Origin of the sequence: Acidilutibacter cellobiosedens (genome assembly GCF_004103715.1) — a bacterium.
In the GTDB taxonomy this organism is placed as follows: domain Bacteria; phylum Bacillota; class Clostridia; order Tissierellales; family Acidilutibacteraceae; genus Acidilutibacter; species Acidilutibacter cellobiosedens.
Genome location: NZ_CP035282.1, coordinates 1614803 through 1845488 on the forward strand (window position 1 = coordinate 1614803; position 230686 = coordinate 1845488).

Below are 230686 nucleotides of genomic sequence, written 5' to 3' on the forward strand. Positions count from 1 at the left end.
CGTTAAAGCGTGCTAAAGAGACAGCTTTTATTATAGGGAAAATTATAGGAATTAATGATATATACATATTAGATAATTTTATTGAAAGAGATTTTGGTTCAGCATCAGGCTTATTATATGAAGAAAAAAAAATGAAATTTCCAGATGATGCTATTTTTGATGAGGAAGATTGGAGCTCATTTGAAGATAGAGTTGCTAAGGGAATAAAATTCTTGATAAATAAATATAATAATAAGAAAATTATAGTTGTTACACATGCAGGCGTTATAAGTTCTGTTTTACCAATGATATCCAACGGAGAATTCAAATTAAAAGGTGTTAAATTAAAAAATACATGCATTAATATTATAAATTATGATAAAGGGAAATGGAAAGTAACTCTTTATAATTATGATGTGATGAAATGATTTTGATTATATAAAATTATATTAAAATTTTGTATTTTATTATTATATAATTTTAAAGCAGATAAAAAAAGATCTTATTAACAATAACAGATTTGAAATTAGTGGTAGTAAATAAATATTTTAATCTTATTGTAAGCAGGTGTAATTTCAATCAACTTTCCGGAGACTTATTTCAAGTCCAGCTAAGAAATTTCAATATTAAAATAAAAAATATTTGATATTTTTAGTGAACTAAAAAAGGGTAACTTTAATAAGTTCTTTGGTAGCCGTCAAAAAACGAAGAGATGGTAATACTATCCAATATAAAAAATAAAAGGAGAGAAAAACCATGACACAGTTGAATGAAAAAGAAATGCAACTTGCAGCCCTCATCAGTGAAGAGTGCAGAACCCCAGCCGATATAACGGCGAAACTAAAGAACCCGTTTGCAGAGACACTTGAAAAAATGCTTGAGGCAGAATTAGATGAGCATTTAAGTTACGAAAAAAACAGCATCCTCGGCAATAATAGCGGTAATAACCGGAACGGATATGGTAAAAAACAATTAAAAGTGATATGGAGAGAGAGTGAAATCAAGGTTCCTCGGGATCGAAACTCTACCTTTCAGTAAAGTAATAGAAAAGAGGCAAACTCGTACAGATGATATTGAAACGGGAGTTTTGGCTATGTACGCTAAAGGAATGTCCACTCGTGACATTAGAAAAGATCATCTGCGGGACATCTAGGTATTGAAGCATCTGCAAACCTAATAAGCCGTATTACAGATAAACTGATGTCGGCTGTTGCGGAATGGCAATCACATTCTCTTGACCCAATTTATCAAATGGTATTTCTGGATGGGATAATATTTAAAGTACGTAAGGATAGCCGAATAGTTAATAAATGCCTTTACTCTGTTCTTGGAATCAGTATGGAAGGCCACAAAGAAATTCTTGGGATGTGGTTATCGGAAAATGAAAGTGCCAGCTTTTGGGTCATAGTATGTAACGAATTGAAGAACCGAGGAGTTGAAGACATTTTAATTGCTTGCCGTGACAATCTTTCAGGGTTTTCCAATACGATTGAGATGGTTTTTCCAAAGACAGAACAGCAGCTTTGCGTTATACACCAAATACGAAATTCTACAAAATATGTATCATAAAAAGATATTAAACCGGTAATGGCAGATTTAAAGTTGGTTTATGGAGTATCGACATTAGAAGATGCCGAATACAGGCTTGAGGAATTCTGTGAAAAATGGGATAAAAAATGGACGTGGGGACGTTTCAATTGTCTTTTTTGCAAAATATTAAAAAATGGTTTAATGAAATTTGATGTTAATTGCGGAAAGTTAAGCAGTTTTATTCTAACATCTACTTAATTATATTGAGAATAAAAGTTCGTTAAAATAGTGGAAAATAATTTTTACCGATGTTATAATAAATGTAACAAGACCAAAAAGTTGGTGAAAAGGTGAAAAATGAAATAGTTAATAAACATGATGCCGTGTTTAAGGAAGTATTCAGTCAAAAAAGAATAGCAAAGGACTTTATAGAAAATAATATACCTAAAGAAGCATTGGATATAATAGATACAAACAGTATGGAGCTAATAAAAGATACATTTATAAACAAAGAATTACAGGGAAGTTTTTCTGATTTAATATATGAGGTAAAAATAAATAACAGGGATGCATATATATGTTTTCTGTTAGAGCACAAATCCTATAGAGATAAACTCACCATATTTCAATTAAATAAATATATACTTGAAGCATGGACGGCAGTGATACAAAAAGAAAACAGAGAGGAATTACCGATAATTTTACCTATAGTAGTTTATCATGGGGAGAAAGAATGGAGTATAAAGACGGATTTGAGAGATATGATACCTGAATTTTATGAACTGCCGGAATACTTTAAAGACAGGATACCGGTATTTGGATATGATTTAATAAATATAGGGAAGAGCGGAAGAATTGATTTTAAAAAGTTCAACAAATTAACGGCTCTGATGTTAACTGCATTCAGAGATGCCTTTGAAAAGGATTTAAAGACTGTATTAAGAGAATTTCTGTTAGCAGTGGAAGAAGCGGAAAAAGAAGAAGGAGAAGAAGCAATAAGGTATTATGTTGAAATATATATAAGATATATAGAGAATATTCACAGAGATTTAACAGAAGAAGACATAGAGGGAGAAATTGAAAAATTAGGAGGAAAGGGGGCTGTTACTATGAGTATATTACAAAAAAGAGAAGAAAAAGGGAAACAAGAAGGAAAGAGAGAAGGAATAAAGGAAATAGCTAAGAATTTATTAAAAGAAGGAATAGAAATAGCCTTTGTAGCGAAGACTACAGGTCTTTCAAAGAGTGAAGTAGAAAAATTAAAAGAAGAGATTTAGGGGACGGTAGGGACAGATTTTACCGTCCCATGCTTTATTTTGAGGCCGAAACCCTGATATATGCAAAGCTTCGATAGAAACCCTTGCCGAAGCAATCGGGCCAACTGCACGGAAATATGGCATCGAATTTCAAAGCTGTTGCGAAAACTATGATTTGACCGCATTTGGCATTCATCAAGGAGGGTGTATTGACCTGTCAATGATTGAAAAGGTTCGACATCAAAATATCTTTATCTTTCAACATATTGATGTTATAATTTGATTTAAATAGAAATATATGTTTTTAAAATAATATTGATGAGGGAATTCTATGAAAATCTATGCCGTGAAAATTTCAGATATTAATGAAGAAGAATTAGATAAGCTGTGTCTATCCATTGATTCGGAGAAAAGACATAGAATTGAGAGATTTATCAATAAAAGGGATAAGATCAGAGCATCAATCGGAGAAATATTGGTGAGGAGTATAATCATCAGAGAACTGAATATTGAAAATGAACATATAAAATTTGAAGAAAATCTATTATATGGGAAGCCATATCTGCACGGCTATCTGGATTTCAACTTTAATATATCTCATTCCGAAGATTTTGTAGTATGTGCGGTTGACAGCAAACCCGTAGGGATTGATATTGAAGCTGTTAAGTGTATTGAATATAAGGATATAGCCCAAAACTTTTTTACTGAAAGGGAATTTAATTATATAGTGAAACAAAAATCGGATATTCAATTGAGTAGATTCTATGAAATATGGACTCTGAAAGAGAGTTATATGAAATGTATCGGGAAAGGGTTTTCGATACCGTTAAAATCCTTTTCTGTTTGTATGGATGAATATGAAAGTATCAGAGTAATTGATGATAACCAAAATGAGAATTATATATTTAAAATATTTGATATAAGTATGGACTACAAAATGGCTGTTTGTTCGCTAAATAGGGAAATTTCAGACAATATAATAGTGATAGACCAAAACAGTTTAATCAACAACTATTTTGATTTATTTCAAGGAGATGAGGTTTATAATGGAAATCAATAAAAGAAGCTATTACAATTTAACTCATCCGCAGAAAAGAATATGGTACATAGATAAGGTGAATTTGAATTCTCCCGTTCATAATATCGGGGGCTGTTTAAATATAAAGGGAAATATAGATGTTGAGAAGATGAAGGAAACAATTAACCTTATAGTAAAGGGAAATGAGGGGTTAAGGCTGAGAATCACTGAAAAAGACGGACAGCTTGTTCAGTATGTAGCGGAATTTAAGAAGGAAGATATAGATTTTGTAGATTTCAGTAATTACAAAGAGCCTGAAAAGGAACATGAGAGATGGGCGGAAGGTCTATTCAAAAGAAGTTTTGAATTGGAGGACAGCCGACTATATTATTTTGCAGTATATAAAATAGATGAAGAAGAATATGGGGTACTGTTGAAAATTCATCATATTATAGCCGACGGATGGTCAACGGCATTGATAGAAAAGCAGATATGCGAAATATACACCAAATTGGTAAGAAATGAAGAGGTTTGTTTTGATGGGTATCATTCATACATAGATTTCATAGAAGAAGAGAGGGAATACTTAAATTCCGAGAAATTTATAAAGAATAAAAATTTCTGGCGGGAAAAGCTTAAAAATCCGCCTGAAGAATTTTTGTACAATACTTCAAATGAATTGGAAGGCAGAAGGCTGTCATTTAATATTGACAATGATTTATCGAAGAAAATAAAAGAATTTTTAAAATATAACAGATGTTCTTTAAATACCTTGTTTATAGGGTTACTCCTCATATATTTAAGGAAGACCACATATAAAAACGATTTGGTAATAGGAACTCCCGTATTTAACAGGATTGGCAGGAAGCAGAAATCAATGGTGGGTATGTTTACAAGTACAATGCCTTTCAGGTTCCTGTTGGATGAAGAATTAAAGGGGAAAGATTTGATAAAATCGATTAATCGGGAGCTAAAACTTTGTTTTTTTAATCAAAGATACCCTTATGATATTTTGGTCAAGGATTTGAATTTGAGCAGAAAGGGATATGACAGTTTATTTAAGATATGTGTGAATTATTATAATTCCCAATATATTAACGATATCAACGGCATGGCAGGAGAAGTTCGGGAATATTACAGCGGAAACCAAGGAAATTCCCTGCAGTTGACGGTTAAGGAATGGAAGGATGATAATATAATTTTGAATTTCGATTATAAAATAAGGGAATATAAAGAGGAAGAAATTCAAGGCATGTATAAATCAATGATTAATATCTTAAGGCAGTTGCTGACAGATGGAGATATTAAAGTCAGAGATATAAAACTGGTTGATGAAAGAGAATTTAACTATAAGATATATACATTAAATTCAACGGATGGCCCTTACCCGAAAAAGACAGTATATGAACTCTTTGAGGAACAGGCAATTAAAGCTCCCCATAAAATTGCTTTGGAGTTTAGAGATGAGGTGATGACGTATGAACAGTTGAATGAAAAGTCAAACCAATTGGCTCATTATCTGAGACAAAAAGGTATAGGAAGGGGATCTGTACTGGGAATCATGATGAACCATTCCATGGAGTTGGTTATAGGGATATTGGGGATTTTAAAGGCAGGAGGAGCATATCTTCCCATAGATCCGGAATATCCTCCCGAAAGGATAAGTTATATGCTTGAGGACTCAAAAAGTGCTGTGCTCCTTACTGATTTTAAAGCTGGGAGAGATATTGAATTTAAGGGAAGTATAATTGATATAAAGGATATAAATTTAAATTTATATGGGAAGGAAAACCCGCCCAAAGTAAATAAATTAAATGATTTGGCTTATATCATATATACCTCCGGAACGACGGGAAAGCCAAAGGGAGTCATGATTGAACACAGAGGATTGACCAATTATATATGGTGGGCTAAAAAGATGTATTTGAAAGATGAAAATGAAGCTATGCCTTTATATTCTTCCATATCCTTTGATCTGACGGCAACATCCGTATTCACTCCTTTAATTTCCGGCAACAGGATTATAATTTACAATACCGATGAAAATGAATTCGTTTTATATAAGATATTGAAAGAAAATAAGGCAACGGTTGTAAAGCTTACCCCTGCTCATTTGACACTGTTAAAGGATATGGACAACAGAAGTTCCAATATAAAGAGGTTTATTGTAGGCGGAGATGACTTAAAAATAAGCCTAACACAAGAAATCTGCGAAAGTTTCGGTAAGAATATAGAAATATATAATGAATACGGTCCTACGGAGGCTACGGTAGGCTGCATGATACATAAATATGATATGGAAAAGGATAGAGGCATATCCGTACCCATAGGCAGGCCTGCTGGTAATGTACAGATTTACATATTGGACGGAGATTTAAATGTTGTTCCCGCAAATGCAACAGGAGAAATATATATATCGGGAGACGGAATTTCGAGAGGGTACCTGAACAGGCCGGAACTGACGGAAGAGAAGTTTATTGAAAATCCTTTTATTAAAGGAAGGAAAATGTATAAAACGGGAGATTTGGCAAAGTATCTAAAAGACGGGTCCATAGAATATAAAGGAAGGTTGGATAATCAAGTAAAGATAAGGGGATATCGTATCGAGCTTGGAGAAATAGAAAAGCATTTATCGGAAAATGAGGCTGTAAAGGATGCAGCTGTGGTGTTTAAGGAGGATTCATCCGGGAATAAATCACTAAATGCTTATATAGTTAAAGAAAAAGAAATTACGGAATTAGAACTGAAAAATTATCTTTTGAAATTTTTACCTAGATACATGATTCCGGCTAATTTTGTTTTTATGGACAGGTTTCCTTTAAATTTAAACGGAAAAGTGGATGCCGCCAGTCTCCCCAATCCCGTCAGGGTAAAAAAAGAATTTGTGAAGTATAAAACCGAGAAGGAAAGAAAATTGGTTGAAGCTGTAGAGGAGATATTGGGAATAGAAAATGTAAGTATGAATGATAATTTCTATCAGCTTGGCGGAGATTCCATAAAGGCAATTCAAATTTCTTCGAGGCTTAAAAATGAAGGATTGGATATTAAGGTTAAGGATATATTATCCTGTGATTCTGTTGAAGAGATAGGATTCCATATAAGAGAAAACCAAAATATCGGGATGATAGATCAGGGACAGAGTCAAGGTGCTATAGAAAGGACACCTATTACAGAATGGTTTTTCAGCCGGAATTTTTCTGATGAAAACCGTTATAACCAATATGTGCTGCTAAAATACAACAAAATTTCGGATATCGATAAAATCAGAATTGCTGTGGGTAGATTAACAGAACACCATGATACTTTAAGAATTAATTATGACAGAAAAAATCATAGATTATATTACAATAACGATAATTCAAAGAGCTCATCCTGTGTTAAATACGTTGATTTATCCGGATACTGCGGCTCAGAGGATAATATGAGCGTTAAAGAACTGATAGATAAAGCAGAGATTAATTTCGATATAGGAAAGGGTCCTTTGTTTAATGTAACTATTTTTGATTTGAGTGGCGGCAGGCAAGCCTTGTTATTTACAGCACATCATTTAACGGTGGACGGGGTTTCATGGAGAATAATATTGGAGGATTTCCTGACTGCAATGAAACAGCTTGATAATAATGAGGAAGTAAAACTGCCGGCGAAAACCCATTCCTTCAAAGACTGGGCAAAGGTACTGAAAGAATACTCCAAGAAGGATTTTGGGGAAGAAAGACGTTATTGGCAGGAAATATCGGATAAAAGTTTTGTTTACCCTACGGATTTTGATAAGGGAAAGGATACTGTGGGTACATCCGGTATTTTGATTAGAGATATAGATGAAGACATATTAAATAAACTTTCAAAAAAAACCGGAGAGATTTATAATACGGAATTCAGTGAAACTTTGATAATTCTATTGGTACTTACAATAAGCAGTATGACAAATAGTGACGAAGTAGTAATAGAATTGGAGGGACACGGAAGAAAGGACATAAACGATTATATTGATGTGAAAAGGACGGTAGGCTGGTTTACTGTTATGTATCCCGTATATTTCAGGATAGAAGACGGGGATTTAAACTTAAGGATTAAATCATTGAAGGAACAGCTTAGAAATGTACCTGACAACGGATTTAATTACGGTATTCTCAGATTTTTAAATAATGAGTTGGAGGAAAGGGAAGAGAAATATATAAGATTTAATTACCTTGGGGATTTCGACAATATCATAGGCGACATACCGGATATTGAATTCGGATTGGACAGTGATGAGGAGAATTCATTAACATCCCTGATGGATATAGATGCTTTCATAATAAAAGGAAGATTAAAATTGAAAATTACCTACAGCAAAAATAAGTTCAGTGAAAGTACAATTCGGAGATTTGCCGACAAATATACGGAAACAATAAAATCCCTTTTAAATCAATGCATAAAAAATGATTCCAAAGAATTCACCCCTTCGGATTTCGATGCTGCGGATATTTCACAGGAGGATTTGGACTCTCTTTTTAAATAGAAGTTAAAATTAATATAAGCAATCTGGTGATATGTCAAGAGATAAATTTTAATAAAAACATAAGGAACAATTAAAAAAAGACAACCTTAATAGAACCTATGTATTTCAGTGAAAAAATAGGTTTAGAGATTAGAAATATTTTAATTTATCTCTCCAACTTTATCATTGGAGTAGATTTGGTTTTTAGTCAGCAATCCAAAAACCAGACGAACAAATTTACGAGATGTAAGTGCGAGGGCTCTTTTATGTTGGTGAGTTGTTACTTCACCGTACTTCTTGTAATAGTACTCTTTGTATTCTGGTACATGATTTTTAACACTATTGGCAGCCTCGATTAAATAGTATCTAAGGTATTTATTGCCAGTCTTAGTCATTCTGGTCTCATCTGAAGAATAATTACCTGATTGATTAACTCTCCAAGTTAGGCCTGCATATTTAGCTAGAGAATTGTGAGAATCAAAGGAAGTGATGGTTCCTATCTCAGAAAGAATTCCACTAGCAAGTACTGGCCCAACTCCTGGAATAGAGATTAGGGATTGATATTCAGTAGGATTAATCCCTTTGATATTCCTTTCAATAGCCTTATCAATGGTTTTAACTTCATCTTCTAATGCTTTGACTACATTGAAAGATGAAGCGATTGCAACATTTAAAGGTTCATAAAGGATTTTATCAAGACGATAGGAATCTCTAGCAGCCTTCTGGAGCACCTGAGCAGTCCTGTTAGGATCATTAAAGCGATTTTTACCTTTATCTCTAATGAAAGCAACTAAGTCCTCAACAGATGAATAGGTAATATCATCTAAGGACAAATATTCAGTTAATATGGCTGAAGAGGTGACACCGTAAGTGTTAGAAAATGGGCGTTCTTCTTTATCTAATACTGTTAATTCACTAAACTTAAGATAAATGTTGGACACCATATAAGCTTTTTCTCTAGTAATACCTTCAATTAAATGAAGACGATGTCTAGTTAATCGCTGGAGTGCAAGAAACTGCGATCCACGCCAAGGCTTAGAAGTAATTTTGCCACAACGAGCAAAATCAGCAATGACATATGCATCTAGAGGATCTGTTTTATCCATGTCTACAAAAGTCTTTCTGTAATTTGCAACAGTTTTAGGATTAAGACAGTATACAAGAGGTTTGTAGGCTAATAGAATCTCATTAGAAGCAAGAAAGTTTGCAATGTGGGTACTGTAGAAAGAAGTAGATTCCAGGGCAATAACAACATATTTTAGGCTATTAGAATCTAAACACCTAATAATACTATCTAAGATAGATTCGGCACCAGGTTGGTTATTCAAAGCCTTAAGGTTAAGAAGTTTATTGCCTTCAAAATCTAGAGCGCATAAGACATTAGTCTTAGAACTTACATCAATACCTACGTATAAAGTTGATAGAATATTGTTCTTCATAAGATCACCACCTTTCATAATAGGATGGAGAACAATTAGTAAAAGAGATATCCTAATCTTAGCTGCTTACGGCAACCTCGCATTATTAGCATTCATCTTTGAAAATTACCTTGCTGTTGGTCTAATCAAAGAGATGCGGCATCTGAAGTAAGCAGGATATGACAGCTAAGTTAGGAAGCACGCTTTAAGGGCAATAACCCAATGGTTTTGCTGGAGAGCAAAGAATTATCCTTTGCTAACTATTCTTTATTTAATTATAGCATTAGGATATCTCTAATAAAAATTGTATTAAAAATATTAAAATATGCTTAGAAGACCTATAAAAAGTGCTTCTAAACATATTATACGAGCTTCCTGTGGTACGATAAAAATAGAAAATCCTCACAAATAAATTAAGGTATAATTGTAATTGAGAGAAAACAATTTCTTAATTTAAAGGAGGATTCACTATGAATTATAAACAAAATGATAGATTAAATCAATTGACATATGAAACACTAATTGTTGGAGTTGACATAGCAAAAGAATTTCATGTAGCAAGAGCACAAGATATTAGAGGCATAGAGTTTGGAAAATCAATTAAATTCAATAATTCCCTTTCAGGATATTTAGAGTTTGAGAATTGGATTAATGAAATTAAAGTGGTTGAGGAGAAGGAACAAGTAATTATAGGTATGGAACCAACAGGACATTACTGGTTAAATATAGCAAGATATCTTAAAGCTAATGACTATACAGTGGTTACAGTAAATCCAATGCATGTAAAAAAGATAAAAGAGTTAGATGATAACCTTCAAACAAAAACAGATAAAAAAGATGCAAAGATTATTGCACAGCTAGTAAAAGATGCAAGATATTCTACCCCGAATTTGCTTGAAGGTGAGTATGAAGAGCTAAGGAATGCTAAGAACTTAAGGCAAGTTGTAATAAAGGATTTAAATCGTACTAAAAATCAGATTCACAATTGGTTAGACAGATACTTTCCAGAATACAAAGAAGCATATGCCAGCTGGGAATCGAAATCATTTATAAAGATAATTAAAAAGTATATCTTTCCGTCTGTAATTGAAAGAATACCACCAAATGAAATCTATGAGATGCTACCTCCAAAGATGAGAAGAGGTGTAGGCCTTGGGAAGATAGAAAGACTTGTAACAGCTAGTAAAAATAGCATAGGGATAAAAGAAGGACTTTCATTTGCAAAATTAGAAATAAAATTTCTTTTAGACAAATATGAAAGCTTTTTAGAGCAAATTGAAGAAATAGATGATTATGTAACCAAGATTTGCAATCAACTAGATGAAACAAAGAAGATAATGCAAATTAAGGGTGTTGGGCTCGTAACGGCAAGTGGCATAGTTGCTGAATTAGGAGATATAAGAAAGTACAAGACTCCGAAACAAATGATAAAAATGGCAGGGCTTTCTTTAACAGAAAATAGTTCTGGTAAGGTAAAAGGTGCAACATCTATAAGCAGAAGAGGACGTAAAGATCTCCGCCGATTATTGTACCAGGTAATACTTGGGATGATACGGACAAATACTGCATTTAAAGAAATGTACATTTATTATACTACAAGGCGAAAAAATCAGCTTACTGGGAAACAAGCTATAATAGCATTATGCAGAAAACTATTAAGAATAATCCATACAATAATTTTGAAAGATGTCGATTATGATGAAAGTAAAATGATGTCACAAATAAAATATCCAGATGAGTTTTTAAATTCAGTTGCTTAATTCTATCTATTTCAGAGATTAAATTACGTATGAATTAATAGTTTTAAAAGATTCTATTTAAATATGGTAGCTAAAATAGAATTTAAATTTACAAACTAGAATAATTAAAAACAACAAAAGTGGCGATCCTGTAATTCCTCCATTAGGATATAATCCTGCATACGAGCATGACGGGACTCACATATAGATTAAGTTGGACGAAGGAAGTTTGGGAGATAGATCCTGCTAGAAAGAGGTTCTACTACTATATAAAGTGAGCAAAAGCCACTGTTCATAAAAATATATAAGTGCTACTTTTATTAAGTGAGGATTAAAATGGACATTTCATGTAAAATGTAATTATTTCGTTGCAAATGATCCATTAAAATAATATAAAATTAATCAGAAGTATTGGAAAATACTACTTGATTTAAAGAGGAGAACATTAATATGAAAAATTTTAACGGATTGCCGGCTGCACTCATCATATTTTTATGTATGATACTGCTGCCCTTTAAAACTTATGCTTTGACCGATGATACAAATATAAAAATAGAAAAGTTTATAAAGGAAAATATGGACAAAGGTAATATTCCGGGATTGTTCGTCACTGTGGTTAAAGATGATAAGACTGTTTATGAAAAGGGGTTCGGGTATTCCGATGTTGAAAAAAAAGAAAGGGTTACTTCAAAGTCCCTCTTTGAAATAGGTTCCAACAGCAAGGCTTTTACTGCCTTGGGTATTTTGAAGCTGCAAAAAGAGGGGCTGATTGAACTAAACGATGAAGTGACGGACTACATACCTTGGCTGAAAGTCAAATACAAAGGAAGAGAAGTTCCCGTAACAATAGAACAACTGCTTCATCATACAAGCGGAATACCTTTTAAGACAATAGATAATATACCTGTTTCCAATGACGATAATGCAATTGATGAAACGGTCAGAACATTGATCGGCATTGAACTTGACAGTGAACCTGGAGAGAAATTTCAATATGCCACAATAAACTATGATGTTTTGGGGCTTATAATTGAAAAGGCAACGGGTTCAAGCTATGAAGAATATATTGAAGAAAATATTTTAAAACCCATGGGATTAAACAATACTTATCTCTACAGAGATGAAGACGTCAGTGAAAATATGGCGAAGGGGTATAAGATTGAATTCTTAAAACCTGCTCTATATGATGCACCTACCTACAGGGGCAATAAACCCGCAGGATATATTATGTCCAATGGGGAAGACATGGGGAAATGGCTCAAAATTCAGATGGGAACATATAACAGCTCCCGATTTGACAGAGAACTCATTGAAGAATCTCACAATCCCAACCGCAAGGTTCCGCCTTTGGAAGACGGTTCTTCATATGCCTGCGGATGGTATGTGTATCAAAAAGGAGGAGGAGAAATCTCTCACGGAGGGAATAATCCCAATTATTCGTCCTTCATATTGTTAAGGCCGGAAGATAAAACAGGTATTGCGGTACTCGGCAATACAAATTCCGAATACGTGGGTTATATTGCCCGGGGCATTAACGGAATACTTCAGGGAGAAGATTATTATGAAGATGTAAATGACTTAAATAAAAATGCGGACATGATTTCGGTTCTCCTTATACTTATTTCTGTCTTAATAATTGCCGGCACCTTATTTTTTACTGTAAAGGCACTGAAAGAGGTATTCAGAAAAGAGAGGTTTTTAAACAAAAAAAATTCAAGGGATATTTTTAAATTTATTTTTTCCTTAATCTTCATGATAGGGTTAAGCTACTCCATATATCTTATTCCAAACATTTTATACAGAGGGGTGTCTTGGAATTTTGTATTCGTGTGGCTTCCCGAAACCGTAAAGACGGCACTTTATTTAGTTTATATAAGTATTTGGACCGTATATGTATATTCGGTATTTATAAGCCTTTATAAAAAAGAAGGGGACAAATCCATATTGATATTATCAATATTAAGTGTCCTCAGCGGATTCGGCAATGCCCTTATAATTTTTACTATCAACATGGCTATAAGAAGCGGTAATGATGAAAAGGTTAAGCTTTTGATGTATTTTATCCTCGGTATAATTTTATATGTCTACGGTCAGAGAATTATGAGAATAAGGATGATAGAAATAACGAACGGGATAGTGTATTCAAAACGGATGGAGATTGTAAAAGGCCTTTTAAAAACCCCCTATAACAAATTTGAAGAAATAGATAAGGGAAGAATTCAGTCTACTTTAAATAATGATACGGAGACCATAAGCAGATTTGTAAATATTATAATCAGCGGAGTGACAAGCGCCATAACTCTTATATGCTGTTTTATATATTTAGGATTTATAAATATATATGCTTTGCTCCTTTCGGTAATAATAATATTGTTTATCGCAGGTATATACTATTTGGTGGGCAGGTATGCCAACAGGATTGGGGAGGAAGCAAGGGATCTGCAGAATATATTCTTTAAATTTATTAATGATTTAATAGGAGGATTTAAGGAATTAAGCCTTAACGGAAAGAGGAAGGAAGAATTTCAGGAGGATTTGGAAGAAAGCTGTGACAGGTATAAGGTTAAAAGAGGGCAGTCGGCCCTGGCGTTTGCAAATATGTTTGTGGTGGGAGAGCTTTTGTTTACTATTGCAATCGGTGCCGTAGTATTTATTTTACCTCTAATTTTAAAGAACTTAAAGGAAGTCAGCCTTGAAAGCTATGTTTTTATACTCCTTTATATGACGGGTCCCGTTCACGGCATATTAAATGCGATACCCAATGCTATTGAAGTCAGAATAAGTTTAAAAAGAATCAACGGTCTATTGTCCCAAATATCTTCTTCGGATGGTAAAAATAATGATAGTGGAATAAATAAAAAGGAAGATAAAATTATATTGAAGTTAAAGGGCATAGAATATGTTTATGATAAAGACGGCGAAAACAGTTTTAAGGTGGGGCCCATTGACTATGAGTTTAAATCGGGCGAAATATTTTTTATTACAGGGGGCAACGGCAGCGGAAAGTCAACCTTGGCTAAGCTGTTAACCGGTTTGTATGTACCTTCCAAGGGCTATATAACTTTGAACGGTAACAGGGTTTCGGGAAGAGAATTGAGTGAAAAATATTCCGGAGTTTTCAGTGATTTTTATTTATTTGACAAACTTTACGGCATAGATTATAAAGATAAAGAAGAGGAAATACGGAAATATTTAGAGATACTCCAGCTTGATAATAAGGTGCGGATAAAAGAAGGAAAGTTTGATACAATTAAATTGTCAACCGGACAGAAAAAAAGATTGGCTTTATTGGTGGCTTATTTGGAGGACAGGCCTATATACATATTTGACGAATGGGCGGCAGATCAGGACCCGGAATTCAGATTATTCTTTTACGATACCATTCTGCCTGAACTTAAAGAGAGGGGCAAATGCGTTATAGCCATAACCCATGACGACAGATATTTTAATGTTGCCGATAAGATTATAAAGATGGATATGGGAAGTTTTCAAACTTTCAAGTAAAATTTTATCTTTACTTGAATAACAGTAGAACGAACAGGATGGCTTTGAGAAACAAAGTTATTCTGTTCGTTCTACTGTACTGTTCATAGTATCTTAATTTTTAGGGCTATTCATTCAATGTTTCTTTAGTTCTGATTTTTTCTATTTCTTCTTTATTAAGTCCGGTCAATTTTTCTATTAATTCTATTTTTAATCCTTCCTTTAAAGCGTTTTTAACCATTTTTATTTTTTCTTTTTCAATGCCTTTTTCAATGCCTTTTTCAATGCCTTTTTCCATACCCTTGATTTCCGCATATTTCATTCTGGATATGGCGTCCAGTCTGGCTTTTTCTTTAGCATAGTATTCCTGTCTTAACTTTTCGTCAGCCGATATTTTTTCCAACATTTCCTTAGCCATTTTTAACGGTTCACTCCTTTCCACCAAATTTTCTAATTTTCCTCTGCTTTCCGGATCTGCCGCTCTCTTTATGAATGTCAGCCACAGTTCTATTGCTTTCATTTTTTCCACATCTTTTTCGTCGTCAAATTTGGGAAGTTCGATATAATGAATAGATAAATCGTCTATCAGCGGAAAATGTTCTTCTTTTTCCAATATCTTATATTCCGTATGGTACCTTTCCGTTTCTTCTATTATGTTAAAATTCAATATATTTATGACTATACTTTTTTTCAATGTCAAATATGCTTCCGCTTCCGATATGGTTTCTCCGTACATTTTAGCCCAATAGTACAAACTTCTTTTTCTGAAATCGTCTACATTATTTACCTGAATTTCGATATTTATTCTTTCGCCTTTTTGTGTTTTTACTTTTAAATCCATTATGGATTCTTTGTCACCTCGAAATTCTTTTAAATTAAACGGATTTAAATAAGCTATTTCTGTTATTTTATCTTTTTCTTCAAGGTTTAGTACCGAATTTAAAAAGTCCATAAGAATTATTTTGCTTTGTTTCTGCTCTCTTCCAAATAATGCTTTAAATACCAAGTCGTTTAATGGGCTTAATAAGGTATTTTGATCCACCGGCATCATTCCTTTCTATATATATTATATCCTATTTAATACGTAAATGAAATATCATAAACAAAACAGATGTAATAGAAATAGCTAAAATAGGATGCAATAACTTTAAAAGAGGCAGAAGTATAATTTTTCTATATAAAAATTTTTCTGCCGGAAGTTCTAGAACGTAAATCAGTAAACTTGTATATACCAATCCTTTATTAATATCTTTTCTTTTTATTTTGATTCTCCTTGCTATAATTACATGAGTTAATAAAAACACTATTCCTATTAAAAATCCATATAAAAAAGAATTAAACCTAATATTTAGATAAGTTTTATCAATGAACCATAATGAAATCATGCCAGATGCAATAAAGGCCGGCCTTTTGAGGATATTTTCCTTCAAAGATTTAATCTGCCAAAATATATCGTAAGTCATCAAAACGATTCCCAGTGAAATAAATAATTTCATATAAAATTCCATCATGCTCTCTTGCTGTTTTATCATACTTTCATAAAAATAGTATTCATAATATATTTGTATCCTATAATTATATTATACTATTGATTTCGTTTTTTTACCAAGCCTAACCAAATAAAGCATTCACGGAATTTTTAGATCCATTATTTTTTTAGTCGGAATAAAATAATTTGAGAATTTTATAATGGCTTGCAACAATTGTCAAGGATATAACTAAATATTTGCGGAGATATTTAAAGATACTTCGGATTGATAATAAAATGTAGATAAAGGGAGGCAAGTTTGATACAATTAAATTGTCAACCGGACAGAATAAGAGACCGGATTTATCGGTGGTCTACTGGGAGACAGTGCTAATAGGAGGTATTTTAAAATAGGTGAAAAGAAATATTAACAAGAAATTGAACAGGATTTCATTAATTATTTTATCATTAACGGGATTATTTTTAGTTTTATGCTGGGGAAGAATTTCATCTGAAATTCCCACTGCAAAAGAAGAGCCGGAATATTCCACAACGACAGAAAATGCAAAGAAATGTCTTGCTTTATTAAAGTTGGAAAGTACTACTTTATTTGCAGCGATTGTTCTGGGAATTGTAAGTAATTTGAATGTGATAATTACATTATCGGCAGTTTTGGTTGTTATAGGGTTTTATACTTTTTATTATTATAGAGTCAACATAAAGTTAATAAAAAATGACAGATAGAAAAGTAGATAAAAGTAAATACAGAAAATAAAATCATTAAATAATTTAAAATATTAGGAGGGTGAAAAAGGATGATAAACATATTATTGAGTCAATATAATTTCCATGATAAATGGGCTAATGGTTCGGTACAAAAATATATAGATACTGATGATAAAGTTGCGGTAATTCCCTTTTCTTTTAATGAAAAGCTGATTGGAAATGCTACGGAATGGGAAAATGCATATAATAAAAATTATGGAAAGTATTACCGAGAAATAGTTGAACCATTTTTGCAGCTTGGCATTAAAGAGGAAAATATTATTTTACTGAATTTTTTTGAAGATAAAGAGGATGATATGAAAAGAATAATAGAAGACAGTAATGTCGTATTTTTAACCGGCGGGCTTCCGGATATGGCAGCTAAGCGTATTTTAGAGAAAAATTTGCTTAAGCATATAGATAATGAGGACAAAGTAATTATAGGTGCAAGTGCGGGAGCTTTAATTCAATTGAGTAATTACCATATAACACCGGATAAGGATTATTCGGAATTTATGTATTTAAAAGGATTAGGCTTGATAAAAGAGAATTTTTATGTTGAAGTTCACTATGCGGAAACCGATCTGCAGAAAAATTGTATCCAAAGGGTATTAAAAGAGGAGACGGATACTGTTTATGCCATTAAGGATACCGGAGGAATAATTTTAGATAATAATATAATTACATTGCTCGGAGATGTGGTTACTTTTAAGGAGATGACAAGAATAAATGGAAATTCCGCAAGGCCTTCGTAGGGCAATAGAAAATCAAATAAGAGATATAGAACATGTTCGGATGAAAGATGATGCTCAAGCAATAAGCAGCAGATACAGGACTCAAAGCGGAAAGGGAAAGCGGCTTTTGACAAAAGAAACCGAAGCGGCAGCTTATGCTGCGGCAAGAATGCCGGCGACTTTTGGAGCTGTCTCTGATGCCCTTAAATATTCTCTTCCCTATTTAGAGAATTGTCCTCAAACTTTATTGGATGCAGGAGCCGGCACAGGTACAGCTGCTTGGGCAGCGGATGCTGAATTGAAATTGAAAAAAATTATCTGCTTGGAACGGGAAGATGCAATGATAAAGATAGGAAAAAATATGATGAAATGCAGTTCGGAGCTATTATGCAATGCAGAATGGATTAAAAATGATCTGACTGTCGATGAGATTCCCGAACAAGCGGATTTGGTCATTGCATCCTATGTATTGAATGAAATGACCAGTGAGGAAAGAATGGAGACGGTAAAAAAATTGTGGGATGCGGCAAAGATGATGTTTTTAATTATAGAGCCGGGAACGCCCGTTGGTTTTTCTAATCTGGCGGAAATACGTCAAGTAATGCTTAAATGGGGTGCTCACATTGCCGCACCATGTCCCCATGAAAGTGACTGTCCCAAAGAAAAAAATGATTGGTGCGGTTTTGCTTGCCGTGTCAGCAGAAGCAGATTGCATCGCCAACTTAAGGGCGGAGAAGTACCCTATGAAGATGAAAAATTTATATATATGGCTTTTACGCGGGAAAAATGTCATAGTGCAGAAGCACGTGTACTGCGTCATCCCCAGATACATAAAGGATATGTAGGCCTTGAGATTTGTACAAAAGATGGCATTAAAAATATTAAGTTTTCCAAAAAGGATGGAGAGAGATACAAAAAGGCAAGAAAGGTAAAAGCGGGAGATGAGATATGAAATTATACATTTAGTTGATTGAAAGAAAAATTTTCTCCGGATATAATATATGTAAGAATGAATGTATCCAAATTAGCTTAAAATCGTGGGAGGGTGTTTTAATGAAAGTGTTGATACATGACTTGGACAGTGATGTTTTAAATGGTTTGTTTCCTAATATAAGCAAAGAAGTCAAAATAATATCACCAGAAAAGGAAATAAAGAAGTGTATAGGCTGTTTCGGCTGCTGGATAAAAACCCCCGGATATTGTGTTATTAAAGATGGTTATGAGAATATGGGAAAGCTTTTGTCGGAAAGCGAGGAATTAATTATCATAAGCCGAGTATGCTATGGTGGTTTCAGCCCTTTTGTAAAGAATGTATTAGACCGAAGTATCGGGTATCTTAGCCCTTTTTTTACAGTCAGAAATAAAGAAATGCATCACAAAAGCCGGTACAAAAGAAAGTTAAAATTATCTGTAATAGCATATGGAAAAGATGCCACAGAAAAAGAAAGAGATAATTTATCAAAGATAGTTGCAGCTAATGGTGTTAATTTTAATGCGATTGATCATTCTTTTTGTTTTGCAGACAATATTGATGATATACCGAAATTAAGGGGGGTTCTCTGATGAAAATTTGCATGATAAATGGCAGTCCAAAAGCTAAAGACAGTTGTTCCCGGTATTTAATTGATGAAATAATTAAATTGATGGATGATAAAACTGAAGTGCTTATATGTGACGGAAGCCATAAACCGTTTAAAGACGATATGTTTCAACAGATTTATAATTGCGACAAAGTAGTTTTTGTTTTTCCCCTATATGTAGATGCTGTTCCGTCGCATTTAGTTTATTTTTTGGAATCATTCCAAGAATATATAAGATTGCAACCTGTTAAAAATATTTCCGTTTATGCTGTTTCAAATTGCGGTTTTTATGAGGGAGAACAAAACAAATATGCTCTAAAAATAATTGAAAATTTTTGTGAAGATTCAGGACTTAACTGGCAATTTGGAATAGGAACGGGGACGGGTCCCTTTATAGCTCAATCCCAGACTATTCCTTGGCAGTCCTCCGTAAAACGCCCTATATATCAGGCCCTCATTGCTTTAAAAAAAGGTTTGGAAGAAGGATACCAACCAAAGGAGAATATATTTGTAATGGCAAAGATGCCGAGATACATATATATTGCTTCAGCCCATGCAGGCTGGAGATTGTCGGCTAAGAAAAACAACTTGAGGTTCAGAGATATATGATATATGTAGATTGCACGTCAAAGGATAGAGTATGTAACAGTCTTTTAATAACTGAAGGGCAGTCAGATAATAGTAGAATCAAGCTGTGTATTGTTAACGAAGTATGTGGATTTTAGAAAAGTTACATATATTGTTAAGAATGATAAAGTGTAATATCTTGTTACATATTTTAAGATGGTTTCGCAGGATTATTCTCATTATGAGAACAATCCTGCGAAAAATTTCTAATTTTGAGAATATATTTTTTTGATACTCCTTTTAAATAGCCGAAATTTGACATTATGCATTTTGGAACAAAAATTGCAGTATTATAAGGCTGAAAACATAAAAGGAGGTTTTTATATGATAAACATTAAATTAATATCCCGAGAAGAAATCAAAGAAAAACTGACAATGAAGAAAACTCTGGAACTTGTAGAAAAGGTTTATGCCGCTCATGGTAACGGCCATGTTGTTATGCCTTCTAAAATTACTCTGGATTTAGGTGAAAGTACGGATTGGCCCCCCTATGGAGGGTCTTACAATGCGATGCCCGCATATTTGGGAGAGGATTTTGATATGTCGGGGATAAAATGGGTCTGGGGGTTTAATGACAACTATAAGAAAGGCTTACCCTATATAAGTGCTGTAATCATACTTAACGATCCAAGAACAGGGGAGGTTCTCTCCATAATGGATGGAAGTTATATTACGGACATAAGAACAGGTGCAGCTACCGGAGTAGCCGCAAAATACTTGGTATCTAAAAAAGCAAGAAATCTTGGCATAATAGGTGCCGGGGTTCAGGGAAGAATGAATTTGAGAGCTATGAATGAAGTTATGAAAATTGACCATGTAATAATTGGAGATATACGAAGAGAGGCAGCCGAAAAGTTCGCTGAAGAAATGTCAAAAGAATTGAATTTGGATATATCTGTTGCAAAGAACAACGAAGAAGTTTGTGTCGATTCCGATGCTATTATAACCGTTACAATAGCCAATGAACCCCTTGTTATGAGAAAATGGCTCAAGAAAGGATGTACCGTATTATCAGTCGGATCATTTCAGGAACTTGATGAAAGTATTCCCTTAAAAGCCGATAAACTTGTAGTTGATAATTGGGAACAAAATTCACACAGGGGAGAATTGCTTAAACTTGTTAAAGCCGGAAGAATAACAAAGAATAATATATATGCTGAGATACCTGAGATTGTTATCGGGGAAAAAAAAGGAAGAGAAAATGACGATGAGATAATATGTGCGTGTATCATAGGTATGGGTTCAACTGATATTGGGGTTGCCGCCGAATTATACAAAAGGGATTTTATAAACTATAATAAGAACACTGTTTCCTTAAGGTAAAATCATTATGAAAAATAAATATATATCTAAAAGATACTGGAAAGATAAATCTACTCCTATGGGGAAGGTTGATGAGCTTGCAAAACAATTTAACGATGTAATAGATTTGAGTCTTGGCGACCCCGATTTAATAACCCATGATATAATTATTGATAATTCCATGAGGGATGCGAAACTGGGATATACAAAATATACCGACTTCAGGGGTGATCCGGAGCTTAGAGAAGAAATAACAAAATTTTATAAAGAGGAATACGGTTTAACTATAAAGGATGAAGAAATATTTGTAACTGCCAGCGGATGTTTGGCAATGTATCTTGTTCTTGAGGCCATTTTAGATGATGGGGATGAAGTCATAGTTCAGACACCATATTTTACTCCATATCCACAACAGGTGGAGTTGGCAAGAGGAATACCTGTACCTTTGAATACCTATGAGAACGAAGACTTTCAGATAGATACGGACAGATTGGAAAAATTAATAACCGAAAGGACAAAGGCGATAATAGTTAATTCACCGAACAATCCTACAGGAAGTACATTGACGCCGAAAACTATTGAAGGCATCAGAGATATTGCGGTTAAATATGATTTAATAGTAATATCCGATGACATATATACATCATTCTGCTATGAAGAACCTTTTATTCCCATTATATGTACGGATGGAATGAAAGAAAGGACAATAATCATCAACAGTTTTTCTAAGAATTTTACAATGACCGGTTGGAGAATAGGCAATATTATAGCTCCCGATTACATCATAAAAGTTATTCAGCAAATAAATGAAAATGTGGTATTTACTGCTCCGTCAATATCCCAGAGAGGAGCGATTTACGCATTGAGAAACAGAAAAAAGGTTCAGAAACCCATAATAGAGGAATATAAAAAACGTGTGTTTTATTCTGCGGACAGAATTAACGGAATACCAAATATGTCTGTCCTTAGTCCTAAAGGAACATTTTATTTATTTGTGAACATAAAAAGAACAGGATTGTCTTCGGCTGAAGCAAGCGATGCTCTTCTTAAAGAAGCTCATGTCCTTACTATACCCGGCATAGCTTTTGGAGAATGCGGAGAAGGATATATAAGGCTTGCATGTACTGTGGGAATCGAAAAGCTTAAGGAAGCCTTCGACAGAATAGAGAAAATGGAAATTTTCCATAAAAGTGGGGAGGATAAATTATGGAAGACACTAAGTTGAAAAAATCAAAGATGCCTGATCCATATGTTATTCTATTTGTATTAATTGTAATCATGGCATTGTTGACTTATATTATACCTTCAGGACAGTATCAGATGGTTAAAGCTCCAGACGGAAGAATGGTTGTAGATCCCGATTCATTTAAATACATCAAAGGGAACAAGGCAGGTTTATTTGATATTTTGAAAGCGTTTCCTAAAGGATTAAGCGGTTCGGAAAGCATAATATTTTTTATACTGATTATAGGAGGATCATTTAACCTGATTAATCAAACCGGAGCTATTATGGCAGCTATCTCTAAGATAGCCGTAAAACTTAAAGGCAAGGAAAATTTGATGATACCCATAATTGTTTTTGTTTTTTCTGTGGGAGGAGCTACAATAGGCATGAGTGAGGAACTGATAATTTTTGTTCCCTTAGGAATAGCTTTGGCAAGGGCATTAGGATATGATGCCATTGTAGGTACGGCTTGTGTATTGATGGGAGCTGTAGCAGGCTATACTTCGGGGGTTGTCAATCCTTTTAATGTAGGAGTCGCCCAAGGAATTGCGGGACTACCTATGTTTTCCGGAATCGGACTGAGAATAGTTATATGGATTGCAACGGTAATTCTTGTTTTGATATATATTTCGAGATATGCTAAAAAGGTTAAGGAAGATCCTAAAAATAGCCTTATATATGATATCGAACAAAAAGAGAAAAGTACGATTTTGGATTTGGAAACAATAGACCCTCTTACCAAAAAGCAAATACTTGTATTAATTATATTTGCATTAGGTATGATTACATTGCTAATCGGAGTATTCAACTTTGACTGGTATCTTACAGAAATATCAGCTGTATTTTTTGCAATGGGTATTATTTCCGGTTTGGTATATGGCATAAAACCAAATGATTTGGTAAAAGGCTTCATTGATGGAGTAAAGGATATTGCCTATGGGGCAATGATAGTAGGTTTGGCAAGGGGTATTCTTGTTATAATGCAGGATGCCATGATTCTTGATACTATAGTCCACGGTTTGGCATCGGTAATATCATTTTTCCCGAGAGCTGTATGTGCGCTTGGAATGCTCTTTGTTCAAACTATACTGAATTTTATAATTACATCGGGTTCAGGGTTGGCGGCAACGACTATGCCAATCATGTCTCCTCTTGCGGATGTTTTGGGATTGACAAGACAAACTGCGGTTTTAGCCTTTCAATTTGGAGATGGAATTACAAACTATATAGCGCCTACATCGGGTATTTTAATGGCAAACTTATTAGTTGCGAAAATTCCCTATGAGAAATGGGTTAAATTTATCTGGCCTTTGATAGCAATGTGGACCCTGCTGGGAGCTTTATTTGTAGTATATGCATCTTTGATAAATTATGGGCCGTTTTAAGATTCCTTAAATGTAAGTTGAATGGAAAAAGCACTCTGTACAAAGATAAATAATTTTTACTTTGCAGAGTGCTTTTATGCATTTCCTGAAAATATCCTTGAAATTGTTTTCCATTAAATATAATATGTATATAAGAAAAGATTCTATCAGAACATTATATTATAATGAAGCTTTTCTTGAAACTCATTTAAGGAAAGTTCCTTTTAATCAATATTTATGAGTGAGAGCTTTCCTATTCGTTATAAAAAACGATATATGCTTTATTTTGATAGGGAGTGATGTTGACTTGTTTGAGCTTGTGAACATACAGGAATACGTTCAAAAAATGGCTGTAATTATAGCAACCGTATTGGATATGGAGGTGCTCATAGGTGATACTCATTTAAAAATACTGGGAGACAGTCACCTTCAGCCGAAATCGAAAGATTATTTCGGAAAAAACTCAATATCAGCAAGAGCATTGAAGGAGAAGAAGGTTATAATAATTGAAGAACGAAAAACGGAGACTGCTACCTGTAAGAATTGCTCCAAAAAGGAAAATTGCGATATATGTTCTATGATAGTTTTGCCCATAATGAAAGGGGAAATATTAATAGGAAGCGTGGCAATATATGCAAGTACAGAAGAAGACAAAAAGAAATTGATTCACAAGAGAAAATTTTTTATAGATTTCATAACTAAAATGTCTGATCTTTTAATAAGTAAACTTGAAGAAAATCATGAAAATTTGGAGCTTAAAGTATTCTATAAAAGGTTGGCTCTCTTAATAGAATATATAGATTTTGCCCTAATCGGTCTTGACGAAAATCATAATATTATAAATTGTAATTCAAAATTTAGGAAGATGTTTGGTTTTGGCGACAGAGAAATAAAAAATCTTAATGAAATATTTGATTATATTGATGAGGATGATTTTTATTCTCTTGTAAACAGAACCGTATTTGAAGAAAAGCAGGTTATTTTTAGAATAAACGGAAAGCAAGTTAGCATTATAGTGACCTGTGATCCCATAATAGCTGACGGTATATACAAGGGTTCTCTTATATATTTTAAAAAGACGGAGGAGCTTTACAAGCAGATAAATAAGGTATCAAGTAATGTTTCGGATTTTAAATTTGATCAGATAATAGGAAGTAGTGATGTAATAAAAAAAATTAAAGAGGATGCACATACATTTGCCAAAAGTTCATCGACTATACTTATACAAGGTGAAAGTGGAACGGGCAAAGAACTGTTTGCAAGAGCTATACACAGCGAAAGTAATGTATCGAAAGGGCCTTTTATAGCCGTAAATTGTGCGGCAATCCCCGATAATTTACTTGAAAGTGAGCTTTTCGGGTATGAAGAGGGAGCCTTTACGGGTTCTGTAAAAGGCGGCAAAATAGGAAAATTTGAATTGGCAAACGGTGGGACACTTTTTCTTGATGAAGTAGGTGAAATGCCTATACATCTTCAATCTAAACTTTTAAGAGCTATACAGGAAAGAAAAATACAAAGGATTGGTTCTAATAGAGATGTGCCTGTAAAAATACGTATAATTGCTGCAACAAATAAAAATTTGAGTAAAATGGTTAAAACAGGTGAGTTCAGGGAGGATTTATATTATCGTCTTAATGTTATTCCTCTGTTTATTCCGGCACTGAGGGACAGAAGGGAGGACATTCCGGTATTCCTTGACTATTTTTTAAATACCTACAATAAGGCATTGAACAAAAATATTAAGGGCTTTGATAATAATGTCAAGGAGTTAATGTATAATTACAGTTGGCCCGGTAATATAAGAGAACTTCAAAATACCGTTGAATATGCAGTAAATATTGTTAAAGGAAACTTCATAAGTATAAAAGATCTTCCGCCAAGGGAATTCAGTTATGAGGAGGAACCAACGGAGACAGAATATGGCTTAATAAGACCTCTGAAGGAAGTGGAAGCTTTGTACATAGACCGTGCATTGAAAAAATACGGAGATACGTTGGAGGGAAAAGAAAATGCCGCTAAGGCTTTGGGAATAAGCAGAGCAACGTTGTACAGAAAAATTCAAGAAAAGAAAAAAGATTAAATAATATTATAATATAATAATAAAGGAAGTGGATAAATTGGAACATATAATCAAAACAAATAAATCCGACGAGATGATTAATATTACGGATATAGTAGAAAATGATATTAGGGAAAGTGGTATAGAAGAAGGTCTTGTTACCGTATTTGTTCCTCATACGACTGCCGGGGTAACAATAAATGAAAACGCGGATCCCGATGTGGTCCATGATATACTGGAAGGTTTAAGAAGGGCTTTTCCGGAAGACAGAGGATACCTTCATAGGGAAGGTAATTCTCACGCTCATATAAAAGCTTCTGTTATAGGTTCTTCATGTACTGTTATTATAGAAAAAGGAAGAATGAAATTAGGCATATGGCAAGGTATTTATTTTTGTGAATTCGACGGTCCAAGGACAAGAAAATTTTTTGTAAAAATGTATTAAAATTAAAGAGCAGATGGAGAGATAAGGATAATGGAAAATTTAAAATTAAGACTTGAAAGAGAAAATGACTGCAGAGAAGTTGAAATGTTAACGAGAGAAGCCTTTTGGAATGTCCATGTTCCCGGCTGCGATGAGCATTTTATTCTTCACAATATCAGGAATAGCGAAGATTTTATTCCTGAGCTTGATTTTGTGGCAGAAGTTGGAGGACGGATTTTGGGGCATATTGCTTATACTCATGGGGTCATAGAAAATGATAATGGAGAGAAATATAAGGTGATTTGTTTCGGACCTATAAGCGTACATCCGGATTTTCAGAAAAGGGGAATCGGTTCCGAATTGGTCAGGTATTCGTTAAATAAGGCAAAGGACATGGGATTTGAAGCCGTGTGTATTTATGGAGATCCCAGATACTACAGCAGGTTTGGATTTAGATGCGGCGAAAGATACAATATTAAAACTTCAGACGGAATGTATGCAGTAGCTTTGATGGCCTTGGAACTCAAGCCCGGAGCTTTACAGGGGATAAAGGGAAGATTTGTGGAAAGCAGTAGTTTTGAAGCAGAAAAAGAAGAGTTTGATATATTTGAAAGCACATTTCCCCATAAAGAAAAGAAAGAGACTTATTCTCAAACAGAATTCAAAATTTTATCAAGCTTAAGATATAAATAACGACACAAGGGGACACGAGGGGACGGTTCTTTTGTGCTGCTGCCGTGCAGCTATTATATTATAGGCAGAGTATTTAAAGTATTCTGTGAGAAAATAAATGAGTAAATGTAGAGGAGAAAATATATGGATATTGTTGAGAAATGTAAAAATGTATTAATGAAATATGAAAATATACTTTTTGCGTATATCTTTGGATCATATGCCAAAGGAAATATGAGAGCGGATAGTGACGTAGATATCGGAATATATTTGAAAGAAGAGATGAACATAGAAGAATATTTGAAAATAAGAATGGATTTAACTAAAATATGTAAAAGACAAGTTGATTTGGTAGTATTAAATGCTGCTACCCCTTTATTAAAATATGAAATTTATAAAAATAATATACTGTTGTTTACAAGAGATAGAACCATTGAAAGCAATTATAAAGTAAAAATATTATTTGAATACAATGATATAAAAAGATATTTAGAAATGTCCTATAAGAAAACTATTGAAAGACTAAAAAACGAGGTGGATTTTAATGGTTAATATAGAAGTAATTAAACAAAGGCTCAATCAATTGTCAGCTTCATTGAATAAAATTGAAAGATATAAAAATTTGCCACTAGAAAAATTTTTAAAAGATGATATTGCACAAGATGTTGTAGAATATAATCTATTTATAGCTATAAACATGATGGTTGATATTGCAACTCATATTGTAGTAGATAATAATATGGGTAATCCTGAAATTCTCGGAGATGCATTTGAAATTTTAAATAATAAAAAATATTTAGAGGATAAAGAAACTAAAATCTATAAAAATATGGTAGGTCTTAGAAATATATTATCTCATGAATACTTAAAAATAGATAAAGAAATAATATATGAAATTTTACAGTATAACTTAACGGATATAAAGAAATTTATTATTTTTGTAAATGATAATTTTATTTAATCAATTCTATAAAGAATTTAGTTCGTGGGTAGAGGAGAAAATATATGGACAGTAGTAATACAATTATAATTTATAGTTCAAAATATGGAGCCACCAAGAAATATGCATGTTGGTTGTCGGAGGAATTGAATTGTGACTTGCTTGAAACAAAAAAAGCCACAATAGATAAGGTTGAAAAGTATAATATTATTATTTTTGGCGGAGGTATTTATGCTTCAGGTATTTTAGGTATTTCCTTTCTTAAAAAGTATTACGAAAGGTTGAAAAACAAAAAGATTGTAGCATTTGCAGTAGGTGCATCTCCTTATGACGAAAAAGCTATAGAGGCTTTAAGAAAGCATAATTTTAAAGATGAACTTGCCGGAATACCTTGCTTTTATTGCAGGGGAGCATGGAATGAGGCAGGTATGTCATGGAAAGATCGCATGTTATGCGGAATGCTAAAAAAGGTTGTTGCAAAGAAAAACCCTGAGAATTATGAACCATGGGAAGCTGCTTTAATGCAGGCAATCGGTTCTAACCATGATTGGACGGATAAAGACAATTTGAAACCAATAATTGAATTGATACGGAAATATGAAGCGGAAAATTAGAATCACACGGAATCACTTCAAATCGTCCATTTGTAGAAAGTTTTTTACTTTAAAAATTCTACGGATTTTTTCAATATAAATTTTTTAAACAGCAGATGAGAAGTTAAATGCCCGGAAGGAAGCATATACCTTTTGGGTTTTCCCATTTTAGTCCATAAATCTTTGGAAGCATTTTTGGGAATAAAGGGGTCAAAGATGGCATTAATCATTAAAACCTTATTCGTATCTACTAATTTGGCAAACAAGGATGGATCGTATCTGAAACAGATGGGCAGTTTGTTTAAATCATCTATAGTATTGAATTTTTTTGCTTCTTCATCAAAAGTTTCATGTAGTTTGCGACATTTTTCTATACTACAGCTTCCCTTATCTTCATAACGTACTCTCAAAACCTTGGTTGCAACACTTCCCCAAGTGATATATAAAAAATTGCCTCCGGATACAATAAATACAGCCTTGTCTAATCTTTTATCCAAAGCCTTGGCTATTGTTCCTATCATACCTCCGAAACTAAATCCCATAATGTGTATTTTTTTGATGCCCATATTTTCCAAATAATCAACGCAGGATAGAATATCTACAACTGACTGATAAAATCTTTTTTCGATATCAGCTGCAGTACCGGATAGGAAGTTTATTTTTTTATCTTTCGGCATTCTTTCAAAATGATAAGGCAATACAGGCATTATGGTTGTATAACCGTATTTAGCTAAATTTTCGGGATAATATTTTAAGTATTCAAAATTTCTACTGCCTAAACCATGTATAAATACAATGCCTTCTTTTCCATTGCCTTCATATAAGAAAGCTTTTCCCCTATCAACATATTGGTCACCTGAAGGAAACGCACTATTAAAATATAATATATTTTGGTTCTCTCTTTTAAATACTACATTTTTCCTGGAAATATTATACATATCAAATACCCTTCTTCTTTAAAATAAAAAGTACATATATATTATACACCATTTTTCCCATAAGAAGGCAGTTTTTTAGATATTTGTCCCGAATTAACACTTATCGGCATTAGCTGATGTGGTTGTCTTTACGTAAGTATTTTATTTTTTGATAATTTATGGTATGATAATTAGAAAATATAGTATATATTGGCGTTATAATGTAATACAAAATGGAATTTGACAGTATTTCTGACAATTTATATTAAAAGTGGGGTGAGTTTGTGAAAACGGAAAATAAATTGGATAGGAATAATGTAGAAAATATCATGACTTTAACGGATTTGCAGCAGGGGTTATTGTTCCATTATATCAGCAATGAACACAGCCATATGTATCATGAACAGCTGAGTTTAAATATTAAAGGAGATTTAAAGCTAAATTTATTACAGAAATCATGGCAACATGTAATAGATAACAACGAAATGTTAAGGACGGTTTTCAGATGGAAGGGAATAGACAAGCCTGTTCAAATTGTTCTTAAAGAACATAAAGTACCTATTAACTACATTGACCTTACAGAAAAATCAGACAAATACAGTGAAATAGAAAATATTAAACTGAATGATTTAAATAGCAGAATAGATATAACAAGAGAAACTTTAAGAATTTATCTGTGTAAATTAGACGAATATATTCATGAGATGATTGTAAGCAGCCATCATATTATATACGACGGCTGGAGTAACGGAGTAATATTAAAAGAATTGACGGAAACATAGAATATTTAGGGAGAACAGACAATCAGGTAAAGATAAGGGGATTCAGAATAGAACTGGGAGAAATAGAAAACAGGCTGTTACAACATGAAGACATAAAAGAAGCGGCAGTCACAGCAAGAGAAGATGAAGGAGAAAAATATATATGTGCCTATGTGGTAAGCGATAAAGATATCGCTACATTGGATTTAAGGGGTTATCTAAAGAAGAGCTTACCGGAGTACATGATACCTTCATATTTTATGAAACTGGAAAAGATGCCTCTGACAGCCAACGGAAAACTTAACAGGAAGTCTCTTCCAAAGCCTGAAATAGAAATTAACCTAAATGAATATGAAGAGCCGAGGAATGAAACGGAAGAGAAATTAGTCAAGATATGGAAAGAAGTATTGGGAGCAGAAAAGGTAGGAATAAATGACAATTTCTTTGAACTGGGAGGGCATTCGTTGAAGGCGTCCATATTGTCAAACAGAATTTATAAAGAATTAAATATTGATATACCCATAGGTGAGATATATAATAGACCTACTGTAAAAGAAATATGTGAATTGATACAAAAAAATGAGGAGTTGTCACTTCGTTCTATGAATATAGACCTTAAAAACAAATTTTCTAAACCCTCGATGATTGTTAAATATGATACGGAATTGACGGAAGAGATTGTACTCCACACTGATGAAGATATTGAGAAAGTATTGGATTATATTAAAAATAATTCCAAAGAAAGCATCGATATAGATTATATTACAGATTATAGCTCCTTAGAGGAAGGTCCGATAATTCAAAAAATCAATACGGATAAGTTGAGCAAGAAACTTAAGTTAAAAAAAATTGAAGAAAACAAAATTGATAGGATATTGAAAGAATTAAAGGCAGATTCGGATGAATTAAGGGAAAATATATTTTTAAAGAAAAGAGTATATAAATACGATATGGGTTGTGTGGCTAATGAAAATGCGAAACTTTGGGATCGAAAAATTAAAAGGAGCAAGATAAGATTTATAATTCCCTTTAAAAATAAAAATTTTCAAGACAATAAAAATGCGATATTGTTAAAACTGATTAATGAACAGCCGGTACTCAGGTCATCTATATGTTTTGAAGAGGGATTATATAAATTTGCGGAATATGAAAAATTAGACAATATTAATTTTAATATCATAGATCTTTCAGAATATGATTATAAATCAAAAATAGAAGCTATGGAAAGAATTATGGATTTCATGGAAAAGGCCTTAAACGAAGAAGGAGGTTTAAATAACATATTATATTATTTTGCCATAATAAAGTTAAGTTTAAATCAATATTGTTTTTTGCTGAACATTGCCCATTTAATTTCCGATATTAATGCCAAACGAATAATAAGAATGTATTTGGAAGAAAGATGTGATAAGAACTATGAGATTTTGCCATTCAGCCATTATATAAACAATATCCTTTTATGTGACAAAGAAAAGAAGTTTGAGATATTCAACAAATCTTTAATCTTAAAGGAATATAAAGCAGCAGCAGACTTATTTTACAAAAAATATCCCTGCTATACAACAGGAAGTCCTATTAGATTTTCCGAACCGTTTGTGATAAAATACAATTCTGATTTCAAACCGATCCTTGAAACTGCAATATATATTGTATCAAAGATATTGTATATCCAGTTTGAAATTGATTCTATTCCTCTAGGAATATTGAGCAATAAACGGATATGGGAGAAATATAAATATTATAATACCATAGGAAATTTTGTTGACAAGATTCCCTGTACTTTTAATGGCGTTTCCCATAAAAATTCTAAATTTGATTATTATAAAAAATATCTGGAAACAGATGCCGAGCTTTCAAAGGACAATATTGTATTAAAGGAACTAAACGGGGATATAGAGTTCACAAAGTATATTTATATACTTTCACCTTTTTCGTTAAATTATCTCGGGGACTATACGCCTTTTGAGGACGAGCAGTATTTAAAGGGTATAAGGAGAACATTCATACAGTCATATCCCGTAAATTCCTATTCCGTAGGGGGTTCGGAATTAAGAATTATATTTATCAATGGTGTGGAAAAGGATCGGCTTCCGTCAATTGAAAAATTTATGGAAGAGTTAGGCGGAACATATGAATGGAGATATATTTAGGAGGGATCTTATGCTTCACAAATTTGACGGATTAAATAAAGATATTTCTACACAAATTAATATGCTTGAAAATATTATCATGTTGAATTCAAATTTGAAAAAAATCTTAATAAAATCAAAAGAATTAAATATTACAGATTATTATATAGGAGCCGGATGTATTGCTCAAACTGTTTGGAATTTTCTTTCCGATAATCCCATTGACTATGGAATAAGTGATATAGATTTTGTATATTTCGATTTAAATTTAGAAGAATCCACCGAAAATTTAATGGCTCAGCGAGTGAATACTCTTTTTTCGGACATTAAAATCCCTATTGATGTTAAAAATGAAGCAAGAGTTCATCTTTGGTATGAAAATCATTTTGGGTATAAAATTGAACCATACAATTCTCTTGAAGAATCAATAAATTCATGGCCTACAACAGCTACATCTATAGGGTTAAGAATTGAGGAGGACAGATTAAAGGTGTATGCGCCTTTTGGACTTAACGACTTGTTTGGGGGGATTGTCCGGGCCAATAAAGTACAGATAACCGAAGAGATTTATAACAATAAAGTGAACAAATGGCATAATAAATGGCCTAATTTGACTATTATTCCATGGTAATAATTATTTAGTTCAATATGGACTTAGAAAGAGGGAATATACATGGATTTGGAAAAAATGGATGAATTTTTTAATAAACGTGTGAATATGTATGATGACCATATGTTAAATGAGGTGGAAGGCTGCAGGGAGGGCTATAAAAGAATGGCGGAACAAATTCCCGACAGTACGAAAAAGTTGTTGGATTTAGGCTGTGGTACTGGGCTGGAATTAGATAAGATTTTCAGACGTTTACCTGATGTGGAGGTAACAGGAATTGATCTGTCAAAAGGTATGCTTGATAGATTGAGAGAAAAGTACAATAATAAAAAAGTCAAACTGATTCAATCAGATTATTTTGACTATAATTTTGGTATCGGAATATTTGATACGGCAATTTCTTTTCAGACTCTTCATCATTTTTCCCATGAGGAGAAGACAATTCTCTATACTAAAATTTACAAATCATTAAATTCGAGAGGTTTATATATAGAATGTGATTATATGGCAAATACGCAAGAAGAAGAGGATTTTTATTTCGCCGAAAACAAACGGTTACGGTCAGAAATGGGAATTAAGGGAGGGTTTTATCACTATGATACTCCTTGTACAATTGATAATCAGATAAAAATGTTAAATACAGCCGGTTTTAAAAGAGTAGAAAAATTGTGGCAACAGGCTGCAGCAGTACTTTTAGTAGCGCAAAAATAAAATAATTATATTGCCAGTTTTTAGATTAAACCATTATATCTATTTTGATTATAATGGTTTAATTTTTTGAAAAAATAAATTATATATTTTTTAATAACCTATTGACATTATAAAATAACTATATTATACTGTAATTGTTCATAAGAACACTATATGTTCAAATGAACAGGAAAGGAAAGGTGATTGATGAAAATGGATATGCAGCGGAGAATTTTAACGACTATATGTCAGATGTATTATGAACAAAATTTAACACAACAACAAATAGCAAATAAAACAGGCTTGACAAGAATGAAAATATCACGTTCTTTACAAAAAGCAAAGGATATGGGCATTGTCCGAATTATTATTGATTATAGCGGTTTATATTTAGAATTGGAATCTGAGATTAATAGTAAATATCAATTAAAGGAAACTATTATTGTTGACAGTTCAATGAATAATGATATGAAAAACCAAGTTGCCAGTACTGCTGCTTATTATTTAGAAAACAATTTGACTAAGAATTCAACAATTGCAATTGGATGGGGATCGACAATGAGCAGAGTATCTAATTTTATTCAAGATATGTCCAATATGAAATTGTTATTTTCACCTATTATAGGGGGACACGGCAAAAGTGAACTTGATATGCATGCGACAACAATATCTTCTAATCTGGCAAAAAAAACGGGATGTAATTCATTATCTTTATTAGCTCCTGCATTAGTTAAGAGTAAAAAGGAAAAGGAACTTTTAATGGATGATACACACATTAAGGAAGTTATTAATCAGACTAAACGTGCCGATTATGCTCTATTTAGCTTAGGTTCACCTTTAGTAAAGGATAGTAGTTTAAGCAAATCAGGATATCTTTCGGACGATGACTTAAAACAGTTGAAAGATGAAGGTGCTGTTTGTGATATTGTTTCTATAGCGTTTTTAAACAAGGATGGAAACATTTGCTGTAAGAATATAACAGATAGAAGTGTAGGTATTAGTGAAAGTGATTTAAAAAATATACCACTGAAAATTTGTATAGTGGAGGGCGAAGAAAAACATGATGCTGTAAAAGTTGCTTTGAAAGCCGGATATATTAATGTTTTGATTACGGACAAGGATACGGCCAAGTTTTTAGTTCAATAAGCTTTTGACAATGCTTTCTTTAAAAGAAAACGTTGTTAAAAAATATATACCCAACTGAAAGGAGGTGGACATAATGAAAACCTATAAGATTCTTGTTTCCTGCGGTAGCGGCATTGCAACAAGTACGGTTATTGCAAATAGGGTAAAGAAGCTGTGTGAAGACAATGAAATAGACGTATCAATAAAACAAGTCAAAATAGTAGAAGTTGAAAAATTAGCACCTGATTATGATTTGATAGTTTCGAGTACAAGAGTACCAAATACAGTGAAAACGCCTTCAATATTTGCAATAAGTTATTTAACCGGAGTAAATCAAGAAGCAACAGATAAAGAGGTTGTATCTAAATTAAAACATATTGTAGAAAAATAGGAGGAATAGAAATGGAATATATAAAGATGGCGGACAACTTATACTTTTCAAGAATAGCTCTCGGATTCTGGAGGCTTTTAGATTGGAATTTGACTGATGATGAGTTAATTCGATTTCTTGAAGAATGTTTGGATTTAGGTATTACGACAATGGATCATGCTGATATCTATGGAAATTATATGGTAGAAAAAAAATTTGGAGATGCGCTGAAGAAAAGACCGGATTTAAGAAAGAAGATGCAGATTATTACCAAATGTGGAATTGTGTATAAATCTGCTGCTGCAAGGGTGAAATATTATGATTATAGTGAAAAATATATTATTCAGCAAGTAGAAAAATCACTTAAATATATGGGGACAGATTATATTGATACGTTATTATTGCATCGTCCAAGCCCGTTTATGGACCCAAAAGAAATAGGTAAGGCTTTCGAAAAATTATATAAAGATGGTAAGGTAAAGAGTTTTGGAGTTTCTAATTTTTTACCAGATGAATTTCGAATGCTAAAATCATATCTTACAGTTCCTTTAATTACAGACCAAGTTGAACTTTCAGCTTTAAATATGGGAAATATGGAAAACGGGGTTATAAACTTATGTTTGGAAGAAAGAATTCACCCAATGATTTGGTCACCGTTGGCAGGAGGAAGAATTTTTACAGGGACAGAAGAACAGGAAATTCGGTTACGTGAGACGTTGGAAATTATCAGGGAAGAAGTCGGAGCATCGTCTATTGATGAAATTGCTTTTGCCTGGTTGTTATCACATCCCGCACAATTGATACCAATTACTGGTTCAGGAGAAATCGGTTTAGTAAAAAAGCCCGTTAGTGCATTAAAATATAAATTGACACCTGAAGAATGGTTTATGATTTGGACAGCAGTTAAGGGACATAAGGTTCCTTAAATATAAAAATATAAAGGAGGAAATAAAATGGCGGCGTTAAATTGGATATTAAGTTTGGGAGCAGCAGTTATGTTACCTATTATCATCTTTGTATTTGGGTTGATAATGGGAGCCGGTCTTTCAAAATCCTTTAGATCCGGAGTTACAATAGGAATTGGATTCACGGGAATCAATTTGGTCATCAATTTATTGACATCGGAATTGGGACCTGCAGCACAAGCCATGACTAAAAGATTAGGCCTGAATTTGAAAATAATCGATATCGGATGGCCGGCAATGTCTTCTATTTCATGGGCCTGGGTTGCGGCCGGGTTAATGATTCCTATTGTATTGATAATCAATTTTATTATGTTAAGCCTGAAGCTTACCAAAACAATGGATGTTGATATATGGAATTTTTGGCAATTTTCATTTATTGGTGCGGCTGTAACGGCTACAAGCGGAAGTGTTGTCATGGGAATTGTGGCAGCCAGTGTAGCGGCTATCATTGCTTTGTTATTAGCTGATTATACGCAACCTTATGTGGAGAATTACTTTGGTATGCCGGGAATATCTTTCCCTCATTTGACGGCTTTGGGATTTTTACCAATCGTTATTCCTTTGAATTGGCTACTGAATCATATACCGGGGATTAACCGTTTGAATGCCAATCCGGAAACGATTAGAAAAAAATTCGGGATATTTGGCGAACCTATGGCAATGGGGCTAATTATCGGAATTGCTTTAGGAATATTAGGAGGGTTAGATGCGGCTAGTATATTGAAATTGGGAATCGCAATGGCTGCAGTTATGTATTTGATGCCTAAAATGGTGGCGGTTCTAATGGAAGGATTAATTCCAATTTCAGAAGCGGCAAGAGAATTTATGGCTAAACATTTTGGTGACCGCCAGATTTTTATTGGTCTGGATGCCGCTGTTTCTTTGGGAGAACCTTCCGTTATTGCAGTAGGTTTGTTGTTAGTGCCGATTACTATTTTTTTAGCAATAATTTTACCGGGGAATCAAATTTTACCATTTGCTGATTTGGCAGTAATACCATTTCTTGTTTGCTTGATTACCGCTATGTCTAAGGGCAATGTTATTCATTCATTGATAATAGGAACAGTGGTAATGGCTCTTGTGCTGTTATTTGCTACAAATTTGTCACCTGCCGAAACAAAGATGGCGCTAACTGCAGGAGTAACTATACCGGAAGGTGCATCCCAGATTGGAAATTTGGATCGTGCCAATTTTATAACTTGGATTATTGTTAAATTATTTTCATTGTTCTAAATTTCATATTAATTAATTAAAAAATATTAGTAGAAAAGGAGATATTATCATGAAACTAACTAAAAGTGAATTTTTAAGACATGTTGATCATTCATTATTAAAGCCACAATTAACTAAACAAGAGGTTTTAGAAGGTTTACATTTTGCAAAGGAAAATCATTGTGCTTCAGTATGTATTAATCCTTGTAATTTAGATTTGGCTTATGAAATATTACACGGAACAGATGTTAAAATCGGAACAGTTATTGGTTTTCCTTCAGGAGCACATACCACTTTTTCAAAAGTTGCTGAAGCAAAAGATGCGTATGCCAAGGGTGCAGCTGAGTTAGATATGGTTATTGATATAGGGGCATTGAAAAACAGAGAAGTAGATAAAGTAAAAGATGATATCAACGCAGTTGTTAATGCAACTCCTTGTATTGTAAAAGTTATCCTGGAAAATTGTTTTTTAACAAAAGAAGAAATTGCACTGGGTTCTAAATTAGTAGAAGAGGCAGGTGCAGCTTATGTAAAGACATCAACGGGATTTGCTCCGGGGGGTGCTACTGTAGAAGACATTCGTTTAATGAAAGAATCGGTTTCTAAAGAGATGAAGATAAAGGCTGCCGGAGGTATTCATACCTTAGAAGAATGCCTGAAACTAATTGATGCAGGAGCTGACCGTATTGGAATTAGTAGGACACAAGAAATAATTAAAGAATTTAATTGAGGAGTTATGACATGAAAAAAGTATCAATATTGCTTGTTGGTGGAATACGAGATGAAAAAGCAGCAAAGATTATACAGAATTTAAAAAGCGGACTTTCTCAAAGAGAGATAAATGCTGACGTGCAATTTGTAAATACCTATAAAACTCAAGATTTATCTATTTTTGAAGATAAGATGGATATGGTTGTTACAGCAGGAACGGCAGCGATACAGACAAAATTGCCGGTAATTCAAGGATTATGCCTATTGTATCCTTGGATGGGAATGGATAAATTGTATCAAGACATTGAAAAGAATATAAAATGAGCTGTAGAATGGTAAATTTAGGAGGGTTATAAATGTATAAAAAGGAGGAAGTCTTTAAACGGGAATTAATCTGGTTGGATAAAAGTTTTCAAAGCCAAGATCAATTATTTTCAGAAGTTAGTGAAAAATTATATAAAGAAGGCTACGTAAAATCAGACTTTTATGAAGCTTTGAAAAAAAGAGAAAAAGTTTATCCTACAGGGTTAATGACCGAAAAATATGGTGTTGCGATTCCACATACGGATGCCGAATACATCAATGAAGCCTGCATTGTTTTTATAAGACTGTCGTCTCCGATTGTATTTGAGCATATGGGAGAACCGGAGAAAAAAGTAAAAGCTCACTTTGTGTTTGTGCTCGGAGTAAAAGATCCGAAGAAACAAGTGGGAGTTTTAAGTACACTTGTACAAATGATAACAGATAAAGAATTGATGAAGAAATTAGATAAAATGAAATCTATTATTGACATTGAAAGATTGTTAAACAGTTTTTTTGATGAACCTGTACAGGAGGTATCAAATGGTTAATAGTATATTAAAAAAGGAAATACTTTCGAAGGATCTTCATTGGCCCGAAGTTATCAATCAAAAGTACCCCTTTATACTTTCTATATTATCATATTTTATAGAGTTTTGTATACTATTTTGATATCTAAATTACAGGTCAGGTTATTTATTGGACTTATATCTTAATACCGGTATAAGTCCAATAAAATTTACAATTAGAAAAAATAAAAAAAGCGATAGAACTTACGAGAAGAGGAGAAGCAATAAAAGTGGTATTGAAGCCTTAAAGTGATAATATAGAAATACTCATTTTCCTATAAATTAAAAAGGAAGATGAGTGTTTTTATATTATCAGATCAAAGCAGTGGTGTTTTTTCTTAATAATGATATAATAAACCTATGTTAAAATACAAGTTGGAAAGAGGTGCAAAAATGATAGAAATTCCTGAATGCATTACAATTGCAAAACAGATGAATGAAACAATAGCAGGCAAAGCGATTAAAAAGGTCATTGCAAACCATTCTCCCCATAAATTTGCTTTTTATTTTGGGGAACCGGATACATATTCGAAACATTTGGTAGGCAAAAGAGTTGATACAATAACTCCTCTTGCTGGATATGTTGAAGTATCCTTAGGGACTACTATTATGTTATTTGGTGATGGTGTCAATATCAGATATTTTCCCAATAATGACTCACTGCCCCCAAAACATCAACTATTAGTTGAATTTGACGATTTATCTGTTATGGTATGTACGGTTCAGATGTATGGTGGGATGTGGGTTTTTACTGATGGAGAAAATGACAATCCTTATTATATTGCTGCTAAACAAGCTATATCACCATTATCCGATAAGTTTGACAAAATTTATTTTATGAAATTATTAAATAGTGTTTCCGGCACATCAAGTGTAAAGGCATTTCTTGCCACTGAGCAACGCATACCGGGATTGGGGAATGGTGTATTGCAGGATATTTTATTTAATGCACGTATCAATCCTAAAAGTAAAATCAAAACACTTTCTGACGTACAAATAGATAATCTCTTTGAATCTGTAAAGTATACACTAAGAAGTATGGCTATTTTGGGAGGGCGAGATACTGAAAAAGATTTTTTCGGTAACTTTGGCGGCTATGCTACTAAATTGTCGAATAAAACATATAAAAAACCCTGCCCTGTTTGTGGAAGAGAGATTATCCGCCAGCCTTATTTAGGGGGAAGTATTTATTTTTGTCCAACGTGTCAGACTGTTTAAATCAAATTTTTTTAATTTTGAGGTGATAAAATGACGATTTTACTTAAGCGTGGTGAAAATGGAGTAGAAAATGTTCGAAGTCAACTAAAGGATAGAGGTATTTTTTCTTGTAATGATAATATCTATCTTCCCTCTATAAATGATATCGGTTGTGAAGTAGGAGATGTTATTGAACTGATTGATTCCCATGAAATATTTTATTGTAAAGCATATCGAAATCGAACAGTTTATCTTTCTCAGGAAGTCTATTTTCTGCTGAAAAATTGTCTGATTCGTCCATCCTTAAACGAAAAAAGCCAAATGATATACAGATTACTGAAATCCGGGCCTTTGGAAGCTAAATTAATTAAAGTTTTTGCCCAGATATCAGGTAAAGAGTATTCAAAAGCATTTTCGTTTTTACTTGAAAATTTATATGTAACAGCTTTTTCCAGGGGGAAAATACTTACGCCTAATTGGGCTACATTTGTTTATTCAACTGCAGAGGAATGGGAAGAACATGCAAACTATGATTTTAGTAAAGTCATTACAAAAGAAGAGGCAGAGAGGCGTCTAAGAGGGATCTTATCAAATACCATGACTTCACAAGAGATAGATCGATTGTTACGGATAAAGCATAAATAGGATTGATTATAAGTAAGAAAGGTTAGTGAAAACGGAAAATATAAATTAATGAAAATGGGATTTTCCTATGGGTTATAAAAAAGGCTTCTATTAAGGTGTTATACATTAAGGAAGCCTTTTTTAGGTTCATTTAAAGTTGAACAGAAAATGGCAGAAAAAGTGAAAAATTAAAATGGATAGAATAGTACTATATACAAATAATAATTACTGTAATCTAAGAAAGCCAAAAAAATAAATAGATAAAAATGAGAGGCTGAAAATGTGATAGAGTGGGGATTGTTAACTATTATTTATGGCTGTTTAATCTAATTTTAATAATTTACACAAAGCCTGCCATATTAGTTGTCACAAAATTTGCATATATAATTTTTATAACTATAGGGGTGATGTAATGATGAGTGAGATTGAAAAGATTATACAGAATGAAAATAAGAAAAATCCTCTGACAGATGAAGAAATTGCAGAAATACTAAAGATAAGCAGAGAAGATGTAACAAGGTACAGACTCCTGAATAATATATCAAATTCCAATGAAAGAAGGAAATCATATTTATATGATGACATAAAAAAAATTCTTAAGGAAAACAAGAATATATCTGATAGAAAGCTTACCAAAAGTTTAAATGAAATTGGATATAATGTGTCCAGGTTTGTCGTGTCTCAAATAAAAAAAGATATTTTAAGTATGGCATATGATGTGAAACCGGTTGAAAATGTGAAAGATGGCAAAAATGAAAAAGAGGTTGAAAATGTAAAGAAAAATGAAAATTCAAAAGAAGATGATGACCTAAAAAGCAGCAAAAAGTGGGAGAAAGCTGATCTACTGTCCTTTAAAGGAATAATAGGTTATGATGGCAGTTTAAAAGGGCAAATCAGTCAGGCAATGGCAGCCATATTATATCCACCTCATGGCCTTCACACATTAATTCTTGGTCCATCAGGAGTTGGAAAGAGTCAACTTGCGGAATCCATGTATGAATTTGCATTAGAGTCAAAGAGATTTACTAAAAAAAATCCTTTTATAGTATTTAACTGTGCAGATTATGCCGATAATCCTCAACTGCTTATGTCTCATCTCTTCGGATATAATAAAGGTTCATTTACAGGTGCCGATACATCAAAGGCCGGTTTGGTAGAAAAGGCAAACGGAGGAATATTGTTTCTTGATGAAGTGCACAGGCTTCCCAGTGAAGGTCAGGAAATACTTTTTTATTTATTGGATAAGGGAAGATTCAGAAGACTGGGTGAAACGGAGAATATGAGAGAATCAAGGATAATGCTTATAGCGGCAACGACCGAAAACCCGGAGTCATCTTTGTTGCTTACATTCAGGAGAAGGATTCCTATGGTTATTGAATTGCCTCCAATTAGTGAAAGACCATTTTCTGAAAGATACAGAATAATAAATTGTTTTTTTGCGGAGGAATCTTTAAGAATAAATAGATCAATAAAAATAAGAAATGACGTCATAAGAGCATTAATGCTGTATGATTGCTCAGGAAACATCGGAGAGATAAGAAGTGATATACAAGTTTCATGTGCAAGGGGTCTATTAAATACTCTTGATAGTGAAAGCAAAAATATAGATATAAGCTTATCATATCTTCCCAATCATGTAAGAATGGGACTTCTTAATGTCGGAAAGAGAGATCCCGAAATAGAAAAATATTGTGATAAGGATATGATAGTATATCCTGACAGAAGAAGCAGTTTATTTCCGAAAGAGAACAGATATATATTTCCAAATGAGATTTATCAGTTTATAGAAGATCGATTTAATGAACTTAAAAATCAAGGACTTTCGAAGAGTGACATATATAGAATAGTCGGAAGTCAAGTGGAAACAGAACTGAAAAGATTTGCTTATAGTACAAAATTAAATTCTACGGTTTCAAAAAAAGAGTTAAAGGAAATTGTAGGTGAAAAGATTATTTATGCTGTTGAGGATGCGGTCGACATTGCTAACCGCTATTACAGTAATATCAGGAAAAACTTTTTTTATTCCTTGGCAATACATTTAAGCGCTGCATATGACAGGCTTAAACACGGAAAAGCTATAATCAATCCTCAACTTGAAAATGTTAAAAAAGAATATGCCAATGAATATAGAGTAGCAAAAGAAATGATAGATAAAATAAACAAGGATCTCGGAATAGAGCTGACCGATGACGAAGTTGGTTTTGTTGCAATGTATTTGAGGACATTTTCTGCCAATGAAGATAAGAGCAAAAAGAAAGTAGCAGTTATAATATTGACTCATGGTCATGTAGCTAAAGGTATGGCCGAGGTTGCCAATAAACTGCTGGGAGTAAATATAGCTCATGGTATAGAGATGGATCTTGATGAAAGGCCGGAAGCTGCCCTTTCAAGGACTATCGAACTGGCAAAAAAAGTAGATGAGGGCAAAGGATGTGTGATACTTATTGATATGGGTTCTCTTATAACTTTTGGAGAAATAATTACCAAAAGAACGGGAATACCAACACGTACTATAGGAAGAGTTGATACCGTAATGGTTTTGGAGTGTGTAAGAAGGGCTATTATACCTGATACGACTCTTGATGATATTGTTAATTCCTTAGATATAAATAAATCTTATGTTGGCCATGTAGAAGGAGTGAAGGACTCATATAAACTTCCTAAGGCTGTTGTTACCATATGTATAACCGGTGAAGGAACAGCTCTTAAAATTAAAAGGTATATTGAAGATAAAATAGTCGGCATCAAAGATAAATTTAAAATTATTCCTATAGGAGCATTTAATGAGCAGGAAATAGATGAACAAATAGTTGATATAAGAAAAAAGAGTATTATATCTGCTTTTGTGGGAACTATAGATCCCAAAATTGATGATATACCATTTATATCAGTAGAGGAAATAATGAGTGGAGAGGGTTTGGGAAAACTAAAAGAAGTTATAGGGATAGATATAAGAGATAAAAGTCCTCTTGAAGGAGTTATTTCCGAAGATTTAATATTAGTTGACCTTGATGTAAACAGCAAAACAGACGCTCTTGATAAAATGATTAAATTATTGGATTTAAAGGAATATGTGGATAGAGATTTTATGCTCAGTGTTTATAAGAGAGAGGCCATAGGATCAACATGGATGAAAGAAGGGATAGCTATACCTCATGGCAGTATAAGATATGTAAAAAGGTCTGCTATAGTGATTGCAAAATTGAAAAAATTTATCCCTTGGGAACAAGATCTAAAAACTGATTTAATATTTTTAATGGCTTTAAAAGAAGATTCTAAAGGTTATATATATGATTTGTATAAAGTATTGAGAGATAAAGAAATAATAGATAAGTTGAGGAAAGCCCGAAATTCTGCTGAAATGAAGGAGATAATATTAGAAAATACAATTCCAACCGAATAGTTGGCATGATGCTTGCAAGATATTAGAATAGAAAGACTGGGGGTTGAATTAATGAAAATGTTAGATTTACTCAATAAAGAATTAATTGTTACAAAATTAGAAGTAGAAACTAAGGAAGAACTATTTGAAAAATTATATAAGAAACTATATGATTCAGGCTTTGTTAAAGAAAGTTACCTTGAGGGAATTAAAAAACGTGAGGAGAAATTTCCTACAGGATTACAGCTAAATAAATATGGTGCTGCAATTCCTCATACGGATCCCAAACATGTAATAGCACCGGCAATAGTCGTTGCAACACTGGCAAAGCCACTATCATTTAAAAATATGGAAAATTCGTCAAAAAACGTAGATGTAAATGTGGTCTTTATGATGGCATTAAAAGATCCTCACAGCCAAATCGATATGCTTAAACAATTGGCTTCATTGTTACAAAATGATTCGATACTTGAAAAAATATTAAATGCCGAAACAAGTGATGAAATAATGGAAATAATAAAAAATGTACCTTTAAGTTAATTTTAATTTAACATAGAAAAATAATTGAATGGTAATTTTACCATTATAAGGAGGTGAAAATATGAAAGGAAAAAATGAACGTAAACGTGTTCATGCATTAGTTGTCTGTGCAGACGGTGTTGCGACTTCTTCGATAGTACTTGTTTCATTGAGAGAAGCGCTGGAAGATATGGATGTGGAAGCAGAATTCACTCAAGGCCGTGTGTTAGACGTTGCCAGAACAGTTAAAGGCGGAGATTTTGATTTTGTTGTTTCTACTGCAGGAGTAGCTTTAGACGATATAGATGTACCTGTTATAAGTGGCATTCCATTTTTGACTGGCATAGGTAAAGAACAAGTTTTTGAGCAGATTAAGGATATTATTGACAAGAAATAAAGAAAAGGGAGGTTGTAAATATGTTTCAGACAATTATGAAAACCTTTGGTGCTGCCGTTATGCTCCCCATAATAATACTAATCTTCGAACTGATTCTTAGGGTAAAGCCTACAAAGGCATTAAGATCAGCTCTTTATATAGGGGTAGGACTTAATGGCCTTGTATCAATTTTAAATCCATATTTTATGGGATTAATCGGTGGAGCAATTTCTGACATGGTTACTTCAACGGGAATTAATTTACCTTATGTAGATACCGGTTGGGCTCTTTTGGCAGCAGTAGGTTATTCTACAACAATTGGTGCATTAGTTATCCCAATAGGGATATTGGTAAACGTAATAATGCTTTTACTTCATATGACAGATACATTGGATTTGGACTTATGGAATTTTTGGCATTGGGCTTTTATAGGAAGCTTGGTTTATTATTCTACAGGAAGTTTATTATACGGAGTTTTAATTACAATAGCCGTAGAAATGTTCCTTCTTGTAATAGCAGATATAACAGCGCCTACTATGCAGAAGTTTTTTAACTTACCTGGTCTTGCTTTTCCTCATGCAAGCGGTCAAGGATTAGTTTTATTAGCTGTTCCTTTAAAATGGTTATTTGATAAAATTGGATTGACTAAAATCCAAATTGACTCAAAGACAGTAAGGAAAAGGTTTGGAATTTTAGGAGATTCAGTTGTTATAGGATTTCTGATTTCATTTGCTATCGGTATTATTGCATGGCATGGGAAATTAGGAGAAATGAGTACATGGGCAAGTATATTGTCATTAGGTATAGGAACAGGTGCATTCATCTACTTGTATCCTAAAGCAACAGCAGCTCTTTTGGAAGGGTTTGCTACATTAAGCGATAAAGTAAGAGGAATGCTTTCTTCTAAGGGTGTTAAGAGGCAAATTAATTTCGGAATGGATTCAGCTCTTACTATAGGCCATCCGGATGTTCTTACAACAGGACTTTTAACTATGATAACTACTGTTCCACTTATATTCTTCCTGCCGGGAAATAAATTTATCATGCTGGCAGATTTAGGAGTAACTCCTTTCTTCTTGGGTTCAGTCGCAGTAGCTATTATGGGAGGAAATATTATTGCTTCTTATATAACTGATGTTATCGGGGTAGCTATAACATTATACGCTTCCAGTAAGATTGCACCAGTCTTTGCCGCAACTGTAAAGAAAATAGGAATTGCATTGCCGGATACAGGTTCGGCAGTTGTCGGTGCAGATATGAGACCTATTCATGCTTTGTTTTACTTCTTAGGAGAGAAACCTATAGGAATAATAATAGCTTTTGCAGGTGTATTTGCAATATTGTTCTTATTCAAAAAGAATCCTAAAGCATGGCATAAGGCCTTTGGATATGTTGAAGATGACTCCAACAAATAACAAATGTTTTTAGTTTAAAAAAATTTTTATAGACAGGCCACCTGATATTCAGGTGGCTTTTGCCGGATTTAACGGTTAGTATAGAAAGGAGTAATTTAAAATGAAAAAATGGAAAGTTGCTGCTACAGCAGTTACATTTGGCAGGATTAACAAAGAGCCTTTAAAACGATTGGAGGAATTAGGGTGTGAAGTAACTCTTAATCCATATGGAAGGCCTCTTACAAATGAAGAAATGATTCAATATGCTTCCGATGCGGATGCGTTGATTGTCGGAAATGATAAGGTCCCTGGCAATGTGATAGAGAAATGCAAGAATCTTAAAATAATTGCAAAGCATGGAGTAGGAGTAGATGCAATAGATATTAAAACTGCGAATAAATTGGGAATAGTTGTTACAAATGCTCCTGCTACAAATAGTCAAGAAGTAGCTGATTTGGCTTTCGGTTTTTTAATTATGCTGGCACGTGGTCTTTATCAAGCTAATTATGATACCAAAGCTGGCCGATGGATAAAACCTACGGGAATAAGTTTGTATAAAAAAACAATCGGAATTGTAGGGCTTGGAGCCATAGGTACTGCAGCCGCAAAAAGGGCTACGGGGTTTGATATGGACATATTGGGATATGATATTGAGAAGAATTCATCGGCATTAAAATTGGGAATAAAATATGTTGAACTGGACGAATTATTATCAAAGTCGGATTTCATAACATTGCACCTACCGCTAACTGATAAAACTTTGAATATTCTTGATGCAGATAAATTTAAATTGATGAAAAAAGGGGCTATTTTAGTTGATACAGCCAGAAAACAGCTTGTGGATTATGATGCTTTGTACAAAGCTTTAACAGACGGAACTTTAAGAGGATATGCTACTGATGTGTATGATTTTGAACCACCTGCCCATATGCCTCTTTTTGATTTGCCTAATGTTATATTAGCACCCCATATTGGCGGAACAACTATTGAATCAAACAGACGTATGGGAGATACGGCAGTTGATAATGTCATAGCTGTTATAAAAGGGCAGACTCCTCCCAATCTCATTACATTAAAATAAATCTTCAAGAAATGAGGATAATTTAATACATTAATACGTTATTGTTTAATGCTAAATATGTTCTTTTAGTGTATAATAAATCTGTGTGATGACAATCATATAAATTAAAATTAAGGAGGGAATCACGGCAATATGAAGATTACATCGTTAGAGTTATACAAGATAAAGCCGAGATGGATATTTTTAAAGATAAATACTGATGAAGGTATAAGCGGATGGGGTGAGTTGATTTCTGGTACAAAAACGGAAACTGTTGTAGCAGGTGCCAAAGAAATGGGAGAGTACATTATTGGTAAGGATCCCACTCAAATTGAAGATTTATGGCAAGTACTTTACCGATCTTTCTTTAGAGGCGGCCCTATAAATATGACTATTTTATCCGGAATTGAAATGGCTTTATGGGATATTAAAGGTAAATATTATAATATGCCTGTATATGAATTCCTCGGAGGAAGAGCAAGAGATAAGATTATGGTTTATTCATGGATAGGAGGGGATAGGCCTTCAGATGTTGCCAATGAAGCTCTAAAGAGAAAAGAACTGGGCTTTAGAGCTGTTAAAATGAATGCGACGGAGGAACTTCATTATATAGATTCTTATAAAAAGGTAGATGCAGTACTTGAAAGAGTGGATTCAATCAGAAAAGCAGTAGGATATGATTTGGAGATAGGAGTTGATTTCCATGGCCGTGTCCATAAAGCAATGGCTAAAGTTTTAGCTAAGGAGCTGGAGAAGTACAGACCTATGTTTATTGAAGAACCTGTATTGCCGGAAAATAATGATGCCTTAGAAGAGATTGCGTCCCATACTTCCATACCTATAGCAACGGGAGAGAGGCTATATACAAGATGGGCATTTAAGGATATATTCAGAAGGGGAATTGTAGATATAGTTCAACCTGATTTGGCGTTGACAGGAGGAATTTTTGAAGGCAAAAAGATAGCTGCTATGGCGGAGGCTTTTGATGTGGCAGTGGCACCTCATGCTCCTTATGGTCCTATAGCTCTTGCGGCAACATTGCAGCTTGATGTTTGTACACCTAACGTGTTTATACAGGAGCAAAGCCTTGGAATCCATTATAATCAAGGATTTGATTTGCTTGATTTTGTTAAGAACAAAGAAATATTTAATTATAAAAACGGATTTGTGGATATACCAAAGGGCAATGGTCTTGGAATTGAGATAGATGAAGAATATGTTAAAAAAATAAGCGAAGAAGGACTCCACTGGACAAACCCAAGATGGAGAAACTATGACGGAACAATTGCTGAGTGGTAATAAATACTTATAGAACATTAAAAAGCTGCTTGTATCAAGCTAAGAGTGATGCAAGCAGCTTTTTAATAAGATTAAGCAATTTTATTGTAATTAAAATAGATTAAATTTATATTTATTTGAAAGCTATAGATATTTTCTATTTTTATTAATTTTTTTCTTATTATATAATTTACTTGGTTAAATAAATTAAGGGGGAGTTATAAAATGGGCAGTTATAATGAAATGTGGCAAAAATTGAATATGGATTTACAAAAACACGATATTCTTTGCGCGGCTTTGCCTGATTCTTTTGGAGAGATTTACATGACTCAGAAAAACAGACCGGATAATATGAATTATTTTAACTATGCCCTTGCAGAGGTACACGGAGCAAGAATAGAAGAGATTCAGAAAAGCAAGAAAAACGGTAAAAAGGTAGTAGGGACTTTTTGTGTTTTTGTACCGGACGAAGTGATTTTGGCCGCGGATGCGGTAGGAGTTGGACTTTGCTCTGGAAGTCAATTTTGGGTTGAAGATGGGGAAAAGGTATTACCGAGGAATATATGCCCTTTAGTTAAAGCTTTTATGGGAGCGAAAGTAAGCCGTACTTGCCCTTACTTTCAGTCAACCGATATGATTGTAGGCGAGACAACTTGTGATGCTAAAAAAAAGGCTTATGAAATATTGGAGGAATATATGCCTGTTCATGTAATGGAACTTCCCCAAATGAAAAGAGAGAAAGATTTTCAGGAGTGGCAGGATGAAATCAAGTTATTTATTAAAAAAATAGAAGAATTTACAGGTAATAAAATAACCGTTGAAAAACTGAAAAATTCAATTGATTTGGTGAATAAGAAGAGAAGAGCCTTAAAGAGGCTTTATGATTTGAGGAAACATACCCCTTCTCCTATTAGCGGGTTGGATGCTTTGTTAGTAAGCCAAGTGGCTTTTGTTGACGATCCCATAAGATTTACCGAGAAAACAGAAGAATTGTGCGATGAACTGGATGAAAGAATAAAAACAATGAAACCTAACGGTAGAAAGAGAATTATGATAACAGGAACCCCTATGTCTGTTCCTAATTGGAAAATTCATCATATTATTGAAGGATTGAATGCGGAAATTGTTGTAGAAGAGACATGTACAGGTACTCGATATTTTGAAAAGGAAGTTTTTGATGAAGGAGATACAATTGATGATCTCGTAAGAAACATAGCTGAAAGATATATGAATATAAATTGTGCCTGTTTTACTCCAAATAATGATAGAATAGATGACATTATTAAGTATGCTGAGGAGTATAATGCTGATGGGGTAATTTATTGTAATCTATCTTTCTGTCATACTTATGCCATAGAATATGGAAAATTAGAAAAGGCATTAAAAGAGAATAATATTCCGTTAATCAATATAGAAACAGATTATTCCGAAGAAGATGTGGGACAGATAAGAACAAGGGTTGAGGCATTTTTGGAGATGATTTAGTGGAGAAGAATTTTATACTTTTTCCAAATTATACTCAGGGTTTGAAATTAGAATCCTTGTTAAAGAATAAAAAGATTAAGTATGTTATATCCCCAACTCCAAGACAACTTTCTAAATGTTGCGGCATTTCCATAATGTATGAGAAAAGAGATGAAGAAAATATCAAATCTATTATCAGAGACAATTCTGTAGAGGTTTTAGGATTGTATTCGTTAGATTAGAAGTAAGGGCGTGAAAAGATGTATTATATTGGGATAGATATTGGTTCAACTGCTTCCAAAGTTTCGGTTTTTAATCAAGATGATTTAGTTTTAAATATGGTGATGCCGACGGGATGGAACAGCTTGGACACTTCAATGAAGATAAAAAAGAGCTTGGATGAACAATCCATTGATGTAGATAAATCCGTAGTAGTAGCAACAGGATATGGAAGGGTATCCGTTCCTTATGCGAAAAAAACCGTTACCGAGATTACTTGTCATGGCAAGGGAGCTTATTATTTGGCGGGAGAAGATATAACGGTGATGGATATTGGTGGACAAGATACTAAGATTATAACCGTCAAAGATGGAAATGTAACAAACTTTTTAATGAATGACAAATGTGCCGCGGGAACCGGAAGATTTATTGAATTAATGTCAAATACATTGGGAGTTTCCATAGAAGAAATGGGGGAAATAGCTCTATACGGCAAAAATATCAAAATTACCAGTATGTGTACGGTTTTTGCCGAATCTGAAGTGATTAATCTTATTGGGAGCGGAACAAAACGAGAGGATATAGCACGAGGTGTATTTAATTCTATCATCGGACGAATTAAAACTCTTTTAAATAAAAACGGAATGAGCGGAGCTCTTTATTTAACAGGGGGTTTATGTGAGTTAAAACCATTTGTACAAATTTTATCAGAAAGTATCGGACAGGAAATCCATACGAATCCTTTAGCCAGGTATGCAGGTTCTATAGGAGGAGCTCTATTAGCTAAAAAGTTAGTGATATAAGTAAAAAAACCGTGAGGAATAGAATACGGGAACAGTTTATTGAGGAGGAAACACTTACATTAAATTGAAATATGGATAGTGTGCAGTTTATTATGGCGTATACTTAGTTTTAGTTACGCCGTTTTTTTATAAATATAGGTGATGAATAAAAAACATTGACATAAAATTTTATTTTAAATATAATGAGTTTAACTCTGAGGAATATTATAGTTATATGGATTTGAAATTTGTAATATAAAATATATGATATGAAATATAAATAAAACATATTGTGATTTATATTAATAAAAAAATAAAAAGGAGAATAATGATGCAAACAGTTATTATAACGGATTCTTGCAGTGATCTGCCGCTAAGCTTTATTGAGGGTAGTAATGTAGAAGCTTTAAGCCTTACTTGTCATTTTAAAGATGAGGAATATAAGGATGATTTTGGGAAATCCATCAGCTATAAAGATTTTTATAATCGGGTAAGGAATGGTGAAACTCCTACTACGTCTCAAATTAATACTTATACATTTGTAGAGGAATTTAAGAAATATATATCCATGGGTAAAAGCATTATTTACATAGGATTTTCTTCGGCATTAAGCGGTTGCGTAGCAAGTGCGGAATCTGCGAAAAACGAAATCATGAAAGAATATCCAAATGCGGATGTTGCAGTTGTAGATACAAAAAGTGCTTCTTTAGGGCAGGGACTACTTGTGTATTATGCTTATGATATGCTTTTAAAGGGGAAAAGTAAAGAGGATATAGTGAATTGGCTTGAAGATAACAAATTGAAAATGAATCATTACTTTACGGTAGAGAGTTTGTTTCACCTTTTGAAGGGAGGGAGGATTTCTAAAACAACTGCAGTTTTAGGGACTTTGCTTCAAATAAAGCCTGTACTTCATGTTAACATAGAGGGAAAACTTGTTTCTCTGCACAAAGTAAAGGGAAGGAAGAGTTCTTTAAAAGCTTTGGCAAAAGAGCTGCAAAACAAGATTGTACATCCGGAAGAACAGGTAATTGCTATTAGTCATGGGGATTGTTTAGAAGATGCAAATTTTTTAAGAAAATTGGTGTTAGATGAGTGTAAAGTGAAGGATATAATAATTAACAATGTAGGGCCTGTTATAGGATCTCATTCCGGTCCCGGAACTGTAGCGTTATTTTTTATGGGAGAGAGCAGATAGAAGATTAATTGTACATATATTTATATAATTTCAATTGAGATATTGACAGCAGTAAATATTTAGATTATAATAATGAAAAATATAGTTTTTGATGAAGAGGAGTAGTAATTAAAAGTAAAGTACAGAGAGTCGGTGATGGTGGAAATCCGATGTCCAATTTTAATGAAGACACCTCGGAGATAACAGGCTGAAGTTAAAGTAGGTCTGTTCGCTTAAAGCGTTATATTTACTTGAGTGAGGTATGTGTTTATATATCTAACTTAGGGTGGCAACACGGGAATAAAACCTCTCGTCCCTTTATGGAGACGAGGGGATTTTTTATTTATTGAAGGAGGGAATTTAACATGGGAGAAAAAATGGGAAATTTGAGAAGAACAGATATGTGTGGTAATTTGAGATTAGATGATGTGGGAAGAGAAGTAATTCTTATGGGATGGGTACAAAGACAGAGGAATCTCGGTTCTTTGATATTTGTTGATTTGAGAGATACCAGCGGAATTACTCAGGTTGTTTTTGATGATACGATTTCTAAAGAAATATTTAAAAAGGCAGAGAAGATTAGAAGTGAATATGTTCTTGCTGTTAGAGGTAAAGTAAGAAAAAGAGAATCGGTAAATAATGAAATTCCTACAGGGAAAATAGAGATATTAGCTGATACTCTAAAAATTCTGGATGAATCGGAGACTCCGCCTATCTATATCAAGGACGGAGATGAAGTATCAGAGGCTATGAGGTTGAAATATAGGTATTTGGATTTGAGAAAACCCTCTATGCAAAAGAAATTAAAGATGCGTCACAAAGCAGCTAAAATTATAAGGGATTTTCTCGATGAAAATAACTTTGTGGAAATTGAGACTCCAATGCTTACAAAACCTACTCCGGAAGGAGCAAGGGATTATTTGGTTCCCAGTAGGATAAACGCAGGAAAATTTTATGCTCTTCCTCAATCTCCCCAATTGATGAAACAACTTTTAATGGTATCAGGAATGGACAGATATTATCAAATAGTAAGATGTTTCAGAGATGAAGATTTAAGGGCTAACAGGCAGCCGGAATTTACCCAAGTGGATATGGAAATGAGCTTTGTTGATATAGAAGATGTGATTGAAGTAAATGAAAGACTTTTGAAAAGATTATTTAAAGAACTAAAGGGTGTTGATATTACTATTCCTATTCAAAGAATGACATATAAAGAAGCAATGAACAGATTTGGTTCCGATAAGCCGGATTTGAGATTTGGGTTTGAAATAAGGGATATAAGCGATCTTGTAGGAAATTCATCTTTTAAGGTATTTAAGAATACTATTGACAATAATGGACAGGTAAGAGGAATAAATGTTGACGGCCACGAAGGTGATTTTTCGAGAAAGGATATTTCGAAACTGGAAGAATATATAAAAACTTTCGGCGCAAAAGGTCTTGCTTGGATTAAGATAACTAAAGAAGAAATTTCATCACCAATAGCTAAATTTTTATCTAAAGAAGAATTGGATAATATAATAGAAAGAATGAACGGAAAAGCAGGAGACCTACTTCTGTTTGTGGCAGATAAAGAAAATATAGTCCTTGACAGTCTGGGAAATTTAAGAGTAGAAATTGCCAAAAAATTAAATGTGATAGATAAAGATGACTTAAAACTTTTATGGATAACCGAATTTCCTCTTTTCGAATGGAGTGAGGAGGAGAAAAGATATGTGTCTAAGCATCATCCTTTTACCCATCCGATGGATGAGGACATTGACCTTCTTGAAACTCAGCCTGAAAAAGTAAGAGCTAAGGCTTATGATATAGTTATAAACGGAGATGAAATGGGAGGAGGAAGTATAAGAATAAATGATTCGGACCTTCAGGAGAGAATGTTTAAAGCTTTAGGATTTACTATGGAGGAAGCTTGGAATAAATTCGGATTTCTTCTCGAAGCATTTAAATACGGAACTCCCCCCCACGGTGGATTGGCTTATGGCTTTGACAGATTGATGATGCTTCTTACGGAAAGTGATAATATAAAGGATGTTATTGCTTTTCCAAAAACTCAGAGTGCTACTTGCTTATTAACGGATGCACCCACGGAAGTCAGCGAAAAACAATTGGAGGAAGTTCATATTAAAGTCAATTTAAAATAAGAGGAATAATTTGAGGATGCTGAAAATACTACCGGAACACAATAACCGATTAGTGGTTGTTGTGTTCCGGTAGTTAATTATAGTTTTTTTAAGAATTTCAACCAAGGTACATTGTCTACTCAATAACTACAATAAAAATAAATTGTTGTCGACCCCTAATAATGTAAAAAGTCCCGGGGATCGACGGCGATTTATTTTTTTGCATAATTAAGTAATACCAATAAATATATAGAGATTATTAAGAAATTATATAAATTTTTTGGTTTGACAAAAAATAAAGAATATAATAATATCAATGTATAAATGGATTTATAATACCTAATGAGGAATTGAAACGATTTTGACAATAATAGGGTAAACAACTTTGATGGTATTTATAATACCTAATGAGGAATTGAAACGCCCGCCTTTGTCCATATAGGGTTTACCGCCCATAATTTATAATACCTAATGAGGAATTGAAACTTCGCATGTTAATAAAGATATGTTGAAGAGGGGAAGAATTTATAATACCTAATGAGGAATTGAAACCGGCCAGCCCCCATATAGATTTCGGATCCTTTGCATATTTATAATACCTAATGAGGAATTGAAACGCTACCTTCTCCATGCGGGAAGGGTTCGACTTGGAAATTTATAATACCTAATGAGGAATTGAAACATAATTATACTGGTGTATGGAGTTTTGCGGCAGATAATTTATAATACCTAATGAGGAATTGAAACCCGCTCAGCACATCTCCAGCTTGGGCTGTTCCGTACATTTATAATACCTAATGAGGAATTGAAACTGTGACGAGGTTACCGGAGAAAAGCAGATAGCGGATTTATAATACCTAATGAGGAATTGAAACACATATCCCCATGCCCTGTATCTCCAAGTTCTTCTTATTTATAATACCTAATGAGGAATTGAAACAGGCTATAATTTGGTGTTAATTTCAATCCTATCACTATTTATAATACCTAATGAGGAATTGAAACTAGATTTATCTCCAAATGCAGAAAGCTTTAATCCGGATTTATAATACCTAATGAGGAATTGAAACTTATCTGTTCTATATAATCTTTTGTGATTGTATTTTCATTTATAATACCTAATGAGGAATTGAAACGATTTTTATTAGAAGAGCCTAATCCGTATATGTCTGATTTATAATACCTAATGAGGAATTGAAACTCCAAAAACAAATTTTGGCAATGTAGAGGAAACTGATTTATAATACCTAATGAGGAATTGAAACGACGTTATGGCGGCTACAAGGGCCTACAACAGATGATTTATAATACCTAATGAGGAATTGAAACGTACAAGCCTACAAAGCGGGGGTAAGGGGCCGCTTATTTATAATACCTAATGAGGAATTGAAACTGTAAGCTACCAAGCCGCTTAACCCGTTAGTTTCCAAATTTATAATACCTAATGAGGAATTGAAACCTTGGAAGTTTATAAAAGAAAATCCATGTCAGGGCGATTTATAATACCTAATGAGGAATTGAAACATAGCTATGTTGCTATCGGAATGTCCTATTCTTTCGTATTTATAATACCTAATGAGGAATTGAAACCTCCTACGCAAATAATTTCTTTTGCATAGTCCCCCATTTATAATACCTAATGAGGAATTGAAACCCTACAGAGATAAGGATGGAAGTATTCAGGCTATAGATTTATAATACCTAATGAGGAATTGAAACACAGTCCTACCACAAGTTGTTCTTGTTTGCATATTCATTTATAATACCTAATGAGGAATTGAAACAACCATACAACCGCCGCATATGTTGCCAACATAATTATTTATAATACCTAATGAGGAATTGAAACTGTAAACTTGTGTCACTCCTATTCTTTCTGCTAATTATTTATAATACCTAATGAGGAATTGAAACTACCTCGGAGAGGACGATATGACAACAGATAAATTATTTATAATACCTAATGAGGAATTGAAACTTTTATGAGCATTTTTAATTTGAGAGTACGTTTTTCGATTTATAATACCTAATGAGGAATTGAAACGAAGGAAGGAGGGCGATATAATGGCATGGCAAGAACCAATTTATAATACCTAATGAGGAATTGAAACTTGTAATAACCTTTCATCATTCTACCTCCCCTATCATTTATAATACCTAATGAGGAATTGAAACATGCTGTGGTATATTCATTAAGCATATTCTTTTCTGATTTATAATACCTAATGAGGAATTGAAACAAAGGACAGCAGTACATGGAAGTTGACGAAGAAACCGGATTTATAATACCTAATGAGGAATTGAAACCCCCCTAACCTTGTACGTAATATCTGCATATTCTGATTTATAATACCTAATGAGGAATTGAAACTAAACTAAAGGTTCCGGTATAAAATCGCCTTTTTTAATTTATAATACCTAATGAGGAATTGAAACTTTCCGCTATCTTTTCATCCACCGCCGCCTCTGCTATTTATAATACCTAATGAGGAATTGAAACGATGCTCCGTTCTTCAATGAAAGCATAGCCATAGTAATTTATAATACCTAATGAGGAATTGAAACCCACTATCAAAAAGCTTTCTTGCAACCTTTTTATTTAATTTATAATACCTAATGAGGAATTGAAATGGATTTGAAATTAATTTCTGTTAAGTTACTAACATGGACATCACTATCTGTCTTCGACACTATTATTATAACAAAAAAGTATTGAAAATACTGATGTACAGTAGTTTTCAATGCTTTTTTTCGGTATCCTCGAATTATCTCTCTTATTTATGCTTAAAAAGATTTTTGCCATGGTATATAATAAAGGAAATATAAAATTGAGTTCAAGGAGAGATTTAGATGAACCAAATTGGTTTAGTATTAAAAACGGATGGAAATAATGCTGAAGTTGAAGTCAAAAGGTCTACTGCTTGCGGGCATAGTTGTGAGAGCTGTTCGGCTATGTGCAAAGCTCCGAGCATTATTGTAAATGTTCCGAATTCCCTTGGAAGCAAGGTGGGGGATTATGTTGAGATAGACATGAAAGAGAACAAAATTTTAAAATATGCATTTATTATGTATGTAATACCTTTTTCAATATTCCTCTCAGGTATTTTTTTAGGAATAAAAGTTTTTAAAAAGACAGGATTAGCTAATTATGAAATTTATAGTTTTGCTATAGGTTTAATATTTCTTGCTGCTGCATTTTTTATAGTAAAAATTATTGACAAAAGAATTTCAAATAAAAAGGAGAGCCAATTTGAAATGAAAAGAATTATTTAGCTAAGATTTATTTCTGACTCTCTTGATAGAATAGCTTAAGGTAGAAGAAATTATTATACCTGAAGCAATAGCTACAGCAATGAATAGCGTTTCAGTTCCAAGATTGGCAGCATCGGAAAAGTTTTTTCCTATTAAGGCGAACATGGTATAATACATTCCGGCTCCGGGGACTAAGGGAATTATTCCCGGTATTATATATATGGTTGCTGGTTTTCTAAAATTTCTTGATAGTATTTCTCCCATAATTCCGACGGCAAGAGCAGCGGAAAAAGTACCGGCAATGGCTGAATCGAAAATATTTGAAATATTTAAATTGATAAACCATCCTAAGGCTCCTACAATTCCTGACTTTATTATGGTGTCTTTCGGTATATTAAAAAGAATAGCAAACCCCATAGTGGAGAAAAAAGAAAATATAATTTGTCTAATCACATTATTGCCCCCTTAAAATATAATTTTAATACAAGACCTACTCCAAAAGCTATTGAAAAAGCAATGATTGCAGCTTCTATCCCTCTGGATGATCCGGAAATGAAATCTCCCGACATAGTGTCTCTTATAGAATTTGTAATAGCTACTCCCGGTACTAAAGGCATTATGGAACCTATTATTATCATATCCATATTTTTTCCTATATGCAATTTAACTAATAGTATGGATAAAATAGAAGCTAAAAATGCTCCTACAAAATTATTAATAAAGAAAGTTATTTCCCTTTTTGCTAAATAATTTGTTACGAATACTACTAAAAGGCTTACCATAAGACTAGAAATAAAATCCATAAAAGTACCTCCGAACATTATTGTATAAAAAGATCCTGCCAAACTTCCGAATACTAATTTTGTTAAATTATTGTATATATGAGTATTATTTATTCTTTCAAGTCTTTTAAGCCCTTCTTCTATACTTATATTTCCATTAACAAATTCTCTGGAAAAATTATTTACCATATCTATTTTATTTAAATCAATGGAAATACTTTTAATTCTTTTGATATATGTTATAATCTCTTCATCGTATTCTACTGAAACGGATATTCCCGTAGCTGTTACCAAGGATTCTACATAATTAATATTTTTTCGAGATTTACATATTCTGTTTATAGTATCTTCCACCCTATAGGTTTCAGCACCGCTTTTGAGCATTATCTTTCCTGCAAGTATGGATAATATCAAAAGTTTTTTTACTTCATCATATTCATTCCTGTTTTCATGCATTAGAAATACCACCTTTTTATAACTATTTATCTTGTAAAATTTTATAATAATTTATATAATAATGTAGGAGGCCATATTTTAGATATAATTATTATACTACATTGTTTAAACATTTTTTCAAGGAAATATTGATTATTAATTATTTTATAACCCATAGGAAAATTTTATTTTCATTGATATATATTTTCCGTAAAATGGGTTTCAAAAAGGCTCTCTTAATATATTAATGTTTCAATAAAAGCCTTTTTTATAAATTAATACGGAGGAGGAAATTAAATGGATTTTCAAAATCTACAAAAAAATGATCCTGAGGTATTAAAGGCAATTGAGTTGGAAATATCAAGGCAGAGGAATAAGATAGAACTCATTGCATCGGAAAATTTTGTTTCAAAGCAAGTTATGGAGGCTATGGGAAGCCAGCTTACCAATAAATATGCTGAAGGCTATCCTGCAAAAAGGTATTATGGCGGATGTGAATATGTTGATATAGTAGAAAATTTGGCCAGGGACAGATTAAAGAAACTTTTTAATGCAGAGCATGCAAACGTTCAACCTCATTCCGGATCAAATGCTAATTTGGGAGTATATTTTGCGGTACTTAAACCTGGAGATAAAGTTTTGGGAATGAATCTTTCCCAAGGAGGTCATTTAACTCATGGAAGTCCTGTAAATATTTCGGGAACTTATTTTAATTTTGTTCCCTATGGGGTTGATAAAAAAACTGAAAGAATTGATTATGATCAATTGAGGGAAATAGCATTAAAGGAAAGGCCTAAGCTAATTGTTGCAGGGGCCAGTGCTTATCCGAGAATTATAGATTTTAAGAAATTCAAAGAAATAAGTGATGAGATAGGGGCATATTTAATGGTAGATATGGCTCATATCGCCGGATTGGTAGCAGCAGGTCTTCATCCGAGTCCCGTTCCCTATGCTGATTTCGTGACTACTACTACTCATAAAACGTTGCGGGGCCCAAGAGGAGGAGCAATATTATGCAAGGAAAAATATGCTAAAATTATAGATAAAGCAATATTTCCGGGGATTCAAGGCGGACCTTTGATGCATGTTATTGCTGCAAAGGCTGTCAGTTTTGGAGAAGCATTAAAGGATGATTTTAAGGATTACCAGAAGCAGATAATTAAAAATGCCAAAGTTTTATCCGAAGAATTACTGAATAAAGGATTTAGATTAGTTTCAGGAGGTACTGATAATCACCTTATACTTATAGATGTGAGAAGCAAAGGATTAACAGGGAAAAAAGCGGAAGCCATGCTGGATGAAATAGGGATTACCGCTAATAAAAATACTATACCTTTTGATCCGGAAAGCCCATTTGTTACGAGCGGGGTGAGAATAGGAACACCGGCAGTTACTACCCGTGGAATGAAGGAAGAGGATATGAAGGAAATAGCTGAAATTATGAACTTGGCTTTAGACGAAAGAAACGATAGGGGAGAACTAAAGGAAAGAGTATTGAAATTATGTTCGAGATTTCCGTTATATGAATAATAAATAATTAGAAAAGATGACCTTAGGTCATCTTTTTTATAATCCATAGGAATGCCTTATTTTCTCTTTTATTTAATAGAAATGAATATATTTGTTTTATAAGGAAAATATATAATAGGTATAATAAATAAAGAAGGTGTTTTATGGATAAATACGGCTATATAATAATCCCTTCCATATTATTGGGTTTTTTATCAAGATTATCTATGCTGAAAGTTGATTATAGGCAGTATCCCAGTTATCCTCAGGGCGTTTTTTCTCATGTTACTTTAGGACTTATAGCAGCAAGTTTGGGGGCAGTTGCCATTCCTTCATTAATGGAAAAAGAGTTTTCTGCGGTTACTTTTCTCTCATTGGCGGCACAACAGTTTAGGGAAGTAAGAAATTTAGAGAGACAAAGCTTGGAGAAAATTGATGAGACAGAATTAGTTCCCAGAGGAACAGCATATATAGAGGATATTTCTAAAGCCTTTGAGGCAAGAAATTATATGGCAATGCTTACGTCTTTATTAGTAAGTATTTTTATAACAATTGGCGGAAGATATTTTAAAACAGTTTATGCTATGCTTATAGGAATTATCTTAGGGATTATAATAATTTTTTTATTCAACAGGACTATATCCAGAGATACTATAGAAGAGATAGCGGATGTATATCCGGCAAAAATATCATTTGATGGGCCATTACTCATAGTAAACGGTGTATCTATTATAAATATAGGCTACAAACCAAGCAGAGATATATATTTAAAAAAAGGGATAGCAGTGGAAATTATTCCGAAGGACAAAAACGGTGTGGTTACCCTTTCAAATTTGGGACAGAGAAAATCAATAGAACATAATGTTTCTGTGCTGTTGGGAGTAAGAAAGGACGTAGATCAGCCTGATTTTAGCCCTCTTGCAGCAAGGGATCCCGATACCGGTAAAATTGTTATGGCTGTTGTAAGTATGGAAAATGATGTAAATTATTTAGTTAGATTAGTAGAAAAAACCATAGTGTTGGAAAGTGCGAAGAAGAAACCTTTGGATTCCTATGTGGGAAGGAAAGCATCAGATTAGGAGGGACAGAAAATGGATGTGGAAATTAAGGGTAATATATTGGCTGTAGTAACTACGGATGAAAAAAAGATAATGTGTGGAGGTGTACCTGTTTTTCTTGCTGAAGATAAAGAAGAACAAGAAAAGGTGTCATTGAAATTATCCAAAATAACTTCAGGGACCATTCATGATTTGGAAAATGGTTGTTATATTATAGTATCCCATTAGTCTGTTTCTATTTACATTAATCGGTTCCTATTATAAAATATAAATGTATTTAAATAATTTGATGAAAGGACACCTATGGAATTTAAAATAGCAAATTTACCTAAAAATATAATTGAAAGTGTAGAAAAGAGAAGCATAGCTGAAGAATTAGGAATTCAACAGGGAGATCTTTTAGTTTCCGTTAATGATCATGAAGTAAGGGATATAATAGATTATAAGTATTTAATTTCAGATGAATATATTGTTGTCAGAATTGAAAAAAAGAACGGAGAAGTATGGGATTTGGAGATTGAAAAGGAATATGACGAAGATTTGGGAATAGATTTTTTCAACCCGTTAATTGATAAAGCTAAGAGCTGCCAAAACAAGTGTATCTTTTGTTTTATAGATCAACTTCCGAAGAATATGAGGAAAACTTTATATTTTAAAGATGATGATTCAAGGTTATCTTTTTTGCAAGGCAACTTTATTACTCTAACTAATTTAAATGATGAGGATATTGACAGGATAATAAAATATAGATTAAGTCCCATAAACATTTCAGTTCATACTACTAACCCGGATCTCAGAATAAAGATGTTGAATAATAAAAATGCCGGTAATATAATGGATATACTTAGAAAATTTAAAAAAGGGAAATTAGAAGTGAACTGTCAAATAGTACTGGTACCTCATGTTAACGATGGGTATGAATTAAAAAGGACAATAGATGATCTGTCAGAACTATATCCAAGCGTTAAGAGTGTTGCGATAGTGCCTGTAGGGTTAACAAAATACAGAGAAAATTTATTTCCTGTGGAACCTTTTAATACTAAAATGGCAGAGGAGCTTATAGACAGCATAGAAAAAATACAGGGAAAATTATTTCAAAATATAAATACAAGATTTGTTTTTTTGTCAGATGAATTTTATGCAATGACTGATAGAAGTCTCCCATCCTATGAAGAATATGAAAAATTTCCTCAATATGAAAACGGAGTAGGGTTGATGAGGCTTTTTAGTCATGAAATAGAAAATGAATTGAAAAATATAAGAGAAAATATATCTTTAAATAGGAATTATATAATTCCTACAGGAACTTTAGCTTATAAATTTATGTTAAGTATAACCGAAAAAGTATCTTCAAAATTTGATGGCCTTAACCTAAGGGTAGTTCCTATTATTAATAATTTTTTTGGCCGTACGATTACTGTTTCTGGACTGATAACTGGACAAGATCTAATTGAACAGCTTAAAGAATATAAAAACATAGATGGAATAATAATACCTAAGTGTATGCTGAGAAAAGGTGAAGAGATATTTCTGGATGATATTACGGTTGAAGATTTAAAAGATAAGTTGAAAACAAATGTAATTCTTTCAGATGTTTCCGGTGATTCATTTATAAAAATATTTAAGAAAGATTTGAGGTGATTTTATGGATAGACCTGTTGTTTCTATTGTGGGAAGACCAAATGTGGGTAAGTCCACTCTTTTTAATAGAATTGTAGGAAGAAGAGTTGCTATTACGGAAAATAATCCGGGTGTTACAAGGGATAGAATATATGAAGAGGCAGAGTGGTTAAACAAGTATTTTACAGTAATAGATACGGGAGGATTGGAACCATTCAGTGAGGATAAAATATTGTCTCAGATAAGACGTCAGGCGGAAATTGCTATAGAAATGTCTGATGTAATACTTTTTGTAGTAGACGGTTTGTCCGGAGTGACGGCTACAGACAGAGACATATCGAACATTCTGAGAAAATCAAAGAAAGAGGTAATATTAGTATGTAATAAAATTGATACGCCTAAGACTCCCGATGATATATATGAATTTTATGAATTGGGAATTGGAGAAATTATTCCCGTTTCTGCTGCTCAAGGTTTGGGTATCGGAGATTTGCTTGACGAAGTCGTAAAATATTTTCCTCAAAACAAAAATACTGAGGAGAATGAAAATATAATTAAAGTAGCGGTAATAGGAAAGCCAAATGCAGGTAAATCTTCTTTGATTAATAATATTTTGGGAGAAGAAAGGGTTATAGTAACAGATATTCCCGGGACTACAAGAGATGCTATAGATACCTATTTTACTTATGGAGATAATGAATTCATATTGATAGATACAGCGGGCTTGAGAAGAAAACGAAGTATATCCGAAGAAGTTGAGAGATATAGTGTGGTAAGGACATTATCTGCTATAGAGAGAGCAGATATATGTATTCTTGTGATAGACGGGGAAGATGGAATAACAGAGCAGGATGCAAAAATTGCAGGCTATGCCTATGAAAAAGGTAAAGCATGTGTAATCGCAGTTAATAAATGGGACATAGTGGAAAAAGAAGACAGAACATATTTGGAATATGAGAGGGATATAAAGAATACTCTTCCTTTTATGATGTTTTCGCCTATTATATTTATTTCAGCCAAGACTGGTAAGAGAGTGAATAAACTTTTTGAAATAATTAAATCCGTATATTCTTCTTATACCAAAAGGGTTACCACAGGAGTATTAAATGATATAGTCAATGAAGCGGTTATTTTAAATCAACCTCCTACAGATAAAGGAAGAAGGCTTAAGGTTTTTTATGCAACTCAAATAGGAATTAAACCGCCTAAATTTTTGATTTTTATAAATGATAAAAAATTGATGCATTTTTCTTACGCCAGATATCTGGAAAATCAGATAAGAAATAATTTTGGATTTGAGGGAACTCCGCTTCAAGTTGAATTTAGGGAAAGGGAGGGTCAAAATTGAATAAGACCATATTTATAGCTGCAATCTCTTATCTCATCGGAAATTTTTCTTCTGCCTATGTTTTGGGGAGAAGGTTAAAAAAAACCGACGTCAGAAAATATGGAAGCGGTAATGCAGGAGCGACAAATGCATTGAGAGTATTTGGAGTGAAAATTGGATTAATAGTTTTTATGCTTGATATATTGAAAGGAATTATTGCATCAGCCATAGGAAATAAGATTTTGGGTTTTGACGGTATTATCATTGCAGGTATTTTTGTGGTATTAGGTCATGACTGGCCTATATTTCTAAAATTTAAAGGGGGGAAAGGAATAGCTACTTCTCTTGGAGTTATGTTATATGTCCAATTTCCTATAGCTTTGATTTGTACATTAATAGGATTTTTAGTTATAGGAATAACTAAATATGTTTCTTTAGGCTCGATGATAGCGACTTTATTAGTTCCCATTTTTATAGTCTTATTTGATAGACCCTTTAATTTTAAGTTATTTATTTTTACAGTGATATTGGCAAGTATAGCTGTGTTTAAACACAGAAGCAATATTTCAAGGCTTATGAATGGAAAGGAATCAAAATTAGGACAAAGAATTCAATGATATTATTAGGAGGATGATTATGAAAAGAAAAATTGGGGTGATAGGAGGAGGCAGCTGGGGTACTGCCATAGCTATTTTGCTTTTAAATAAAGGTTATGATGTAAATTTATATTTGAGAGATGAAAAGCAACTTGAGAAAATAAGAGATTCAGGAGAAAATGCCAAATATCTTCCGGGAATTCCGATACCGGAAGATATAATGATAACTACTGATTTGGAGAAATCGTTATATGAAAGAGAGGTCGTTGTCACTAGTGTTCCTTCTCAGGTGGTCAGAAATGTATTGAATTCAGCCAAGAAGTACATAAATAAAGAACAGATCATAGTAAATGTGGCAAAAGGGATAGAAAACCATTCTCTTCTTAGAATTTCTCAGATAGTAGAAGAAATTCTTCCCAACAATAAATTTGCAGCTTTGTCAGGACCATCTCATGCCGAAGAAGTAGCTCGAAATGTTCCTACTGCTGTGGTAGCTGCTTCCAAGGAGAAAAATTTGGCTGAATATATTCAGGATGTATTTATGACTCCTTATTTTAGAGTATATACTAATCCGGACGTGATAGGGGTAGAACTTGGGGGTTCATTAAAAAACGTTATAGCTTTGGGAGCCGGTATATCGGATGGTCTAGGCTATGGAGACAACACTAAAGCTGCTCTTATGACAAGAGGAATCATAGAAATATCAAGGCTTGGGGGGAAAATGGGTGCCAACCATGGAACTTTTTCGGGATTAGCAGGAATAGGAGATTTGATAGTTACTTGTACTAGTATGCATAGCAGAAACAGAAGGGCAGGAATACTTATTGGACAAGGAGTTAAAATAGAAGACGCAGTAAAAAGAGTAGGAATGATAGTTGAAGGAATAAAGACTACAGAATCAGCTTATGAACTCTCATTAAAATATAATGTGCCTATGCCTATAACAAAGGAAATATATGAAGTTTTGTATAGGGGAAGTGACGTAAAAAATTCAGTGTATAATTTGATGCTGAGAGACAAAAAACATGAAATGGAAGAAGCAGCTCAAGAAAATAAATATAATTGGTGATAAAATCTATAAAGATGGAGAAAAGGTTAAACTTTTTCTCCTTTTTTATTTAAGAAATTTTATTTCTCTTCTTGATTGCCTGTCATATTATAGAGGGTTGTGAACATATATATAATATTAAGAATTGTATCAATATAACAAAATGGAGGGGTAAAAAGGGTTGAATATATATAATGTTAAGAGAGCATATAATTAATTAAATTGAAAGGGAGGGAGACAGTTGAAAGCATTCAATATATACAATGATATCGCGGAAAGAACGGATGGAGATATTTATATAGGCGTAGTCGGTCCGGTGAGAACAGGGAAATCCACATTTATTAAGCGTTTTATGGATTTATTGGTAATACCTAATATTGAAAATAAATATAAAAAAGAAAGAGCAAAGGATGAGTTACCTCTTAGCGGTGCGGGAAAAACTATAATGACGACAGAACCCAAATTTGTTCCTAATGAAGCGATAGAATTGGTTTTAAAAGATAATGTAAAATTTAAGGTCAGAATGGTCGACTGTGTAGGATATTTAGTCAAAGGAGCTTTAGGTCATGAGGAAAATAATATACCGCGGATGGTTACTACTCCTTGGTATGAAAAAGAAATACCTTTTGAAGAAGCAGCAGAAATAGGGACAAAGAAGGTTATAACAGATCACTCAACTATAGGAATGGTTATAACAACTGACGGCTCAATAACTGATATAGAAAGATCAAATTATATAAAAGCGGAAGAAAGGGTTATAAATGAGCTAAAAGAACTGGAAAAACCTTTTGTAATCTTACTTAATTCAAAACATCCTAATTTAGATAGTACCATAGCTTTGAGAGAAAGCTTGGAAGAAAAATATAATGTATCGGTAATTGCAGTTGATTGTTTAAACATGGAAATTGCTGACCTGGAAAAGATATTTGAAAGGATACTATTTGAGTTTCCGGTTAAAGAAATAAATATCAATCTTCCGGGATGGACGGAAGGGCTCCCGAAAAATCATTGGATTAGAACGGATATATTAAATTCTTTAAAAGAATCAATTAAAGCCTTGCAGAAATTAAGTGAGGTCTCAAGTTCCTTGAGTAAATTAAAGGAACTGGATGTTATAAAAGAAGTTGATATTACAGAAATAAAATTGGGAGAAGGAGTCACTAATATAAATTTGATATTGGAAGATGGATTATTTTATAAGGTTTTGAATGACATGACCGGATACATAATTGAAGAAGAATATCAACTTTTAGGTCTTATATCTAAACTTTCTCAAACAAAGAAAGAATATGATAAAATAGCAGGTGCATTAAAAGATGCAAGAGAATTGGGGTATGGATTAGTAAGTCCGAGTATTGAAGAATTAAACCTTGAAGAGCCTGAAATATACAGGCAAGGCAATAAATTTGGGGTGAAATTGAAAGCGCAAGCACCCAGTTTACATTTCTTAAGAGCAAATATAACTACTGAGGTTTCACCTTTAATTGGTACGGAGAAACAAAGTGAAGAGCTGGTTAAATATTTTCTGAATGAATTTGAAGGAGATCCGTCAAAGATATGGCAGTCCAATTTATTTGGTAAATCGTTATATGATTTGGTTAATGAGCAATTGCAAGGAAAACTTCATATGATGCCGGAAGATGTTCAGCAAAAACTAAGAAGAACGTTGGAAAAGATAATTAACGACGGTAGCGGAGGACTGATTTGTATAATAGTATAGGGGGAATGTAAAACCATATAAATAAATTAAAAGGTAGAAAAATTCTACCTTTTAATTTATTTTAGGGATGAAGCCTTGAAATTTTGAAATTCTTAAGTTGAAGTTGAAAATTCCTCTGATAACATAATAAAGTATTTGCAATTTAGATTATTTTGGTATATAATATACCTTGCTTGTAAAAAATGAGAGATTTCAACTTAGCTAAATACCGGGATGTGGCGCAGCTTGGTAGCGCACAAGTCTGGGGGACTTGGGGCCGCTGGTTCAAATCCAGTCATCCCGACCAAGGTTATCAGGCTGAAACAGATGCAATTGTATCTGTTTCAGCCTGATATTTATGTTATACTTAAAATAATATCTATATTAACGCATCTATTTTGACCTAATGACACAACTGTTTTATCGAAAGAAGTTGATTGTTGTTAACAACAGTTGGCTTCTTTATATTTATATGGTAAACTAAATGTGGGTTGCAAAAACGCATATCGGGGGTAGTCTTATGAAGACAACAGTAAAGAAAATCAATATACCTAATTATAGAAGACTTATTGTTACAAGTGATATCCATGGTCACTATAGATATCTGAAAAGGCTGCTTGAAAAGGTAGACTTGTCAGAGAAAGATATTCTTTTTATTATTGGCGATATTATTGAAAAAGGCCCCGAAAGTCTTAGGACACTTCGCTATATTATAAAGTTTTGCAAAGAATATAGCGTGTATCCTCTAATGGGTAATGTAGATGCATGGCAGCTTGTCATGCTTGACGATGACAGTACTGAAAATTGCGAGAGACTTTTTAACTATATAGTATATATGAAAAAACATTGGGGCAGTTGTTTCTTCACAGACATGTGCGATGAATTAAATCTTTGTATAAGCACCTCTTTAGATATACTGGAAGCAAAACAAAGAATTCGTGAGAACTTTAGGGCTGAAATTGAGTTTCTTCATTCTCTTCCAACAATAATAGAGACAAAAAATTTTATATTTGTTCACGGAGGACTGCCGACCGCTGATATTGATTCTCTCATTGGGACAGATGCTTTTCCTTACCTTAAAAACGATGCTTTTATGGACAAGAATTTATATTTTTCAAAGTATGTTATAGTTGGTCATTGGCCTGTTACCTTATATAACGATAAAATAGCATCTTCGAATCCTATTATAAATCATAAACAAAAAATTATCAGTATTGATGGCGGGTGCGGGTTAAAGCGTGATGGTCAACTTAATGCATTTATTATACCCGATATCAATTCTACTGATTTTATTTTTGAAAGCTATGATGAATTTCCTGTATATGCTGCTCTGACACCACAAGAAGCGTCAACAAATTCAATCAATATTCGTTATACGGACAACAAAATCAAGATTCTCGAAAAAGGCGATGAATTTTCATATGCGGAACACAGTACAACCGGATATTGCCTCCCCATACTTAACAGTTATATTTACAGTTTCGATGAGAATGCAACATGCGATGATTATACTGATTACCGCTTGCCTGTAAATGTCGGGGACAAAATTTCTATTGTTAAAAAAACGTCCAAAGGCTATTTAGCAAAGAAAAATGGTATCAGTGGTTGGTATTACGGGGAGTTAAAACCTTTTAACATTGCATCTTCACCTCTGATATTTTAGTATAATAACAGCAAAACGTTTGTCTGTGTTAATTTAGAAAGAAAATTCGGAATAAAAAGAATTTTCCGCAAATGGGTTTCAAAAAAGGCTACTTTATAATGCCTCAAGAGAAGTTTTTTTGTTTTTAAATATTCTATAAAATCTATTACTTTATATATTTACTTTATATGTAATTATCAAGATTTATTCTCTTATATAAAATAGATTAAAGAAATTTAGGAGCAAAAGATGCTGAGGGAGAATATAAAATTTACAGTTATTGTATAATGCAGTGAAAGATATTTTTAATAATATATATGGAGGGGATGAAATTTGGAGTATATCATTAAAGTTGAAGGATTAACAAAACAATATGGAAAATTTGTGGCAGTAGACAATATAAGTTTTATAGTAAAAGAGGGAAGTTTGTTTGCCTTTTTAGGTCCAAACGGGGCTGGAAAATCTACTACTATCAATATGCTTTCTACAGTATTGGAAAAAACAAAGGGGAAAATACATATTGGAGGACATGAAGTTGGAAAGGAAGACAATGATGTAAGAAAATCCATAGGGATGGTTTTTCAGCATTCTATGTTGGATCCGTTATTAACAGTCAAAGAAAACAGGACTTGCAAAGACAACACTTACAAGTATGCTTGACCGGTTGGAAAAGGCAAAACTTGTTTGTCGGAATTATGATATAAAAGATCGAAGAAAGATAAAAATAACTCTAACTGAAAAGGCGAAAATGCTCAATGATGAATACAATCGTGTATCCATGCAGATGAATGAAATTTTTTATAAGAACTTTACTGATAACGAGATAATTCAGTTTGAAATGCTGTTAAACAAAGTTCTTAAAAATCTTATAGAAAGCGAGTGAATGAGAAAGATGAAAAAAGAATTAAAAAAGGAAATCATGAATTTAGTTGAAAGTACAAAAAATGTATTTGTTTCCTCTGTTGATGAAAATGGATTTCCAAACACAAAAGCCATGATGTCTTTACAACATGATGATTTATTTACCCATTATTTTTCCACCAATTTTTCTGCAAAGAGGACACAGCAATTTTTAAAAAATCCAAAGTCGTGTATTTATTTTTGTAATGAAGCAGAGTTTAGAGGGTTAATGCTTATTGGTACAATGGAAGTTTGCACAGATATGGAACATAAAGCTATGCTTTGGCATGAGGGTTTTGAAATTTACTATCCTGATGGTATCAACACTGAAGATTATTGCGTTTTGAAATTTACCTCTGAAAAGGGCAATTATTATCATGGACTTAAAAATATTACGTTTTTTGTGGAGGATGTTAAAGATGAAGATGATTAAAAATAATACACCTTGTTTTTTTACCCAGCAAGTTTTTCTGATCGGCACATATGATGAGGATGGAAATGAAAGATTTGCGCCTATTTCATGGATAAGCTATACACGGGGAGAGCCCAGTTGTCTTGTAATCAGTATAAATGGAACAAAGAAAACAAAAGAGAATATTGGAAGAACAGGTTTTTTGTCTGCTACTGTTGTGACTCCTGATTTATTGCCTCTTTGTGAACAGTTTAACCGAGCTACATATAAAAAGGAAATGAAAGATAAACTGCAATACTCAGTTGAAAAAGGCAAGATTCTTGATGTTCCTTTACTTGTAGGTGGAAAATTCAGCTATGAATGTCAGGTAATAAAGACTGTTGAAATCGGCACTACACACACTTATTTTGCAGAAATCAAGAATATCAATGTTTCTGAGGATATCCAAAAACTTGACTTTTTTGACCTTAGAGAGGTTAATCCGGTAGTATATTCGCCCATGAACTATTTTACCATAGGTAAACATTTAGGAAAGATCGGGGATTATTCAAATTTATAAAACTATTCTATCGTTTACGAAAGCTTCTGCTCTTGATATAATAAGACTATAAAATTAAAGGGGGAAGTGAATAAATATGGCATCATGGATGGTGCATTTCAGGATAGCCGATATAATCATGGATTATATTCCGAATGTTGATATGGAGCAGTTTATTGTAGGAAATATTGCTCCCGACTGCGGAGAACCAAATGAGGATTGGAGTGACTTCACTCCTTCACCTAAAATAACTCATTGGAATGATACGGGGAAAAAGCAGGATATAGATTATGAGAAATTTTTTGATACATATATAAGAGATAATGAAGAAAAGGGAAAATTATCTTTTTATATTGGTTATTATATTCATTTGATTACGGATGTATTATGGATGAAAATGATACTTAGCTCAACAAAAGAAAAATTCAAAGAAGCTTTTTTAAATGATAAAAATTTTATTTGGACGGTAAAGGAAGACTGGTACAATTTAGATCATTTGTTCTTAAAAAATAACCCTGATTTTCGTACCTTCCGTATTTTCGATAAAATAAAAGCGTTTCCTAATGTCTATTTAGATTACTATTCTGATACAGCTATTGAAAAACAGATAAAATATATTTCCGATTTTTATAACAATTTTACCGGCAACTTAGATGGAGAATATCGCTATTTAAACGAATCTCAAATGAATGATTACGTCAAAGAAGGATCCGAATATATATTAGAACATTTAAAAGAAAAACGTATTATAGAATGATATTATTTGTTAACAGATTATAATTAATGTTATAATAAATATGTAGTTAGATAAGTCCAAGGAGGTTAAGAGTTATGATTTCCGATACTCTTACAATCGAAAAAATAAAAGAAATGACAATCCCGATATTAAAAAATTATCCGGTAAATAAGGCAATACTGTTTGGGTCCTATGCTAAAGGTGAGGTTGCTAAGAATAGCGATATAGACTTATACATTGATACAAATGGGAAATTAAAGGGCCTGGATTTTGTTGGTTTGCTTGAAATTCTTGTTGATACTTTGGGAAAAGATATAGATTTAATTGATAAATCACATATAGAACCTAATTCTTTAATAATTCAAGAGATTGAAAAGAAAGGAATGGTAATATATGAGAAATCAGAAGATTATCCAAAAAATAATTAACCATATTGAATCTATATTAAAATATACAAACAATGTCACATATGATGAATTTAGAAATAATAACATGATGGTGGAAGCATGTGTGTTTAATTTAAGTCAAATTGGTGAATTAGCTAATAAATTAGATAAGAAATATATGATTGAGTATCCTGACATTCCATGGTTTAAAATGAAAGGTTTAAGAAATCGTATAGTTCATGATTATGAAGGTGTAAATTTAAATTTAATATGGGAAATTGTTTGTATTGATATAAAAATATTAAGAGAACAGTTACTGAAGTTAATCGATTAGTTTATTTCTACATCGAAAGACAAATAAAAGAAAAACATATTATAGAATGATATTATTTGTTAACATCAAAATAAAAGAATAATAAAGATTGTTTGAAAGCTGTCATATTGTAAAATATGGCAGCTTTTTATAACCTATAGGAAAATCCCATTTTCGTTAATTTATATTTGACCTTAAGCGGATTCCAAAAAATGCTTCCTTGATTTATTATGGATTCATATAATATTATAGTGTATTATATATAACTAAAGATCTGTAAATTTAGTTTAAGTAGATAGCCATTTATGGTATAATTATTAATAATAGTATAATTTTATGGGGGTTATGGGGTATGCTTGATTATTTAGAATATATAGTTATAACTTTGTTTATGGTTAGTGTTATAGGATATATCTTGGCTGTGGTTAAAGAAAAAATTTTATTAAAAAATAATATTATACTTATAGATAAAAAATCTGTAACCCAGTCTCATATTGAAGAAACCGACATGAAGGAATTTATTTTAGATGGATTTAGAATTAAATCTGGTGATGAGCTTAAAGTATTTTTGAAAGACAATAAAAAATTTGAGGGAATAGTTATAGGTGCTAAAAAAAAGGAAAAATCTATTTTGATGGTAACTTATGGAGATGAAGTTAAAAAATTCAGCGTAGAAAATATTGCTAAATTTAAGATTATAAGTAAGTATGGCAAGTTTTTTAAGGAATTTTAGGCTTTGTAGATTGATTGAGGTATATTAATTCTTTAATAGGGCGGAAGTCCTATTAGAAATTTTTTTTGATATTATGAAGGAGAAATGACTTTTTTGAAGAAGATATTATAGATATTAATTTAAGGTTAATAGTCGGAAAGGTGATAGCCATGTCAAAGGAGGAACGTGATAGAAAAAGAAAAAATAAAAAACGATTAAGGCTCATATTGATTTTTTTTATATTAGCATATTTGATTTTTAGAACCGTTCCTACTTTTTATGCCACCACATTTAAAACTACCCTTGCAGAAGAGGGTGAATTGGAGGATGTAGTAAAAGCTGAAGGTGTAGTGATAAAAAAAGAAGATGTTTATAAATCAGAAGGAAATGGGAAAATTTCTACATATTATAAAGAAGGAGATAGAGCAGGAGCGGGGAAAAAAATTGCAAGTATTTCTCTAACAGATGATAAATCAGCTTTAGAAGAAGAACTGAAAGAAATAAATGTTAAAATTGAAAATTTGAAAAAAGCTGATAAGGAAGGCAAATCATTAAAAACAGACAAAAAAGAAGTAAAAGAAAACTTAAGCGAGACCATTGAGCTTTTACAGGATAAAATAAGTAAAGAGGATTTTGAGGATGTTTCTTTAGTAAAGGAAAATATTTATCTTAATATGGGAAAGAATACAGATGTTTCCGGAGAAAATACTCTTCTTAAACAGAGTTTGGATAATCTTAATAAAAGAAAAGCTGAATTAATTAAAGAAATATCCGATAATACTATAAATTACTTTTCTAAAGAAAGCGGAATCGTAAGTTTTGACAGCGATGGATTGGAGGATATCTATTCAGCCGAAAATTTGGACAATTATACTTTGGACAAGTTTGAAAGAGTTAACTTAAAGGAAAAGAAAATAAAAAATAATGATAAGGTTGAAACAGGAGATTTTATTTTTAAAATAATTTATAATTTTGAATGGTATATCGGTTGTATAGTAGATGACAGTAAAAAGATAGAATCACTTGAGACAGGAAATACAGTGGAAATAACTGCTAATGACGGTAAAGATAGAATCAAAGGGAAAGTGGAGAAAATAGAAAAAAAAGATGGTAAGGCATTGCTGATATTAAAATTTAATTCTTTTTTCCAAGATTTTTATAATAAGCGTTATATAGATATAAATATAGTAAAAGCTAAGTATGAAGGAATAAAAGTACCGTTGAAATCCATATGTGATGTAGATGGATTAAAGGGTATTTATATAAAAGATATTAGTGGAATAATTAGATTTAGACCTGTAATAATATTAGGTCATAATGATGAATATGCAATAATACAGGAAGGTGATGGGAATAATTATATTAAACTAAAAGATGGAGATGAAACAAGAAAGACCGTAGGTCTGTTTGATGAAATAATTATAAATGGTGACAGTGTTAAGGAGGGACAGATAGTTGATTGACAACTATGAGGAAATTAAAGCTGAATTAAAGGATAATTTAGACAGAGTAGAGGAAAATATTAATAACACTCTTTTAAAAATGGGGAGAAAAAGAGAAGATGTAACTTTATTGGCGGTTACAAAAACAGTTGATTCGGAGAAAATCAATGCTATGCTGGAGTTGGGAGTAAAAAATATCGGAGAGAATAAAGCTCAAGAGCTAACTGAGAAATTTCCGGAAATAAGTGGAGATGCGATATGGCATTTTATAGGGCATCTTCAGACAAATAAAGTTAAATATATTATTGATAAGGTAAAATTGATTCATTCTTTAGATAGATTGTCTCTTGCAAAGGAAATAAATAAAAAGGCGGAAGCTGAAAATATTGTTAAGGAAGTGCTTTTGGAGGTAAATATAGCTGAAGAAGAATCAAAATTTGGGTTAAAGAAAGAGGAAACAATACCTTTTATTGAACAAATTTTGGATTTCAAAAATATTAAAATCAAAGGATTAATGACCATTGCACCTTTTGCAGAAAATCCTGAAGAAGTAAGATATGTTTTTAGAGATTTAAAAAAATTGGGGGAGGAAATCGAGAGAAAAAATTATCCCAATTTAGAAATGAAGTACTACTCCATGGGAATGACAAATGATTACACTATAGCGTTAGAAGAAGGCTCAAATATTGTTAGAATAGGTACAGGTTTGTTTGGAAAAAGAATATATAAATAGGAGGGGTTATTATGTCGGATTTTTTAAATAAGGTTAAGTATTTTATTGGAATTGATGATTTAGATGATGAAGAAGAGGAAGAATTTGACGAAAATGAAGATTCTGAATTACCTTTAACTACAAAAGCTACAAAGATGAATAATAAAGTTGTAAATATTCATACTAATGCCAATATGAAAATAATAGTTCACGAGCCTATGGCATATGAAGATGCTCCAAGAATCGTGGATGATTTAAAAATGAGGAAAACCGTAATTATTAATTTAGAGAAATTGGATGGAGAGGTTAAAAGACAGATTTTTGATTTTATTAGCGGAGGTTTATACTCATTGGAAGGGAATATTCAAAAAGTTACCAAGGATATTTTTGTTTTAGCGCCAAGCAATGTGGAAATAGATGGAAGTCTTACTGACGAAATCAAAAGTAAGGGGATATTCTCTTGGTAAATAGGGAGAAAGATAAGAGGTTATAATTATGATGGTTTTATATCGTTCTATAAACATATTGTTTTATATTATAGAAATATTGATAATAGTAAGGGCATTTATGTCCTTTATTCCTTCATTAAGAGGTAGTTTTCTGAGCAACTTTATTTATGAGATGACAGAACCTATATTGGGGCCTTGCAGAGGATTGTTGGAAAGAGTCGGACTTAATACTATGATGATTGATTTTTCACCTATACTGGCTATTATTTTTCTAAGGCTCATTTCTTATTTTTTAATTGCAATTATATTTTAATATGGTGATAAGATGATTGAGGACAAAAATAAGTATATTGCTAATATAAAAGATAAGAATCAAATTCTTAATGCCAGAAAATTATTGGATAAAATTGAGAAGGTTATTAAAAGCTATACTGTTTGTTCGACGGATTTTTTAGATCCTTATGAAATTAGAATTTCAAAGAGCATTTTAAATAGATTTCCTGAAATATCTTATAAGGAAGAAGGTTTGATTAAAAATTCGGAAAGAAAGATTATCCTTATATATCCTGATTACATGTCGTTTGAAGATGTAAAAGCGGATCTGTGTCCTTTATCCATTAGAGGAAGATTTGAAAATTTAAATCATAAAGATTTTTTAGGTGCAATTATGAGTTTACGAATAAGACGAGAAAAAATTGGGGATATTTTAATACATAAGGATGAAACTCAAATAATAGTAAAAAATGATATTAAAGATTATTTGCTCTATAATTTAAAAACTGTGGGCAAAGAAAAAGTTTACATAGAGGAAATAAGGCAAGAAGATTTAAAATTACCTGAAGAAGTTTATGAAGATAAGAAGGTATCTCTATCTTCTTTAAGGTTAGACGTTGTAATGAGTAATTCTTATGATTTATCCAGAAATGAGAGTTTAGAGATTATTAAGCTCAACAAAGTAAAAGTTAATTGGCAGCCTATTTCAAAATCTTTTTTTGAGGTTAAAGAGGGGGACTTAATTTCTGTAAGAGGATATGGTAGATCTAAAGTTATATCTTTAGATGGAATAAGTAGAAAAAATAAATTTAGAGCTACTGTAAGAATATATAAGTAAATGGAGTGAAAAAATATGCTTACGCCACTGGATATTCAAAATAAGGAATTTAAAAGGGCTTTTAGAGGATATAAGGAGACTGAAGTTGATATTTTTCTTGATGAAATCATATTGGATTATGAAAAGGTTTATAAAGAGAATATTGAGCTGAAGGATAAAATTACGATGTTGACAGACCAGCTAAAACAATATGATAATTTGGAGGATACTTTGAAGAATACTCTTATAGTCGCTCAAAGTACTGCCGAAGAAGTAACAACTACAGCAAGGAAAAAAGCCGAATTGATAATATCGGAAGCCGAGAGTCAATCTAAGGGTATTATTCAGAATGCCAATGAGGAAGTGCGCAATATCAGAAAGGAATATGAAGAACTAAAAAAAGAGGTATTTGTTTTTACTACTCGCTTTAAATCTTTAATTGAATCCCAATTGACAACAATGGATGAATATTATAGGCGAATTGATAAAAATAACGGCAATACAAATGTAACAGACAAGGAAATAGCAGTATCTTCCGAATTAGAAGAAGATAAAGGAATGGAGGAATAACCTCCATTTTTTTATACTCCATAGGCAAGTCCTATCCATATATAAAATTGAATTATTCTTATTAATTTGGAGATATTATTTATGAGGGGAGAAGATTGAGAAGGAAAAAAGAAATTGAAAAAAAAATTGATGATATTGCATTAAATTTAGAGAAAAGTAAAATAGGAGAGTATGTTGATCTAATCAATAACCGAAAAAAACTTCTGTATTTAAATTTTATTCAGGGGTTGGCCAGGGGGTTTGGTATGGCAGTCGGTTTTACTATCCTTGGAGCATTAGTAGTTTACTTTTTACAAAGATTAATAAAATTAAATATTCCTTTGATTGGAAGTTTTATAGCCGAAATAGTAAATATAGTTCAATATTATCTTCATTAGGAGGAATGCAATGAATAAAGAAAAGATAGAACATTATAAAAAATTGTTGGGCTCCGAAAAGAAAAAAGTTGAAAAGATAATAGAAAGAATGGAATATTCCGATGATTCAAGTTCCATGGAAAGATATTATAGTGAATTATCTTTTTATGACAACCATCCCGGAGATTTGGGAACCGAAATGTTTATGATGGAACAGGATAAAGGAATGAAAGATAAGTTAAATGATACTTTAAAGGAAATAGAAGTATCTGAGAGTAAATTATATAATGATAAATTTGGATTATGTGATAATTGCGGGAGAAAAATAGAAGATGAAAGGCTTGAAATAATTCCTTATGCGAATTTGTGTGCTGAATGTTCAAAGAAAAAGGCGTTATCCGATGAAGAAAAGATATTTGAAACAAAACCTGAAAGTATGAAATCATTTTTTCCTGCTAATGGTGATAAAGTAGAATTTGACAGTGAAGACAGTTATCAGGCTGTCGACAGATATAACAGAGTAAAAAATGATCCGTCCTTTTCCACCGGCGATTACAGAGGAATGTTGGATGAAGATGATACTGGAACGGTAGAAGAAGTAGAAAAGATTTCTGAAGAATATTACAAAAAAGGCCTCGATTAAAATAAATTAATGAAGCCTTTTTTGAAACCCATTGATGGAAAGCACAAATTAAGGAAGAATAAAGCTTTCCTATGGGTTATAAAAAAATTAGCTGGTAGTAGGAATACTGGCTTTTTTTGTTGTATAAATTCATGTATTGGATTAAAATATAAGTAAATAAACTATCTTAAGGAGGGCAAAATTTTGCTGTATGGAATATTTATACTGATACTGATACTTGATCAATTATCAAAATATATCGTGGTAAAATACTTAAAACCTGAAAGTCCCGTTGTAATAATAAAAAATTTTCTTCAATTTCATTATGTGGAAAATTATGGAGCAGCTTTCGGGATACTTCAAAATCAAAAAATATTTTTTCTGATTATGACTTTTATAGTGATCTTAATAATAATTATATTTTTGAAAAGGAATTTTTATTATCTGAGTAATTCCATGAAATTAGCCTTAGTTATGCTTATGGCTGGGGCAATAGGCAATTTAATAGACAGAATCAGATTGGGATATGTAATTGACTTTATAAGTTTTCGCTTTTTAAACAGGTATAATTTCCCTGTATTTAATGTTGCTGATAGTTTCGTTGTTATATCGACTGTTATGATTATTTATATGGTTATTTTCAATAAATATGAAGTCAGTAGGGGGCTATAATGGATATAGTTGAAATATATGTAGGGGAAGAAGATGGAGAGAGAATAGATTCTTACTTAGCCCAAGAACTAAATAATGTATCAAGAAGCTACGTTCAAGGCCTTATTAAAAATCAATTGATTACGGTAAACGGAAATCACGTCAAACCAAAGCATATAGTCAAAGAAGGAGAGCATATAATAGTAAATATTCCTCCTCCTAAGGTTTTGGATATAAAACCTCAAAATATTCCTATTGATATTGTATATGAAGATAAGGATATAGGGGTAATTAATAAACCTCAAGGAATGGTGGTTCATCCCGCACCAGGGAATTATTCCAATACTTTAGTCAATGCTCTTCTTTATCACATGGACAGTCTGTCGTCAATTAATGGGATTATAAGGCCCGGAATAGTTCATAGGATTGATAAGGATACGTCTGGGCTTCTTATTATAGCGAAGAATGACACATCCCATAGAGTATTATCGGAAGATTTGAAATCTCATTCCATAGATAGAATTTATACGGCTTTGGTTCATGGAAATATAAAAGAAGATGATGGAACTATAGATAAGCCTATAGGCAGAGATCCCAAAAACAGAAAGAAGATGGCGGTAGTTTACGAGAATGGTAGAAAAGCCGTTACTCATTTTAAGGTACTAAAGAGATACGGAAAATATACTTTATTAAAACTAAAATTGGAAACAGGAAGAACTCATCAAATAAGGGTTCACATGGCATATATCAATCATCCTGTAGTGGGAGACCCTCTTTATTCGAATTTTAAGGAGGAATTTAAATTAAAGGGACAACTTCTTCATGCAGGGAAAATTGTTTTTAATCATCCCGTTAGTGGGAAGCATATGGAATTTACTTGTGATATTCCTGAATATTTTAAAAGGGTACTTAAAATATTGGATATAAAAGAAGGAGAATGAAATGAATACAAAAGCTCTAATAATGAACGAAAAGGCAATTCAAAGAGCTATTACAAGAATTGCCAATGAAATAATTGAAAAAAACAAGGGGACCAATGATTTAATCTTTGTGGGAATTAAAACAAGAGGAGTTCCCTTTGCCGAGAGATTATCATCAAAAATATTTGAAATAGAGGGAATAAAACTTTCTGTTGTAGTTTTAGATATTACTTTTTACAGGGACGATCTGACGAAAATTTATAAAGATCCCATAGTAAAAAATAACAGCATAGATGTTGATATTGATAATAAGACAATAATATTATGTGATGACGTTATTTTTACGGGAAGAACCGTAAGAGCAGCATTAGATGCGTTAATAGATAAGGGAAGGCCTAAAAGAGTCCAGCTAGCGGTATTAATAGACAGAGGTCATAGAGAATTTCCCATAAGGCCCGATTATGTAGGCAAGAATGTGCCTACTAAAAAAAGTGAAGTTATAAGTGTACAATTTAAAGAGACGGATAAATTGGAACAGGTAATTATTAAAGAATAGAAAGGAAAAAAGTTCCTGTTTATTCCGCTCTTTTCATCTTTTCAATTATATCTTTATCCGGATTTACATATATGGTTTTGTAATTTTCATATATTACCATTCCGGGCTTTGAACCCTTTGGTTTTTTAACATATTTTTTCAAAGTATAATCTACAGAGACATTTTGAGAATTTTTTCCTCTGCTGAAATAAGCCGCCAATGTGGCTCCCTCTATTATAGTTGTTTCAGGTATATTTTCATTAAATCTTATTATCACATGACTTCCGGGAATATTCTTTCCGTGAAGCCATAAATCCTCTCTGTTCGCAAATTTTAAGGTCAGATAATCGTTTTGTTTATTATTTTTGCCTACGAAGATATCAATGCCATCTGAAGAAATAAAATGATATGGTTTTGAAACAATAGTTTCCTTTTTCTTTTTATTCCTTGGATTGCTTTTTATATATCCTTCATTAAATAATTCCTCTTTGATTTCATCTAATTCAGTTATATCTGTACAGTTTTCTATTCCTATCATTACATTTTCCAAATATGATATTTCTTCTTCGGTTTGAGGTATTTGCTGGTCAAGAAGCTTTGCGGCATTTTTTAATTTTGCGTATTTTTTATAGTATTTTTGCGCGTTTTGTGACGGGGACAATTTTACATCTAAAGGAATAGAAATTACCTCTGAATTTTCATCATAAAAGTTTTCTAAATTTATTTCCTTAATTCCTTTATCTATTTTATAAATATTGGCAGATATTAAATCTGCATATATCTTATATATATCCCTTTTTTGAGCTTCAACCAGTTCCTTCTTTTGCTTGAGAAGTTTGTTCCTTGATCTTTCCATCTTTGTTTCGATTATCTTTTTAATAGATGAGGACTTCTGGGAAATCCTATCTGATATATCCCTTTTTTCATAGAATTTTTCTAATATTTTACTCATGGAATTATCGTATTCTTTAGGAAAATGATTAAATTGTAATATGTCCAGGGCATGAAAGAATACCTTGCCTAAAGACTTTGCATTTATAATATTAGGGGTAAAGTTATTTGTATTTACACCTTTTATTAGATCAGAGAAGGATAAAAATATTTTTTCCATTTCTTCATTGCTAACTGAAGACAATAAATTGTCTCCGTTAATATTTGCTCTGTAGCATATTTCTCTACTGACTAAAGGGCTTAATCCCGTATAATTTTTATAAAAGAATTTATATATTTGACTGTTCTTATTTGTATTATCAATTCTTTCTGAAAAACTTTTCTTATCTAAATTTAAAGGATTTAATTTTTCTTCAGAGGGTGGGTATTCATATATTAATCCCGGAAGTATCTGCCTTATTCTGCTTACTCCTTCCGGAACTCTTTTAATTGAGTCAATAATCTTTTTTGTGGATTTTTCTATAAGTATTATATTGCTCCATTTTCCCATTAATTCAAATATTAAAGTTTTAACGGTTAATTCTCCCATCTCATTGGGAGATTGAATATCCATGGATATAACTCTATCCAGTTGAAACTGTTCGATATTTAATATATACCCTCCCTGAATATGTTTTCTGAGAAGCATACAAAACATAGGAGGATTATCAGGATTTAATTTTGAAGTTTTAGTCAGGTAAGCACGGGAATTATTGCTGCTGACTGAAATAAGAAGCTTGTAATTTTCTCCTTTGTTATGAATATGAACAAGTATTTCATCTTTTTCCTGCTGATATATCTTATCGATTCTTCCTCCGCATATATTTTCATTTAATTCTTTTACTAAAGCTCTTGTAACTATTCCATCAAAAGACATCTTTATTCCTCCGTAGTAATTTTGTAGATAAATTTTTATCATATAAAGTATAGCATTTATTTTAATTAAAATAAATATTATAAAATAAATAAATAAAAATGGAATTTTTCTACGAGCTATAAAACAAGGATAAAATTTTAATTTTTTGTAATAATCAATGGATAAATATCTTTAATAGTATTATAATTTCTATATGGCTTTAAATTGACAGGCATGTAAATTGTGGTACAATGGTTTATAATAGTAGCGGAAAGGATGATAGATAATACCATGATAAAAAGTATGACTGGTTTTGGAAGAGGAGAAAGCAGCGATGGTATACATAGTTTCACTGTGGAGATTAAAACTCTGAATCATAGGTATAATGATATTGTTATCAAAATGCCCAAACATATTGGATATCTGGAAGAGAGAGTAAAGAAGATAATTAAGAAGTATATAATCAGGGGAAGAGTTGAAGTATATATAAATTTAGAGTATATTAATGAAACAAATGTAGATATTAATGTGGATATACCTCTTGCTAAATCATACAAATCCGCCTTGGAGAGAGTTGCTGAGGAATTGAATATTGAAGAAAAAATAACTTTAGATAATATTGTAAGCATACCTGAAATTATAAAGATTCAGAGAAAAGAAGAGGATGAAGAGGTAATATGGAATTGCCTTAAACCTGCCGTAGAGGATGCGGTAGATTATATTATGAATATGAGAATTAAGGAAGGCGAGGAGCTTAAAAAAGATGTGTTGTTAAAAATAAATAACTTTAAAGAAATAATAAAGAGTATAGAGAAAAAAGCTCCTTTCATAGTAAACGAATATAAAGAGGGATTAAGAAAAAGAGTTTCAGAGCTATTGGGGGATGAGTTTAATTTAGATGAAGAGAAATTAATGAATGAAGTGGTATTTTTTGCTGATAAGAGCAATATAAATGAGGAGATTGTAAGGCTTTACAGCCATATAAATCAGTTTGAGTCAAGTCTGGAATTAAACGAGTCCGTAGGAAGAAAATTAGATTTTTTAATTCAAGAGATGAACAGGGAAATAAATACTATTGGTTCAAAGGTGAATGATATAGAAGTAAACAGTTGTGTTGTGGAAGCAAAGAGTGAATTGGAGAAAATCAGAGAGCAAGTACAAAATTTTGAATAAAACAGGAGGTATAATTGTGGGTATTAAGTTAGTTAATATAGGTTTTGGAAATATTGTTTCAGCAAACAGGATAATTGCAATTGTTAGCCCCGAATCAGCTCCAATTAAAAGGATGATTCAGGAAGCAAGGGACAGAGGAATATTAATTGATGCTACTTATGGAAGAAGAACAAGGGCAGTTATTATAACTGACAGTGACCATGTTATTCTTTCTGCAGTTCAGCCTGAAACTGTAGCCCATAGATTTAATGATAAGGATAATTTTGATGGTGATATAGATTAGAAAGAAGGATTTATGATGAGCAAGGGACTTTTAATTGTTATATCGGGGCCATCAGGATGTGGTAAAGGAACAATATGTGAAGAACTACTTAACAGAAATAAATCATTAAGTGTTTCTGTCTCGGCAACTACTCGTTCTCCGAGAAAGGGAGAAGAATACGGAGAAAATTATTTTTATATGGATGAAAAAAAATTTCAAGAGATGGTAGATAATGATGAATTTTTGGAATATGCTTTTGTTCACAACCATTACTATGGAACTCCTAAACAATTTGTTTTTGAAAAATTGAAAAAAGGTGAAGATATTATTTTGGAAATAGATGTTCAAGGAGCATTAAATGTAAAGAAAATATATCCCGAAGGAGTTTTTATATTCATACTTCCGCCTTCAATAGATGAACTCAAAAATAGAATAGTAAAAAGGGGAACAGAAAACCTTAGAGATATAGCCTTAAGACTTCGCAATGCTTATGAAGAATTAAACAAGGCTTTTGAGTATGAATATCTTGTCATAAACGATGAAGTTCCGAATGCAGTCAGAAAAATTGAGGCGATAATAATTGCCGAAAAATGCAGAGCAGTGAGACAGCGTTCTGTAATTAAATCAATTTTAGATTAAGGAGGATACTATATGTTTTATACATCTATTAATGAGTTGGCTAAAAAAGCTGACAGCAGATATACCCTTGTTATTCTTGCGTCTAAAAGAGCAAGGCAGATAGTTGATGGCTCGAAGCCATATATTGCTACAGATTCTACGAAACCTGTTTCTATAGCTATTGAGGAAATAGCCGAGGGGAAAATAACCTATAGAAGACCTGAAATTAAGGGAATAAAGTAGGTGGATAAGATGTTAAATGGTAAAAATATACTGATAGGAGTAAGCGGAGGGATTGCATGTTATAAGGTATGTGATGTGGTAAGCAGGCTTAAAAAACTTAATTCAAATGTAGATGTGATTATGACAAAATCTGCTGTGGAATTTGTTTCTCCATTGACATTTCAAACCTTATCCCAAAATTTTGTTTATGTTGATATGTTTAAAGAGCCAAAGACTTTTGAAGTGGAACATATTTCTCTTGCCAAAAAAGCGGATATTGTTCTGATTGCTCCTGCCACGGGAAATATAATAGGCAAGATTGCAAGCGGAATAGCTGACGATATGCTCACGACGGTTATTATGGCTACCAGAGCAAAAGTTATCTTTGCTCCGGCAATGAATATGAATATGTATACAAACCCTATAGTTCAGGATAATATAAAGAAGCTTTCAGAAATGGGATATGAGTTTATAAAACCAGGGAAGGGAAGACTTGCTTGTGGAGATTATGGAGAAGGCAAGATGGCGGAGCCTGAAATTATAGTGGATTATATATTGAATTCATTTCATAAAGATGATTTAAAAGACAAGAAAATAGTCATAACTGCAGGACCTACAATAGAACCTTTAGATCCGGTGAGATATATGACTAATTTTTCCAGCGGCAAAATGGGATATGCCTTAGCTGAAGAAGCTGAAAAGAGAGGTGGAAAGGTTGTCCTCATAACCGGTCCGGTAAATTTGACCCCGCCTTACGGGGTAGGAATAATAAAAATTAATACTACTATTGAAATGTTAAATGCAGTTGAAAAAAATTTTGATGATTGCGATATTTTGATAAAGGCTGCTGCTCCTTTGGATTATAGACCGGAAACCGTAAGCAAAGATAAAATTAAGAAAAACGGGGAAAGTCTACAGCTTAAATTTGTTCCGAACCCGGATATAGCAGCTTATTTTGGGAAACTTAAAAAAAACCAAATTATAGTGGGGTTTGCTGCAGAAACAAATAATGTCATAGAGTATGCTAAAGAAAAACTGAAAAAGAAAAATTTCGACTTCATAGTTGTTAATGATATTTCCAAAGATGGCGCAGGATTTAGAACGGATACAAATATAGTCTCAATAATTGATAATAAAGATGTGGTTGACAATTATCCTCTAATGGAAAAAAGAAAATTAGCGGGAATTATATTGGATAAAGCAGTGGAATTGATTAGCAAAAGAGATAAGTTATAACTATTTTTAAATTGGGAAGGTTGATTTCCATGGGAAATTTAGCAGCACAGGTAATTATTTATAATAATTCTTCAAAAACGGACAAACCTTTTACTTATTTAATAGAGGATAGAATGAAGGATAATATTCAGGAAGGAATGAGAGTTGCAGTTCCCTTCGGAGTTGGAAACAGAATTATTCAGGGAATAGTTGTAAGGATATTTGAATGGAAGGATAAGACTAAAAATTTAAAATGTATAGCAGATGCATTGGATTTTGAACCTATTTTATCTAAAAATATGATTGAATTAAGCCTATGGATGAGAGAAAATTATTTATGTTCTTATTTGGATGCTTTTCATTTGGTTATGCCTCCGGGAGATTTTAAGGAAATTCGAACTGTTCTTAATGTTAATAATGTTTCTTTAAAAAATTTGACAAAAGAAGAAGAAAAAATAGTAGGATATATAAATCAAAAGGGAAAATGTTACTTAGATGATGTTAAAAAATTTATGGATCACGAGAATGCCAATAAGATTATTAATAATTTAAAGAAAAAAAATATAGTTTATAATACTTTGGAAATTGAAACTAAAATAAACAAAAAATTAGAAAAATATATTTCTTTAAGTTCAAATCAAAGTAAGGATGATATTTTAAAAGATATAAGTTCCCGAGGAAAAAAACAAATAGAGGTAGTCAATTATCTTTATAAAAAAAAAGGAGCTTTTATAAAAAATTTAATGGAAGATACGAAAGCCTCCTATCAAACTATAAAAGCCCTTGCTGATAAGGGTTTAATAAAGGTAACCGAAACAGAAGTGTTTAGGAATGTCATCAAGAGTGATATAAGCCCTTATAAAAGGTTTAAACTTACACCAGAACAACTAAAATGTTTTAATACAATACTTGATGATATAAATAAAAATGGTTCCTTTTTAATTCATGGAGTAACGGGAAGCGGAAAAACAGAAATTTATCTTCAGATTATTGAAGAAATGATTAAGGCCGGAAAGGATACAATAGTATTGGTACCTGAGATATCCCTTACACCTCAAACGATTGAAAGGTTTGTGGGAAGATTCGGGAGCAATGTTGCGGTTCTTCATTCCAAGCTTTCTTACGGGGAAAGGTTTGACGAATGGAGAAAGATAAAGGAAGGAAAGGTTAAAATAGCTATTGGAGCCAGATCGGCTGTATTTGCTCCCTTTAATAATTTGGGGCTTATTATAATTGACGAAGAGCATGAAACAAGTTATAAATCAGGGATGAATCCTAAATACAGTGCTTACGAAGTAGCAAGAAAAAGATGTGACATGGAAGGAAGTTCTTTAATATTGGGTACGGCTACTCCATCTGTTGAAACTTATAATAGTGTTTTAAATGGTGAAATAAAATTATTTGTTTTAAAAAAAAGAATTAACAATAAAAAGATGCCTGTAATGGATATAATAGACATGAGGGAAGAATTAAACAATGGAAACAATTCTATATTCAGCAGAAAGCTATATAAGGAAATAGAAGAAAATTTGAAAGAGGGCAAGCAGACCATACTTTTTTTAAACAGAAGAGGATATTCTACCTTTGTTTCTTGTCGAAAATGCGGGTATGTGATAAAATGTAAAAGTTGTGATATAACCATGACTTATCATATACAGGAAAATAAATTAAAGTGCCATTATTGTGGAAAAGAAATGATTGCTCCCAAGATTTGTCCTAAATGCGGGAGTAATTATATAAAATACTTTGGTATAGGAACTCAAAAGGTTGAAGAACAGGTGAAAAAATATTTTCCTAAAGCCTCGGTGGAGAGAATGGATACAGATACGGTAACAAAGAAAGGAAGCCATGAAAGGATATTTGGAAGGATGAAAAGGGGAGAAACAGATATACTTATTGGTACCCAGATGATTTCAAAAGGTCTTGATTTTCCTAATGTAACTTTAGTTGGAATAATAGCCGCAGATACCAGTTTAAACCTTCCTGATTATAGATCAAGCGAGAGAACTTTTCAGCTTCTGACTCAAGTGGCAGGGAGAGCGGGAAGGGGAGATTTTGAAGGAAGAGTAATAGTTCAGACTTATAATCCCGAACATTTCAGTATTCAAATGGCAAAGGATTATAATTATGAAGGCTTTTTCGATAGGGAAATACTCTTAAGAAAGGAATTTGAATTTCCACCCTTTACAAATATTTTGAGTATTATTGTATATGGAAAAGAAAAAGAACAAGTTATAAATGTGTCTAAAGATATACATAGTGAGATTATAAAAAATTTGGAATTGATTTATGATTATAATTTAATAAGAAATATATATGGCCCTAATCCTGCACTTATAGAGAAGATTAAGGATAATTACAGATGGCAGATATTATTTAAATGCTCCGATGAAGATTTATTTCAGTTAAAAGATATCATTAGAAGGGTATGTATAAACAATAGGGATGATAAAAAATATAGAGGAGTTAAATTTAATATTGATATAAATCCCAGTTCAATATTATAGGAGGAAAATGTTATGGCAATTAGAAAAATTAGATATTCAAAAGATCCGATTTTAAGAAAGAAAGCTAAGGAGATAAATAATGTTACTGATAGAATAAAAGTCCTTTTGGACGATATGGCGGAAACTATGTACAGTAAAGAAGGATTGGGACTCGCGGCACCCCAGGTTGGGGTATTGAGAAGAGCTGTAGTTGTGGATGCGGGGCAGGGCCTTTATAAATTGATAGATCCTCGTATAGTTGAGCAGGAAGGTGAATTGATTGATTTTGAAGGCTGCCTGAGTATACCGAGGATAACCGGAAAGGTTAAAAGGCCGGAAAAAGTAAAGGTTGAATATACGGATATAGACGGAAACAGAAAAGAAGTAGAGGGAGAAGGGCTTTTTGCCAGGGCATTATGCCATGAAATTGATCATTTAGACGGAATATTATTTACCGATCTTATAATTGAAGAAGATAAAGAAAAAAAGGAGAAGTGAAATAAGGGGTGAATATATGAAAATCATTTTTATGGGTACACCGAAGTTTGCCACTCCTTCTCTTGAAAAATTATATGAAGAAGGCATTGATATTTCTCTTGTTATAACTCAAAGAGATAAACCTAAAGGCAGAGGGAGAAAACTTCTGCCTACTCCTGTAAAAGAAAAAGCTTTGGAATTGGAGTTAGAGGTATATCAGCCGGAAAATGTAAACAGTAAAGAGACAATAGAAGTTATCAGAAATATTTCACCTGATTGCATAGTGGTGGCAGCTTATGGACAGATACTGAAGGAAGAATTGTTGAGTATACCGAAATACGGCTGCATAAATATTCATTCTTCTCTTCTTCCCAAATATAGAGGAGCCGCACCGATTAATTGGGCAGTGATAAACGGCGAAAAAGAAACAGGAATTACTATAATGGAAATGGGAAGAGGACTGGATTCGGGGGATATTCTTCTTCAGAAAAGTTTAAATATAAAAGAAGATGATGATTCGGAAACGTTGACTGACAAACTTTCTTTTTTGGGAAGTGAGCTAATAGCGGAGGTTTTAAACAATATTGAAGTAGCAAAGAAAAATAAAAAGCCTCAAGGGTTTTATGATTCTTTTTATTATGCTCCAATGTTAAAAAAAGGGTTGGGAAGAGTTAATTGGAATCAGCAAAGGATTAATATCAGAAATTTGGTAAGAGGTCTTAAACCTTGGCCTATTGCTTACACTTATTATAAAAATGAACCTATGAAAATTTATAAGGCATCTGCTGATGATACAATGGCGGGGGGAAATAATGGGCAGATTGTAAGAGTTGATAATTCAGGGATATATGTAAAATGTGAAGATGGTGTTATAATAATTGAAGAACTTCAATTTCCGGGCAGAAGAAGAACAAATGTTAAGGAATATTTGAAGGGAAATAAAATGGAAATAGGTGTTCAGCTAAATTAAAGGTTTAAATTATAATGTTTTTGGTATTATATTAAATAGGAAGTTGAAAGGGAGGATTTCTATGTATGGAAATTATGGATACTATGGATATTATGGTTATAATACAGGTATGCTCCTGCTAATTCCGGCTTTAATTTTATCACTGTATGCACAGGCTAAAGTTAGTTCATCTTTCAATAAATATTTAAAAATACAGAGCAGGTTGGGATACTCGGGAAGAGAAGTAGCAAGGATGATTTTAGACAAAAATGGTTTAAGTGATGTAAGTATTGAAACTACAGGAGGACAATTGACAGATCACTATGACCCCAGAACAAAAGTCGTAAGATTATCCAAACAAGTGGCAGAGGGCCGAAGTATTGCGTCCATAAGTGTTGCTGCCCATGAAACAGGTCATGCTATTCAGCATAGTGAAGGTTATTTTCCGCTTTTACTGAGAAATAATATAGCGCCTATTGCAAGTATAAGTGCAAGATTTGTTTGGATATTAATACTTTTAGGGTTTATAATAAGTCCGTTTTTCTTGGAGGCCGGAATACTTCTTTATGTGGGAATTGTTCTTTTTCAGGTTGTTACCCTTCCTGTAGAATTTAATGCCAGCAAAAGGGCATTATATCAATTGGAAGGTGGGTTTGTTGATGAAGAAGAAGTAAAACCTTGCGAAAAAGTATTGAAGGCCGCCGCATTGACATATGTTGCGGCAACTTTGGTGGCTATAAGTCAGTTAATAAGGCTTATAGGCTTATCGGGCAGGAGAAGATAATCGATAATATCAGATAATAAATATATATTATTTGAGTAAGGAAGCCATATAATATAATCCTTACTCTTTTTCTTTATCATATAAATTATTGGAGGGAATGCGGTGGCAAAGAGTGCTAGAGAAATTGCGTTGAATATATTGGTTGATGTAAACGAAAAAGGCGCTTATTCCAATATTGCAATATATAAACATTTACAAAATTCAATGGATAAGAGAGATGAAAATTTAGTAAGGGAAATTGTATATGGAGTATTGGAAAACAGATTATATATTGATTATATAATAGGTAAGGTATCTAAGATTAAATTGAAGAAATTATCTGCCCTTATACTTGAAATATTGCGAATAGGCGTATATCAGATAGTTTTTATGGATAGAATTCCTGATAGTGCAGCAGTAAATGAAAGCGTAAATCTTTCAAGAAAATATTCTCACAAAGGAACTTTAGGGTATGTGAATGGAGTGCTGAGAAATATTTCAAGAAATAAAGAAGAACTGATAAAAATCAATAAAAATAATGTATCAGAATATCTATCCATAAAATATTCTCATCCTAAGTGGATTGTCGATAGATGGCTAAAAGAATACGGAGAAAAATTTACCGAAGAACTGTGCATTGCAAATAATCAAAAACCTAAATTAAATATACGAGTTAATATTTTAAAGACAAGTAGAGAGGATTTGAAAGAAAGACTTATAAGTAAAGGATATGATGTAATAGAAACTAAATATTCCTATTATGGGCTTATCATAGAAAATCCCTATAGAATTACCGAATTGGAGGAATTTAAAAAAGGGTATTTTACTATTCAGGATGAAAGCAGTATGCTTGTTTCTCAAATAATGAATCCTGAAAAGGACAGTTTAGTTGTCGACGCATGCAGCGGGCCGGGAGGTAAAGCTACTCATATGGCGGAAATCATGAACAATAAAGGCAAGATTATATCCCGTGATGTGTATGAACATAAGATTAAGTTAATTGAAGATAGTTGTGAAAGATTAGGAATAGATATAATTGAAACTCAAATTCAGGATGCATCTGTGATTGATGAATGTTTAGTTAACAAGGCGGATTATCTTTTGATAGATGCTCCGTGTACAGGGTTCGGTCTTATAAGAAGAAGACCGGAGATTAAGTGGAATAGGGAAGAGAAAGATATCAATAACTTAACTTCTATTCAAGAAGGTATATTGAATACTTGTTCAAAATATTTAAAAGTGGGAGGAATTTTAATTTACAGTACATGTACGATTATTTCAGAAGAAAATATAAAGATGATAAGAAATTTTTTGAAAGACAATAAGGATTTTAAGTTAATTGGTTTTAAGGAATTGATTAAGGAAGATCAAAATTTATCGGGGACCGAAAATGGTTATATTCAATTATTTCCCAATATTAGCAGTACAGACGGTTTTTTTATTGCCAAGATGAAAAAAATTAATTAATATTATACATATATATGGTATAATATTAACTTGAGATAGGGATAGGAGGATTTTTTTGATTAGAACAGATTTAAAATCTATGTCGCTGGAAGAGCTTAAAAAGGAATTTCTGAAAATAGGGGAAAAACCCTACAGAGGATTACAATTGTATAATTATATGCATAAAAATATGAATAGTGATGTTTTAAATATTAATTCCTTCTCAAAAGAGCTTAGGGACAAGCTGAATAGAGATTATTATATCAGTGATTTAAAAATATTGGAAAGATTTGATTCCAAATTAGACGGCACAAAAAAATACTTGTTTCTTTTAGAGGATAATAATATTATTGAAGGTGTAGCAATGAAATATAAATATGGATATTCTGCTTGTATATCTACTCAGGTAGGCTGCAGAATGGGATGTAGTTTTTGTGCCTCCACTAAAGAAGGGATAATAAGGAATATCACACCAGGGGAAATGTTAAGTGAAATTTATAATATTCAAAGAAATCTGGGCATAAGATTGTCCAATATTGTGCTGATGGGCAGTGGTGAGCCTTTGGATAATTACCTTAATGTAATGAAGATGCTGAGGATATTGAATGATAAAAATGGGCAGAATTTTAGTTTTAGAAATGTAACCATATCTACCTGCGGCATTGTACATAAAATTTATCAGCTTGCTGATGAAGAGATACCGGTTACTTTATCCGTGTCTCTCCATTTTCCTTTTAATGAATTGAGAAGTAAGATAATGCCTATTAATAATAAATACCATATAGAAGAAATTATTAAGGCATGTAAATATTATGTAAATAGGACTAATAGAAGAGTTACTTTTGAATATACTTTAATAGAAGGCCTCAATGATGGGAGAGAGTGTTTGGATGAATTAAAAAGAATACTCAATGGTCTTTTATGCCATGTAAATATTATACCGCTAAATCCTATTAAAGAATTTAAGTATAAAAAGCCTGAAATGGATGCAGTAAAGATATTTGTGAAAGAACTAAATAAAAATGGTATACCGGCAACTGTTAGAAGACAAATGGGAGCTGATATAGATGCTGCCTGTGGACAGCTTAGAAGAAGTTATATGAATGAAAAAGGCTTATTATAGCGAGGTGATTTTATGGAAGTAGGAGTATATACCCATAAAGGTAGAATAAGGGAAAATAATCAGGATTCCTACTATTTATCTACGGATAATGAAATTCCATTGTATGTAGTTGCTGATGGAATGGGTGGCCATAAGGCAGGGGAAGTTGCCAGTGCTATGGCGGTTGAGATAGTTGAAGACGTTTTTTTGAAAAGCCAAGATCTGCTTAAAAAAAAGGATGCGAATATACCTGGGCTAATAAAGAAGACGATTGAAGAAGCAAATAAGGAAATATTTCATAAGTCATTGAGCAGTGAAGAATGTAATGGCATGGGGACTACAATAACTTTGGCATATTTTGCATCTGAGAGGCTCTACATTGGTCATATTGGAGATAGTAGAGCGTACATTATAAGAAATAAAGAGATTAGACAGCTGACGGAAGATCATTCTTTAGTAGCGGAAATGGTTAAAAACGGCAGTATAAGTAAGGAAGAGGCCCAGACTCATCCTCAAAAGAACATAATTACGCGGGCATTGGGTACAAGTGAAAATATTCAGATTGACATAATTATAGAAGAATTGATTGATAAAGACATAATACTTCTTTGCACCGATGGACTTACAAATATGATTACTGAGAAGGAAATTATTGAAATTCTTCTTGCTGATGATAATTTACAAAAGTGCTGTGAAAAATTAGTAGGAGAAGCCAATATTAGAGGTGGATACGATAATATTACGGCAATAGCCGTTAGGGCTAAGAGAAACGAGGTGATGAAATGATTGGAAAGTTGTTAGGCGGAAGATACGAAATTATTGAAAAAATCGGCGGCGGTGGTATGGCACTTGTATATAAAGCAAGATGTAGATTGCTTGACAGATATGTAGCAATAAAGGTTTTGAGAGAAGAATTCACTTCAGATGAAGAATTTATTAGAAAATTCAGGAGAGAATCTCAGGCAGCGGCAAAACTATCCCATCCCAATATAGTAAGTATTTATGATGTAGGTGTAGAAGGGGATATTTATTATATCGTCATGGAATATATAAAGGGCAAGACTTTAAAGGAAGTCATCAGAGAAAAAGGAAAACTTTCCTTCGAGGAGACGGTTGACTATTCGATTCAGATAGCAGAAGCTTTAGCCCATGCTCATGCCAATCATATTGTTCACAGAGATATAAAGCCTCATAATATAATGATTACAGAGGACGGAAGGGTTAAGGTAACGGATTTTGGAATAGCACGGGCTGCGACATCTTCTACCGTTACAAATACTAATAATGTTTTAGGCTCAGTTCATTACTTTTCTCCGGAACAGGCAAAAGGCGGATATACGGATGAAAAGTCCGATATCTATTCCCTGGGAATAGTGATGTATGAAATGATTACGGGAAGGGTTCCTTTTGAAGGGGAAAGCCCGATTTCCGTTGCATTAAAACATGTTCAGGAGGAAATAGTACCACCTTCTCATATAGACCCCACCATTAACAAAAATCTTGAAAAGATTATAATGAAATGTGTCAGAAAAGACCAAGTGGAAAGATATAAAAGTGCAAATGAACTTCTGGTTGATTTGAAAAGAATTAAAAATAACTGGGATGATGACATGGTTGGAGAAGATGATGTTTCATTAGACTCACCTACCAGAATTATACCTGTTGTGAAGGAGGAGAGTCCTAAAAACATGAAGAAGAAGAAAAAAAAGAGAAACGGAAACAATAGGGTTGTATTTTTTGCAATACTTGCTGCATTTCTTCTTGTTAGTGCCATGGCTTTCGGATTTTGGCAATTTAAAGATAAGTTTCTCTCTACGACCGTGAAAGTCCCGGATGTAAGGGGACTTCAGGAAGATAAGGCTAAGGAAATGATTGAGGCAGAAGGGCTGAAATTTTCGGTTAAGAGCAGGATATTCAATTCGGAATTTGAGGAAGGAGATGTCATTTCTCAAAGTGAGAATCCTGGAGATACTGTCAAGAAAGGATATCCTATAGAGGTTGTGGTTAGCAAGGGAAGTAAACTCGTAAAAGTACCTAATTTTAAGGATGAGGATATAAGCAATGTAGATTCCCTGTTGTCTGAGAACGGTCTTAAAGATGGCGGAGCAGAGTATGAATTTGACGAAGAAATACCGGAAAATATAATTATAAGTCAGGACCCGGAAGCATATTCGGAGGTACCGGAAGGTACAAAGGTACATTTTGTCGTAAGCAAGGGGCCGAAAGTTAAAAACGTGATTATGCCGAAACTTGTAGGAAAGACCCTTGAAGAGGCATTACAGATTATAAAGGAAAAGGGCTTAACTAAGGGAGAAGTTGTACCTCAGCCCAGTGATGAAGTAGAAGAAGGCAAGGTTATATGGCAAAGCTACGAGCAGGGAAATGAAATTGAAGAAGGTACCGCAGTTGATTTATATGTAAGCAGCGGAAAAGGCGGAGGATCAGGAGACAATAACGGAGATAATGATGATAAAGACAATCCTGATGATAATAAAGAAATTTCCAGTGATTTGAATATAACAATACCTCAAGATAAGAGTCAAACCGAAGTTAAAGTTCTTAAAATAGACGGAGGAGCAAGTACTGTTTACTATGATAGGATTCACTATCCTTCCGACGGAACCATTGTTATACCTATAAAGGGAACTAAAAATACTAAGTTTGAAGTATACTTTGATAATACTTTGCAGGCAACCAAAACTTTGGTTGATTGATAATTTGTTTTTAATTTTTCATAAGGGAGGGCTATAATGCTGGAGGGTACAATAGTAAAGGGGATAGGCGGCATTTATTATGTAAACACAAAAATAGGAATGTATGAATGCAAAGCAAGAGGGATTTTTAGGAAAAAGAATATTACGCCCCTTGTAGGAGATAATGTGTTAATCGATGAAAATCCCTCGGCTCATACAGGGTATATGCTAGAAATCAGAGAAAGAAAAACGAAATTTGAAAGGCCTCCAGTAGCTAATATTACCCAAACTGTAATAGTTATGAGTATCAAAAATCCTGATATTAACTTGTGGCTTTTGGACAGATTTTTGATATTAGCCAAATATGAAAAAATAAAAGAGATAATATGTATAACTAAAAATGATTTATGCGTTAACAAGGAAGAAATTAATTTGATAAAGAAAATTTACAATTCCGCCGGATATGAAGTATTGGGACTCAGCAAATTTTTTGATGAAGGAATGGATAGATTAAGAGAGATTTTAAAGGACAACATAACAGTATTTTCTGGGCCTTCCGGAGTAGGAAAATCTTCACTGCTGAATAAAATACAGCCGGATTTGAGTTTGCAGACGGGAGAAATTAGTCATAAGACTAAAAGAGGAAAACATACTACAAGACATGTGGAATTACTGGAACTTAAAGGCGGAGGCTATGTAGTAGATACTCCGGGTTTCAGTACTTTGAACATTGAATTTATTAAAAATGAATCAGAGGTTCAGCAGTACTTTAATGAGATAGCGGAGAATAGCGGCAATTGTAAGTTTTCCGACTGCCTTCACTATAAAGAGGTTGACTGTGAGGTAAGGAGGAAAGTTGAAGATGGAGTCATAAGCAGGGAAAGATATGAAAATTATTTGAGATTTCTTCAAGAGATAAAAAGTAACAAAAGGAGATATTAAAATGATAAAGATCGCACCATCAATATTATCTGCTGATTTCAGCAATTTAAAAGATGAATTGAAGAAAGTGGAAGAGGGAGGAGCGGATTTTATTCATCTGGACATTATGGATGGAAATTTTGTTCCGAATATTACTTTCGGACCTCCTGTGATTAAAAGAATAAGAAATGTAACAAAATTACCTTTTGATGCTCACCTTATGATAGAAAATCCCGAAAGGTATATAGATGATTTTGTAGATGCAGGGGCAGACATTATTACCGTTCATGAAGAATCTACCCGCCATCTTCACAGGACAATTCAGAGCATTAAGAATAGGGGAATAAGGGCAGGAGTAGCGTTAAATCCCTCAACGCCTTTAAATAATATTGAATATATCATGGAATATATCGACATGGTATTAATAATGACCGTGAATCCGGGATTCGGGGGCCAGTCCTTTATTTCGTCAATGAAGAGGAAAATTTCAGATCTTAAGGATATTATTGATAAGAGAAAATTAAACATCGAAATACAGGTAGACGGAGGAATAAAGTTAGATAATGCAAGAGAAATAGCCAATCTGGGAGCAGAAATATTGGTAGTAGGTTCCGGAATATTTGCGGCAGAGGACCCAACAGAGGAGACAAAGAAATTTAAAAATATATAGTGAAATTTTATATGATTCATGTTATAATAAGGGTGCAAAATAAAATATAGTTTTAACACTAGGGGAGTCGCAATGACTGAGAGGGAAGTTAATCTTCCGACCCTTGAACCTGAAATGGATAATACCAGCGGAGGGAAGTGTAATTGTTTATGATTAAAAACCCATTGCCTTTTCAGGTAATGGGTTTAATTTTTTATTAGGAGGGATTTATAATATGTCGGATTCAAAGAAATGGAGTACTAAAATGATTGCTGAAGGCGGAATAATGATTGCATTGGCTACTCTTTTAAGTTATGTAAAGGTGTATGAAGCTCCTCAGGGAGGCTCCATAACTGCCGGAAGTATGATACCTATCATGATATTTGCAATAAGGTGGGGAGTAGGACCGGGAATAATAGTTGGAGGAATATATGGTGTGCTTCAGTGTATACTTAATCCTCAAGTCTATCATATTGCTCAGTTTTTCTTGGATTATCCTTTGGCTTTTGCTTGTTTGGGTTTTGTAGGAATTTTTAATTTTAAGAGAGAAAAATATACGACAAAGGATTACATTATACTTATAATAGGTATATTATTATCTGTAGGAGGAAGATTTATATGCCATCTTCTTTCCGGAGTAATATTCTTTGCCGAATATGCAGGAGGGCAAAATCCTTGGATATACTCTGCAGGATACCAGATGAGTTATCTTCTTCCAGAGTTTATTATATCGTCCGTAGTAATGTCTATACTGCTGAAACCTTTGAGTAAACTTAGAAAATAAGATTGAGGGGATTTTATGAAGGGGCTTATTATATCAAACGGAGAAATTAAGAATGACAAATTATTAAGAGATGTGGCAAGAGATTCGGATTATATAATTTGTGCCGACGGCGGAGCTGACTATATAGCCGATACATCTATCAAGCCAGACTTCTTGATAGGAGACTTTGATTCTATAGATAAGGATACGTTTAGAAAGATGGAAAGGGATAAGGTGACAATTAAAAAGTTTCCCATAAAAAAGGATTATACGGATACAGAATTAGCCATCAACATTCTTATTGAAAAAGGTGCCGAAGAGATAATTTTTATGGGAGCAACGGGCTCAAGATTAGATCACAGTCTTGCCAATATTCATCTTCTCTATAAATTATATAAAATGAATATTAAAGGAACTATTGTTGATGAAAACAACAAGATATTTATCGGATATGGAGATATTGTTATTGAAAAAGAGGAAAATACCTATGTTTCAATAATCCCCATGTGGGAAAGGGGAAGCATAGTTACATTAAAAGGTTTCCAATATGAAACAGATAGAAAAAAGTTCGAATTTTCTTCATCCTATGGAATAAGCAACAGAATAGTCAAAGACAGAGGAGAAATTAAAATCGAGTCGGGAGAATGTATAATTGTTATATCCAAGGACTGATCTTCTTTATATGGAAAATACAATTTTGTAACTATAATATATATATCTGAATAATATGTAGTAAAGTTTGTGGCAAGAGGTGGTGGTTTTATGAGAGGGGGGAAACCTTGGCATATTAGACCTCCGCATAGATGTAGACGCGGTCCCTTCAGAATAATAGGACTGATTTTGATGATATTGGGAGGAATATTAATTATTAAGGTAATACCGATTAATTTTTGGCTTCTTATATTTGCTTTTGTTATATTCATAACAGGTCTTCTACTATATAAATGCGGATAGACACAAGGGGACGGTTCTTCCGTGCTGTTTAAACAGCACGGAAGAACCGTCCCCTTGTGTTAAATTATAATGCTCTTGTTACATTTCCGGATCTTAAACATCTTGTACAAACGTAAATCCTTTTTGGGGATCCATCAACAATGGCTTTAACTTTTTTTATGTTAGGAGACCAGGTTCTGCTGCTTTTTCTATTTGAAAAGCTAACCTTCTTCCCGAATGTTTTTTCTTTTCCGCATATTTCACAACGTTTTGACACAAGAAACACCTCCTCAAATCTATGCTGAATTTCATTATTTTTCATATGCTTTATTATTACAGCATATAATTATTCAATAACAACATAATCTATTTTAACATAATGGATATTAAAAATGCAATACGTAGAATTAAATTTAAAAGATAAACAGCAATAGTTGAACTATTTGATATAATAAGGTAAAATGTAATCATATAAATATTTAGGAGGAGGTAGAATATGCCAGCGAAATTTAATGACGAATACGGATATATTTCCATAGATGATGATGTGATAGCAACAGTTGCAGGATTATCCGCAATGGAATGTTACGGAATAGTAGGTATGGCAACCAAGAGTGCTACGGAAGGCTTCTTTGAGTTATTAAAATGGGAAAATCTATCTAAAGGAGTGAAAGTTCACACAAATGAAACACATATAGTTGTTGATTTATTTGTCATACTTCAATATGGAATAAGAATGACGGTAGTTGCCGAAAATATAATTGAAAAAGTTAAATATAATGTTGAAAATCAAACAGGACTGAAGATAGAAAAAATAAATGTGTTTATTCAGGGTGTTAGGGTACAAAAGTAGTAAAGGAGGTACTTGATATTGAATAAGGAATATATAGACGGCCAGGATCTCAAAAAGTTATTCATAGGAGCAGCAAACTATTTAGATCAACATAAAGACGAAGTAAATTCTTTAAATGTTTTCCCGGTACCTGATGGAGACACAGGCACAAATATGTCCTTAACATTGAAATCGGCTGTAAAACAAATATTGAATCTTGAGGAATTAAGCGTAGATAAAGTAGCAGCAGCAGCAAGTAACGGATCCTTAATGGGAGCAAGAGGAAATTCAGGAGTTATACTTTCTCAGCTTTTTAGAGGCCTGTCTAATGGATTGAAAGGGAAGAAAGTGGCTTATATAAAGGATTTTGCGGAAAGCTTCAATATGGCTCAGGAGACCGCATATAAGGCCGTCATGAAGCCAACGGAGGGTACTGTTTTAACGGTAGCAAGAGAATGTGCCGACAAAGCAGCACAGCTAAGTAAAGATGAAAAATATATATCCGAATTTTTGTATAAAATAATAGAATACGGTAATGAAGTACTTAATAAAACTCCTGATATGCTTCCTGTACTTAAACAAGCAGGAGTAGTTGATGCAGGAGGAAAGGGGTTACTAGTAATACTTCAAGGTGCATATAATACTTTGAATACTGACGAGGAAATTGAATTTCATGAGACCAGTACAGGTGCAAAGACTCAGAGTCAGAATATGAATTTCCATAAGGATATTGATACCAATGATATAAAATTCGGGTACTGTACTGAATTTTTAGTAAATAATACGGATAAAAATCCCCAAGTCTTCAGAGAGGAATTAGCTCCCCTTGGAGACTCTCTTCTTGTGGTAGGGGGAGATAATTTTATAAAAGTTCATATTCATACAAATAATCCCGGTATAGTTTTGGAAAAGGCAGTAGAGATTGGAGAATTAAATGATATTAAAATCGATAATATGAGACGTCAACATCGAAGGCTTGTTGTTACCGAGGAAGAAGAAAAGAAAGCAGAAGAGAACGAAAAAGAAGAAGAAAATTTGGAAAATGATGAAATCAGAAAGTACGGAATCATAACTGTATCAATGGGGGATGGAATATCCGAAGTTTTTAAGGGATTGCATGCGGATTATATTATACCTGGTGGACAAACAATGAATCCCAGTACGGAAGATATATTGAATGCTGTTAATAAAATAAAGGCAGAAAATATTATTATATTCCCGAATAATAGCAATATAATTCTTGCAGCGGAACAGGCTAAAGAATTAAGTGACAAAAATATATATGTGTTTCCTACGAAGACTATCCCTCAGGGAATTTCTGCCCTGATATCCTTTAATGAAGAATTAAGTGTTGAAGAAAATATTGAGAATATGAAGGAAGCAATTGGGGAAGTAAAGACAGGGCAAATAACATATGCCGTGAGGGATACGGAGATGAATGGAACAAAGATTAAAAAAGGAGATATCATAGGAATCTCAAATGGAGATATAAAAGCTACAGGTCAAGATGTTCAGGAGGTATCTGAGAGGCTTTTAAACGATATGGTTGATAAAGATACGAGTATTGTAACTATATTCTATGGAAATGACACAGAAAAAGAGCAAGCTGATGAGTTGGCTGGAAAAATAGAAAAAGAACATAATGACTGTGATATAGAAGTTATATATGGAGGGCAGCCTTTATATTATTATATTTTTTCGATAGAGTAATTTCTTCTTCCCCTATTTTTATAGGGGAAAATCTGTTTAAGAGGTGAAAAAATGGATAGATTATCAGCGTCTGTCCAATATGTAAAAGGTGTTGGACCCAAAAGAGCAAGCAGACTTAAAAAGTTGGGGATAGTAACGATAGAGGATTTATTGTATTACTTTCCGAGAACATATGAGGATAGAACCAAATATTCCAAAATTAGGGATTGTGCGGATGGAGAAAAAGTCAGTTTAAATGTTGTAATTGCAGGTTCTCCTTCTATATTGAGGCCGAGAAGAAAATTGTCTATCCTTAAAGTACCTGTAAAGGACAGTACAGGTGCTGCATATTTGGTTTGGTTTAATCAGGATTACTTGGCTGATAATTTCTCTGAGGGAGAAGAAATATCGGTAAATGGAAAAATTAAAAGAAATAATTTCGAAACTCAGATAATATCTCCTGTTTATGAAAAAAGGAACAAGGGAAATAAAGTCGGAAGTATAGTTCCTATATATTCCGTGACTGATAAATTAAGCGTAAACGAAATGAATATAATGATTGCAAATGCATTGAAAGAATACATAGATGAAATAGAAGAAATTTTTCCTGATGACTTATTAAAATCCTTTAATCTGATTTCTATAAAGGATGCAATTAAAAATATTCATTTTCCCCAAAATAGAGAAACTTTTATGGCCGCAAGAAGGAGACTGGTATTTGAAGAATTATTTATCCTTCAACTGTGCCTCTTTATAATAAAGAAGAAATTCGGCCTTAAGGATGACGGCATATCCTTTGATAAAGATGTGAATATCAATGAATTTACAGAGAACCTGCCTTTTAAACTTACGAAGGCCCAGGAGAAGGTATTTGAAGAAATCCAAAGGGATATGGAAAGCAAGAGGCAGATGAACAGACTTATACAGGGAGACGTAGGTTCGGGGAAAACTGTTGTTGCTTTGATGGCAATATATAAAGCTGTTAAATCGGGATATCAGGCAACTATGATGGCGCCAACGGAAATATTGGCAAATCAGCATTATGAAAGTGTATGTAAGTTTTTTGACGGCATGGGAATCAAATGTGAGCTTTTAACGGGAAGTTTGAGTGTAAAGGCCAAAAAGAGAATATTGGATGAGTTGCAGTCCGATGACATAGATGTTCTTATAGGAACTCATGCTGTTATTCAGGACAATGTTAAATTTAATAAATTGGGGCTTGTAATAACGGATGAACAGCACAGGTTTGGGGTTAAGCAAAGAAAACTTCTTTCGGAAAAGGGATTGAATCCGGATACTATAGTAATGACAGCAACTCCTATACCAAGAACTTTAGCTTTAATTTTGTACGGGGACTTAGACATATCCATAATAGATGAACTTCCCCCTGGGAGAAAAAAAGTTGAGACTTATGCGGTAGGTGTAAGCTATATAAAAAGGGTGAATGAATTTATAAAAAAACAGGTAAGGGGAGGAAGGCAAGCTTATATAGTATGTCCTTTGATTGAAGAATCGGAAGAGTTGAATTTAAAGTCAGTTGAGGAATTATATGAGAAGTTCAAAAATGAAACATTTAAAGAATTTAGTGTAGGCCTTTTACATGGGAGAATGAAATCGAGCGAAAAAGATGAAATAATGGAAAATTTTAAGAGTCATAATATAGATATTTTAGTTTCTACAACTGTAATAGAAGTGGGAGTAAATATTCCTAACGCAAATATAATGGTTATATATAATGCGGAACGCTTTGGACTGAGCCAGCTTCACCAATTAAGGGGAAGGGTCGGGAGAGGGGAATACCAATCCTATTGTATACTTATAAATGAAAGCGGCAGCAAGATATCAAGAGAAAGAATGAAAATTCTTCAAAGTACCACAAACGGTTTTATAATATCGGAAAAAGATCTGGAGTTAAGAGGTCCCGGAGAATTTTTGGGACTCAAGCAGCACGGACTTCCCGATTTAAAGATTGCGAATCTATTTACCGATATGGATATTTTAAGGGAAGTTCAAAAAAGGGTTATGGAAATATTGACGAAAGATCCTGAATTAAAAGACGAAAAATATAAGAAGATAAAAGAAAGAATGAAAAAAATGTTTAAAGGAAAAATTGATGAAATCATTTTCAATTAATGGTATTTATGCTAAAATAAAAAAGGTATTTAAAGGAATAAGTGAGGAGTGTTTTCCTTGAGAATTATATCGGGAAGCAGAAAAGGACTTAGGCTTAAAACCCCAAAGAACCAAAACATAAGACCGACTCAAGATAGGATAAAAGAATCCCTTTTTAATATATTAGGGGTTATTGATGAAAATTCGATAGTATTGGATTTATATGCAGGTACCGGAAATATAGGGATTGAATTTTTGAGCAGAGGGGCAATGAAATGTTATTTTATTGATAATTCTTATGAAGGAATAAATTTAATAAGGGAGAATATAAATATTTCAAACTTTAATGAGAAAAGCTACATATATAAGAAGGATGTCCTGAAAAGTTTGGACTTTTTTAGTAAAAACGGTATTGTTTTTGATTATATTTTTATGGATCCACCTTATAGGCAAAACTTACCGGGCAAAACCTTAGAAATTATTTCAAAAAAGAATGTTTTAAAAGATAATGGAATAGTAGTAGTTGAACATGAAAAAAAATTATCCCTTGGAAATAGAATTTTAAATTTAATAAAGACTGACGAAAGAGATTACGGAGATAAAATAATATCATTTTACAGCCTTATAACAGAAGGAGAGATAGAGTAATGAAAGTAATATATCCTGGAAGTTTTGATCCTGTAACAAACGGACATTTAGATATAATAGAACGATGTTCGAAAAAATTTGAAAGAGTAACAGTGGCGGTACTTAATAACAATGCCAAGAACACCCTTTTTACGGTTGAAGAAAGGAAGGACATGCTAAAAGAGGTAGTACGTAAGTACAATAATGTTGAGGTTGATAGTTTTTCAGGGCTTCTCATTGATTATGCAAAAGAGAAGGGAATATTTACTGTTGTCAGAGGATTAAGAGTGATTTCTGATTTTGAATATGAGATGCAGATGTCCCTTATTAATAAAAAATTGTGCAAGGATATAGAGACTATAATGATGGTTTCGGATAGCAGATATTCATTTTTGAGTTCAAGCGTAGTCAAGGAGATTGCAGAATTTGGAGGAGATATTTCCTGTTTGGTTCCTAAAAATGTGGAAAAGGAATTAGTGAAAAAAATAAAAAGGAGGTAAATTTTCTGATGGAGGTTCTAAATTTAATTGATGAAATGGAAGATATAATAGAAAACAGTTCTCAAATACCTTTTTCCGGAAAGAGCATATTGGATAAGGAAGAGCTATTGGAAATTATTAAAGAAATAAGGCTTAAACTTCCCGATGAAATAAAACAAGCTAATTGGATTAAAGAGGAGAAAAAGAGGATTCTTGCGGAAGCTCAAAAAGAAGCCAATACATTAATGGACGAAGCAAAAATCCATCTTGAAGAATTAGTCGAGAGGGATGAAATAACTAAGGCTGCCAAGGAAAGAGCAGAGGAAATTTTATCCAAAGCCCAGTCAAATGCAAAGGATATAAGAATAGGCGCAATGGAATATGCCGATAATCTGTTAAGAGAAACTCAGCAGAATTTAAAGGATCTCATTATGGTTCTTGAGCAAAACAGAAAAGAATTAAGCGGACCTAAATAGTATTTTTGTGGCAGCCTATAATTGCTGATATTATTGAAAAAATAGTTAAGGATATAATTACAATCAATTCCAACTGTATGGAGGAAAATAAAATCTTTGTCCAATTTGCCGGAGAAAATACTTCCCAAGGGTAATTTTCCACTGAGAACGATGTTATTGCCATATCCTTATATTTTAAATTATATATTATATAGCAAAAGAGGCCGGAAAATATTCCGTGAAGAAATTTTGCAAAGATATACAATTTTTGATTGATATCGGTAGAGGATATAAAATTTAAAGCTTGACTATGTATAGACAGTCCGCTCCATCCGATTAAGAAACTTATAGATGTTAATTTTTGAATTAGCGGTATTCCGTTTGATTCGGCTATGGTTTTACAACCTACTGTTATTTCGATAATTCCTGAAGCTATTCCCCTTAATAAATTTGTACTTATATTAAACGGAATGATTTCATGGAATATTTTTAGAATTAAATAAAATAATTTGGACTCATATAGTATTTCTGTCAAAACAGAATAAAATATAACAAATCCTCCAATTAAGAGAATTGAATTTATGCTTTCCTTTGTGCTGTTTGAAAGAATAGTACCAAGGTTTTTTGAATTTTTATTTTTAAACAGCAGAAAGTTTTTAGCCGAAATGAATACATTATGTTTTTGGTCCTTATATTTAAAAGAAATATTATGTTTATAGAATCTGAATATTAGTCCTACGGTTATAGCACCTAAATAGTGAGAAGCAACTATCAAAGGGCCGACTTGGGGGCTGTTTAGCATTCCTATGGAAACGGCCCCTATCATAAATAATGGGCCTGAAGTGCTGGAAAAGGAGATTAGTCTTTGAGATTCGATTTTTGATATAATTTGTTTCTTTCTCATATTGGAAACAATTTTAGTCCCGACGGGATAACCGGAAGTGATACTCATTGTAAAGGGGAAAGCCCCTTTTCCTGAAACATTAAATAAAGGTTTCATTATAGGTCCGAGTATGTCTCCCATAAAATCCACAAATCCTAAGGAGACTAATATTTCAGAAATAATAAAAAAAGGAAATAGGGAAGGGATCAATACGTTGAACCACAAATTAAGTCCTTTCACAGCGCCATTGATTGAAGTTTTCGGAAATAATATTAAATTGTATAATATCCATAATATAAATATAATGAATATGGTATTTGATAAAGATATTTTCTCGCTATTTTTTGTTGCTTTCATTTTGTTCCCTCCGATTTTATATAATTATATTGAATAATTGTGGGATATATGATTTTATTTTAAAGGGAGTGATACTATGAGTAAACCAAAAATAGGTCTTGCTTTAGGTTCCGGATCTGCCAGAGGATTAGCCCATATAGGAGTGTTAAGGGCGTTGGAAGAAAATAATATAAATATAGATTTTTTTTCGGGAAGCAGTGCCGGTGCATTGATAGGAGGACTGTACTGTACGGGTATATCTCCTAAGATGCTGAAGGGTCTTGCGATCCAGGTTGATAAGAAAACATGGTTGGATTTTACCGTCCCAAACAAGGGGATAGTGAAGGGGGACAGAATAGAAGAAATACTGAAAATAATAACGGGAAGCAGAAATATTGAAGATTTGGATAAAAAAATATCGATAGTTTCTACAAATTTAAATAATGCAGAGGAAGTTGTGTTTACTTCAGGCCCACTGTATAAAGCTATAAGGGCAAGTATATCAATCCCGGGGGTTTTTGAACCTGTAAAATTCCATAATGAGGTATTGGTAGACGGGGGAGTTGTGGACAGATTGCCCGTTTCCGTATTAAAGGATATGGGTGCCGATATTATAATAGCCTCAGATGTGGGATTTGGTAGTTATCAGAGTAGGATATTTCGCATTTTTGATATAATTCAGCAGTCCATAGATATAATGTCGAAAAGAATATACGAAGAGGATAAAAGGCTTGCTGATATAATTATTCAGATTCCCCTCTCCCATATAGATTCTTTCAGCTTTGAACGAGTAGAGGAATGTGAGGAAATAGGATATAATACAACAATTAAAGCGATATCACAAATAAAAGAAAAGATAAATGAAGTTTCTAATCTTTAATATAAGGAGATGTGAAATAGTCCATATTTCCCCTATAGGATTCCGGAGGTTTCTGGATACCCATATAATAAATGTCCGTAGCTTTTTTTTCCAATAAAATCATTTTTTCCAATAGGGGATCGCTGATCTTTTTATAGTTTGAAAACTTGTTTATTATCTTTATATCCGATTTATTCTTAATTTCCTTTAATATTTTAAGGCCCTTTTTATTGGCGCCGAGAATTCTTATATATTTAGGATAGCTTTTATTAAACAAAGAAAATTCATCTTTATTCATATTGAGCAGTAAATGGATAAGTATTCTTTGAATTCTTGTTTTAGTATATCTTTTTGTGGAAACGCAATTAACGAGAGAACTTAATGAATTACATTTGTATGAATACTTCAATATGCGATTTTCCAGACCGTTTTCCATATCCATCAAATTATTAAGTTTGTCCTTAGAAGCAGTCCTTAAAAGATATAATATTATTTCAGAATAATTTTCCAAGCTGTTAAAAGAATATTTATTTTCATCATATTTTAAAAGCTCTTCATAAGCGGAAGGCGGCACTAAATTTTTTATCTTGACTAAATCATTTTTTAATATCTGCCTTCTTAAAGCTCCGGAAGAAGAAAACTTCCCTGACAATTCCTCTTCCCTATAATCATTTCCTACTCTTTTAATTGTAAAGGGTTTTATATTGCTTTTAATTCTATGTAGTGCTTTCAGGTATTCTATAGCCAATATATTATTAGGAGAACGAATGATATCTTCTAAGGGGAAGTCAGAATGATATTTATCGGCATCCATATAATCTTCCAGTGATTTCATCCGAGACTGAGCATAGGAATACCCGTCTTTTAAATATTTTTTCAGATATTTTTTAAAAGGTTCCGGTTCTTCACTTAGTATATGGGAAATCATTTTTAAATACTTCATATCCCCAAGCTCGCTTCCAAAGGATATATAATCGACTATATTCAGGCTGTCTAATAATTTTACTCCTCCATAAGCAAATATTTCTGCACTTTGGACAGAATAAAAAACAGGAAGCTCAATAATCAAATCCACTCCCGAATCTATGGCCATCTTTGCTCTTGCCCATTTATCCACGATAGCCGGCTCTCCCCGTTGAAGAAAAGAACTGCTCATTACCGCAACGGAAAAATCACATTGGGTCTTTTCTTTTGAAAAATTTAAATGATAGCTGTGACCGTAGTGAAAAGGATTGTATTCGGTTATAAGTCCGAGAACCTTCATCTTATCTTATCCTCCATAATTATAAAGACTGTATATTGATATTATAACATAATTAAGTCATAAAATGATTTTACTGTTAAATGAATATTTTTGATTGATTTTTATAAGAATTTGTAATAATATGATTAATAGTGGTAATCAACTTATTTGGGAGGTATAAAGGATGAATATACTTGTAATAAACTGTGGCAGTTCTTCTCTTAAATATCAGCTTATCGATATGGAAGGAGAAAACTTGTTGGCCAAAGGTCTGGTTGAAAGAATAGGAATTGAAGGTTCCAGGATAAAACACAGGACAACCGGAAAAGAGGAAGTTGTAATTCAAAAACCGCTGAAAAATCATAAAGATGCCATGAAGTTAGTCTTGGATTCTTTGATTGATAAAAAGTATGGAGCTATTAAATCTCTTAAAGAGATAAATGCGACTGGACATAGAATAGTACATGGAGGAGAAAAATTTGCATTTTCAGTAAAAATTGATGCTCAGGTAATGAAGACATTAAATGATTGCATAGATTTAGCGCCATTACATAACCCACCAAATATCATAGGAATCGAAGCATGCAGAGAGCTTATGCCTGATATTCCCATGGTAGGAGTATTTGATACCGCTTTCCATCAAACTATGCCGGAGGCTAATTATATATACGCTCTTCCTTATGAATTATATAAGAAATATAAGATAAGAAAATACGGATTTCATGGTACGTCTCATAAATATGTTTCAATGAGAGCATCTCAATTGGTGGGAAAAGATATTAAAAATTTAAAGATAGTAACTTGTCATTTGGGAAACGGAGCAAGTGTTTGTGCGGTAGACGGAGGAAAATCCGTTGATACAAGCATGGGATTTACTCCTTTAGATGGGTTGGCTATGGGAACGAGATCCGGCAGTGTGGATCCTGCTATAATACCGTTTTTAATGGAAAAAGAAAAGTTGTCCGCAGAAGATGTAAATGAATTATTAAATAAGAAATCCGGTGTGTTGGGTATATCCGGAATAAGCAGTGACTTCAGAGATTTGGAGTCCGCCGCTTCAGATGGAAATAAAAGAGCCAAATTGGCTTTAGACGTATTTAATAATAGAGTCAAAAAATATATAGGAGCTTATGCCGCTTTAATGGGAGGAATAGATGTATTGGTATTTACTGCCGGAATCGGTGAAAATTCTTCCGAAATCAGATACGAAATATGTAAAGGCCTTGAATTTTTAGGGATAAAAATGGATAAAGAAAAAAATCAGGTCAGAGGCAAAGATGCATTGATAAGTCAGGAGGATTCGAAGGTAAAAGTTTTTGTAATTTCCACTAACGAAGAACTTATGATAGCAAGAGAGACAAAGGAACTTATATAATTTTCTTGACAAATTTTATCTTGCTTTATATAATTATTCATGTTAGCTGTAATGAGGTGAAGATTATGAGCATTAATCTGTCAAGTTTTTTTGATGATAATGTTTTAAGTATCCACGTAGACAAAAATTTAAAATTGGAACCTTTATATATAAATGAACGTAAAATTTTGTTTACGGAACCTGTAAAATTTACCGGAAACATATTTAGAGTTGGTGAAAATAAAATTCTAAATGGAAATTTAAATTATAAATTTATTGAAACCTGTGCCAGATGCTTAAAAGAGTTTGTAAAAGAAATAGATATTCCCGTATCGGGAAAGCTTATAGAAAGCAATAAAAAGATGATCCCTGACGGAGATGGAGAAGAACCCATATATTATAGCGGGAATTCGGTAGATTTAACTGAATTTATAATTTCTTCCATAGTAGTTTCCCTTCCGATGAAATCTCTTTGCAGAAGTGATTGTAAAGGGTTATGTCCTAAGTGTGGAAAAAATTTAAATGAAGGGAATTGTAATTGTAATCGAGATGATGTTGATCCGAGATTTGCAAAATTGAAGGATCTGTTCAGCGAAAATTAAGGAGGTGTTTTAATTGGCAGTACCAAAACGAAAAACTTCAAAGGCAAGAAGAGATAAAAGAAGAGCTTCTGCATATCAGCTTTCAAAAGTTACCTTAGTAGAATGTCCTCAATGTCATGAATTAAAAGTTCCTCATAGGGTATGTGGGTCTTGCGGATATTATAAAGGTAGAGAAGTAATAAAAGTTGAAAAATAAAAAATCAATGAATTAAAAAGACAGCATATCATAAACCGCTGTCTTTTAATTATTGATTTTTTATTTGGGGTAATGTATATTTAATATCAACAGTAATTTTATGAATCTTAAAATTGTGAAAAGGAGGGGAAAGATGAATATTCTTGTAGATGCAATGGGAGGAGATAAAGGCCCAAAAGTAGTGGTTAAAGGAAGTATACTTGCTTTAAAGGAACTGAATGTAGATATAACCCTTGTAGGGGACGAAAGCATAATTAGAAAAGAACTTTCTGAAAATAATTATACGGGAGACAGGATAAGTATAATTCATGCCGAAGAAGTTATAAATAATGAAGATGAGGCTGCAATGGCAATCCGCAGAAAGAAAAATTCTTCCATGATTATAGCCCTTAATCTTTTGAAGGATGAAAAATATCAGGGATTTATTTCTACAGGGAATACAGGAGCATTGATAACAGGAGGAACGCTTATTACAAAGAGAATAAAGGGAATTGAAAGAGCTGCCATAGCATCACCCTTTCCAACCGAAAATGGAATGGCATTCTTGCTGGATGCCGGAGCTAATGCAGACTGTAAACCTGACTATTTAAAACAGTTTGGATTGATGGGTTCCATATATTATGAGAAACTATTCGAAGTTTCTTCGCCAAAAGTTGGATTAGCCAATATAGGGGTCGAAAAAGAGAAAGGAAATCTTCTTGTAAAAGAGGCTTATGAGCTCCTTGAAAACTCTAATATTAATTTTATAGGAAATGTTGAAGCAAGGGATATACCGAGAGGCAAGGCGGATGTAATAGTTTGTGACGGATTCGTGGGAAATATCATACTTAAGCTGACGGAAGGCTTGGCGTTTACTATTTTTGATATTCTTAAGGATGAATTTATGAAGTCTTTTTCTCGAAAAATAGGAGCTTTATTATTAAAGTCAAGTTTTAAGGCATTTAAATCTAAGATGGATTACAGGGAGTACGGCGGAGCTCCTCTTCTTGGGATTAGTAAACCTGTTATAAAAGCTCATGGAAGCTCTGACGAAATTGCTGTAAAAAATGCTATTAAGCAGACTAAAAATTTTGCAGAAAAGGATATTATAAAAATAATAGAGGATAATATATCTATTAGTGAGTAATACTTAAAAATTTTTTGAAATTTTAATAATAAGTTTGTCATAGATATAAAAAATATATATAATATATATGTTTTAAAATATTATTATTTTGGAGGTATTTTTATGGTGCTTGAGAAATTAAAAAAGATTATTTCAGAACAATTTGATATTGATGAAGAAAACATAACTATGGATTCTTCTTTTCAAGATGATTTAAATGCAGATTCATTGGATTTAGTGGAACTTATAATGGCCATAGAGGATGAATTTGATCTGGAAGTTGATGACGATGAGGTTGATAAAATAAAAACCGTCGGAGATGCAGTGGAGTATATTCAAAAAACGACTGATTTAGAGTAATATTGATAAAAAATGGGTCTTGAGGATATCGAGACCTAATCTTTTAATACTTGAAGATGTTTCGGAGGTATAGTTATGAAATACAATTGTTCGTTTAAAGACAAATTGAGTATTTTTGAAGAGAAAATCAATTTTAAATTTAATAATATCGATATTTTAATTAATGCTTTAACTCACAGCTCTTATGCAAATGAACATAAGGGAAAGTATTATGAACATAATGAAAGGTTGGAATTCTTAGGAGATTCGGTATTAAACATAATTGTCAGTGACTACATATATAAAAAGTACCCTTATTATCCCGAAGGTGAACTTACCAAACTCAGAGCCGCCATAGTATGCGAATCGTCCTTAGCATTTATATCGAGGCAGATAAACCTTGGAGAATATCTCGTTTTGGGGAAAGGAGAAGAAACTACGGGAGGAAGGGAAAGGGATTCCGTCTTGGCAGATGCTTTTGAAGCTTTGCTCGGAGGGATATATTTAGACGGAGGATTAGAGAAAGCTAAGGAATTTTTTATAAATATCTTTAAAAAGAATGTTATTTCTCTGGAAGAGGAAAAGGATTTATTTTTTGATTATAAGACAAAATTTCAGGAGATATTTCAAAAGAAATTCGGCTCAAAGATAGAATATACTATTGAAAAAGAGGAAGGCCCGGATCATGATAAGGTATTTTATGTAGATGTAGTTGTTGATAATAAAATATTGGGAAGAGGATTGGGAAAAAATAAAAAAGAAGCTGAACAAATGGCTGCAAAAGAAGCTCTTAACGGAATGGGTGTTAAAAATGAGTAAAGATTATTATATAATTCCTATTTTTGTTCCTCATTTGGGCTGTCCGCATAATTGTGTATTTTGTAATCAAAGAAGGATTACGGGTAAAACTGATGAAATGGATGAAAATAAAGCTCAACATATAATAGAGGAACATCTTTCCACAATACCTTCCCGCAGAAAAGATGTGGAAATAGCATTTTACGGAGGGAGTTTTACCGGTATTGATCTGAATCTTCAGGAAAGATTATTAAACGTAGCTTTTAAATATAAGAAAGAGGGTGCGGTAGATAGAATTCGCCTTTCTACACGACCTGATTATATAGACAAACTTAGGCTTGATATATTAAAAAAATATCATGTAGATATAATAGAGCTGGGGGTCCAGTCATTAGATGACGAAGTTCTTATTTTAAGCGGAAGAGGGCATAATAAGGAAGACGTATATCGTGCTTCAGACCTCATAAAATCTTATGGATTTAAACTGGGGCTTCAGATGATGATAGGCCTTCCTGGAGACAATATGGAAAAATCTCTCCTTACGGGAAGAGAGATCATCAAGATGAATCCCTTCTGTGTAAGGATATATCCTACTCTTGTAATTAAAGACACTTATTTGAAGGATTTATATGAAAAGGGCGAGTACGTTCCCCTTTCCTTAGAGGAAGCAATAGATATTTCGTCAAAGCTTTTAGTACTCTTTGAACGCAATAATATCGATGTTATAAGAATAGGACTTCAGCCTACTGAGAACATGACAACAGGGAAAGATGTGGTGGCAGGGCCATTTCATCCTGCCTTCAGACAATTAGTCGAATCAAGGCTTTACAGAGATTTTTTGGAGGAATACTTTAAAAATTTTCAGAAAGAGGATATTAAGAATAAAATTATTACTATAGAAACGAAGGAAAGAAATATATCTCCTATGGCAGGGCAGAAATCGTCGAATATTAAATATTTAAAAGAATTATATGATTTTAGTAATATAAAGGTATATAAAAAGGATATTGATTCCCAAATCATCATTGTTCATATAGAAGATCATTATGATATAATAGATAAAAAGGATATTTTGAAAAATTATTTTAGAGATATTGTTTAGATGAGAAATTAAAGGGTTTCTGATGTTTCGGGAAACCTTTTAATAAAAATGGCGAGGTGTTGTATTTGCATCTTAAAAAATTGGAAATGCACGGGTTTAAATCCTTTGCAGATAAAACGGAAATTGAATTTAAGGACGGTATAACGGGAATAGTCGGTCCAAACGGAAGCGGAAAGAGTAATATAGCCGATGCAGTGAGATGGGTTTTGGGAGAACAAAGCGTTAAAAATTTACGGGGAAACAAGATGGAAGATGTAATATTTTCCGGGACCGAAAAACGCAGAGCTGTCGGATATGCCGAAGTTACAATTGTTTTCGATAATAAAGATTTAAAGATACCTATAGAATATTCTGAAGTTGCCGTTACAAGAAGGATGTTCAGATCGGGAGAAAGTGAATATTATATAAATAAAAATTCTTGCAGGCTTAAGGATATAAGAGAGCTTTTTATGGATACGGGAGTGGGCAAGGAAGGCTATTCCATTATCGGGCAAGGGAGAGTTGATGAGATCCTCAGTACAAAACCAGAGGACAGAAGGAATATATTTGAAGAAGCATCTGGGATTGTTAAATTCAAAATGCGAAAAGAAGAATCAGAGAAAAAGTTGGACAAGACGGAAGGAAATATACTCAGAATAAACGATATTATAACGGAATTGGAAAGTCAGACAGGTCCTTTGAAGGAACAATCGGAGACAGCTAAGGAATATTTAAAATTGTCTCAGGAATTGAAGGAAATCCAGGTTAATTTATTCTTGAGGGAGATTGATAATTTAAATTCTAATCTTCTAAATCTTGAAAAGGATAAGAAAAGTATAGAAGACCAGATCAAAAAAAGCGTTGAGGAAAATGAGTACCTGCAAAAAGAATACCTGAATATAAAATCCAAATTGGAAGAAAAGGAAGGATCAATTGAAAATATAAGAAATAAAAACTATGAAATTCAAAGTTCCGCTGAAAAATATCAAAATGAGTTGTCGTTAATTAATGAAAAGGAAAGGTACTTAAATAAAGAAAAGGAAAGAATTGAAGGAGAGATTACGAATTTAAATAAAGAGAGAGAAGAACTGCTTGCAGAAGAAAAAAAAGAAGAGAACTCTTTAAAGATTGCGGATGAGGAATTAATAAAACTAAGTAAAAAATTGGCAATAAATGTTGATGAATTAGACAGTATCAATAATGAAATTTCATTAAAGGATAGTGACATACAAAGCCGGAAGGACAATATCTTTGAGAAACTTAACTCTGTGACGGATATAAAAAATAAGATTATTAATTTAAACGCTTTTGAAGAAAATATAAATAAAAGAATATGTCAGATAGATAGTGAAACAGAAGAGATGAGAAAAGAAAAAAGCGAAAAAATGCTGTTGCTGAATGGAATTAAGAAAAGTATAGTCGATAGGGAAAAGGAATTTAACAGATATAAAGAAGAAGCGGAAAACAGGTTGAGACGTCAAAAAAAGCTTAAATCAGACATAGAGAATATATCTTTAAAATTCAATGAATTGAAAGAAAACCTGAATGGGAAGATATCCAACTTTCAACTTCTGAAAAATATGGAAGAAGAATATGAGGGTTTTTATAAAAGCGTAAGAGGTATACTTAAAGCCATAGATAAAGATAATTTCTTGAGTAAGGGAGTAATAGGAGTAGTTGCCAATCTTATTAAGGTTGACAAAAAATTTGAAAAGGCTATAGAGATGGCTTTAGGTTCAAATTTACAGAATATAGTCGTTGATAAAGAGGAGACAGCCAAAAAATTAATCGATTATTTGAAAAGAAACAGGTTGGGAAGAGCTACTTTTCTTCCCTGTACTGCCATAAGAGGAAATAAACTAAAAATCAGTTCTCACGACAGCAATGAAAAGGGAATTGTAGGAGTTGCCGCTGATTTAATTGATTTTGATAAAAGATATATGAATATCTTTGAATATCTTATGGGCAGAACTTTGATAGTGGAAAACATTGATTGGGGAATAGCCATAAGCAAGAAATATAAAAACTCTTTTAAGATTGTTACCTTGGACGGGAATATTTTAAATCCGGGAGGTTCCATAACAGGAGGGAGTGTTTCCAATGCTCCTACCAATATATTAGTGAGGAAAATGAAATTAGATGAATTGGTTAAGGATATTGATGTTCTTAAAGAAGAAAAGAAATCTTTAGAGAACAATATATGGAAGCTGAAATCTCTAAATGACAAAGAAGAAGCGGACTTAGAGGATTTAAATGAAAAGATCAAGACGATGAATATTGAAATTATTCAAATGAAAAATGAAGAGGACAATATTGTTCAGGACATTGAGAGATTAAAAAACGGAGAGGATAAGTATTTAAAGGAAAAAGAAAGTTTAAATGCGGAAAAAACAGACATGAAAAAGGAAAGTCTGAATCTTAAGGATCAACTGAAAGAAGCAGAAGAGGGCAATACAATATTGAGAGAAAATATGAAGGAAGAGATGGAGAATTTTGAAATAAGGAAAAAAACAAGAGATGAATTAAACGACAAGGTAACTCAAATGAAGATAGAGAAGAGCCTGAAAGAAAGTAATCTCAATTCAATTAAAGAAAAAATAAATAATATCAAAGAAAAAATAGGGAATTCTCTATTGGTCGTTAATACTAAAAAAGAGGAAATCGAAAAACTAAAAGATGATTTATTTCAGTTGGTTGATAAAAAGAAAGCTTTGTCTGAAAAGATAGATGCATGTAAATATGATCTTCAAAATTCCGAAGAGGAACTTGAAAAGGAAAAAGAAAAGAAAAAAGAACTTACATGTTCTTTAAACTTAAAGGATGAAAGCCTGAATATAATAAAGGATAATATAAGCAAGTTAGAGAAAAATTTAAATAATATCAATATTAAGGAGGCCAAGTATTCCGTACAGGTTGAAAATTGTTACGGAAAGCTCATGGAAGAGTACGAACTGACCTATGAAGAAGGGCTGGATTATAAAATTGATATAGATGATGAGAAAAAGTATTATGATAGAGCTAAGGATATAAAGGAATGTATAAAAAATCTCGGAACAGTTAATCTAAGCTCTGTGGAAGAATATAAGAAGGTAAAGGAAAGATTGGACTTTATTAAAGATCAGAGAAAAGATTTAGTTGCCGCAAAAGAGGATTTGATCAATGTAATTAAAGAGATGGAAGAGAAAATGAGAGAGCAGTTTGTCCATAGTTTTAATTTGATCAGAAAAAACTTTAATGAAGTTTTTGTTGAGTTATTCGGAGGAGGAAAAGCGGATATCTATTTGGAAGAACCTGAAAAAGTTCTTACCAGCGGTATAGAGATAATATCTCAACCCCCTGGGAAGAAGCTTCAAAGTCTGACTTTGCTTTCAGGAGGAGAAAAATCCCTTACAGCAGTGGCCCTTTTGTTTTCCATACTGAAAACGAAGCCGACTCCTTTTTGTATTTTAGATGAAATAGATGCTGCTTTAGATGAAGGAAATATTTATAGATATACTAAATACTTAAAGAAGATTTCTCAGGATACTCAGTTTATAATAATTACTCACAGAAAGAATACTATGGAAATTGCCGATGTGCTTCATGGTGCTACTATGGAAGAGGAAGGGGTAACTAAGATGGTATCCATCAAATTAAAAGATAAATACTCTGAAATTGCAAGCTAAGGAGGAAGAAGAATGTTTAATATTTTCAAAAAGAAAAGCAATGAAGAAGATATAGAGGGAAAAGAAAAAGATACCGATGAAAATAAAGAAGGATTTTTGTCGAAGCTGAAAGAAGGGTTAGAGAAAACCAGAAAGGGAATGGCCGAAAAAATTGACAGTATATTGAAATCTTACGGCAAGATTGACAACGGCCTTTTTGATGAATTGGAAGAGATTTTGGTAACAAGCGATGTAGGGATTAATACAACTATGGATATTATCGAAAGGCTGAAAACAAAGGTAAAGGAAAATAAAGTAACGGAAGCTATCGAAGTAAAAGAATTGCTTAAAAATGAAATAAAGGATATATTAAATGAAAAAGAAAAAGACAGGGAATTAAATATTGAACCTTCTCCGGCAATTGTTTTAGTTGTAGGGGTAAATGGGGTGGGAAAGACAACAACCATTGGAAAACTTGCATATAATTTGAGAGAAGAAGGCAAAAGGGTACTTATAGCGGCGGGAGACACCTTTAGGGCGGCGGCAATCGAACAATTGGGGGAATGGAGCAAAAGAGCCGGAGTCGACATGATTGCCCATCAGGAAAATTCAGACCCGGCAGCAGTAATATTCGACGGAATCCAAGCAGCCAAAGCAAGAAAAACAGATGTACTGATATGTGACACGGCAGGAAGACTTCATAATAAGAAAAACCTTATGAATGAGCTGAATAAAATATTCAGAGTTGTTGAAAGAGAATACGGAGATGCCAGAAGAGAAGTACTTTTAGTGGTGGATGCAACGACCGGACAAAATGCGTTAATTCAAGCCAAAGAATTTCAGGAAGTATGTAATATTTCGGGAATAGTATTGACAAAATTGGACGGAACGGCAAAAGGAGGAGTGGTTATTGCCCTCCAAACAGAATTAAATGTGCCCGTTAAGCTTATAGGAGTAGGAGAGGGAATCGAGGATCTTCAAAAATTTAATACCGATGATTTTGTTGATGCTATTTTTGATTAATATAAGAAAAGCTTTTATCGAAGAATTATAAGGAAGCTTTTCTTGAAACTCATTTACGGAAAGTTCTTTTTAATCAATACTTATAAGAGAGAACTTTCCTATTCGTTATAAAAATATTTATAATAATACCATGAATTTTTTTGAAATTCATGGTATTATTGTTATAGGGAAACAAAGGAGGGGTTATTTATGGAATGCCGATTTTTTGGTTTAAAAATCAATAAGTTTTTCAAATTTTATTTACTGATTATCTCTTTACTTAACTTAGCATATATAGTTTTGGAAACATACAGTTTTAAATTGGGGAATTTATTTTCTTCCTTAGGAACCGATTCGCTTTTCACAATTAAAGAAACTTATCCGATGGAATTTGCAATGAGGGAGAATATACAGAAAATTAATAATGCTGTAGTATATTTGATTTTATTTGTCAGCTTATTTTGTTTGTTAAGGCTTATAATGAAGAAATTTGATTCAACTGAGATAAAGCAATTTTTAATAGTTAATTCTGTTTATTTACTTTTTGCTGTTCTTATAAGTTATATACTTTCGGCTGTTTTTTCAGCTCCTATCGGGAATTTAACGACACAGCTCCTATCGGTTTGTGAAGTAACGGCTATAGTTTTGATATGTTATATTGTGAAAATCTTATATGGAAAAGTCAGATTGATGTTTCACTAAATGGATAAAATTTTTTTGTTCATGTTAGGTTTTTCCTCAATGCATTAGTTGATCTAAATCTTAGCGATAAATATAATTTTTTGCTCGGTATGTTGACAAAGAAGAAATTATATATTAAAATAATTACTGTCAAGTTTATAACTTGACAGTAATTATTTTATGGTGATGATTATTATGGAAAAATTGGTTGAAATGGGAATATTGTTTGATTTTTACGGAAAGCTTTTAAGTGAAAAGCAATACAGAGTTATAGATTTGTATTATATAAACAATTTTTCTTTAGCTGAAATCGGAGAAGAGATAAATATAAGCCGCCAGGGAGTTTATGATATTTTAAAAAGAGCAGAAAATCGTCTTGTTCAATATGAAGATAAATTAGGGTTGGTTAAGAAATTCAAGGACACTAACGAGAAAGTCAAAATTATACTGAATCTTACCAATGATATTATGATGTTAATGGAGAAAAAGAAATTGAGTGAGATTAATAGTAAATTGCAGTATATCCAAAAAATTTCCCAAGAGATAATAGAAGAAGGATAGGAGGGTAGACAATGGCATTTGAAAGTTTGTCCGAAAAATTACAAAATGCTTTGAGTAAGCTTAAAGGTAAGGGAAAGCTTAATGAAAAAGATGTGGATTTAGCTATGCGAGAAGTAAAGTTGGCCCTTCTTGAAGCAGATGTAAACTTTAAGGTTGTAAAAAATTTCATAAATGATGTGAAAAAGAGAGCTGTCGGCTCGGAAGTGATGAATAGTTTAACTCCCGGACAGCAGGTAGTTAAAATTGTAAATGATGAACTTACTAAACTGATGGGTGAGAGAGAAAGTAAAATTAATTTTTCGTCATCACCTCCTACTATAATACTTATGTGTGGACTTCAGGGTGCAGGGAAAACTACAACTGCGGCAAAGTTGAGCATGTCTTTTAAAAAACAGAATAGACGTCCTTTGCTGGTTGCCTGTGATATATACAGACCGGCTGCCATCAAGCAATTGGAGGTAGTAGGAGAGAAAGCGCAGGTCCCCGTATTTTCCATGGGAGATAAAATAAATCCTGTTGATATTGCCAAGGCTGCTTTAGAGCATGGAAAGAAAAACGGCAACGATGTTATTATTATTGATACGGCAGGAAGGCTTCATATTGATGAAGATTTGATGGCTGAGCTTGAAAATATAAAAAATGTTTTAAACCCTGAGGAGGTATTGCTGGTTGTTGATTCCATGACCGGTCAGGACGCAGTAAATGTAGCTGAAACTTTTGATGAGAAACTTGGAATTACGGGAGTAATACTTACAAAACTCGATGGGGATGCAAGAGGCGGAGCTGCTCTTTCCATAAGAGCCGTAACAAATAAACCTATTAAATTTGTTGCCATGGGTGAAAAATTGGAGGATTTGGAACCTTTTCATCCTGACAGAATGGCTTCAAGAATATTGGGAATGGGCGATGTATTGACTTTAATTGAAAAAGCTCAATCTGCCATAGATGCACAAAAGGCAATGGAACTTGAAGAAAAACTCAGAACTCAGCAATTTACTTTGGATGATTTTCTGGATCAGTTGGATCAGATGAAAAATTTAGGACCTCTTGATCAGATTGTGGGAATGATACCGGGACTTAATTCAAAGGCGTTAAAGAATGTAGATGTGAATGAAAAAGAATTAGTCAAAATAAAAGCAATTATACAGTCAATGACTAAAAAGGAGAGGCAAGATCCGTCGATTATTGATAGCGGCAGAAAAAAGAGAATATCCGTGGGAAGCGGTACTAATATTCAGGAAGTAAATAAACTTTTGAAGCAATTTAAGGAAACAAAGAAGATGATGAAGAGATTTACGGATATGGGGAAGATGTTTAAAAAAGGCGGAGGAATGAAAAAGAGAAGATTTCCATTTATGTGATAAATGAGCAGTACATTAAAAGGAGGTGAAAAAATGTCAGTTAAGATAAGATTAAGAAGAACTGGAGCTAAAAAGAATCCTTTCTATAGAATTGTTGTGGCTGATTCTCGTTTTTCCAGGGACGGAAGATTTATAGAAGAAATCGGTTATTATAATCCGTTAACAAATCCTAAGACTGTGAAAGTAAACGATGAAAAGGCTTTAAAATGGATGAGTACCGGCGCAAAACCAACGGAAACTGTAAACAAACTTTTTAAAGAAAGCGGATTATATTCCAGATCTCAAGAAGAAAAAGAAGAAGAAAAGAAGAATGAAGGCAGTGAAGAATAATTCCCGGGAGGTGAATTAAGTGGGTGAATTGGTAGAAATGATAGCAAAGGCTCTTGTTGATAATCCTGAGGAAGTTGAAGTAAACGAAATTGAGGGAACTCAATCGGTAATTATTGAATTGAAAGTAGCTCCGGAAGATATGGGGAAAGTAATAGGAAAGCAGGGCAGAATAGCAAAAGCAATAAGAACGGTTGTCAAGGCTGCCGCAATTAAAGAAAACAAGAGAGTAGTAGTTGAAATCATACAATAAAGGGGTTAGATAAAATCTAATCCCTTTTATACCTTTGAGGTGGTGAGAATATGGAATGGATACAGATTGGGAAAATAATCAATACCCATGGGATAAAAGGGGAGGTAAGAGTATACCCTTTGACAGATTATGTGGAAAGATTTGAAGAATTAAAGGAAATCTATGTAGGCGAGGCAAAACTTAAACTTCACATATCATCCGTATCATATAAAAAGGGAATACCTATATTAAAATTTAAAGAGTATGATAATATTAATGATGTAATCAAATATAAAAATGAGTATATTTATATAGATGAAAAGAATAGAGTGGAACTTCCCGAGGGCCATTATTTTATATATGAAATAATCGGCTGTGACGTATATGACAATTTTCAAAATATAATAGGAAAAGTGAAGGATGTTCTTCAACTAAGCAGTAATGATGTTTATGTAGTCAAAGATAAAGATTCGGATAAGGAATATTTAATTCCCGCCATAAAGGATGTGGTAAAGGCTGTAGATATTAAGAATAAAAGGATCATTATTAAGCCTATGGAGGGAATGATAGAATGAAAATCGATGTTTTGACGTTATTTCCAGAATTATTTGAAAGATTTAATGATTGGAGCATAATCGGAAGGGCTGCGGAGAAAGGCATCATTCAATTAAATTGCATAAATATAAGAGATTTTTCAACGGATAAGCACAAAAGAGTTGATGATTATTCCTTTGGAGGAGGGCCGGGGATGATTATGCAGGTTGAACCTATATACGAAGCCATCGAAAGTGTAAGAGATGGGAACTCAAAGGTAATATATCTTTCTCCCAAGGGAGAACTTTATAATCAAAAGATTGCCAATTCCTTATCTGAAGAAGATCACCTGATACTCTTATGCGGACATTATGAAGGCATAGACAACAGGATAGTGGAAAATTATATAGATATGGAAATATCCATAGGAGACTATGTTCTTACGGGAGGGGAAATTCCCGCTATGGTTGTAATAGATTCTGTTACAAGACTTCTTCCCGGAGCATTAAGTTCTTCCGAGTCCTTTGAAGATGAATCTCATTTTAACGGTTTGTTGGAATACCCCCAGTATACAAGGCCCCGGGAATTTAAGGAATTGGAAGTTCCGGAAATACTTCTCTCGGGAGATCACGAAAAAATAAATAAGTGGAGAAAATATGAATCGTTAAAAATCACATATAAAAAGAGAAAAGATTTATTATTAAAAAAGGAATTAACGGAAGAAGAAAAGAATATGTTGGATGAAATTAGGAAAAAAGAGCCATAGGAATGATTTCAAGAAATAATTATATTTAATATGGAGGGAGGAATAAATTTATGGGAGATTATAGTATTGTATAACGGAGAAATTGTTGAAATGGGAACTCACGAATCCATCATGACCAATAAGGGCAGATATTATGAATTATTTTATTCTCAGTTTAATGGTAAAAATACACAATAGGTTTATAATAAAATATTTGCAATTTCATTGTTTATATGCTATAATACACTTCGTATTTTGAATTACGGATGGTCCTCTGCATAATATGTAAGAACATCTATGGAGAAGGGAGGGTATGATTATGAATAATATAATTAAAATGATAGAAGAAGAACAAATTAAAAAGGATATCCCCGCATTTAGCGTAGGAGATACCGTTCAGGTTCATTATAAGATAAAAGAAGGTAATCGTGAAAGAATTCAGGTATTTGAAGGTATTGTTATCAAGAGACAGGGCGGAAGTTCGAGAGAGACTTTCACTGTAAGAAGAATATCTTATGGTGTTGGAGTTGAGAGAACGTTCCCTTTACATTCTCCCAGAATTGAGAAGATTGTGGTTACGAGAAAAGGTAAAGTAAGAAGGGCTAAATTATATTACTTAAGAGGCAGGCAAGGAAAGGCTGCTAAAGTTAGAGAGAAGACGAATTATTAATGTATTGGGACTGGATAGTCCCAATATTTGTTTATTAAGATAAATAGTATAAAACAGTGGGTGATTTTATGAATATAAATTGGTATCCAGGTCATATGAAAAAAACAAAAGAATCTATTAAAAAAAATTTAACTTTGGTAGATATTATATATGAGCTCTTAGATGGAAGAATACCTTTAAGCAGTAAAAACCCGGATATAGATTCCATAATAGGAAATAAACCTAAGATAACCATATTTAATAAAAGTGATTTAAGTAGTGAAGAAGGAAATAGAAAATGGAAGAATTATTTTAAAAAGAGCGGATTTCCTATTGTATTCATGGATTTAATGAATAATAGAGGACTGAACGAATTGATAAAGTTGTCCTATGAGATTACTGAAGAAAAAAGAAAAAATTTACAGAAAAAAGGTATAAAAAATAAGCCTATACGGGTTATGGTCTTGGGAATACCTAATGTAGGAAAATCTACTTTGATTAATACTATTTCGGGAAGAAAGGGGACGAAGACCGGAAATAGGCCAGGTGTAACCAAGGGAAATCAATGGATAAAAATTAAGGATAATATGGAACTTTTAGATACTCCGGGAATATTATGGCCTAAGTTTGAGGATGAAAATACATCATTAAATTTAGCTTTTACAGGTGCAATAAAGGATGAAGTACTGGATGTTCAAACTCTCGCCTTAAAGTTAATTGAGAGCCTTAAAAGATTATATCCTCAATTGCTGAAAGAGCGGTATGAAGTAGATATAGAAAATGTTTCTTCCATAGATATACTTAACAGTATTGCTTATAAAAGGGGATGCATATTGCGGGGAGAAGAAATCGATTATGAGAAGGTATGTAATATGGTACTTGACGATTTCAGAAAGGGACGTATTGGCAGAGTTACATTGGAAATGCCGGAAGATTTGGAGGGATAAGTATGATTCCGTTTGAAGAGGAATTGACAAATAAAGGATTTAAAAATATTGCCTGTATTGATGAAGTAGGAAGGGGATGCCTTGCAGGAGACGTAATAGCGTGTGCCATTATTATGCCTAAGGAAGGTCCCCTTATAGAAGGAATTAGGGATTCGAAGAAGCTGTCGGCTAAAAAAAGAGAAGAACTGTATCCTAAGATCTTAGACAGAGCCGTAGCCGTAGGTATTGGAAGAGCAGATTGTCACGTAATTGATGAAATCAATATAAAACAAGCTACTCGGCTTGCTATGAAACAAGCGGTACTTAATTTGAAAGGGAAGGATGATAGAACCGTTATTCCCGATTATATACTTATCGATGCGGAAAACATTGATTTACCCATTGATCAGAAGGGTATAATAAAGGGTGATGATAAATGCTATGGCATTGCTTGTGCATCTATTGTGGCTAAGGTATATAGGGATATGGAATGCTTAAAATGGGACAAGGAGTATAAGGGATATAATATAGCCCAAAATAAAGGATACGGAACAAAGGAACACAGGGAAGCAATAAAAAAAATTGGCCCTTCTCCCATTCATAGAATGACATTTTTGAAAAATATTATTTAATGGGGATACGCAATATGAAAATTGAATTTAATTTGCCTGTTGACAGGAATTTGTTAAAATTTAATAATTTGATCAAAGAAGGAGATATCATCCAAGGAGACATTGTTGACATAATTGGTGATAAGGTAATACTAAATATTGAAAAATATGGACAAGTTGTAACAAAATCACTTATGGATATGTCTCAGTTTAAAAACAGCAAAATGGATTATTATGTTAAAGAAATTAATGGAGACACTGTTGTCATTACTCCTTTATATAAGGAAGATGAACAAAATATAGGACCTTCGTTATTTAAGGAAGAAGAAAATTATCTTAAATCTATACTCAAAGAATATAATATCGAAGAAGATTATATTTCTATGGAATTTTTAAAAGCCTTGTCGGAATATGATGTGCCTATAAATGAAAATACTCTTCAGAAGGGAATTAAAATTCTTGATAGGGTTTATAAAATATTAAACTTAAAAGAGAATGAAAATATCATAAATGTTAATGACGGGAATGATGATTTTGAGGAAGATATAAGAAATTTTGTAGTTATCAGAGATGAGCCATCGGATGATAAAGAAGAGAAAATTGAGAATTATTCTGAATTTAAAAATGATAGTCCGACAGGAGAAAAAAACGTATTTTCTGCATACAGCAGAAATTTATCCCGTGAAAATGTTCTTATTGATAAAGAGGATATAAAGAGCAAAATATTGACAGTGAAAAATGATAGTAGAGAAGATATGGCGACGAACAAGGATAACAATTCCCTTATTAATGATGAAGTTAATGATGAAGGAATTGAAGAAAATGGGAAAAGTTTATTTATTGAAAATAAGATAAAATCTTTTTTTGAAGATAGAAATATAGATTCAAATTTTATAAAACAAATAGCATTTATGGTAAAACATAATATAATTCCTTCCTTAAGAAACATTGAATTTATAATGAAGATAGAGCAGGGTGAAAGGCTTTTTTCAGAAAATTTCTTAAAATCTGTTGAAAAAATTGACATTTCCTTATATAATGAATTAAAAAAGCTGGGCCTTAATATAGCGAAACTTGATGGAGATGAAATAAAAAATTATTATGAGGAACTGAATTATAAAATTGAGTTGGTAAACCATAAATATTTAAAAAGTAATATAGGCATGGAAGAAAAAGAGGAAATAATAAAAGAACTGAATGACAAGATAAGTTTCTTAAATGAATTGAATGACAAAATAAGCTTTTATTATATACCGTTGTATTCAAAAGATGAAAGATTGGGTATGATATCTTTTTTGTCAAAAAAAGGGAAAGAAAAAAAGAGTAATTTAAAGAATATAACTATTTTTATAAATCTTAATATGAGCAATATAGGAAACGTTAAGGTGTATTGTTTTGTTATGAACAGAACTATGGATGTGAATTTTAATATAGATGATGACTATTATTATTTATTTAAGGAAAATGAAGAATATTTAAAAAATAAACTTATGGAAAAAGGTTTTAAGATAAATAATATTACTTACACTTCAGAGGGAAATTCAAATTTATTTAAGAAATTAATTGTCAATGACAAACCTTTTTTCTATATAGATTTAAAGGTGTAGAATATGAAAGAGAAAAGAAAAAGCGCTGTAGCTTTAAAATATAATAAGGATAATTCAGTCCCTATAGTTGTTGCCAAGGGAAGAGGACATATTGCTGAAAAGATTATTGAAACAGCTAAAGAAAATAAAGTGGAAATATATGAAGATGAAGATGTAGCGGACAGTCTGATGAAATTGGAAATGGGAATGGAAATTCCTCAGGAGTTATATGAGGCTGTAGCTGAGATAATTGCTTATATATATAATTTAAACATGTATAGAGGAGAAAGTCATGAATAATGTAAAAAAAGGGAAAAGGGGAGAAGATTTAGCATGCAATTATCTCATTTCAGAGGGGTATGAAATAATTGAAAGAAATTTTTCCGTAAAAACGGGAGAAATTGATTTAATTGCGATAAAGGATGATGTAATTATTTTTATTGAAGTTAAATCTCGAAGCAACTGTAATTATGGATATCCTTATGAGGCGGTTAATTCTCATAAGAGAAACAAAATTATAAATACATCTTTGCATTATATGAGGATAAAAAATTTGACGAATTATCAAATGCGATTTGATATAATTGAAGTATATTTTAACGAAAATGACAGAATAAACCATATAAAAAATGTTTTCTATTAGAGAATAGCGAAAAATACATAATATTACTTATAACCCGGGGAATAAAAATATAAAGGGGAAAGAATTATGTACTCAAAAACAAACACATGTGTTCTTCAAGGGCTTTCAGGATACATCGTAGAAGTGGAAGCTGATTTGTCAAGGGGACTTCCCCTATTCAATATAGTCGGTCTTCCCGATACATCGATAAAAGAATCTAAGGAAAGAGTCCGGACCGCTATAAAAAATTCCGGATATGTATTTCCTTTAAGCAGAATAACGATTAATTTGGCTCCAGCAGTATTGAAAAAAGAAGGTTCTCAATTGGATCTGGCTATAGCAGTGGGGATACTTAAGGCTATGGAAATAATTAAGGAATTTGACAATCATAAACATACTGCTTTTATAGGGGAGTTGACATTAGAAGGAATAGTTAATAAAATTGAAGGAGCCCTTCCAATGATTATTTCCTTAAGAGAGATGGGGATAAAAAATGTAGTTCTGCCTTACGGCAACAGGGACGAATGTTCTTTGATAAATGATATCAATGTTTTTCCCGTTAAAAGCCTAAAGGATACAGTTGAATTTTTAAATAACGAAAAAGCCATAGTGCCCTATAAAAAGAAAAGGGAAGAACTTTTTCACAATGAAGATGAATTTGATGAAGACTTTAGCGATATTAAGGGCCAAGAAGGGCTTAAGAGGGCATTGGAGGTAGCTGCGGCGGGAGCACATAATATTCTTATAATCGGGCCTCCCGGTTCGGGTAAAACTATGGCAGCTAAAAGACTTCCCGGGATTTTACCGAAATTATCTTTTGACGAAGCTATAGAAGTTACCAAGATTTATAGTGTGGCAGGACTGCTGAAGGATAATTCGTTATTAATGAAAAGGCCTTTCAGGGCACCTCATCATACTGCGTCACCGGTTTCTTTAATTGGAGGAGGCAGAATACCTAAACCGGGAGAGATATCATTGGCCCATCACGGAGTTTTGTTTTTAGATGAATTGCCCGAGTTTCACAAGAACGTATTGGAAGTACTTCGGCAACCAATGGAGGATGGAGTAGTAACGATTTCAAGAGCAAATGCGACTCTTACATATCCTGCCCAGTTTATGCTTATAGGTGCTATGAACTTGTGTCCCTGCGGTCATTACGGAGATCCATATCACCCCTGTAATTGCAGCCGGATAAGTATTGACAGGTATTTAAATAGGATAAGCAGTCCGCTGCTTGATAGAATAGATATTCATGTGGAAGTGCTTCCCGTTAAATATAAGGATTTAATTGGGAAAGGAAAAGAAGAATCTTCGTTGATAATAAGGGAGAGAGTGAATATTGCAAGAGAACGTCAAGTCAAAAGGTATAAAGATGAAAAGATTTATAGTAATTCCATGTTATCTCCTAAGAATATAAAGAAATATTGCCTTTTAGACAAAAAGGCTGAAAATATAATTAAAGAAGCATTTAAAAAATTTAAATTTAGTGCCAGAAGTTATAATAAGATATTGAAAGTTTCGAGAACTATTGCTGACTTGGACGGAAAGGAATTTATAGAGGATAATCATATATTGGAGGCTATTCAGTATAGAAATTTGGAACAAAAATACTGGAGGTAAGGGGATGAATATATGAAAAATTTTTCCCACAAGGATATTTTAGTCTGGTTGAATAGTTTGTACATGAAGAATAAGACAATTGAGTACTTGATTGAATATTTTAAAGATATAACGTTGTTATGGACTGCGCCTGCAAAAGAAATAATGAATATGGAAGGGTTAAAATATGAAATTAAGAACAAATTGATTTCTTACAGAAATGAAGATTATTTGGAAAAAATTTTGGATAAAATAAAAAAATTAGATGTGGAAATAATAACTGTCTTAGATGAAGACTATCCGAAAAGGTTAAGAAACATTGATGACAGTCCTGTTTTAATATATACTAAAGGAAAATTTAAAGATGAAGATCATTTGTCTTTAGCTATAGTCGGCTCAAGAAAAGCTACTTCCTATGGAAAATGGGTAAGTGAAAAAATTTCCGGAGAGTTAGCAAAAATTGGAGTGACAATAGTCAGCGGATTGGCAAGAGGGATAGATACGGAGGCTCATAAGGGAGCCTTAAAGGAAGGAGGAAGAACCATAGCGGTTCTCGGTTCCGGAATTAATGAAATATATCCCAAGAATAATGAAAAACTTTTTTATGAAATAGAAAATTCGGGAGCGGTAATCTCCGAGTTCCCCATAGATACTAAACCTTTCTCTCATAATTTTCCCCAGAGGAACAGAATAATCAGCGGTCTATCTTTGGGAGTAATAATAGTTGAAGCTGGTGAAAGGAGCGGTTCCTTAATTACGGCTAACTTTGCGGCAGATCAGGGAAGAGAAGTATTTGCGGTTCCCGGAAATATCAACAGCATTTTTAGCAGAGGAACTAACAGGTTGATTAAAGATGGAGCAAAAATTGTAATGGACATTGATGACATATTGGAAGAAATATCGGAGCTTAAAGAAAAAGTTATAAAGGTATCCAAAAAAGGAGAAATAGATTTTTCAAAGCTTGAGGAGAATGAAGCAAAAATTTTAAAATGTATAGTTGAAAAACCAGTTTATTGTAATGATATAGTATATATGACAGGATTGGATATTTCTACTGTTAACAGTGTCCTTACTGCACTGCAATTAAAGGGAATGATAAGAGAATTAGGAGGAAAGATTTTCACATTATCATAGAGATTAAAATATACGGAGGTGTTAAACATTGCAAAAGAATCTAGTGATAGTTGAATCTCCTGCAAAGGCAAAGACCATAGGAAAGTTTTTGGGGAAGAACTATAAGGTAAAGGCATCTGTAGGCCATGTCAGAGATCTGCCTAAAAGCGATCTGGGAGTTGATATTGAAAATAATTTTGAGCCTAAATATATAACTATCAGAGGGAAGGGGCCAATAATAAAAGAATTGAAAGATGAAGCCAAAAAATCCGACAATATCTATCTTGCGACGGACCCGGACAGAGAAGGAGAAGCTATATCGTGGCATCTGGCTCATTTACTTAATATAGATGAAAAAGAACCTGTTAGAATAGAATTTAATGAAATAACCAAATCGGCTATTCAGCAATCCGTCAAAAAGCCAAGACCTATTAATATAGACCTGGTTGATGCCCAGCAGGCAAGAAGGATATTGGATAGATTGGTAGGATATAAAATAAGTCCTCTTCTTTGGAAGAAGATAAGGAAAGGATTAAGTGCAGGAAGAGTTCAATCCGTAGCTGTAAAATTAATATGTGACAGAGAAAAGGAGATAAAGGGATTTATTCCTCAGGAATACTGGACAATTAAAGCGATATTTCTAAAGGGGAAGGATTCTTTTGAGGCAAATTTTTATGGAGAATTGAAAGACGGAAAGGAAAGAAAATTAGAGTTAAAGAACAAGGAAGAAACGGATAATATTCTAAAGGAATTGAAAAAAGACGAATTCTATGTAAAAGAAATCAAGGCTGGTACCAAAAAAAGAAATCCCTATCCTCCTTATATAACAAGTACCTTGCAGCAGGATGCAACTAAGAAACTGGGATTTTCCACTAAAAAAGCCATGATAATAGCTCAGCAATTGTATGAAGGAATTGAAATTAAAGGAGAAGGATTTGTAGGGCTTATAACTTATATGAGAACGGATTCCACAAGGATATCCGAAGAAGCTATTAAATCCGCTGATGATTATATTGTAAAGGAATATGGGAAAGAATATAGTTCGGGAGGAAGAAGATTCCATAAAAATTCAAAAGAGGTCCAGGATGCACATGAAAGCATAAGGCCTACACATATTTTGAGAACGCCCAACACTATTAAGGACTCCTTAACGGCTGACCAATATAAATTATATAAGATGATATGGAACAGATTTGTTTCAAGCCAGATGAGTGCGGCTTTATATAATACATTGTCCGTTAAGATAAATTGCGGTAACTATATATTTAAAGCTGCCGGATCTATATTAAAATTCGATGGTTTTTTAAAACTTTATGAAAGTATAGATGAGAAAGAAAGAGATACTAATATACCACCTTTAGATGAGGGAGAAAGGCTTAATGTTAAAGAAATTTTACCAAATCAGCATTTTACTCAACCTCCGGCTCAATATACGGAAGCAACTCTTATAAAGACTATGGAAGAATTAGGGATAGGAAGACCGAGTACATATTCTCCCATAATAAGTACTATATTAAGCAGGGAATATGTAATACTTGAGAGAAAATATTTTAAGCCTACGGAACTTGGAATACTTGTTAATGATTTAATGAAAGAGTTCTTTAAAGACATAATTAATGAGGAATTTACTGCCGATATGGAAGAAAAGCTGGATAAAATAGCAGAAGGAAATTATAAATGGAAGAAGCTTGTAGAGGATTTTTATAAAGAATTTAAAGTATCTTTGGATGTAGCGGAAAAGGAAATGGCTGAAATTGAAATTAAAGATGAGGAAACGGATATTAAATGTGAAAAATGCGGGAGAAATATGGTTATAAAACATGGAAGATACGGAAAATTTTTAGCTTGTCCCGGGTATCCCGAATGTAAAAATACAAAGCCTTTGGTTAAGGAAATAAATGTTTCCTGTCCTCTTTGCGGAGGGAAAATAGTGAGGAGAAGATCCAAAAAAGGGAGAACTTTTTATGGCTGCAGCAACTTTCCCAATTGTAATTTTTTATCTTGGGATGAACCGATAAACGAAAAATGTCCTAAATGCGGGAGTGTGCTTGTACAGAAAAAAAATAAAAATGGAATTTTAATAAAATGCATAAATAAAGACTGTGATTATGTTCGTCATGAAAACAATAAATAATTAAATCTATCAAGAAGAAAATAAAATATTCTGAAAATATTTTATTTTCTTCTTGATATTTTAATGAAAGTATGATACCATTTCATTTGTTTGCAGAGAATTTATAGGAGAGTGGATTTAAATGCTTAGAGGAACTACTATCATAGCAATACGAAAAAATGGGAAAATAGCTATAGCTGGTGATGGACAAGTGACAGCAGGTGAACATACCATAATGAAAAGTACCGCAAAAAAGGTTAGAAAGATATATAATAATAAAGTGGTTATTGGGTTTGCAGGATCTGTTGCAGATGCTATGACCTTAGCTGAAATGTTGGAAGAAAAGTTGGAACAGTATGGAGGGAATCTGTTAAGAGCTGCCGTAGAGTTGGCAAAGGAATGGAGAAGGGATAAGGTATTAAGAAAACTTGAAGCCATGCTTATAGCGGGAGATAATGAAAATCTTCTGATTGTTTCTGGAAGCGGAGAAGTTATTGAACCTGATGATGGAATTGCAAGTATTGGTTCAGGAGGGAATTATGCTTTGGCGGCTGGAAAGGCTTTACTGAAACATACTGAAATGGACATTGAAGACATAGTCAAAGAATCTCTACAAATTGCATCCACCATATGTGTTTACACTAACGATAATATATCCGTTGAAGTTCTTTAAGGAGTGTGATTTAAATGGCAGAGTTAACGCCTAAGGAAATAGTGGAAGAATTAGATAAGTATATTATAGGGCAAGAGAAGGCGAAAAAAGCCGTAGCTATAGCCTTGAGAAGCAGATATAGAAGAAATTTGCTCGATGAGGAATTTAGAAATGAAGTTAAGCCTAAAAACATTTTGATGATTGGTCCTACGGGAGTGGGAAAGACCGAAATTGCCAGAAGGCTTGCTAAATTGGTTGATTCTCCCTTTATTAAGGCTGAAGCAACGAAATTTACCGAAGTAGGGTATGTGGGAAGAGATGTTGATTCTCTGATAAGAGATTTAGTGGAAGAAGCTATTAGAATAATCAAGAATAAAAAAATTGAACAAGTTTATGATAAAGGAAAAATTTTAGCTGATGAAAAAATAGTTGAATTATTAATTCCTTCCAGGAGAAGAAAGGGAAGCAATATTAATCCTTTGAATATAATATTCGGCAATACTGAAGAAAAAGAAGGTAGCGAAGGTAAGAGCGATAATGAAGAGGATAATAATATACAAATCAGAAGAAATGAAGTCAGGGAAAAGTTAAGAAATGGGGAGTTAGATGATAAAATAATAGAAATTGAAGTAGAGGAGAGTCCTAATTCGTCCATTGGATTTTTTAGCGGACTTGGAATGGAAGAGTTAAATATAAATATGAATGATGTATTTGGAGATTTGGTTCCAAAGAAAACTAAGAAAAGAAAGGTTACTATTAAAGAAGCAAGAAAGATTATAGGGTCTCAGGAAGCGCAGAAATTGATAGATATGGACGAAGTTATTGATTCCGGGATAAAAAGTGCTCAGGAGAATGGCATAATATTTATTGATGAAATTGACAAAATTGCAGGAAAGGGATATGATTCCGGTCCCGATGTGTCGAGGGAGGGAGTCCAGAGGGATATACTCCCTATTATAGAGGGAAGTACTGTTGTTACTAAGTATGGCCCCGTCAAGACCGATCATATTTTGTTTATTGCAGCAGGAGCATTTCATGTATCCAAGGTAAGTGATTTGATTCCTGAACTTCAGGGAAGATTTCCTATTAGAGTAGAATTGGAAAGTTTGACTGAAAAGAATTTTGAAGAAATATTGACCGCTCCTAAAAATGCCTTGACGAAACAATATGAATTGCTTTTTAAAACAGAAGGGATAGATTTGTCATTTACGGACGGTGCGTTGAAGGAAATCGCAAGGGTCGCCTTTATATCCAATGAACAATTTGAAAATATCGGAGCAAGAAGACTATATACGGTTTTAGAGAAATTACTTGAGGATATATCTTTTGACGCCCCGGATATAAAGGAAAAAAAGATAGTAATAGACAAAAGATATGTGAAGGAAAAACTTATAAATGAGATACAAGAAAAAGACGTATCAAAGTATATATTATGATGAGGAGGATATAAATATGAGTGAAAGTTTATTGCAAAAAACCAGAAGATTGAATAAATCCATACAGAATTCAGGGTCTAAGCCAGTATCATTTCCGGAGTTGAGCAAGATATTGAGTGATATATTGGATGCGAATGTATATATAGCCAGCAGGAAGGGAAGAGTGTTAGGATATGAGCTGATTTCCGGATATGACTGTGATATAATTGAAAACGAAGTGGTAAAAGGTAAAAAATTTCCGGATAAGTATAACGATGACTTATTGAGAGTAGTAGAAACTAAAGAGAATGTTAAAGAAATTTCGGAATGTGTTTTTGACCAAGTATCCAAGTGTAATTATCCGGATAAAATAGTTACAATTATTCCTATTAACAGCGGTGGAGTAAGGCTCGGAACGTTGGTGCTATCAAGATACGGGAAAGAGTTTACAGAGGATGATCTGGTACTGGGAGAATACAGTGCTACAGTTGTGGGAACGGAGATATTAAGATCCAAAAATGACGAAGTAGAAGAAGAAGCAAGAAAGCAAGCAGTTGTACAGATGGCAATCGGAACTTTGTCATATTCGGAACTTGAGGCCGTAGAACATATATTTAATGAATTAGATGGAGATGAGGGCCTTCTTGTAGCAAGTAAAATTGCGGATAGAGTAGGGATTACCCGTTCCGTAATAGTTAATGCACTAAGGAAATTTGAAAGTGCAGGGGTAATTGAATCGAGATCCCTTGGAATGAAAGGTACTCATATAAAAATATTAAATGACAAATTAATAGAAGAATTAAAAAAAGTAACACAATAGTAGGTGAAAAACCTACTATTTTTTTTATTGGATTTATAGGTAATAAAATAGATTGACTGCTTAGGAATAAATTCCCAGATATATTGGAACTTTGCTGGGTCTAACGTACCATCTTGGTAAATATCATGTAATATTTTTGACATTATGAAGGAGTTTTGAAGAATATGAAGAATATAAAAATATAAAAGTAAAAAAAGTTGATTTTTTATCGAAAAATGTTTTATTTCATAAAATATTCATGATAATATTGGTGAAAAATGTGGTAAAATGAAGAATAAAGATGTATTTTACATCTAATCTATCAGAGGTGATATTGTGTTAGAAAAATTATTTTCAAATTCAGATTATTTAAAGACGGCATTGGATGGATCTTGGTTAAGAAATAAGGCGATAACTCAAAATATTGCCAACAGTAGTACTCCGAATTATAAAAGGGTGGATGTGGATTTTCAAACTTGTTTGAAAAATGCTTCCGAAAATTATAAAAAGATGAAACTTACAACTACGGATGAAAAACATATACCCTATAACGGATACACAAGAGAAGGCGAAGGCGTAAAAGTATACAGGGATGAAGATACATCATATCGTTTTGACGGCAATAACGTAAATATTGATACAGAAGAAGCGGAGTTATCGAAGAATGAGATACTGTATAGCAATTTACTTGATCAAATAAGTGATGAATATACAAAAATAAAAAAAGTAATAAGCGAAGGGAGTAAATACTAATGGGAGTGTTTGATTCGATCAATGTTAGTGCATCAGCGTTAACCGCACAAAAAACAAGAATAGATGTAATAACAAAGAATATTGCCAATGCCGAAACTACTCAAGCGGCAGGCGGCATGCCTTACAGGAGGCAGATGGCGGTATTTAAGGAAATAAGAAATACTCCGTTTTCAGAATATCTTTCGAAATTTAGTGATGAAAAAGCAGAAAACAGCGACGGAGGAGTTAAAATAAGTAAGATTGTGGAAGATACAACCCCGTTTAAACTCGTTTATGATCCGGGAAACCCGGAGGCGGATGAAGATGGATATGTGAAGATGCCGAATGTGGAAGTCATAAATGAAATGGTAGATATGATAGATGCCCAAAGAGCTTATGAAGCAAATATTACTGCGATGAATTCCACTAAAACAATGTTGATGAAAGCATTGGAAATCGGGAAAGAATAGGGGGAAGAAAAATGGGAGTAAATTCGATTGATTTAATTAATAATACGTTTCTTAATAATACTGATGAAGTAAATGACAGTAAAAATGATAATAAAGATATTTCCTTTGGAGATTATTTAAAAGATGCTTTGGATAAAGTCAATGATTTACAAGTTCAATCAGAAGAATATAAGAAATTATCGGCCACAGGAGAGTTGGATAACCTTCATGATGTATCCATTGCAGCCGAAAAAGCAGGAACAGCTTTGGATTTACTTTTAAGTGTCAGAAATAAAGTAGTAGAGGCATATAAGGAAATCATGAGGATTCAAATATAATATTTGTAGCAAGAAATGAGGTGATTTGGTGGGAGAAACTATACAAAAAGTCAGGAATCAGTTAACTGAATTTTGGCAGAAAACAGATAAGAAAAAAAAAATCAAGATAGGAATCAGTGCTTTATTGGTAATCTTAGGTATTGTAATCTTAGTATTGATTTTTACCAGAACTAAATATGAGGTATTATATGATGATCTTTCTTTAAAGGATTTGGGAGAAGTTACTAAGAAACTTGATGAATTGAATATAGAATGGAAAACCGGAGATAAAGAAACAACGATTCTTGTCCCGAAAGGCATGAAAAACAAGGTAAAAATAGAATTGGCGTCTTACGGTTTACCGAAGGAAGGATATAATTTTACCGATGCTTTTAATGATTCAAGTTGGACTATGACTGAATATGAGAAAAAGGAACGAATGAAGTATGCACTGCAGAATGAATTGGCTTCAACCATATCTGAGATAGACGGAGTAGAGAGTGCCACGGTGTACATAGATGAAAAAGAAGATAGTGGCTTTGTAGTAGAAGATAATAAACAAGAAACTACTGCTTCGGTATTTTTGAAAAAAAGCGATAGTACTCCTTTGTCACAAGAAAAAATTACAGCTATTAAAAATTTGGTAGCAGGTTCTGTTAATATGAATCCCGAAAATGTTTCTCTTGTTGATGATCAGGGACAGCTTTTAGATGAGGAAAACGGTCAGAGTTCTGATACGAGTGATCAATATGCAATACAACAGAATCTTGAAAATAAAACTAATGAAAGTATTAGAAATTTCTTGGAGAATATGTTCGGATATGGGAATGTAGACGTAAGAAGCAGTTTTAAAATTAATTTTGATGTTGAAAATAGTAAGATAACTGAATTTTCTCCGCCTGTTGAAGGAAGCGAAGAGGGACTTGTAAGAAGTATGGAAGAAATAGAGGAGAATATGGTTGGAGACGAAGCCGAAGGGGTTCCGGGAACGGAAGAGAATCCCCCCGATTATCAGATGCCTGAAGACCAAAATGGTAAATATAATAAGGCAAGCCGGACTATTAATTATGAATTAAATGAAATAAATAAGGAAATAAGAAAGACTCCGGGACAGGTAGAAGGAGTGACTGTGGCAGTTCTTATAAATAAAAATGCACTATCTAGTGGAGAAATGACTGAAGAAAAAAAGAATGAAATATCCAAATTGGTTTATGCTGCTACCGGAATAGATACAAAACAGGTACAAGTTAGCGCTGAAAACTTCAGTTCGGGTTCTGATAACACTGAGTTAAATAAGGGAAATTCACATCTTTTATTATGGCTGATAATAGGTGCTTTGGCAGCTGCGGGAGCCGGCGGATTTTTGATTTATAGAAAGAGAAAGCAAAAAGAAGAGGAAATGGAGTTAGATGAATTAGAAGAGGAAAATGAGTTAGAAAAGGAAGATACTGAAGTGAAACCTTCAGAGGAAATTGATTTTGATAAGAAAGAATCCGATATGAAAACTCAAATTGACAAGTTTATTGAAAAGAAGCCAGATGCAGTAGCGCAGCTATTGAGAACATGGCTGAATGAATAGGAGTGACATTTATGCCAAAGAAACAATTTACAGGCAAAGAAAAGGCGGCTATACTACTAATTGCATTAGGGCCTCAGCGCTCAGCGGATATATTCAAGCATTTGGACGAAGATGAAATGGAAGAACTTACTCTGGAAATAGCAAACATAGGAAAGGTATCCCCTGAAGAAAAGGAAGAGGTAATAGAGGATTTTTATCAACTTTGTTTAGCACAGGAGTATATTTCAGAAGGCGGAATAAATTATGCGAAGGATATCTTGGAAAGAGCATTAGGTTCTGATAAGGCAACGGATATTATATCCAAGCTTACTTCCTCATTACAGGTGAGACCTTTTGAGTTTATCAAAAAAACGGATATTAACCAGCTGTTAAACTATATACAAAATGAGCATCCCCAAACTATTGCCCTGATTTTATCCTATTTATCGCCAAGTCAGGCAGCGCAAATTTTGTCAAATTTGCCTCAGGAAAAACAATCTGAAGTTACAAGGAGGATTGCTATCATGGATAGCACTTCCCCCGAAATAGTAAAGAAGGTAGAAAAAGTATTGGAAAGTAAATTCTCGAGTATGATATCTCAAGATTTTGCTGCGACAGGGGGAATACAAACAGTTGTTGATATTTTGAATTCTGTGGATAGAGGAACCGAAAAGAATATTATGGAAGAGATGGATGTTAAAGATGCAGAATTAAGCGAAGAAATAAGAAAGAGAATGTTTGTATTTGAAGATATCATTTCTCTTGACAGCAAGAGTATTCAAAGAGTTGTCAGAGAGGTTGAAAATAGCCAATGGTCTATTGCTCTTAAAGGTTCAAGTCAGGATGTAAAAGAAGTTATATTTTCCAATATGTCTAAGAGACTTGTTGAGATGATAAAAGAAGATATTGATTTTATGGGACCTGTAAGGCTGAGAGATATAGAAGAGGCTCAACAGAATATAGTTAATGTGATAAGAAAATTAGAAGAGGAAGGCGAAATAATTACTCCAAGGGGAGGAGATGAAATTATTGCCTAAAATTATAAAATCTTTTCGGATAATTGAAAAAGAAGAGTTAGATGAAGAAAATATTGTTTCTCAAGACGATAGGGATAAAAACCTTGCCGATAGAAAAGTTCTTTTGAAGGAGGCTAAAAGGCAATATCGCATCATTGTTAACGATGCTGAAGAAAAAGCTCAATCAATTTTAGAAAAGGCAAACAGAGATAATGAAAACTATTTAAATGATACTTACGAAAGAGCAAAAAAAATACTCGAGGAGAGCAAGGAAGAAGGATATGAAAAGGGATATAAAGAGGGAACAAACAAGGGGTACGAAGAAGGAGCAAAAAAAGGGTTTGATGAAGGATACGGAGAGGGGAAAAGAAAATCCGATATTTTAATCCAAGAGGCTCTTGAGATAAAAAATGGTTATTTAAACAAAAGAGATTCTATCTATAAAGACATAGAAAAAGATGTAATATCCCTTGTAATCAATATATGTGAAAAGATATTGTACGAAAGAATGGATGAAAATAAAGAGCAGATTGTATCCCTTGTTTTAAAAGGTATTGAAAGTTTAAAGCCTGTAGCAAATATTACAGTAATAGTTTCCAAATATGATTATGACATAGTGGAAATGTCTAAAGCAAATATATTATCCAGAGCAAGCCTTGTTGACGAAATGGAAGTAAAAGTCGACAGCAATCTTGGTAAAGGAGACTGTATTATAGAAACGTCCAAGGGAAGTGTCGATGTAAGTCTTACAAATCAAATAAATGAAGTAAAAAAATTATTAAATAATATTTTAAGTAGCGAGTGATATGAATGATAGATAAGGTAGATATAAAAAAGTATATAAAGGCTGTTGAAGAAAAAAATTTTACTAAGTACTCGGGAAATATAACTAAGGTTACAGGTCTTACCATAGAATCTACCGGGCCTATGGTGAGCATGGGAGAGTTATGCTATATATACCCTCATAACCAAAGTACTCCAGTATTGGCTGAAGTAGTGGGATTTAAGGAAGATAAAATACTTCTGATGCCCTTGGGGATGATGGAAGGAATAGCATCGGGAAGTACAGTAGTATCAAGCGGAAATTCTTTAAGGGTAAATGTAGGAGATGAATTGGTTGGAAGAGTAATAGACGGATTGGGAAATCCGATTGACGGAAAGGGTCCTATAAAAACTTTAAAGTATAATTCCGCTAATAGCAGTCCTCCCAATCCTCTGACAAGAAAGGTTATATCAGAACCTCTCCCTCTTGGAGTAAAAGCGATTGACGGATTATTAACTTGCGGTAAAGGTCAAAGAATCGGAATATTTTCAGGAAGCGGTGTCGGAAAGAGTACTCTTATGGGAATGATTTCGAGAAACAGCACTGCTGATATAAATGTTATAGGACTTATAGGTGAAAGAGGCAGAGAGGTGAGAGAATTTATTGAACATGATTTGAAGGAGGAAGGTCTTAAAAAATCGGTAGTTGTAGTATCTACATCGGATCAGCCTGCACTTATAAGGGTAAAAGGGGCAATGGTTACAACGGCTATTGCGGAATATTTCAGAGATAAAGGAAAAAATGTAATGCTTCTTATGGATTCTCTTACAAGATTTGCAATGGCACAAAGAGAAATCGGATTGGCAACAGGAGAACCTCCTGTGACCAGAGGGTTTACTCCATCCGTGTTTGCTGTTCTTCCGAGACTGTTGGAGCGTACAGGTACTTCCGATAAAGGGACGATAACGGGATTATATACTGTCCTTGTAGACGGAGATGATTTGAATGAACCTGTAACTGACGCAGTCAGAGGGATATTAGACGGACATATTGTTTTGTCAAGGAAATTGGCGAATCAAAACCATTATCCTGCTATTGATATATTAGCAAGTATAAGCAGAGTAATGCCCAATATAGTGGATAAAGAACATATGCAGGGAGCTAATGAAATAAAGGATGTGTTAGCTACATATAAAGAAGCCGAAGATTTAATAAATATCGGAGCTTATAAAAGAGGTTCAAATAAAAAGATAGATATAGCAATTGAACTTATTGATGACATTAACAATTTTCTTACCCAAGAAACGTTGAAAAATTATACTTTTTCTGATGTTAAAGAAATGATTTTAAATATAAGCAAAAGAATAAATGAGCTTAAACATGTATAGAGGTGAAGCATATGGAAAAGTTTAATTTTAAATTTGATAAGGTGCTGAATTATAAGTCAACTGTGGAAACTGTTAAAAAAGCGAATTATGGTAAATTAAAAGAAGAACTGAATAAAGAAGAAGATATACTAAATGGATATTATGACCATAAGGAAGATATGAAAACAAAGAAAAATGAGGAAGTTGCTAATACTAAAATAGGAAATATGCAACTTTACAGTAAATATCTAAATGATCTTAAGAACAAAATTGAAAAGCAGGAAAATGTGGTAGTTAATAAAAGAATAGATGTGGACAAGTCAAAGGAAGAACTTGTTGAAGCTTCTAAAGAGAAGAAGATATTTGAAAGGCTAAAAGAAAATAAACATGAAGAATATCTGTATTTAGAAAAATTATCGGAGGACAAAATTGTCGATAATTTGGTCAGCTACAGATCCAACGCCCGAGGATAGGGGGACTATAATGGAAAAGGCAGGGAAAATAAAAAACGAAAAAAGCAAACAAAATATAAAAAAATATAGGCAGAACGCAGAGCATGCAGTAAATGAAAAGAATAATGAAGAAAACAAGAAAAAAGGCAAAAAAAGAATTGTTTTAATATTAGTTATGATATTTATAATAATATTTTTAGTGTCCGGTGTTTTAATATATTTCAACAACAAGACATTTAAGACAAAAGTCAACGGTGCTTTGAGTAATGTTCCGGAGTTTATAGGTTCTCATTTTGGAGATCAGCCTACGGAAGAAAATAAAGAAGAGATGAGAAAATATATGGCGAATTATTATTTGTCTCTTGAAGCTGACAGGGCTGCCGATAAATTATATGTAGTTAAAAAGGATAATGAAGGATTATTTAATGATATTATCAAGACAATGAATGATGTTTCCTCTGCCGGAACGGAGAGTATACTTAAGCTGATAAGGAATATGGATCTAAGAAAGAATTCCCTTTCTTCGATATATGATGAAATACGAAAAGATGAAAAAAGTCAATTAGAGGATGAAATATCAAGATTCGAAGATATGGATACATATTTAGCTATAAACGAAATTGAGAGAAGATGCAAAGAGGATGGAGATTTTGCAGGAAAGCTTCCTCAAATGCTTAAATATATGGACGAGGATAAAGCGGGAGAGATATTATATTATATAGACGAAGGAATAAGAAATGAGATTCTTTCGGGATTGGATCAAAAAAGCAGAGGTGAGCTTGAGAGCTTGATGCTGAAAGAAGAAACTGATAAAAATAAATATGCAGATTTGTCAAAGCTGTATGAATTACGACCTGTTGATGTGTGTGTAAAGGAAATAGGAAATACAGACACTTATTCTATTGAAGAACTGGCTGATATTTATTTAAATTTAAGTATTAAAAAATCATCGGATATACTGTCAAGAGTGGAAGACGAAGACTTTATGAAGGATATTTTATCGGCTGTAAGGAAAGAAGAACAACTTCAAAGAAGAGAACAAAACGTTGCTGAAAAAATGAGCGAAGGAATTAAATTTATCAGTGAATACAATAAAAAAATTGATGAATTGGTGGAAGTATATAAGAAAATGGATCCTTCAGATGTAGGAAATATTTTAGAAAGTATGATGGGGAATAATAAAACAGTTACCAAGTTTGAAGTTGATTCAACTCCTGTATTTGAAATATCGGATTCCACAATAGTATTGGATGTACTTGGAAAGATGAAAAAGTCTGCAGTATCTGAAATACTGGGTTCGATGAGTGCGAAAAACGCTGCGGAACTTACTCAAATGCTGGCTAAACCTTAAAATATAATTATCTAACATTGAAAGGAGGTGAGAAAGTGCAGGAATTAAATTTAAAAATCTTTGATATAGGAACAGCTGTGGTGTCCAATAAAGGAAAGGTAGACACAAAACACGGAATAAATTCACAGTTTGATAAACTGTTGAATGAAGTTAAATCCAAATATGGAATAGAAGATAAAGAAAGCAATGATTCCAAGAGTAAAGTAATTTCAAAAGTAGATCCTAAAGAAAGCATTGAGAAAAATGGCATTAATGACATTAAGGAGGATACTAAAATTGAAGATGCCGAACCTTTGGAAGATAATGAAGAAACTGAGGATGAGACTTTAACGAATAAGGACATTGTTCTTTCTGTTCTTCAAAATATTATCAGTATTTTGGAAGATATCGATACAGGTAAACTTGATGATTCATCCACGAAAGATGCATTAAAGGAATGCAAGAAAATTATAGAGGATATCCAAGATATGGTTGTTAACTTAAAGCCGGAAGAAGAGAGCAATATTTTGGGACTTATCCAAGATAAAATAGAAAAATTCGGAGAGCTGATGGACAGCATAAAGGCAATAAAGAATACTGATGAAGACATTCTTTTGAAAGATGATCTGAATAATTTGGATTTAATGTTAAAATCACTAAAGGGAGAAATTGTGAAGGATAATACCACGGCTGAGAAAAGCAATGAATCGGCAAATAACAAATCAATTTTTAACAGCCGTTATGATGTGAAAAATGGGGAAACTTCCGGAGACAATGATAAAGAATTATTAAACAATTCGACAAAAGCAGATGAAAATCAGTTAAAGGCATCCCAAGAAGTTAACAGGCAGCCGGAAACGGAAAATTCGTCAAAGATGGAAATGTCGGAAGAAAATAATCAAAGCAAAGATGGGGCAGAAGAGGAAGCAAATATTAAAGAATCAAAGGGAGAATCATTTTTAAGTTTAATTAAAAATGATAATACCGTTTCAAAGGAATCCGCTGTTTTTAAAAGTGATATTCCCCAAGTGAACAAAGAAAACATAATAGAGCAGGTAGCAGAAAAAATCAAGATTTTAGTAAATGACGGCAACGAAGGCAAGCAGGAAGTAAGAATAAAGCTTAAGCCCGAGATACTGGGGGAATTGGTTCTGAAAGTAGAGGTAGAGAAAGGAGTTGTCATAGCAAGAGCTGTAGTGGATAATTTTAGAACCAAGGAGTTACTGGAAATGAATATAAACCAGCTGCAGGAAGGGCTGAAAGAGCAAGGACTGGATATAAAAACATTTAGTGTATATGTAGGGAATAACAGTGATTTTGAAAAAGAAGGCAAAAATAATTTCTTCAGCAATAAGAGAAATAAAAAAGTAAAAATGAAGAATGTTAATTTAGAAGGAATTGGTAATTATGATGCTTCTATGTTCGTTGAGAATTTATCGAATACGGAAGTCGGAAAACTTGATTTAATGGCATAGGAGGTGTAAAAATGGCAGTTGATGGTGTAAATAACAATGAACCGGTATATTGGTTCAAAGATGAAAAAGAACAAACCGAACAAACAGAAAAAAGTAATTCGTTGGATAAGGATGCTTTTTTAAGGCTTTTAATGACGCAAATGTCTCATCAGGATCCTTTAAATCCCATGGAAGATAAGGACATGTTGGCTCAGCTCGCACAATTTTCTTCCTTGGAGCAGATGAATAATTTAAATACCAATTTTAATTCCGCAAAGGATGAAATAGTGGAATCTCTTGAAAATATGAATAATAATCAGATTGATGCAAACATTGAAATACTCAAAGAAATAATAAATATAAAAAAAGCGATGGAAGCCTACGGAGGAGACGAATCTCAAAAAGATTCAACAGAAGGTTAAAATCATGTTTTATTAGGAGCTGTTATTATGGAAGAAATAAATGTTAAACAGTTGGAAAGTAGGATTATAACTAATTCTCCCCAAAATATCTCTAAGGGAAATGTAAATGTAGAAAATAAAAATTTCCAACATATATTAGATAGGATTAAGGCTAATCAGGAAGAAATTAAATTTTCCAAACATGCCTTGGAAAGAATGGACGGAAGAAAAATAGAATTAAGTACGGACGAAACGGACAAGCTTAACAAAGCAGTGGAAAAAGCTGAGAAAAAAGGAGTAAAGGATGCTTTGATTCTAATGGGAGATAAGGCATTTATAGCGAGCATTAAAAATAGAACTATTATTACAACTGTTGACAGAGAAGGATTAAGAGATAATGTTTTTACAAATATAGACGGAGCGGTAATAATATAGCCGGACCTATTAAGGAGGCTATTATATCTGAACGACAGAGGATATAGTCCGTTCTTAAAAAATAGGAGGAATGTATTATGATGAGGTCAATGTACTCCGCAGTTTCAGGGCTTAGGGCACATCAGACGAAGATGGATGTTATAGGAAACAATATAGCCAATATAAATACTGTGGGATATAAAAAGAGTCAGGTGGCTTTTCAGGATTTGTTAAATCAGCTTGTCAGAGGAGCAGGAGCACCTCAGGACGGAAAGGGAGGTACGAATCCTCAGCAGGTAGGGCTTGGAGTTGGCATAGGTTCGATAAATACCATTCAAACTCAGGGAAATACTCAGGCTACCGACAGTCCTACAGATGTAATGATTGACGGTGAAGGATTTTTTGTGGTGACGGATGATACTAATTTTGAAAACAGATATTATACAAGAGCGGGGAATTTTACATTTGACAGGGCAGGAAATTTGGTTACGGCCGACGGATATAAGGTATTAGGCTACGGTGCCGACGAAGACGGGAACATTACGTCGGAGATCCGCCCCATAGTTGTAAACCGCTCTGAAACCGTGGCACCTACAACTACAAGGAATATTCAGTTTGACGGTAATTTGGATTCAAGGATGGATTTGCCCTATGAGGCTGTTGAGACTCAAGATGCAAGCGGTAAAAAGTACAAATTGGTTTTAAATAATGACGGGATATATAAAACCGATACTATAATCAGAGACAGCTTGGGAAACGGATATAAAGTTGAGTTTGAAATTTCAAAGAAGATAAAGGAAGGATTTTTTGATGGTAAAGGTAATTGGCCGGAGGAAATCGGGACCGGTGAATATGATACCAAAGAGGAAGCATTGGCTGATTTAGGGCATCTTTCCGGTGAATGGCAGTACAGGATACTTTCTATAAAGCCGGAAGGAGGAGACGGAAAAGAAATTACCCCTGTCGATGAATCTAAAGGATTTAAAGACATAGTCTTTAGCTCTGACGGAAAATTGACTACGGGAGGAAGTTTACAGATTAAAATAAAAGACGATGAAACAGGATTCGGAGAGAGAAATGAAAGCGGAGGATACAACAACATAATAAATGTGGACCTTTCACAATTGCATCAATATGCCGATGATACTTCCGCAAAGCCTAAGATTTTGGAAGGAAATACAGCCGGAGTAATAGAAGGATTTTCTATTTCCCCTAATGGGGAAGTTGTAGGGCAATTCAGCAACGGCGAAAAAAAGACTTTGGGGCAGTTGATTTTGGCTAAATTTGATAACTCCATGGGGCTTCAAAAACTCGGAGGAAATTTATTTACGGATACAAGAAATTCCGGAGAGCCTCAGGTAGGGAAACCTGGCGCCAGTGGTTATGGGTCGACAAAATCAGGTTCTTTGGAGATGTCCAACGTAGATATTTCTATGGAGTTTACGGAGATGATTACTACTGAAAGAGGATTTCAAGCAAATTCAAGGATTATAACGACTTCCGATGAGATGCTTCAGGAACTTGTAAATATGAAAAGATAATATTAAAAGCTGGGCAGTTTAGCTGCCCAGCAAAAAAAGGTGGAAGATGTAATGATAGAAGTTAAAAGATTAAACGGAAAAGAGTTTATTGTTAATTGTGATTTAATTGAATTTATCGAATCAACTCCTGATACAGTCATAACTCTTACTACGGGGAAAAAAATAGTGGTCGCTGAAAGTATTGATGAAGTGATTAAAAAAATTATAGCTTTTAAAGGAAGAATTAATGATTATCATAAAATTGAGCAAGGAAAAGAGGTGTAATAAATTTTGGATATAGCAACTGTAGTGGGACTTCTTGCAGGAATATTTTTTACTATATATGGAGTTTACTCATCCGGAGGTGTTATAGCCTCATATATAAATATTCCATCCATAATAATTACATTAGGAGGTACTTTGGCTTCCACTCTTATGAGCTATCCTCTTAAAAGTTTTCTAAATTTGGGAAATGTAATTAGAAATGCATTTAAAGAAAAGGACTTCAGCCCTAATAAAATAATAGAAGAGATAATTAATCTTGCCAACGTTGCACGTAAAGAAGGCTTGCTTTCTTTGGAGGAATATGGAGAGAAGATTAATGATGATTTTCTTAAAAAAGGAATTCTGCTGATAGTAGATGGTACCGATCCTGAATTGGTAAGAAATATAATGGAAACAGAGCTTACATTTCTTGAAGACAGACATGCTGAAGGTCAGAGAATGTTGGAGTCGGCAGCAACTTTTGCACCTGCTTTTGGTATGATAGGAACTCTTGTAGGACTTATAAACATGTTGAGAACCTTAAGTGATCCCAGTACTGTAGGACCTCAAATGTCTGTAGCGTTGGTAACGACTTATTATGGGTCCATTTTAGCAAATGTCGTTTTTTTACCGATGGCTAATAAATTGAAAATTGTAGGAAACAAGGAGGTGCTGGTTAAGGAACTGATAATAGAAGGATTGTTGGCAATACAGGCCGGAGAAAACCCAAGGATAATAGAAGAAAAGTTGAAGACCTTTGTATCTCCCCAAATGAGAAAAAATTACAGAGAACAAGAACAGCTTAGAAGAGAGGGAGTTATATGAGAAAGAAGAGAGAAGCGGATAATGTAAATACATCTTCCTGGCTTAATACATATGCTGATATGATAACACTTTTACTCTGTTTCTTTGTGGCAATATATGCTTTTTCCAATGTAGATAAAGCAAAGTTTGATACTATGGTTCAGTCCTTTAGACCTGGTGAAAGTTCGGGAAACGGAAGTAATGTCAATATTGAAGATTTGGGATTGGACGAAGATGAGTTAGAAAGAATTAGGGATATTTTGGAAGAATATACTGATGAGAAGGGACTTTCCGATGAAATTACGATGGATTTGGAAGAAAGAGGACTTGTCATAAGGTTTAAGGACAGTGTATTTTTTGACTCGGGAAAGGCTGATATAAAACCAAAATCAAAGAATATCCTCCATTATTTAGCGGAGATACTTAAGAAATCTGAGTTTAAAAGTATGCAGATTAAAATTGAAGGCCATACGGATTCGGATCCAATTGTACATTCTAATGAGTATCCTACTAACTGGGAATTATCTGCAATAAGAGCGACCAATGTATTAAGATATTTAGTTGAAGTTGAAAATATTGAAGGAAACAGGATATCTTCATCCGGATACAGCTATTACAGACCCATAGCGCCAAATGATACTAAAGCAAATAAAGCTAAAAACAGAAGGGTTGATATTGTAATACTCAGAGAGTCTTCTCAAAAAAATGAACCTAAGTAAAGGAGTGATAAAGTGAGTACTAAGAAAGTAATACTAATTGTGGTAGTTGTTGTTATAATTATACTTGGACTTGCCGGAACAATAGCGGGATATGTGTTTAATAAAGGGGGCTTTACTTTTTTTGAAAATAATAAGAAGAAGGAGAAAGTTGAAAAATATTATTTATCTTTAGATAGTATATATTGTAATATAAAAGACAGTAAAAAAGTGCTCAGCCTTAAGGTGACAATAGAACTGATCGATGAAGACAGCAAAACGGAATTGGAAAATAAACAATTTTTAATAAAAGATGATATAAACAAAATAATCAGAAATAAAACAGAAGAAGAACTTCAGGGAAGCGAAGGGCTGACCAATCTTCAGAAGGAAATAAAGAACAGTTTGGTAAAAATATTCGATGACGAAAGTATCACAAATGTTTATTTCGATGAAATGATTATTCAGTAGGGGAGGTAGCACAATTGCCAGAAGTATTGTCTCAAAATGAAATAGATGCCCTACTTCAAGCTATTAGCTCAGGTGAAGCAAATGTCCAGGATATGAAAGAAGAGAAGGGTTCTAAAAAAGTTAAAAAGTATGATTTTAAAAATCCTCAGAAAATTGCAAAGGATCAATTGAGAACTTTAGAAATAATCCATGAGAATTTTAGTAGGCTATTGCAGACTTTTCTATCCGGCTACTTAAGAGCGCCTGTTAAGATAGGTATTATGACTGTGGATCAATATGCCTACAGTGAATTCAACAATGCGATTTCCAATCCGGCTTTTCTAACCATTATTAATTTTAACCCTTTGGATGGCCAGATAGTAATTGATATATCTACTAATATTGTATATACAATGATTGACAGACTCTTGGGAGGAGATGGAGATGGAAAATATGAATCCAGAGGATTTACGGAAATTGAATTATCGCTATTAACTGTAATAATGTCAAAACTAAATGATTTTATTAAGGAAGCATGGAGTAATGTAATTGATTTGGAACCGTCCTTAGAAAAGATTGAAACTAATTCTCAGTTTGCTCAGATAGTACCTCCTAACGAAACTGTTGCTTTGATAACATTGAATATTGAAGTGGGAAAGGTAGAAGGAATGATAAATGTTTGTATTCCATATATAGTCATAGAGCCTATATTGGATAAACTTAGCACAAAATATTGGTTTTCGACTTCCAAAAAGGATGTTTCCGAAGAAGACGAAAAATTAATTAAAGATAGGATCTTGGATACGATAGTTCCCATAACAGCCGAACTGGGGAATACGAGAGTTAAGATCAGTGATATTGTCAATTTAACTGAGGGAGATGTAATAGGGTTTGATAAGAGTAATAATGAAAATATAAAGGTCAAAATAGGTCCCTTTGTTAAATTTTTAGGTAAACTTGGAACTAAGAATAATAAGATGGCAATAAAAATTAATAAGATAATAGAGGAAGGTGAAAATATATATGGCTAATGATATGCTTTCTCAAGAAGAGATAGACGCATTATTAAAGGGAACAACGGAAGATAATTTAACGGATTTAAATGAGGAAATCAGTGAAGTGGAAAGAGATGCGCTGGGAGAGATTGGTAATATCAGTATGGGTTCGGCGGCAACTGCTTTATCTACTTTATTAAAACAGAGGGTAAGTATTACGATACCCCAAGTTTCCGTGGAGAATATCAATATTCTTGCCGATGAGTATACAATTCCCTTTGTTGCTATAGATGTAAAATATAAAACTGGACTGGAAGGGTCAAATGTATTAATATTAAAGACGGATGATGTAAAAATCATAACTGATCTAATGTTAGGAAAAGAAACTTTTGATTTAAACAGAGAACTGACAGAAATGGATTTATCTGCTGTAAGCGAAGCTATGAATCAGATGATGGGGACCGCATGTACGTCTCTTTCGGAGATGTTTTCAAGAAAGATAGATATTGAGCCTCCAAAATCCACGGAGATAACATTTGAAAAGGCAAAAGATGAGTTAGATGTATTGAAAAATGCCGATTCAATTGTTAAGATATCTTTTAAGATGACAGTGGGAGATATTATAAACAGTAATATCATGCAACTTATTCCAGTAGGGTTTGCAAAGGAGTTAGTGTCAAAGTTAATGGGACAAGATTCTCAAGTTGAATCGGAGGAAGAAGTTGTTTCTGCCAATTCAACCGATGACTCTTCTTTATCTTACGAATATGAAAAAGAAGATGATTTGGATAAAATGTTTGATTCAAAGGTAAAAAAGGAGGAAAGAAAGGAAGAGAAAAAAGAGAAGCATTTACACGAAAACAAAAATATAGAGACAGATAAAAGTGTTATTGTAAAAAAACCTAAGTTTGAGGCTTTTGATGTTGAGCCCAAGAAGGAAAACTTACACAATGAAAGTATAGATTTAGTAGGAGATATTCCCGTTGAAATAACCGCAGAACTGGGAAGGACAGCTAAAAAAATTAAAGAGATATTGGAATATGGCGTAGGTACTATTGTTGAATTGGATAAACTTGTAGGGGAACCATTAGATGTTTATGCAAACGGAAAATTTATTGCTAAGGGTGAAGTTGTGGTTATAGATGATAATTTTGGGATAAGGATAACCGATATATCAAATTCATATAAAGAGGATAATTAATTTAATAAGAATTTAAGGAGGATATACATATGGCTGATGGAATACTGATCGTAGATGATGCATCTTTTATGAGAATGATGATAAAAGATATTTTAACTAAAAATGGATTTACAGTTTTGGGAGAGGCGGAAAACGGGATGAAAGCTGTAGAAAAGTATAATGAATTAAAGCCCTCTCTTGTTATCATGGACATCACCATGCCTGAGGTAGATGGAATTCAAGCTGTGAAGGCAATAAGAAAAATTGACGGGAACGCTAAAATAGTTATGTGTTCAGCAATGGGACAACAAGCTATGGTAATTGAAGCAATACAGGCGGGAGCAAAGGATTTTATTGTTAAGCCATTCCAAGCAGATAGAGTAATAGAAGCTGTAAAGAAGGTATTAAGCTAAAATATGGGAAAATATTTTGGAGGAATATTTATCTTTTTGATTACAGTATTTAATTCCTTTGCTTATGCAGAAGGAAATGGCGGTGAAGAAAGTTTTTTAAAATTATTTATTAAAATGATTTTGTATCTTTTAATCTTTATCGCAGTTATAGTACTATGTTTTTACGGGACAAAGCTTGTTGGGAAAAGATCTAAATCATTTTTTAAAAGTAAGTATATGGAAATAATTGATACGGTAAGCTTGGGAACAAATGTTAAATTGATAGTCATGAAGGTGAATGACAAAATTTATATTATGGGTGTAGGAAATAACGGCTTTACACTTATAGATAAAATTAATGAGGATGAATTTCCTATATATGAAGAATCGGATGAAAAGAATTTTACGGACTACTTGAAAAAGTATAATTCAATTTTGGCGTTAAAAGATCTTGGAAAAATAAAAGACAAATTAAAAATGAAAAGGTCAAATGAAGTTAATTCAAATGAGTGTAGGGATGAAAAAGATGACAAAAAGAACAGTTAATTTGTTAATTTTAATCTTTATTATAAGTATGATATTTAGCAGTGGAGTTTATGCACAATCTGGGGTATCATTATTTGGGAAAAATATCAAAATAGAGGATGGAGGTACTCCTCAAGATTATGTATCTTCTATAAAGTTACTTCTTCTATTGACGGTATTATCTTTGGCACCATCGATACTGATAATGATGACAAGCTTTACCAGGATTATAATTATACTTTCTTTTATAAGGAATGCCTTAGGTTTGCAGCAGACTCCTCCCAGTCAGGTTTTAATCGGGTTGGCATTGTGCTTAACGATGTTTGTCATGGCTCCTGTTGGTAAACAAATTAACAGCGAAGCTTTGCAGCCTTTTTTAAAGGAGGAAATAAATCAGGAAGAGGCTTTGAAAAAAGCGATGGCTCCCGTAAGAGAATTTATGTTCAAGCAGACGAGGGATAAAGACTTATCTCTTTTTATGAACATTAAAAATATTTCTAATGTTAAGAACTTGGATGCCATACCTAATTATGTGCTGATTCCGGCTTTTATTATAAGTGAATTGAAAACTGCTTTTCAAATAGGATTTATTATATATGTGCCGTTTCTTGTAATAGATATGATAGTATCAAGTACTTTAATGTCAATGGGGATGATGATGCTTCCCCCTGTTATAATTTCATTTCCGTTTAAAATATTATTGTTTATTTTAGTTGACGGGTGGAATTTAATATCTAAAGCTATGGTTTTAGGATTCAAATAATGGAGGTGGCGGTATGAGTGAAGGAGATATAATTAAAATTGCACAAAGTGCTATTAGAACTATTTTAACGGCATCAGCTCCAATGCTGATCTTTAGTTTGGCAGTAGGTCTTGTTATAAGTATATTTCAGGCGGTAACTCAAATTCAGGAATCCACTTTAGCTTTTGTTCCTAAGATAATAGCCGTACTTTTAGCTCTTGTAATATTTGGACCTTGGATATTGAAAGTTCTGACGGAATTTACTTCGGGGCTGCTTACAAATATTAATTCTTATATACAATAGACAGGTGTTAATTATGGAAGAAATTTTAAATATGGTACTTAGTAAATGGGAGATTTTTTTGTTAATCTTTATAAGGCTTTCAGGAATATTTATTTTCTCTCCTTTTTTTAGCTCTAAGAATGTACCAAATATTGTTAAAATAGGTTTTAACTTTATGCTTTCTATTATTGTTATGAATGTACTGAATATCAATTCTTTAAATTTAAAGGGGGCTAATTATGTTGTTTTGATAATTAAGGAACTGTCTATAGGACTTATCATAGGGTTTATAAGTTATGTTTTTTTTTCAACCTTTTATGTATTGGGGCAGATTATCGATATGGAAACGGGATTTGCCATGGTAAATGTTCTTGATCCTCAGTTTAATACGCAAATACCTGTTATGGGTAATTTTTATTATATAATGTCATTTTTAATATTTTTGACTATAAACGGACATCATCTTTTGATAAAGGCATTGGTGGATAGTTATAAGCTTGCACCAATTGGTAAATTTACAATAGATAAAAATATTGCTTTTTTCATGGCTGATATTGTGTCCAAAAGTTTTTCGATAGGGTTTAGATTGAGCATTCCTGTGATTACTACTATTTTATTAATTGATATTCTTATGGGGGTTCTTTCAAGAACTATGCCTCAGATGAATGTATTTGTTGTAGGAATGCCGCTAAAGATTGTTATAGGTCTTGTGGTAGTTATGGTGACATTACCATTATTTGGGGTTATATCAAACAATGTATTTGAAGAAATGTTTAATAGTATATATGAATTCTTAAGGTTATTAACATGAGAAGCAGAATTTTTTCTATAGATTTACAACTTTTTGCAGAAGGAGAAAAGACAGAAAAGGCAACCCCAAAGAAAAGAAGAGATACAAGAGAAGAAGGGCAAGTTCTCCAAAGTAGAGAAGTCACTTCCGCCTTTATTTTATTATTATGCTTTATAGGTTTTAAAATTTTTGGAGGTAGAATATTCAGTAATTATCTTGAATTTTTAGAAGAGGTTTTTTCTTTAATATCTAATCCTACTGATATCTTTTTGGAGTCAAATTTTAAGGTAGGATTTCTAAAAGTTATTGTTGAATTTTTGGGGGCAATTCTTCCCATAGGTTTAATATCTCTTCTATCAGGATTATTAATAAATTATGCTCAGATAGGATTCTTGTTTACGACAAAGCCTTTGAAGATTAAACTCAGCAGGATAAATCCTATTGAAGGATTCAAGAGATTATTTTCAAAAAGAGCAATTATGGAGTTGTTAAAATCTATTATTAAGGTAGTCATCATAGGATATGTGGCTTATAATTTTATATCGAATAATTTAAACACCATAATTAACCTTCCGGGACTTGAGATGATTCCGGCCATCAAAAGTATGTCAAGTATTATACTTGATTTTGCAATGAAGATTGCGGGAGTTTTAATTGCTCTTGCGTTTGTTGATTATTTTTATCAATGGAGAGAATACGAAAAGAATTTGATGATGAGTAAGGAAGAAATAAAAGAGGAATATAAGCAGACGGAAGGAAATCCTCAAACGAAATCTAAAATAAGGGAGACTCAGAGGAGGCTTGCCAGGAGTAGAATGATGCAGGAAGTTCCTAAGGCGGATGTTATAATTACAAATCCTACCCATCTTTCTGTTGCCCTGAAATATGATGCTGAAAAATATTCAGCTCCGTATTTGATAGCAAAAGGAGCGGATAATATTGCTTTTAATATAAGAAAGATTGGAAAAGAAAATGATATACCGATTGTAGAGAACAAAATTTTGGCAAGAACTATATATGAAAATGTGGAAATCGGAGAGACAATTCCCGACGATTTGTATGAAGCGGTAGCTGAAGTATTGGCATATGTATATAGTTTAAAAGATAAGTATTAGGAGGATTAATATGAAGTTTGGAGATATAGTTGTAGCGGTGGCAGTCATTGCTATGGTAGTAATAATTATAATACCTATTCCTAAGGTTTTATTGGATATTTTGCTTACTGTGAATCTTGCGTTAAGCTTGCTTATATTACTGCTTTCTATGTATACGAAAGATATATTGGATATATCCGTATTTCCTTCCCTTCTTTTAATAACTACTTTGTACAGAATGTCTTTAAATATATCTACAACAAGAGGAATTTTAACTGAAGGAAATGCTGGAAGCGTAATAGAGGTTTTTGGAAATTTTGTTATACAGGGTAATATAGTCGTCGGATTCATAATATACATTATAATTGTTATTGTGCAGTTTTTAGTAATTACAAAAGGTTCGGAAAGAGTTGCCGAAGTGGCTGCAAGATTCACTCTTGATGCAATGCCCGGAAAGCAAATGGCAATAGATGCCGATTTAAATGCGGGACTTATTACTGAAAGTGAAGCGAAGAAGAAAAGAAAAGAGGTACAGCAATATGCTGACTTTTATGGATCTATGGATGGAGCAAGTAAATTTGTAAAAGGAGATGCTATAGCAAGTATTCTAATAACCTTTGTAAATGTTTTGGGAGGCTTTTTAATAGGAATGATGAGTATGGGTTTAAGCTTTTCCGAAGCTTTACAAAAATATGTTCTTCTTACTGTAGGAAACGGATTGGTTGGCCAGATACCTGCCCTTTTGATTTCAACGGCAACAGGTATCATAGTTACCAGAGCTGCTTCTGAAAGCAGTTTAGGAAAAGATTTAGTCGAGCAGATGTTTGGGAAGAATCCTCAGCTTCTTTCTATAGTAGGTGGTGTGTTAGCATTTTTGGGAATATTTACTCCACTCCATTTTTATATAGTCATCGCTTTAATTTTCTTATTATTGTCCTATTTAATGAAGAAAGCAACAAAAGGAAAAGAGAAAGAAGAGAGTGTCTCCGTGGGGCCGACTGAAGCGGAGGAATTGAGAAGACCTGAAAATGTCATGTCCTTATTAAAAGTGGACAGCATAGAGCTGGAATTTGGTTATGGCTTAATACCACTGGCGGACGTAAGCCAAGGCGGAGATTTATTGGACAGAATAGTAATGATAAGAAGGCAGATTGCTATGGAAATGGGGCTGGTGGTTCCTATTGTAAGATTGAGGGATAATATTCAACTAAATCCAAACGAATATGTGATAAAGATCAAGGGAGTGGAAGTCTCCAAAGGTGAAGTTTATTTCGATCATTATATGGCTATGGATTCCGGTGCAGCTACAGGTGAAATTGAAGGAATTGATACGGTAGAACCTGCTTTCGGACTTCCTGCTAAATGGATTACCGACAAAGAAAGAGAAAAGGCAGAAGTTTTGGGATATACAGTAGTAGATCCTCCTTCAGTAATAGCTACTCATTTAACTGAAATTATTAAGCAGAGAGCTTATGAATTAATAGGAAGACAGGAAGTTAAATCCCTTATTGATAATGTAAAGGAAGAATATCCCGCTGTGGTGGAAGAGGTTGTTCCGAAGGTGTTATCCCTTGGAGAGATAGAAAAGGTCCTTTCAAATCTTTTAAGAGAACAGATAAGTATCAGGGATATGGTTACAATATTGGAAACTTTAGCTGATTATGGTACGGTTACAAAGGATACGGATTTATTAACGGAGTATGTCAGGCAAAAACTTTCAGGGTATATAACAAACAGATATGTGGAAAATAATCATTTGAAGGTCGTTACCTTGGACAGTCAAGTAGAAGAGTTGATAATGAATTCCATAAATAAAAGCGATACGGGTTCTTATCTTTCGTTAGAACCCAGGAAAGCTCAAACAATCTTAAACAATACATTGAAGGTAGTTAAAAAACTTACTTCCATCGGAGAACAACCTATAATATTAACGGCACCAATTGTCAGATTGTATTTCAAAAGGCTTACAGAACAGTTGACAAATGATTTGGTTGTCTTGTCCTATAATGAGATAGAGTCTTCTGTTGAGGTCCAATCTGTAGGGATGGTGAGTATATAATGAAAATTAAAAGATATATAGGAGAAAATACTCAAGAGGTAATGGGTAAGCTAAAAAAAGAATTGGGGCCTGAAGCAGTAATACTTAATACCAAAACTATTAAAAAAGGTGGCTTTTTGGGATTATTTAAAAAAAGCATGGTTGAAGTAGTGGCGGCAGTAGATGAAGAAGAATATAGTTTTAAAAGACAAAATAACAGAGCAATTAGAAATAATAATGAGAATGATAATCTAAAAGCCGAAATAGTAAAGCTCCAAAACCTTGTAGAAAAAATGTATAATAATATGAACAAGAGCGATGAGATAAACGAAAGACTTGAAAAGTACAGAGATGTTTTAGTATCCAATGGAGTTGACAAGTTGGTTGCTACCTCAATATTGAATAGTATAAATGAAAATGTTAATATAGAAGATAAGGACGAAGAAACTCTTGATGGAATAGTGAATTATTATTTATATGAACGCCTCGGAGATGTAGAACCGATAGAGATTGAAGAAAAGCAAAAAGTAATTTTTTTTGTTGGACCTACTGGTGTTGGAAAAACTACTACTTTGGCTAAGATAGCTTCAAGAATTATACTTGAAGGAAAACATAGTGTTGGATTAATAACTGCCGATACATACAGAATTGCTGCAGTGGATCAATTAAAGGTATATAGTGAAATACTTAATATTCCCTTGAAAACCGTTTATAAATCCCAAGATTTGAATAAAGCGTTGGAAGAGTTTAAGGACAAGAATATTGTATTAGTTGATACTGCAGGGAGAACCCATAAGGACAGGGAGCAAATACTTGAAACAAAAGAATTAACTGATTCTGTGGACAATAAGGAAATATATCTTGTTTTGAGTGTTTCAACGGATTTAAAAACTTTATTGTCCATATTAAAACAGTATAGCTTGTTTCGTGAATGTAAAATTATTTTTACTAAGTTAGATGAAACGGAGAATTATGGGAATATATTAAATGTAAAATATTATTTTGATAATCCTCTTTCATATATTACAAATGGACAAGATGTTCCCGATAATATAGAAGTAGCGGATTTAAAAAAAATAGCGGGTCAATTGTTTAAGGAGAATTAATATGCCGGATCAAGCTGAAAAATTAAGAAATTTAATAAAGAAAGATAGAAATATAAATATTGATGATTTTGTTACAAAGGAGAGAGAGAAAAAAAGTAAAGTTATTTCTATAACAAGTGGGAAAGGGGGAGTAGGAAAAACTAATTTTACTATAAATTTGGCAATTTCTTTAAAAAGATTGGGATATGAAGTAGTAGTCTTTGATGCGGATATCGGATTAGCCAATATAGATATTGTATCAGGAACTATAACCAAATATACCATTTCGAATTTATTGAAAGACGGGCTTGATATATTTGAAGTAATTCATGAAGGACCGGAGGGAATAAAGATACTGTCCGGAGGTACAGGAATAAATGAATTAACCTTAATCGACGATAAATCAATAAATAAGATAATTGATGAATTAGGGAAATTAGAGAGATTTTCGGATTTTATATTAATTGATACGGGAGCGGGAATACATAATTCGGTAACGGACTTTATAATGTCTTCCGACGAAGTTATAGTTATCACAACACCTGATCCTACATCTATTACTGATAGTTATACTTTAATAAAAACCTTGGTACTCAAAGGGTATGGAAGGCAACTAAATGTAGTGATTAATATGGTTGATAGCAGAACTAATGCCTATGAAGTGTTTAATAAGCTTAACAGGGCAACCGATAGATTTCTGAATATCCAATTAAATTTCTTGGGTTTCTTGGATCGGAATAATATTGTTTCCAACGCTGTGAGAAAACAAGTTCCCTTTGTAATATCAGATCCTTATAATCAGATATCAAAGAAAATAAATATTATAGCATTAAATACTGCGAAAGGGATAAATGTTTTACCAGATTATCGACCTAAAAGTTTTGTGGAAAAATTGAAATACTTTCTTTTAAAAAAGGGTGATTGAAGATTATGGACGATAAAAAAAAGCTTTTTCGTATAGGTCAAAGAATTGAAATTAGCAGAGAAGAGAAGAGAGGAAGAAAATTTTATCCGAGTCAAATTTTGGATATTATCGATAAAAATGTTTATGTCATCAGTGGGCCTATATATAAAACTTCTTTCATAATGGTTCATAAAAATGAAATAATTAAAATTTCTTGTGCAGTAAAAAATAAAGGAAGATTTTGTTTCGAAGGAAGAGTATTAGAAAGAAAGTTCAATAAGATATATATAGTTAAAATTCAACAAGTAAGCAAAGTTTACAGGACTCAAGAAAGGAATTATTACAGATTTCCTATAAATATAAAGGTAATAAAAAAGTTTGTTGTAGGAAAAAGCGAAAAAGAAGAAATCATTGAAGAAAATTGTGAGTCAAAGGATATAAGCGGAAACGGCATAGCCTTAAAAACATCTTTTAAACACAGCATAGGAGATATCGTAGGAATGAGTTTTGATATAAATGACAGAACAATTAATGTTATGGGAAAAGTAGTGAGAATAAAGCCTGTAGATGTATTTTATTATAAATATGAAATTGGAGTAAACTTTTGCGATATCGCTTCGAAAGATAGGGAGACAATAATAAAATATATATTTGAAAGGGAAATAAGAATGAGAGAAAAAGGGTTGATATAATGATTAAAGTATTAATAGTCGATGATTCTGCACTAATAAGGAAAATTCTTTCTGATATATTAAACGAGGATGAAGAGATCCAAGTTATAGCGGTAGCAAGCAATGGAAAAGATGCGCTGGAGAAGATAGTACTTTTTAAACCGGATGTTGTTACTTTGGATATGGAAATGCCGGTAATGGATGGCATTGAAACTTTAAAAAATATTGTTGCCAAATATAATATTCCTGTACTGATGATAAGTTCTTTGACTACTGAAGGTGCGGAATATACTATAAGAGCTTTGGAGGAAGGAGCGGTAGATTTTATTCCCAAACCTAAGAATATATTTGGATTGGGAGGAAGTGCAGAAAGAAAGAAAATAATAGACAAGGTAAAGATTGCCAGCAGATCCAATAGAAGAAGATTATATAAAAAAATTGATATTTCAGAACCTGTTAAAAAGAAGTTTGATTTTGATATTCTTAGCGGAAGTAGCTACAATAATATAGTTGCTATTGGTACCTCAACCGGAGGACCGAGAGCTCTACAAGAAATAATACCAAAGATTCCTTATAATATTAATGCTACTATAGTGATAGTCCAGCATATGCCTCCTAATTTTACGAAATCTCTTGCGGACAGGCTTAATTCTTTGTCTCAGGTATTGGTAAAAGAAGGAGAAGAAGGGGAAAAACTTAAAAGAGGATATTGCTATATAGCACCGGGAGATTATCATCTATTAGTAGGTAAAAGAGGAGACGATTTATTTATTAAATTAAATCAGAGTCCTCCTATTTTGGGATTAAGACCGGCAGTAGATCCCATGATGGAATCAGTTGCTAATATAGAGCATAAGAAAAAAGTAGGCATTATATTAACCGGAATGGGATCTGACGGAACATTAGGGTTAAAAAAGGTAAAAGAAAAAAAAGGTTTTATCATTGCACAAGATGAAAAGTCATCGGTGGTTTTCGGAATGCCAAGGGCAGCTATTAATATAGGAATTGTTGATAAAATATTGCCTTTAGAGTCAATCGCCGATGAGATTATAAATCAAGTGGGGGTGTTATAAATGGATTTGGACATTAGTCAATACTTAAATGCATTTGTGGAAGAATCAAAAGAACATATACAAAATATGAATGAAATACTTTTAGATCTTGAAAAGGATGTTCACAACCAGGACATATTAAATGAGTTGTTTAGAATAGCTCATACCTTAAAGGGAATGGCCGGAACAATGGGATTTAACAGTATGGCAAATTTGACTCATCAGATGGAAGATGTTCTTCAGGGAATAAGAAGTGGAGAAATTCAAGTATCAGAGAATACCATGGATGTACTCTTCGAATGTGCAGACGTTTTGGATTCATGCATATCTCAAATATCCGAAACAAGCAAGGAACCGGAAGACGATTATAGTGTTCTTATCAATAAATTGAAAAAGGCAATGAATAATGAAGAAAATGAAAGCAATGAAGACAATAAGGATAATAAAGATTATGAAAAACCAAAGAAGGAAAAAGTTGAGTTTAATGAATATGTAAATAATGTTTTATGTAAAGCCAGTTCCCAAAATTTAAACAGTTTTCAGATAGATGTTCGTTTGAAAAGTACATGTATGCTTAAATCGGCAAGAGCGTTTGTTGTATTTAATACATTGGAAAACTTGGGAGAAATTATTTATTCGAATCCATCGGCAGAAGATATTGAAGACGAAAAATTTGATTTGGAATTTTCTATAGTTATAGTCACTAAAGAGGAGAAAGAAAAAATAGAAGGAGAGTTGAACGGCATATCGGAAATTGAGAATATTCAGATTGCCGATCTGACTGAATTGGAAGTAAAAACGGAACAAGTTAAGTCTAAGGATATTACCGCGGAAAGAGAGTCTGTGACTCAAAAAGAAAAGAAAGAGAAAAATGGCGGCACTGTTTCCAAATCTGCCAAAGTAGGAAAGACTGTAAGAGTTGATATTGATAGATTGGACAATCTTATGAATCTTGTCAGTGAGCTTATTATTATAAAGACAAGAATGGAGGGAATAGGAGAAACTTCTAATAAAGAAGGCATGAATGAAGCCATTGAATACTTAGAAAGAATTACTACAAGCCTTCACGATGCGGTAATGAAAGTGAGGATGGTTCCTATTGAACGAGTGTTTAACAGATTTCCGAGAATGGTCAGGGACTTATCGAAGGAATTGAAAAAAAATGTTTCCCTTCAGATGTCCGGAGATGAAACGGAAGTTGATAGAACGGTTATTGATGAAATTGGGGACCCTCTTATTCATTTAATCAGAAATTCAATAGATCATGGAATAGAACATCCGGAAGAAAGGAAAAAGCTTGGGAAGGATGAAACAGGCACGGTTATATTAAAAGCTTATCCTGACGGTAATAATGTAGTGGTAGAAGTAGAAGATGACGGCAGTGGAATTAATTTTGAAAAAATAAAGAAAAAAGCTGTGGAAAAAGATTTGATAAATGGGAAAAATGCCGATACGATGAGTAAGGAAGAAGCAATTGAGCTTTTGTTTAAGCCTGGATTCAGTACTTCAGATGTAATCTCGGATGTATCGGGAAGAGGGGTAGGATTAGATGTAGTTAAGAGCAAAATAGAATCCATAGGTGGATCTATAGAAGTGGAGACAAAAGAAGGAAAAGGAACTAAATTTATAATCAGAATACCTTTAACTCTGGCAATAATTCAAGCGTTGCTGGTAAAGGTAAAAGAAGAAATGTTTGCAATACCTTTAAGTTCAATATCGGAAATTATTAATATAAATAAAGAACAGATAAGAAATATACAAGGACAGGAAATAATACTATATAGAGGAAGAACCATTCCCGTAATAAGGCTGAATAAAATAATCCATACTGAAATAGATGAAGAAAGAAACGAGCTCGTTTCCATTATTGTAAAGAAAGGGGACAAGCAGGCTGGATTAGTAGTGGACAGTCTCTTAGGACAGCAAGAAATTGTAATAAAGCCTTTAGGAAAGTATTTATCAAATGTTAAATATCTCGCAGGTGCAACCATATTAGGTAATGGGAAAATTTCTTTAATATTAGACGTAAATTCATTATTTTAGGGAGGGAAGATGAGATGGCTTCTGATCTGAATAAATATGTGATATTTAAATTGATAGATGAGTATTACGGATTAGATATCGAAAATGTAATATCGGTTGAAAAGATGCAAGAATTTACAAGAGTTCCGAATGCGCCTTCTTATGTAAGAGGAGTAATAAATTTAAGAGGAGAAGTTATACCTGTTATTGATTTAAGAGAAAAATTAGGATTGAAATTAAAATCTACTGATGAAAATACAAGAATAATAATTGTTTCTGAAAGTGAAATAAATTTGGGAATTGTTGTAGATTCATCTTCGGAAGTTTTAGAAATACAAAGAAGTCTTATAGATAAACCTTTAGCATCGGAGGAGGAATCCAATAATTATTTAAAAGGTATAGGAAAAGTTGATGGAAGATTGATTATAATTATTGATTTGGAAAAATTAATTGAAGCTTAAATGGGGTGTTAAGATATGTCTATAAATATAGATGACATTAATAGCAATATTCTTGATGTTTTAAAGGAAATCGGAAATATTGGTTCCGGAAATGCGGCTACTGCTCTTGCCAATATGATATCTAAAAGGGTTAACATGGATGTACCTCAAACCCGGCTATTGGAATTCAAAGATGTTTCTAACCTGCTGGGCGGAGAGGAAAATCCGGTAGTAGGTATATATTTTGAAATGAAGGGAGATGTAGTAGGCAATATAATGTTTGTCCTGGACTTAAATTCTGCTAAGAATTTAACTGAAATGCTCTATAGTCATGATACGGATTCAGATGATTTGACTGAAATGGACATATCGGCATTATCGGAAATAGGTAATATAATATCCTCTTCCTATGTAAATTCTTTAAGTGAATTAACAGGATTAAAGATTAAAATTTCGGTTCCGTCTTTATCTATAGATATGGCAGGAGCGATACTTAGCGTACCTGCAATTCAGTTTGGCCATATAGGAGATCATGTGTTGTTTGTAGAAACTAAATTTGAGGAAGGAAAGAGGGAAGTTATAGGAAATCTTTTTTTAATTCCGGAAATTCAATCTTTTACTAAAATATTAAACGGCTTAGGAGTTTTGTAAAATGGGTGTAGTAATAAAAGTTGGAATGTCTGATTTAAATGTTTTAAAAGCACCGGGGATATTGACGACCTTAGGCCTCGGATCTTGTGTGGGAATAGCAATATTTGATAAAAGAAGAAAGATTGCAGGATTGGTACATATTATGCTTCCTTCCAGTAACGAAATAAAAAATAACGGAAATAAAGCAAAATTTGCGGATACCGGAATAGAAGTTTTAATTGAAGAAATGATTAAATTGGGTGCTAATAAAAGAGATTGCATTGCAAAAATTGCCGGAGGGTCTCAGATGTTCACATTTAATTCTAACAATGATATCTTGAAGATCGGGGAAAGAAATGTTAAATCTGCGAAAGAAAAATTGAGTCAATTGATGATACCCATTGTTGCTGAGGATACAGGAGGTAATTTTGGAAGAACGATAGAATTTAATTCGGAAGATGGAACTCTTTTCATAAAAACAATTGGTCATGGAGTTAAAACTATTTAGTTTATTCCTGTGGAGGTAGCCTTATGACAACAAAAGAATTATGGTATAAATATAAAGAAACAAATGATATGGAATCAAAAAAGGAATTGATAGAAAAATATGTTCCCTTAGTTAAAGTTGTAGCGGGAAGAATGTTCAACTTTTATGGAAGTAAAATTGAATATGATGATCTGGTAGGGTTTGGAGTGCTGGGACTTATAGACAGTATTGAGAGGTTTGATCTGCATAAAAATATAAAATTCGAAACCTATGCTCAGATACGAATAAAAGGTGCAATTATTGATAATATAAGAAAACTTGACTGGATTCCAAGATCTTTGAGGAAAAAGTCAAAAGATGTACAAAAAGCCATTTTTGAATTGGAGAACAAACTGGGATATAATCCTTCTAACGAACAGATATCCGAGTATTTGCATATTTCACTAAAAGAAGTGGAAAATATGCTGTCAGATATAACTACATTTAATGTTGTATCTTTGGAGGACTTTTTAAATGAAAACGGAGAATACTTTTTTGAGGTAAAAGAAGATGATAAGGATACTCCTGAGAGGGTTTATGAAAAGGACGAAATAAAAAAAATACTGGTTGATACCATAGATGCTCTTCCTGAGAAAGAAAAACTTATAATTTCTTTGTATTATTATGAAGAATTGACTTATAAAGAAATAGGTCATATTTTGAAGTTATCTGAATCAAGAATATCTCAAATACATAGCAGGGTGTTAATAAAAATAAAAAACTGTTTAATTAAGAGTGGAATAAATTCAAATGATTTGAGGTGATTAATATGGGTACTGAAAAAAATATTTCCATAGAGTTATCCCGGGACAAAAAAGAGGGATATCTAACTTTAAAAACCGATAAAGATTTTGAAGGTTTTAGAGAAAAAGATTATGATTTTATATTGGAAAAAATAAAAGAGGTTATTAAAGTTCCAATAGACGAAAAAATGATCAGGAATATATTAAAAAACAGACTATATGACGAAAAATTTTTGATAGCTTCATGGATGGAACCTATTAATGGCAAGGATGGATATATAAAAAATTATTTTGATTCAGAAAAAAGCATGGTACCAAAGGTATTGGAGGACGGAACGGTTGATTACAAGAACTTAGATATGGTTACAAATGTTAAAAAGGGTGATATTCTTTCAGAACTTATTCCGCCGGAAGACGGTAAGAACGGGATGAGAGTAACGGGAGAGATAATTCCGTGTAAACAAGGTAAAAAAGCGTTTTTCAAAAGAGGCAAAAATGTAGGTATCAGTGATGACGGTTTATATGCAGTTGCTTTAAAAGCAGGGCAGGTCAAATATATGGGCAATAAAATATCCGTATTCGAGAACTTAAATCTTTCTTCTGTGGACAATTCCACCGGAAATATTAATTTTAATGGTAACGTTACAGTAAAAGAAAATGTAATGAACGGTTTTACCCTTAAGGCAGAAGGAGATATAAAAATAATGGGTATTGCAGAGGGAGCTTATATAGAGAGCCAAGGAAATATATTTGTGAATACGGGAGTTCAAGGATACGGCAAAGGAGAAATTAAAGCTCAGGGTAATTTAACCACAAGATTTATTCAAAATAGCATTATCAATTGTGCAGGAGATATAACTGCAGAGACGATAATGCATAGCGACGTAATAAGTAAGGGGAATATAAATGTAATCGGGAAAAAAGGGTTGATTGTAGGCGGGACGTATAGAGCCAACAGGGAAATAAATGCAAAAATTATTGGATCATCCATGGCTATTTCAACCATACTGGAGGTAGGAACAGATCCTCAGATTAGATTAAAAAATGAAAATGTAAAGAAAACTCTTGATGACATTAGAAATAACTTAGATAAGATTGATAAAACTATTGATGCCTTGGAAAAAAGAGGTAAATTAAGTAATGAAAAGAAAGAAATGTATGATAAACTTGTTTATACACAAAAAAATTTATATGAAAAGATGATAGAGCTTAACAGGCAATATAATGAAAGTAAGACTTATATTGATGAGATGTCGGTAGGAAAAATTAAAGTCGAAGATATAATACATCCAGGGGTAAAGGTTATAATAGGAAATGCCGTTTTACTTATTAGAGATGAATTGAGGCACTGTACATTATATAATAGTGAAGGAGAAATAAGGGTAGGTCCTTATTAGGAGGGGATAATATGCCAGTCAGGCCTGTAGATTATATTCCTCTGGTACATCAAACTCAGGAATTATCAAAAGTAAAACAATCGGAAATTGAAAGAACTAAAGTTCAGATGGAAAATAACTTTGTTCAAAAGGAAAAGACAATTAAAAGGAATGAGACAAGAGTCAATGATCCGGAAAAAAATGAGAGGGTAAGGATCGATCCAAATAGTAAAAGACAAAATACTAACGAAAATAAAAAGAGAAAAGAAGAAGAAAATAAAATCGTAAAAGACAGAAAGAATGAAGAAGTTAAAGAAGGAAGTAAGATAGATATTAGGATTTAAGAGGTGTAAAATAGTGTTGTATAATGTATTGATGATTTTGGGAATTTTTTGTATTGTTATTTCTTTTATATTTTTAAATTCTTTTTCCAATAAAGAAAAAGGGTTCTTTGATGAAATTACCGATATGTATAAAGACATCGAAAAATATAAAGATCATATGGAGGTAGCCATAGATGATTTAGAAAAAATAATTGATTTTTCAGTTGATAAGGCAGACAAATATATTTCCGATTATCCTGTTGCCAAAAAGGAAGAAAGAAATGCCTCACTTACACAGGAAGATGATTTTTTCATAATAAATCATAAAGATGAAGATGATTTATCAAAAAAGGTGTTTGAACTTAAAAATATCGGAATGGATAATAAAGAGATTGCACAAAAACTTAACAGAGGAATAAGAGAAGTGGAAATCATTATAAAAATGAATAGCCAATTGAAAAAGTAATTTTTACTATTAAATTGTTTAATATAATAAATTATGACTGATAAAGTTAGTATTTATGCCTATTGTGGGAGTCTTGAAGAAAAATGTGAGGCTCCCTTTTTCGTATATGCATTATCTTTGGAGTGGGGATATAAAAGTAAACTTGACAAAATATATCCAGAATGATATATTAATTATGATAGATAAAATTTTATTGAATGGAGGGAACTAGTTGCTGATTACACGGGAAACAGATTACGCGTTGAGAATTTTGCGCGTATTGGCAAACGGGAAACGGGTTACTTCAGGTGAGATATGTAAACGTGAATTGCTTCCTCAGCAGTTTGTATATAAGATTTTAAAGAAGTTGGAGAAGGCAGGAATTATACAGATTACCCGAGGTGTTGACGGGGGCTGTAGATTAACCGGAGACCTTAAAAAGCTCAGTTTATATGATTTGACTGAAATCGTTGAGGGAAATAAGTTTATAAGCGCTTGTATGCAACCTAATTTTCAGTGTGCATGGAGAAAGAAATACAACTCTAAGTGTAATGTACATTGTCATTTATTGAAAATCCAGGAGGTATTTGATAGAGAATTGCGTATCCATAGTATTTATCAAATATTATTTGAACAAGTTTAACTTTTTATTTAAATGGATTTGAACATTAAATATATTTTACATATAAAGTGGACAATTTTTATCAAGTATATGAAACCCGTTTAAAATGCTGGTTTGCTACCATAAAATTAGGTATTTGGTATGCTTTATAATAAGTTTTATACAAATAAAATATAATTTAAATAAAAGGAGGGAATGGTATGTTTTTTAAGACAAGGGAAGATCATGAATCTTTACGTACAAAAATTCGAGAATTTGCGGAAACTGAATTGAAACCTCAAACGTTTCTTCTTGATAAGGAGAATGAGTTTCCTACAGAGATTGTTAGAAAAATGGGAGAGATGGGTTTGATGGGAGTTCCATATCCTAAGGAGTATGGCGGTTTAGACTTGGATATGATCAGTTACGCTATTGCCGTTGAGGAGATTTCTCGAATAGATGGGGGCACCGGAGTTATTCTTTCTGCTCATGTTTCTTTAGGATCGTGGCCCATATTTGCTTATGGTACAGAAGAACAAAAACAAAAATATCTGATTCCTTTGGCAAAAGGCGAAAAATTGGGGGCATTTGGTCTTACAGAACCAAATGCCGGCAGTGATCCGGGGGGAATGGAAACCACGGCTGTTCTTGACGGTGATTATTATATACTGAACGGCGGAAAGATTTTTATAACAAATGCAGATAAAGCTGATATCTATATTATTTTTGCTGTTACTATACCGGATATAGGAACTCACGGTATTAGTGCATTTATTGTGGAAAAAGGATGGGAAGGTTTTACTTTTGGAGATCACTATGACAAGATGGGTATCCGTTCGTCTTCTACTGCTGAATTGATTTTTAATAATGTGAAAGTTCCAAAGGAAAATTTATTAGGAAAGGAAGGAGACGGATTTAAGATCGCAATGTCTACTTTAGATGGCGGTCGTATCGGTATTGCCTCCCAGGCTTTAGGTATTGCTCAAGGAGCTTATGAAAGTGCTTTAGAGTATTCCAAAGAAAGAATTCAGTTTGGAATGCCTATTTGTTATCAGCAGATTATTTCATTTAAACTGGCTGATATGGCTACAAAGCTTCGAGCATCCCGACTTATGGTATATAGTGCTGCCGACCTTAAGGAAAATCATGAGTCTTATAGTATGGAATCTGCCATGGCAAAGCAATATGTTTCTGACAATTGTTTGGAAATTGTAAATGATGCCCTTCAAATTTTTGGAGGTAATGGGTATTTGAAAGGCATGGAGGTAGAGCGGGCTTATCGTGATGCAAAAATTTGTACAATTTATGAAGGCACCAACGAAATTCAACGGATAGTTATTGCGTCTCACATTATCGGGAAAATGCCAAAAAATGAAGCCACCACACGGGGAAAACGAGGGTCCTTAACCGGAACACGCAAAAAGATGATTTTTAAAGATGGTACTGCCAAAGAACAAGTAGCTGCTTTGGTAGATGCGTTGAAAGCGGATGGATATGATTTTACCGTAGGGATAGACATTGATACTCCTATTTCCAAAGCTGAGAGAGTTGTAAGTGTAGGCAGGGGAATTGGCAATAAAAAAAATATGTTCATAGTGAAAGATCTTGCTGTTCAAGCAGGCGCAGCTCTGGGTTCTTCCCGTCCTGTAGCCGAAACCCTGAAATATGTTCCCCTAAACCGTTATGTTGGAATGTCGGGACAAAAATTTAACGGCAATTTATATATAGCCTGTGGTATTTCCGGAGCAGGTCAGCATTTGAAAGGAATTAAAGATGCCACTACCATTGTTGCTATTAACAATGATCCAAATGCTCCTATTTTTAAAAACTGCGATTATGGGATTGTAGGAGATATGATGGAAGTTGTTCCGCTACTTACTGCCGCCCTTGATAATGGCGAACCTAAAAGGTTAGCACCTCCCATGAAAAAAATGAAGAAGGCTGTTCCGAAAAAGGTCGCTCCGTCTTGGAAGAGATATGTCTGCAACGGATGTGGATACGAATACGATCCTGCTGTCGGAGATCCGGATAATGATATTCAGCCGGAGACTATTTTTGACTCCCTTCCCGAAGAATGGATTTGTCCTGAGTGCGGCGAAGAAAAGAAAAATTTTATAGAAGTATAATAAAATTGCTAAAAATAATAAATATTTATTTAATGTAAAGGAGGATTTGGTATGCATTGTGTTAGAAAAGTAATTGATGATCTTTATTGGGTAGGAGCTAATGATCATCGTCTTGCATTATTTGAAAATATTCATCCTATTCCACGAGGTGTTTCTTATAATTCATATGTGCTTTTGGATAAACGGACAGTTCTTTTTGATACGGTAGACTGGTCGGTTTGCCGTCAATTTTTAGAAAATATTGAAGCGGTTTTGAAAGGCAGACAATTGGATTATTTAGTGATTAATCATTTGGAGCCTGACCATGCTGCATGTATTGAAGAGATTTTATTGCGTTATCCTAAAATCAAAATTATAAGTAATGAAAAAGCTTTTATGATGATGCGACAGTTTGGTTTCCATATTGATGAACGCATTGAAGAGGTTAAAGAAGGGGATACGAAATCTTTCGGGAAACATGTGGTGACTTTTGTATCTGCGCCGATGGTTCATTGGCCTGAAGCCATGGTTACTTTTGATACGACTAACGGAGTTCTTTTTTCTGCAGATGCTTTTGGTTCCTTTGGTGCTTTAGACGGAAAACTTTTTAATGATGAGGTGAATTTCGAACGTGATTGGATAGATGATGCCAGAAGATATTTTACAAATATCGTAGGAAAATATGGTCCTCACGTTCAGGCACTGCTCAAAAAGGCTTCAGGAATTGATATTAAAATTATATGCCCTCTTCACGGTCCCGTATGGCACAGTAATTTAGGATATTTTTTGGATAAATATGACAAATGGAGCAGATATGAACCGGAGGAAAAGGGAGTTATGATCGTATATGCTTCTATGTATGGCAATACCGAAAGTGCGGCGACCATCTTGGCCTCAAAGTTGGTAGAAAAGGGTTTAACTAATTTGGTAATGTACGATGTCTCTAATACCCATGTATCCTATTTGATTTCTGAAACATTCCGTCTCAGCCATGTAGTATTGGCTTCCGTTACTTATAATTTGGGAATTTATCCAATGATGCACAGTTATCTGATGGATATGAAGGCATTAAATTTGCAGAAACGTACTTTTGCCATTATAGAGAACGGTTCTTGGGCTTGTAAGTCAGGAACATTGATTAGAGAATTCCTGGAAAATGAAGTTAGGGATATGACTGTTTTAGATGAAAAATTGACTCTAAATTCAACTATGAACGAAGATAATCTTTCGGATATGGAAGTTCTTGCTGATAGCATTATTAAGTCCATGAAATAATTTTTTTATAACCTGTGGGAAAGCCATATTTACCTTAATTTATACTTGACCTAAAATGGGTTTCAAAAAAGGTTTCATTAATATATTAATGAAACCTTTTTACTACTACTAATAATACCTTTTTGAATTCAGGGAGGTATTATTTATATAATCTTAAAAATATCTTTTACGGTATCATTGCTTTTTAACATAATAAAATTTGGAGGAATTGCTTGAGAATGGATGCAGAATGTGATATAACATAATCGGCGATAAGTTTTATAATGTCAAAGAAAAGGAGATAATATAGATGAAGGCGGGTATATTTTGGAGAAAGCTCAGAAATGTAGAGCAGCAAATGAGACTTACCTCTGACAAGGTTTATGATGATGCTTATGAAGAGGCCTACCATCATTATTCAGCTTTGAAAACTGCCGGTTATGATGCTTGCCTCTTACAATGGAAAAAAGACCCCAGAGAAACTTTTGATGATATTAAAAAAGAAAATATTGATATTATATTTAACGCATCCAGTACAAAGGAAATTGCGTTTTTAGAAACCTTCGGTATTCCTTATGTTGGGTCGGGAATTGACCTTGTACCATTAAACAAGGCTCAAAGAAAGGAAATTGTGATTTATAATAAACTTCCAACCCCTAAGTTTGTCATAGCCGATGATGCAAATAGGATACCGGAAATAAATTTAAATTATCCTCTTTTTGCTAAACCTATTGCAGGAAGGGGAAGTGCCGGTATTGGTGAGGATAATATAATATACAGGAAAGAAGAATTACCAAGGGTAGTGAAAAAGATTACCGAAAATATTGGGCAGAGAGCATTAATAGAGGAATTTATAGAAGGAAGAGAGATAACCGTCGGCATCATAGGCTATAAAAAACCCATAGTGCTACCTATTGTAGAAATAGGGTACAATTCTGTTAAAACCAATACATTTGAACATAAAATGTATGATAAAGAAATAATATATTGTCCTGCTGATTTTTCAAAAGAAGAGGAGAGGCGTATTAAAAATACGGCTTTAAAAATATACAGGGTATTGAATGCAAAGGATTATTCCAGAATTGATATGATTATAGGAAAAAACGGTATACCATACTTTTTGGAGCTTAATACCTTTGCCGGACTTACTATGGATTCGAAAAAAGATGAGTACGGCGATATGAAAGTTCATCATGGATATATGGGATATTCCGCAAAGGCTGCAGGAATGACTTCATCAGAGTTCATAAGCACTATTTTAGAAAGCGGGATAGAAAGATATGGTTTAAAAAATAAGGATAAAAGAAAATTAATATCTTAATGTAGTGTGAAGAAAAGGAATGTATAAAAAAATAAAAATATGTTGATTATAGCAATGATATATGCTATACTACTATAGTGATTACACACATTCGTGGATTTTTAAAGACGTGCCTTTGATGGTACTTTAAGAAGATGAGATGAATGGAGGAATAAAACATGGAGGTGAATTTAAATGTCAGTTATTACGATGAAAAGTTTATTGGAAGCAGGGGTACACTTTGGACATCAAACCAGAAGATGGAACCCTAAGATGGCAGAGTATATATTTACTGAAAGAAATGGTATATATATCATTGATCTTCAGAAAACGGTGAAGAAAGTAGAGGAAGCTTATGATTTTGTAAAAGAAGTATCCGAAAATGGTGGAGAGATATTGTTTGTAGGAACTAAAAAGCAAGCTCAGGAAGCAATAGAGTCGGAAGCCAAGAGATGTGGTATGCACTATGTTAATCAGAGATGGTTAGGCGGAATGTTAACTAACTATAATACCATCAGAAAAAGAATTGACAGATTACAAGAGTTAAATACTATGGAGGAAGACGGAACTTTTGATCTTCTGCCAAAGAAAGAAGTAATTAAATTAAAACATGAAAGAGACAGACTGGAAAAGTTCTTAGGCGGAATTAAGAATATGAATAAAATTCCTGATGCTATCTTTGTAGTCGATCCAAGAAAGGAAAGAATAGCGGTTAAAGAAGCTAAAATATTAGGAATACCTGTTGTTGGTATTGTTGATACAAACTGTGATCCGGATGAAATAGATTATGTAATTCCGGGGAATGACGATGCTATAAGGGCAGTTAAGTTATTAACTGAAACTGTTGCAAATGCAGTATTGGAAGGAAAACAGGGAGAACAGATGGAAATTTCTGAGGAATAAATAAGAGGGTAAGGGGGAGAGAAGATATTTTCTTATTTCACTCTTACCGTTTTTTGACAATAGAAGGAGGGATACGATGAGTATATCTGCATCACTTGTTAAAGAATTGAGAGAAAAAACAGGCGTTGGAATGATGGATTGTAAAAGAGCATTGGAGGAAACCAATGGGGATGTTGAAAAAGCTGTTGATCTTCTGAGAGAAAGAGGATTATCCAAAGCAGCAAAAAAAGCAGGAAGGGTAACTGCTGAAGGTTTAGTAGATGCATACATACACAATGGAAGAATAGGTGTTTTAATTGAAATAAATACAGAAACGGATTTTGCTGCTAAAAGTAGTGATTTTAAGCAATTTATTAGAGACATGGCAATGCAAGTTGCTGCTTCCAGTCCTAAATATGTTTCTAAAGAAGATGTTCCGGAAGATGAAGTGGACAAAGAAAGAGAAATTCTTACTGAACAGGTAAAAAATGAAGGAAAACCGGAACATGTTGCTAATAAAATTGTTGAAGGAAGATTGGAAAAATTTTATGAAGAGGTATGCTTGCTGGAGCAGCCTTTTATCAGGGATACCAATATTAGAGTAAAGGATTTGCTCAATGAAAAGATTTCTAAGATAGGAGAAAATATAAAGATAAGAAGATTTGTAAGATACGAAGTCGGAGAAGGATTGGAAAAACGAGAAGAGAACTTTGCCGAAGAAGTTGCAAAACAAGTTAAAATGTAAATTTTACTTAAATGGAGAACAAATATTTGTTCTCCATTTAAGTAAAATCTCAAAAAAAACAAGAAGGAATTATTGAGTTTATATAGAATTAAATATTTGAGGAGGATTAGCATGAGTCAGCCAAAATATAAGAGGATTGTATTGAAGTTGAGTGGGGAAGCTTTAGCTGGAGATAAAGGAGTAGGAATAGACGAAGATACTATCGAAAAAATATCGGAACAGATAAAAAAGCTGCAAATTATGGGAACCGAGATAGCTATAGTGGTAGGAGGAGGAAATTTTTGGAGAGGACGTAGTGCTAAGGGAATGGATAGGGCTACTTCTGATTATATGGGGATGCTGGGAACTGTTATTAATGCTTTGGCATTACAGGATTCCTTAGAAAAAGCCGGAGTTATAACAAGGGTTCAAAGTGCGATTGAAATGAGAGAGGTTGCGGAACCGTATATCAGAAGAAGGGCAATAAGACATTTGGAAAAAGGAAGAGTAGTTATATTTGCCGCGGGAACGGGAAATCCTTATTTTTCTACGGATACTACTGCTGCATTAAGAGCTGCTGAAATTGAAGCTGATGTGATATTGTTGGCCAAAAAAGGAGTCGACGGAGTTTACGATTCTGATCCTAAGATGAATTCAGAAGCCAAAAAATTCGAACAGTTAAAGTACATAGATATTTTAAATATGGGATTAAAGGTCATGGATTCGACAGCTACATCTCTATGTATGGATAATCAAATACCTTTAATTGTATTTGGTATCGATGAACCGGACAATATTATAAATGTTGTTCTCGGTAAAAAAATTGGAACTCAAGTAAAGGAGGAATAGCTATGTATCTGGAAATTCATAAGGAAACAGAAGAGAGGATGAAAAAGACAATAGGTGTGTACAAAGAAGAACTTGCAGGGATAAGAGCAGGAAGAGCAAATCCGTCTATTTTGGATAAAATTACTATTGAATATTATGGAGCCGTTACACCTTTAGTTCAGGTTGCGGGAATATCTGCGCCGGAACCGAGACTTTTAGTTATACAGCCTTGGGATCCTAAGACAATTCCGTTGATTGAAAAGTCAATATTAAAGTCGGATCTCGGATTAAATCCTTCCAATGATGGCAAGATTATTAGGCTCGTTATACCTCAATTGACGGAAGAACGAAGAAAGAGCTTGGTAAAGATGGTAAAAAAAGCTGCCGAGAATGCTAAAGTTGCTGTAAGGAATACTCGACGAGACAGTAATGAAAAATTAAAAAAGATGGAAAAGAATAAAGAGATAAGTGAAGACGAAAGAAAGGAAGCTGAGGAAGAAACTCAGAAGATAACGGATAAATATGTGGAGGAGATTGATAAATTAACCTTGAAAAAGGAAAATGATCTCATGGAAGTATAATTTTCCCCTTCTTCTAAAGAAGGGGCTTTTATTAACTGGAGGTTGTAATGTTGGAAAATAAAACGAATGAAGCGAACAGAATTAAAAACTTAATTGATAAAAATAGGCTGCCGCAGCATATATGTATAATAATGGATGGAAATGGAAGATGGGCTAAAAAAAGAAATATGCCGAGGACTTTTGGCCATCAGGAAGCAATGGAGAGAGTAAAGGAGATCGTTGAGGCAGCTACTAATATAGGAATTAAATATCTTACTTTGTATGCATTTTCTACAGAAAATTGGAAAAGACCTAAAGACGAAGTGGATAATTTGATGAAGATTTTAATAAAATATCTCAGAAGTGAGCTGGATAAAATGTGTAAAAACCATATAAAATTTAATCCCATAGGTGATATAGAGGGCCTTCCCAAAGCCGTTATTTCTGAGATAAAAAAAACAGTTGAAAAAACTAAGGATAATAGTAAAATGGTATTGAACATTGCCTTAAATTATGGTGGAAGAGATGAAATAATATATGGAATCAAAGGTCTTTTAAATGACATAAATTTGGGTAAAATTAGTATTGATGAAATAAACAGTGAGATGTTTTCCGATTATTTATATACTAAGGGCCAGCCTGATCCTGATTTATTGATAAGGTCAAGCGGAGAGCTTAGAATAAGTAATTTTATGCTTTATCAAATAGCTTATACTGAATTTTGGTTTTCCAATATATACTGGCCTGATTTTACGGAAAAAAATTTTTATGAAGCAATCCTGGATTATCAAAAAAGAGACAGAAGATATGGGGGAATTTAAGTGAAAGATTTTGCCATCAGAACCATAAGCGGAATAATAGGAGTTATAATAGTCATGTTTATTGTTTCAAAAGGTGGAATAATGTTAGATTTGTCTATATTTTTTGTTTCCCTTATCGGAATATATGAATTAAACAAAGCATTTGGGAATATTAAAGATAACAAAATGGTTCCTAATATATGGCTGGGGATTTTGTTCACTTGTGGATTATTTATCAATAGTATAAATAATAATGTTTTGCCTTTTAATCTTATGATCAATCTTATGATGCTGGTGCTTCTTATAATTATTGTATTAAACAAGAAGATTTCTGTTTATAATGTTTCAATAACTTTGTTTAGTGTTATGTATGTTCCTTTTTTTATGTTTCATATTGTATATTTGGATAAGAGCATATATATTTGGCTTGTATTTATAATTGCCTGGGGAACAGATACTTTTGCTTATATTTTCGGCAACCTTATGGGGAAAAGAAAATTATGCCCTGAATTAAGTCCTCATAAAACTCTGGAGGGTTCTATAGGGGGAGTATTGGCAAGTATTTTTTTGGTATTGGCTTTTTCGATTTATTTTAATATTGCTCCCTTGTGGAAGATGATAATATTGTCTGTGCTGGGTTCCGTGGGAGCTCAATTTGGAGATTTAGCCGCATCCAGAATTAAAAGGACAGTAAATATTAAAGATTACGGATATATTATACCGGGGCATGGTGGAGTTTTAGATAGATTTGATAGTATAATTTTTGTTGCACCGATAGTATACTATTATGTATCATATATATTAAAGTAAAAGATAGGTGGTGTTATAATTGAATACAGCTTTAGCTGTTATTTTTGTTTTTCTGATGGTTATCGTTCTTCACGAATTTGGACATTTTATCGTTGCAAAATTAGTGGGAATTAAAGTTAATGAATTTTCCGTGGGCATGGGTCCCAGAATATTTCATAAGAAAAAAGGTGAAACGGATTATTCTATTCGTGCTCTTCCTATAGGAGGATATGTAAAAATGGAGGGAGAGGATGAAAATTCTTCAGATCCCAGAAGTTTTAATAATAAGACTGTTGGTTCGAGAATAGCTGTAGTGGCTGCAGGAGCCATTATGAACTTTGTTTTGGCAATAATCGTCTTTGCAGTAGTTGCTTATATAGTGGGAAGACCTACTAACGTTATAGATAAAACAATTGAAAATTCTCCGGCTTATGAGGCAGGATTAAAGAGCGGAGATAAAATTGTTGCCATAAATGATAAGGCGATCAATAGTTGGGACTCCATATCAGAAGGAATAAACAGTACCGAAGAAGGCCAGGAAGTAAAAATATCCATATTAAGGAATTCTCAAAAATCCGATTATTATTTAAAACCAAAGGTGGAAGACGGAAGAATGATTATAGGAATTTATCCGGCCTATGAAAAAAGCATTTCTTATTCTGCTAAAAGCGGATTTGAAACAACCGGTTCTATATTAAAATTAATGTTTAAAATTCCTTCAATGATATATAATAAGCAATTAACTTCAAAAGATGTTTCAGGGCCTGTAGGAATAATATATACTATTGGAGAAGCCGCAAAATATGGATTTGCCAATGTGTTATATATCATGGGCTTCATCAGCGTGAATTTAGGATTTTTTAATCTTTTGCCCATACCTGCCCTTGACGGGAGCAGAATATTGTTTCTAATAATTGAATTTTTCAGAGGTAAACCTATAAATCCTGAAAAAGAAGGATTTATTCATTTCGTTGGTTTTGTGGCATTGATACTTTTGATGATATTTGTTACCTATTCGGATATCTCCAGATTTAATTTACTTGGGAGGTGATTTTAAATGAAAAGAAGAAAAACAAGAAAAATATTTTTGGGGAAAGTTCCTATAGGAGGAGGATCCCCAATAACGGTTCAGTCAATGACCAATACAAAAACCAATGATGTTGAAAAGACAGTTAATCAGATTCACCAATTGGAAGAGGCCGGCTGTGATATTGTAAGGGTGGCGGTTCCGGACTTAGATTCATGCAATGCCATTAAGGAAATAAAGAAAAGGATTAATATACCCCTCGTTGCAGATGTTCATTTTGATTACAAATTAGCAATTGGTTCTGTGGAAAACGGGGCTGACGGCTTAAGAATTAATCCGGGGAATATTGGTTCCAGTGAACGGGTTAGAGAAGTCGTTAAGGCATGTAAGGAAAGAAATATTCCTATAAGAATAGGAGTGAATTCCGGTTCTGTTAAAAAAGAGTATTTGGAAAAATATAACGGAGTGAATGAATATTCCATAGTTTATAGTGCATTGGAACATGTAAGGATATTGGAAGATATGAACTTTAATAATATGAAAATATCTTTAAAGGCCAGTGATATAGCTCTTACGGTAAAATCTTACATGAAAATGGCCGAGTATGTTGATTATCCTTTCCATATAGGAATAACCGAGGCGGGTACTCCATGGAGAGGAACCATCAAGTCTGCTGTAGGGATAGGCGCTTTACTGTTCATGGGCTTAGGGGATACTATAAGAGTTTCTTTAACTGGGGATCCTGTTGAAGAGGTGAAAGTCGGGAAGGAAATATTGAACTCCTTAGGGTTGTCTAATGATTCTTTGGAGATTATATCCTGTCCTACCTGCGGAAGAACCCAAATTGATCTGATACAAATTGCAAATGAAGTTGAAAGAAGAACGAAGAATATAAAAAAGCATATTAAAATTGCTGTAATGGGATGTGCTGTAAACGGACCGGGGGAAGCAAGGGAAGCGGATATCGGAATTGCCGGTGGAAAAGGAAGCGGCCTTATATTTAAAAAAGGGGAGATAATCAAAAAGGTAAAAGAAGAAGAATTGGTAAATGAATTCATGAAAGAAATAGAAAAGATGTAATCATTCCCAGATTAGAGGGAGGGATAGGAGTAACTGATGAGTAAAAGCGTATCTTTAAATAAACTTATAAATGATAATCATATGGATTTAAATTTTACGGAAGATATTATTGTAAACAAAGTTAAGATCAACTTAGATGAAAAATTGTTATCGGTTGATCTTAAATCTTTTAATATAATTGATGGCAAGGATATAGATAATTTGAAAGAAAAATTAAAAGAGAGATTTAATGAGTTTAGTGTGAAGATCAATATTAAATATGAAATTGAAAATTTCGATAAAAAGGATAATATAAATAAATATTTTAATAATATTATGTATTTAATAGATAAGGAAACGCCGGCCAATAACCCTTGGAAGGAATATTTGAATTGGCATTTTTCGGAGGATACATTTTATATTGAAATAAACAATCGTATTGTATATGATATTTTGGAAAAGAACGGAATAATCCGTGATATAGATTTAAAAATTCATGATGAGGTTAATAAAAAGGCTCAATTTAAATTGATAAATAAAAATGATGATATTGATAGTAAGGAAGAATTTTTAAAGGGAACATTAAATGAGGAAAAAATTTTATCTAAAGCTATGATAGAAAATCAAAATAAAGTTTCAAACAATAAAACCAAGGAGAAAAGAAAATCTTCTTCCTATACCCTTGGCAAAAAGATTGAGGAAGAACCTATAGATATTTCTGAGATAAACTCCAATATATCTCATGCCGTCGTAAAGGGAGAAATATTTAATGTAGGAAAAAGAGAAATCAAGGGAGGAAAAAAGTTATATATTTTTAATATTACGGATTATACTAATTCCATTACCGTGAAATCATTTGTTGCTTCCAAAAAAGAAGAGGAGATGGACCTTTATATTAAAGAAGGAACATATGGAAAGGCAGAAGGAGATATAATATTTGATACATATTCCAAACAATTGGTTTTAATGATGAAAAACTTTAATATTATGGATAAACCTAAAAGAATGGACAGTGCCGATGAAAAAAGGGTAGAACTTCACCTTCATACTCAGATGAGCTCAATGGATGGCATCAATAGTTTTTCTTCTTTGGTGGAGAGGGCTTCCCAATGGGGACATAAAGCAATAGCCATAACAGATCATGGAGTTGTCCAAGGATTTCCTGAAGGAATGGAAGCCGGGAAAAAATACAATATAAAAATTCTTTATGGATTAGAAGGATATATGGTAAATGACAAGAGCAGTATACTGTCAAATCCTCAAAATACTGAAATTAGTGATACCTATGTGGTATTTGATATAGAAACTACCGGATTGTCTCCCAATAATGATAAAATAACGGAAATAGGAGCGGTAAAAATAAAGAATGGAGAAATTCTCGAAAGGTATAATCAATTGATAAACCCGGAAATACCTATACCGGAAAAGATAGTCGATCTTACCGGAATTACAGATGAGCTGGTTAAAGATAAGCCTAAAATAAGTGAGATACTTCCTGATTTTTATTCTTTTATAGAAGGAGCCAACCTTGTTGCTCATAATGCGTCTTTTGATGTGGGATTTATCAGAGAAAATCTTAAGTTATTGGGAATTGATCTTAAAAATCCTGTTATAGATACGTTGGAGCTGTGCAGATCCCTGTTTCCGACTTTAAGAAATCATAAATTGAACACTGTTGCCAAGCATTTAAATGTTTCCTTGGAAAACCACCACAGAGCAGTTGATGATGCAAAAGCTACTGCAGACATATTTTTAATCTGCCTTGATATTCTGAAAAAAAAAGGAATTCAAAATATCAGCGAAATAAACAAGAAACTTTCAAATAATAAAAACCTTACTAAGGAAGATACTTATCATATTATTATATTTGCCAAAAACCTTGTGGGGATTAAAAATTTATACAGGTTAGTTACTGAATCCCATTTAAATTATTTTTACAGAAAGCCTCGAATTCCCAAGTCATTGATAGAAAACTACAGAGAAGGACTTTTAATTGGAAGTGCTTGCGAGGCAGGAGAATTATACAGAGGAATAATTAGGAATAAAGATGATAAAGATATTGATGAGATAGTTAAATTTTATGATTATTTGGAGATCCAGCCTATAGGCAATAATATGCATCTGGTAAAAGAAGGAATAGTAAAAGACGAGGAAGAACTTAAAAACATAAACAGAAAAATTGTTGAATTGGGAGAAAAATTTAATAAGATTGTGGTTGCTACAGGAGATGTGCATTTCTTGGATCCAAAAGATGAAATATACAGAAGAATACTCATGTACGGTCAAGGGTTTCATGATGCGGAAGATCAGCCTCCTCTTTATTTTAAGACTACGGATGAAATGCTTGAAGAATTTAGTTATCTGGGAGAAAAGAAGGCTGAAGAAGTAGTAATAAAAAATACAAATTTCATAGCAGATAAAATTGAAGAATTTCTTCCTATTCCCGACGGAACTTTTCCTCCCGTAATCGAGAATTCGGATAAGGAGTTGACGGAAATTACTCACAAAAGGGCAAAGAAGATATATGGAGATCCTCTGCCGGATATTGTTAAGAAGAGACTTGAAAGGGAACTGAATTCAATTATTAAAAATGGCTATGCTGTCATGTATATAATTGCTCAGAAATTAGTCTCCAAATCCCTAAGTGACGGATATCTGGTAGGTTCAAGAGGATCTGTGGGTTCTTCTTTTGTTGCTACTATGAGTGGTATAACAGAGGTGAATCCTTTGCCGCCCCATTATATTTGCGAAAATTGTAAATACAGTGAATTTGTATTAGATAGTTCCGTAAGTTCAGGAATTGATATGGAGGATAAAGATTGCCCTAAATGCGGTAAAAAACTAATAAAGGAAGGATATAACATACCTTTTGAAGTTTTTCTCGGTTTTGAAGGAGATAAAGAGCCGGATATTGACTTGAATTTTGCCGGAGAGTATCAGCCTGTGGCTCATAAATATACGGAAGAGCTCTTTGGAAAGGGGTATGTGTACAGAGCCGGTACAATAGGAACTATTGCCGAAAAGACAGCCTATGGATTTGTAAAAAAATATTTTACGGAAAAAGATATTTCCGTTCATCCCGCAGAGATAGAAAGGCTGGTAAAGGGATGTACCGGAATTAAGCGTACTTCGGGGCAGCACCCGGGAGGAGTAATGATTGTACCTAAATACAAAGATATCCTTGATTTTACTCCTGTGCAATACCCAGCCAACGATAAAAAATCAGGAGTTATAACCACTCATTTTGATTATCATTCCATAAGCGGAAGGATATTAAAACTTGATATTCTTGGGCATGATGTTCCGAGTATAATACGAATGCTGGAAGATATCACAGGCGTTGATTCAAGAAAAATTCCTCTTGATGATGAGAAAACAATGGAGATCTTTGTTTCTGCAGATCCTCTTGGGATATCCGGAAAGGATATTAATACGGAAGTGGGTACTTTGGGAATACCTGAATTCGGAACAAAGTTTGTAAGGCAGATGCTTGTCGATACAAAGCCTACAACTTTTGATGAACTGGTAAGAATATCCGGCCTTGCTCATGGAACCGATGTGTGGCTTAATAACGCTCAGGAACTTATCAAGAATAAAACGGCTACATTGAAGAATGTTATATGTACGAGAGACGATATAATGCTTTATTTAATCAATATGGGACTTGATAATAAAAGAGCTTTTAAGATAATGGAAAGAGTAAGACATGGCAGGGGACTGACGGAAGAGGACGAAGATTATATGAGGGAAAATAATGTTCCGGAGTGGTATATAAATTCCTGCAACAAGATTAAGTATATGTTCCCTAGGGCTCATGCCGTAGCATATGTTATGATGTCCTTCAGGATTGCGTATTTTAAAGTCCATTACCCTCAAGCCTTTTATGCTACCTATTTTACAACTAAATCGGCCGATTTTGATGCGGAATTGGTACTTAAAGGAAAAAGTTTTGTGAAGTCAAAGATAAAAGAGCTGGAAGATAACGGAACCGAAAGAACCGCGAAGGAAAAAAATCTTTTAACTGTTTTGGAAGTAGTGCTGGAAATGTATTTGAGAGGTCTTTCTTTTGAGAAGGTGGACCTTTATAAATCCGACAGTGATAAGTTTATAATTGGAAAAGAAGGAATAATTCCTCCTTTAAAATCTCTTCAAGGAGTGGGAGAGACCGTTGCAAGAAATATCGTATCCGAAAGAGAAAAGAGAGAATTTATATCAAAGGAGGATTTGATAAACAGGACCAAAGCAAGTGTTACTGTAGTTGAAGCATTAGAAAACCACGGGTGTTTAAATGGACTTCCTGAAAGTAATCAAATCAGCCTATTTAGTGTTTGATTTTTGTTATAAATATGTTATAATATTATTGACAACAAGAGGAAGTATATTTAAAGAGTGGGAAAACCCACTCTTTGATTTATTTTAAAAGGCGGATAGAGAAATGGAGGTGATACTTTGAATAAAAAATCCATAATAAAGATGGTGGAGGAAATTTCAAATCCGGTTTTACGCGAAAATAACATAGAACTTGTAGATATAGAATTTGTAAAGGAGAATTCAAATTATTTTTTGAGAATTTATATAGATAAGTCCAGCGGTATTACTGTTGATGATTGTCAGAAGGTGAGTGAGTATATAGGCAAAAAACTTGATGAAGTTGATCCCATTAATGTAAGTTATTATCTTGAGGTTTCATCTCCAGGGCTGGACAGACCTTTAAAGAGAGAAAGGGATTTAGAGAGAAGTCTCGGCAAAGATGTTGATGTGAGTTTATATAAGGCCTTGCAGGGAAAGAAAAAGTTTTCTGGGGAATTAGTAAGTTTTAATGAAGATATCATAAAAATTACAGATAATGATATAGGTGAAATGGAAATACCAAGAAATAATATATCAAAAATAAAGCTGGCAATAAAATTTTAAGGAGGTTAAGTTAAATGAATGCCGAATTCATAGAGGCGCTTGAAGAAATTGAAAAGGAAAAAGGCATTTCAAAGGATGTAATATTTGATGCGCTTGAAGCAGCTCTCGTTTCAGGATACAAAAAGAATTTTGGTTCATCTCAGAATGTTGAAGTTAATATAGACAGAGAGATGGGAACTGTCAAAGTTTTTGCTAAAAAGACAGTTAAAGAAGTAGTTGAGGATTCTTTTTTAGATATAAGTTTGGATGAGGCCAAAAGAATTGATGATAAGTATCAAATCGGCGATATTATTATGATAGAAGTTACGCCGAAAAATTTTGGCAGAATAGCCGCACAAACAGCAAAACAGGTAGTAATGCAAAAAATTAAAGAAGCGGAAAGAGAAGTAGTATTTAATGAATTTGCCGGCAGGGAGAATGAAATAGTAACGGGGCTGATTCAAAGGATAAGTAAAAATATTATATACGTTGATCTTGGAAAGACGGAAGGGGTTCTTCCACCTTCGGAGCAGATAGAGGGAGAGACTTATAATCAGGGAGATCGATTAAAGTTATATATCCTTGAGGTTAAAAAAACCACTAAAGGCCCTCAAATAATACTTTCCAGATCTCATCCGGGTCTTGTAAGGAGATTGTTTGAACTGGAAGTTCCGGAAATACATGATGGAATAGTTGATATTTATGGAATTTCCCGTGAAGCAGGATCAAGGACTAAGATAGCTGTTTTTTCTAAGGATCCCGACGTAGATCCTGTGGGAGCTTGCGTAGGTTTTAAGGGAAGCAGGGTAAAAGCTATAGTAAATGAGTTAAACGGAGAAAAAATAGATATAATTATATGGAGTAAAAATGTTGGAGAATTTATTTCAAACAGTTTAAGCCCTTCAAAAGTTTTGAAAGTGGAAGTAAATGAAAAAGAAAAATCTGCATTAGTAATAGTGCCCGACTATCAGCTTTCTTTAGCTATAGGGAAGGAAGGACAAAATGCGAGACTTGCGGCTAAATTGACTAATTGGAAGATAGACATAAAGAGTGAGAAACAGTATGAGGAAGGGAAAAAAGAATAGGAGGGTAGTTAACTTGAAAAAAAGAAAAATTCCCCTGAGAAGGTGCGTAAGTTGTGGTGAAAGTAAGCCGAAAAAAGAGCTTATAAGATTAGTTAGGAATACAAATGATGAAATTGAAATCGATATGACAGGAAAAGTTAATGGAAGAGGAGCATATGTCTGCAGAAAAACGGAATGTATTGAATTGGCAGGTAAAAGTAAAAAGCTTTCAAAATCTTTGGAAAAAGAAGTGCCGGAAGAAATATTTCAAGAACTTTTTAACTTAGCCCAGACCAATAAGGAAGAAGAGTGAAAATCACTTGTAAATTTACATTGGGGGTGTATATATGACAAAGATTAGAATTTATGAATTGGCAAAAGAACTCAATATACCAACTAAAGATCTTATGGATAAGATCTTAGAGTTAAAAATTCCCGCAAATAGTCACATGAGTACAATAGACGAGGAAGAGGCAGAGTTAATCAAGGAAATTATAGAAGAGGAAAGTGACAACAAAGTTAAAGATAAAATTTTTGAAGATTCTCCTGAAGTTCATAAAAATGATAAAATTAAAAATAAGGAAAAAGAAATAAAAGAATCAAAAAAAGTAAAAAAAGAGGAAGCTGAAGAGAAGGAAGTTAAAGAAGTTAAAGAAGTTAAAGAAGAAAAAACCATACAAATTTATGATAATATAATAATAAAGGATTTTGCAGAGAAAATGGAAGTTTCTCCTAGCCAAGTAATTACTAAACTAATAGGATTGGGAGTAATGGCTAACTTAAACCAACCTATTGATATTAACTCGGCTGTAATCGTAGGAAAGGAATTTGGATTTAATGTAGAGAGTATGAAAGAATCAGAAGAAAAAATGGACGAAGAAAGATTGGATTTTGAAGATTCTCCCGAAGATCTTCAGTGGAGACCACCGGTCGTTACGGTAATGGGTCATGTAGATCATGGCAAGACTTCTTTACTGGATGTTATAAGAAAAACTCATGTGACAAAACAGGAGGCAGGAGGAATTACCCAACATATAGGAGCTTCCACAGTTACTATTAATAAAAAGAAGATTGTATTTTTGGATACTCCCGGACATGAAGCTTTTACGGCTATGAGAGCAAGAGGTGCTCAGATTACTGATATTGCTGTTTTAGTAGTAGCGGCGGATGATGGGGTTATGCCTCAGACGATTGAAGCAATAAATCATGCCAAGGCGGCGGGTATTCCTATTATTGTAGCAATAAATAAGATTGATAAGCCTTCCGCAAACATAGAAAGAATTAAGCAGGAATTAGTAGAACAAGGATTGGTTCCCGAAGATTGGGGAGGAGATACAATATGTGTCCCTGTTTCGGCTTTGAAGAAGAAAGGAATAAACGATCTTTTGGAGATGATACTTCTTGTAGCTGAAATGCAGGAACTTAAAGCAAATCCCGACAGAAAAGCCGTTGGAGCCATAATTGAGGGAGAACTGGATAAGGGAAAGGGACCTTTAGCTACCGTATTAGTTCAGAAGGGTACTTTGAAAGTAGGAGATGTAGTAGTGGCTGGTTCTGCTTATGGGAGAGTTCGCGCTATGTTTGACGATGTAGGTAAAAGGGTGAAAAAAGCTACTCCATCTATTCCCGTAGTTATATTGGGGTTATCTGAGGTACCTGAGGCAGGAGAACATTTATATGTAGTAGATGATGAAAAGAAAGCAAGATTGTATTCAGAAAAGAAAAAGGATAAATTTAGAGAAATACAGCTTAATGCCAACCAGAAAGTTTCGCTGGATGATCTTTTTGAGAAGATCCAAATGGGCGAAGTAAAAGAATTAAATGTAGTAATAAAGGCTGATGTGAAGGGATCTATAGAAGCGGTTAAGCAGTCTTTAACAAAATTAAGTGTTGATGAGGTAAGGCTTAATGTAATTCATGACGGAGTTGGAGGAATTACAGATAGTGATGTTATGCTTGCATCGGCTTCCAATGCCATTTTAATAGGATTTAATGTAAGGCCTACCCTTTCGGCAATTGATTTGGCCAAAAGAGAAAAAGTGGATTTAAGAACTTACAGGGTTATATATGATGCTATTGAAGATATTAAATCCGCTATAAATGGTATGTTGGAACCTACTATAAAAGAGGAGGTAATCGGAAGATCCGAAATAAGAGCTGTATTTAAAGTATCAGGGGTAGGAAATATTGCAGGTATTTATGTTCTTCAAGGAAAGATCACGAGAAATTGCAAAGTACGACTTATAAGAAATGACGTAGTAATATTTGAAGGAGATGTATCATCTCTTAAGAGATTTAAAGATGATGTAAAGGAAATTTCATTCGGATATGAAGGTGGTCTTGGATTGGAGAATTTTAATGATATTAAAGAGGGAGATATAGTTGAATCATATATCTTAAAAGAAATACGTAAAGAATAAGGGGTGCATCCTATTATGAAGGATAAAAGAGTTAATAGAATTTCCGAAGAGGTAAAAAGAGTGGTTTCAGATTTGTTGATAAATCATTTGAAGGATCCCAGAATAAATAAGATGACAAGTATAACTCATGTGGAAGTAACGAGGGACTTAAGATATGCTAAGATATACATCAGTGTTTATGGAAACAAGGAAGAAAAAGAAAATACTATTGAGGGATTAAGAAATGCTAAGGGATTTATCAGAAAGGAAATAGGAGAACAGATAGATCTTAGATATGTTCCGGAACCCATATTTTATTTAGACGAATCTATTGAAAGAGGATTATATATGTCTCATTTAATAGATACGGTTACTAAGGAAGATAATTTTAAGAAAGGAAATAAAAATGAATGATGAATTGAATTCCCTTATGGATAAGGCAATAGAGATTATAAAGAATTCTAATAACATATATATGGCTTCTCACGTAGACCCGGATGGAGATAACATAGGTTCTTTATTATCTATGAAATTATCGCTGAAAAAAATAGGCAAAAATGTAAATATAATAAAAGTGGATAATATACCTGGGGATTTTAAATTTCTACCCTCTGTAGATTCGATAACTGATCAACCTTTTGATAAAAATGTTGATTTGTTTATCGCGTTGGATTCAGGAGATATGGAAAGGCTTGGAGTAGCCAAAGATTTTGCTCTTTGTGCAAATAATATTATAAATATAGATCATCATAAAACCAATACAAAGTTCGGAAATATAAATATTATTGATTCAAAGGTTAGTTCTACAGGAGAATTAGTGTATTTGCTTTTGAAAAGAATGAAAATTGATATTGATGAGGATATAGCTACTTGCATTTATACTGCTATAAGCTCAGATACAGGCAGTTTTATGTACGATAGTACTTCATCAAAAACTCATTTAATAGCTGCGGAACTTTTGAATACAGGAATGAACATGAATAAGGTGGTCATTAATTTATACCAGAATAGAAGTCTTGAAAAAACAAAATTATTTATTGCAGCATTAAATAAATTGGAATTTTTCCAAGAAGGAAAGATCGGCATTGTATCTATTACTCAGGAAATGCTGAAAAAATCCAATGCCAAAATGGAAGATTCGGAGGGAATAGTTTCTTTTTTAAGAGATACCGAAGGAGTAGAAGTAGCGGTAATTATGAAAGAAATAAAGGAAGATGAAATTAAAGTGAGTATGAGATCTAAGGAATATGTAGACGTATCGAAAATATGTCTCTTGTTTAGCGGAGGCGGACATAAGAGAGCAGCCGGATGTACAATATATGATTCTTTAGAAAGGTCAAAAAGTATGATTTTAAATGAAATATATAAAAGCATAGAGGAAAAATAGATGGATGGGATTATAAACGTATTTAAACCTAAGGGCATTACTTCTTACGACGTGATAAGGATGATAAAGAAAATTTTAAATATCAAAAAAGTAGGGCATACAGGTACTTTAGATCCTAATGCCGGCGGAGTATTGCCCGTATGTGTAGGAAATGCCACGCGTTTAAGTGAATATATTCTTAATTCAAAAAAGGAATATATCGGGGAATTGACTTTAGGGTATGAAACGGATACTCAGGATGGAGACGGAAAGGTAATTAAATATTCAGATAAAATTGTAGAAGAAGAAGAAATCAAAATGGCCTTTGAAGGCTTTAAAGGTGAAATTGAACAGGTTCCTCCCATGTATTCTGCAATTAAGCATAAGGGGAAAAAATTATATGAACTGGCGAGAGAAGGCATAAATGTTGAAAGAAGCCCAAGAAATGTAACTATATATGATATGAATATTATTGAAATCCATGAAAACAAAGTATTATTTAAAGCTTTGTGTTCAAGGGGGACTTACATCAGAACTTTATGCAATGATATAGGAGTTAAATTAGGAACTTATGGATATATGTCATACTTGCTTAGAACAAAAGTAGGTAATTTCGTTATTGAAGACGGAATGAGCATAGAAGAATTAGAAAAAAAGGTTAAGAATAATAAATTTGAGGATTTTCTTATTCCAATGGATGAGGCCTTACAGGATTGGAATTTTGTGAATGTAAATGATGAAGATTGTTTTAAACTGATGAACGGTTTGACTATAGATGTATTGGGGGATTTAAAGGAAGGATTGAATAGAGTATATTGTCGAGATAAGTTCTTGGGAATTGGAAATGTGAAAAGCCATAATAATGTTAATATGCTAAAAATGAAAAAAGTTTTATGTAAAAGGTGATTATATGAATATTATTGATCTAAAGAACAATGCTAATAAGGAATCTGATTATGCAGTTGCCTTGGGAAACTTTGACGGATTACATATAGGACATAGTATTTTGATAAAGGACATGATAGATGAAGGAAAAAAAAGAGGATTGAAAAATTCCGTTCTTATTTTTAAAAATTATACCAAGTCAGTTGTATATAATAAGAATTCAGAAATGCTTACTTCCAATGAACAAAAATTTATATTATTAGAAGATATGGGAATTGATACTATATATATGATGAATTTTGATAAAGATATGATGCATCTTTCTCCGGAGGATTTTGTTAAAAATATATTAGTGGATAAAATGAGAATAAAACTTGTAGCTGTAGGGTTTAATTATAGTTTTGGATATAAGGCTCAAGGGAAAGGAGATCTCTTAGCTAAATTAGGAAATAAATATAATTTTGATGTAAAAATACTTCCTCCCGTTTATAAAGATGGGCTGATTGTAAGCAGTACCCTTATAAAAGATTTAATAAGAGAAGGAAATATTTCAAAGGCGAATTCCTTTTTAGGAAGGCCTTTTTCGATGGCAGGAAAAGTTATTTATGGCAAGAGGAGAGGCAGTTCTTTAGGGTTTCCTACAGCCAATATGGAGAGAAAAATTAACTTCGTCGTTCCTAAAAACGGAGTTTATGAGACATCAACGATTGTAGGAGACAAGGAATATAAAAGCCTAACTAATATCGGCAGCAATCCTACTTTTAATAATAACAATATTACAATTGAAACATATATATTAAATTTTAATGAGAATATATACGGAAAGGAAATTACCGTGAATTTTTTGAGATATTTAAGGGAAGAAAAAAAATTCTCTACTAAAGAAGAACTGATTATTCAAATGCATAAGGATGTAAATATGGTCAAAAGCGATTAACCGTATTTACTTTTATATAAGTATATGTTAAAATTATCTTGATCTTAAAATACCTTTGACTATGTAAATCGTATCCTCGACGTTTTACTTAGTTAAAGGCGAAATTTATGTATAAGAGGAGGTGGATTTAGATGTCGATGAGTAAGGAACAGAAAAAACAAATTATTGATGAGTATAAATTACATGATTTGGATACCGGATCACCGGAAGTTCAAATTGCAATTCTTACAAATAGAATTAATTCTTTAAATGAGCATTTGAAATTGCACAAGAAAGACCATCACTCAAGAAGAGGATTGCTGAAAATGGTTGGGCAGAGAAGGGGATTACTTAATTATCTTCAAAAGACAGATATTGAAAGATATCGTAGTCTTATTGCAAAGTTGGGCATAAGAGGCTAAATTGGAGCGGGAGTTCTCCCGCTCTATTAGTTTATTATTAAAATTTGACTTATATAATTATATAAGGGTTATAATATTATTAAATATACAATAAAGGAGGTAGAATATGGAAAGAACTTTTGAATATGAGCTTGATAAAAGGAAACTAACAGTGAACATTGGCAAAGTTGCAGAGCAAGCTAACGGATCATGTTTGATTCGCTACGGTGATACGGTTTTGCTGGTGACGGCATGTTCTTCAAAAGAGCCAAGGGAAGGGGTAGATTTCTTCCCATTAAGTGTAGACTATGAAGAAAAGTTGTATTCAGTAGGGAAAATACCCGGAGGATTTATCAAAAGAGAAGGTAAACCGAGTGAAAAGGCAATACTTACTTCGAGGCTTATCGATAGACCTATAAGACCACTTTTTCCTAAGGGATATAGAAATGATGTTCAGGTGATTGCTACGGTGTTAAGTGTTGATCAGGATTGCAGTCCTGATATTGTTGCTATGATAGGGTCTTCCGTAGCGTTAAGTATTTCAGATATACCTTTTCAAGGACCTACCGGTTCGGTAGCTGTAGGATTAATTGACGGAAAATTTATATTGAATCCTACAAGTGCTGAAAGAGAAAAGTCAGATCTCAGTTTAATTGTATCAGGTACCAAAGATGCGGTTATGATGGTAGAAGCGGGAGCCAATGAGGTGCCCGAAGATTTGATGCTGGAAGGAATTCTTTTTGCTCATGAATATATCAAAGAAATCTGTAATTTCATTGAATCAATTCAAAAAGAAGTTGGAAAGGAAAAGCAAGAATATGAAGTATTCAAACCCGATGAGTTAATTGAAAAAGAAGTAAAAGAATATGCAACAGACAAACTTAGAGAAGCAATTCACACAGTGGATAAGCAAGGAAGAGATGAAAATATCGATAAATGTAAAGAAGAAGTGATGGAATATTTTTTAGAAAAATATCCTGAAAATGAAGAGGATATAGACGGTTCCTTGTATGATATTATAAAAGAAGAAGTAAGGAGCATGATTTTAAACGACGGTATCAGACCGGACAACAGAAAAGTTGATGAAATAAGGCCTATTACATGTGAAGTGGGAATACTTCCGAGAACTCATGGTTCAGGATTATTTACGAGAGGCCAAACTCAGGTTCTTACTATAACAACCCTTGGAGCTTCTGAGGATGTTCAGATAATCGACGGTCTCGGAAAAGAAGAATCAAAACGATATATGCATCACTATAATTTTCCTCCTTATAGTACAGGAGAGACAAGAGTGATGAGAGGGCCCGGAAGGAGAGAAATAGGCCACGGTGCATTGGCAGAAAGGGCATTAGAGCCGGTAATACCTTCAGAAGAGAATTTTCCTTATACCATCAGACTTGTTTCCGAAGTATTAAGTTCCAATGGTTCTACATCTCAGGCAAGTGTGTGTGGAAGCACATTATCACTATTGGATGCCGGGGTTCCCATTAAAGCTCCTGTAGCAGGTGTAGCAATGGGGTTGATGAAGTCAGAAGATAAAGTAGTTATATTGACGGATATCCAAGGAATGGAAGATTTTCTTGGTGATATGGATTTTAAAGTAGCAGGAACCGAAAAAGGAATTACGGCTATTCAAATGGATATAAAGATAGCAGGAATAGGCAGGAATATTCTTAAAGAGGCACTGGAGAGAGCAAGAATAGGAAGATTATTTATACTCAATAAGATGAGAGAAGCAATAAGTTCTCCGAGGAAAGAATTATCTCCTTATGCTCCCAGAATATTTTCTATGAATGTAAATCCGGATAAGATAAGGGATATTATTGGTCCGGGGGGAAAGGTGATAAATAAGATAATTGATGAAACAGGAGTAAAAATAGATATAGACGAAAGCGGGAAAGTTGTAATTGCTGCTGAAAATATAGAAAATGGGAAGAAAGCAGTTAATTTAATTGAGAAAATAATAAAGGATGTAGAAGTTGGAGAAATATATCTGGGGAAGGTCACAAGAATAGTAAATTTCGGAGCTTTTGTAGAAATACTTAACGGGAAGGAAGGATTGGTTCATATATCGAATATAGCAAGAGAAAGGATAAACAAGGTAGAAGATGTACTGTCCGTTGGTGATGAAATACTTGTAAAAGTTATGGAAATAGATAATCAAGGTAGAATTAATTTATCGAGAAAAGCGGCTCTTCCTCCGGAAGATAAAGAAAGCGAAAAATCGAACGATAAAAAGTAAAATGGCATGAACCGAGAAGTGGTTCATGTTTTTTTATTTTTTTAATATATATTTGTTCAACCTTCGGAATATAAATATATTAATATATGGAGGTGTTGAACGTGAAAGTATTTATTATTAAGAAGAGAGTTATCTATATTTTTCTTATTGCCGTAATTGTTTTAATTTCTTTTCTTTTACTCTATAATTTTTATAAGGTAAAAGAAACATTCAATAGGGATATTTATTATAAAGGAAAAACCCAGGAGAATATCATTGCATTTACCTGTAATGTGGACTGGGGAGGTGAATATATACCGGATATGTTAAATATCCTTAAGGAAAATAATACAAAGATAACATTTTTTGTCACAGGAAAATGGGCGGAAAAAAATCCGGATTTACTGAAAAAAATGTATTATGAAGGCCATGAAATAGGAAATCACGGATATATGCACAGAGATTACGGAGAACTTAGTTATGAATTAAATAAGCAAGAAATACAAAAATGTCAGGAGATTATTAATGGAATTTTAGGAAAGTCTTCCATGTATTTTGCCCCTCCTTCCGGCTCATATAATGATAATACTATTAAAGCCTGCAATGAATTAAATTATGATATAATTATGTGGAGTATTGATACTATAGATTGGAGGGAAGACAGTTCGGAAGAAAAAATAATTGAAAGGGTACTTAAAAAGCCTGAAAATTCTTCTATCGTACTTATGCATCCTACGGAAAGGACGGTAAAGGCGTTGCCTAAAATAATTGATTCTCTTAAAGACAGAGGATTTAGTATAGGAAATATCAGTGATGTTTTGGAATAAATTTGTATTGAAATTAGTAAAAAACTAAAATATAATATTTTTAAATCCTTTTTTTATTGTAATTGTCAATGGAGGAATGAATTGATGTATTTAAAATACAAATTGAATAACGGAATAACAGTTGTCATGGAAGAAATGCCTTACATGCAATCTGCATCTATAGGAATATTGATTAATAACGGATCAGTAAATGAGAAAAAAGAAATAAACGGAGTATCCCATTTTATTGAGCATATGCTTTTTAAAGGAACAGATAAAAGGTCCGCAAAGGAAATATCGGAAACTATTGATAACATAGGAGGACAATTAAATGCTTTTACTGATAAAGAGTATACATGTTTTTATTCCAAGGTATTGAGCTGTCATATATCCATAGCAATTGACGTATTATCGGATATGATGATTAATTCTAAATTTTTGGAAGAAGATATGGAAAGAGAAAAAAAGGTCATATCGGAAGAAATAAATATGTATCTTGATTCTCCGGAAGATGCAGTCTATGATTTGTTGTATGAAACCATATATAAAGACACACCTTTGTCTTTATCTGTATTGGGAACGGAAGACAGCTTAAATTCTTTAAGCAGAGAGGGTATAGTTGATTATTATCACAAGTATTATAATCCCGAAAATATGGTAATATCTGTGGCAGGAAATATAAAATCAAAAGAAATAATAAAAATACTTGAAGAAAAATTTGGCGGAATGACTAATGAGAAAAAAGGACAAGCTCATTTAATTCAAGAGCCTTTAAACTTCAATGATATAAAAGGAATGGTAAAGAAAACAGAGCAATTAAATTTTTGTATCGGAATGGAAGGAGTATCAAGGGAGAGTGATGATACATACCCTTTGTTAATATTAAACACTGCCTTGGGAGGAAGCAGCAGTTCTATACTGTTTCAAAAAATCAGAGAAGAGGAAGGACTTGCTTATACCGTTTATTCGACTCCTTTTTTCCATAGAAATACAGGAATATTTTCAATATATGCAGGTTTAAATTCAAATAATATATTGGAATTTGCGAAGATAATAAAAAAAGAAATAAAAAATATCAAAGACAATTCAATATCCTCAGATGATCTTTTAAAGTTAAAAGAACAGTTGAAGGGAAGTTACATATTAGGTTTAGAAAGTACTTTAAGCAGAATGATGGAATTAGGAAAATCTCAATTACTTTTTGAAAAAGTGATAACTTCCGAAGATGTTATTAAAAAAATAGATAAAGTAACATTGGAGGATATTAAAAGAGTGTCGGAGAATATTTTTGACTTTAGAAAATATGACATAGCATATGTAGGAGAAATTTCAAAAAAAGAAAAAATAGAGTCCGAGTTAAAAAATATTTTATTTATATGAGGTGAATTTGATGAAAGTAAAAATAGTAAATAAAAGTACTCTTCCGATTCCCGAATATAAAACTCAAAATTCATCGGGAGTTGATCTATATGCTAATATAGAAGGTGAAATAGTAATAAAACCTTTAGAGAGAAAATTGATACCTACAGGTATATACGTAGAAATTCCTGAAGGCTATGAAGGACAAATAAGGGCAAGAAGCGGTTTGGCATTAAATCATGGGATTACCTTAACAAACGGCATAGGTACTGTTGACAGCGACTACAGGGGAGAAATAAAAGTGCTTTTAATTAATTTGGGAAAAGAAAATTATACTATTAAAAGAGGAGACAGAATAGCCCAATTAGTTCTTATTAAATATGAGAAAATTTTATTTGAAGAAGTAGAAGAGATAGATGAAACTTATAGGGGGACAGGAGGCTTTGGTCATACGGGAAAATAATATCATAAAAAATGTCATCATAAATGATAACATAAATCAAAAAAGAAAACATATATTTAAATAGATAACCAATTCAATTAAGGAGGGATTTTATGAGATTAAGTGAAATTAGCTCCAAAGAAATAGTTAATTTAAACGATGGAGCGAGATTAGGAATATTGGCCGACGTAGACTTCTTTATAAATGAAAAAAGCGGTCAGATTATATCCCTTTTAGTGCCGGAAAGAAAATTTCAGCTTAAATTTTTTTCGGAAAGATCTGAAATGGAGATCCCATGGAACTCTATAAGAAAGATAGGAAATGATATGATAATAATTGAAATGGACTTATAAAAATTATCACCATAATTATTATAAAACCATACTATAAACTAACGAAAATTAACTTGAGGTGATGTATACTTATGAAAATAATTGTTCAAAAATTTGGAGGAACTTCTGTTTCTTCTTCTGAGAGCAGACGAATTGTATTGAAAAAAATAATTGATAAGGTTAAAGAAGGATATCATGTTGTAGTCGTAGTTTCGGCCATGGGAAGAAAAGGAAGTCCTTATTCTACTGACTCCTTATTAGATCTAATAAATAAAGAAGCTCTTAATCCAAGAGAGATAGATTTACTTTTATCTTGCGGAGAGATTATCTCAGGAGTTACTCTTTCCAGTATGATAAGAGAAAAGGGATATAAAGCGAAAGTACTTACGGGAAGACTTGCAGGAATCAAAACAAATGATAATTTTGGCAATGCCGAAGTGTTGGATGTGGACCCATCAAATATTATTAATAGTTTGAAGGATGGAAATATAGTAATAGTAGCAGGATTTCAAGGGGTCAATTCCAATGGAGAAATAACGACTCTCGGAAGAGGAGGAAGCGATATAACCGCAGTAGTGTTAGGGAAAGCTTTGCACTGCAATCAGGTTGAAATATTTACTGATGTAGACGGTGTTATGACCGCAGATCCTAATATAGTAGAAAATGCAAAAGTAATTAAGACCATGTGCTATTCAGAGGTATATCAATTGGCAGAAAACGGGGCAAAGGTCATCCATCCTAAAGCAGTAGAAATTGCTCAGCAATCGAATATTTCATTGGTAATAAAAAATACCTTCACCGATAGCGAAGGGACGATTATTGAAAAAGCAGATACGAATTTTTATAATAATAGAAAAAAACAGTTTAATGACAAAATACTTACGGGTATAACATTCAAAAAAGGGCGTAATCAAATAAAAGTAAAAACAGATGATGAAAAAAATGAAACGGAAAGGTTAATGAATGATATTACTATAAACAAAATAAATATAGATTTAATTAATTTTTTTATAGATGAAAAAATATTTACAGTAGAAGATAAGGATCTTCCTGTTATGACAAACATACTAAAGGAAGGAAATTATAAATATGATATAATAAAAAATTGCTGTAAGCTCAGTGCGGTGGGATATAAAATGCATGGAGTTCCGGGAGTCATGGCAAAAATAGTTAATGCTCTCTGGAAAAACAATATTAAGATATTACAATCTTCAGATTCTCACAATACAATATGGTGCTTGATATATGAAAAGGATGCTGAAGCTGCCTTAAAAATACTCCATGAAGAATTTGAAATGTATAAATAAAAATGAATAAAGGAGATGCTGCAAATTAAATTTGCAGCATCTCCTTTATTTCAATCACATGGGAATTTAATACCTGATTGTTTAAAAAATATTAGAATATAATGTTAGAATATTATTATCTCAATAGTAGAAACTATATATTGTTATTATGCACAATATGGAGGTATCATTATAATGAACGATGATAAAAACAATGAAAATATCGAAGAGTTAGGCATCCCCAATTCAAGCAAAATCCCTAATGATATTCAATTTCTTACAATTATAGGTGAAATAGAAGGTCACACAATATGTCCCCCTCAAAAGAAAACAACGAAATATGAACATATAATTCCTTTACTGATTTCAGTTATGGAGAATCCGGATATAAAAGGTCTGTTTGTAATACTTAATACTGTAGGGGGAGATGTGGAGGCAGGACTTGCGCTGGCGGAAATGATTAACAGCATAAATAAGCCAAAAGTTTCATTGGTACTCGGAGGAGGACACAGTATCGGAGTTCCTCTGGCTACAGCCACAGATTATTCGTTTATAGTTCCTACTGCCACAATGACTATACATCCTATAAGAACTTCAGGATTGGTAATAGGTGTGCCTCAAACATTTAGATATTTTGAGAAGATGCAGCAAAGAATAATAGATTTTATAGTGAGAACATCAAGTATTAAAAAGGGGGAGCTGAAGAAACTTATGTATGCTACTGACGAAATCGCCAATGACATAGGAACTATTTTAGTTGGTCAAGAGGCAGTAGATTACGGGATTATAAATGAAGTAGGGGGATTTGACAAAGCTCTTTCCAAATTAAGAACTTTAATAAAAGAGGGACTTAATTAATAGTACAACTTTATAATTTGTGTTATAATTACATAGACAAACATTAATTTTCAACTTATTTTACTAAAAGAAGGATTTTCATATTATTTATAGAATTTATTTTTGAGGTGGTCCCGTTGAAGAAGAAAAAAAAAGGAAAAATAGAATTAGATAAAGAAATTATAGGTATTGTACTAATACTTCTGGGAATATTATCGATTTTCAGTTTATTTAGTGATAAAACAGGAATTGTGGGAGAGTTTTTAAAGAATATTTATCTTCAGTTAATGGGTTTTGGAGGTTTTATATTTCCGTTAATACTTATAGCTATAGGGATATTTTTTATGGCAAATAAATTGGATATAGATGAGGATAGAAAGGCTTTTTATAGTATAGTAATATTTTTATGTGTATTGACAATTATTGATATAAGCAAAATGGGCAATATGACATTTGTGAAAAGAATTCAATTAGCTTTTCAGTATGGAGAATCAGGTTTAGGCGGGGGCATATTGGGAGCTTTTTTGGGTTATATATTTTTTAAGCTCTTTGGTTCTATAGGTTCTTATATAATATTATCTTTTGTTATAGTCATAAATATTATGCTTATATCCGAAATTAAAATATCTAAGATTAAAATAGCAAAATTGTTTAGTCATAGAAATAGGAGACCTACATATAATTCCGTTGAGCCAAAAACGATTGAGGAAGATGAAAAAAAAGAAGGAATAAAGATATTGGATTATACCAAAAATGAGGAAGAAAAAGAAGATAAAAAAAACAATATGGAAAATATAAAATATGAAAACAAAGATAAGGCTGCAGATAATCTGAAAATTTTTAACAGCCATCAAAAAAATAAAACTTCTTATAAATTTCCTCCCATGGAATTTTTAAAAAGTTCGGATCTTAATACGGATTATAGTGACAAAAAAGAAATATTTGGGAATGCAAGAAAGATTGAAGAAACCATGAGAAGCTTCGGAATTGATGCTCATGTAACTCAAATAAGCAAGGGACCTACAATTACCCTATATGAGCTTCAACCTTCTCCTGGAGTAAAGGTAAGCAAAATAGTTAATTTATCCGATGATATTGCCTTGAATTTGGCGAGTTCCGATATTAGAATAGAGGCTCCCATACCGGGAAAGGCGGCAGTGGGAATAGAAGTCCCCAACAGGAAAAAAAGCAATGTGTACTTAAAGGAAATATTACAGTCGGAAGAGTATAATAACATTTCTTCAAAGATTCCTTTTGCTTTGGGAAAGGATATATCAGGAAAGCCTATAGTTGCCAATATTGAAAAGATGCCTCATCTTCTTATAGCAGGGGCTACAGGTTCCGGGAAAAGCGTATGTATAAATACTATTATTATGAGCATATTGTACAAAGCAACTCCCGATGAGGTAAAATTATTGTTGATTGATCCCAAGGTGGTGGAGTTAAGTATATACAATAAAATTCCTCATTTACTTACTCCTGTTGTAACGGATGCCAAAAAAGCTAAATTTGCTTTAAATTGGGCTGTCGAAGAAATGACCCGAAGGTATAAGATCTTTGCTAAAAACAATGTCAGGGATATTTACAGTTATAATGCAAAAGTAGAAAAGGAAGAACCAGAAAATAAATTATGTCAGATAGTGATTATAATTGATGAATTGGCAGACTTGATGATGGTGGCGGCTCAAGAGATTGAAGATTACATATGCAGATTGGCCCAAATGGCAAGGGCAGCAGGTATGTATTTGATTATAGCAACTCAAAGACCTTCTGTAGATGTAATAACTGGAACCATAAAAGCAAATATTCCCTCAAGAATATCCTTTGCCGTTACCAGCAGTATTGATTCAAGAACTATATTGGATATGGGGGGTGGAGAAAAATTACTGGGGAAGGGAGATATGCTGTTTTTCCCTTCAGGATATTCAAAGCCTGTGAGAATTCAGGGAGCTTTTATAAGCGAAGAAGAAGTTGAAAAAGTGGTACAATTCTTGAAAGAAGAGAATGAAATAGAATATGACGAGAGCATAGCGGAAGAAATAGACAATCCTCATGAAGAAACTCCCGGTATTGATGACGATTTACTTCCCGATGCTATAGATTTAGTAATAAATGAAGGACAGGCATCTATATCTTTTCTTCAAAGAAAATTGAAAATAGGATATTCAAGAGCAGGAAGATTAATAGATGAAATGGAGAGAAGAGGAATTGTAGGAAAATCCGAAGGAAGTAAGCCAAGGAAGGTTCTAATGGATAGGGACAGTATTAATTCTTAGCGGAAAGGAAGAAAAAATTGGACTATATATCAATAGTAACTATGGGTTGTTCAAAGAATGAAATTGATTCGGAATTGATGAAAAGTATTTTGCAAAAAGAAGGGCATATTTTAACTAAGGAATATGATAAGGCCGATATAATTATTGTCAATACCTGTGGTTTTATAAAGACGGCAAAAGAAGAGTCAATTAAAGCAATATGGGAAATGACCGAATATAAGACCATGGGGAAATGTAAATATTTAATATTGGCTGGGTGCCTTGCTGAGAGGTATTCCAAGGAACTTATGGAAGAGATATCTGAAGTGGATGGAATAATAGGAACTGGTAATATAAAAGACATTGCAAAGATAATAAAAGAATTAAAAATGAAGGGAAATAGGATTTGTAATGTTAAAAATATAGATAGCGATTATGTGGAGGATATCCAAAGGATTACTGACGGTTATACGTCTTATTTGAAAATTTCGGAAGGATGCGATAATTTTTGCTCTTACTGTATAATACCGAAGCTCAGAGGTAGATATAGAAGCAGAAGGATGGAGAATATTATTGAAGAAGCCAGAAATCTATCTAAAAACGGTACGAAGGAATTAATTTTGATTGCTCAAAATACAACAGATTATGGGATAGATATTTATGGAGAGTATAAACTTCCACAATTATTGAATGAATTAAATAAGATTAAAGGTATCCGATGGATAAGAATATTATATATGTATCCCGACAATTTTACGAAAGAATTGATATCCGCTATTTCTCAATGTGAAAAAGTAGTCAAATATGTGGATATACCTATACAACACATAAATGATTATATACTAAAAAAAATGAACAGAAATATTTCAAAAGAGAATATAACAAATTTGATTTACAGTTTAAGAAAAAATATACCGGATATAATTATAAGGACTACTCTCATAGTGGGATTTCCGGGAGAAAAAGAAGAATATTTCAATGAACTTGTTGAGTATGTAAAATCCGTTAAATTTGACAGACTAGGGGTTTTTACCTATTCAAGAGAAGAAGGGACTGCTGCTTATAATTTTGATGATCAAATACCGGAAAGAATTAAAAATTTAAGAAGAGATATGATAATGAAAGTTCAGCAAAATATATCAGCACAAAAAAATAAAGAAAAGTTGAATCATGTATATCCAGCCATGGTGGAAGAACAATTGGAAGAGGATTTGTATGCGGGAAGGACTTATATGGATAGCCCTGAAATTGATGGTGTATTGTATATCGAGAGTAATGAGGAATTACAAATCGGGGATTTTTATAATGTTAGAATTACAGATTCCTTAGAATATGATTTGATAGGAGAGGTTTATCATGAATTTACCTAACAAATTGACTATTTTTAGAATATGTTTGGTGCCGTTTTTTGTTTTTTTCTTATTTTCAAATTTAAAATATGGTCAATATATTGCTGTATCTATTTTTATTTTAGCATCACTTACAGATACTTTAGACGGTCATATAGCAAGAAGCAGAAATTTGATAACTACATTTGGAAAATTCATGGATCCATTAGCTGATAAAATATTGGTTTCAGCAGCATTTATATCGTTGGTAGAACTGGGGAAGGTTCCTTCGTGGATTGTGATTATTATCATTTCAAGAGAATTGGCTATAACGGGCTTTAGAACAGTTGCAGTATCTGAAGGAGTAACAATAGCTGCAGATAAGTGGGGAAAGATGAAAACCGTAACTCAGCTAATTGCTGTAATAGCTTTGCTTTTAAATAATTACCCTTTTAGTTTGATTAATTTTCCCTTTGATAAGATAATGCTTTATATATCCGTTGTATTTACGATAATTTCTGGGGTAAACTATATTTATGTTAATAGAAAAGTATTGAAATCCGAAAAAAAATGATACAGGAGATGTTTATATGAAAGCTGAAATTATTAATGTAGGAACTGAATTGCTTCTGGGAAGTACTTTAAATACAAACGCTCAATTCTTATCCCAAAGACTGGCCGAATTGGGAGAAGAGGTATATTTCCATACTGTTGTGGGAGATAATCGAGGTAGATTGAAAGATGCACTCAATTTAGCTTTGAAGCGTTCTCAACTTATTATATTGACGGGAGGTCTGGGACCAACCCAGGATGATCTGACAAAGGAAGTAGTATGCGAAACGTTAAATTTAAAATTAAATTTAAATAAAGAGGTATTAAATGAAATAAAGAGATATTTTAATAAACTCCATAGAGAAATGAGTGAGAACAACATTAAACAGGCTTACATACCTGAAAATTCCATAGTGCTGAAAAATGATATAGGAACGGCTCCAGGAGTTTTAGTAAATTGGAACGACAAAAAGATAGCCATTCTTCCCGGGCCTCCCAATGAGATGAAGACAATGTTTAATAAGTATTTATCCCCATTGATTAAGGAGAACTATATTATAAAATCCAAAACATTAAAGACTATCGGCATTAGTGAATCAACTCTTGAGTTGATGATAAAAGATTTTATTGATTCTCAAACTAATCCTACTATTGCAACATATGTAAAAGAAGGGCAGGTAGATGTTAAAATTACGGCTAAGGAAGAGAATAAGGAGAATTCCGATGATTTAATAAATGATATGGTAGAAAAGGTAGAGAAAAGAATCGGCAAATATATATATTCTTATGATGATGAAACAATAGAGGAAGCTTTATATAAAATTTTGAAGGATAGGGGATTTAAAATTGCCTTCTGTGAATCATGTACAGGAGGATTGGTATCCGGCAGATTTACGAAGATCCCCGGTGTTTCCCAAGTATTTGACAGAGGAATAGTTACTTACAGCAACAGGGCTAAGGTTGAAGAATTGAATGTAAAGGAAGACACCTTAAGAAAGTATGGAGCCGTCAGTGAAGAGACTGCCATTGAAATGGCAGAGGGACTGTTGAAAAAATCAAATGTGGATATAGCTTTATCTACTACGGGGATTGCAGGTCCCGACGGAGGAAGTGAAGAAAAACCCGTAGGTCTTGTATATATAGGAGTTGCAACTAAGGAAGGTTCCCATGCCGTTAAATTTACTTTTCCCGGGAACAGAATAAGTATTCAGAACAGAACGGCAACAATGGTTTTCGATGAGGGAAGAAAGTGTTTATTGAAATTAAATAATTAAAATTGACTAATACAATCAAATGTTATAAAATATTATATATAGCGAACTAATGTTCGAAAATATACGGAAGGTGGTGACTCCAGTAATACTGGGCATATCATGGCAGATTCAAAGAATAAGAATAACGAAAACAGTAAGGAAAAAGCTTTGGAAGTAGCCATCACTCAGATAGAAAAACAATTTGGAAAGGGTTCCATAATGAGGCTCGGAGAAAACAGCAAAATGAATGTCGAGTCCATTCCTACAGGAGCCTTAAGTTTGGACATCGCATTGGGGATTGGAGGACTTCCTAAGGGAAGAATAATTGAAGTATTTGGGCCTGAATCATCGGGTAAGACTACCGTTGCACTACATTCCATAGCGGAATCTCAAAAACTGGGAGGTATAGCAGCATTTATAGATGCAGAGCATGCATTGGATCCTGTATATGCTAAAAATTTAGGAGTGGATATAGATAATTTGATAGTTTCACAGCCGGATACAGGCGAGCAGGCCTTGGAAATTGCTGAGGCTTTGGTCAGGAGCAATGCTATAGATGTAATCGTATTGGACTCGGTAGCTGCTTTGGTTCCAAAGGCTGAAATCGAAGGAGAGATGGGAGATAGTCATGTAGGATTGCAGGCAAGATTAATGTCTCAGGCATTGAGAAAATTAGCCGGTGCTATAAGCAGATCGAATGCCATAATCATATTCATAAATCAGCTTCGTGAGAAGATTGGGATAAGCTACGGAAATCCTGAAACCACAACAGGAGGAAGGGCACTTAAATTTTATGCTTCCGTAAGGCTTGATGTTAGGAAAATAGATTCTATTAAGCAGGGAGATGACATTATTGGCAACAGAGTTAAGGTCAAAGTTGTCAAAAATAAGGTAGCTCCTCCTTTTAAACAGGCTGAATTTGATATTATGTACGGCAAGGGAATTTCAAAGGAAGGAAACATTGTGGATTTGGGGGTTACATCTGAAATTATCAATAAGTCCGGTTCGTGGTACAGCTATGGAGAAGATAGATTGGGACAAGGAAGAGAAAATGTTAAAGATTATTTTAAAGAACACAAAGATATTGCAGACGAAATTGAGAACAAAATCAGAGAAAAAAATGGATTGAAACCTTTGGAATTGAAAAAAGTAAGTAAAGAGAAAAAGGATAAAGAAAAAGCAGAGTAAAGTGTATTTTAGAGACCTCCTTGTTTTCATAAGGGGGTCTTGAAGCAGGAGGAAATATAAAAGTTGAAAATACTTTATTTTACAGATACTCACATAAGAGGAACTACTCCACAAAATAGAAAGGATAATTTGGTGGAGACTTTGGAGAAAAAATTTAATGAGGTAATCGGGATAATAAATGAAGAAAATATTGATTATGTAATTCACGGAGGAGATCTTTTCGACAGGCCTGATGTTTCGGTTTCGATAGTAAGTAAGTTTGCGGAAATATTGAATAAAATTAAAGTTCCCATATATATAGTCTCTGGCAACCATGATATATACGGCCATAATCCTGAAACATTGGGTAAAACCATGCTTGGACTTTTAAATGCGATTAACATTCTTCATGTTATCGACAGCGGAGAAAAGATTATACTTGAAAAGAATGGTGTAAAAGTTCAACTAACAGGCCAGCCGTATATTTATAATTTAGACGATCCTATTAACAGAGATAAATACATTATAAAGTCTAAGCCTGATAATATAAAATATCTCATTCATGTAGTTCATGGAATGCTTTTGGACAGACCATTTATAAAAGGGATCCCTTATACTCTGATAGATGATATAAAGGAAACTAAAGCGGATATTACTTTATGCGGACATTATCATTCGGGATTTGGAATTAAGATTATAGATGGAAAATATTTTATCAATCCGGGAAGCTTAATACGTATCACAAACAGTGTTAAAGAAATTGAAAGAATTCCTCAGGTGGTTATTATGGATCTTTCAAAGAAAATAGATATAAAACTTGTTCCATTAAAAACAGCTCAAAAGGGAGAATTAATCCTTGACAGAAAGGAAATAGAAAACTATATGTACAAGAACGAAAGGTTGAATGAATTTAAACAATCTATAGATGAAACGGTTAATTTTGACAAACTGGATATCAATAAAATACTTTCGGAAATATCACATACAGAAGGAATTAAACCCCAAGTAAAAGAAGAGGCTCTAAGACGAATTGCTTCTTCCCAGATTAAGTTTTCAGGAGATGATATATGATATGACCTATATCAAGAAGGTGATTTTAGAAAATTTTCAATCTCATAAACATACTGAAATACTGTTTGATGAGCATTTAAATGTGATAGTAGGTCCTTCTGACCAAGGAAAGAGTGCTATAATCAGAGGAATTCAATGGGCATTGTTTAATGAACCCTCAGGAGATTTTTTTATAAGAGAAGGAGAAAAGGAATGTAGCATAATCATATATTTTAGTGACAATACAGCTATTAAAAGATATAAGAGCAGAAGCAAAAATTTGTATTATTATTATGACGAATTTGGAAAAGAAACTATATACGAGGGATTTGGTCTTGAAGTTCCAAAAGAAATAGTCGATAAGATTAAAATAAGAAAGATTTTCTTATCCGGAAAACAATCTAATGCCATCAATATAAGCGAACAATTGGAAGGTCCATTTCTTTTATCGGAAAATACGAATACAAGGGCAAATGCCATAGGACGGTTAATAGGAGTACATATAGTAGATGATGCGATAAAGGATACATTGAAAGATAAGACAAATTTAAATAGCTTAAAGAAAAACAACGAAGAACAATATCAAAATCTGTCCGATGATCTTAAAAAATATGATTATTTAGACGATTTAAAAAGAATATTAGATAAATTTGAAATAATACAAGGGAGTATAAATGAGAAACAAGCCAAATTAGAAAAATTGATTGGTATCAGAAAGGACTACATAGATTGTTCGAATAATATAGGAAACGTTAAGAGCATTATAAACAGATTAGAAAATATTGATATAGTAAAAGAAAAATCAGACAGATTAAATAATTGTATCAGAATATATAATATAGTAAACAGTAAAAAGGTCAATTTAATTAATATAGATGAGAAGATAAATGAAAACTTAAATATATTGAAATATTCATCTAATATAGATGAAATGGGTAATATTTTAATTAATCTCGATGATAAAACAAAGAAGTTATTGCTATTAAAATCAATAGATGAAAAATACAGATATATTAATAAAAATTTATCTGATAGTAATTTAATAATAGAAAATTTGAAGACCATATATATTGTTAGTAATATGACGGATGATATCGAAAAGAATATTCACGGATTAAACAACCTTTCAACCATATATAAAAATCTCATGGATTTGGACAAGAGAATAGAACAGGGAAATAATTATATAAAAAAATTTAAAAATATTTCTGAAGGTGATCTTTTAGTTCAGAATATAAGCGGTAAATTAAAGGGATTTAATACTTTTATTAATGTAGAAAAGCGTTACACTGATATTCTAAGCAATATAAATAATACAAATAAGATTATCAAAGATGAAAAGGATAATATATCATTATTTCTCGAAGAATATAAATCCTTATTATTGAAACTGGGTATTTGTCCCCTTTGTTTAAGTAAGATAGATTCAAAAACAATTGAAAAGATAATATCAAATTATAGTTAATTGAAGTCTTATTATTGAAAGTTTAAAATATAAATACATTAGGATAGTATTTTAACTTATAATTTATGAGGAGTGTATAAGCATGCAGGATTATGAAAAAAAATTAAATACTTTGAAGGATGATCTGGAGAAAGCAAAATCTTTGAGATATAAGGCGGAAGCAAGGCTGGAACAGTTAAATAAACAAAAAGAAGATTTGATTAAGGAACTTGAAAGCTTAAAAGTTAATCCTAATAATTTAGATGAAGAAATTAAAAAACTCACCTTAGAGATAGATTCTTTATTCGATGAGGCCAATAAACTTCTTCCAAAAGATTTATTGGAAAAGAAATGAGTGACTTATTATGATATCCAATTTAGAAGACCTTAATAAAAACATAGATAATTTAAAAAGACTGTATTCTAAGGAAAGCGGAAAGAAAGAAAAAATACTGGAACAGATGGAGAAAGTGAAAAAGGAAATAAATGAAATCGATTCAAAGATCGATTTATTGGAAGAAGTAAATTTATTGCTTCAGAAAACTTCCGAATTTGCGAGGGAACAATCTAAAAAGCAGATAGAAACGTTAGTAACTAATTGTTTGCAGTATGTTTTTGAAAATGACATGGAATTCAATATTGATATAGTAGAATTAAGAAATAAACCTAATGCTGAGTTTTATGTAATTTCCCGTTATGGTACTCATACCATAAAGACAAAACCGGAGTTATCAAGAGGAGGAGGAGTTGTAGACGTTATTTCTTTAGCATTGAGAATTGCTTTTATGCAGATATACAGACCACAAATATGCGGCCCCCTCATATTAGACGAACCTGCTAAACATGTGAGCGAAGAATATATATTCAACGTAGCGGATTTTTTGCAGAAAACTTCGGAGATGTTCAATAAGCAGATTATAATGGTTACTCATAATAATTATTTGTCATCTATCGGAACAAATGCCTACCGAGTAGAATTAAAGGGCTCAGAAAGCATTGTAAGGAAGATAACGCCTGATTAATAACTTGACATATTTTCTTAAAAGTAATAAAATTAAATCGTATGTAAAGCTATACTTGTAAATAGTGTAGACTCTATAAGCCGCGATTATCCGGTTTATATTTTTATTAATTATTGTAAATTAAGTACTTTTGGAACTTGAAAATTAAATAGAAAGGGAGGTGCAGCGTTATTGAACTTCTAAAATTAGTTATAAGTGCCATAATTGGAATCATCGCTGGTTTTTATATAAGAAGAACAATCAGTGAAGGAAAGATAAAAAATTCTGAGGAATTAGCCAAGAAAATTTTAGATGATGCAAATAAAGATGCAGAAACAAAGAAAAAAGAAGTGTTATTGGAAGCAAAAGAAGAGATTCATAAGATGAGAAGTGAATTTGAAAAAGAAAGCAGAGAAAGAAGAAATGAACTTCAAAAATTAGAAAGACGGTTAATGCATAGAGAAGAATCTCTTGATAGAAAAAGTGAAAGTTTAGAAAAAAAGGATGATTTAGTTTCTAAAAAAATAAAGGAATTAGATGAGAAAGAAGAGCTTATAAATCAGCTTTATGAAAAGCAAGTTGAAGAATTGGAAAGATTATCAGGCTTGACGTCAGAAGAAGCCAAGGAATTGCTTCTCAATGATGTTAAGAAAGAAATAACTCATGAATCTGCTATAATGATTAAAGAAATTGAGAGCAAGGCAAAGGAGGAAGCTGATAAAAAAGCCAGGGAAATCATTTCCTGTGCCATCCAAAAATGTGCTTCTGATCATGTTGCTGAGACTACGGTGACGGTAGTTCCTTTGCCAAATGATGAAATGAAAGGCAGAATCATTGGAAGAGAAGGTAGAAATATTAGAACTTTAGAAACACTTACGGGAATTGATTTGATTATAGATGATACACCGGAAGCCGTAGTTCTTTCAGGATTTGATCCTATAAGAAGAGAAGTTGCGAGAATTGCATTGGAAAAGTTGATAATCGATGGAAGAATACATCCGGCAAGAATAGAGGAAATGGTTGAAAAAGCCAAAAAGGAAGTAGAGAATATCATAAGAGAAGCGGGAGAGCAAGCTGCTTTTGAATGCGGAATAAACGGTTTACACCCTGAACTTATAAAACTATTGGGTAGACTTAAATATAGAACAAGTTACGGGCAAAATGTATTAAGGCATTCTATTGAAGTTTCTCGTTTAGCAGGAGTGATGGCATCGGAATTGGGTGCTGATGTTAAAATTGCTAAAAGAGCAGGACTTTTGCACGATATAGGTAAGGCTGTAGATCATGAAGTTGAAGGACCTCATGTTACAATTGGAGTGGATTTGGCTAAGAAATATAAGGAGTCGAAGGAAGTGCTTCATGCAATTGCTGCTCATCATGGAGATATTGAACCACAAACAGTTGAAGCGGTGTTAGTTCAGGCGGCGGATGCCATATCTGCTGCAAGACCGGGAGCAAGAAGAGAAACGCTGGAAGCATACATCAAAAGACTTGAAAAACTTGAAGAAATAGCTAATTCTTTTGAGGGAATCGAGAAATCTTATGCCATACAAGCAGGTCGTGAGATAAGAATAATGGTTAAACCGGAATTAATTAATGATGATGAGATTGTTCATACTGCCAGAGAGATAGTCAAAAGAGTAGAAGAGGAACTTGACTATCCGGGTCAAATAAAGGTAAATGTAATAAGAGAGACAAGGGCAATAGAATATGCAAAATAAAGGGCAGCCTTTTTGAAACCGTTTAAGGTCAATTTCGAACTAAAAAAAGATGATTTTTTTATGAGTTATAAAAAAGAGCGAAAATTTTCAAAAGCAAAAATATTTTTAAATAAAAGAGGATTTTACTAATATTTGTAGAATAAAGAATTATAGTCATATATAAATATATAATTCATAATAAATAATTTTGGTAGAGGGGGATATTTTAATGGATGTATTAAAAGTATCAGCAAAATCAAGTCCAAATTCTGTTGCAGGAGCTCTTGCGGGAGTATTAAGAGAAAAAGGTTCTGCCGAGATTCAAGCTATTGGTGCGGGGGCTTTGAACCAGGCTGTCAAGGCAGTTGCCATTGCCAGAGGTTTTGTTGCACCCAGCGGTATTGATTTAATATGTATACCAGCTTTTACAGACATTGAAATTGACGGTGAGGAAAGAACAGCTATTAAGTTAATTATTGAGCCGAGATAGTATTTTTTAAAAAGTCTGCCATATATGGCAGACTTTTTATAATTTATAGAAAAATTTCATTTTACCTTGGAAGCTTTTTTATATTAATGATATAATAATAGTATAAAAGGTCAAGTATAAATTAGGAAAGAAAATAATTTTTCTATGGGTTATAAATATAGTGCTATAAATTTGGGAGTGATATCTTGATTTTAACTGCAGATTTACATATTCATACAACTTATTCCGATGGATTGCTAACTCCTGATGAAGTTATTAAAATAGCTTTTCGAAAAGGTTTATATGCCATAAGTATTACCGATCATGATACTGTTGCGGGGATAAGAAAATTTGAAAATAGTCAAGTTAAAGTTATTCCCGGCATTGAATTTGGCTGTGTATTTGAAGGAGAAGACGTTCATATATTAGGATATTTTTCAAAATATTTTTTGCCTAAAATTAGTGAAAAGGTTAGTTTTTTGAAAGAAAAAAGAATCGAGAGATGTTCCGAGATTATAAAAAAACTGAATAATCAAGGATTGAAGATAGATATGGAAGATGTTTGTATTTATACCCAAAATGGTTTAATCGGGAGGCCTCATATAGCGAGAGCGCTGATTGAAAAGGGATATGTACATTCTATGAGGGAAGCTTTTGATCTGTATCTGAACAGGGGTTGCCCGGCTTATGTGGAAAGATGCAGCTTGTCTATTAAAGAAACTATAGATTTAATTCATGAAGAAGAAGGAATAGCTGTATTGGCTCATCCGGGATTAATAAAAAGAAAAGAAATTATAGATTATGTTATAAAGGAAGGAATAGACGGATTAGAAGTGATTCATTCAAAGCATACTCATGAAGATGTTGTATATTTTTTAAGTTTGGCCAAGAAGAAAAATCTTTTGATAACAGGAGGTTCCGATTCTCATGGAGATTTGATAGATGGGGAATATTTAATTGGAAGGTATTATGTTCCTGTTGATAATCTGATGAAGGGTGAAAGGAGGATAAGTATTGACCAATTATAAAGGTGAAAGAAATAGGCAGTTTCCATCTAAGATAAGCACGACGTCTTTTGTAAAATTATATATACTTCATCTGCTTAAAGAGAAAAGTTATTATGGAAATGAGATAATTGATGAAATCAAGTTAAGAATGGAAAATAAATGGATTCCAAGTCCCGGAATGGTATATCCTCTATTAAGGGAAATGGAAGAGAAGGGATATATAATAGGTTCTTGGGATCAGCCTGATAAAAGATCTATAAGAAGATATCGCATTACCGATGAGGGGTATAAACATTATAAAATAATTCTTCTCCAATACAAGACAATATTTGAAGATTCTTTGATAATAATTAAAAATACATTAAAAGATATATATAACATTAAAATCTAAAGGGAGGTATAAATAATATGAACCTGAATTTATCAAAAAAAGGATTAAGCATTGCTCCGTCTGTTACTCTTGAGATAACCGCTAAAGCCAAAGCGATGAAAGCAAAAGGGATAGATGTTGTTGAGTTTGGTGTTGGTGAACCCGATTTCAATACACCTTCTAATATTTCCGAAGAAGGTATAAAGGCAATTAAGGAGGGAAAAACAAAATATACTCCTGCCTCTGGTATAATCGAATTAAAAGAAGCTATCTGTAAAAAATTTAGCAGGGATAACGGATTGAAATATAATCCAAATAACATCGTAATTTCAAACGGGGCAAAGCAATCCTTATACAATTCCCTTATGGCTATATTGGATCCGGGAGATGAAGTTATTGTTTCTATTCCTTATTGGGTAAGTTATCCCCAGCTTGTACAAATTGCAGGAGGGGTTCCGGTATATGTTCAAACAAAAGAAGAAAATGGTTTTAAATGCAAAGTGGAGGATTTGGACGCGGTTTTAACCAAAAAGACAAAAGCTATAATACTTAACAGTCCGAATAATCCTACAGGTATTATATATAATTCTTCCGATTTAAAGGCTATAGCAGAATGGGCAGTAAAAAATAATATTTTCGTTATTTCGGATGAAATCTATGAGAAGCTCATATATGGAGGAGAGAAACATACAAGCATAGCTTCATTAGGTGATGATATTAAAAGATTGACCATGGTTGTAAACGGTATGTCAAAGGCTTATGCCATGACAGGATGGAGAATAGGATATGTCGCAGCAGATGAAAAGGTAGCAAAGGTTATGGGAAGTATCCAAAGCCATATTACATCCCATCCGTGTTCCATAGCTCAATATGCCAGTGTAGAGGGATTAAACGGAAATCAGGATAGTGTTGAAAATATGAGAAAACAGTTTGAAGAAAGAAGAAACCATATGGTGAAAAAGGTAAATTCCATTGAAGGCTTGAGCTGTAAAATGCCAAAGGGTGCTTTTTATGTAATGGTTAATTATAAAAAGTTAAAGGGAAAGACAATAAAAGGAAAGGAAATTAGAAGTTCCCTTGATTTTGCACAACTTCTTCTTGAGGAAGGAAAGGTAGCGGTAATACCGGGAGCAGCTTTTGGAGAAGATGATTACATAAGGCTTTCTTATGCGACTTCTTTAGAAAATATAGAAAAGGGAACAAATAGAATTAAAGATGTAATTGAGAATTAGATTTAATATAAAAAGATAAAAGCAGGTTTGCATAATATAATTATGCAAACCTGCTTTTTGTAAATTATAAATTTTCCATTAAATAGGTTTCAAAAAAGGCCTACTAATGTGCCATTGTTTAACTGTAGACTTTTTTATTTTGTATATTAAATTTTTAATATATAAAATAAAAAAATTCGGGTATTGTATATATAGGTAGATATAAAGGAGAGTGTTAAATATGACAAATATAATTATTTCTCCAAGCAAATATGTTCAAGGCAGAAATGAATTGTACAATTTATATGAACATGTTCATTCGTTGGGCAACAAATTCCTGATTTTGGCCAGCGAAAACGGAATAAAACGAACAAAAAATATAATAGAGAATAGTTTTAAAAATAAGGATTCCAAATTAGTTTTTGAACCTTTCAACGGCGAATGTTCTAAAAATGAAATAGAAAGAATAAAAAAAGTGTTAATTGAGGAAAGCTGCAATGTGATAATAGGAATAGGCGGAGGAAAGGTATTTGATACGGCAAAGGCAGTCGGATATTATAGTCATATTCCCGTAGTCATAATTCCGACAATTGCTTCCACAGATGCTCCCTGTAGCGCATTATCCGTAATTTATACGGAGGAAGGTGAATTTAGTGAATATTTGTTCCTTCCGAAGAATCCGGAAGTTGTGTTGGTGGATACGTCTATAATTTCAAAGGCTCCCGTAAGATTACTTGTTGCGGGAATGGGAGATGCATTGGCAACATATTTTGAGGCAAGAGCTTGCGTAAGAGCTGATGCAAATACGATGGCAGGAGGAAAAGCAACTCAGGCCGCTTTTGCTATTGCTGAATTATGTTATAAAACTTTAATGAGAGATGGACTAAAAGCAAAACTTGCGGTAGAAAAGAAAGTTGTTACCAGGGCAGTGGAAAATATCGTAGAAGCAAATACTTACTTAAGCGGCATAGGATTTGAAAGCTGTGGGTTAGCTGCGGCCCATGCAGTACACAATGGATTTACCGTTATTAGCGAATGTCACCATCTTTATCATGGAGAAAAAGTCGCATTTGGAACTATAGTTCAGCTAATATTAGAAAATAGCCCATCAGAAGAAATTGAGGAAGTTATAAATTTCTGTATACAAGTAGGCCTCCCTATAACATTAGGAGATATGGGAATTCATGATTTAAGAGAAGAGGATATTATGAAGGTAGCGGAAGTTTCCTGCGCCGAAGGAGATACCATGCATAATATGCCGTTCAAAGTAGAAGCCGAAGATGTATACTCCGCTATAATTGCGGCGGACAATTTAGGAAGAATGTATAAATAAATTTTAAATTAACATTATATAAAATAAAGAACGAGTTCTAACAAAAAACTTGTTCTTTATTTTATAATTAATACTCATAATAAATATTATCATAAATGATGATATAAAAAACAAATCTAAACAACTCATATAAATAAACATATAAAAAAATTTAAATTTTCCTATATCTATCTCTGTAACTTTTCTACCATTCCTTCGAATATATAGTGGAGGGATGATAATGAATATAAAATTGGAAAACATCAGTAAAAGATATAAAAGCATAAAAGCACTGGAGAACATTAATTTAAGTATAGATTCTCCGGCTATGATAGGATTTGTGGGACCTAACGGGGCGGGAAAAAGTACCCTTATGAAAATATTGGTAGGCCAGCTCCTTCCTACAAATGGCAGTATCACAATAGACGGGATTCCTTTAAACAAGAATGAAAGATATCTTAAAGAAAGACTCGGATATCTGCCTCAGGATTTTGGGCTATATGAGGAATTGAAAGTGGATGAGTTTCTGGATTATATTGCTTCCCTGAAGGGAATAAAAAAGAACAAATCAGAAGCTGTCGACAGAGCTATAAGCATGACAAGTTTAAAAGAAAAAAGAAAGTACAAGATAAGAACCCTTTCGGGAGGGCAAAAACAGAGGGTAGGAATTGCCCAAGCCATACTTAACAATCCGGAACTGCTTATAGTGGACGAGCCCACTGTAGGTCTTGATCCGGAAGAGAGAATAAGGTTTAGAAATCTCTTTTCCGAAGGTTCAAAAGACAGAATAGTTATATTATCAACTCATATTATTGAAGATGTAGAATCAATATGTAATTCAATTATTGTTTTAAATAAAGGGAAAATATTTTTTGTCGGAGAACCCAATGAACTGATTAAAGAGGCTTTGGAACATGTAGGAACTATAGAAATTGAAGGAAATGAGAGAGAAAAAATATTAAAAAGTGAAGTAAAGGGTGAATTCAAGATTACTTCAACGGTTATTACCCCCAAAGGGACTAAATACAGGATCGTATCGGAAAAACTGCCCTCATCTTTTGATAAAATAACTCCTTCTTTAGAAGATGCTTATATATATTGCATGTTGAAAGGAGAAACTGAAAATGAATGAAATTAAATATATGTTCAAATCTAAGATAATAATTATATTGATTTTAATTACATGTATAATATTGGCAATAGGAGTCAATTCATTAAATATGACAAACGATTTTAAGCTGTTTTATTTAAAAAGAACATCATCAACCATATCCTTTAATTCCGCAAAATTTGGTGCTGAAATTTGCTCCATGTTATTTGCTTTATTTACCGCATTGACTTTAGATAAGGATAAAAGAAATAAAAGTAAAAGTATCATAGAGTCGAATTTAAACTATTTAAGTATAGTAAAAATCAGGATTATCTCCATAGTATTTTATGCTGTTTTGACGACTATAATGGGAATGGCAATGGTTATGATTGTACAGAAGGTTAAATATGGCATACCCATTGATATCTATTACTATTTATTTAGCTACGGGCTCATATTTTTCTTAACTATTTTGTTTTCCGTTTTAATAATATCGGGATTATATTTGTTAACAGAAAGTTTGGACATGAGCATTATAACTTTCGGATTGCTTTTTATCAAAAGTTTGACATCAAACAATTATTTATTGAACTGGATAGGAACCAATATGGATGTGGTTTCGGATTTTACGGGCATTGGCCCTGTAAGCAAGACAATTATTTATAATAGACTATTATGGTTTTTTATTTCCATGTCCGTATTTTTTATAGGGTTACTGTTCAGAAGAAGATATGAAAATAAAATATGGAAATCATTTCTGATAAATATAAAAAACAAGGGACTACTGGTTTTAACCATATTTAGTTTATTGGGAAGCAGCTTTGCCTATGCTAAAGAGCCCTATACTTCAGAGCCGGCAAATAACATTGAGGTACATTCCGATGAAAATATATATTTAAAAGGCATTTATCCCGAAGTAGACTTCAATACCAAAGGAGGAGAGATGAATGCTCACGTTTTATATGACCTCATAAATAAAGGTTCTGAGACAATAAAATTTTATATAAATGAGGGACTTAAAATAAATTCTCTAAGAGTTAACGGAGAGAAAACGGAGTACAAAAAAGTTAAGAATGAGAACATCATCGAAATACCCATACCTTCTGAGGAAAAAATAAAAATAGAATTTTTCTATGAAGGGAAAGTAAAATGTGACAGAGATGGGGTAGGAAGAGCAATGCCGGGTTATATTTCCAAAGACAGCATATATCTTCTTGAAGTTTCGAATTGGATATTCAGACCTATAGTCCAAAAGGGCGATTTAATAGATATTTCCGGATATTTATCAGCTTCGAAGGATTTAACCGTAATTACACCCGGAAAACTTGTAAGTGTAGAATCAAAAGGGGATAAAAATAAATGGATATTTGAATATAGTTCCCATACTGCGGATATAGGAGCATTTGCGGGAAAATATAAAAAGACTGAAATTAATGTAGAAAATATGACCGTCGAATTTTATTATGCTCCAAAACACGAAGAATACGTGAAAAACATGAAGATAGAAGAACATATAAAAAATATGATGAAATATTATATTGAAAACATAGGAGAATATTATTCAAAAAAGTATCCGCTGAAAATTGCCGAAGTTTCCATATATAAAAGAGGAGGCCATTCTTCCGAAAATGTCATAACTTTTTCAGAAAATAGTGTGAATCGTGAGGAAAGCATGTATTCCGTAGAGAATGAAAAGGAACAAATAAATGATTTCGGAAGAGTTTCCGTTTATGCCGATGACATTCAGCTTATTGCTCACGAAATGGCTCATCAATGGTGGGGCACAGGTGTAAATATTATAGAAAATAGCCCTTGGTCTTCGGAAGGACTTGCAAATTATTCTTCTTATAAATATATACAAAAAGAGTTCGGAGATATGATTTCATCAAATGTTTTTTTAAGTCCTTGGAAAAACAGAGTGGCTGAGCTTAAGAATTATTATTATATAAAAAATAAGGATATGAGAGACAAATTGAATCCCAAATTTATAAAGTCCTTAGAAATGGAAAATAAGCAGACCGAATTGTATTATTTGATGCCTCTTGAGCTTCTAAAGGGAGAAGAAATTCAGGGAGAAAAGGTCTTTTCTGAAGGAATAAAAAGAGTTTATAAAAAATATTTATTGAAGAATTTGACATATAATGAGTTTCTTAAAGAAATGAATCTCACCAAGGAGGCGATTGAGGTTGAATAACATCGGATTAATGAAATATGAAATTAAAAGAATAGTCGGGTCTAAAAAATATCTGTATGTTCTTTTGCTGATTGCAGCCACTACCTATGATTCATTGACAAGATTGGTAATAAACGGATATCTGGGTACAGCACCTTTCTCCCAGTGGACTTATGCTTTTTTTATAAGCATGATTTCCCCGGTATTAATGGCTTCAATGATATTTATTGTGTCGGATATTTTCAATGAAAAGGAAATAAGAGTAAGAAGTATAATATATTCATCGCCTATATCCCAAATCCAATACTATATGTTGAAGTCCTCTTCGGTATTTGTTATATTTATTTTGACATCTTTGGTTCCGATTTTTATGAGCTTTATATATTATAAGGCCATATTCGGATACAGTGAATTTGGAAGCTTTATAAAATTTATAATCGTTTTTTTGCTTCCGACTTTCATATTCCTTCTGGGCTTAAGTATGATATTGGGAAAGATTAACGGAAAACTGATTTATGTGTTAATTCCTATTACATTTTTGATGGGAATGTTGAATTTTGATAATATAATACCTATATGGGCCGATATATTCGGAAACAATTTCCTGAGCACATATTCATATATGATGCTTTTGGGAAGGAAAACTGAAGCCGTGGCCTTTAAATTTCCAAGTTCATTTATCTTTACAAGACTGGAATTAATTATTTTAGGAATAATATTCTTGGTATATACATTCATAAAAACAGAAAAAAAATAATGTTTTGGGAGGTGAAAAAGTGGATGAACAGTTGAAACTATTGAAAAACGGAGATGAACAAGCCTTCGAAGAATTTGTAATCAAATATAGAAAGCAAGCTGTAACCTTTGCAATGAGCATATTAAAGGACTATTATGCTGCTGAGGATATAGTACAGGACAGTTTCGCCGTATTTTATGTATACCGAGAAAGGCTTAATAATTATAGTACTGCCAAATCCTACTTATTTTCCATTATACACAACAAAACCGTAGATTATATCAGAAAGAACAATAAAAATTTAAATCTGAAATTTGGTGCTGTATCCACTTTTTCTCCTGAAGAACAGGTAATAAATAAAGAAAAGGAAGAAAGGTTTACAAGGAGTTTTAACAGTTTAAATTTCAATCAAAAAAAGGTGCTTTATCTATATGCTTTTCAGGAATTATCATATAAGGAAATAGCTGAAATATTGGGTATGAGCTTGGCACAAGTTAAAATAACCATTTTTCGTGCAAGAAAAAAACTAAAAGATTTTTATGGAGAGGTGGATTAAATGGATAGCCGGGAAAATGATCATAAATATATAAATGAAATATGGAGACGAATTAATATTAAGGAATATGATAAAATTCAACTTCAGAAAATTAAGGAAAACAAAAAAACATTAAAAAGAATACGAATTCGTTGGATGACGTCTACATTTGGAATTTCATCTGCCGTGTCATTAACTCTATATTTTAAATTCGGAATGGGAATGAAATTGATATTGATGTCAACTCTTATTTTTTTAGTTTCATCTCAACTATACGAATATTTTTCATTTAAGGAGATAAAAAGGAGGATATACCGTGAAAATAGAGGTTATTAAACTGGTAAAAAATTATGGTGGGATAAAGGCTTTGGATGATATAAGCCTTAGCATTATAGGCAGCGGTATCTACGGATTGTTGGGTTCTGAGGGTGCAGGGAAAACCACATTTATGAGAATATTATCTACTGTAACAGCCAAAACCTCAGGAGAAATTTATATTGACGGAATAAGTATAGAAAATAAAAAGGCTATAAGAAAAATGATAGGATATCTTCCTCGGGAGTTTTCTTTTTATCCTGATTTCACGGTATATGAAACATTAGATTATTTTGCCGTTCTTTCCGGTAAAAAGTTTCTCAGAGGAGAAATATATGACATATTGGAAAGAGTGAACCTTCAGGATTTATATAAAGAAAAAATAAAAACTCTTTCCAAAAGCATGAAAAAAAGATTAGGAATAGCAGTAATTACGGTAAAAGACCCTCAGGTAATCATAGCAGATGAACCGACAGCAGGTCTTGATAAGGAGGAAAAGGTAAGAATCAAAAACATATTTTTTGAAATTGGAAAGGATAAAACCGTTATTTTATCTGCTTCTGTTGCTGAAGATATGGAAGGATGTAATACCATAATAGTTTTAAACAGAGGAAATGTAATCTATAACGGTATGGTCTTGGAGGATGCTTGTATGAAGTTTAGAGAGAAAGAGGTATAAAAATATGTTTGGGAAAATTTTTTCAAAGGAATTAAAACAACAATTTAGAAGTTTTACTATTGTCATATTAATAGTATCTGCATTTCTATTTTACTATACTCAATTTATCGGTGATTTGAAGCAGTGGTGGATAAAACCCATTCCACTCAGGACCGATACTGAAGTAATTTTGGAGAAAAGAGAAAAAGGGTTTGCAATAGATAACAAAGATGTTGAGAAAGCCGTATACGAAAGTATGAAAGCCGATTATGAATCAGGATATACTTTAAGGATAAGAGGAATAAGCAGGATATATGAGAAAATAAATAATAGTCAGAAACAAGTTTTGAAAGAAGCTATAGATGAAATTGAGAACAAGTCTCTCAGTATTTCTTATAACGAATTTGAAAAAATTATGAAGTCTGTAGACAATGCCTTGGGAGGAAATACATCCTATAGTGAAAAATATTACTTATCTATTTTTGCTGTCCAAGGTCCCTATGAATCGGAAATGAAAAGATATAATAAAATTCTTAAAGAAGATAGAGTTACCAATGCTTATGCAAGACTTTTTGCGGATTATATGGGTGTGGGTGTAGGTTTTTTCGTGGTTTTTATTACGGCATTTACTTTTATTAAGGATAGAAGATATAGTGTAAATGAATTTATATATACAAGTCAAGTTTCTTCTTTTGAATATGTGGGAGGAAAATATTTGGCAGATGTACTGATATCTTTCTTTATAGTGTTATTGGCGGCAGGCCATGCTACCTTTATGTTTTACGAATTTTCAAAATTAAACGGAGATCCCATATCCTACGGGGCATTTTTCAAATATACGGCTTTGTGGATTTTACCTACTATTATGTTTGTGTCATCCTTAAGCTATGTATCTCAGCTTATCTTTGACAATGGTATTATACCTATAATAATACAGTTTATACTTTGGATATATAGTATAAACATGGACAACAAATTCAATAAATATATAATCAGATTTAACAGGATAGTCCCTTATTCTGAGTTTAAAACCTTTGAAAACAGTATATTTATAAACCGAATTTTCTTTACACTATTGTCAATACTTTTGTTTTTTATAGCAGTAAAGCTGTGGGATAAAAAAAGAGTTGACAATTTCAGTAGATGATTATAGAATAGTATTAAATAATAGAATGAATATGTAGGAGGTTCATTATATGAGACTCAGCAATTCCGAGCTAAATGTTATGGAAGTAATCTGGAATGAAAAGTATATAAACGAAAGAAATGAAATACAGGCCCTGGAAGTAGCAAAGGTATTGGAAAAAGAATTAGGGTGGAAAAGAAATACTACTTATACTGTTTTAAAGAAGCTGATCGATAAAGGGGCTATAGAAAGGTATTATCCAAACTATACCATTAAACCATTGGTATCTAAAGAAGAAATTGCAATAACTGAAACAGAGAGATTAATTGACGGCATATTTAAAGGTTCTGCAATAAATTATCTATCAACATTTTTGAGCACAAAAAAATTATCTTCGAAGGATATAGAAGAGATTAAAAAGATGTTTGACAAATTGGATAAAGCTTAAAACGGTTTGGAAGTGAAATTATGTATATTATCGAAAGAGGTCTTATAGCGGGGATATTCATTGCTGTTATTGTATTATTAAGAAAATTCTTAATTTATAGAGCGCCTAAATATACTGTTATGGTTCTATGGGTAATCATTATTCTCCGATTGATAACGCCGTTTTATATTCAACCGGACTTTAAAATTCCAGAGAAGGATTTTTTAAAAAACAGTACTGGGTCCATTTTGCCCAGATTGAATTTATACATATATAATTTCGAAGATAATTTCAACTTTAGGTTTCCGAGATTATATCAATATATAACCATATTGATTATAGGCATTTATGTAATTCTTCATATACATTGGCAAATAAAAAGATTAAGGCGATCAACGAAAGTTGACTACAGTGAAGAAATTAAATATTGGATGGGAAGCGATCTTTCAAAAAGGAAGATAGTGATACTAAAAAATGATGATATTAGGACTCCAATTACTTATGGGGTTTTCAAACCAAAAATAATATTTCCGGAAAACGTTTTAAATAATGACAATATAAACTTAAAATACATTTTGGAACATGAGTTTATACATATAAAGAGATTTGATCAAATTTGGAAAATAGTTATAAATATAATAATATGCATATACTGGTTTAACCCTCTGATTTGGGTTATGTATAAGTATATCAACAGAGACTTGGAAATTACATGTGATAAGGAAATTTTGGACAAGTTGGGATATAAAATAAAAAAAGAATATATTGAAACGATATTATTTCTATCCCAAAAAGAGAATGATTTTAAAGATTTTGCATCGGGTTTTGGTATTCATCCGACGAGGGAAAGAGTAAAGGCTATCGTGGAATATAAAAAGTCAAGAGTTTTATCACGGATCATAAGTGTAATAACGGTATTATTCTTCATGCTTTCTTTTGTTAAATCAGAAGGATACGGAAAAATTCCGAAAACCATAGAAAACTATACCGAAAAGGATGATGGTGATTTAATACAGCATAGTATGTCTGAACACGATATTTTGGATTCCTATGACAATGAAAGCTATTCCTTTAAAATGAATTCCCTCACGACCGGAGACTATAATCAATTCAGAACCGAGATACACAGCACCTCATCGCCAGGAGATAAGAAGGAGTACAAGCTCGTTATTACAGAAGGAGGAGAGGAAATATACAGCAAAATATATCGGAACGACATCAATATAACTACCATAAACGCAAAGCATGGAAAGAAATATAAAATTACGATATTAAATATGGCAGATACGATATTCACTTATGATATAGAGATAACAAGGAAAAGAAAATAAAAAGAGCTTTTTATTTAATGCCATATGCTGAGTACATCAAAGGGTAATAGAGACTTAAGATAACAATAGAAAGAATAATAAAAGGGGAGTAATATGATGAAAAAATATATATCTGTTTTTTTAGTTGTGTTGTTAATGTTTGCAATATTTGTTCCAGTATTTGCAGACACAGATGATAGTCAAATAGAAGGTCAAGAAGAAATCATGTCACCAATATGTCCTGAATGTGGAAGAGGGAGTTTTCTAAAATATGATACAGTTGAAAGAGGTCAAGAAACAGAAACTGAAGATTGCTATTATGAAGGTTGTATAGTGACCAAAACATATCAACTATATGAAGATTATTACAGATGTACGTATTGTGGACATACTGATAGTGCTGAGCGAAGAACACTGATTTCTACAAGGCATTCAATAAATCATTAATAAATTTAACCTTATCATATTTAATTAATTAAAATATCAGCATATGGCATTTTTTTATATTATACCTAAAGATAAAGGAGGAGAAAAAATGAATAGAAAAAATATCAAAAAAGTCATATTTTTGTTAATCATACTTCTTTTACTGACAGGCTGTGCTAAAGAAACATTAAAGCCTGATTTTTCAACGGTAAAAAGTACTTTATATGCATTGGAAGACATCGAATACAGGGGAATTAATACAAAGGGAAACTATGAATTTACGGATAATCTAAAAAAATATTTAAAAAACCTGGAAAGCGATAATCTGAAGATGTATACTCAGGAATTTACGGTGAAAATGGGGGAGAATCCAAAACTCATCATATCCGACGAGGACAGCGGTATTTCTTTTGATATGGATAATGCCAAATTTACCTCCTTAAATACAGAAAAGATGAAAATACATAATGCTGTGGTTACTGATGATTTAAATGAGATTAAAAATAACAAGGAAGAAGACTATATATATTTAATAAGGGATATTAAAAATTTAGGCAAAAGCCAGTATTATGCCAATATCGTTGCAACTATCGCTTTAAGCAAAGCTGAAAATGATGATATCTTTCCTATGGTAGAAGACGGGATTCCCGGACTTCTTGTAGATGAACAAACTTTAAAAAAAGCAGAAAAATTCAACAATAAGAGTGCAGAAATATCATTAGAAGCGGATATAAAGGATGTCAAATTGGAAAATGTCTATATGATATATGGGAAAAATGAAAATAAGGATGCCTTGGTATTGAGTGCTCATTTTGATTCAATAGGGAAGAGTGAAGTAAAATATTCTAAGGGGATACTCGACAACGGAAGCGGAGTAGCCGTGGTATTGGACAGCCTCCGCAGGACAATCAATGAAAAGCTGAATACGGATAAGGATATAGTCTTTGCATTTTTTAATGCCGAGGAAGGACGGCTTTTGGGAAGTAAAGAATTCAGTACCTTGATGGATCAAAAATATAGTAATGTAATAGATATAAATTTCGACTGTCTCGGAGAAAAGGGAACCGATACTATATACTACGGGATGTCCGACAGCATATCCGAAGATTTGGTAAAGAAAAATGTAGAAGAGGTTTTTTCGGATAAATACCCTGTTGAAAAATATGATTATTATCCGTCGGACCATAGAAATTTTGCAAACTATATTTACATATATAATATGAAATATCCGGACTCCGTTATTATTCATACATCAAAAGATAATATAGATATTATGGACATAAATAAATTGGAGGATATTTCAAAAAAATGCTTTGATTTTGTCAGACAGATATCTCAAGTCAAGACGAACGAATTGATGACGAAAAATGTCCAAACATCGGTTCATAAAGAAGTTACATATATGAATTCATTAAATTTTGGAGAATATGTTTTTTATGAATACAAAGATGAACATACGGATAAGATTGATTTTTACATTCAGGATAAGTATAAAATGACTGTAAACAGCTTATCTGATATAGATGAAAATTCCTTGAGAAATATGGAGGTTGAGGATGGAAGTTATAGCCTATATATAGATTTTGACTTACCGGAGATACCTTATGATGGAAAAAAGTTAGACAAAGTAGAAAATTATTTTGACGAAACTCCGAGCTTTAAAGAGCTATACAATAAGTTTCCTATAAAAAGAGTTTCCATTTTATGTTATAAAAATAATGACCTTGACCAGCACCAATACGGTTTTTACTTCCAGAAGTATGATTCCGAGACTAAAAAGGCCATAGGGGACTATTATGACAAGAACTTTGAAAGTATGGATAATTTAGTTAAAAAGAAAAATGAAGAAAGAAATATATATATAGGGAATGAACAAAACGGAAACAGGTATATAAAAAGTATAAGAACTACTTTTTCAGAAGGAGAATACTACTATGTATGTACATTTGATTTGTTTGATGATGAACTGTCCAAGTTATCCGATGAAGAACTGATGAAATTAAATTCAAAATATATAAATGATGTATATAAGATGGTGAATAAGTTAAAATGATTAAAAGAGAAAAAATGGTAAGAAAAAATATAAAAAAAATAATATTATTGTCAGCCGCCCTTCTTTTATTAATGGGGTGTGCCAAAGAAACATTAAAGCCTGATTTTTCAACGGTAAAAAGTACTTTATATGCGTTAGAAGATATCGAATACAGGGGAATTAATGCAAAGGGAAACTATGAATTTACGGATAATCTGAAAAAATATTTGAGAAGCCTGGAAAGCGATAATCTGAAGATGTATACCCAGGAATTTACGGTGAAGATGGGGGAAAATCCGAAACTCATCATATCCGACGAGGACAGCGGTATTTCTTTTGATATGGATAATGCCAAATTTACCTCTTTAAATACAGAAAAGATGAAAATACATAATGCTGTGGTTACTGATGATTTAAATGAGATTAAAAATAACAAGGAAGAAGACTATATATATTTAATAAGTGATATTAAAAATTTAGGCAAAAGCCAGTATTATGCCAATATCGTTGCAACTATCGTTTTAGGTGGGGCTGAAAATGACGGTATACCTCCTTTAGTAAAGGAAGATGCTATGAGACTGCGTGTAGATGAACAAAGTTTTAAAAAAGCAGAAAAATTCAGCAATAAGAGTGTCGAGATATCATTAGAAGCGGATATAAAGGATGTCAAATTGGAAAATGTTTATATGATATATGGGAAAAATGAAAATAAGGATGCCTTGGTATTGAGTGCTCATTTTGATTCAATAGGAAAGAGTGAAGGAAAGTATTCAAAAGGTATACTCGACAACGGAAGCGGAGTAGCCGTTGTATTGGACAGCCTCCATAGGACAATCGATGAAAAGATAAATACGGATAAGGATATAGTCTTTGCGTTCCTTAATGCTGAAGAAGAAGGACTTTCGGGAAGCAAAGAATTCAGTACCTTGATGAATTTAAAATACAATAATGTAATAGATATAAATTTCGATTGTATTGGAGAAAAGGGGACTGATACCGTATACTACGGAATGTCGAACAGCATATCAGAGGATTTAATAAAGAAGAATATGAATAATATCTTTGGGGATAAGTATTCCCTTAAAGAAGACAATCAGTATCTTTCAGACCATGTTAATTTTACAAATTATATTTATATATATAATATGGACTATGAGAAAACATTATATCCCAATACATCAAAGGATAATGCAGATGCCGTAGATATGGACAAATTGGAGGATATCTCGAATATGTCCTTTGATTTTATCAAGCAAATTGCTCGGACCAAAACAGATAAATTGTTGAATGGAAACGTACAAACATCGGTGAATAAGATGACTACATATATGAATTCTTTGGATTTCGGAGAATATGTTTTTTATGAGCTCAGTAACGAACACCCGGAACAAATTAATTTTTATGTTCAGAATCAATACAGGACGACTGTAAGCAGCTTGTCCGATTTGGATGAAAGTTTTTGCGGAAGTATGGAAATTGAGGATGGAACTTATAACTTAAATATGGACTTCGATCTTCCCGGAAAGCCTTACAGAGGAGAAACGTTGGATAAAGCAATAAACTATTTCAGAAGAAAACCAACCTTTAAAGAACTGTACGATAAATTTCCCATAGGAGGCTTTGGTATTCTATGCTATAAAAATAATGATCCTTCTGACATTCAGTATAGTTTTTATATCAATAAGTATGATTCCGAGACTAAAAAGGCCATAGGAGATTATTATGAAAAGGATTTTGAGAACATGACCAATTTGGTGAAAAAAAAGGACGGAGAAAGAAATATCTATATAGGGGAGGAACAAAACGGAAATGAGAATATAAAGGTTATAAATACCACTTTTTCAAAGGGAGAATACTACTATGTATGTAAACTCAGGCTGTTTGACAGTGAACTGTCTAAATTGTCTGATGATGAACTGATAAACTTAAATTCAAGATATGTAGACGATGCATGTAGAGTTACAGACAGAACCGTTTTAGTAGATTGGTATACGGAGACCGAAGATTGTTATTATGTGGGCTGCATAATAAGTAAAGTATATTATAAGTATGAAGATCGCTACAGAAATTCGGATTCCGAAAATGATGTTAATATTCGAGTAGAATTAGTCAATACCATGCACTCTATAAAGCATTAAAAAATTCATATTTGATTTTCCCTTAATATAAGTAGAAATAATAATCAGGATACTATCGTGTATATAGTATCCTGATTTGATTATTGTACTGCAAGCTTTAAGAATTCTCTGGTTCGTTTTTTTACCGGATTGCTAAAGATCTGTTCTGAACTTCCTTCTTCTTCAATGATACCTTTATCCATAAAGACTACCCGATCCGAAACATCCTTTGCAAATTTCATTTCATGAGTTACTATAATCATCGTAAGTCCGGTCTGAGCAAGTTTTTTTATAATTTTCAGAACTTCTTCCACCATTTCTGGGTCAAGAGCTGATGTGGGTTCATCAAACAGCATAATATCCGGTTCCATAGAGAGAGCTCTTGCAATAGCTACTCTCTGTTTTTGACCTCCGGATAATTGCTTTGGCCTTGCATTAATATATTTATCCATTTCAACTGTTTTCAGATATTTCATAGCTGTTTTTTTAGCTTCTTCCTTTGAACGCTTCAACACTTTTATTTGTCCTAAGGTACAATTATCTAATATGTTGTAATTATTAAATAAATTGAACTGCTGAAAAACCATGCCTAAATTTGTTCTGTATCCGTATATGTCATGAATGTCATCTAAAATATTTCTGCCCTTATATATGATTTTTCCTCCGTTCGGTTTTTCCAAAAGATTGACACAGCGAAGGAGCGTTGATTTACCTGATCCGGAAGAACCTATGATACAAATTACTTCTCCTTCATTTACGGAAAAATTAATATCTTTTAGTATTTCGTGGGTTCCGAATGATTTGTTTAAATGCTGAATATCAATAATTTTCTTCATATAGTCCTCATCCCTTCTAAATTACTTAAAAATTTTTAGAAATTCCTGTTTACATTTGCGGTATATATAGAATAGTTTTCGGGACCATCCAATTTCTTTTCAACAAAATATAAGATTCGTGTTACTGTAAAGGTCATTATAAAATAAAGGATACATGCAACGAAAAATGATTCGAAGTATCTGAAGTTATTGCCTGAAATTGATTTCGTCTGAAAATATAATTCCGATACGGAAATCACATTGAGTACGGACGTATCCTTTATATTTATTACAAATTCGTTACCGATTGACGGCAAAATATTTCGTATTCCCTGGGGCAATACTATATTCCACATGGTTTGAATATGATTCATTCCTATAGAACGGGCTGCATCAGACTGACCTTCATCAACAGAAACGATGCCTCCGCGGATAATTTCCGCCATGTATGCTCCGGTGTTAACGGAAACAATAATAATTGCTGCATACAACTTATTAATATCTATATCAAAGGCCAAAGCAGAACCGTAATATATAACCATTGCCTGTACGATCATGGGTGTTCCCCTGAATAACTCTACGTACATAAAAAGAACAGCATCAATAATTTTAAGAAAAACTTTCTTTATTCCTCTTTCAGGAAGCGGAATGGTACGAATAATTCCTACCAATAAGCCTATTATGAAACCTATAACAGTACCTATTGTGGAAATAAAAAGAGTCATTCCTGCTCCGCGAAGGAACATAGGCCAGTTTTCCGAGACAATCCTTATTATCCATTCTAAACTCATTTTTTTTCACCTCTTAATTGGCTATAGGTTGATTTTTGATAGCATTATCCATTAGAGTTTTTTGTTCTTTTTCCGAAATTTTTGATAATATTTTATTGATTTTTTCAGTCAGGTCACTATTTTTTGCAATTCCTACAGCTATGGCAGTATCATCATCAGATGTAGTAAAGCCGTCTTTTAATTCTACCATTTTGAAATCCTTGTCGGCAGTTTCCGCACTGATTCCTTCGGGACGTTCCGATACATATCCATCTATTATTCCCGATTTAAGAGCAACTCTCATTGCTGAAAAGTTATCCATAGCAGGCTGCTTTTTTACACCCTTAATCTGATCGATTACTGTATAGTGAAATGTGTTTAACTGGGCCGTTATTTTTGCTCCTTTAAAATCATTTAAGGAATCTGCTTTTTCATAAGCTCCGTCTTTTTTTACAACCATGACCAAATCCGATTTATAGTAGTTATCTGAAAAATCTATGGTTTCTTTTCGCTTAGCGGTAGGGGACATACCTGCTATTATTGCATCAATTTTTCCTGAAGTTAGTGCCGGCACAAGGCCGTCCCATTCAATTTTAACAATAACTAATTTTTTTCCTAAACCTTCAGCAATTCTTTTAGCTATTTCAACATCATATCCGCCTGCATATTCTTTACTTCCATCAATTTTTACAGCACCATTGGAGCTGTCCATTTGAGTCCAATTGAATGGAGGATATAAAGCTTCAAGGCCTACTCTAAAAGGTTCAGTTTTCTCAGAAGCATTGCTTGTCCCGCATCCTGTTAAAAGTACAAGTGTCATCATGCAAACTAATGTTAATAATAATATCTTTTTCTTCATGTCTATCCATCTCCTCTTTATATTGAATACAGTTGTAATATATAGTACTATCTGATTTTTAGGGAATTTTGCCAAATAAAAAAAGACATAAGGTGAACTTAAGTCTTTTATATATTATTTAACCTTAAATCCCTCTCTTTTCCCCTAATGAGATAGCACAACTCAATAAACTTGGGATATGTGTTTATTGAGACAGTCCTGCAATTCTTAACTGCAGGCCCAGCAAATAATACTGAGAAATATTATAAACTTCGGCGA

At 33.0% G+C, this 230686-nt stretch carries 238 protein-coding genes, 1 tRNA gene, 1 pseudogene, 1 CRISPR repeat array, 2 riboswitches and 1 other annotated feature (2 of these 244 cut by a window edge); of the genes and pseudogenes, 227 read left to right on the forward strand and 13 right to left on the reverse strand.

What is annotated here, in order from left to right:
* The 8 genes and pseudogenes from EQM13_RS07695 to EQM13_RS07720 form a co-directional block, all read left to right on the forward strand.
* Positions 1-407, forward strand: the 3' portion of a protein-coding gene (locus EQM13_RS07695; RefSeq protein ID WP_161567200.1) for a histidine phosphatase family protein. The gene continues 184 nt to the left of window position 1, outside the view; the window shows 407 of its 591 coding nt (coding positions 185-591); its start codon lies off the left edge, out of view; it ends in the stop codon at positions 405-407.
* A gap of 352 nt (positions 408-759) precedes the next feature.
* Positions 760-1132 (forward strand): annotated as a pseudogene (locus EQM13_RS19015) (transposase).
* A 2-nt stretch (positions 1133-1134) separates the two neighbouring features.
* On the forward strand, positions 1135-1548 hold the full coding sequence (locus EQM13_RS19020) for an IS256 family transposase (RefSeq protein ID WP_406565243.1): 414 nt from the start codon (positions 1135-1137) through the stop codon (positions 1546-1548).
* Between the two features lie 18 nt (positions 1549-1566).
* On the forward strand, positions 1567-1767 hold the full coding sequence (locus EQM13_RS18480; protein WP_206172933.1) for a hypothetical protein: 201 nt from the start codon (positions 1567-1569) through the stop codon (positions 1765-1767).
* Positions 1768-1859: 92 nt separating this feature from the next.
* Entirely contained in the window at positions 1860-2786 is a 927-nt protein-coding gene (locus tag EQM13_RS07705; RefSeq protein ID WP_114219957.1) for an Rpn family recombination-promoting nuclease/putative transposase, read from the forward strand.
* 73 nt (positions 2787-2859) lie between these two features.
* Positions 2860-3048 (forward strand): DUF1848 family protein, encoded by a 189-nt coding sequence (locus EQM13_RS19025; protein ID WP_406565242.1) that lies wholly within the window; start codon positions 2860-2862, stop codon positions 3046-3048.
* A gap of 48 nt (positions 3049-3096) precedes the next feature.
* Positions 3097-3825: a 4'-phosphopantetheinyl transferase family protein gene (locus tag EQM13_RS07715; protein ID WP_128752377.1), complete on the forward strand. Its 729-nt coding sequence runs from the start codon at positions 3097-3099 to the stop codon at positions 3823-3825.
* Complete coding sequence (locus EQM13_RS07720; RefSeq protein ID WP_128752378.1) at positions 3812-8284, forward strand: non-ribosomal peptide synthetase; 4473 nt, start codon at positions 3812-3814, stop codon at positions 8282-8284. Before EQM13_RS07715 ends, EQM13_RS07720 begins: the two co-directional genes overlap by 14 nt.
* A 140-nt stretch (positions 8285-8424) precedes the next feature.
* On the opposite strand, the gene EQM13_RS07725 is transcribed toward EQM13_RS07720, so the two are convergent.
* On the reverse strand, positions 8425-9702 hold the full coding sequence (locus EQM13_RS07725) for an IS110 family RNA-guided transposase (RefSeq protein WP_206172910.1): 1278 nt from the start codon (positions 9700-9702) through the stop codon (positions 8425-8427).
* A 449-nt stretch (positions 9703-10151) separates the two neighbouring features.
* On the opposite strand from EQM13_RS07725, the gene EQM13_RS07730 reads away from it, so the two are divergent.
* Together EQM13_RS07730 and EQM13_RS07735 are read left to right on the forward strand one after the other, a co-directional pair.
* Positions 10152-11441: an IS110 family RNA-guided transposase gene (locus tag EQM13_RS07730; protein WP_128752303.1), complete on the forward strand. Its 1290-nt coding sequence runs from the start codon at positions 10152-10154 to the stop codon at positions 11439-11441.
* 429 nt (positions 11442-11870) lie between these two features.
* Positions 11871-14924 carry a cyclic peptide export ABC transporter gene (locus EQM13_RS07735; protein WP_128752379.1) on the forward strand — a complete coding sequence of 1018 codons (3054 nt, stop codon included), beginning with the start codon at positions 11871-11873 and terminating at the stop codon, positions 14922-14924.
* A gap of 106 nt (positions 14925-15030) precedes the next feature.
* On the opposite strand, the gene EQM13_RS07740 is transcribed toward EQM13_RS07735, so the two are convergent.
* Both EQM13_RS07740 and EQM13_RS07745 read right to left on the reverse strand, forming a co-directional pair.
* Positions 15031-15945, reverse strand: coding sequence for an Rpn family recombination-promoting nuclease/putative transposase (locus EQM13_RS07740; protein ID WP_161567201.1), 915 nt, complete (start codon positions 15943-15945; stop codon positions 15031-15033).
* A gap of 31 nt (positions 15946-15976) precedes the next feature.
* Positions 15977-16399: a hypothetical protein gene (locus EQM13_RS07745; RefSeq protein WP_128752380.1), complete on the reverse strand. Its 423-nt coding sequence runs from the start codon at positions 16397-16399 to the stop codon at positions 15977-15979.
* Between the two features lie 386 nt (positions 16400-16785).
* Here EQM13_RS07745 and EQM13_RS07750 point away from each other — a divergent pair, with 386 nt between their 5' ends.
* The 14 genes from EQM13_RS07750 (at position 16786) to EQM13_RS07815 (ending at position 28677) form a co-directional block, all read left to right on the forward strand.
* Positions 16786-17115 (forward strand): hypothetical protein, encoded by a 330-nt coding sequence (locus tag EQM13_RS07750; RefSeq protein ID WP_114218839.1) that lies wholly within the window; start codon positions 16786-16788, stop codon positions 17113-17115.
* A 71-nt stretch (positions 17116-17186) separates the two neighbouring features.
* A complete protein-coding gene (locus EQM13_RS07755) occupies positions 17187-17891 on the forward strand; it encodes a Type 1 glutamine amidotransferase-like domain-containing protein (protein WP_128752381.1) in 705 nt (234 codons plus the stop codon).
* A complete protein-coding gene (locus EQM13_RS07760) occupies positions 17866-18822 on the forward strand; it encodes a small ribosomal subunit Rsm22 family protein (RefSeq protein ID WP_128752382.1) in 957 nt (318 codons plus the stop codon). Before EQM13_RS07755 ends, EQM13_RS07760 begins: the two co-directional genes overlap by 26 nt.
* A 101-nt stretch (positions 18823-18923) precedes the next feature.
* The gene (locus EQM13_RS07765; RefSeq protein ID WP_071138894.1) at positions 18924-19433 is read left to right on the forward strand and encodes a flavodoxin family protein; all 510 of its coding nucleotides are present in this window, start codon (positions 18924-18926) and stop codon (positions 19431-19433) included.
* Complete coding sequence (locus tag EQM13_RS07770; protein ID WP_128752383.1) at positions 19433-20059, forward strand: flavodoxin family protein; 627 nt, start codon at positions 19433-19435, stop codon at positions 20057-20059. Before EQM13_RS07765 ends, EQM13_RS07770 begins: the two co-directional genes overlap by 1 nt.
* A 342-nt stretch (positions 20060-20401) precedes the next feature.
* The gene (locus EQM13_RS07775; RefSeq protein ID WP_071138892.1) at positions 20402-21400 is read left to right on the forward strand and encodes an ornithine cyclodeaminase family protein; all 999 of its coding nucleotides are present in this window, start codon (positions 20402-20404) and stop codon (positions 21398-21400) included.
* Between the two features lie 7 nt (positions 21401-21407).
* Positions 21408-22604, forward strand: a complete 1197-nt coding sequence (locus EQM13_RS07780) for a pyridoxal phosphate-dependent aminotransferase (RefSeq protein WP_128752384.1) — start codon at positions 21408-21410, stop codon at positions 22602-22604.
* Positions 22586-23989 carry a YfcC family protein gene (locus tag EQM13_RS07785; protein ID WP_128752385.1) on the forward strand — a complete coding sequence of 468 codons (1404 nt, stop codon included), beginning with the start codon at positions 22586-22588 and terminating at the stop codon, positions 23987-23989. The genes EQM13_RS07780 and EQM13_RS07785 overlap by 19 nt, the downstream gene beginning before the upstream one ends.
* Positions 23990-24275: 286 nt before the next feature.
* Positions 24276-26048 (forward strand): sigma-54-dependent Fis family transcriptional regulator, encoded by a 1773-nt coding sequence (locus tag EQM13_RS07790; protein ID WP_128752386.1) that lies wholly within the window; start codon positions 24276-24278, stop codon positions 26046-26048.
* Between the two features lie 37 nt (positions 26049-26085).
* Complete coding sequence (locus EQM13_RS07795) at positions 26086-26472, forward strand: secondary thiamine-phosphate synthase enzyme YjbQ (RefSeq protein WP_114218835.1); 387 nt, start codon at positions 26086-26088, stop codon at positions 26470-26472.
* 30 nt (positions 26473-26502) lie between these two features.
* The gene (locus tag EQM13_RS07800; RefSeq protein ID WP_071138888.1) at positions 26503-27144 is read left to right on the forward strand and encodes a GNAT family N-acetyltransferase; all 642 of its coding nucleotides are present in this window, start codon (positions 26503-26505) and stop codon (positions 27142-27144) included.
* A 123-nt stretch (positions 27145-27267) separates the two neighbouring features.
* Positions 27268-27675: a type VII toxin-antitoxin system MntA family adenylyltransferase antitoxin gene (gene mntA, locus EQM13_RS07805; protein ID WP_128752387.1), complete on the forward strand. Its 408-nt coding sequence runs from the start codon at positions 27268-27270 to the stop codon at positions 27673-27675.
* A complete protein-coding gene (hepT, locus tag EQM13_RS07810) occupies positions 27668-28084 on the forward strand; it encodes a type VII toxin-antitoxin system HepT family RNase toxin (protein WP_128752388.1) in 417 nt (138 codons plus the stop codon). The genes mntA and hepT overlap by 8 nt, the downstream gene beginning before the upstream one ends.
* A 44-nt stretch (positions 28085-28128) precedes the next feature.
* Positions 28129-28677, forward strand: coding sequence for a flavodoxin domain-containing protein (locus EQM13_RS07815; RefSeq protein WP_071138885.1), 549 nt, complete (start codon positions 28129-28131; stop codon positions 28675-28677).
* Between the two features lie 44 nt (positions 28678-28721).
* Here EQM13_RS07815 and EQM13_RS07820 read toward each other — a convergent pair whose 3' ends face one another.
* Positions 28722-29594, reverse strand: coding sequence for an alpha/beta hydrolase (locus EQM13_RS07820; protein ID WP_128752389.1), 873 nt, complete (start codon positions 29592-29594; stop codon positions 28722-28724).
* Between the two features lie 263 nt (positions 29595-29857).
* Between EQM13_RS07820 and EQM13_RS07825 the strand changes: the two genes are divergently transcribed.
* From EQM13_RS07825 to EQM13_RS07945, 26 genes are all read left to right on the forward strand, one after another.
* On the forward strand, positions 29858-30355 hold the full coding sequence (locus EQM13_RS07825) for a condensation domain-containing protein (protein ID WP_128752390.1): 498 nt from the start codon (positions 29858-29860) through the stop codon (positions 30353-30355).
* Between the two features lie 92 nt (positions 30356-30447).
* Entirely contained in the window at positions 30448-32484 is a 2037-nt protein-coding gene (locus EQM13_RS07830) for a phosphopantetheine-binding protein (protein WP_240663025.1), read from the forward strand.
* A 10-nt stretch (positions 32485-32494) separates the two neighbouring features.
* Positions 32495-33094, forward strand: coding sequence for a nucleotidyltransferase family protein (locus tag EQM13_RS07835; RefSeq protein ID WP_071138932.1), 600 nt, complete (start codon positions 32495-32497; stop codon positions 33092-33094).
* Between the two features lie 42 nt (positions 33095-33136).
* A complete protein-coding gene (locus tag EQM13_RS07840; protein WP_128752392.1) occupies positions 33137-33784 on the forward strand; it encodes a class I SAM-dependent methyltransferase in 648 nt (215 codons plus the stop codon).
* A 198-nt stretch (positions 33785-33982) separates the two neighbouring features.
* On the forward strand, positions 33983-34909 hold the full coding sequence (locus tag EQM13_RS07845) for a sugar-binding transcriptional regulator (RefSeq protein WP_206172938.1): 927 nt from the start codon (positions 33983-33985) through the stop codon (positions 34907-34909).
* 73 nt (positions 34910-34982) lie between these two features.
* Positions 34983-35279: a PTS sugar transporter subunit IIB gene (locus EQM13_RS07850; protein ID WP_071138880.1), complete on the forward strand. Its 297-nt coding sequence runs from the start codon at positions 34983-34985 to the stop codon at positions 35277-35279.
* 11 nt (positions 35280-35290) lie between these two features.
* Entirely contained in the window at positions 35291-36184 is an 894-nt protein-coding gene (locus tag EQM13_RS07855) for an aldo/keto reductase (protein ID WP_071138879.1), read from the forward strand.
* 27 nt (positions 36185-36211) lie between these two features.
* Positions 36212-37456, forward strand: coding sequence for a PTS galactitol transporter subunit IIC (locus EQM13_RS07860; RefSeq protein WP_071138878.1), 1245 nt, complete (start codon positions 36212-36214; stop codon positions 37454-37456).
* Positions 37457-37505: 49 nt separating this feature from the next.
* Complete coding sequence (deoC, locus tag EQM13_RS07865; RefSeq protein WP_071138877.1) at positions 37506-38165, forward strand: deoxyribose-phosphate aldolase; 660 nt, start codon at positions 37506-37508, stop codon at positions 38163-38165.
* A gap of 11 nt (positions 38166-38176) precedes the next feature.
* The gene (locus tag EQM13_RS07870) at positions 38177-38470 is read left to right on the forward strand and encodes a hypothetical protein (RefSeq protein ID WP_071138876.1); all 294 of its coding nucleotides are present in this window, start codon (positions 38177-38179) and stop codon (positions 38468-38470) included.
* A 32-nt stretch (positions 38471-38502) separates the two neighbouring features.
* Positions 38503-38997, forward strand: coding sequence for a PTS sugar transporter subunit IIA (locus EQM13_RS07875; protein ID WP_071138875.1), 495 nt, complete (start codon positions 38503-38505; stop codon positions 38995-38997).
* On the forward strand, positions 38990-39118 hold the full coding sequence (locus tag EQM13_RS18840; RefSeq protein ID WP_255401424.1) for a hypothetical protein: 129 nt from the start codon (positions 38990-38992) through the stop codon (positions 39116-39118). The genes EQM13_RS07875 and EQM13_RS18840 overlap by 8 nt, the downstream gene beginning before the upstream one ends.
* A 257-nt stretch (positions 39119-39375) precedes the next feature.
* Positions 39376-40233 carry a formamidopyrimidine-DNA glycosylase gene (locus tag EQM13_RS07880; RefSeq protein ID WP_206172941.1) on the forward strand — a complete coding sequence of 286 codons (858 nt, stop codon included), beginning with the start codon at positions 39376-39378 and terminating at the stop codon, positions 40231-40233.
* 30 nt (positions 40234-40263) lie between these two features.
* Complete coding sequence (locus EQM13_RS07885; protein ID WP_128752394.1) at positions 40264-40857, forward strand: AlkZ-related protein; 594 nt, start codon at positions 40264-40266, stop codon at positions 40855-40857.
* A 394-nt stretch (positions 40858-41251) separates the two neighbouring features.
* Positions 41252-44239, forward strand: a complete 2988-nt coding sequence (locus EQM13_RS07890) for a sigma 54-interacting transcriptional regulator (protein ID WP_206172950.1) — start codon at positions 41252-41254, stop codon at positions 44237-44239.
* Positions 44240-44290: 51 nt separating this feature from the next.
* Positions 44291-44758 (forward strand): PTS sugar transporter subunit IIA, encoded by a 468-nt coding sequence (locus tag EQM13_RS07895; RefSeq protein WP_071138871.1) that lies wholly within the window; start codon positions 44291-44293, stop codon positions 44756-44758.
* A gap of 61 nt (positions 44759-44819) precedes the next feature.
* Complete coding sequence (locus tag EQM13_RS07900; protein ID WP_128752396.1) at positions 44820-45134, forward strand: PTS sugar transporter subunit IIB; 315 nt, start codon at positions 44820-44822, stop codon at positions 45132-45134.
* Positions 45135-45154: 20 nt separating this feature from the next.
* Positions 45155-46528 (forward strand): PTS transporter subunit IIC, encoded by a 1374-nt coding sequence (locus EQM13_RS07905; RefSeq protein WP_071138869.1) that lies wholly within the window; start codon positions 45155-45157, stop codon positions 46526-46528.
* Positions 46529-46628: 100 nt separating this feature from the next.
* Complete coding sequence (locus tag EQM13_RS07910) at positions 46629-47588, forward strand: phosphoglycerate dehydrogenase (protein WP_071138868.1); 960 nt, start codon at positions 46629-46631, stop codon at positions 47586-47588.
* A 132-nt stretch (positions 47589-47720) separates the two neighbouring features.
* Positions 47721-48866, forward strand: coding sequence for a galactonate dehydratase (gene dgoD, locus EQM13_RS07915; RefSeq protein ID WP_071138867.1), 1146 nt, complete (start codon positions 47721-47723; stop codon positions 48864-48866).
* Between the two features lie 204 nt (positions 48867-49070).
* Positions 49071-50330 (forward strand): double-cubane-cluster-containing anaerobic reductase, encoded by a 1260-nt coding sequence (locus EQM13_RS07920; protein WP_128752397.1) that lies wholly within the window; start codon positions 49071-49073, stop codon positions 50328-50330.
* Positions 50330-50551: a DUF3343 domain-containing protein gene (locus EQM13_RS07925; RefSeq protein ID WP_083381735.1), complete on the forward strand. Its 222-nt coding sequence runs from the start codon at positions 50330-50332 to the stop codon at positions 50549-50551. The genes EQM13_RS07920 and EQM13_RS07925 overlap by 1 nt, the downstream gene beginning before the upstream one ends.
* 18 nt (positions 50552-50569) lie before the next feature.
* Positions 50570-51331 (forward strand): acyl-CoA dehydratase activase, encoded by a 762-nt coding sequence (locus tag EQM13_RS07930; protein WP_071138864.1) that lies wholly within the window; start codon positions 50570-50572, stop codon positions 51329-51331.
* 310 nt (positions 51332-51641) lie between these two features.
* A complete protein-coding gene (locus tag EQM13_RS07935; RefSeq protein ID WP_071138863.1) occupies positions 51642-52508 on the forward strand; it encodes a DegV family protein in 867 nt (288 codons plus the stop codon).
* Positions 52509-52590: 82 nt separating this feature from the next.
* Positions 52591-52808 (forward strand) — a binding site (T-box leader).
* A gap of 44 nt (positions 52809-52852) precedes the next feature.
* Entirely contained in the window at positions 52853-54631 is a 1779-nt protein-coding gene (aspS, locus tag EQM13_RS07940; protein ID WP_071138862.1) for an aspartate--tRNA ligase, read from the forward strand.
* 307 nt (positions 54632-54938) lie between these two features.
* Positions 54939-57241: direct repeats of the CRISPR family, unit length 29 nt; unit sequence ATTTATAATACCTAATGAGGAATTGAAAC.
* 219 nt (positions 57242-57460) lie between these two features.
* On the forward strand, positions 57461-57883 hold the full coding sequence (locus EQM13_RS07945) for a SoxR reducing system RseC family protein (protein ID WP_071138861.1): 423 nt from the start codon (positions 57461-57463) through the stop codon (positions 57881-57883).
* Here EQM13_RS07945 and EQM13_RS07950 read toward each other — a convergent pair whose 3' ends face one another.
* Together EQM13_RS07950 and EQM13_RS07955 are read right to left on the reverse strand one after the other, a co-directional pair.
* Positions 57884-58315, reverse strand: coding sequence for a threonine/serine exporter family protein (locus EQM13_RS07950; protein WP_071138860.1), 432 nt, complete (start codon positions 58313-58315; stop codon positions 57884-57886).
* Positions 58312-59100, reverse strand: a complete 789-nt coding sequence (locus EQM13_RS07955) for a threonine/serine exporter family protein (protein ID WP_071138859.1) — start codon at positions 59098-59100, stop codon at positions 58312-58314. The genes EQM13_RS07950 and EQM13_RS07955 overlap by 4 nt, the downstream gene beginning before the upstream one ends.
* Positions 59101-59376: 276 nt before the next feature.
* Here EQM13_RS07955 and EQM13_RS07960 point away from each other — a divergent pair, with 276 nt between their 5' ends.
* From EQM13_RS07960 to pyrR, 29 genes are all read left to right on the forward strand, one after another.
* Entirely contained in the window at positions 59377-60609 is a 1233-nt protein-coding gene (locus EQM13_RS07960; protein ID WP_071138858.1) for a serine hydroxymethyltransferase, read from the forward strand.
* A gap of 143 nt (positions 60610-60752) precedes the next feature.
* Positions 60753-61667, forward strand: coding sequence for a YIEGIA family protein (locus tag EQM13_RS07965; protein ID WP_071138857.1), 915 nt, complete (start codon positions 60753-60755; stop codon positions 61665-61667).
* A gap of 12 nt (positions 61668-61679) precedes the next feature.
* Positions 61680-61874, forward strand: coding sequence for a capping complex subunit for YIEGIA (locus EQM13_RS07970; RefSeq protein ID WP_071138856.1), 195 nt, complete (start codon positions 61680-61682; stop codon positions 61872-61874).
* 75 nt (positions 61875-61949) lie between these two features.
* Positions 61950-63287, forward strand: coding sequence for a DUF512 domain-containing protein (locus tag EQM13_RS07975; RefSeq protein ID WP_114218818.1), 1338 nt, complete (start codon positions 61950-61952; stop codon positions 63285-63287).
* A gap of 4 nt (positions 63288-63291) precedes the next feature.
* On the forward strand, positions 63292-64614 hold the full coding sequence (der, locus tag EQM13_RS07980; RefSeq protein WP_071138854.1) for a ribosome biogenesis GTPase Der: 1323 nt from the start codon (positions 63292-63294) through the stop codon (positions 64612-64614).
* On the forward strand, positions 64611-65210 hold the full coding sequence (gene plsY, locus EQM13_RS07985) for a glycerol-3-phosphate 1-O-acyltransferase PlsY (protein WP_071138853.1): 600 nt from the start codon (positions 64611-64613) through the stop codon (positions 65208-65210). The genes der and plsY overlap by 4 nt, the downstream gene beginning before the upstream one ends.
* A gap of 19 nt (positions 65211-65229) precedes the next feature.
* The gene (locus tag EQM13_RS07990; RefSeq protein ID WP_071138852.1) at positions 65230-66258 is read left to right on the forward strand and encodes an NAD(P)H-dependent glycerol-3-phosphate dehydrogenase; all 1029 of its coding nucleotides are present in this window, start codon (positions 65230-65232) and stop codon (positions 66256-66258) included.
* Positions 66259-66478: 220 nt separating this feature from the next.
* Complete coding sequence (gene spoIVA, locus EQM13_RS07995) at positions 66479-67957, forward strand: stage IV sporulation protein A (RefSeq protein WP_128752398.1); 1479 nt, start codon at positions 66479-66481, stop codon at positions 67955-67957.
* 209 nt (positions 67958-68166) lie between these two features.
* Positions 68167-68243: transfer RNA gene (locus tag EQM13_RS08000), tRNA-Pro, on the forward strand.
* Positions 68244-68456: 213 nt separating this feature from the next.
* Positions 68457-69599, forward strand: a complete 1143-nt coding sequence (locus tag EQM13_RS08005) for a metallophosphoesterase (RefSeq protein WP_161567202.1) — start codon at positions 68457-68459, stop codon at positions 69597-69599.
* A gap of 312 nt (positions 69600-69911) precedes the next feature.
* Complete coding sequence (locus EQM13_RS08010) at positions 69912-70238, forward strand: ATP-binding cassette domain-containing protein (protein ID WP_128752400.1); 327 nt, start codon at positions 69912-69914, stop codon at positions 70236-70238.
* Entirely contained in the window at positions 70231-70461 is a 231-nt protein-coding gene (locus tag EQM13_RS08015) for a MarR family winged helix-turn-helix transcriptional regulator (protein ID WP_161567203.1), read from the forward strand. The genes EQM13_RS08010 and EQM13_RS08015 overlap by 8 nt, the downstream gene beginning before the upstream one ends.
* Positions 70462-70911 carry a pyridoxamine 5'-phosphate oxidase family protein gene (locus EQM13_RS08020; RefSeq protein WP_206172968.1) on the forward strand — a complete coding sequence of 150 codons (450 nt, stop codon included), beginning with the start codon at positions 70462-70464 and terminating at the stop codon, positions 70909-70911. It abuts the gene before it with no gap.
* A complete protein-coding gene (locus tag EQM13_RS08025; protein WP_128752402.1) occupies positions 70898-71449 on the forward strand; it encodes a flavin reductase family protein in 552 nt (183 codons plus the stop codon). Before EQM13_RS08020 ends, EQM13_RS08025 begins: the two co-directional genes overlap by 14 nt.
* A gap of 76 nt (positions 71450-71525) precedes the next feature.
* Positions 71526-72185 carry a zinc dependent phospholipase C family protein gene (locus EQM13_RS08030; RefSeq protein WP_128752403.1) on the forward strand — a complete coding sequence of 220 codons (660 nt, stop codon included), beginning with the start codon at positions 71526-71528 and terminating at the stop codon, positions 72183-72185.
* A gap of 74 nt (positions 72186-72259) precedes the next feature.
* Positions 72260-72592 (forward strand): nucleotidyltransferase family protein, encoded by a 333-nt coding sequence (locus EQM13_RS08035; RefSeq protein ID WP_128752404.1) that lies wholly within the window; start codon positions 72260-72262, stop codon positions 72590-72592.
* The gene (locus EQM13_RS08040; protein ID WP_071138844.1) at positions 72558-72884 is read left to right on the forward strand and encodes a HepT-like ribonuclease domain-containing protein; all 327 of its coding nucleotides are present in this window, start codon (positions 72558-72560) and stop codon (positions 72882-72884) included. Before EQM13_RS08035 ends, EQM13_RS08040 begins: the two co-directional genes overlap by 35 nt.
* Positions 72885-73215: 331 nt before the next feature.
* Positions 73216-73596: a hypothetical protein gene (locus EQM13_RS08045; RefSeq protein WP_114218810.1), complete on the forward strand. Its 381-nt coding sequence runs from the start codon at positions 73216-73218 to the stop codon at positions 73594-73596.
* 149 nt (positions 73597-73745) lie between these two features.
* A complete protein-coding gene (locus EQM13_RS08050) occupies positions 73746-75038 on the forward strand; it encodes an HlyD family efflux transporter periplasmic adaptor subunit (RefSeq protein ID WP_128752405.1) in 1293 nt (430 codons plus the stop codon).
* The gene (locus EQM13_RS08055; RefSeq protein WP_240663003.1) at positions 75031-75750 is read left to right on the forward strand and encodes a YggS family pyridoxal phosphate-dependent enzyme; all 720 of its coding nucleotides are present in this window, start codon (positions 75031-75033) and stop codon (positions 75748-75750) included. The genes EQM13_RS08050 and EQM13_RS08055 overlap by 8 nt, the downstream gene beginning before the upstream one ends.
* Positions 75751-75761: 11 nt before the next feature.
* The gene (locus EQM13_RS08060; RefSeq protein ID WP_071138841.1) at positions 75762-76196 is read left to right on the forward strand and encodes a cell division protein SepF; all 435 of its coding nucleotides are present in this window, start codon (positions 75762-75764) and stop codon (positions 76194-76196) included.
* Between the two features lie 28 nt (positions 76197-76224).
* Positions 76225-76491, forward strand: coding sequence for a YggT family protein (locus EQM13_RS08065; RefSeq protein WP_071138840.1), 267 nt, complete (start codon positions 76225-76227; stop codon positions 76489-76491).
* Positions 76492-76503: 12 nt separating this feature from the next.
* Positions 76504-77289: a YlmH family RNA-binding protein gene (locus tag EQM13_RS08070; protein WP_128752406.1), complete on the forward strand. Its 786-nt coding sequence runs from the start codon at positions 76504-76506 to the stop codon at positions 77287-77289.
* A gap of 15 nt (positions 77290-77304) precedes the next feature.
* Positions 77305-77838 carry a DivIVA domain-containing protein gene (locus EQM13_RS08075; RefSeq protein ID WP_114218806.1) on the forward strand — a complete coding sequence of 178 codons (534 nt, stop codon included), beginning with the start codon at positions 77305-77307 and terminating at the stop codon, positions 77836-77838.
* A gap of 95 nt (positions 77839-77933) precedes the next feature.
* On the forward strand, positions 77934-78215 hold the full coding sequence (locus EQM13_RS08080) for a DUF5665 domain-containing protein (protein WP_071138837.1): 282 nt from the start codon (positions 77934-77936) through the stop codon (positions 78213-78215).
* Positions 78216-78225: 10 nt separating this feature from the next.
* Positions 78226-78837: a TraR/DksA C4-type zinc finger protein gene (locus EQM13_RS08085; protein ID WP_071138836.1), complete on the forward strand. Its 612-nt coding sequence runs from the start codon at positions 78226-78228 to the stop codon at positions 78835-78837.
* A 180-nt stretch (positions 78838-79017) separates the two neighbouring features.
* Complete coding sequence (lspA, locus tag EQM13_RS08090) at positions 79018-79488, forward strand: signal peptidase II (RefSeq protein ID WP_255417568.1); 471 nt, start codon at positions 79018-79020, stop codon at positions 79486-79488.
* Complete coding sequence (locus EQM13_RS08095) at positions 79488-80408, forward strand: RluA family pseudouridine synthase (RefSeq protein ID WP_071138834.1); 921 nt, start codon at positions 79488-79490, stop codon at positions 80406-80408. Before lspA ends, EQM13_RS08095 begins: the two co-directional genes overlap by 1 nt.
* A gap of 1 nt (position 80409) precedes the next feature.
* Complete coding sequence (gene pyrR / locus EQM13_RS08100; RefSeq protein ID WP_071138833.1) at positions 80410-80943, forward strand: bifunctional pyr operon transcriptional regulator/uracil phosphoribosyltransferase PyrR; 534 nt, start codon at positions 80410-80412, stop codon at positions 80941-80943.
* Between the two features lie 19 nt (positions 80944-80962).
* On the opposite strand, the gene EQM13_RS08105 is transcribed toward pyrR, so the two are convergent.
* The gene (locus EQM13_RS08105) at positions 80963-82729 is read right to left on the reverse strand and encodes an Rqc2 family fibronectin-binding protein (protein ID WP_128752408.1); all 1767 of its coding nucleotides are present in this window, start codon (positions 82727-82729) and stop codon (positions 80963-80965) included.
* Positions 82730-82951: 222 nt separating this feature from the next.
* Here EQM13_RS08105 and EQM13_RS08110 point away from each other — a divergent pair, with 222 nt between their 5' ends.
* The 18 genes from EQM13_RS08110 to EQM13_RS08195 all read left to right on the forward strand — a co-directional run bounded on the left by EQM13_RS08110 (position 82952) and on the right by EQM13_RS08195 (position 99401).
* Complete coding sequence (locus tag EQM13_RS08110; protein ID WP_240663004.1) at positions 82952-83881, forward strand: YicC/YloC family endoribonuclease; 930 nt, start codon at positions 82952-82954, stop codon at positions 83879-83881.
* Between the two features lie 22 nt (positions 83882-83903).
* On the forward strand, positions 83904-84164 hold the full coding sequence (remA, locus tag EQM13_RS08115) for an extracellular matrix/biofilm regulator RemA (RefSeq protein ID WP_454665259.1): 261 nt from the start codon (positions 83904-83906) through the stop codon (positions 84162-84164).
* A 15-nt stretch (positions 84165-84179) separates the two neighbouring features.
* Positions 84180-84782, forward strand: coding sequence for a guanylate kinase (gene gmk, locus EQM13_RS08120; protein WP_200795945.1), 603 nt, complete (start codon positions 84180-84182; stop codon positions 84780-84782).
* A gap of 12 nt (positions 84783-84794) precedes the next feature.
* On the forward strand, positions 84795-85004 hold the full coding sequence (gene rpoZ / locus EQM13_RS08125) for a DNA-directed RNA polymerase subunit omega (protein WP_128752410.1): 210 nt from the start codon (positions 84795-84797) through the stop codon (positions 85002-85004).
* Between the two features lie 9 nt (positions 85005-85013).
* Positions 85014-86219: a bifunctional phosphopantothenoylcysteine decarboxylase/phosphopantothenate--cysteine ligase CoaBC gene (gene coaBC, locus EQM13_RS08130; protein ID WP_128752411.1), complete on the forward strand. Its 1206-nt coding sequence runs from the start codon at positions 85014-85016 to the stop codon at positions 86217-86219.
* A gap of 29 nt (positions 86220-86248) precedes the next feature.
* The gene (gene priA, locus EQM13_RS08135; RefSeq protein WP_128752412.1) at positions 86249-88705 is read left to right on the forward strand and encodes a primosomal protein N'; all 2457 of its coding nucleotides are present in this window, start codon (positions 86249-86251) and stop codon (positions 88703-88705) included.
* 12 nt (positions 88706-88717) lie between these two features.
* Complete coding sequence (def, locus tag EQM13_RS08140) at positions 88718-89182, forward strand: peptide deformylase (protein ID WP_114218797.1); 465 nt, start codon at positions 88718-88720, stop codon at positions 89180-89182.
* 16 nt (positions 89183-89198) lie between these two features.
* Positions 89199-90131 (forward strand): methionyl-tRNA formyltransferase, encoded by a 933-nt coding sequence (fmt, locus tag EQM13_RS08145; RefSeq protein ID WP_128752413.1) that lies wholly within the window; start codon positions 89199-89201, stop codon positions 90129-90131.
* Positions 90132-90192: 61 nt separating this feature from the next.
* The gene (locus EQM13_RS08150) at positions 90193-90894 is read left to right on the forward strand and encodes a zinc metallopeptidase (protein WP_114218795.1); all 702 of its coding nucleotides are present in this window, start codon (positions 90193-90195) and stop codon (positions 90892-90894) included.
* Positions 90895-90996: 102 nt separating this feature from the next.
* Entirely contained in the window at positions 90997-92340 is a 1344-nt protein-coding gene (rsmB, locus tag EQM13_RS08155; protein WP_128752414.1) for a 16S rRNA (cytosine(967)-C(5))-methyltransferase RsmB, read from the forward strand.
* 55 nt (positions 92341-92395) lie between these two features.
* The gene (gene rlmN / locus EQM13_RS08160; protein WP_240663005.1) at positions 92396-93442 is read left to right on the forward strand and encodes a 23S rRNA (adenine(2503)-C(2))-methyltransferase RlmN; all 1047 of its coding nucleotides are present in this window, start codon (positions 92396-92398) and stop codon (positions 93440-93442) included.
* A 12-nt stretch (positions 93443-93454) separates the two neighbouring features.
* On the forward strand, positions 93455-94207 hold the full coding sequence (locus tag EQM13_RS08165; protein WP_128752415.1) for a Stp1/IreP family PP2C-type Ser/Thr phosphatase: 753 nt from the start codon (positions 93455-93457) through the stop codon (positions 94205-94207).
* Complete coding sequence (gene pknB, locus EQM13_RS08170) at positions 94204-96135, forward strand: Stk1 family PASTA domain-containing Ser/Thr kinase (protein ID WP_128752416.1); 1932 nt, start codon at positions 94204-94206, stop codon at positions 96133-96135. The genes EQM13_RS08165 and pknB overlap by 4 nt, the downstream gene beginning before the upstream one ends.
* Before the next feature lie 36 nt (positions 96136-96171).
* The gene (gene rsgA / locus EQM13_RS08175; RefSeq protein ID WP_114218792.1) at positions 96172-97056 is read left to right on the forward strand and encodes a ribosome small subunit-dependent GTPase A; all 885 of its coding nucleotides are present in this window, start codon (positions 96172-96174) and stop codon (positions 97054-97056) included.
* A 1-nt stretch (position 97057) separates the two neighbouring features.
* Entirely contained in the window at positions 97058-97705 is a 648-nt protein-coding gene (gene rpe, locus EQM13_RS08180; RefSeq protein WP_128752417.1) for a ribulose-phosphate 3-epimerase, read from the forward strand.
* A 50-nt stretch (positions 97706-97755) separates the two neighbouring features.
* A riboswitch (TPP riboswitch) is annotated at positions 97756-97858 on the forward strand.
* A gap of 61 nt (positions 97859-97919) precedes the next feature.
* Positions 97920-98468 (forward strand): energy-coupled thiamine transporter ThiT, encoded by a 549-nt coding sequence (gene thiT / locus EQM13_RS08185; protein ID WP_128752418.1) that lies wholly within the window; start codon positions 97920-97922, stop codon positions 98466-98468.
* Between the two features lie 15 nt (positions 98469-98483).
* Positions 98484-99119, forward strand: coding sequence for a thiamine diphosphokinase (locus tag EQM13_RS08190; protein WP_128752419.1), 636 nt, complete (start codon positions 98484-98486; stop codon positions 99117-99119).
* A 90-nt stretch (positions 99120-99209) separates the two neighbouring features.
* Positions 99210-99401, forward strand: a complete 192-nt coding sequence (locus tag EQM13_RS08195; protein WP_071138815.1) for a hypothetical protein — start codon at positions 99210-99212, stop codon at positions 99399-99401.
* A gap of 64 nt (positions 99402-99465) precedes the next feature.
* Here EQM13_RS08195 and rpmB read toward each other — a convergent pair whose 3' ends face one another.
* A complete protein-coding gene (gene rpmB / locus EQM13_RS08200) occupies positions 99466-99657 on the reverse strand; it encodes a 50S ribosomal protein L28 (RefSeq protein ID WP_071138814.1) in 192 nt (63 codons plus the stop codon).
* Positions 99658-99876: 219 nt separating this feature from the next.
* On the opposite strand from rpmB, the gene EQM13_RS08205 reads away from it, so the two are divergent.
* Genes EQM13_RS08205 through EQM13_RS08230 form a run of 6 tightly spaced genes read left to right on the forward strand, consistent with a single transcriptional unit; the run spans position 99877 to position 105595 of the window.
* Complete coding sequence (locus tag EQM13_RS08205) at positions 99877-100233, forward strand: Asp23/Gls24 family envelope stress response protein (RefSeq protein ID WP_071138813.1); 357 nt, start codon at positions 99877-99879, stop codon at positions 100231-100233.
* Positions 100234-100251: 18 nt separating this feature from the next.
* Entirely contained in the window at positions 100252-101922 is a 1671-nt protein-coding gene (locus EQM13_RS08210; protein ID WP_128752420.1) for a DAK2 domain-containing protein, read from the forward strand.
* Positions 101923-101973: 51 nt separating this feature from the next.
* Positions 101974-104034, forward strand: coding sequence for an ATP-dependent DNA helicase RecG (recG, locus tag EQM13_RS08215; protein ID WP_128752421.1), 2061 nt, complete (start codon positions 101974-101976; stop codon positions 104032-104034).
* Positions 104035-104091: 57 nt separating this feature from the next.
* Entirely contained in the window at positions 104092-104661 is a 570-nt protein-coding gene (rsmD, locus tag EQM13_RS08220) for a 16S rRNA (guanine(966)-N(2))-methyltransferase RsmD (protein WP_114218787.1), read from the forward strand.
* Positions 104661-105140 carry a pantetheine-phosphate adenylyltransferase gene (gene coaD / locus EQM13_RS08225; protein ID WP_114218786.1) on the forward strand — a complete coding sequence of 160 codons (480 nt, stop codon included), beginning with the start codon at positions 104661-104663 and terminating at the stop codon, positions 105138-105140. The genes rsmD and coaD overlap by 1 nt, the downstream gene beginning before the upstream one ends.
* Before the next feature lie 8 nt (positions 105141-105148).
* Positions 105149-105595: an Hsp70 family protein gene (locus EQM13_RS08230; protein WP_114218785.1), complete on the forward strand. Its 447-nt coding sequence runs from the start codon at positions 105149-105151 to the stop codon at positions 105593-105595.
* On the opposite strand, the gene ylbJ is transcribed toward EQM13_RS08230, so the two are convergent.
* Positions 105588-106814: a sporulation integral membrane protein YlbJ gene (gene ylbJ, locus EQM13_RS08235; RefSeq protein WP_128752422.1), complete on the reverse strand. Its 1227-nt coding sequence runs from the start codon at positions 106812-106814 to the stop codon at positions 105588-105590. The two genes, EQM13_RS08230 and ylbJ, sit on opposite strands and share 8 nt — an antisense overlap.
* 76 nt (positions 106815-106890) lie before the next feature.
* Here ylbJ and EQM13_RS08240 point away from each other — a divergent pair, with 76 nt between their 5' ends.
* On the forward strand, positions 106891-107673 hold the full coding sequence (locus tag EQM13_RS08240) for a patatin-like phospholipase family protein (RefSeq protein WP_128752423.1): 783 nt from the start codon (positions 106891-106893) through the stop codon (positions 107671-107673).
* Here EQM13_RS08240 and EQM13_RS08245 read toward each other — a convergent pair.
* The gene (locus EQM13_RS08245; protein WP_128752424.1) at positions 107663-108916 is read right to left on the reverse strand and encodes a nucleotidyltransferase; all 1254 of its coding nucleotides are present in this window, start codon (positions 108914-108916) and stop codon (positions 107663-107665) included. The two genes, EQM13_RS08240 and EQM13_RS08245, sit on opposite strands and share 11 nt — an antisense overlap.
* Before the next feature lie 163 nt (positions 108917-109079).
* Between EQM13_RS08245 and EQM13_RS08250 the strand changes: the two genes are divergently transcribed.
* From EQM13_RS08250 to EQM13_RS08860, 123 genes are all read left to right on the forward strand, one after another.
* On the forward strand, positions 109080-110270 hold the full coding sequence (locus EQM13_RS08250; protein WP_128752425.1) for an acetate/propionate family kinase: 1191 nt from the start codon (positions 109080-109082) through the stop codon (positions 110268-110270).
* 65 nt (positions 110271-110335) lie between these two features.
* Positions 110336-110851 (forward strand): YceD family protein, encoded by a 516-nt coding sequence (locus EQM13_RS08255; protein ID WP_128752426.1) that lies wholly within the window; start codon positions 110336-110338, stop codon positions 110849-110851.
* A 13-nt stretch (positions 110852-110864) separates the two neighbouring features.
* Complete coding sequence (rpmF, locus tag EQM13_RS08260) at positions 110865-111047, forward strand: 50S ribosomal protein L32 (protein WP_128752427.1); 183 nt, start codon at positions 110865-110867, stop codon at positions 111045-111047.
* Positions 111048-111180: 133 nt separating this feature from the next.
* On the forward strand, positions 111181-112173 hold the full coding sequence (gene plsX / locus EQM13_RS08265) for a phosphate acyltransferase PlsX (RefSeq protein ID WP_128752428.1): 993 nt from the start codon (positions 111181-111183) through the stop codon (positions 112171-112173).
* A gap of 102 nt (positions 112174-112275) precedes the next feature.
* Positions 112276-112512 (forward strand): acyl carrier protein, encoded by a 237-nt coding sequence (acpP, locus tag EQM13_RS08270; RefSeq protein ID WP_071138800.1) that lies wholly within the window; start codon positions 112276-112278, stop codon positions 112510-112512.
* Between the two features lie 75 nt (positions 112513-112587).
* Positions 112588-113310, forward strand: coding sequence for a ribonuclease III (rnc, locus tag EQM13_RS08275; RefSeq protein ID WP_128752430.1), 723 nt, complete (start codon positions 112588-112590; stop codon positions 113308-113310).
* Positions 113303-114391, forward strand: a complete 1089-nt coding sequence (locus EQM13_RS08280; RefSeq protein ID WP_071138798.1) for an elongator complex protein 3 — start codon at positions 113303-113305, stop codon at positions 114389-114391. The genes rnc and EQM13_RS08280 overlap by 8 nt, the downstream gene beginning before the upstream one ends.
* Before the next feature lie 56 nt (positions 114392-114447).
* Positions 114448-118035 (forward strand): chromosome segregation protein SMC, encoded by a 3588-nt coding sequence (gene smc / locus EQM13_RS08285; protein WP_255417554.1) that lies wholly within the window; start codon positions 114448-114450, stop codon positions 118033-118035.
* Between the two features lie 12 nt (positions 118036-118047).
* A complete protein-coding gene (gene ftsY, locus EQM13_RS08290) occupies positions 118048-119037 on the forward strand; it encodes a signal recognition particle-docking protein FtsY (protein ID WP_114218777.1) in 990 nt (329 codons plus the stop codon).
* A gap of 189 nt (positions 119038-119226) precedes the next feature.
* Positions 119227-119718: a hypothetical protein gene (locus tag EQM13_RS08295; protein ID WP_128752432.1), complete on the forward strand. Its 492-nt coding sequence runs from the start codon at positions 119227-119229 to the stop codon at positions 119716-119718.
* A 174-nt stretch (positions 119719-119892) separates the two neighbouring features.
* The gene (ylxM, locus tag EQM13_RS08300) at positions 119893-120258 is read left to right on the forward strand and encodes a YlxM family DNA-binding protein (protein WP_128752433.1); all 366 of its coding nucleotides are present in this window, start codon (positions 119893-119895) and stop codon (positions 120256-120258) included.
* A gap of 11 nt (positions 120259-120269) precedes the next feature.
* Positions 120270-121619 (forward strand): signal recognition particle protein, encoded by a 1350-nt coding sequence (gene ffh / locus EQM13_RS08305; protein WP_128752434.1) that lies wholly within the window; start codon positions 120270-120272, stop codon positions 121617-121619.
* 33 nt (positions 121620-121652) lie between these two features.
* Entirely contained in the window at positions 121653-121949 is a 297-nt protein-coding gene (rpsP, locus tag EQM13_RS08310) for a 30S ribosomal protein S16 (protein WP_071138793.1), read from the forward strand.
* Between the two features lie 19 nt (positions 121950-121968).
* Positions 121969-122199, forward strand: coding sequence for a KH domain-containing protein (locus EQM13_RS08315; protein ID WP_071138792.1), 231 nt, complete (start codon positions 121969-121971; stop codon positions 122197-122199).
* Positions 122200-122249: 50 nt separating this feature from the next.
* Positions 122250-122753 carry a ribosome maturation factor RimM gene (gene rimM / locus EQM13_RS08320; protein ID WP_114217819.1) on the forward strand — a complete coding sequence of 168 codons (504 nt, stop codon included), beginning with the start codon at positions 122250-122252 and terminating at the stop codon, positions 122751-122753.
* Entirely contained in the window at positions 122750-123478 is a 729-nt protein-coding gene (gene trmD / locus EQM13_RS08325; protein ID WP_114217818.1) for a tRNA (guanosine(37)-N1)-methyltransferase TrmD, read from the forward strand. The genes rimM and trmD overlap by 4 nt, the downstream gene beginning before the upstream one ends.
* A 66-nt stretch (positions 123479-123544) precedes the next feature.
* Positions 123545-123655 carry an ABC transporter ATP-binding protein/permease gene (locus tag EQM13_RS08330; protein ID WP_128752435.1) on the forward strand — a complete coding sequence of 37 codons (111 nt, stop codon included), beginning with the start codon at positions 123545-123547 and terminating at the stop codon, positions 123653-123655.
* Positions 123656-123776: 121 nt separating this feature from the next.
* Positions 123777-124127 (forward strand): 50S ribosomal protein L19, encoded by a 351-nt coding sequence (gene rplS, locus EQM13_RS08335; protein WP_071138787.1) that lies wholly within the window; start codon positions 123777-123779, stop codon positions 124125-124127.
* A gap of 68 nt (positions 124128-124195) precedes the next feature.
* Positions 124196-125053 carry a ribosome biogenesis GTPase YlqF gene (gene ylqF / locus EQM13_RS08340; RefSeq protein WP_071138786.1) on the forward strand — a complete coding sequence of 286 codons (858 nt, stop codon included), beginning with the start codon at positions 124196-124198 and terminating at the stop codon, positions 125051-125053.
* 2 nt (positions 125054-125055) lie between these two features.
* A complete protein-coding gene (locus tag EQM13_RS08345) occupies positions 125056-125664 on the forward strand; it encodes a ribonuclease HII (protein ID WP_114217816.1) in 609 nt (202 codons plus the stop codon).
* A gap of 14 nt (positions 125665-125678) precedes the next feature.
* Entirely contained in the window at positions 125679-127250 is a 1572-nt protein-coding gene (locus tag EQM13_RS08350; protein WP_114217815.1) for a hypothetical protein, read from the forward strand.
* Between the two features lie 3 nt (positions 127251-127253).
* Positions 127254-127529, forward strand: a complete 276-nt coding sequence (locus EQM13_RS08355) for an EscU/YscU/HrcU family type III secretion system export apparatus switch protein (RefSeq protein WP_128752436.1) — start codon at positions 127254-127256, stop codon at positions 127527-127529.
* Positions 127522-127872: a YraN family protein gene (locus EQM13_RS08360; RefSeq protein ID WP_114217813.1), complete on the forward strand. Its 351-nt coding sequence runs from the start codon at positions 127522-127524 to the stop codon at positions 127870-127872. The genes EQM13_RS08355 and EQM13_RS08360 overlap by 8 nt, the downstream gene beginning before the upstream one ends.
* 66 nt (positions 127873-127938) lie before the next feature.
* Entirely contained in the window at positions 127939-129471 is a 1533-nt protein-coding gene (locus EQM13_RS08365) for a YifB family Mg chelatase-like AAA ATPase (RefSeq protein WP_114217812.1), read from the forward strand.
* A 12-nt stretch (positions 129472-129483) separates the two neighbouring features.
* Complete coding sequence (gene dprA / locus EQM13_RS08370) at positions 129484-130584, forward strand: DNA-processing protein DprA (RefSeq protein ID WP_114217811.1); 1101 nt, start codon at positions 129484-129486, stop codon at positions 130582-130584.
* 28 nt (positions 130585-130612) lie between these two features.
* Positions 130613-132697, forward strand: a complete 2085-nt coding sequence (gene topA, locus EQM13_RS08375) for a type I DNA topoisomerase (RefSeq protein ID WP_114217810.1) — start codon at positions 130613-130615, stop codon at positions 132695-132697.
* 121 nt (positions 132698-132818) lie between these two features.
* Complete coding sequence (gene hslV / locus EQM13_RS08380) at positions 132819-133349, forward strand: ATP-dependent protease subunit HslV (protein WP_071138778.1); 531 nt, start codon at positions 132819-132821, stop codon at positions 133347-133349.
* Positions 133350-133363: 14 nt separating this feature from the next.
* A complete protein-coding gene (gene hslU / locus EQM13_RS08385) occupies positions 133364-134764 on the forward strand; it encodes an ATP-dependent protease ATPase subunit HslU (RefSeq protein ID WP_128752437.1) in 1401 nt (466 codons plus the stop codon).
* A 16-nt stretch (positions 134765-134780) separates the two neighbouring features.
* Positions 134781-135563, forward strand: a complete 783-nt coding sequence (codY, locus tag EQM13_RS08390; RefSeq protein WP_071138776.1) for a GTP-sensing pleiotropic transcriptional regulator CodY — start codon at positions 134781-134783, stop codon at positions 135561-135563.
* A 315-nt stretch (positions 135564-135878) separates the two neighbouring features.
* Complete coding sequence (gene flgB, locus EQM13_RS08395; protein WP_114217808.1) at positions 135879-136295, forward strand: flagellar basal body rod protein FlgB; 417 nt, start codon at positions 135879-135881, stop codon at positions 136293-136295.
* The gene (gene flgC / locus EQM13_RS08400; RefSeq protein ID WP_071138774.1) at positions 136295-136744 is read left to right on the forward strand and encodes a flagellar basal body rod protein FlgC; all 450 of its coding nucleotides are present in this window, start codon (positions 136295-136297) and stop codon (positions 136742-136744) included. Before flgB ends, flgC begins: the two co-directional genes overlap by 1 nt.
* 11 nt (positions 136745-136755) lie before the next feature.
* The gene (gene fliE / locus EQM13_RS08405; RefSeq protein ID WP_128752438.1) at positions 136756-137061 is read left to right on the forward strand and encodes a flagellar hook-basal body complex protein FliE; all 306 of its coding nucleotides are present in this window, start codon (positions 136756-136758) and stop codon (positions 137059-137061) included.
* 28 nt (positions 137062-137089) lie between these two features.
* The gene (gene fliF / locus EQM13_RS08410) at positions 137090-138619 is read left to right on the forward strand and encodes a flagellar basal-body MS-ring/collar protein FliF (RefSeq protein WP_161567205.1); all 1530 of its coding nucleotides are present in this window, start codon (positions 137090-137092) and stop codon (positions 138617-138619) included.
* Between the two features lie 11 nt (positions 138620-138630).
* The gene (gene fliG / locus EQM13_RS08415; RefSeq protein ID WP_071138771.1) at positions 138631-139635 is read left to right on the forward strand and encodes a flagellar motor switch protein FliG; all 1005 of its coding nucleotides are present in this window, start codon (positions 138631-138633) and stop codon (positions 139633-139635) included.
* Complete coding sequence (locus EQM13_RS08420; RefSeq protein ID WP_128752440.1) at positions 139619-140419, forward strand: FliH/SctL family protein; 801 nt, start codon at positions 139619-139621, stop codon at positions 140417-140419. Before fliG ends, EQM13_RS08420 begins: the two co-directional genes overlap by 17 nt.
* A gap of 5 nt (positions 140420-140424) precedes the next feature.
* Positions 140425-141765 (forward strand): flagellar protein export ATPase FliI, encoded by a 1341-nt coding sequence (gene fliI, locus EQM13_RS08425; RefSeq protein ID WP_071138769.1) that lies wholly within the window; start codon positions 140425-140427, stop codon positions 141763-141765.
* Between the two features lie 11 nt (positions 141766-141776).
* On the forward strand, positions 141777-142217 hold the full coding sequence (gene fliJ, locus EQM13_RS08430; RefSeq protein WP_128752441.1) for a flagellar export protein FliJ: 441 nt from the start codon (positions 141777-141779) through the stop codon (positions 142215-142217).
* Positions 142218-142227: 10 nt separating this feature from the next.
* Positions 142228-143547: a MotE family protein gene (locus EQM13_RS08435; protein ID WP_128752442.1), complete on the forward strand. Its 1320-nt coding sequence runs from the start codon at positions 142228-142230 to the stop codon at positions 143545-143547.
* A 35-nt stretch (positions 143548-143582) separates the two neighbouring features.
* A complete protein-coding gene (locus tag EQM13_RS08440; RefSeq protein WP_128752443.1) occupies positions 143583-145001 on the forward strand; it encodes a flagellar hook-length control protein FliK in 1419 nt (472 codons plus the stop codon).
* 11 nt (positions 145002-145012) lie between these two features.
* A complete protein-coding gene (locus EQM13_RS08445) occupies positions 145013-145402 on the forward strand; it encodes a flagellar hook assembly protein FlgD (RefSeq protein WP_071138765.1) in 390 nt (129 codons plus the stop codon).
* A gap of 27 nt (positions 145403-145429) precedes the next feature.
* Positions 145430-145816, forward strand: a complete 387-nt coding sequence (locus EQM13_RS08450) for a TIGR02530 family flagellar biosynthesis protein (RefSeq protein ID WP_128752444.1) — start codon at positions 145430-145432, stop codon at positions 145814-145816.
* Positions 145817-145893: 77 nt separating this feature from the next.
* Entirely contained in the window at positions 145894-147336 is a 1443-nt protein-coding gene (locus EQM13_RS08455) for a flagellar hook protein FlgE (RefSeq protein WP_128752445.1), read from the forward strand.
* 51 nt (positions 147337-147387) lie between these two features.
* Positions 147388-147600, forward strand: coding sequence for a flagellar FlbD family protein (locus EQM13_RS08460; protein WP_071138762.1), 213 nt, complete (start codon positions 147388-147390; stop codon positions 147598-147600).
* Positions 147601-147606: 6 nt separating this feature from the next.
* Positions 147607-148404 (forward strand): motility protein A, encoded by a 798-nt coding sequence (locus EQM13_RS08465; RefSeq protein ID WP_071138761.1) that lies wholly within the window; start codon positions 147607-147609, stop codon positions 148402-148404.
* The gene (locus EQM13_RS08470) at positions 148401-149102 is read left to right on the forward strand and encodes an OmpA/MotB family protein (RefSeq protein ID WP_114217798.1); all 702 of its coding nucleotides are present in this window, start codon (positions 148401-148403) and stop codon (positions 149100-149102) included. The genes EQM13_RS08465 and EQM13_RS08470 overlap by 4 nt, the downstream gene beginning before the upstream one ends.
* 12 nt (positions 149103-149114) lie before the next feature.
* Entirely contained in the window at positions 149115-149549 is a 435-nt protein-coding gene (locus EQM13_RS08475; protein ID WP_071138759.1) for a flagellar basal body-associated FliL family protein, read from the forward strand.
* A 14-nt stretch (positions 149550-149563) separates the two neighbouring features.
* Positions 149564-150559 (forward strand): flagellar motor switch protein FliM, encoded by a 996-nt coding sequence (gene fliM / locus EQM13_RS08480; RefSeq protein ID WP_128752446.1) that lies wholly within the window; start codon positions 149564-149566, stop codon positions 150557-150559.
* Positions 150552-151724 (forward strand): flagellar motor switch phosphatase FliY, encoded by a 1173-nt coding sequence (gene fliY, locus EQM13_RS08485; protein WP_128752447.1) that lies wholly within the window; start codon positions 150552-150554, stop codon positions 151722-151724. The genes fliM and fliY overlap by 8 nt, the downstream gene beginning before the upstream one ends.
* 29 nt (positions 151725-151753) lie before the next feature.
* Positions 151754-152116, forward strand: a complete 363-nt coding sequence (locus EQM13_RS08490) for a response regulator (protein WP_071138756.1) — start codon at positions 151754-151756, stop codon at positions 152114-152116.
* A gap of 3 nt (positions 152117-152119) precedes the next feature.
* On the forward strand, positions 152120-152641 hold the full coding sequence (locus tag EQM13_RS08495; RefSeq protein WP_071138755.1) for a FliO/MopB family protein: 522 nt from the start codon (positions 152120-152122) through the stop codon (positions 152639-152641).
* Entirely contained in the window at positions 152622-153383 is a 762-nt protein-coding gene (gene fliP, locus EQM13_RS08500) for a flagellar type III secretion system pore protein FliP (protein ID WP_071138754.1), read from the forward strand. Before EQM13_RS08495 ends, fliP begins: the two co-directional genes overlap by 20 nt.
* A gap of 13 nt (positions 153384-153396) precedes the next feature.
* Positions 153397-153666: a flagellar biosynthesis protein FliQ gene (gene fliQ, locus EQM13_RS08505; RefSeq protein WP_071138753.1), complete on the forward strand. Its 270-nt coding sequence runs from the start codon at positions 153397-153399 to the stop codon at positions 153664-153666.
* A gap of 13 nt (positions 153667-153679) precedes the next feature.
* Positions 153680-154456, forward strand: a complete 777-nt coding sequence (gene fliR / locus EQM13_RS08510; RefSeq protein ID WP_071138752.1) for a flagellar biosynthetic protein FliR — start codon at positions 153680-153682, stop codon at positions 154454-154456.
* Positions 154453-155550: a flagellar biosynthesis protein FlhB gene (flhB, locus tag EQM13_RS08515; protein ID WP_128752448.1), complete on the forward strand. Its 1098-nt coding sequence runs from the start codon at positions 154453-154455 to the stop codon at positions 155548-155550. The genes fliR and flhB overlap by 4 nt, the downstream gene beginning before the upstream one ends.
* Before the next feature lie 10 nt (positions 155551-155560).
* Positions 155561-157588: a flagellar biosynthesis protein FlhA gene (gene flhA, locus EQM13_RS08520; RefSeq protein WP_128752449.1), complete on the forward strand. Its 2028-nt coding sequence runs from the start codon at positions 155561-155563 to the stop codon at positions 157586-157588.
* Entirely contained in the window at positions 157588-158673 is a 1086-nt protein-coding gene (flhF, locus tag EQM13_RS08525) for a flagellar biosynthesis protein FlhF (RefSeq protein WP_128752450.1), read from the forward strand. Before flhA ends, flhF begins: the two co-directional genes overlap by 1 nt.
* Position 158674: 1 nt before the next feature.
* On the forward strand, positions 158675-159577 hold the full coding sequence (locus tag EQM13_RS08530; RefSeq protein WP_071138748.1) for a MinD/ParA family protein: 903 nt from the start codon (positions 158675-158677) through the stop codon (positions 159575-159577).
* A 5-nt stretch (positions 159578-159582) separates the two neighbouring features.
* Positions 159583-160248 carry a flagellar brake protein gene (locus EQM13_RS08535; RefSeq protein ID WP_071138747.1) on the forward strand — a complete coding sequence of 222 codons (666 nt, stop codon included), beginning with the start codon at positions 159583-159585 and terminating at the stop codon, positions 160246-160248.
* Complete coding sequence (locus tag EQM13_RS08540) at positions 160248-161300, forward strand: protein-glutamate methylesterase/protein-glutamine glutaminase (protein ID WP_114217792.1); 1053 nt, start codon at positions 160248-160250, stop codon at positions 161298-161300. The genes EQM13_RS08535 and EQM13_RS08540 overlap by 1 nt, the downstream gene beginning before the upstream one ends.
* Positions 161301-163322, forward strand: a complete 2022-nt coding sequence (locus EQM13_RS08545) for a chemotaxis protein CheA (protein WP_206172971.1) — start codon at positions 161301-161303, stop codon at positions 163320-163322.
* A gap of 14 nt (positions 163323-163336) precedes the next feature.
* Positions 163337-163762, forward strand: coding sequence for a chemotaxis protein CheW (locus EQM13_RS08550; RefSeq protein ID WP_114217791.1), 426 nt, complete (start codon positions 163337-163339; stop codon positions 163760-163762).
* A 15-nt stretch (positions 163763-163777) separates the two neighbouring features.
* A complete protein-coding gene (locus EQM13_RS08555) occupies positions 163778-164392 on the forward strand; it encodes a chemotaxis protein CheC (protein ID WP_071138744.1) in 615 nt (204 codons plus the stop codon).
* Between the two features lies 1 nt (position 164393).
* Complete coding sequence (locus EQM13_RS08560) at positions 164394-164879, forward strand: chemotaxis protein CheD (protein WP_114217790.1); 486 nt, start codon at positions 164394-164396, stop codon at positions 164877-164879.
* A gap of 23 nt (positions 164880-164902) precedes the next feature.
* Positions 164903-165661 (forward strand): sigma-70 family RNA polymerase sigma factor, encoded by a 759-nt coding sequence (locus tag EQM13_RS08565; RefSeq protein WP_071138742.1) that lies wholly within the window; start codon positions 164903-164905, stop codon positions 165659-165661.
* 5 nt (positions 165662-165666) lie between these two features.
* Positions 165667-167037, forward strand: coding sequence for a DUF342 domain-containing protein (locus EQM13_RS08570; RefSeq protein WP_114217788.1), 1371 nt, complete (start codon positions 165667-165669; stop codon positions 167035-167037).
* A gap of 11 nt (positions 167038-167048) precedes the next feature.
* Complete coding sequence (locus tag EQM13_RS08575) at positions 167049-167360, forward strand: hypothetical protein (protein WP_128752451.1); 312 nt, start codon at positions 167049-167051, stop codon at positions 167358-167360.
* A gap of 13 nt (positions 167361-167373) precedes the next feature.
* Entirely contained in the window at positions 167374-167805 is a 432-nt protein-coding gene (locus tag EQM13_RS08580) for a DUF6115 domain-containing protein (RefSeq protein ID WP_071138739.1), read from the forward strand.
* A 211-nt stretch (positions 167806-168016) separates the two neighbouring features.
* Positions 168017-168427, forward strand: coding sequence for an RrF2 family transcriptional regulator (locus EQM13_RS08585; protein WP_071138738.1), 411 nt, complete (start codon positions 168017-168019; stop codon positions 168425-168427).
* Positions 168428-168606: 179 nt separating this feature from the next.
* Positions 168607-170511 carry an acyl-CoA dehydrogenase family protein gene (locus EQM13_RS08590; RefSeq protein ID WP_128752452.1) on the forward strand — a complete coding sequence of 635 codons (1905 nt, stop codon included), beginning with the start codon at positions 168607-168609 and terminating at the stop codon, positions 170509-170511.
* A gap of 51 nt (positions 170512-170562) precedes the next feature.
* Positions 170563-171765, forward strand: a complete 1203-nt coding sequence (locus tag EQM13_RS08595; RefSeq protein ID WP_128752453.1) for an FprA family A-type flavoprotein — start codon at positions 170563-170565, stop codon at positions 171763-171765.
* A gap of 289 nt (positions 171766-172054) precedes the next feature.
* The gene (locus EQM13_RS08600) at positions 172055-173065 is read left to right on the forward strand and encodes a D-alanine--D-alanine ligase family protein (protein WP_114217783.1); all 1011 of its coding nucleotides are present in this window, start codon (positions 172055-172057) and stop codon (positions 173063-173065) included.
* A 174-nt stretch (positions 173066-173239) separates the two neighbouring features.
* Positions 173240-173947 carry a 30S ribosomal protein S2 gene (gene rpsB, locus EQM13_RS08605; protein WP_071138735.1) on the forward strand — a complete coding sequence of 236 codons (708 nt, stop codon included), beginning with the start codon at positions 173240-173242 and terminating at the stop codon, positions 173945-173947.
* A gap of 76 nt (positions 173948-174023) precedes the next feature.
* The gene (gene tsf, locus EQM13_RS08610; RefSeq protein ID WP_128752454.1) at positions 174024-174671 is read left to right on the forward strand and encodes a translation elongation factor Ts; all 648 of its coding nucleotides are present in this window, start codon (positions 174024-174026) and stop codon (positions 174669-174671) included.
* Positions 174672-174782: 111 nt separating this feature from the next.
* Positions 174783-175499, forward strand: coding sequence for a UMP kinase (gene pyrH, locus EQM13_RS08615; RefSeq protein ID WP_128752455.1), 717 nt, complete (start codon positions 174783-174785; stop codon positions 175497-175499).
* A 2-nt stretch (positions 175500-175501) separates the two neighbouring features.
* Entirely contained in the window at positions 175502-176059 is a 558-nt protein-coding gene (gene frr / locus EQM13_RS08620; RefSeq protein WP_128752456.1) for a ribosome recycling factor, read from the forward strand.
* A 47-nt stretch (positions 176060-176106) separates the two neighbouring features.
* Positions 176107-176859 carry an isoprenyl transferase gene (locus EQM13_RS08625; protein ID WP_128752457.1) on the forward strand — a complete coding sequence of 251 codons (753 nt, stop codon included), beginning with the start codon at positions 176107-176109 and terminating at the stop codon, positions 176857-176859.
* Positions 176860-177648: a phosphatidate cytidylyltransferase gene (locus tag EQM13_RS08630; RefSeq protein ID WP_128752458.1), complete on the forward strand. Its 789-nt coding sequence runs from the start codon at positions 176860-176862 to the stop codon at positions 177646-177648.
* Between the two features lie 19 nt (positions 177649-177667).
* A complete protein-coding gene (rseP, locus tag EQM13_RS08635; protein ID WP_128752459.1) occupies positions 177668-178678 on the forward strand; it encodes an RIP metalloprotease RseP in 1011 nt (336 codons plus the stop codon).
* Between the two features lie 6 nt (positions 178679-178684).
* Positions 178685-179734, forward strand: a complete 1050-nt coding sequence (gene ispG / locus EQM13_RS08640; RefSeq protein ID WP_114217777.1) for a flavodoxin-dependent (E)-4-hydroxy-3-methylbut-2-enyl-diphosphate synthase — start codon at positions 178685-178687, stop codon at positions 179732-179734.
* 36 nt (positions 179735-179770) lie between these two features.
* On the forward strand, positions 179771-184045 hold the full coding sequence (locus EQM13_RS08645) for a PolC-type DNA polymerase III (RefSeq protein ID WP_128752460.1): 4275 nt from the start codon (positions 179771-179773) through the stop codon (positions 184043-184045).
* Between the two features lie 117 nt (positions 184046-184162).
* Positions 184163-184627, forward strand: a complete 465-nt coding sequence (gene rimP / locus EQM13_RS08650) for a ribosome maturation factor RimP (protein WP_206172973.1) — start codon at positions 184163-184165, stop codon at positions 184625-184627.
* 14 nt (positions 184628-184641) lie between these two features.
* On the forward strand, positions 184642-185691 hold the full coding sequence (gene nusA / locus EQM13_RS08655) for a transcription termination factor NusA (RefSeq protein ID WP_128752461.1): 1050 nt from the start codon (positions 184642-184644) through the stop codon (positions 185689-185691).
* Between the two features lie 13 nt (positions 185692-185704).
* Positions 185705-185983: an RNase P modulator RnpM gene (gene rnpM, locus EQM13_RS08660; protein ID WP_170177308.1), complete on the forward strand. Its 279-nt coding sequence runs from the start codon at positions 185705-185707 to the stop codon at positions 185981-185983.
* A 34-nt stretch (positions 185984-186017) separates the two neighbouring features.
* On the forward strand, positions 186018-188090 hold the full coding sequence (infB, locus tag EQM13_RS08665; RefSeq protein WP_128752463.1) for a translation initiation factor IF-2: 2073 nt from the start codon (positions 186018-186020) through the stop codon (positions 188088-188090).
* 15 nt (positions 188091-188105) lie between these two features.
* Complete coding sequence (gene rbfA, locus EQM13_RS08670; protein ID WP_071138725.1) at positions 188106-188483, forward strand: 30S ribosome-binding factor RbfA; 378 nt, start codon at positions 188106-188108, stop codon at positions 188481-188483.
* Positions 188476-189456 carry a DHH family phosphoesterase gene (locus EQM13_RS08675; protein WP_128752464.1) on the forward strand — a complete coding sequence of 327 codons (981 nt, stop codon included), beginning with the start codon at positions 188476-188478 and terminating at the stop codon, positions 189454-189456. Before rbfA ends, EQM13_RS08675 begins: the two co-directional genes overlap by 8 nt.
* Positions 189457-190341: a tRNA pseudouridine(55) synthase TruB gene (truB, locus tag EQM13_RS08680; RefSeq protein ID WP_128752465.1), complete on the forward strand. Its 885-nt coding sequence runs from the start codon at positions 189457-189459 to the stop codon at positions 190339-190341.
* 4 nt (positions 190342-190345) lie between these two features.
* On the forward strand, positions 190346-191257 hold the full coding sequence (locus EQM13_RS08685) for a bifunctional riboflavin kinase/FAD synthetase (RefSeq protein ID WP_128752466.1): 912 nt from the start codon (positions 190346-190348) through the stop codon (positions 191255-191257).
* A gap of 131 nt (positions 191258-191388) precedes the next feature.
* Positions 191389-191658: a 30S ribosomal protein S15 gene (rpsO, locus tag EQM13_RS08690; RefSeq protein WP_128752467.1), complete on the forward strand. Its 270-nt coding sequence runs from the start codon at positions 191389-191391 to the stop codon at positions 191656-191658.
* Between the two features lie 106 nt (positions 191659-191764).
* On the forward strand, positions 191765-193879 hold the full coding sequence (locus EQM13_RS08695) for a polyribonucleotide nucleotidyltransferase (protein WP_128752468.1): 2115 nt from the start codon (positions 191765-191767) through the stop codon (positions 193877-193879).
* Between the two features lie 101 nt (positions 193880-193980).
* The gene (locus EQM13_RS08700; RefSeq protein ID WP_128752469.1) at positions 193981-194685 is read left to right on the forward strand and encodes a polysaccharide deacetylase family protein; all 705 of its coding nucleotides are present in this window, start codon (positions 193981-193983) and stop codon (positions 194683-194685) included.
* 84 nt (positions 194686-194769) lie between these two features.
* The gene (locus EQM13_RS08705; RefSeq protein ID WP_128752470.1) at positions 194770-196044 is read left to right on the forward strand and encodes a M16 family metallopeptidase; all 1275 of its coding nucleotides are present in this window, start codon (positions 194770-194772) and stop codon (positions 196042-196044) included.
* A 10-nt stretch (positions 196045-196054) separates the two neighbouring features.
* Positions 196055-196486 carry a dUTP diphosphatase gene (dut, locus tag EQM13_RS08710; protein WP_128752471.1) on the forward strand — a complete coding sequence of 144 codons (432 nt, stop codon included), beginning with the start codon at positions 196055-196057 and terminating at the stop codon, positions 196484-196486.
* Between the two features lie 92 nt (positions 196487-196578).
* Positions 196579-196818 carry a YlmC/YmxH family sporulation protein gene (locus EQM13_RS08715; protein WP_128752472.1) on the forward strand — a complete coding sequence of 80 codons (240 nt, stop codon included), beginning with the start codon at positions 196579-196581 and terminating at the stop codon, positions 196816-196818.
* A 71-nt stretch (positions 196819-196889) separates the two neighbouring features.
* Positions 196890-198104, forward strand: a complete 1215-nt coding sequence (gene dapG, locus EQM13_RS08720) for an aspartate kinase (protein WP_071138715.1) — start codon at positions 196890-196892, stop codon at positions 198102-198104.
* Positions 198105-198278: 174 nt separating this feature from the next.
* Entirely contained in the window at positions 198279-198941 is a 663-nt protein-coding gene (locus tag EQM13_RS08725; RefSeq protein WP_128752473.1) for a ClpP family protease, read from the forward strand.
* A gap of 116 nt (positions 198942-199057) precedes the next feature.
* A complete protein-coding gene (locus EQM13_RS08730) occupies positions 199058-201196 on the forward strand; it encodes an FtsK/SpoIIIE family DNA translocase (RefSeq protein ID WP_128752474.1) in 2139 nt (712 codons plus the stop codon).
* Positions 201197-201213: 17 nt separating this feature from the next.
* Positions 201214-202545 carry a 30S ribosomal protein S12 methylthiotransferase RimO gene (gene rimO / locus EQM13_RS08735; RefSeq protein WP_128752475.1) on the forward strand — a complete coding sequence of 444 codons (1332 nt, stop codon included), beginning with the start codon at positions 201214-201216 and terminating at the stop codon, positions 202543-202545.
* Positions 202532-203077: a CDP-diacylglycerol--glycerol-3-phosphate 3-phosphatidyltransferase gene (pgsA, locus tag EQM13_RS08740; RefSeq protein WP_128752476.1), complete on the forward strand. Its 546-nt coding sequence runs from the start codon at positions 202532-202534 to the stop codon at positions 203075-203077. Before rimO ends, pgsA begins: the two co-directional genes overlap by 14 nt.
* 16 nt (positions 203078-203093) lie before the next feature.
* Positions 203094-204329, forward strand: coding sequence for a competence/damage-inducible protein A (locus EQM13_RS08745; protein ID WP_128752477.1), 1236 nt, complete (start codon positions 203094-203096; stop codon positions 204327-204329).
* A 99-nt stretch (positions 204330-204428) separates the two neighbouring features.
* Positions 204429-205496 (forward strand): recombinase RecA, encoded by a 1068-nt coding sequence (recA, locus tag EQM13_RS08750; protein WP_071138709.1) that lies wholly within the window; start codon positions 204429-204431, stop codon positions 205494-205496.
* Positions 205497-205559: 63 nt separating this feature from the next.
* Positions 205560-206546 (forward strand): metallophosphoesterase family protein, encoded by a 987-nt coding sequence (locus EQM13_RS08755; protein WP_071138708.1) that lies wholly within the window; start codon positions 205560-205562, stop codon positions 206544-206546.
* Position 206547: 1 nt separating this feature from the next.
* Positions 206548-207990 (forward strand): AAA family ATPase, encoded by a 1443-nt coding sequence (locus EQM13_RS08760; protein WP_071138707.1) that lies wholly within the window; start codon positions 206548-206550, stop codon positions 207988-207990.
* An 82-nt stretch (positions 207991-208072) separates the two neighbouring features.
* Positions 208073-208324 carry a hypothetical protein gene (locus EQM13_RS08765; protein WP_071138706.1) on the forward strand — a complete coding sequence of 84 codons (252 nt, stop codon included), beginning with the start codon at positions 208073-208075 and terminating at the stop codon, positions 208322-208324.
* A gap of 10 nt (positions 208325-208334) precedes the next feature.
* The gene (locus tag EQM13_RS08770; protein ID WP_071138705.1) at positions 208335-208991 is read left to right on the forward strand and encodes an AAA family ATPase; all 657 of its coding nucleotides are present in this window, start codon (positions 208335-208337) and stop codon (positions 208989-208991) included.
* A 170-nt stretch (positions 208992-209161) separates the two neighbouring features.
* Entirely contained in the window at positions 209162-210691 is a 1530-nt protein-coding gene (gene rny / locus EQM13_RS08775; RefSeq protein WP_128752478.1) for a ribonuclease Y, read from the forward strand.
* Between the two features lie 208 nt (positions 210692-210899).
* Positions 210900-211160, forward strand: a complete 261-nt coding sequence (locus EQM13_RS08780; protein ID WP_071138703.1) for a stage V sporulation protein S — start codon at positions 210900-210902, stop codon at positions 211158-211160.
* A 185-nt stretch (positions 211161-211345) separates the two neighbouring features.
* Positions 211346-212167 carry a PHP domain-containing protein gene (locus tag EQM13_RS08785; RefSeq protein WP_200795941.1) on the forward strand — a complete coding sequence of 274 codons (822 nt, stop codon included), beginning with the start codon at positions 211346-211348 and terminating at the stop codon, positions 212165-212167.
* Positions 212154-212537, forward strand: a complete 384-nt coding sequence (locus EQM13_RS08790) for a PadR family transcriptional regulator (protein ID WP_071138702.1) — start codon at positions 212154-212156, stop codon at positions 212535-212537. Before EQM13_RS08785 ends, EQM13_RS08790 begins: the two co-directional genes overlap by 14 nt.
* Positions 212538-212554: 17 nt before the next feature.
* The gene (locus tag EQM13_RS08795) at positions 212555-213748 is read left to right on the forward strand and encodes a pyridoxal phosphate-dependent aminotransferase (protein ID WP_240663008.1); all 1194 of its coding nucleotides are present in this window, start codon (positions 212555-212557) and stop codon (positions 213746-213748) included.
* A gap of 220 nt (positions 213749-213968) precedes the next feature.
* Positions 213969-215060 (forward strand): glycerol dehydrogenase, encoded by a 1092-nt coding sequence (locus EQM13_RS08800; protein WP_071138701.1) that lies wholly within the window; start codon positions 213969-213971, stop codon positions 215058-215060.
* A gap of 220 nt (positions 215061-215280) precedes the next feature.
* Positions 215281-216171 (forward strand): ABC transporter ATP-binding protein, encoded by an 891-nt coding sequence (locus tag EQM13_RS08805; RefSeq protein WP_071138700.1) that lies wholly within the window; start codon positions 215281-215283, stop codon positions 216169-216171.
* A complete protein-coding gene (locus EQM13_RS08810; RefSeq protein WP_114217753.1) occupies positions 216164-218323 on the forward strand; it encodes a M1 family aminopeptidase in 2160 nt (719 codons plus the stop codon). Before EQM13_RS08805 ends, EQM13_RS08810 begins: the two co-directional genes overlap by 8 nt.
* Positions 218316-219059 carry a hypothetical protein gene (locus tag EQM13_RS08815; RefSeq protein WP_128752479.1) on the forward strand — a complete coding sequence of 248 codons (744 nt, stop codon included), beginning with the start codon at positions 218316-218318 and terminating at the stop codon, positions 219057-219059. Before EQM13_RS08810 ends, EQM13_RS08815 begins: the two co-directional genes overlap by 8 nt.
* A gap of 19 nt (positions 219060-219078) precedes the next feature.
* Positions 219079-219594 carry an RNA polymerase sigma factor gene (locus tag EQM13_RS08820; protein ID WP_071138697.1) on the forward strand — a complete coding sequence of 172 codons (516 nt, stop codon included), beginning with the start codon at positions 219079-219081 and terminating at the stop codon, positions 219592-219594.
* Positions 219595-219909 (forward strand): hypothetical protein, encoded by a 315-nt coding sequence (locus tag EQM13_RS08825; RefSeq protein ID WP_071138696.1) that lies wholly within the window; start codon positions 219595-219597, stop codon positions 219907-219909.
* Positions 219890-220567, forward strand: coding sequence for an ATP-binding cassette domain-containing protein (locus tag EQM13_RS08830; protein WP_114217752.1), 678 nt, complete (start codon positions 219890-219892; stop codon positions 220565-220567). Before EQM13_RS08825 ends, EQM13_RS08830 begins: the two co-directional genes overlap by 20 nt.
* 4 nt (positions 220568-220571) lie before the next feature.
* Positions 220572-221693 (forward strand): hypothetical protein, encoded by a 1122-nt coding sequence (locus EQM13_RS08835; protein WP_114217751.1) that lies wholly within the window; start codon positions 220572-220574, stop codon positions 221691-221693.
* Between the two features lie 49 nt (positions 221694-221742).
* Positions 221743-222120, forward strand: coding sequence for a BlaI/MecI/CopY family transcriptional regulator (locus EQM13_RS08840; RefSeq protein WP_114217750.1), 378 nt, complete (start codon positions 221743-221745; stop codon positions 222118-222120).
* Between the two features lie 20 nt (positions 222121-222140).
* Positions 222141-223430 carry a M56 family metallopeptidase gene (locus tag EQM13_RS08845; protein WP_128752480.1) on the forward strand — a complete coding sequence of 430 codons (1290 nt, stop codon included), beginning with the start codon at positions 222141-222143 and terminating at the stop codon, positions 223428-223430.
* A 96-nt stretch (positions 223431-223526) separates the two neighbouring features.
* Entirely contained in the window at positions 223527-223856 is a 330-nt protein-coding gene (locus EQM13_RS08850) for a hypothetical protein (protein ID WP_114217748.1), read from the forward strand.
* Positions 223857-223944: 88 nt separating this feature from the next.
* The gene (locus EQM13_RS08855; RefSeq protein ID WP_161567206.1) at positions 223945-225888 is read left to right on the forward strand and encodes a M28 family metallopeptidase; all 1944 of its coding nucleotides are present in this window, start codon (positions 223945-223947) and stop codon (positions 225886-225888) included.
* Positions 225885-228005: a M28 family metallopeptidase gene (locus tag EQM13_RS08860; RefSeq protein ID WP_128752481.1), complete on the forward strand. Its 2121-nt coding sequence runs from the start codon at positions 225885-225887 to the stop codon at positions 228003-228005. The genes EQM13_RS08855 and EQM13_RS08860 overlap by 4 nt, the downstream gene beginning before the upstream one ends.
* 80 nt (positions 228006-228085) lie before the next feature.
* Here EQM13_RS08860 and EQM13_RS08865 read toward each other — a convergent pair whose 3' ends face one another.
* Genes EQM13_RS08865 through EQM13_RS18730 form a run of 3 tightly spaced genes read right to left on the reverse strand, consistent with a single transcriptional unit; the run spans position 228086 to position 230428 of the window.
* Positions 228086-228820 (reverse strand): amino acid ABC transporter ATP-binding protein, encoded by a 735-nt coding sequence (locus EQM13_RS08865; RefSeq protein WP_114217745.1) that lies wholly within the window; start codon positions 228818-228820, stop codon positions 228086-228088.
* Between the two features lie 35 nt (positions 228821-228855).
* A complete protein-coding gene (locus EQM13_RS18725; RefSeq protein WP_071138689.1) occupies positions 228856-229590 on the reverse strand; it encodes an amino acid ABC transporter permease in 735 nt (244 codons plus the stop codon).
* A 13-nt stretch (positions 229591-229603) separates the two neighbouring features.
* The gene (locus tag EQM13_RS18730) at positions 229604-230428 is read right to left on the reverse strand and encodes a transporter substrate-binding domain-containing protein (protein ID WP_071138688.1); all 825 of its coding nucleotides are present in this window, start codon (positions 230426-230428) and stop codon (positions 229604-229606) included.
* A gap of 145 nt (positions 230429-230573) precedes the next feature.
* A riboswitch (Lysine riboswitch) is annotated at positions 230574-230686 on the reverse strand; it runs 77 nt beyond the window's last position.

Bases quoted from the DNA above. Each gene is read 5' to 3' on its own strand.
- EQM13_RS07890 (WP_206172950.1), top strand. From the start codon at position 41,252: ATGAGTGAGATTGAAAAGATTATACAGAATGAAAATAAGAAAAATCCT.
- EQM13_RS07860 (WP_071138878.1), top strand. From the start codon at position 36,212: ATGGCGGCGTTAAATTGGATATTAAGTTTGGGAGCAGCAGTTATGTTA.
- coaBC (WP_128752411.1), top strand. From the start codon at position 85,014: ATGTTAAATGGTAAAAATATACTGATAGGAGTAAGCGGAGGGATTGCA.
- EQM13_RS07725 (WP_206172910.1), bottom strand. From the start codon at position 9,702: ATGAAGAACAATATTCTATCAACTTTATACGTAGGTATTGATGTAAGT.
- EQM13_RS08195 (WP_071138815.1), top strand. From the start codon at position 99,210: ATGAGAGGGGGGAAACCTTGGCATATTAGACCTCCGCATAGATGTAGA.
- EQM13_RS07955 (WP_071138859.1), bottom strand. From the start codon at position 59,100: ATGCATGAAAACAGGAATGAATATGATGAAGTAAAAAAACTTTTGATA.
- EQM13_RS18480 (WP_206172933.1), top strand. From the start codon at position 1,567: ATGGCAGATTTAAAGTTGGTTTATGGAGTATCGACATTAGAAGATGCC.
- EQM13_RS07900 (WP_128752396.1), top strand. From the start codon at position 44,820: ATGAAAGGAAAAAATGAACGTAAACGTGTTCATGCATTAGTTGTCTGT.
- EQM13_RS08560 (WP_114217790.1), top strand. From the start codon at position 164,394: ATGGGTGTAGTAATAAAAGTTGGAATGTCTGATTTAAATGTTTTAAAA.
- EQM13_RS07745 (WP_128752380.1), bottom strand. From the start codon at position 16,399: ATGAAATTATTTATTTCACTGGGAATCGTTTTGATGACTTACGATATA.
- EQM13_RS08780 (WP_071138703.1), top strand. From the start codon at position 210,900: ATGGATGTATTAAAAGTATCAGCAAAATCAAGTCCAAATTCTGTTGCA.
- EQM13_RS08840 (WP_114217750.1), top strand. From the start codon at position 221,743: ATGAGACTCAGCAATTCCGAGCTAAATGTTATGGAAGTAATCTGGAAT.
- ffh (WP_128752434.1), top strand. From the start codon at position 120,270: ATGGCATTTGAAAGTTTGTCCGAAAAATTACAAAATGCTTTGAGTAAG.
- EQM13_RS08835 (WP_114217751.1), top strand. From the start codon at position 220,572: ATGTTTGGGAAAATTTTTTCAAAGGAATTAAAACAACAATTTAGAAGT.
- EQM13_RS08685 (WP_128752466.1), top strand. From the start codon at position 190,346: ATGAATATTATTGATCTAAAGAACAATGCTAATAAGGAATCTGATTAT.
- hslU (WP_128752437.1), top strand. From the start codon at position 133,364: ATGGCAGAGTTAACGCCTAAGGAAATAGTGGAAGAATTAGATAAGTAT.
- EQM13_RS07920 (WP_128752397.1), top strand. From the start codon at position 49,071: ATGGGCAGTTATAATGAAATGTGGCAAAAATTGAATATGGATTTACAA.
- EQM13_RS07975 (WP_114218818.1), top strand. From the start codon at position 61,950: ATGGAATTTAAAATAGCAAATTTACCTAAAAATATAATTGAAAGTGTA.
- EQM13_RS08095 (WP_071138834.1), top strand. From the start codon at position 79,488: ATGGATATAGTTGAAATATATGTAGGGGAAGAAGATGGAGAGAGAATA.
- rimM (WP_114217819.1), top strand. From the start codon at position 122,250: ATGGAATGGATACAGATTGGGAAAATAATCAATACCCATGGGATAAAA.
- codY (WP_071138776.1), top strand. From the start codon at position 134,781: ATGAGTGAAAGTTTATTGCAAAAAACCAGAAGATTGAATAAATCCATA.
- EQM13_RS08280 (WP_071138798.1), top strand. From the start codon at position 113,303: ATGAGTAAAGATTATTATATAATTCCTATTTTTGTTCCTCATTTGGGC.
- EQM13_RS08245 (WP_128752424.1), bottom strand. From the start codon at position 108,916: ATGAAGGTTCTCGGACTTATAACCGAATACAATCCTTTTCACTACGGT.
- EQM13_RS07820 (WP_128752389.1), bottom strand. From the start codon at position 29,594: ATGTATAATATTTCCAGGAAAAATGTAGTATTTAAAAGAGAGAACCAA.
- tsf (WP_128752454.1), top strand. From the start codon at position 174,024: ATGAGTATATCTGCATCACTTGTTAAAGAATTGAGAGAAAAAACAGGC.
- EQM13_RS07935 (WP_071138863.1), top strand. From the start codon at position 51,642: ATGCAAACAGTTATTATAACGGATTCTTGCAGTGATCTGCCGCTAAGC.
- ispG (WP_114217777.1), top strand. From the start codon at position 178,685: ATGAAAAGAAGAAAAACAAGAAAAATATTTTTGGGGAAAGTTCCTATA.
- EQM13_RS08850 (WP_114217748.1), top strand. From the start codon at position 223,527: ATGAAAAAATATATATCTGTTTTTTTAGTTGTGTTGTTAATGTTTGCA.
- EQM13_RS08595 (WP_128752453.1), top strand. From the start codon at position 170,563: ATGCATTGTGTTAGAAAAGTAATTGATGATCTTTATTGGGTAGGAGCT.
- pyrR (WP_071138833.1), top strand. From the start codon at position 80,410: ATGAATACAAAAGCTCTAATAATGAACGAAAAGGCAATTCAAAGAGCT.
- EQM13_RS07845 (WP_206172938.1), top strand. From the start codon at position 33,983: ATGCAGCGGAGAATTTTAACGACTATATGTCAGATGTATTATGAACAA.
- EQM13_RS08495 (WP_071138755.1), top strand. From the start codon at position 152,120: ATGGGAAAATATTTTGGAGGAATATTTATCTTTTTGATTACAGTATTT.
- EQM13_RS07945 (WP_071138861.1), top strand. From the start codon at position 57,461: ATGAACCAAATTGGTTTAGTATTAAAAACGGATGGAAATAATGCTGAA.
- ylqF (WP_071138786.1), top strand. From the start codon at position 124,196: ATGAATATAAATTGGTATCCAGGTCATATGAAAAAAACAAAAGAATCT.
- EQM13_RS08805 (WP_071138700.1), top strand. From the start codon at position 215,281: ATGAATATAAAATTGGAAAACATCAGTAAAAGATATAAAAGCATAAAA.
- EQM13_RS08035 (WP_128752404.1), top strand. From the start codon at position 72,260: ATGATTTCCGATACTCTTACAATCGAAAAAATAAAAGAAATGACAATC.
- EQM13_RS08045 (WP_114218810.1), top strand. From the start codon at position 73,216: ATGCTTGATTATTTAGAATATATAGTTATAACTTTGTTTATGGTTAGT.
- dut (WP_128752471.1), top strand. From the start codon at position 196,055: ATGAAAGTAAAAATAGTAAATAAAAGTACTCTTCCGATTCCCGAATAT.
- EQM13_RS08575 (WP_128752451.1), top strand. From the start codon at position 167,049: ATGCCAGTCAGGCCTGTAGATTATATTCCTCTGGTACATCAAACTCAG.
- EQM13_RS08845 (WP_128752480.1), top strand. From the start codon at position 222,141: ATGTATATTATCGAAAGAGGTCTTATAGCGGGGATATTCATTGCTGTT.
- EQM13_RS08490 (WP_071138756.1), top strand. From the start codon at position 151,754: ATGGCTGATGGAATACTGATCGTAGATGATGCATCTTTTATGAGAATG.
- EQM13_RS08240 (WP_128752423.1), top strand. From the start codon at position 106,891: ATGAGTAAACCAAAAATAGGTCTTGCTTTAGGTTCCGGATCTGCCAGA.
- EQM13_RS08800 (WP_071138701.1), top strand. From the start codon at position 213,969: ATGACAAATATAATTATTTCTCCAAGCAAATATGTTCAAGGCAGAAAT.
- EQM13_RS07780 (WP_128752384.1), top strand. From the start codon at position 21,408: ATGAAAAATAAATATATATCTAAAAGATACTGGAAAGATAAATCTACT.
- EQM13_RS08555 (WP_071138744.1), top strand. From the start codon at position 163,778: ATGTCTATAAATATAGATGACATTAATAGCAATATTCTTGATGTTTTA.
- EQM13_RS08765 (WP_071138706.1), top strand. From the start codon at position 208,073: ATGCAGGATTATGAAAAAAAATTAAATACTTTGAAGGATGATCTGGAG.
- EQM13_RS07960 (WP_071138858.1), top strand. From the start codon at position 59,377: ATGGATTTTCAAAATCTACAAAAAAATGATCCTGAGGTATTAAAGGCA.
- EQM13_RS08540 (WP_114217792.1), top strand. From the start codon at position 160,248: ATGATTAAAGTATTAATAGTCGATGATTCTGCACTAATAAGGAAAATT.
- pgsA (WP_128752476.1), top strand. From the start codon at position 202,532: ATGAATTTACCTAACAAATTGACTATTTTTAGAATATGTTTGGTGCCG.
- EQM13_RS08530 (WP_071138748.1), top strand. From the start codon at position 158,675: ATGCCGGATCAAGCTGAAAAATTAAGAAATTTAATAAAGAAAGATAGA.
- plsX (WP_128752428.1), top strand. From the start codon at position 111,181: ATGAATATTCTTGTAGATGCAATGGGAGGAGATAAAGGCCCAAAAGTA.
- rsgA (WP_114218792.1), top strand. From the start codon at position 96,172: ATGCTGGAGGGTACAATAGTAAAGGGGATAGGCGGCATTTATTATGTA.
- EQM13_RS08250 (WP_128752425.1), top strand. From the start codon at position 109,080: ATGAATATACTTGTAATAAACTGTGGCAGTTCTTCTCTTAAATATCAG.
- flgC (WP_071138774.1), top strand. From the start codon at position 136,295: ATGGGAGTGTTTGATTCGATCAATGTTAGTGCATCAGCGTTAACCGCA.
- EQM13_RS08075 (WP_114218806.1), top strand. From the start codon at position 77,305: ATGCTTACGCCACTGGATATTCAAAATAAGGAATTTAAAAGGGCTTTT.
- fliY (WP_128752447.1), top strand. From the start codon at position 150,552: ATGGCTAATGATATGCTTTCTCAAGAAGAGATAGACGCATTATTAAAG.
- EQM13_RS07785 (WP_128752385.1), top strand. From the start codon at position 22,586: ATGGAAGACACTAAGTTGAAAAAATCAAAGATGCCTGATCCATATGTT.
- EQM13_RS07840 (WP_128752392.1), top strand. From the start codon at position 33,137: ATGGATTTGGAAAAAATGGATGAATTTTTTAATAAACGTGTGAATATG.
- EQM13_RS07730 (WP_128752303.1), top strand. From the start codon at position 10,152: ATGAATTATAAACAAAATGATAGATTAAATCAATTGACATATGAAACA.
- EQM13_RS08645 (WP_128752460.1), top strand. From the start codon at position 179,771: ATGAGTAAAAGCGTATCTTTAAATAAACTTATAAATGATAATCATATG.
- pyrH (WP_128752455.1), top strand. From the start codon at position 174,783: ATGAGTCAGCCAAAATATAAGAGGATTGTATTGAAGTTGAGTGGGGAA.
- EQM13_RS08590 (WP_128752452.1), top strand. From the start codon at position 168,607: ATGTTTTTTAAGACAAGGGAAGATCATGAATCTTTACGTACAAAAATT.
- truB (WP_128752465.1), top strand. From the start codon at position 189,457: ATGGATGGGATTATAAACGTATTTAAACCTAAGGGCATTACTTCTTAC.
- EQM13_RS07760 (WP_128752382.1), top strand. From the start codon at position 17,866: ATGGAAATTCCGCAAGGCCTTCGTAGGGCAATAGAAAATCAAATAAGA.
- EQM13_RS07735 (WP_128752379.1), top strand. From the start codon at position 11,871: ATGAAAAATTTTAACGGATTGCCGGCTGCACTCATCATATTTTTATGT.
- EQM13_RS08725 (WP_128752473.1), top strand. From the start codon at position 198,279: ATGAACGATGATAAAAACAATGAAAATATCGAAGAGTTAGGCATCCCC.
- EQM13_RS07910 (WP_071138868.1), top strand. From the start codon at position 46,629: ATGAAAAAATGGAAAGTTGCTGCTACAGCAGTTACATTTGGCAGGATT.
- fliE (WP_128752438.1), top strand. From the start codon at position 136,756: ATGGGAGTAAATTCGATTGATTTAATTAATAATACGTTTCTTAATAAT.
- EQM13_RS07895 (WP_071138871.1), top strand. From the start codon at position 44,291: ATGAAAATGTTAGATTTACTCAATAAAGAATTAATTGTTACAAAATTA.
- EQM13_RS08345 (WP_114217816.1), top strand. From the start codon at position 125,056: ATGATTCCGTTTGAAGAGGAATTGACAAATAAAGGATTTAAAAATATT.
- EQM13_RS08470 (WP_114217798.1), top strand. From the start codon at position 148,401: ATGAGAAAGAAGAGAGAAGCGGATAATGTAAATACATCTTCCTGGCTT.
- ylbJ (WP_128752422.1), bottom strand. From the start codon at position 106,814: ATGAAAGCAACAAAAAATAGCGAGAAAATATCTTTATCAAATACCATA.
- rpsB (WP_071138735.1), top strand. From the start codon at position 173,240: ATGTCAGTTATTACGATGAAAAGTTTATTGGAAGCAGGGGTACACTTT.
- rnc (WP_128752430.1), top strand. From the start codon at position 112,588: ATGAAATACAATTGTTCGTTTAAAGACAAATTGAGTATTTTTGAAGAG.
- fliI (WP_071138769.1), top strand. From the start codon at position 140,425: ATGATAGATAAGGTAGATATAAAAAAGTATATAAAGGCTGTTGAAGAA.
- EQM13_RS07880 (WP_206172941.1), top strand. From the start codon at position 39,376: ATGTTAAAATACAAGTTGGAAAGAGGTGCAAAAATGATAGAAATTCCT.
- rbfA (WP_071138725.1), top strand. From the start codon at position 188,106: ATGAAGGATAAAAGAGTTAATAGAATTTCCGAAGAGGTAAAAAGAGTG.
- EQM13_RS08625 (WP_128752457.1), top strand. From the start codon at position 176,107: ATGTTGGAAAATAAAACGAATGAAGCGAACAGAATTAAAAACTTAATT.
- EQM13_RS08005 (WP_161567202.1), top strand. From the start codon at position 68,457: ATGAAGACAACAGTAAAGAAAATCAATATACCTAATTATAGAAGACTT.
- hepT (WP_128752388.1), top strand. From the start codon at position 27,668: ATGGTTAATATAGAAGTAATTAAACAAAGGCTCAATCAATTGTCAGCT.
- EQM13_RS08050 (WP_128752405.1), top strand. From the start codon at position 73,746: ATGTCAAAGGAGGAACGTGATAGAAAAAGAAAAAATAAAAAACGATTA.
- EQM13_RS07720 (WP_128752378.1), top strand. From the start codon at position 3,812: ATGGAAATCAATAAAAGAAGCTATTACAATTTAACTCATCCGCAGAAA.
- EQM13_RS08350 (WP_114217815.1), top strand. From the start codon at position 125,679: ATGAAAATTGAATTTAATTTGCCTGTTGACAGGAATTTGTTAAAATTT.
- EQM13_RS08760 (WP_071138707.1), top strand. From the start codon at position 206,548: ATGACCTATATCAAGAAGGTGATTTTAGAAAATTTTCAATCTCATAAA.
- aspS (WP_071138862.1), top strand. From the start codon at position 52,853: ATGGGAGAAAAAATGGGAAATTTGAGAAGAACAGATATGTGTGGTAAT.
- EQM13_RS08020 (WP_206172968.1), top strand. From the start codon at position 70,462: ATGAGAAAGATGAAAAAAGAATTAAAAAAGGAAATCATGAATTTAGTT.
- EQM13_RS07875 (WP_071138875.1), top strand. From the start codon at position 38,503: ATGTATAAAAAGGAGGAAGTCTTTAAACGGGAATTAATCTGGTTGGAT.
- EQM13_RS08065 (WP_071138840.1), top strand. From the start codon at position 76,225: ATGATGGTTTTATATCGTTCTATAAACATATTGTTTTATATTATAGAA.
- priA (WP_128752412.1), top strand. From the start codon at position 86,249: ATGGGAAATTTAGCAGCACAGGTAATTATTTATAATAATTCTTCAAAA.
- EQM13_RS07905 (WP_071138869.1), top strand. From the start codon at position 45,155: ATGTTTCAGACAATTATGAAAACCTTTGGTGCTGCCGTTATGCTCCCC.
- EQM13_RS07770 (WP_128752383.1), top strand. From the start codon at position 19,433: ATGAAAATTTGCATGATAAATGGCAGTCCAAAAGCTAAAGACAGTTGT.
- EQM13_RS08040 (WP_071138844.1), top strand. From the start codon at position 72,558: ATGAGAAATCAGAAGATTATCCAAAAAATAATTAACCATATTGAATCT.
- EQM13_RS08715 (WP_128752472.1), top strand. From the start codon at position 196,579: ATGAGATTAAGTGAAATTAGCTCCAAAGAAATAGTTAATTTAAACGAT.
- dapG (WP_071138715.1), top strand. From the start codon at position 196,890: ATGAAAATAATTGTTCAAAAATTTGGAGGAACTTCTGTTTCTTCTTCT.
- EQM13_RS07870 (WP_071138876.1), top strand. From the start codon at position 38,177: ATGAAAAAAGTATCAATATTGCTTGTTGGTGGAATACGAGATGAAAAA.
- EQM13_RS08365 (WP_114217812.1), top strand. From the start codon at position 127,939: ATGTACTCAAAAACAAACACATGTGTTCTTCAAGGGCTTTCAGGATAC.
- infB (WP_128752463.1), top strand. From the start codon at position 186,018: ATGACAAAGATTAGAATTTATGAATTGGCAAAAGAACTCAATATACCA.
- EQM13_RS08855 (WP_161567206.1), top strand. From the start codon at position 223,945: ATGAATAGAAAAAATATCAAAAAAGTCATATTTTTGTTAATCATACTT.
- EQM13_RS08255 (WP_128752426.1), top strand. From the start codon at position 110,336: ATGAGCATTAATCTGTCAAGTTTTTTTGATGATAATGTTTTAAGTATC.
- dgoD (WP_071138867.1), top strand. From the start codon at position 47,721: ATGAAGATTACATCGTTAGAGTTATACAAGATAAAGCCGAGATGGATA.
- EQM13_RS18725 (WP_071138689.1), bottom strand. From the start codon at position 229,590: ATGAGTTTAGAATGGATAATAAGGATTGTCTCGGAAAACTGGCCTATG.
- rpsO (WP_128752467.1), top strand. From the start codon at position 191,389: ATGTCGATGAGTAAGGAACAGAAAAAACAAATTATTGATGAGTATAAA.
- EQM13_RS08230 (WP_114218785.1), top strand. From the start codon at position 105,149: ATGGAGGTTCTAAATTTAATTGATGAAATGGAAGATATAATAGAAAAC.
- ylxM (WP_128752433.1), top strand. From the start codon at position 119,893: ATGGAAAAATTGGTTGAAATGGGAATATTGTTTGATTTTTACGGAAAG.
- EQM13_RS07965 (WP_071138857.1), top strand. From the start codon at position 60,753: ATGGATAAATACGGCTATATAATAATCCCTTCCATATTATTGGGTTTT.
- EQM13_RS08205 (WP_071138813.1), top strand. From the start codon at position 99,877: ATGCCAGCGAAATTTAATGACGAATACGGATATATTTCCATAGATGAT.
- EQM13_RS08025 (WP_128752402.1), top strand. From the start codon at position 70,898: ATGAAGATGATTAAAAATAATACACCTTGTTTTTTTACCCAGCAAGTT.
- fliG (WP_071138771.1), top strand. From the start codon at position 138,631: ATGCCAAAGAAACAATTTACAGGCAAAGAAAAGGCGGCTATACTACTA.
- EQM13_RS08355 (WP_128752436.1), top strand. From the start codon at position 127,254: ATGAAAGAGAAAAGAAAAAGCGCTGTAGCTTTAAAATATAATAAGGAT.
- coaD (WP_114218786.1), top strand. From the start codon at position 104,661: ATGAAAGTAATATATCCTGGAAGTTTTGATCCTGTAACAAACGGACAT.
- EQM13_RS08015 (WP_161567203.1), top strand. From the start codon at position 70,231: ATGCTTGACCGGTTGGAAAAGGCAAAACTTGTTTGTCGGAATTATGAT.
- fliJ (WP_128752441.1), top strand. From the start codon at position 141,777: ATGGAAAAGTTTAATTTTAAATTTGATAAGGTGCTGAATTATAAGTCA.
- der (WP_071138854.1), top strand. From the start codon at position 63,292: ATGGATAGACCTGTTGTTTCTATTGTGGGAAGACCAAATGTGGGTAAG.
- EQM13_RS08445 (WP_071138765.1), top strand. From the start codon at position 145,013: ATGGCAGTTGATGGTGTAAATAACAATGAACCGGTATATTGGTTCAAA.
- pknB (WP_128752416.1), top strand. From the start codon at position 94,204: ATGATTGGAAAGTTGTTAGGCGGAAGATACGAAATTATTGAAAAAATC.
- deoC (WP_071138877.1), top strand. From the start codon at position 37,506: ATGAAACTAACTAAAAGTGAATTTTTAAGACATGTTGATCATTCATTA.
- EQM13_RS08450 (WP_128752444.1), top strand. From the start codon at position 145,430: ATGGAAGAAATAAATGTTAAACAGTTGGAAAGTAGGATTATAACTAAT.
- EQM13_RS08865 (WP_114217745.1), bottom strand. From the start codon at position 228,820: ATGAAGAAAATTATTGATATTCAGCATTTAAACAAATCATTCGGAACC.
- rplS (WP_071138787.1), top strand. From the start codon at position 123,777: ATGAATAATATAATTAAAATGATAGAAGAAGAACAAATTAAAAAGGAT.
- EQM13_RS07835 (WP_071138932.1), top strand. From the start codon at position 32,495: ATGCTTCACAAATTTGACGGATTAAATAAAGATATTTCTACACAAATT.
- flhB (WP_128752448.1), top strand. From the start codon at position 154,453: ATGAGAAGCAGAATTTTTTCTATAGATTTACAACTTTTTGCAGAAGGA.
- EQM13_RS08745 (WP_128752477.1), top strand. From the start codon at position 203,094: ATGAAAGCTGAAATTATTAATGTAGGAACTGAATTGCTTCTGGGAAGT.
- EQM13_RS18730 (WP_071138688.1), bottom strand. From the start codon at position 230,428: ATGAAGAAAAAGATATTATTATTAACATTAGTTTGCATGATGACACTT.
- EQM13_RS08070 (WP_128752406.1), top strand. From the start codon at position 76,504: ATGATTGAGGACAAAAATAAGTATATTGCTAATATAAAAGATAAGAAT.
- EQM13_RS08420 (WP_128752440.1), top strand. From the start codon at position 139,619: ATGAAATTATTGCCTAAAATTATAAAATCTTTTCGGATAATTGAAAAA.
- rpsP (WP_071138793.1), top strand. From the start codon at position 121,653: ATGTCAGTTAAGATAAGATTAAGAAGAACTGGAGCTAAAAAGAATCCT.
- fliQ (WP_071138753.1), top strand. From the start codon at position 153,397: ATGAGTGAAGGAGATATAATTAAAATTGCACAAAGTGCTATTAGAACT.
- EQM13_RS07885 (WP_128752394.1), top strand. From the start codon at position 40,264: ATGACGATTTTACTTAAGCGTGGTGAAAATGGAGTAGAAAATGTTCGA.
- fliP (WP_071138754.1), top strand. From the start codon at position 152,622: ATGACAAAAAGAACAGTTAATTTGTTAATTTTAATCTTTATTATAAGT.
- EQM13_RS07775 (WP_071138892.1), top strand. From the start codon at position 20,402: ATGATAAACATTAAATTAATATCCCGAGAAGAAATCAAAGAAAAACTG.
- mntA (WP_128752387.1), top strand. From the start codon at position 27,268: ATGGATATTGTTGAGAAATGTAAAAATGTATTAATGAAATATGAAAAT.
- EQM13_RS08030 (WP_128752403.1), top strand. From the start codon at position 71,526: ATGGCATCATGGATGGTGCATTTCAGGATAGCCGATATAATCATGGAT.
- EQM13_RS07855 (WP_071138879.1), top strand. From the start codon at position 35,291: ATGGAATATATAAAGATGGCGGACAACTTATACTTTTCAAGAATAGCT.
- acpP (WP_071138800.1), top strand. From the start codon at position 112,276: ATGGTGCTTGAGAAATTAAAAAAGATTATTTCAGAACAATTTGATATT.
- EQM13_RS08810 (WP_114217753.1), top strand. From the start codon at position 216,164: ATGAATGAAATTAAATATATGTTCAAATCTAAGATAATAATTATATTG.
- EQM13_RS07930 (WP_071138864.1), top strand. From the start codon at position 50,570: ATGTATTATATTGGGATAGATATTGGTTCAACTGCTTCCAAAGTTTCG.
- EQM13_RS08825 (WP_071138696.1), top strand. From the start codon at position 219,595: ATGGATAGCCGGGAAAATGATCATAAATATATAAATGAAATATGGAGA.
- EQM13_RS08060 (WP_071138841.1), top strand. From the start codon at position 75,762: ATGTCGGATTTTTTAAATAAGGTTAAGTATTTTATTGGAATTGATGAT.
- gmk (WP_200795945.1), top strand. From the start codon at position 84,180: ATGAGCAAGGGACTTTTAATTGTTATATCGGGGCCATCAGGATGTGGT.
- EQM13_RS08600 (WP_114217783.1), top strand. From the start codon at position 172,055: ATGAAGGCGGGTATATTTTGGAGAAAGCTCAGAAATGTAGAGCAGCAA.
- dprA (WP_114217811.1), top strand. From the start codon at position 129,484: ATGAAAAATTTTTCCCACAAGGATATTTTAGTCTGGTTGAATAGTTTG.
- EQM13_RS07990 (WP_071138852.1), top strand. From the start codon at position 65,230: ATGAAAAGAAAAATTGGGGTGATAGGAGGAGGCAGCTGGGGTACTGCC.
- EQM13_RS07800 (WP_071138888.1), top strand. From the start codon at position 26,503: ATGGAAAATTTAAAATTAAGACTTGAAAGAGAAAATGACTGCAGAGAA.
- flhF (WP_128752450.1), top strand. From the start codon at position 157,588: ATGAAAATTAAAAGATATATAGGAGAAAATACTCAAGAGGTAATGGGT.
- EQM13_RS08435 (WP_128752442.1), top strand. From the start codon at position 142,228: ATGGAAAAGGCAGGGAAAATAAAAAACGAAAAAAGCAAACAAAATATA.
- EQM13_RS08455 (WP_128752445.1), top strand. From the start codon at position 145,894: ATGATGAGGTCAATGTACTCCGCAGTTTCAGGGCTTAGGGCACATCAG.
- recG (WP_128752421.1), top strand. From the start codon at position 101,974: ATGGATAGATTATCAGCGTCTGTCCAATATGTAAAAGGTGTTGGACCC.
- EQM13_RS08190 (WP_128752419.1), top strand. From the start codon at position 98,484: ATGAAGGGGCTTATTATATCAAACGGAGAAATTAAGAATGACAAATTA.
- EQM13_RS08570 (WP_114217788.1), top strand. From the start codon at position 165,667: ATGGGTACTGAAAAAAATATTTCCATAGAGTTATCCCGGGACAAAAAA.
- EQM13_RS08295 (WP_128752432.1), top strand. From the start codon at position 119,227: ATGGAATGCCGATTTTTTGGTTTAAAAATCAATAAGTTTTTCAAATTT.
- EQM13_RS07715 (WP_128752377.1), top strand. From the start codon at position 3,097: ATGAAAATCTATGCCGTGAAAATTTCAGATATTAATGAAGAAGAATTA.
- EQM13_RS08535 (WP_071138747.1), top strand. From the start codon at position 159,583: ATGGACGATAAAAAAAAGCTTTTTCGTATAGGTCAAAGAATTGAAATT.
- EQM13_RS08705 (WP_128752470.1), top strand. From the start codon at position 194,770: ATGTATTTAAAATACAAATTGAATAACGGAATAACAGTTGTCATGGAA.
- EQM13_RS07815 (WP_071138885.1), top strand. From the start codon at position 28,129: ATGGACAGTAGTAATACAATTATAATTTATAGTTCAAAATATGGAGCC.
- recA (WP_071138709.1), top strand. From the start codon at position 204,429: ATGGCAGATTCAAAGAATAAGAATAACGAAAACAGTAAGGAAAAAGCT.
- thiT (WP_128752418.1), top strand. From the start codon at position 97,920: ATGTCGGATTCAAAGAAATGGAGTACTAAAATGATTGCTGAAGGCGGA.
- rpoZ (WP_128752410.1), top strand. From the start codon at position 84,795: ATGTTTTATACATCTATTAATGAGTTGGCTAAAAAAGCTGACAGCAGA.
- EQM13_RS07850 (WP_071138880.1), top strand. From the start codon at position 34,983: ATGAAAACCTATAAGATTCTTGTTTCCTGCGGTAGCGGCATTGCAACA.
- EQM13_RS08675 (WP_128752464.1), top strand. From the start codon at position 188,476: ATGAATGATGAATTGAATTCCCTTATGGATAAGGCAATAGAGATTATA.
- EQM13_RS07765 (WP_071138894.1), top strand. From the start codon at position 18,924: ATGAAAGTGTTGATACATGACTTGGACAGTGATGTTTTAAATGGTTTG.
- ftsY (WP_114218777.1), top strand. From the start codon at position 118,048: ATGTTTAATATTTTCAAAAAGAAAAGCAATGAAGAAGATATAGAGGGA.
- EQM13_RS08860 (WP_128752481.1), top strand. From the start codon at position 225,885: ATGATTAAAAGAGAAAAAATGGTAAGAAAAAATATAAAAAAAATAATA.
- EQM13_RS08460 (WP_071138762.1), top strand. From the start codon at position 147,388: ATGATAGAAGTTAAAAGATTAAACGGAAAAGAGTTTATTGTTAATTGT.
- EQM13_RS08550 (WP_114217791.1), top strand. From the start codon at position 163,337: ATGGCTTCTGATCTGAATAAATATGTGATATTTAAATTGATAGATGAG.
- EQM13_RS07970 (WP_071138856.1), top strand. From the start codon at position 61,680: ATGGATGTGGAAATTAAGGGTAATATATTGGCTGTAGTAACTACGGAT.
- flhA (WP_128752449.1), top strand. From the start codon at position 155,561: ATGAAGTTTGGAGATATAGTTGTAGCGGTGGCAGTCATTGCTATGGTA.
- trmD (WP_114217818.1), top strand. From the start codon at position 122,750: ATGAAAATCGATGTTTTGACGTTATTTCCAGAATTATTTGAAAGATTT.
- EQM13_RS08545 (WP_206172971.1), top strand. From the start codon at position 161,301: ATGGATTTGGACATTAGTCAATACTTAAATGCATTTGTGGAAGAATCA.
- EQM13_RS07755 (WP_128752381.1), top strand. From the start codon at position 17,187: ATGATAAACATATTATTGAGTCAATATAATTTCCATGATAAATGGGCT.
- EQM13_RS08695 (WP_128752468.1), top strand. From the start codon at position 191,765: ATGGAAAGAACTTTTGAATATGAGCTTGATAAAAGGAAACTAACAGTG.
- EQM13_RS08770 (WP_071138705.1), top strand. From the start codon at position 208,335: ATGATATCCAATTTAGAAGACCTTAATAAAAACATAGATAATTTAAAA.
- EQM13_RS08165 (WP_128752415.1), top strand. From the start codon at position 93,455: ATGGAAGTAGGAGTATATACCCATAAAGGTAGAATAAGGGAAAATAAT.
- hslV (WP_071138778.1), top strand. From the start codon at position 132,819: ATGCTTAGAGGAACTACTATCATAGCAATACGAAAAAATGGGAAAATA.
- EQM13_RS18840 (WP_255401424.1), top strand. From the start codon at position 38,990: ATGGTTAATAGTATATTAAAAAAGGAAATACTTTCGAAGGATCTTCAT.
- fliR (WP_071138752.1), top strand. From the start codon at position 153,680: ATGGAAGAAATTTTAAATATGGTACTTAGTAAATGGGAGATTTTTTTG.
- EQM13_RS08360 (WP_114217813.1), top strand. From the start codon at position 127,522: ATGAATAATGTAAAAAAAGGGAAAAGGGGAGAAGATTTAGCATGCAAT.
- def (WP_114218797.1), top strand. From the start codon at position 88,718: ATGGCAATTAGAAAAATTAGATATTCAAAAGATCCGATTTTAAGAAAG.
- EQM13_RS08105 (WP_128752408.1), bottom strand. From the start codon at position 82,729: ATGTCTTTTGATGGAATAGTTACAAGAGCTTTAGTAAAAGAATTAAAT.
- rpe (WP_128752417.1), top strand. From the start codon at position 97,058: ATGATAAAGATCGCACCATCAATATTATCTGCTGATTTCAGCAATTTA.
- EQM13_RS08085 (WP_071138836.1), top strand. From the start codon at position 78,226: ATGAATAAAGAAAAGATAGAACATTATAAAAAATTGTTGGGCTCCGAA.
- fmt (WP_128752413.1), top strand. From the start codon at position 89,199: ATGAAAATCATTTTTATGGGTACACCGAAGTTTGCCACTCCTTCTCTT.
- nusA (WP_128752461.1), top strand. From the start codon at position 184,642: ATGAATGCCGAATTCATAGAGGCGCTTGAAGAAATTGAAAAGGAAAAA.
- EQM13_RS08150 (WP_114218795.1), top strand. From the start codon at position 90,193: ATGTATGGAAATTATGGATACTATGGATATTATGGTTATAATACAGGT.
- EQM13_RS08795 (WP_240663008.1), top strand. From the start codon at position 212,555: ATGAACCTGAATTTATCAAAAAAAGGATTAAGCATTGCTCCGTCTGTT.
- EQM13_RS08565 (WP_071138742.1), top strand. From the start codon at position 164,903: ATGACAACAAAAGAATTATGGTATAAATATAAAGAAACAAATGATATG.
- frr (WP_128752456.1), top strand. From the start codon at position 175,502: ATGTATCTGGAAATTCATAAGGAAACAGAAGAGAGGATGAAAAAGACA.